Below are 212009 nucleotides of genomic sequence, written 5' to 3' on the forward strand. Positions count from 1 at the left end.
CGCCGACATCGCCGAGTACCTCGCGACCGTCGGCATCGCCTCCGTCAGCGCCGCCGGCTGGTCGGCGGGAGGCCGCGTGGCCCTCGCGCTCGCCGCGAACTACCCCGGCCTCGTGGAGCGCGTCGCCGTGATCGGCACGCCCGCTCCCGACGGCGCCGTGCCGTGGGTCGGCGACGAGAACCGCGCCGAGCTCGCCCGCCTGGCCGACCTCCCGCTCGACGAGGCCGTCCGCGCGCTCACCCGCACCCTCGAGGGCGCCTTCGGCCCGACCCCCGCCCCGGACGCCCTGTTCGGGATGCTCGGCTCCGGCGACGCCGACACCGCGGTGCTCGAGGCCCCCGGAGTCCGCGAGCGGCTCTCCCGCATGCTCGAGCGCGCCGTCGCCCAGGGCGCCCTCGGCATGGCCGCCGACCTCATCGGCTACGGCGTGCAGGAGTGGGGCTTCGCCGTCGAGTCCGCCGAGCCACCGGCGCTCCTCCTCTACGGCGCGGAGGACGCAGTCGCCGGCCGCCGCCACGCCGAGTGGTACGCCGCACGGCTGCCCGACTCCCGCCTCGAGGTCGTGCCCGGCCGCGGCCACCTGCTCGCGATCCCGGAGTGGGACCGCGTGCTCGGCTTCCTCCTTCCCGCCTGACGGCGGCCCGTCCGCTCGATTGGCGCGACTTCCGGCCGTCGCGTACACTCGACCCCGGTACCGTGTCCGAGCGGCCGAAGGAGCATGTCTCGAAAACATGTGTGGGCTTGCGTCCACCGTGGGTTCAAATCCCACCGGTACCGCCAACGAGAAGGCCCCCCGCTTCCACGGAAGCAGGGGGCCTTCGTCGTTCTCGGCGTCGTGCGGCGGTCGCGACGTGCGGGTCAGCCGGCGCGGAGCAGCCAGGAGCGGCCGGCGCGCAGTGCCCGGTACAGGCGCCTGATCGCGTGGTCGGCCTCGGCCGAGCCGACGTCCGAGAAGGAGCCCGCCCCGCCCCAGAGCCCGAGCGCGTCGGCGGCCGCCGCCCGGACGTCTCGGCGGGTCGTCGCTCCGGCGAACAGCTCGTCGAGCCGGTCCGCGACGCGGGCCCGCGCGCCGTCCTGCTGCGACCGTCGACGTCGCGCACCTCGGCGACGGCCGCCGTGATCTCGGCGAGCACAGCGGGGATCGTGCGGTCCATCCTCCTGAGCCTAGGAGCGGGAGCGCGAGCGCTGCGAGGCGGCGTGGGTCAGGAGCGTCGCCACGACTCCGACGAGCACGCCCAGCGCGGTCTCGAGCGCCCGGTCGCGCAGCAGCACGAGCTCGTCGACGGGATGCGCGAGCTCGACCATGAGGATCGCGAGCGGAGTGACGAAGGCGAGGGTCAGGCCGTAATTGCGGCCGACGACGAGCTCGGCGGTCATCTGGAGGAGCACCACCACCACGATCACGGCGAGCGGGGAGAGCGGCAGGGCCAGGAGCGCGGCCGCGATCAGCACTCCGACGATCGTGCCGAGCATCCGGTGGCCCGCGCGCACGAGCCGGGCGCCGGCGTCTGCTCCCGAGACGGCTGCGACGGCGGAGACCATCGCCCAGTAGGGGTGGCCCAGGCCCGTCGCGGTCGGCACGGTGCCTGCCACCAGGACGACGGCCCCGAAGCGGAGCAGGGCGGCGCGCGTCGCCGGACGGGCCGCCGCCGCGCGGAACGAGGTGCGCCACGGCGTCGGGGCGAGGCGGCGTGCGCGGGGGAGGGCGAGACCGCTCAGGCCGACGACGAGCGAGAAGGCGGCGGAGCCCGCAGCGAGAGCGACGGCGAGTGGGATGCGCGAGGGCTCGGACGGGACGGACGCGCACGCCGTGACGGCGAACACCGGGAACAGCGGGCCGGGCGGATGCCAGTGCAGGGCGTCGCTGAGATAGGCGGCCGCGACGGTCACGGCGACCACGACGGGGATGATCAGCCAGTCGCGGTGAGGAGAGAGGGAGACGACGGTGCCGAGGGTCACGGTGGTGACGAGGAACGCGGCTGCCGACAGCTGCATCAGCAGGCGCGGCCGGTGCGTGTGCTGGCGTCCGTAGAGGGCCGTGAAGGCGCCGAAGGTCGCATAGAGGGCGAGATCGGTGCGGCCGAGCGCCCAGAGGACGAGCAGCGGGACGGCGATCGAGACGCCGGCGCGCAGGGCGACGCGATGGGCGCCGGCGTGCGGGCCGAAGGCGAGGAGCTCGCGGGGGTGGGGCAGAACGGGGGTGGCGGCCATCGAGTCCTCTGATCGGGGTCCGAGCGGCGGCGGCCGGAGAAGTGTTTCACGGGTGAAGCAGATATACTTTACGTGTGAATCAGTCTGAAAGCCAGCCGGGCGACGCGGTCGACGAGATCAGGGCGGGCTGGGCGGTGCTGCGGCCCGAGCTCGACACCTCCGCCGTCGACGTCGTCGGGCGGGTGATCCGCGCCTCCGCGCTGATCGTCCGGGCGACGGAGGAGCTGCTCGCCGCCCACGGGCTGACCCGCGGCGAGTTCGACGTGCTCTCCACGCTGCGTCGCGCCGGCGCTCCGCAGTCGCCGACGACCCTCCGGACGATCGCCCTCGCCTCCGCTCCCGCAATCACCAAGCGCGTGCACTCGCTGGAGCGTCGGGGCCTGGTGCGGCGCGCCGCGAACCCGGCGGACGGGCGCGGCTCGCTCATCACGCTGACTCGCGAGGGGGAGGAGCTGGTCGACCGGGCCTTCCCCGAGGTGCTCGACGCCGAGCGGGTGCTGCTCTCGGGGGTGCCCGCCGATCTGCGGGCGGAGGCGTCGCGCTCGCTCCGCGCGGTGCTCGCGAGCGTCGAGGCGGCCGCGAGCCGGTGATGCGCGCGGGGACCGCGAGGCAGCGGGTGCTCGCTACCGTGGTCCCATGCGCCTGACCTCGAGCTTCACCGTGCCGACGCGGCCGCCGGTGCTGCAGCTGGTCAAGACGGCGGCGGCCACGGTCGTCACCTGGCTCCTCGCCGGCGTCGTCTTCCCGGGGACGCTGCCCGTCTTCGGCGCGATCGCCGCGCTCCTCGTCGTCGCGCCGAGCATCAACCAGTCGTTCTCCAAGGCCCTCGAGCGCTCGGTCGGCGTCATCATCGGCGTGATCGTCGGATCCGTGATCGGCACGGTGCTCGGCGGCGAGAGCATCATCGTGCTCCTCGCGATCGTGGCCGCGATCGCCGTCGGGTGGGCCGTGCGCCTGACCCCCGCCTCCGCGGTGCAGATCCCGATCAGCGCGATGCTCGTGCTCTCGGTGGGCGCGGTCACGCCGAACTACGCGCTCGACCGCATCCTCGAGACCCTCCTCGGCGCGGCGGTGGGAGTCGTCATCAACGTGCTCATCGTCCCTCCGGTCGTGCTGGCACCGGCCGAGCGGGCGATCGGAGACCTCACCGCTCAGCTCGCCGCCGCCCTCGACGACCTCGGCGACGCCCTCCAGGCCCCCGTCCCGCGACGCCGGCTCGACGAGCTGCTCATCAACGCCCGGCTGCTGCAGACCATGCAGAGCAAGGCGGAGGAGGCGATCGCGACCGGCGAGGAGTCCCTCCGCCTCAACCCGCGCCGCTCCGCCCACCGCGACCGGCTGCTGGCCCTCGACTCCGTCGTCCCGCGGCTGGGGCGCATCGTGACCCGGGTCCGCGGCATGACGCGGACCGTTCACGACCTCTACGACGACGAGCTCGTCGGGGAGCCGACGATCGCCGACATCGCCGTCCAGCTGCACCGGGCCGCCCACGATCTGCGGCTCCTCGTGCAGTCCTCGGTCGACGTTCCCGAGCCGGAGGCGATCACGGACGAGCTGCCCGCTCTCACCGCGCCGCTCGTGATCGCGACCCCGCATCCGCAGCACTGGATCCTGCTGGGGGCGCTCGCCGAGGATCTGCGGCGCATCCGCGAGGAGATCGTCGGCGCGGAGTCCTGACGGGCGGGCGCCGAGTGGCGTCGGCGGGAGGGCTGCTCTTTCTGCGCTCGGCGTCTCACGCCGCGCGACATGCGGCTCGTGGTGGCCTGCGGTGGTCAGCCGTCCTGCTCGCCGTCCTTCCTCGGTCCGCCGCCCTCGACGAGCTCGCCGTCGCCCGGGTCGGGAGCGACCTGGCGCAGTGCCTCGGGGTCGCTCGCCTCGGCGTGGAGGGTCTTGCCCTCGGCGATGAGGGAGTCGTCGTCCACGAGGATCCCGGCCAGCTCGGTGATGCGTCCCCGGAGAGCGCCGATCGGGTCCTCGGTGGGCGCGTCCTCCTCGGAGTGATCGACCTCCGAGTCGGGGTAGCGGCGGAGGGCGGCCTCGTCCCGGTCGGGCCGCGGTGCACGGGCGTGCTCGACGCAGAGGCGGGCGACCTCCTCGGCGTGCGCGTGCATCACGGAGTGGGAGGCGTCGGGGATCTCCCAGGCCCGCGCATTCGGCATCGACCGGGCGATCTCCTCCGCCCACTCGCGCGGAACGAGCCGGTCGAACTCGCCGCGGATGACGAGGGCGGACGCGCGGATCCGGGGGACGGTCTCCTCGATCCGGTAGTGCATCATCTCGGGCAGCACGCGGGAGAACCAGCGCGGTCCGCAGAGGAGGTAGGCGCCCGCGGCGAGGATCGCGACCTTGAGGGGCTCGCGGACGCTCGACTGGGCGAAGCGGAGCGCGGCGGTCGGGAGGCGGCGCTCGTGCCGGTTCATCACGGGTCCGAGCAGGACGATGGTGGTCAGCTCCGGACGGCGGGCGGCGAGCTCGGCCACCACCTGCGTCCCCATCGAGTGGCCGAGGACGACGGGATCGTCGAGGCCGAGCTCGTCGATGACCGCGCCGACCAGCTCGGCGTAGTCGCCGATGTCCATGCGCCGCGCGTCGATCGGGTGCGGCACGCCGCCGAAGCCCGGCAGGTCGAGAGCGTGCACCGGGCCGAACTCGTTGAGCGCGGGCGCGAGGCGCTCGAAGTACGTGGCCGCGACTCCGATCCCCGGCACGAGGACGAACGTGCGCTCGCCGTCGCGCCCCACTGTGCTCACCCGCGCCCAGACGTCGCGGTGGTGCACGCGCTGGACCGAGACGTCGGTGCTGCGGGTGCGGCGGTGCGGATCCCGCCCCCGAGAGCGCGTGGTCGCGAAGACGTCGCGGACTCCGCGCCGCAGAGTCGTGGCGAGAGTGGGGAGGAGGTCGCTCGGGCGGAGCACGGGGCCTCCTTCGATCGGGGGAGTCGGTCGCTGCGAGCCTAGGCGCTCGCCGCCGGGCTCAGATCAGCATGTCGTCCGACCTGTGGAGGATCAGGCGGGCCGGCCCGGTGTGGAGGACGCCGTTCGTCAGGGGGGCGGTGCGGACGCCGCCGCGCCTCCGCATCGCCCGGAACGCCCCGGGGGCGAGCACGACGTCCATCCAGGCGCAGGGGTTGGCCGGTCGTCCGCCCTGGAACTCGATCCGCTCCCCGCCCTGCTCGATCGCGAACGTGCGGCCGGCGAGCGCATCGACGTCGGCGCCGCGGACGATGATGTTGCGGCGGGCGTCGGCGGGGTCGAAGGGCCCTGCGCCGAGCTCGGCGGCGATGTGCTCGAGGGTCTCGACCGCGAAGAGCGTGATCGCCGCGGGGCGGTGCGCGCGCTGGGCGAAGAAGCGGTCGCCGACGATGCCGAGGCCTGCGCGGATCTCGATCCGCTCGGGCTGCTCGTTGCCCTCGGACGGCACCGGGCCATCGGCGGGGCGGCCCTCGTAGCGGTGCAGCGGAGAGACGACGAAGCCCACGAGCTCGATCGCGGCGGCCTCCATGAGCCCACGGTACGCCGTGAGGGGGAGCAGCGGCGTCCGCCCGTCGGAGGCTCTGCGAGGCGCTCCGGGACACCGCGACGGAGCCTGGGTTCTCGTGGCTGCGGCGGCGTCCCGAGACGGAGCCGTCTGCGCCGCCGCCGCCGATTCGCGGAGGGGGCTCCCGGCATGTATAGTCGTACCTCGTTGCGTGCGCCTCTGGCCCACGCGATGGACTGCGCCCGTAGCTCAACGGATAGAGCATCTGACTACGGATCAGAAGGTTGGGGGTTCGAATCCCTCCGGGCGCACTCTGGTTGAGACAGAGCAGAACGGCCCGCTTCGGCGGGCCGTTCTCGTTTTAACGGTCGCTCGTTCCGGTGGCTGTCGGCGTCGGTCTCCCGGAGAGCGCGGGGCGACGGAACGGCCGGTCCTCCGTCTCGCAGGACGCCTCTTCGCGCCGTCGACGGCGCCGACCGTCTTCCGCCCGCATCCGCGATCAGTCCTCGCCCGCGCTCGCGGTCACTCCGCGCAGGCTCCGCGATCACCCGTCGCGAGCACGCCGCTCGGCTCTTCTCGCGCGCCGTTTCCTCCTCCACAGCGCCCATCTCGCGCCGTTCTCCACGGATGCAGCCGTACCGGCCGCGGTGACGTCGAACCGAGCAATACTCTCCTTCCGTGGGGCTGAACGGTCGCCGCCGACGCAGTGGGCTCGGTCGGCAGAGGAGAGGACATCGGATGAGTCGAACGGAACAGTCGGGGCGGGACGAGCGCGGACGACCCCGAGCGCGGACGGCGCGAGCGCTGGTCGGCACGACGGCGGGCTGCGTGCTCGTGAGCGGGCTGCTGGGCGGAGGCCTCGCACCGCCGCCCGCCCTCGCCGCCGACGGTCCTCACACGACGATCGAGAACACCCTCCTGCAGGGAGGCGCGACGAACGCCGGCGTGACGACCGTCTCGGCCTGGGTCCAGAATGGCGAGACGCTCCGGGTGGACCTCCACCCGCTCCAGGCGGGCTCGGGGACCGGCGAGGGCGAGACCGGCGGCGGTACCGCCCGGGTGACGGCTCCGGGCGGAGCCGTCCTCGACGAGCAGGACTTCGCGCCCGGAGCGGCGCCCTCGGTGTCCGCCGGCGGCTCGTTCGTGGCAAACGAGACCGGCGTCTTCCAGATCCGGGTGTCCGACGACGACGTGACGGCGCCGGTGAACCTTGTCTGGAGCATCGGCGTCCAGGACGCGCGGGGCGCGGCGGTCGCGGGCCGCGTGTGGTCCGACTCCTATGCGATCCAGTCCGGGGCGAAGGAGTCCTACTCCTCGCCCGAGGAGCGGCGCTCGTCCTTCACGCTCCACGCCGTCACGGAGACGGGCGCCCGCTACGAGCTCGGGCTGCGCGGCTACGACGGGGTCGCCTCGACGGTCCAGGCCACGAACAAGGGCAACGTGAAGGTCGGGTCGTCCGATCCGTCCTACCTCTCGGTCCCCATGCCGCAGTCGAGCGAGGCGGGCGGCATCGGGGCGCAGTACGTGCAGGCGTCCGGACGCTCCGGGATCGACGGCCTGCAGACCTACAAGCTCTTCCTGGACCCGCCGTCGTCCGACCTGCCGGAGTCGATCGCTCCGGCCTACCGCGCGCCGACGATCGAGGGCCTCGCCTTCCGCCGGTCGACCGCGGGCTCCGACGCGGGCACGCTGACCGGCGTCCTGGGGACGCAGCCGGGCACCGTCGTCGTGGACGTCGATGCGGACGGGGACGGCTCCTACGACGGCGAGCGCGACGTGCACCTCACCCGGATCGCGGGGACGACCGGTCCCTTCTCGGTCGACTGGGACGGACGGGACGCGAAGGGCGGGACGGTCGACGTGACCGACCCCGACGTCACCTTCCGCGCCTCCATCGGCCGCACGAACGAGTTCCACTTCACGCGGGTCGACGCCGAGACGTCCGCCGGCGGCGTGTCCGTCGTGAGGTCGACCGGCGGCGGCGACGACCCGTCGATGGTCCACTGGGACGACTCGCTCCTCGCCGGATCGAACTCGGAGCGGTACTCCGGCACCTCCGCGGTGACGTCCGGCGACGGCGGCACCGACTCATCCGGCGGGGTGCACCGCTGGGAGGGCGACGACTCCGGGCGAGGCCGCATCCCCAACGCCAACGACTCGGTGCACGGCTCCTACGGCGACCTGCGGGCGATCGACGACTGGGCCTACGGCTCGGACGGTGCGGTCGCGGTCGCACGCCTCGATCCGCTCGCGCCGCACGTGACCATCGCGAAGACCTCGTCGGTCGACTCCACCACTCCGCTGCTCCGCGGCGCCCGCGTGCCCTACCGGGTGACGCTGACCTCGGACGGGACCGGGGACTACTCCGACGCCGCCGTCATCGACTACCTCGACAAGGGCGTGCTCGACGACGCCGAGCTCGACTCCGGCTCCCTCCGCGCCTCGCAGGGCACGGCCACGATCGATGCGGAGACGGGCCGCATCTCCTGGGCGGCCGGCAGCCTGCCTGTCGGGGCGACGGCCGAGCTGACCTTCGACGTGATCGTGACCGGCGAGGGGGACCGCGCGCTGACGAACACGGCCTGCCTCGCCGATGCGCCCTTCGCTCCCGCCTCGTCCGGCACGGGGACCGACGCGAACCCCTGCGCCACCGTCCCGCACGACATCGGCGAGGGGTCGCTCCTGATCCGGAAGACCGCGTCCCAGGCGAGCGCCGAGCACGGCGGCACGGCGGGCTTCGACATCGTCGTGGCGAACACCGGAACGGTCGACGCGACGGACGTGACCGTGACCGACGTCCCGACGCTCGACCACCTGCTCGAGGCGACCATCGAGAACGGCGCCGGAGGAACGCAGCCGGCCACGGAGCCCGTCACGGGTCTCGACATCCCCGCCGGCGGCCAGGTGTCGCTGCACGTCAGCGGCCGGGTCGCCGACGGGTACGACGCCGCGACCCTGCCCAACCGCGTCTCGATCACCCACCAGCCCGAGGGCTTCGACCCGCCGACGGTCGAGAACGCCTGCGCTGACGATGCGACGTCGTCCTGCGCCGAGATCCCGGTGCCGCCCGTCGAGGGAAGGCTCTCCATCGAGAAGACGGCGATCGGGAATCAGGTCGACCACGGCGGGCGTGCCGGGTTCCGGATCGTGGTCGCCAACGAGGGGGCTCGGCCGGCGGACGGGGTGACCCTCACCGACATCCCCGAGCTCGCGCACCTGAGCGACGTCACGATCTCCCGGGACGGCGGCCCGGCGTCGTCCGACCTGACTGTCGAGAACCTGTCTCTGGCCCCGGGAGCGTCGACGACGTTCACCGTGACCGGACGGGTCGCCGACGGCGTGGACGCGTGGACCATCCCCAACCGGGCACGCCTGACCGAGGTCCCGGAGGGCTTCGATCCGACGACCGTCCTGCACCCGTGCGCGGACGACGGCGGAGCCAGCTGCGCCCAGGTGGCGGTGCCTCCGGTCGGACTCGTGCCGACGGTCCTCGCCTCGACGGGAGCGGCGGCCGGGCCCCTCGCGGCCGGAGCCGGCGCTCTGCTCCTGGCCGGCGGCGCCCTGACGGCGCTGCGCCGTCGCTCGACCCGCACCTCGTGAACCGGAGCCCGGGCCGCTGCAGCGCGGCCCGGGCTGCCGGACCCTCTCCTCGAAAGGCACTACTGCATGACCGAGCACGGCCTCCCCTACCGCATCACCGAGCGCTTCCCTCTCCCCGATGGACGCGTCGGCGTCAGCACCTGGTGGTCCGCCGACCCGGAGCAGCTGGAGCAGCAGCTCCGCACGCGCTCCGGGCATCCGCATCCCGAGAGGGAACCGGTCCGGAGACTGCACCTCGCGACTGCGACGATCGTGCTGATCGAGGAGCGGACCGCGGGAGGCTTCCGCCCGCTCGACCCCCGCCTCCGGGCCCGCACCGATCCGCGCTGGCGCCGGGCTCTCCTGCGGTCGCGCAGGTCGGCCCGGCTCCGGCAGATCATCGGCCCGCGGGACCTGCCGAGGACGGATCCGCCGGTCGAGGTGTCACGGCACGTCGATCCGACACGTCGAGTGTGAAGGAGGCGGGCGGAGAGCTCGGCACCTGATGCGCGGTGAGGGTCTCCCCGCAAGGACGCCGTCAGGTCAGGCGGCTTCCTCGAGGTCGTCCTCGACTGCGACGGGCGCGTCGACCGGGGCGCACGGGGGAGCCGACTCGGCTGGGGATGCCGAGGCCGCGATGCGCGAGCGCTCGAGCCCGGCGAGGAGCACGGCGAAGGCCTCCTCGAGCTCGGCGGTGTCGCGGAGCAGGACGCGCTCACCGCTCGTCGGATCGAGGCGAACCGTCCGGTAGGCCGGGCGGGGGAGATCGGAGACCAGGGTGATGATGCCGAGGACGACGCCGCTGCGGCGGGCGCGCGCGGTCCAGCGGTTGGCGTGGGTGCGGAGAAGGATCATGACCGGGGCCGTCCTCGGTGACGTGGTGCAGGAGCGGGGGGAGGGGGGTGTCGCTGGCGGTGCGGGGATCCTCTCGAAGCTTGCTGCACGAAGGGCCTCCGCTTCCTGTGCTTGACAGCAGAGCCGAGCAGCGGTCACCGGCGCCGGGCGGCCGCCGCGGCGTGCAGGGCCCGCAGGAACTCGGGGACGACCGGGTTCCCGGTGTCGCGGGCGAGCACACCGATCTCACGGCTCGCGCCCGGATCGTCGATCGGGATCTCGCGGACGTCGTCGTCGACCGAGGACGGGCTCGGCGGCAGGATCGTGAGTCCGAGGCCGGCTGCCGCGAGTCCTCGGGCGGCGCGGTAGTCGCCGACCTCGAACGCCGGCACCGGGTCGCGGCCGTCCACGGCGAGCAGGCGCCGGGCCGACTCGTGGAGGCCGTAGCCGGGCGCCAGCATGATCAGGTCGAGGCCGCGGAGGTCCTCGACCGTGACCGAGCGCCGCGAGGCCAGCGGATGACGAGGGTCCACGACCGCGAGGAGAGGCTCCGAGTAGAGGGTCGTCGTGGTGGTTCCGGGCAGATCGGGCGGATCCGCGACGATCGCCAGCTCGGACTCGCCCTCCGCCACGGCCCTCAGGCAGAGGGCTCGGGAGCCGTGACGGAGCCCGAAGCCGACCTGCGGCCAGCGGCGGCGGAACCGGCGGATCACATCCGGCACGAAGCTCTCCCCGAGGAGCGTCTGGAAGGCGAGGTCGATCCGGCCGTGCTCCACGTCGCCCGCCTGCCGCACCTCCGCGAGGCCGGCGCGGATCACCGACATGCCGTCCTGAGCGGCCTCGGCGAGACGGGTCCCCGCCTCCGTCAGCACCACCCCGCGGCCCTCCCGGCGGACCAGGGGAGTGCCGACCAGGGCGGACAGCCGGGCGAGCGACCGGCTCGCGGTCGGCTGCGGGATCCCGAGCTCGGCGGCCGCCGCCGTGACGCTCCCGGTCTGGGCGACCGCGACGAGCAGGGGCAGGAGGCGGAGGGTCGCGGGCCAGTCGTCGGACACGCCACCACCCTAGATCCGGACATGACCAGAACGCATGAACAGTACGAGGAAGGACATTAGTCATGCACCCGCAGGCGGTCTACCGTCGGAATCATGAGCACCGCCGCACGCCTCCGACCGATGCGCGCAGCGGCACCCTTCTCGCAGCGGCGGCTGACCATCGCCCTCCTCGCCGCCGGAGTAGCGACCTTCGCCGAGCTCTACGCCGTGCAGAGCGTCCTCCCGCAGCTCGCGCGGGAGTGGGCCCTCGCCCCGTCCGACGCCGCGCTCACCGTCTCGGCCGCGACCCTCGGACTGGCGCTCTCGGTGCTGCCGTGGGCCTCGGTGGCCGAGCGCATCGGACGGCTCGAATCCATGCGGATCGCGGTCCTCACGTCCGTGGTCCTGGCGCTGCTCGCCTGCGTCGCCCCGACCTTCGAGCTCCTCCTCGTCCTGCGCTTCCTCGGGGGAGCGGCATTGGGTGCCGTCCCGGCCCTCGCCGTCGCGGCGATCCACGACCGGGTCGGAGGCGCCGGAGCGACGGCCGCCGCGACGGCGTACGTCTCCGGGACCACGATCGGCGGTGCCGCCGGACGACTGCTCGCCGGACCGCTCGCGGCGGCGCTCGGATGGCGCGGCGCACTGCTCGTCGTGACGGCCGTCTGCGCGGCGGCGGCGATCGTCTTCGCCGTGCTCGCGCCCCGGGGCGGCGGCGCGCGCGAGGCGGCCCCCGGCGGCTGGCGAGGGAAGACGGCGCAGGTGCTCCGCGATCCGATGCTCGTCGCGATCGCGCTGCAGACGTTCCTCGCGGTCGGCGTGTTCGTCGCGGTCTACAACTACCTGGCGTTCCGGCTCGAGGCGCCGCCGTTCGCACTCGCGCCCGCGCTCGTCTCCCTCCTCTTCGCCGCCTACCTCGCGGGAACCGTCTCCTCCCGGCTCGCGGGGAGATGGGGGCCGCGGATCGGCCCCCGCCTCGTCATGCGGATCGGCGTCGCCCTGATGATCGTCGGACTGCTGGTGATGCTCGCCGAGAACGTCGCCGTGGTGATCGCGGGACTCCTCGTCTTCACGGCCGGCTTCTTCGCCCTGCACGCGACCGGCGCCGCCTGGACGGGAGCGCGCGCGGCTCCGGCACTCCGCGGGCACGCCGGCGCGGTCTACACGATCGCCTTCTACGCGGGCTCGGCCGCCGGCGGGTGGCTCCTCGGCCTGGCCGTCGGAGCCGGTGGCTGGCCGGCGCTGACGGCGGTGACGATCGGCCTGCTGCTGGTCGGAGCGGGGATCGTCAGCCTCCCGTCGCGCACCACCGCGGCCGGGCGCTGAACCCCCGCCTCCGTCGACCGCACCCCGAGCTCCGCCCGGCACCTCCCCGCAGCGAGCGAGGTGCGACATGATGGCCCGACTGCACGAAGCGGGGGACGGCATGGCGCGGAGCACCGGAGCGGACGGCTCCCCACGCGAGAGCGGCGGGACGGACGAGGGCGGCACCGACCCGCGCTACCACGCGGGCTTCCAGCGCGGCTACGACGGACGCGAGGCCGAGCGGCGCGGCAGCGGAGAGGAGCGCCTCCGCTCCCCGTTCCTGTCGGGCGGGACCTCGTGCATCGGGCGATCAGCTGGCCGGCGAGGTGGCGGGTCCGCTCCCGAGCAGGAGGACGTGCGATCGGTCGACGGCCCGACGGGCTCCCGAGTCTCCGGCCGACGGACCGCTCCGGAGCGCGCGAGAGCGGCGGTGCGGGCCGTCCCGACACCCGCGGAGCCGACCGCGCCCCGACCCGCGGAGCCGACAGTCCCACTCCCGACCGAGCCGACCGTCCCGCTTCCCGCCGAACCCGACCCCGCTCCCGGCGACGCGGCACCCGACTCCGGTGACCGTCACGACGCGACCGACACCGACCCCCGCCCCGCTGTCTCCACTCGCCGCATCGCCGGAGCCCTGGCGGTCGTCGGCGGCGTGAGCGTCCTCGTCGGACTCCTCGCCCTCTGGAACAGCTCCCACAGCTGGTACGACTACTCGCCGTCGCAGAGCGCCTTCGGGCCCGAGCAGTACCTCCGCGTGCTCAGCGACAACGCGATCGGACCGTTCCTCACCGTCGGCCTGATCGCGCTCGGCCTGGCGGTCGTGGTCCCGCTGCTGAGGGCTCCCGGCCGATGACGCGGGTCCGCCTGCTCTGGGCCGCCGCCATCGCGGTCACCGTCGTCCTCTGGGCCGCAGTGCTCGCGCTCCCGGTCGTGGTCCTCCTGCTGCCGAACCAGTACCAGGGCGACTCGATCACGGTCCCGCCGGAGCTCTACGTGCGGCAGGCGCTCGCGATGGTCGCGCCGCCGCTCCAGACCGCCGCCCTGGTGATGCTGGGGGCGCTGATCGTCGTCGCGGTCGCGCGGCGCCCGCCGGCGAAGGCCCGCACGACGGAGGCGGCGAGCGGCTGGGACGACGCCGTCCTCCTCGACCCGGACGGCCGCGAGCAGCGCGGGACGGGCCCCGCAGGCCGCTGAGCATCCGCTGCAGGATCGGGAGCACCCGCTGCTCCCCGGTCGGAAGCCGCTCCTCCGGATGCACCCGCCCTTCACGCCGGCAGCAGCTGGAACCGCTTCCGCGCCGCTCCGCCGGCGACGAGGTCCGCGAGCAGCTCGCCCAGGACCGGGCCGAACTTGAAGCCGTGCCCCGAGAACCCGGTCGCCAGAGTCACGCGGCCCACGCGGTCGAGCACGAAGTCCTCGTCGGGCGTGCTGTCGTAGAGGCAGCTGATCGGAGCGGCGCTCGCCGCGTCCACGCCCGGGATCCACTCCGCGACGTAGCCGACGAGGCGGGCGAGCGCTCCGGGCTCGGGCTCGAAGGTGCGCTCGTCCGGATCGACGACGACTCCGGTGCTGTGCTCGCCCACCTTCACCCCGACTCCGGGCGTCGCGAGCCCGTAGACGACGGGCAAGCCGGCGCGATGGTGGGCGAAGCTCGGCCAGGAGTTGAGGGGCAGGTCGGTCGCGAAGTGCGCGGGCTGCTCCTGTGTCACGCGCAGCGGAGGGAGGCGTCGGCCGGCCGCGCGGACGAGGCCGTTCACGAGCGGCGGCGTCCAGGATCCGCCGGCCACGACGACCGCGTCCGCGTCGAGAGCGCCGTCGGTGGTCAGCACGCGCACGTCGTCGGCGCGCTCCTCGATGCCCAGCACCCGCGTCCGCGTTCGGAGGACGGCGCCGCGTCCGAGGGCGGAGTCGAGCATCGCGTCGATCGCGGCCGCCGCGTCGAGGCGTCCGCCCTCGGCGTGCAGCAGGACGTCGGTCTCGAAGCGGAGTCCCGGCCAGCGCCGCTGCGCCTCGTCCGCCTCGATCCGCACCACGGGGATCCCGTCGCGCAGGAGGACAGCCTCGACGGCGGCCAGGACGGCGGGGTCGCCGTGGTCGATCGCGCCGACCGGGTGCAGCAAACGGCGGCCGGTCTCGGCCTCGAGCCGTGCCCAGGCGCGCCCGGCCCGTCCGGTGAGGGCGCGGTAGTCGTCCTCGAGGTAGCCGCGGCGGAAGATGCGCGTCTCGCCGTGGGACGAGCCGCGGTCGTGGCCCCGCTCGAACTGCTCGACGAGCACCACGCGATCGCCGCGCTCGGTGAGGGCGCGGGCTGTCGCCGCTCCGACCAGGCCGGCTCCGACGACGACGACCTCACGGGTCACGGGGTCTCCCGGGAGGCCCGGCGTACGCCGAGCAGGACCACCAGGCGGAGGAACCCGACGAGTCCCATGCCGATCAGCGCGGCGATCAGCATCAGCACGGCGATCCCGGCCACCCAGGTCGTGTCGCCGGTCACCGACTGCGCCGCGAACTCGGTGCAGAACAGCGCCAGCCCCGCGTAGCTCAGGATGAGGACGGTGATCGTCCCGGGGCGGCGGAGGCGCTGCGCGGGCGTCCGCCAGAGGGCCGGCGGCTCGAGCCAGCGGCGCAGCAGCCGGATCACGAGGGTGCCGACGAGGCCGAGGAAGCCGGCCGCGATCAGGATGATGCCCGCGCCGCCCAGCCCCGACGCCTCGACACCGGCCAGCTCGAGGGCGATCCCGATCGCGACGCCGACGGCTCCGGCGCCCCCCGCGATCATGGCCGCCCACACTCCGAAGCCGCCGCGGAGAACGCTCTCACGCTCGGGACGTGACGGGTCGGCGTCCATCGGACGCTGCTGACGCGGACGGATCGGCGCAGGGGGAGCCGACGCCGGCGCTGCTGCCGGAGCGGCCGCGGCCTCGGACACGCCCCAGATCGGAGCGGCGTCCGGCGTCTGCGACTCGATCACGTTCTCGCGCACCGGCACGTAGCGCAGCGGCGCGTCGATCCGCACCTGCGGCCGCCCGCGCACGACGATCGTCGCCCCCAGGTCGGCCCCGCGCTCCAGCGCGACGGGTCCGAGGAGGAGCCCGACCGCCGGATCGATCCGCCACGCGTCCGACCGGGGAGCCGACCCGTACCACTCCGCCGACACGGCCCCGCCGAGATCGACCGAGATCGGCCGCCCGTCGCTGTAGCTCGTCACCGGCACGAGCGAGCGGCCGGAGTTGCGCACCCGCGCGCCCACCCGCCACCAGTCGTCCCCGGCGTGCGTCAGCCGCACCTCGACGTCGACCAGCGACGCCGGCACCGCCCGCCGCCGTCCGATGACCACCGCGACAACCGCGAGCCCGGCGATGACCAGCCCGCCGAGCAGGCCGACCACTCCGATGAAGATCTCCATGGGAGCAGTCAAGCAGGCGCGGGTCGACGGCGCGGGCGCGACGAGGTGGCCTCCGGGAGGCTTGATCCCGACCGTCGACGCCGTCGCTCCGCGCGGCCGCCCCGTTCCCGACGCTCCGCCCGACCGTCGAGCCCGGAGCGGGTCACTCCGCATACTGAGGAGGCGCGTCGCGTCGACCGCATCGCGGGTCTCGTCGCAGGAGGGGGCGATCATGCGCCACTGGTCGGCCGCCCCCGTGCGCCGGCGCCCTCGTCGACGGGCCGGTGCGGTCCTCGCTCTGCTGGGGGCCGCGGCGCTCGCCGCCGCAGCCGTCGCGCTGTCGGACACGGCGGGAGGAGGCGGACCGGAGGCGGTGTCCTCCTCGGCCGATGCTTCTGCGGCGTCGAGCAGTCCCGCTGCTCCCGCGCCGAGCAGCCCCTCGGCGGACGTCGAGCCGTCCGCTCCGGAAGCGGAGCCGTCCACTCCGTCCCTCGCGACGCTGGCCGCTCTCCCCTCGGTCGAAGGCCCCGCCGCCGTCCCCTACGACCGCGACCTCTTCGGACAGGCGTGGTCGGACGTCGACCGCAACGGCTGCGACACCCGCAACGACGTCCTCGGCCGCGACCTGCTCGCCCCTGTGTTCAAGCCCGGCACCCGCGACTGCAAGGTCCTCACCGGCACCCTGATCGACCCCTACGACGGCACCTCGGTCGCCTTCGTCTCCGGGACCGACACTTCCCGCCTCGTACAGATCGACCACGTCGTCGCCCTCGGCTGGGCCTGGCACCACGGCGCCTGGTCGTGGACGGACGACCAGCGCCTCGCCTTCGCGAACGACCCCGCGAACCTCGTCGCCGCCTCCGAGCAGACCAACCGCGCGAAGAGCGACGCCGGCCCGGGGGAGTGGCTGCCACCGGCCGCGGAGCTGCGCTGCGGGTATGTGGAGCAGTTCGTGGAAGTGCTCAGCGAGTACGGGCTGGGGGTCGGGGCGCAGGACCGGGAGGCGGCGGAGGCGGTGCTGGCGGGGTGCGGGGAGTGAGGGGGAGAACCTCTTTCCTCTGATGGAGGGTCGTCCCGACGCCGCAACAGCGGCAGACGCGACCGCATTAGCGTCTTTCAACTCTGGCGATAGTGAGTAATGATCTCTTCCGTGACCTCTTTTCTGGGACCTATGCGGCACAAAGTTCGGCAGTTACGCAAAATGAGTAACTCTGTCGCTAACACGAGTGCACCTCGACAGAACGCGCTCCGAGCATTCCTAGTCTCGCGAGATGCCTCCCGTTACTCCCGCCACACTCTCACTTGAACTGGGCGTTTCTCAGCGTCGAATCCGAAGCCTCCTCCGCTCCTCCTACGGAACTCTTCCCGCTGAGGAATCTCGGTGGGATCTGACCGAAGAGCAGGCGGAGGCTGTCCGCTCCCGTCTGCTTCGACGAGACACCACCGAGCGTCGGTTCACCTTGGAAGTGGGCGACCAGGTCCTCCGGCGTGATATCCACCGCGCCTACGGAGGGCAGCAGCAGCAGGGGATCGTGACGCCGCGAGCGCTCCGTGAAATCTTCATCTTCACCGATCCGGCGAAGGGAGCTCGATACGGCTACGACCGGTTCGAGGGACTTCGCGAGGACGGGTCCTACTCCTACACGGGAGAAGGGCAGGTCGGTGACCAGGTTTTTCTTCGCGGCAACAAGGCTCTCCGGGACGCGGCGCAGGATGGGCGGGTGCTTCGGCTGTTCACGGTGCAGGGAACGAGCGTGACCTACATCGGTGCCTTCACGACAGGGACTCCGACCTACCGGTGGGAGATCATCCCGGACACCGAAGGGACGCAGCGACGCGGCATCATCTTCACTCTCCTGCCGCTTGCGGCGGACATCACTCGGCTGCCGACCTACGGTGGCACACAGGAGTCCGCCGCCTCGCTCGGCGACTGGACGCCTCCCGAGCACTCCGACATCGTCATCGCGGGTGCGGATGTCAGCCCTCTCGATGACCGGGTCGTCTCCCGAATCGAGTTCGAGCTGCAGTCCGACTTTGGGCTCTGGCTGACCGAGAACGGCACGCCGCCCAGTCGTCTGACGCTCCCGGTCGGCAGCTCACGGGTCGAGCCGGACCTCTACGTCCGATCGAGCGGCTGGATTGTCGAAGCCAAGAAGTCGACCGCCCGGTCCTTCGTCCGCATGGCCATCGGGCAGGTGCTCGACTATGCCCATCTTGCGCAGCGCGAGGGCTACGCGGCAGTCCCCGTCATCCTGCTTCCCGGTCGCCCGGAAGAGGACATGCTGGATCTCATCCGCAGCCTCTCGATCATCACAGCGTTCAGGTCTGACGAGGGCTTCGACCTCATCGATCCCTAGAGGAAAGAAGCCGAACGGCCGGCAGATCGGGGTGGGCCCACTCCAGTCCGGGGAGTTCGCTCGGAAGGAGCCAGAGGAGTTGGTCGTGGTCGGTGCTCTCCGTGGGGCGTGGGCCACGAACCACGGCTCGGAAGCAGTGCAACCGAATGGTGAGAGCGCCGACCTCCGTTTCGTCTGACGTCAGCTTGGGGCCGACCTCGATCTCCACGCTCAGCTCCTCGCGGATCTCCCTCGCGAGGGCGACTTCAGCCGTTTCGCCAGGTTCTCTCTTGCCGCCGGGAAATTCCCAGAGCCCGCCAGCCGCCTTGTCCGCCCGCCGACGGCAGGCAAGAATACGGCCGCGATCGCTGATGACCGCCGCAACGACGTCGAGAGTGTCCACGTGTCCATCATGCCGACACCGGTGCAACAACCGCCCGTACGCGATGGCCGTGCGCACGCCCCCCTCTTTGACGCTCCACCCGCCCCCGTGTTACGTTCGCTCTCGGACATGTGACTGGTCGTGCAGGCAGGATCCGACGAAACGCGTAATGAGCGTCGTCGGGTCCTTTTTTTGTGCCCGGACGCCTCCTGACGCTCCGCCGGAGCACCGATGACGGTGCCGGAGGGGGCGGGGACGGCGACGGACGGCCGGGCAGCACAGCGCAGGGAAGCGCGCGTCCCCACACACCCGGAGGAGTACCGATGAGTACCCAGGAGAGCGCGAAGGCGATCCTCGAGCACGTCGGCGGCGCCGCCAACGTGGCGAAGCTGCAGCACTGCTCGACCCGTCTGCGGTTCGCGCTGGCGGACGACGCGAAGGCCGACGTCGAGGCGTTGAAGGCGGTGCCCGGCGTGATCGGCGTCGTCACAGGCCCGCAGACGCAGGTCATCGTCGGCAGCGGCGTCAGCGAGATGTACGCGGCGGTCGAGAAGCTGCGCGGCGGCACCACCGCATCCGCGGAGCAGGCGAAGCAGCCGCGATCCCTCAAGCGCCTCGGCGCGACGATCATGGACTTCGTGGTCAGCGTGTTCACGCCGATCATCCCGGCCATCGCGGGCGCCGGCATCTTCAAGTCGTTCCTCGTCCTCGCCTCGGCGCTGGGCTGGCTCGACCCGGCCTCCGACAACTTCAAGCTGCTGTCCGCCATCCCGGACGCGGTGTTCGGCTTCCTGCCGCTGCTCGTCGCCTACACGAGCGCGAAGAAGCTCGACGTGAACCGGCCGCTCGCGCTCGGGCTCGTCGGCGTCCTGGTCTTCCCGGCGTTCACGACGCTGCTCAACCAGGAGGGCGGCGTCGCGCTCTTCGGCATCCCGGTGCCGGTCATCGCCTACAACGCGCAGGTGTTCCCGGCGACCCTGGCCGTGCTGCTGCTCTCGGTCGTCGAGCGCTTCTTCACGAAGCACTCGTGGGGTCCGATCCGCACGTTCTACGTGCCGCTGATGTGCCTGGTGATCGTCGCTCCGGCCACGATCTTCCTGCTCGGCCCCCTCGGCTACTGGCTCGGCTCGATGCTCACCGGCGCGATGATCGGCCTCTACGGGGCGCTCGGCTGGGTGGCCGTCGCGCTGCTGGCCGGCGTGCTCCCGCTGATCATCTCGGTCGGCATGCACAAGGCGTTCATCCCGCCGACCATCGCGACGATGGCCAGCGCGGGCAAGGACACCTTCTACCTCGCCTCCTCGCTCGCCCACAACGCGGCGGAGGCGGGCTCCAGCCTCGCGATCGCCCTGCGCACCAAGAGCGCGACCCTCCGCGCCACCGCCTTCTCGGGCGGCCTCTCGGCCCTCTTCGGGATCACCGAGCCGGCGCTCTACGGCGTCACGCTGCAGAACAAGCGCGCCCTCGTCTCCGTCATCACGGGCAGCGTGGTCGGAGGCGCCTACATCGGCGCCACGCAGGTCGCCGCGTTCGCGCTGGTCAGCCCCGGCGTCGCGAGCATCTCGATGTTCATCGACGGGCTGAACCCCTGGAACCTGCTCAACGCCGTGATCGGCCTGCTGATCTCGGTCGCCGTCTCGTTCGTCGTCTCCTTCGTCATCTGGCGCGACGACGCCTCCGCCAGCGTCCAGGCGCTCGGCGATGTGGCGGCCGCCGCCGGGAGCCCGCTCGCGCTGCAGGCGCCGCTCACCGGCTCCGTCATCCCCCTCTCGGAGGTGCCGGACCCCGTGTTCTCGGCCGGCGTGCTCGGCGAGGGGCTGGCGATCCGCCCCACCGACGGAGCCGTCCGGGCGCCGTTCGCGGGCGAGGTCATCGCACTGCTGTCCTCCCGCCACGCCGTGGGGCTGCGCCGCGCGGACGGCGTCGAGGTGCTCATCCACGTCGGCATCGACACGGTGCAGCTGGACGGCGCGCCGTTCGAGGCGCACGTCGCGGTCGGCGACCGGGTCGAGGCCGGGCAGCTCCTCCTCACCGCCGACCTGGCCGCGATCACCGCGGCCGGCTACGACACCACGACCCCGGTGCTCGTGACCAACTCCGCCGAGTACACCGTGCTCGTCGAGGCCGCCGAGCGGATCACCGCCGGCGACCGGATCATGACCGTGACGCAGAGAGAGAAGGAGCTCGCCGATGGCGCTTCCTGACGGATTCCGATGGGGCGGCGCCCTCGCCGCCAACCAGGTCGAGGGCGCGTGGCGCGAGGGCGGGCGCGGCCCGGCGGTCAGCGACGTCGCCTCCTACAAGCCGAAGGCGGACCCGAAGGAGTACGCGATCCACCACCGCAACACGGTGGAGAGCATCACGGCGGCGATGTCCGACGACGACACCGAGTACTACCCCAAGCGCCGCGGCATCGACTTCTACCACCGCTACCCCGGCGACCTCGCGCTGTTCGCCGAGATGGGCTTCACCACCCTCCGCGTCTCGATCGCCTGGACCCGCCTCTACCCGACGGGGGAGGAGGCGGAGCCGCTCGAGGAGGGCATCGCCTACTACCTCGCCCTCTTCACCGAGATGCGGCGCCTCGGGATAGAGCCGCTGGTCACGCTCTCGCACTACGACCCGCCGCTCGCGCTCGCGCTGAAGCACAACGGCTGGGTCGACCGCCGCACGATCGGGCTGTTCGAGCGCTTCGCCCGCACCTGCTTCGAGCGCTTCGGCCACCACGTCGACATGTGGCTGACCTTCAACGAGATCGACGGCATCATCCGCCACCCGTTCACCTCGGGCGGGATCATCGAGGAGACCGTCGAGGGCAGCGTGGAGCAGGCCTGCTACACGGCTCTGCACCACCAGTTCGTTGCCTCCGCCTCGGTCACGAGGACGCTGAAGGAGCTGTGGCCCGAGTCGCGGATGGGCTGCATGCTCACGATGCTGACCACCTACCCCAACACCTGCCACCCCGACGACGTCGCGGCGACGCAGGCGAAGGAGCGGATGCTCTACCTCTGCACCGACGTCCAGGCGGGCGGCGCCTACCCGCGCCTGGCGCTGCGGGCGCTCGAGAGCCGCGGAGTCGAGATCCCGTTCGAGGCGGGCGACGTCGAGCTGCTGCGCGAGCACCCCGTCGACTTCATCTCGTTCAGCTACTACATGTCGATGACGGAGTCCGTGCGCCCCGACGCCGAGCGCACCCCCGGCAACACGGTCCTCGGCGTCAAGAACCCGTTCCTCGAGTCGAGCGAGTGGGGCTGGCAGATCGACCCCGTCGGGCTGCGGATCTCGCTGATCGACCTCTACGACCGCTACGGCAAGCCGCTGTTCATCGTCGAGAACGGGCTCGGGATGCGCGACGAGCTGACCGAGGACGGCCGGGTCCACGACCCGTACCGGATCGACTACTTCCGCGCGCACTTCGAGCAGATGATCCAGGCGGTGGACGAGGGCGTGGAGCTGCTCGGCTACGTGAGCTGGGCGCCGATCGACCTGATCAGCGCCTCCAGCTCGCAGATCTCGAAGCGCTACGGGTTCGTCTACGTCGACATGGACGACCTCGGCCACGGCAGCACCGAGCGCTACCGGAAGGACTCGTTCTTCTGGTACCAGAAGGTCATCGCCTCCAACGGCGCGGATCTGGGATGATCCTCCTCTGCCCGGAGGCGCCGTCCGGCTCTCCGGGCAGACGCCCCGCCACCCCCACCCCAGCCCTGACGCGGCCGTCGACGGAGACACGCATGCAGACCATCAAGAAGGTGCTCAACTCGAGCGTCGTCCTCGTCGTCGACGAGCGCGGCGTCGAGCGCGTGCTCCTGGGCAGGGGGATCGGCTTCGGAGCGAAGGCCGGCGAGGCGATCGAGCCCTCGAGCGTCGACCAGGTGTTCGTGGCGCTGGACGACTCGGACCAGCGCAACCTCGTCGAGCTCCTGGCCCAGATCCCGCCGGAGTTCGTCGAGCTCACCCGCGCGGTCGTCGCCGACGCGGAGGAGCAGGGGCTGAAGCTCGACCCGCACGTGTACCTCGCGCTCACCGACCACCTGCACTTCGCGGTGGAGCGGCAGCGGCGCGGGCTCTCGGTCGCCAACCGGCTGGCCTGGGAGATGCGGACGGTCTACCCCGTGCAGTACGCGGTGGGGGAGCGGGCGGTCGAGCGGATGCGCGAGCGCCTGGACGTGGAGCTGCCCGCCGACGAGGCCGCGAACGTCGCCTTCCACCTCGCCAACGCGGAGCTCGGCAAGGTCGGGATCGACTCGCTCCGGATCGTGCAGCTCATCCGCTCGGTGACCGCGATCATCCAGCACTCCAGCGGAGCCGCGCTCGACCGCGACGACCTCCGCTCCGCCCGCTTCGTGGCGCACCTGCAGTACTTCGCCGAGCGCTTCTTCTCGGGCGGCCTGCTCGAGAGCGAGGACGACTTCCTCTTCACCAGCCTCAGCGCCCGCTACCCGCGCGCGATCGCCTCCGCCGAGCGCGTGCGCTCCTTCGTGGCGGCCGAGTACCAGGCCGCCCTGCCCAACGAGGAGGTCGCCTTCCTGGCCCTCCACATCGCGCGCGCCGCTCCGGAGTAGCGCGCTGACCCCGGAGAACCGCATGCACCGCACCACCTCCGCCCGCCCGACGACGCCCGCGAGCGCGCGCCCGTGACCGGCACGATCCACCTCGTCCGCCACGCCGAGACCCTCTTCAACGTCGCCGGCCAGCTGCAGGGCTGGTGCGACTCGCCGCTGACCGAGCGCGGCGAGCGCCAGGCGGCGGCCCTCGGCGAGCGGATGCGCGGCGTGCCGCTCGTCGCGGCGTTCACGAGCGACCTCACCCGCACCCGCACCACGGCGGCGGCGGCGCTCGCCGGGCACCCGTCGCTCGAGGCCGAGCCGATGGTCGAGCTCCGCGAGTGGCACTTCGGCGCCTTCGAGGGGCAGCCGAACGCCTCGCTCTGGGAGCCGGTGTTCGCCGACCACGGCTACTCCTACGTGCCCTCCTCCGCCGACTGGCCGCGGATGACCGACGCCGGTCTCGACTCGGTGCTCGACGCGATCCACCGCCACGACCCCTCCGGCCGGGCCGACAGCGGTGCCACCGTGCGCGCCCGCGTGGAGGCCGCGATCGCGCGGTTCGTGCCGGCGGCGGAGCACGGGGACGTGCTGGTCGTGACGCACGGAGCGGTGCTCGGGAGCATCCTCCGCGCGCTCGACCCCGCGCACCGGCCGCAGCGGGGCTACCCGAACTGCGCGGTCGTGTCGGTGACGGACGGCGTCATCGGCGAGGTCGACGGGAGCTGCGCGACGGCCTGACCCGGCCCCTCCTCCTCCACGGACGCCCCTGTGCGCTCCGGTCGCCGACCGGACGAGCACGGGGGCGTCCGTCGTGCTCGGGACGCAGGCGGCCCGCACCCGGGCCGCCCCCGGACCTGCACGCGCGGCCGCCTCGGGACCTGCACGTCCGGTGATGCGGGACCTGCACTTTCGGCCACCTCGGCGCTGTACCGAAGTACAGGAGCCCGTCGCGAGAGCGTCCGTAGCGTCTGAGGAGTCAAGAGAAACGACTTCGAGGAGATGACATGCGAGGGCTTCAGCTCAGCGGCGTGAGCCGTGCATTCGGCGGCCACCGGGTCCTGCACGACGTGGACCTGTCCGTGGGCCGCGGCGAGATCGTCGGCTTCATCGGCGGCAACGGCGCCGGCAAGACCACGACGATGCGGCTGATCCTGGGCCTGCTCACCCCCGACACGGGGACCATCACCTGGGACGGCGCGCCGATCACCGCCGAGGACCGCCGCTCGATCGGCTACATGCCGGAGGAGCGCGGCCTCTACCCGCAGATGCGGGTCCGCGAGCAGGTGATCCACTTCGCTCTGCTCGAGGGGCACGACGCCCGGGGAGCCCGTGAGACCGCCGAGGAGGTGATCGACGCGCTGGGCCTGGCCGAGCGGGCCGACACGCTGGTGCAGGACCTCTCGCTCGGCAACCAGCAGCGCGTGCAGCTGGCCGTGTCCCTGGTGGGCGATCCGTCGCTCCTGGTGCTGGACGAGCCCTTCTCGGGGCTCGACCCGGTCGCCGTGGAGACGATGGCCGGCCTGATCCGGCAGCAGTCCGCCCGCGGCGTCGGCGTGCTCTTCTCCTCCCACCAGCTCGACCTGGTCGAGCGCCTCTGCGACACCGTCTGCGTGCTCGACTCCGGCCGTGTGACCGCGAGCGGAGCGGTGGCCGAGCTGCAGGACGACGGCCGCAGCCGCTGGCAGCTGCAGTTCTCCCGCCCCCTGGACGACCTGCTCGTCGCCGAGCTCGGCGTCACACCGGGACTGTCGGCCGAGCCGGTCCCCGGTGAGCCGGAGTCGCTGCTCGTCTCGATCGAGGGCAGCGGCCGGGACGTCCCCGAGCAGGTGCTCGCGACCCTCACCCGCCACGGCGGCCTCCGGAGCATCCGCACCGAGCAGCGCTCGCTGACCGAGCTGCTGTCCGAGCGGCTCACCGCCGCCTCCACCCCTGCGGCCGAGCGCCGCCTCGAGATCCAAGGAGCAGGACGATGACCACCACGCACCCCCGCGCCGCCCACGCCCGGACCGCCGAGAGCTCCGCTCCTCCGACGCCGGCCCGGGGAGCCGCGACGATCGTCCGCCGCGAGATCCTGACCCGCACCGGGAACCGCACGATCCTCACCGCGACCCTCGCGCTGGCCGCGATCGCCGGCCTCGGCGCCGGGATCGGCGGCTGGTTCCTGGTCGACGCGACGAGGGAGGCGGGGACCGTGGTCCTCGACACCCGGATCCTGTTCGCGACCGCGATGATCAGCGCCCTGCTCGCCGCGATGGTCTACTCCTCGTCGAGTCTGGCCTCGGGGGTGGTCGAGGAGAAGTCGTCCCGGATCGTCGAGATCCTGCTGACGAAGATCGGCGTCGCCCCGCTGCTCGCCGGGAAGATGATCGGCGTCGGCCTGGTGACCCTGGCCCAGCTGCTCGTGATCGGCGGCGCCGTCGTCGGCGGGTTCAGCGTGGTCGGCGGGTGGTCGGTCCTCGAGATCGAGCTCGGCCCGAGCCTGGTCTGGTTCCTCGTCTGGTTCCTGCAGGGCTACGTGCTCTTCGCGCTCCTCAGCACCCTGCTCGCCTCGACCGTGTCGAGGCAGGAGGACCTGGGCACCGCCGCCATGCCGCTCTCCGTCGTGCAGATGGCGCTGCTGATCATCGCGCTCTACGTGGTGCCGGCGAACCTCGACGAGGCCTGGGTGCACGCGCTCTCCTTCGTCCCCCTCTTCTCCTCCTACCTGATGCCGATGCGCTTCGGCCTCGACTCGGTCGGCACCCCCGAGATGGTGATCGCCGCCGTCGTCGCCGCGATCACGGTGCCGCTGCTGTTCCGCCTGGTCGTCCGCGTCTACCGCAACAACGCGCTCCGCACCGGCTCCCGCGTCTCGCTCCGCGCCTCCCTCAAGGCCGCCGACGCCTCCTAGGCCCGGCTCCCGATATCCACCACCACCACCCCTCGGAAGGACACCACCATGACCATCTCGCGCACCGCCTCGACCCGCCCCTCGCCCCTCAAGAAGCTGCTCGTCAACACCGCCCTCCTCGTCGGGGGAGCGGGCGGCGCCTACCTCGTCGTCACCTACCTCTTCTGATCCGCTCGACCGACCGAAGGACACGATCGTGACTCTCCTCGCGACTCCCGGGCTCCGCCCCGCGACCCCCGGGCACCGCCCCGCGGATCCGGCGGCCCTCCGGGCGGCGGCCTCGACCGAGCGGCTGCTCGGCGGCGGACGCCACCGCGTCGCCGCGATCGACCGCCCCGCCTTCGCCGGCCGGAACGCGTCGTGGACGATGACCCTCGACGACGGCGCCCGCGTCTTCGTCAAGCACGTCTCGCCCCGGACGGCGGGCCCCGCGGCCTTCCGCCGCTCCAGGGACTTCGCCGGCTTCGCCGCCCGGAGCCCCGAGCACGCCCCGGCCGGACCCCGCCTGCTGGCGGCCGACGAGGACGACTCCCTGCTGGTGTTCGAGCACTGCCCCGGCACCAGCCTGGCCCTCCTGCTCGTGGAGGAGCGCGTCCCCGCGGACTTCCCCGAACAGGCCGGCCGGCTCCTGGCCCGGCTGCACGCCGGCCCGGTGGCGGGCCTCACCGCGACCTCGCACCCCAGCCCTCCCGTCGAGATGCTGCGCGTCGGCATCCCGCACACCCGCTACGTCGACCTCACCCTCGCCGAGCTCGCCTTCTGGGGCGACCTGCAGCACGACGAGCAGCTCGTCTCGGCCACGGAGGATCTCCGCGAGTGGGAGAGCGGCAACCGCACGGCCCCGATCCACGGCGACCTCCGCCTCGACCAGTTCCACCTCCGCGACGGGCGCCTCCAGCTGCTCGACTGGGAGGAGTTCGGGATCGGGGATCCGGCCCGCGACCTCGGCACGCTGGCGGGGGAGTGGATCCACCGCGCGGTGCTCGACACCGTGACCACCCGGGAGGGCGCCTCCGCTCCTCCCCTCGCCTTCGACACCGCGGCCGCGGACGCCCGCATCGCGGAGCGGATGGCGGCACTGGTCCCGAGGATCCGGCGGATGTGGCTCGCCTACGCCGCCGAGACCGCCGGCGCGGACGACGCCCTCGCCGTCCGCGCCACCGCCCACCTGGGCTGGCACCTCGTCGACCGCACCCTCGCCCGGGCCTCGATGGTCTCCCGCCTCCCCGGGATCGAGCGGGCCGCCGCCGGCATCGGCCGCCGCGTCCTGCTCGCCCCCTCCGCCTACTCCACCGCCCTCGGATTCGACAGGAGCCCGCGATGACCGCCCTCACCACCCGCTCCGTCCTCGACGAGGCCGTGATCAGCGTCGACGCCGCCCGGCTGCGGGCCGAGGTCGACGGGACCGTGATCGAGGCCACCGGGCCGATCGAGCTGCGGGCCCGACTCGCCGCCACCGTCTACACCCACCTGCACCTCCGGAACCCGCTGCTCGGCGAGACCGCCGGAGGCGACGGCCAGGACCTCGCCCCCCGGCTGATCGACGCGATCCCGCACCGCACGGTCCTGCAGCCCGCTCCCTCCGGGGTGCTCGGCTCCGCCACCGTGCAGGGGGAGGAGCGCCGGGTCGTCGAGCTGGGCCGCGTCCGGGTCCTCGTGCCCGAGGTCGATCTCGTCCGCTCCGCCGACGGGGCCGTCGCCGGCGTCCGGCTGCCGAGCTGGCGCACCCGCACCACTCCCGGCTACCTCCTCGCCCTCGGCCCGATGGGACTCGATCCCGCCGACCGGGTCGTGCGCCTCTCGCTCGTCGCCGACTCGGCGGAGGACGCGCTCGCCCTGTGGGGCCCGCTCCTGGAGGCGCTCGCCGCCTCCGGAGCCCGCCACCAGGCCAAGGCGCTCTCGGACCCGCGGGCCTTCCCCCGCTCCGACGCCCTCGTCGTCTACCTGCCCGCCGACTCCGCCGACGACGTCGCCCGGAGGATCACTCCGCTGCTCGATGCCCGGCCCTCGCCCCGCACCGCCGTCTCGGCCTTCGCCGAGAGGCTCGCCGACGGCCTCGCCTACGCCGAGGACCCGGCCGACGAGCGCTCCTCCTACCGCGGACTGAGCTTCGGCCAGCACCGCTCCCGCGTCCTCGCCGAAGCGCTCCTGCGCTCCTCGGCCGAGACGATCCCCGCCGCCGACGCCTGGGCCGACGCCGCCCGCGCCGCGCGCATCGACCCGGACCGCCCGGGACTCACCGCCCGCTAGCGCCCCACGAACCTCCCCTCGATCCCGAGGGGACCACCACCTCAGCCCGAGGTACTCCACGAAAGGGACACATCATGACCACCATCTCCACCGACGCCCAGTCCGCCGACCTCACCGCCCTCGCGGGAGCGCACGACACCTTCGCCACCGTCGACGAGCTCGGCTCGGACGCCGCGACCGAGGCGCCCGCCACCACGCCCCTGTGCGTCGGCATCATCGTCGGCGCCACCCTCGGCGCGGGCTGCTGACCCGGCACTCCTCCCGCCCGGGTGCTCCCGCAGCACCCGCTCCCCGGCCCTCCGGCCGGACCACCCGCACCACTCCCCGCACGACCCGGCGGATCCGCCGCCACCACTCATCCAAGGAGAACACCATGTCGACCATCACCGCCCAGACCGTCCAGTCCGCCGACCTCGCCGAGCTCGCCACCGCCCACGACACCTTCACCGCCGCCGACGAGATCGGCACCGACGCCGCCTCCGAGGCGCCCGCCACCACCCCGTTCTGCGCCGGCGTCATCATCGGCGTCACCCTCACCGCAGGGTGCTGACGGGCACGGGGCGACCGGTCCTCGACCGCGTCGCCCCGGCCCCTCCCGGGCGCGTGCCGTCCGCTCGCGCCGTCCGCCCATCCCCGTCCGCCCTTTCCGCGGGCACGGTCCGCCCATCCCCGTCCGCCCTTTCCGCGGGCACGGTCCGCCCATCCCCGTCCGCCCTTTCCGCGGGCACGGTCCGCCCGTCCGCCGCCGTCCTCACCGCCGGCCGCGACCCGATCCGCCCTCCCGCCCGCCGCCCTCTGAGGAGACCGCCATGACCACCCCGCCCGGTGCGCAGAGCGCCGCACTCTCCGACCTCTCGCTCGGCCGCTTCGGCTACTCCCGGGTGGCCCTCGTCCTGACCGGCTCCGCCATGACCCAGGTCATGCCCTACTGGATCCAGTGGGCGCGCGCCGCCGCTCCGGCGACCGAGTTCCGCGTGCTCGTCCGCGACTCGGCCTACCGCTTCACCACCCGGCACAACCTGGAGTCGCGACTGCGCGGCCGGATCCAGGACGACCGCTGGGACGACGAGATCGTCGTCGCCCACGTCGACCTCGCCGAGTGGGCCGACCTCATCCTGATCTACCCGGCCACCCTCGACTACGCCTCGCGCCTCGCGCACGGCATCACCGACTCCCCGTCGCTGCTCGCGGCCCTCACGACGGAGGCGCCGGTGTGCATCGCTCCGTCGCTGCCGCCGCGGGCGCTCGGCAACCCGGTCGTCGAGTCCACCCTCGCGCTGCTGCGCGAGCCGGCCAACTTCACCGTCATCGACCCCGTGCCCGGGCCGAGCGAGTCCAGCGACACGGCGCTCGCCTGGGTGCCGCCCGCGTTCCCCGCGGTGCTGCGCCACCTGGAGTCGCTGCGCACGGCACCGGCGGCCGCGGAGGAGGCGAGGTCGGCGTGAGCACCACCGCCCCTCCGCGGGCCCTCGTCACCGGGCTGCTCGTCACCGAGCTCTCGGAAGGACCCGACGGGACCACCGTCTGGACCCGCCGCCTCGGAGAGCAGGCGCCGCTGCCGTTCTCGCCGGTGCCCGTCCGCCTCGCAGCGCCCGATCCCCGGATCGTGCCGGGAGGCGCCGACCCGTCGATCCGCCGCTACCGCACCACCGCCCGCGCCCTGCTGCCCGCGCTCCTCCACGAGCTGTCGGAGGAGGCGCTCGTCTCCGTCGGCCGCGAGTGGAAGGGCGCGCTGGACGCGCTCCACGGCGCCCGGCCCGCCGGGGAGCCGCTCCCTCCGCGTCCGCTGCAGCGCGCCCGCGGCTGGCTCGCCGGTGGCTGGGCGCCCGCCGCCGAGGAGCTCGGCGCCGGCGGTCTCCTCGAGCTCGCCGACTGGGCGGAGGCGGTCGTCGCCTCGCCGGCCGCGGTCGTGGTCCACGGCCACCCCGGCCTCGCCCACCTCGTCGTCGGCGGGACCCGCGTCGCTCTGCTCACGGGCGAGGACGTCGGGCTCGCCGACCCGGTCTGGGACGCCGCCTGGGTGCTCGGGGAGCTCGCAGAGCTGCACGCCTTCCACCCCGCGCTCCGCCCGGCCCTCGACGCGCTCCGCCGCGGACTCTCGCTCGAGGAGGACCACGACGCCGAGCTGCTGCGCGTCGGCACCGCGTTCCGGCTGGCCCAGCACGCCGTCGACTGGCACCGCTCCGGGGGCGCCAGCAGCGATCAGGCGCGGCTGCTGCTGCGCCTGTCCGCCGCACAGCTGGGGGAGCGGGCGGAATGAGCGCCCGCGACGTCCCGACCCTGTCCGCCGCCCTGCCCTCCGGCGCCCGCGCGCTCGTCGTGCACCGGCCGGAGGTCCGCAACGACTCGGTCGCCCTCGCCGTGCCCGCCGGTATGCGCCACGAGCGCGACGGCGAGGAGGGGATGCTGCACCTGATCGAGCACCTCGTCTACCAGGACAGCGAGGGGGTCGCCGGTCTCGTCCGGCAGACCCGCGTCGCCGAGAGCGGCGGCGTCCTCGGCGGTCACACCCACCTCGACTACTCCGAGTTCTTCGAGACGGGCTCTCCCGGGTCGGCCGCCGTGATCGCGGAGCGGCTCGTCGAGCAGGTCTTCCGCCCCGCCTTCCTGCCGGAGCAGATCGCGGAGCAGATCCGCGCGGTCGCCTCTGAGCGGGCCGCGCGCCTCGCCCCCGCTCCGGGCGGCGTGCTGCCGTGGCCGCACCTGACCGCCCGCTACTGGGCCGACGCCCCCAACGCGCACGACGGCAGCGGCGACCTCGACCTCGAGGGCCGCGCGACCGAGCCCGTCCTGCGCGCGCTGCACCGGCGCCACTACAGCCCGGCCGGCTCCGTGCTGGTCGGCGTCACGGCCGACGACCCCGCCCGGCTCCTGGACCGCCTGGTCGCGGCCCTCGCGGAGGCGCCCGATCGCGCGGCAGGACCGGTCGCCGTCCCACCTGGGACGGCCCGCCCCGAGTACCGCGCCGAGCCCGCCGCCCGCCGGCTCGCCGCGACCGCCGCCGCGCCGTCGACCCGCGTCTCCGACGAGCTGCTCGGCGACCTGATCGCCGCCGAGGCGCTCGCTGCGCAGGCCGGACTCGACGCGAGCGCCGGACTCTTCGGCCCGGGCGACACCGTCGCCGACGACCTCTTCGTGCTGGTCGACGACACCGCCGTGCCCGTCGATCCGTGGCACCGCCTCCGCGCCCTCGCGGTGAGCGACGACTCCGCCCTCGAGCACGCCCGGCATCGCGCGGTGCTGCGTGCGGAGCGGCTGGTGCACGACGACGAGCGTCTGGCCCGCACCGTCGCCCGGGATGCCCTGCTGCGCGGTGCGCCCGGCTTCGCGGGCGAGCTCGTCGACTCCCTCGCCGCGCGGCCGCCGCGCCCGCTGCTCGCGGACGCCGCGGCCCGCCTGGCCGAGCAGCCCTTCGCCGCACTGGGCGTTCCCGCCGCCTCCACCCCTCCAGGAAGGAGGAGCCCATGACCGCCGCACCCCCGCTCGCCGTCGTCGACGAGCGCTCCCGCTTCGCCGTCGTCGCCCTCGGCTGGCGCGACCCGGCCGGAGACGACGGGCCCGACCGCGCTGCCCGCCTCCGCTTGGCCGTTCCCCCCGGAGCGGTCTCGCTCGCGTGGACGGCGACGGCCGGGGCGCAGAGCCTCACCGCGGTGCTCCCTCCGGAGGGCGCCGCGGCCTGGACCGCCCTGACGCTCGAGCGCGCCCAGGGAGCCGGGGATCCGGTGCTCGCCGTGGTCGGGCCCGAACGCGCCGTCTGCGAGACGTCCCGGCCCGTCTCCGTGCCCGCCGCGGCTCCGCTGCCGAGCGCTCTGCACCAGTCCCGCGAGCAGGGCTACGAGAGCACGATCGTCACCGGCGCGGACCCGTCCGGCGAGGTCGGCCACGCCGCGACATTCCTGGCGCTGTGCCGCCTCACCGCGGGGGCCGAACCGCTCGTCCCCGCCGCACTGCGCTCCGCCGGCGGCGATGCGGTCGCCCAGGTCGCGCGGGGCCTGCGCTCGAGCCGCCCCTCCCTCACCTGGCAGGTCGTCTCCCCGGCCGGCCAGGGCATCCCGACCCTCGAGACCGTGCTGCGCACCGTCCTCGACGGCCGCGCCGCGCACGGGGAGGGAGCACGCGCCGCGCACGCGTTCGCGCGGGCGAACCTCCTCCGCGCCTGGCGGTCGCCCGAGACGCTCGCGCGCACCCTGGTGGAGTACGAGGTGATGGGCTGGGGCGGCGCCCTGGTGCTCGATCCGGAGCCGGCGCTCGCCGCGGTCGACGAGAGTGCGCTCGAGCGGGCGGTCGCGGGGCTCGTGCGGCCCGTCGCCGACGTGGTCGGCTGGGGCTGAATCCGGCGGGCTCGATCAGCTCCGGCCGGGACGCGTCCCCAGGTCGACGAGCCCGTGCTCGATCGCCGAGACCAGGATCTGCACCCGGTCGCGCACGCCCAGCTTCTCCATCACCTTCACGAACCGCGCCTTCACGGTCGACTCGGTGACGAACAGCTCCTGCGCCATCTCGCGGTTGCTCATCCCGCGGGCGAGCAGGCGGATCACCTCGAGCTCCTTCTCGGTGAGCGCCTCGAGCAGATCGGGGTCCGGCACCGTCTCCGCCGGCACCGACTCCTCGAGCCCCTTCACCACGTGGCGCGTGACCTCGGCGGAGAGCACGGACTCGCCCGCGAGCACCGCGTGCACCGCCGCGATGATCTCCCGCGGCTTCGTGTCCTTGACCAGGTAGCCGGAGGCGCCCGCGCGGAGCAGGTCGACGACGTAGCGGTCCGTGGTGAACGTGCTGAGCCCGAGGATCGCGATGCCCGGGTGCTCGGCGTGGATCCGCTCGGTCGCAGCGACGCCGTTCATGACCGGCATCTGCATGTCCATCAGGATCAGGTCGGGCTGGAGCGTCGCCGCCTGCTGCACCGCGATCCTCCCGTCGGAGGCCTCGCCCACCACCTCGATCGCCGGGTCCTGCGAGAGGTAGTCGCGGAGGATCTCGCGGGTCATCGATTCGTCGTCCACCAGCAGCACGCGGGTCATCGCTCTCGTCCTTCGTCGGTCGCCCCCGCGACGAGCGCACCGGACGCCCGGCCCTCGAGGGGGATGGTCATGGTCGTGGTCCAGCGACCGCCGCGGGCTCCCGCGTCCAGCCGCCCGCCGAAGACGGCGCAGCGGGCCGACATCGCCTCGATCCCGAGGTGCGAGGAGACGATCGGAGCCGCGGAGGCGATCGCGTTGGAGGAGCTCAGCTGCACCTCGCCCCCCGACACCTCGAGCCGGAGCTGCACCTCACCGGCGGTGTCGCCGTGCTTGAGCACGTTCGTGCCCAGCTCCCGGACCGTGCGCCGCAGCACCTGGCGGAGGCTCGCGGGCACCTGCGCCACGGAGCCCGCCACGTCGAGGCGGACCCGGAAGCCCGCGCGCTCGATCGCGTCGGCGACGTTCCGCACGTCGTGGACGAAGCCGACAGCGGTGGTCGTGGCGCCCGAGACCTCCGGGGTCCCGAGCAGGTCGGAGTCGCCGCGGGCGGGAGCGCCTGCCTCGTCCTCGTCCTGGAGGAGCGTCACGAGGCTCCGCAGATCCTGCAGCGCCTGCTGCGCCGCGTCGCCGATGCTCTCGAGGATGCGCTCGGTCTTGGCCGGGTCCTCGACCGAGGTCGCGCGGCGGGCCTGCATGGCGATGATGGTGACCTCGTGCGCGACGATGTCGTGCAGCTCGTGCGCGAGCCGGGTCCGCTCCTCGTTGCGGATCCGCGCCTGCTCCTCCTGGATGCGGTCGGCCCGGCGCTCGCTCCGCTCGCTGCGGCCCCGGAAGGCGTTCAGGCCCAGCCCGGCGGTGCCGCCGAAGAGGACGAACGCGCCCAGGACGTAGACGGCCGTGCCCATGGCGCGGTCGACGAGCAGCACCGCGGGCAGGAGGACGAGGGTGCCGAGCACGAAGACGAGCCCCGCGCGCCAGGGGAGGAGGAAGGTGACGAAGCCGACCACCACGATGGTCGGGAAGATCAGCGCCGCGAGCAGCAGCGGCGGGGCGCCGAGCATCAGGACGACGGCGTAGACGAGGTAGAGCGAGACCGCCGCGGGGATCGCGCCGGCGAGCAGCGCCAGGAGCGGCAGGTAGGGGAGCGCCAGCTCGATCCAGCCGCGGACCGACGTGAGGTCGACGCTGCCGCCCATCAGGTCGATGACGACGAGGAGCGTGAAGGAGCCGAGGAGGAGGGACCGGGTGATCCAGCCGCCGGGCAGCGTCCGCACGTCGTTCGTCCACCGCGTCGTCCCCACCACGGGACCAGGGTACCGAAGCCTTCTCCGAGCCCCGTCGGCCTTCCGTACAAGGGCGGACTGGTCTTTCGTACAGGAGCGGTGCGACGGGGCGTCGCCATGCTGGTGGAGCGGTCGAGCCGATCGCACCCCTCGATCACAGGAGAACGACCATGGCCCCGATCCTCGCCGCCGCCGCACTCGCCCTCGGAGCCGTCCTCGCTCCCGCCGCTGCTCCTGCCGCCGCTCCCGTGCAGGCCGCCTCGTCCGCCGGCGTGCAGACGGTCGCCGCCTCCTACGAGCTGCCGAAGGTGCAGAAGCCGGGCGGCATGGAGTCGATCCAGGACCGCGGCGCCCTCTGCAACCTCTTCGGGATGTGCTGAGCGCAGCTCTCGGACCGGGTCAGCCCTTCAGCGGGTCGTTGCCCCAGTTCATCAGGGAGTAGCGCCACTTCGTCTCGGTGACATCGCCCGAGGGACGCTGCTTCGCGTGCCGGTGCACGTAGCCGACGACCTTCGTCATGTGGGCGTAGTCGTCGTCGCTCAGGTCGGCCTGCTTCGTGCCGAGCAGGTCGACGATGCGGCGCCCGCTCTCGTGGCCGACGGACTCGCCGCCGCCCTCCGGCTTCTGGCCGACCTCCTTCGACTCGTCGGTGCCGAGCCACTCCTCGAGCTCCTTCGCGGTCATGTTCACGGCGTCGTGGAACTCGTCGCGGGTCGTCCGCTTCTCGTCGTCGGTGGGCATCGCGGGGCTCCTCGGGTCGGTCGGTCCGGGTCGGTCGGTGACCTCCAGCGGAGCGTGTCGGAGGGGGAGAGGTCAAGCCCCGTGCGCGGTTCCAGGGCGCGCGTAGCGTCGGAGGAGTCCGCACCAGCCGACCACCGCCGACGTCCGCCGCCGGCAGAGAAGAGGCCCACATGCCCTCCCGCAACACCCTCGTCCGCAGTCTCCACGACCTCGGAGCCGCCGCCTGGTTCGGCGGCTCGCTCATGGGCGCCGTCGGCCTGAACGGCGCCGCGTCCACCTCGTCCGACCCGGCGGAGCGCCTCCGCCTCTCCTCGAACGGCTGGGCCCGCTGGACCCCTGTGCAGCTCGCCGCGATCGCCGCCCACGGCGTCGGCGGCATCGGACTCGTCCTCGCCAACAAGACCCGCCTGGCCAACCAGCAGGAGAGCCGCACGAACACCGTCGTCAAGACCGTCGTGACCGGGCTCGCCGGTGCCGCCTCGGTGATCGCCGCGGTCGCCGGAGCGACGCAGGCCAAGCACGCCGACGAGGGCGCCCCCGGCGTGACCGAGGCGTCGGAGCACAACTCACAGGAGCTGACCACGGCCCTCCGCGTGCAGAAGGTCACCCAGTGGGCCATCCCCGTGCTGACCGCCGTCATCATCGTCCTCGGCGCCCAGCAGGGCGAGCAGCAGCGCCCCGTGAAGGGCCTCTTCGAGACCACGGCGCGGATGTTCCGCAAGTAGTCCCCGCGCTCGCGCGCAGACCGTCGGCTGAGAGTGCCCGCCGTCCCCCGAGGGTGGAGGGCGGCTGCTCTCGGCCGACGTTCTGCGTGCGGGGTCCGGCTAGCGGCGCGAGGGCCGGCGGCGGACGGTCAGCGCGAGGGCTCCCGCTTGCGAACACGTCGCCTGGTCGGCGTCGGAGCCCTCGGTCCCCTTTTCGACCGTCTCCGGGAACACGCGCCCACCGATCGCTGCCTCTCGATCAGGCGCTACGCTCCGGCATCCCGCTGCTCCTTCTCGGACGTCAGAGCGTCGATCCCGTTCTCGTGCCCGACACAGCTGGCGACCGTGTCCGGATCGATGCCCAGCGCGTAGCGGACCTCTTGTCCGGCGCTCTGCTGTTCAGTCGTGGCCTCAGGGAACGTCGAGTAATAGGCGTCACTGAAATCGGCCGAGTTGGCCATCGTGTTGAGAGTGGACATCTCGGCGATGTAGGAGCCGCGGATCGTCGCAATCTGCTCGGAGACATCGCTCGGCCAGTGGTAGTACGAGTCGTCCAGGAGCGTGAGTGTCCGTCTTGTCAGATCGAGCCGAGCAGACGCAGCGGCGTGCACGCCGGAAGGGTCCGGGTCGCCACCGTTCAGAAGCTCGTCCTCGCCGGATGAGAAGGCGTCGCTCAGATTCTTGATCGCGATGTTGTTGGGGCAGACGAGGTCGAGATAACGGGACGCCGCTTGTGCGGTGTCGAGCTCGACGAACGCAGGTGTCGCGGGCGCCGCAGGTGCAGGGGTCGTCGACTCGGCCGGAGCTGCTGCGGGCGCGGAAGCCGTGCAGGCAGTCAGGAGGAGCATTGCCGCACTGAGAGCTGCAGGGAAAAGGGCTTTACGCACGGCGGCTACTCCGGGGTCGCCGAGCAGAGCGCCGACGCGAAGGCCCCGGTGCTGGTCTGCTCGGCGATGACCTCGCCGTCGAGGGTGATTCGGCAGCTGATCTCGCCTTCGTCATCGCTGCCGTTCGAGGCGGTCAGCGTGAAGCTCTGGAAGGTGAAGTCGCCTCCGGTCTGGACTTGCAGCTCCTTCGTGAAGGGGAGCGCCTGACCGGTGGCCTGCTCGGAGCCGGAGGTTCCTCCGTCGTAGGTCGACCAAGTGATGGAGGCCGCGGTAGCCGAGCCGGTGACCTCATAGACGAGCGTCCGCGGCACGGCAGCGGCCTCGGAGCTCTCGGCCTGCGCGGTGGCGATCGCGTTCGAGACGCCGCTCGCGAATCCGGCCGTGTAGACGATGGCGAGAATGATCGAGAGGACAAGCGCGATCACGTTGAGGACGGTGCCGGCGATGGCCGTGCCGCGAGAGCGGCCCTTGAGGAAGAGGCCGATGATGCCGAGGACGAGTCCGATGAAGGCGAGGAAGCCCGAGGCGTAGTTGACGATCGGGATAAGGGCGCCGATGAGCGCGAGGATTCCGATGATGAGGGAGGCGAGGCCCAGCCCGTTGCCGGTCTTCTTCGGAGCGGAGGGGGCGGAGCCGGGGAATACGGCGGGGTTGAACTCGGTCATCTGCGGAGTATGTCAGAGGCTGACAGGCTGCTGAGAATCCAGAGAGCGGTATTGCTTAGAGATGCCGTCCCGCCTGTGTTGACCCGGCTATCTCTACATAGATAGCCTCAATCCCGTGCAGCCACTCCCTCGCCTCACGCCCGCCACGGCGGACGTCCTCCGGACCCTCCTCGATGCCGACGGCCCGACCTGGGGCATGGTCGTGATCAAGGCCACCGGGCGACCGGCGGGCAGCGTCTACCCGATCCTGGAGCGGCTCGAGGGAGCGGGCTGGGTGGTCTCGGAGTGGGAGGCCGCGAGCGAGCGGAGCGGCCCGCGTCGCCGGCTCTACGAGCTGACCACGGAGGGCGCCCCGGCAGCCCGGGCCGCCGTCGAGCGGATGAGGTCGACCGCGCGGACGGCGCCGCGAGCGGCGGAGGCGACCGCGTGAGCGCGCTCCTGCGGCTCCTGTCGCTGCTGCTGCCCCCGCTCGCCCGCGAGCGCTACCTCGAGGAGTGGCGGGCCGACCTGGCCGGGGCCGCCGAGCTGGGACTGCCCCGGCGCGGCGTCGTCCTCGGAGCGCTCGCCCTGCTGGTGAGCGTCGACCGCGACCTGCCCGCGCACACCGGCGAGGCGCGGGGCACGCTCCCGCGCCGCCTCGCCCGCCGAGGACTCGCGCTCTTCGCCGCGGCGGCGCTGATGCTGAGCGGCATCGCGCTGACCGGCGGCGGGATCGTCCCCGAGCCGGGTGCCGCCTCCGACACCGCCCTTGCGGCCGTCGGCGCCGTGCAGACCGCGGTGCTCGTCGCCGCCGTCGCGGTCGCGGTCCTCGGCGCGGTCCACCTCCTCGGCGCCGCGGCGTCGGCCCGCACGGTGCTCGCGCGGATCTCCCTGGTCGCCGCCGTCGTCGGCCCGGTGCTCACCGCGGCCGGCCTCCTCCTCCCCGGACCCCTCGCCCTCGTCGGCCTGCCCGTCTCCCTCGCCGGACTCGTCTGCGGGGCGATCGTCCTCGGCGGCTCGCGGACCATCGCCCTCGCACCGCGGACGGCGACCCGCGCTCAGCGCCTCCCCGTCGCCCTCGCGGGCCTCGCGCTCGTGGCGGGCGTCACGGTGGTGGGCGCCGTCGACCTGCTGGTCTGGAATCCGCAGGCGAAGGTCCCCGGCGTGGCCCTGGCGGAGATCTACGCGACCATGTCCGAGCGCGACGGCTTCGAGTTCGGCTCCCACGCGATCTGGGTCACCGGGTGGGCCGCCTTCTGGACGGCCGCCGCGATCGTCGTGACGGCCGGCGCCCTCGTCGGCCGGAGGTCGCCGCTCACTCCGCGGCGGATCGCTGTGCTCATGCTCGCCCTGGTCGCCGGCGCCGTCGTCTTCCGCTTCTTCGCAGGGTTCGGCTTCGGGATGTCGGTCGCCGACACCTTCGTCACCTCCGGCGGCGACGGCTCCCTGGTCTCGGCGATCCTGCCGCCGCTCGGACAGCTCGCGCTCGCCGGCGCCGCGATCGCGGTGGGCTGGGCGCCCCGGGTCGCCCGACCGGCGGCGGCCTCCGCGGCCTGACAGTGCTCGTGCCGGCGGAGACTTTCGCCCGGCCGGCTCGGGATCCGCGAGAACGGGACTGCCTGCCGACGTACTTCCCTTCGTGGTGAACACGAACGGCCCGTTCCGGCGCGGCCGAGCGGCCGCCGGCCTACTCCAGTCGCCGCAGGAAGCGGGCCGGCTGGTCGAGGAAGCCGCGCCAGGTCCGCACCAGGTCGAGGTCGTCGTAGCGGCAGGGGCGCAGGCCCGTCTCGTCGAGCTCGTAGAGGTCGGCTCCGGGGAGGGCCGCGAGGATCGGCGAGTGCGTGGAGAGGACGACCTGCGAGCCGCCGGCGACCAGGTCGCGCAGCTGCCCGATCAGGGCGAGGCAGCCCGACACCGAGAGGGCCGACTCCGGCTCGTCGAGGAGCCACAGCCCGCTGATCCGGGAGCGGTTCGCCACGATGTCGAGGAACGACTCGCCGTGGCTCCGCTCGTGGTATCCGCCGTCGATCCCCACCTCCTCCAGGTAGCTGAAGAAGCCGTGCATCGTCTCGGCGCGGAGGAAGAAGCCGCGCTTGGACGCCCCGGCCCCGCGGACCAGCTGGAGGTGCTCGGCCAGGTCCGACTCCGAGGCGCGGGAGGAGTGCATCGCACCCGTGGATCCGCCCTCCGCGTTCAGCCCGTAGGCGAGGGCGACCGCCTCGAGCAGCGTCGACTTGCCCGAGCCGTTCTCGCCGGTGATCACCGTCACCTGGCCGAGATCCCAGCCCTCGGCCAGCACCTGCCGCACGGGCGCGAGCGTCGCGGGCCACCGCGCGAGGTCGGCGGGGTGCTCGGGTCGGGCCTGCACGCGGCGCACCGGGAGGGTCGAGAACACCCGGTCAGTCAAGCAGGTCGACGCTCCAGCCGGCCTCGGCCAGCGCGCGGGCCGTGTCGGCGCGGGGCGAGTAGGGGAGGTCGTCGGCGCCGACCACGCGGTAGTCGGTGTCGCCGGGGCCGACCCAGAGGACGGAGTCGGACGGCCGGCCCGGTGCAGGGCGGCGCGGACGGCGTCGGCCGGCTCCGCGATCTCGAGCACCTCGCAGCGCTCGACGCGGCGGGCGCCGTCGACCAGGGCGCGGCGGATCCGCGCGGGGTCCTCGAAGCGCGGGTGGTGGTCGGTGACGATCACCAGGTCGGCGCGCTCGGCGGCGGCCCGGCCCATCGGCGCGCGCTTGCTCGGGTCGCGGTCGCCGTCGGCGCCGAGGAGGACGAGCACGCGGCCGGGCGTCACCTCGCGGAGGGCGTCGACGGTGCGCGCGACCGAGTCGGGCGTGTGCGAGAAGTCGAGGAAGACCCGCGGCCCGTCGGCGCCGGACACGAGCAGCGTCCGCCCGGGCACGGTGACGTCGATCCCGGAGCCGACCGCCGCGGCCACCCGGTCGCGCGCGTGGCCCGCCTCGATCAGCATCACCAGCGCGAGGGCCGCGTTCGAGGCCATGTGGCGGCCGAGGAGCGGGACGGTGGTGGTCGTCGACCAGCCGTCGCGGGCGGTGAGCCGGAAGCGGGTGCGGTCGACCGCGGTCTCGAGCACGTCGATCCGCCAGTCGGCTCCGTCCCCGGCCGAGAGCGTGACGACCGGGACCGAGGCTTCGCGGGCGACCCGGCGCCCCGCCTCGGTGTCGACGACCACGACGCCGCGGCGGCTCCGCTCGGGCGTGAACAGGCGCTGCTTGGCGCGGAGGTACTCGTCCAGGTCGCCGAAGTCGTCGAGGTGGTCGTGGCTGAGGTTGGTGAACCCGGCGACGTCGAGCACGATCCCCTCCATCCGGGAGCGCACGAGCGCCTGGGCGCTGACCTCGATCGCCGCCGCCTCGACGCCGTCCTCCGCCATCCGGGCGAGGAGCGCGTGCAGCTCGGAGGCCTCGGGCGTGGTGAGGCGGCTGGCGACGACGTGGTCGGCGCTGCGGCGCTCGGCGGTGGAGCTCAGCCCCGAGACGACGCCCAGCTGCCGGAGCACCGCGTCGAGGAGGTGCACGGTGCTGGTCTTGCCGTTGGTGCCGGTCACGCCGAGGAGCACCGGTCCGCTCCTCGTGCCGTACACCTGCGCGGCGACCGGGCCGAGGGCGGTGCGGGGGTCGTCGCTGAGGAGGACGGGCAGTCCGGAGGCGCGCGCCTCGTCGAGCCCGCCCGCGTCGGTGAGCACGGCGACCGCTCCTGCCGCCGCCGCGTCGGCCGCGAACCGGGCCCCGTGGCTCCTCCTCCCGGGGAGCGCGGCGAAGAGGGCGCCGGGGCCCGCTTCGGTGTGCGCGACGGTCACCGCGGTGATGCGGACGTCGGAGCCGTCGCCGTGGAGGCGGAGCCGATCGCTCGCGAGGTCGGCGAGCGCGACACCGGCGGCGTGGAGCGGTTCGAGGAGCCGGAACACCGGCATGCGGGCCTCCTGCGGGGCGGGCGGGGCGGCGTCGCCGAGGGCCCGCGGGTGCCGCCGGGCGACCGGAGGGGGAGGGCCGAGAGGCCCATGCCTCAGCCTGCGCGCCGCTCCCCCCGATCGGGGAGGCCCTTGCCACCGCCCGCGCGGGCCGCTACCCGCCTCCGCCTACTGCCGCGAGAACGCCTCCTGGTACAGCGCCGCGAGCTCGGGGGAGCTCTCACCGCTGAGGCCGCAGGTCAGGATCGTGTCGCCGTCGGCCGCGACCAGGTAGTCGACCCCGGTCTCGAAGACGATGGGGGCCCCGTCCACCGCCGTCTCCCTGCCCTGGGTGACTGTGACGCCGTCGCCGACCTCGCCCGCGTAGCGCTCGAGCACGTGCAGGGTGACGGTGCTCCCGTCGATCGAGCGGACCTCGGCCCGGAACGCGAGCTGAGCGGGGGCCAGCGCGGCGGCCGTCACCGGCGAGCACGCGGCCATCGGCCCGCCCGTGCTCGGCAGGATCAGCGTCGAGGTGCTGCCCCCGCCCACGCCGAGCGCGAAGGGCAGCAGGAGGGAGGCGGCGGCCCCGGCGCTCAGCGCGCCGACTCCCACGATCAGCCAGGGGGAGCGGCGGCGGGAGTGCACCGTCCGCGTGCCCTCGCCCGTCGCGGCGGCGATCTGCTCGGCGAGCTCGTCGCGGTCGAGCGCGGGGAGGCTCCGCGCGGGGTCGACCGTGCGGAGGAGGCGGCGGACGTCCTCGTCGTCGGTTCCGGTCATCGGAGTCCCCCTTCGGGCGCGTGCGGGTCGGTGGAGTCGTAGAGCTCGGCGAAGCGGCGCCGCGCGCGATGGAGGCGGATCGAGACGGCGTTCGCCGTGACTCCGAGGACCGCGGCGATCCCGCGGACGTCGAGCTCCTCCCACGCCCAGAGGCGCAGCAGCTCGGCGTCCTGCTCGCGCATCCGGGCGAGCACGAGGCGCACGGTCTCCTCCGCGCCCGACGCCTCGCCCTCGTCGATCTGCACCTGGGGCGGATCGACGACCGCGATCCGCTGGGCGAGCATGACCTGGCGGCGCTGCATCCGCCGGGCGTTCTGCAGCTGGAGCCGGGCGACGCCGATCGCCCACGGCACCGGGTCGTCCTCGGGCACGTCGGCGCTGCGGCGCCAGAGCACCGAGAGCGTCGCGGCGAGCACGTCGTCGGCGGTGGCGGAGTCGGTGCGCCGCCAGAGGTAGCGGCGGACGGGATCGGCGACCGCGGCGGCGACCGCGGCGAACCGGTCGGGACCCGCGAGGGGAGCTGGCATGTGCCTCATGCTCCCTCCTGTCCGGGATCGGCGCACATCTTTCACCGGCGCGCCGGGCGGGACTCCGCGCTCTCCCAGCAGCACGGGAGCGCGGGTCGGCACTCAACGCCGCGAGGCGCCGACGAACTCCAGCCAGCCGGCCACGAACGGCTCGATGTCGTCCACCTCGTCCAGCGCGAGAGCGTCCAGATCGACTCCGCGGCACTCCAGCGTGAGGACGTGCCCGCGCACCCACGCGGCCGCGCGCACCGCGCCGGCTCCCTCCCAGACCTCGAAGGGCTCCGGAGCCCCGTCGACCGGGATCTCCGCGATCCGCGTGGGGGCGGGCAGCGCCTCCGGCTGCACGAACGAGACGGGCGCCTCCTCCCGGCAGCAGAGCAGCGCGACGTCGTGCCGCGGATCGCCGAGGGTCGTGCGGATCTCGACGGAGGGCCCCGGCCCGCCCGGGACCGCCTCGTCGGCGAGGAACGAGAGCCCCCGGGGGCCACCCGTCAGCGTCCACTCCGCCAGCAGCCGCGGACCGCTCCAGCCCGAGACCGCCCAGAGCGGGAGGTCGCCGAACGACCCGCGGATCCGCGCGACCCGCTCGGCGAGGTGCGCGGAGAACTCCTCCTCGCCGAGACGCCGCGCTCCGTCCATGGCCCGATCGTAGGTCGGGTGCCGCGGCACGGCCAGACCCCTCGCTACTGTGAACGTCGACCCCCGCCTCCCTTCCCCGCCGAGGAGCCCCATGCCCATCTGGACCCTGCACGGAGACGGCCGCACCGTCGAGCCCGGCGCCGTCGTCGCCCCCGGCGAGCGGCTCGCCTGGCCGGCCACGATCGCCATCGGCATCCAGCACGTCGTCGCCATGTTCGGTGCGACGTTCCTCGTGCCCGTGCTCACCGGGTTCCCGGTCGCCACGACCCTGCTCTTCTCCGGAGTCGGGACGCTGCTGTTCCTCCTGATCACGCGCAACCGGCTCCCCAGCTACCTCGGCTCGAGCTTCGCGTTCATCGCGCCCGTCACGGCCGCGACCACCGTCGGAGGGACGGGGTCGGCGCTCGCCGGAGTCGTCGCCGTGGGCCTCCTCCTGGCCGCCGTCGGCGTCCTCGTGCAGGTCGTCGGCCTCGGCTGGATCGACAGGCTGATGCCGCCGGTCGTCGCCGGCGCGATCGTGGCCCTGATCGGGTTCAACCTGGCTCCGACCGCGTACCTCAGCTTCAAGCAGGCGCCGATCACCGGGACGATCACGCTCGCCGCGATCATCCTGTCGAGCGTGTTCCTCCGCGGCTTCCTCGGCCGCGTCTCGATCTTCCTCGGCGTGGTCATCGGCTACGTCGTCGCCCTGCTGCGGAACGAGATCGACTACTCCGCGGTCGGTGCGGCCGACTGGTTCGGGCTGCCGCCGTTCACCTTCCCCGACTTCGCCTCCGGATCCACATGGTCGGGCATCGCGATGTTCCTGCCGGTCGTGCTCGTCCTCATCGCCGAGAACGTCGGACACGTCCGCGGCGTCGCGACGATGACCGACGCCTCCGCCAACGCCAGCACCGGCCGGGCCCTGATCGCGGACGGTGTGGCGACCACCCTCTCCGGCGCCTTCGGCGGCTCCGGCACGACGACCTACGGCGAGAACATCGGAGTGATGGCGGCCACCCGCGTGTACTCGACGGCCGCCTACTGGGTCGCCGGCGTCACCGCGATCCTGCTCAGCCTCTCGCCCAAGGTCGGCGCCGTCTTCAACTCGATCCCTGCCGGAGTGCTGGGCGGCGCGACCACCGCGCTCTACGGCCTGATCGGCGTGATCGGCATCAAGATCTGGATCGACAACCGCGTCGACTTCTCGCGCCCGGTCAACCAGTACACCGCCGCGGTCTCCCTCGTGATCGCGATCGCCGGCTTCTCGTTCTCCTCCGGCGGCTTCGAGCTCGGCGGCATCGTCCTCGGCGCCGGCGCCGCCCTCGTGATCTACCACCTGGGCAACGCCATCGCCCGCTGGCGCCGCACCGGCGCCGACGACGGCGGCCCCCTCCCCGCCATCGGCCAGCTCGGCGGGGACCCGCAGGACCGCTGACCACGGCCTGCTCCGTCCTGCCGCTCCGAGACGCCGCCGTGCCGTCCGGACGCCGCCCTTCCGCGGCCGTCCCAGCGCGCACGGCAGGGGCTCGGCGCCGGCCGGAGCCGTCTCGGCACGCACGTCGGAGCACCGCCCTCGCTTACCACGTTCGGGGCAGTCCGCAACCCGGTGCGCTCCCAGGCGGCTCCCGCCTAACGTCGAGCGTGACGACCGCAGCAGCGGAACGCCGCACACCGAGTGAGACAGCAAGGAGCACCACCGTGCCGCAGATCATCGAGACCGTCGACGTCAACGTCCCCGTGTCCGTCGCCTACAACCAGTGGACCCAGTTCGAGGAGTTCCCGCGCTTCCTCGACGAGGTCGAGTCGATCCAGCAGGTCACCGACACCCTCACCGTCTGGAAGGTGAAGGTCGGCCCCGTCGAGCGCGAGTTCGAGGCGAACATCACCGAGCAGCACCCCGACGAGCGCGTCGCGTGGAACAGCACCGGCGGCGAGACCGACCACGCGGGCGTCGTCACCTTCCACAAGCTCTCCGACACCGAGACCCGCGTCACCGTGCAGCTCGACTGGGAGCCGAAGGGCTTCCTCGAGACGCTCGGCTCGCTCGTCGGCGCCGGCAGCCACGCTGTGAAGAAGGACCTGAACAACTTCAAGGAGTACATCGAGAAGCAGGGCACCCCCGACGGTGCCTGGCGCGGCGACGTCGAGGCCTGAGCCGTGACCGACGCAGCCACCTCGTCCGAGGGCGAGAAGAAGGCGAACGGTCTCGGCGACGACGAGACCATCCCGCACTCCGAGGACGGGCTGGCGGTGGGGGTCTCCGGAGACTCGCACTTCAACCCCGAGGAGGACGCTCCCGAGGAGCCCTCCGAGAGCTGACGTTCTCCTCCGGGGAGCCTGACCGCTCTCCTCCGCGAGATGCCACTTGTGCACATGACACGCCGCGAGGCGTGCGCACAGGTGGCATCTCGCGGTTGAAGGCTCAGCGCCAGGCCCGGGTGTACTGCGGGGGCACCGGCAGGTCCGCGCCGAGCTCGTGCGCCATCCGCACCGGAGCGTTCGGGTCGCGCAGCAGCTCGCGGGCGAGCAGCACGACGTCGGCATCGCCGTTCGCGACCACGCCCTCCGCCTGCTCCGCCGTGGTGATGAGTCCCACGGCGCCGACCAGCGCACCGGTCGCCTTCCGCAGGTCGCGCGCGAACGGCACCTGGTAGAGCGGCGCCACCGGGATGCTGGCGTGCACGAGTCCGCCGGTCGACACGTCGAAGAGGTCCACGCCCTCGGCGCGCGCCCACTCCGAGACGGTGATCGTCTCCTCCAGTGTCCAGCCGCCCTCGGCCCAGTCGGTCGCGGAGAAGCGGACGAGCAGAACGAGCTCCCCGATCTCGGCGCGGACCGCGCGGACGACCTCGAGCAGCAGGCGCGCCCGGTTCTCGAGCGAGCCGCCGTAGGAGTCCTCGCGGGTGTTCGAGAGCGGCGACAGGAACTGATGGAGCAGGTACCCGTGCGCGGCGTGCAGCTCGATCACGTCGAAGCCGGCGTCCGCGGCGCGGCGGGCGGAGGCGCGGAACGCCTCGACGAGGCCCGGCAGCTCCTCCGCGGCCAGCTCGCGCGGCTCCGCGTAGCCCTCGAACGCGACGGCCGAGGGAGCGACGGTCGGCCAGCCGCCGTCCTCCAGCGGCACGGATCCGCGTCCGCTCCACTCGCGGTAGGTCGACGCCTTCCGGCCCGCGTGGGCGAGCTGCACGCCCGCGAGCGCGCCCTGTCCGTGCACGAAATCGACGATCGGAGCCCAGGCGTCGCGCTGCTCGTCGTTCCACAGCCCCGTGTCCCAGGGGCTGATCCGCCCCTCGGGGACGACGGCGGTGGCCTCCGCGATGACGACGCCCGATCCGCCGCGCGCGAGCCCGCCGAGGTGCACGAGGTGCCACGAGGTGGGCACGCCGTCCTGCGCCTCCACCGAGTACTGGCACATCGGTGCCGCCCAGAGGCGGTTGCGCGCGGTCCTCGAGCGGAGCGTCAGCGGCTGGAACAAGGCGGTGTCGGTCATGTCTCTCCTGTCGTGCTTCTCCGCGGAACGCCGCTTCGGTAGGCGATACGCCGGTGAGGGCGCACGCCGGCGGCATCTCGCGGAGGGGGTCACGTGCTCCAACCGGGAGGAGAGCCCGGCTATGCCCGGATCAGCGCGGCCAGGTCGCCCCGGGCGCGTCCTGCCAGACGGTGCTCGGCGGAGCGAGCGACTCCAGCTCCTCGAACAGCGCGTCGGGGATCTCGAGCGCGTCGTCGGCCACGAAGGAGTCGTAGTGCTCGGCGGAGGTGGCGCCGACGACCGTCGTCGTCACGCGGGGGTCGCGCGTCGAGAACTGCAGCGCGGCGGCGGCGAGCGGCACGCCCGCCCGGTCGCAGGCCGCTCCCATCGCCGCGACGGCGTCGACGATCTCGCGCGGCGCCGGCCGGTAGGCGTAGGAGGCGACCGGCTCCGGCCAGCGCGCGAGGGCGCCTCCGCCGTAGACCGCCGCGTTGACCACGATCACGCCGCGGTCGACGGACGCGTCGATCAGCTCCTCGGAGGAGCGGTCGACCAGCGTGAAGCGGTTGTGGGTGATCACGGCGTCGAAGAGGCCGGTGTCGACGTAGTGGCGCAGCATCGGCGCGGGTCCGCCCGAGATCCCGATCGAGAGGGCGACGCCCGCCTCCTTCATCGCGACGAGCGCGCGGACCGGGCCGTCCTCGGCGAAGGCCTCGTCGTACGAGATGCGCTCCGGGTCGTGCAGGTAGAGCAGGGGGAGGACGTCCATACCGAGGCGCTCGCGGCTCTCGTCGAGGCTGCGGCGCATCCGCTCGGCCGAGTAGCTGCCGGTGCTCGGGTCGCGGTCGAGCTTGGTGACCACGGTGATCCCCTCGGGGACGCCGCCGCGGGCCAGCAGGGCCTCGCCGATCAGGCGCTCGCTGTGGCCGCCGGCGTACTCGTTGGACGTGTCGACGACGGAGACGGCGCGGGTGGCGGCGTCGGAGTCGAGGACGCGCTCGAGGGCCGGCACCCGGTCGAGGTCGGCGACGCGCTCGGGGCGCCAGGAGGTGCCGAGGGTCAGCCGGGTGACGGTGGCGCCGGACGGGCCGAAGGGCCGGAGGCGGGAGGACTGCGGAGTCATCCGCTCAGCCTGGCAGCGCCGGGGTCCTCCCCGCATCCCGCGGCGGATGAACGGTCAGTGGACGAGAGGGCTCTGCCCGACGACGCCGAAGCCCAGGAGCGTCGTCGCGAGCGTCCCGGCGGAGAGGTGGGCGATCCGGAAGACGGTGTCGGTGCGGCGAGGCCGCCTCCGAGGTCGACGCGGTGTCGTGCTCGACGGGATCCCTCCGCGGGGCCTTCCTCGGGGCGCGATGACCGGCGGCGGACCGGCGCGAGGCCGCCCTGACGGCCGGACGCGGGCCGGTGGTGCGGCCTAGGCTCGGCGCGTGACCGTCGATACCGCCGCCGCCGACTCCTCCGCCCGCTCCGCCGTGCTCGACGCTCTCGCCACTCCTGCGCTGGTGCTCGACGAGGCGGTACTCGACCGCGACATCGCCGCCGTCGCCGCGGCTTCCCGCGAGCGGGGCCTGGCGCTCCGCCCCCACGCGAAGACGCACAAGTCGCTCGAGATCGCCCGGCGCCAGCTCGCCGCGGGGGCCGTCGGCCTCACCGTCGCGACCGTCTCGGAGGCCGAGGTCTTCGCCGCGGGAGGGATCCGCGACCTCTTCATCGCCTACCCGCTCTGGGTCGACGCCGAGCGCGCCGGGCGGCTCCGCCACGTCCTCGCGAGCGCCCGTGTGCGGGTCGGCGTCGACTCGGCGGAGTCGGCCGAGCGCCTGGCCGCGGCCCTGCCCGAGCGTGAGGGGCTCGAGGTCGTCGTCGAGATCGACTCCGGCCACCACCGCAGCGGCGTGCTCCCCGCCGAGGCCGGCGCGATCGCCGCGGCCGCCGTCTCGGCCGGGCTCGACGTCGCCGGCGTCTTCACCTTCCCCGGCCACAGCTACGCGGCCGGAAACGGAGCGGCGGCCGCCCGCGACGAGGCGCGCGCGCTCGCCGAGGCGGTCGCGTCGCTCGCGGCGTCCGGAGTCGAGGCCCGCGTGGTCAGCGGAGGCTCGACCCCCTCGGCCGCGTTCGCCGACTCCTCGGTGCTCACGGAGCTGCGCCCCGGGGTCTCGGCCCTCGGCGACGCCCAGCAGTGGGAGATCGGCACGATGACGCCCGAGGACATCGCCGTCACCGTCCTCGCCACGATCGTGTCCCGCCGCGGCGACCACCTGATCGCCGACGCGGGCAGCAAGGTGCTCTCCTCCGATCGTGGCGCGGCCTCGAGCGGCTTCGGCCGCCTCCCGGAGCACCCGGAGGCGCGCATCCCGGTGCTCTCGGAGCACCATGCGACGATCACCGGTGTCGACCTGCCCGTGGGGACGCGGGTGCGGATCGCGCCGAACCACGTCTGCGTCGCGGTGAACCTGGCCGACGAGTACCGCGTCCTCCTCCGCGACGGCGGCGGCGCCGTCTGGCCCGTCGACGCCCGCGGGCGGAACAGCTAGGCGATCCGCGAGCGCGGGATCCGCAGGCCGAGCAGCGCGCTCGCCGCCAGCAGCACGAAGGCGGAGGCGAAGGCCGCGGTCGGCGATGCGGCGTCGGCGAGAGCGCCTGCGAGCAGCGGCCCGATCACGCCGCCCAGGTCGGACGCGGCCTGGAACACCGAGACCGGCTTGCCGCCGCGCTCGCCCGCGGCGTCACCGACCAGCGCACCCGGGGCCGTGCCCATGAAGGCGGCCGCCGCTCCGTAGACGCAGAGCAGCACGACGAGCAGCCACAGCTCCGAGACGAACGGCATCGCCAGCATCGCCACCGCCGCGACGGAGAATCCGCCGATCAGCGCCGGGCGCCGACCGACCGTGTCGACGAAGCGGCCGGCGGGCGCTAGCGCGATCGTCTGCACCACCGCGGCGATCGCGAACGCGATGCCGGTCCAGGCGGGCTGCCCGCCGAGCCCCTCGACGACGAGCACGGGGACGAGCGTCGCGCGGACTCCCATCGCCGACCAGCCGAGGGCGAAGTTCGCCAGCACCGCGCTCTGGTACCGGCGGTCGCGGGCGACCTCGCGCAGGGGCTTCGTCCTCGCCGCGGCGGACGGTGCCGCGTCGCGCTCCGGCCGCTGCAGCAGGATCAGCCCGACGAGCCCCGCGATCGCGAGCGTGCCGGCGTAGAAGAAGAAGGGGGCGGTGAGCGAGATCGCCGTGAGCACGCCGCCCACCGCGGGGCCCGCCATGCCGCCGAGCAGGAAACCGCCCTGGTAGAAGCCGATCGAGCGGCCGCGCCGCTCCGGGCTCGCGGTGCGCAGGAGGAGCGTCATCGCCGCGACGGAGAACATCGCGGAGCCGATGCCGCCGACTCCGCGCAGCAGGAGGAGGTGCGGGTAGTCGGAGGCGAAGCCGACCAGCGCCGAGGAGAGCGCGACGATGCCGATGCCGACGGCGAGCACGACCCGCTCGCCGAACCGGTCGACGAGCGGCCCCACGAACGGATTCGCGACCAGCCGCATCAGCGCGAACGCCGAGACGACCGCGCCGACCGCCGTGTAGTCGACGCCGAAGCTGCGCACGTAGGTCGGCAGCACCGGCACGACGACGCCGAACCCCAGCATCACGAAGAAGGCGACGACCCCCAGCACGAGCACGTCCCGCGGCAGTCGCTCGCTGTCTCGGGAACGCCACGGGAATCGCACCTGTCGACGCTACCCCTTCTCGAGGGCCCGGCCCGCGCCTCGAAGTGTCGAGTTCGCGCCGACCGTCCGACACCCTCTCCGCGATGGATACGGTCCCAGGACCCGATGGATCTGCCGGCGAATGAGGAGACGTCATGAAGAGTTCTCTGTGGTTCGGGTCCGGTCTCGCTGTCGTCGCGCCGGCGCTGACGTCGGTTCTCGGGGCGCAGGTGGCCTCGGCCGCTCCGATTCAGCCGAACAAGAACTGCGAGTACGAGTTTCAAGGGGGGTGCGTGAAGTGGTACACCGGCGTCTCGATCTGCGATCACATCGTCGAGACCAGTGCCCCGGAATATCGCAAGAAGGCCTGCGCGGTCTGGGTCACGACGGGGACGATGTACATCGAGCGATGAACGATGGTGGATCGCACGACCGCCTCATCGGCGGTACTCGTATCCGTGCTGCTCCTCGCGGGCTGCACCGAGCCGGGAGGCGATCAGGAGGCTGCTCCCTGCGTCCCGCTCGAGCGCGCGTGGAACGACTACGCGCCGGAACTCGATCCCGTTCTGCGTCCACCGTTTCGCGAAGCCCTCGAGGGCTTCGACGAGAGCTCCTCGAACTCGATCGCGTCCGACGCTGCTCGTCTCGCCACGAGCAATCTGCTCTCCGCGATCTCCGGGGATCGACGAGCGAGCGAGTACTTCTGGAACGCCATGGACCTGATCGGCCGTGAGTGCGCCGAGGCGGGAGTCCCGCCGTCGTTCGACCACCACGGCGAGCAGCTGACGACGGGGAGCAGCGCCGACCTTGGGCGCCCGCCCTGGGCTCTCGATCCGCCGCCTCAGTCGGAGAGCGGCACGATCGAGCCGACGATCCCGGAGTAGCTCACGTAGTAGAGGACGCCGTCGCGGTGGAGGACGCCGCGGCCGGGGTAGCTCTCGTCCGGTCCGTCGGGCCCGTCCAGGAAGCCCGGCGCCGCGGTGTCGTCGGCGGTGAACCCGTTCGCGAGGAGCGCGGCGCTCCGATCCGGCCACTCCGCGTCCGGGACCGCCAGCTGCCCGACCACGACCGACACGTCGCCCTGGCCGCTCCACCGGCAGAGCACCCCGTCCTCGGCGATCTCCTGCACGACGGGGTAGTCGACGTCGTAGACCGTCGCCTCGGGTGAGAGGGCGAGACCGTCCTCGGCGAGCGACGCCTCCTCCTCGGCGGTGAGCAGGTCCTCGCAGGGGAGCAGGGCGGTGGCCGGGGTCGCGGTGGGCAGCGGAGTCGCGCTGCCGGCGCTCGCGGTCGGCACGGCACTGCTCGGCGTCGGAGCGCTCGAGATCAGCGGTGGAGCGGTCGTCGGGGCCGTCCCCTCGTCGGCGCTTCCCGTGCAGCCGCTCAGCGCGAGCAGCCCCGCCCCGCAGGCGAGCAGCGCACCGGCGCCCCTCGCGGTCGTCGTCCGGATCATCGCGAGCCCCCTCGTCCGCGGCGGCCGCGTCGCCGCCCCCTCGATCCTCTCCTCCGCTCTCGCCGGCTGTCCACCGCCCCCGGCCGGCGCCGAGGCGACTACCGCTTCGGCCCCGCGCCGATCGCCCAGACCCGCGGCGGCACGGTGCCGTTGACCGCGTGGTCGCCGACGATCCGCGCCTTGAACACCCACGGATTGTGGCTCGCGGCCGTGCGCGCATTGCGCCAGTGCCGGTCGAGGTTCTTGCGGGTGCTCACCCCGGAGGCGCCCAGCGCGTCGAAGAGGTCGGAGGTCGCCCGGGTGGCCAGCTGTGTCAGGACGATCTGGGCCTGCGCCGTCTCGAGCTCGGCGAGGTCGTTCTGCCGCTCGTCCTCGAGCGGGTCGCCGTCGACGGCCGCGTCGTGCGCCCGCTGCAGCGCGACCGCCGCGCGCTCCACGATCGCCGCTCCCGCGTAGGCGGCGGCCGAGACCTGCCCCACCACCTGCAGGATCTGCGGATCCGCCGCGAACGACTCGGCGTTGCCGTGCGAGAAGATCCGGGTCCGCGCCCGCACTTCGGCCGCGATCTCGCGCTCGGCCCCCGCGATCGAGCCCGCCAGCACGGCCAGCAGCACCGCCTGGTAGAACGCCGTCTGGTAGTGGAACCGGGTCTCGAAGTCGATCACGTCCTCGGCCGCGACCACCGCCTCCGTGAAGGTGCTCGTCCCCGAGCCCGTGGTGCGCTGGCCGAAGCCGTCCCAGTCGTCGGCGTGCTCGACGCCCGCCTGGCGAGCGTCGACGATCGCGATCACCTTCTGCCCGGTGTCGGTGCGCTGGGCGAAGGTGTCGATCCAGTCGGCGAAGACGCTGCCGGTGGAGTAGTACTTCGTGCCGGTCACCGTGAACCGCGTCGGGTCGCCCTCGACCGGAGCGACCTTCGTCTGCACGTCGCCGATCGCGACCGTGCCGACCTCGGTCCAGGCGTTGCCGCCGAGCTCGCCGTCGGCGAAGCGCCGGAGCCAGCGCTCGCGGGTCCCGTCGGTCGCGAGCAGCCGGTCCTCGACCAGGGCGAAGTGGCCGCGGAGCGCCTGCGGGAGGTTGGAATCGGCGGCGGCCAGCTCCGTCAGCAGGCGGAACAGCTGGGGGAGGCTCGCGCCGGCCCCGCCGGACTCCAGCGGCACGCGCACCGCGCCGAACCCGGCCTCCGCCAGCGCTCGGATCTGCGCGACCGGCAGCTCGCGCGCGCTCTCCCGCGCCGCCGCCCCCGCCGCGATCTCGGCGAACAGCGGCCGGAACCGCCCCGCCAGCTCCTCGTAGTCCACCTCGGGCACGGCCCGCACGTCGGTCGCGGTCATCGTCGGCTCCTGTTCCGCTGCGCCCACCCCGGGCGGCTCGTGCTCGACGGTAGGGGAGGAGCCCGGTCCGCGGTCCGCCCGTGACGCCCGGTGTCCCTCCGTGACCTCCGGTGTCCCTCCGTGACCTCCGGTGTCCCTCCGTGACGCCCGGATCGGGGAATGCCTCGCCCCCGGGGCTGTTGGCCCAGGGGATGTCCTCCACCACTCCCGTCCCCCCGTCCGACCCCCGCAGCGCCCTCGTCGTCGGTGCGACGGGCATCGGCGGCTCCGCCCTCGTCGACCTGCTCACCGAGCAGGGGTGGCCGGTGACCGCCCTCTCGCGCCGCCCGATCGACGCGCTCCCCGGCGTCACTCCGCTCGCCGCCGACCTGCGCTCCGCCGAGGACCTGGCCCGCGTTCTCGCCGACCAGCGCCCCACGCACGTCTTCTTCACCGCCTGGTCGCGCCAGGCGACGGAGGAGGAGAACATCGCGGTCAACGGCGGCATGGTCCGCGACCTCCTCGCCGCGCTCGCGCACGCTCCCGTCGAGCACGTCGCGCTGGTGACCGGCCTCAAGCACTACCTCGGCCCGTTCGAGGCGTACGGGCAGGGCGCGATGCCCGACACCCCGTTCCACGAGGAGGAGGAGCGCCTCGACGCCCCGAACTTCTACTACGCGCAGGAGGACGAGCTCTTCGCCGCGGCCGGGCGCGCCGGGTTCACCTGGTCGGTGCACCGTTCGCACACGGTCATCGGGCACGCCGTCGGCAACGCGATGAACATGGGGCTGACCCTCGCGGTCGCGGCGTCGATCCACCGTGCCGAGGGCACCCCGTTCGTGTTCCCCGGCTCGCTCACGCAGTGGAACGGACTCACCGACATGACCGACGCGACGATCCTCGCCGAGCAGATGCTCTGGGCGTCGACGTCGGAGGCGGGCCGTGACCAGGCCTTCAACGTGGTCAACGGCGACGTCTTCCGCTGGCGCTGGATGTGGACCCGGATCGCGGAGCACTTCGGCGTCGAGCCGGTCGGCCCGCGGGAGGAGCCGCAGCCGCTCGAGCAGCAGATGGCCGATGCCGAGCCCGTCTGGCGGCGTCTCGTCGACGAGCACGGGCTGATCGAGCCCGACCTCTCCCGCGTCGCCTCCTGGTGGCACACGGACGCCGACCTCGGCCGGAACCTCGAGGTCGTCACCGACATCGGCAAGTCCCGCCTCGCCGGCTTCACGGCGTTCCACCGGACGGTCGACTCGTTCACGGCGCTCTTCGACCGCTACCGCGCGGAGCGCCTGATCCCCTAGCGGTTCGCTGCGACGCCCCTCGCGATGAGCACGTCCGGCGAGAGCTGGTGGCGCACGAAGCGGAGGGTGAAGCTGCGGCGGTCTCCTCCGGAGACCCGCTCGGCGAGGACGCGGATGCCGAGGACGGCGACGACGCGCCACTGCTCGGTCTCGTGGGCGACGACGGCGCAGAAGAGGTCGCCCGGGCGCACCTCGTCGACGGTGGTGGTGAGGCTGTTCGTTCCGTGGGTCATCTGGCCGCTCCTGGTTCCGGCGGACCTCGCGGACGGCGCTTCGGGTGCGCCGCGCAGCCGTCCGCCGGTCGCTCGAGAGGGGGGCCCGAGCGGCCGGCGGCCGGTCATGCGTGCGACAGCAGGGACGAGCCCGCCGGAACGACCCCGTGCCGCAGGAGCAGTGTAGGACTGCGACCCTGACCGTGGCGCGGAATGTCAACCACTTGCGAGCGCGCTCCCGGGGTTCTCAGGCCCGGAGACGATGGAACCCGCCTCCCGGGCGGGAAGGCGGGTCGTGTCGGTGTGCGGCGGCGGAGCCTGATCGGGAGCGGCTCCGGCGCGGAGGGTCAGGCGGCGGGCTCGGCGCGGCGCAGCGGGACGGCGGCGTTGCTCGTCGGCTCGGGCACGATGCGGAGGCCGGCGCCGCTGTTGGCGCGCTCCATGAGGGCCTCGACCCACTCCGGGTTGATCGTGGGCTGGCGGCTGCCCTTGAACTCGAACTGGATCGGGATGGTCGGGTGCATCCACACGCCGCGGCGGCCGGTGCCGGCCTGGGGGCTCGCGTCGAGGGTGAGCAGGAAGCGCTCGTCGCGGCGGAACTTGTTGATGATGACGATCTGGAGATGGGCGAGGGCGCGGTCCTCGACCTCGATGGCGGCGGGGGGAGTGCCGTACAGGATGTTGCCCATGGTGTGCTCCGATCTGACGTGCGAGTGGCTGACGTCCGTCACTCTATATCGCTAGAAAGACTTCCTACTAGTTGAGCTAGCTACTTACGTCGCGGAGTGCGTTTTCTGTCCATCGCCGCCGGACGACTCGATTCTCCGACGGATCCGGGGCGCGGCAGAAGACCCTCGGAGTGAACTCCTGGGGACGCGCGGCCACGGCCGCGGGGACGCCGGTCAGGCGCGGCGCTGCTCCAGCACGCCGTCGGCGTACTCGCCGATCGGCTCGCCCGCGAGCTCCTGGGCGGCGTCGACCGTCTCGGAGTCGGCCGGGCGCTCGACGATGTCGCGCATCGTCTGCAGGAAGCGGATGACGGTCCCGGCCTCGGAGGGGTTGAGCGTCTCGGCCGCCTCGAGCATGCGGCGGTGCATCTCGTCGAGCGTCTCGCGCACCTCGCGGTGGGAGGTGGGGGTGGCGACGATGCGGATGGCCCGGCGGTCGCTCGGGTGCGGCTCCCTGACCACGTGCCCGCTCTTGACCAGCCGGTCGATCAGCACGGTCGTGGAGGCGGAGGAGATGCCGAGGTAGGAGGCCAGGTCCTTCGGGCTGACGTGCACGCCCTTCTGCTGGCGGCGCATGAGGAACTGCACGGCCAGCAGGTCGTTCTCGCCCATGCCCATGGATCCGCGGGTCCGTCGGCGCATCGCGGCCTCCGCCGTGCGGAAGGCGCGCATCGCGGCGAGGACCTCCACCGCTCCGGGCTCGGTCGCCTCACCCGAGAACCAGAAGGCCCCGGGTCGCTTCAGCGTGACCTCATCCATGCCGAACAGTCTAGACAGTCTCGTAGCAAGAACATCTAGACAAGCCAACCTCCCCCGAGGTGCTTGCCTGGAAGGGCGGCGACCACTACGAAGGGACTACTAGTTAGACGAGCTAGTGACTCATTCGCGAAGGGAGCTGCCCGTGCTGGACGAACTCGACCGCCTGCAGCCGCTCCTGGCCGACGTCGTGGATCCGCTGGTCGGCTCCACCCTGGCCGGTCGCTACCTCGTGCTCGAGCGGGTGGGGGAGGGCGGCAGCGCCGTCGTCTACCGCGCCCGCGACCTCCGCCTCGCCCGCCAGGTCGCGGTCAAGGTCCACCGCGACGTCCCGGACACCCCCAACGAGCGGGCGCGTCGCGAGCGCGAGATCCGCTTCCTGATCGACTCGCGTCACGCCTCCGTGGTGGACGTCCTCGACCAGGGCGAGATCCCCGGCGAGGAGGGCGACCTCGCGTTCCTCGTCCTCGAGTACTTCGACCGCAGCGACCCGGCGGCCGACTGGTTCGGCTCCGGCGATGAGCGGCTCGTCGCGGAGGTCGGCGCTCAGGTGGCCGATGCTCTCGCGCACCTGCACGCGCAGGGCGTCCTCCACCGCGACGTGAAGCCAGAGAACGTCCTCGTCCGCTCGCGCGCCACCGCATCCGGCTTCTCCGCGCACGAGGCCAAGCTCAGCGACTTCGGGATCGCCCGCTCGGTCGACGACGCCCGGCTCACCCGCTCCGACGTGCTGGTGGGCACCGCCGCGTACCTCAGCCCCGAGAGCCTCGGCTCCGGCCCGGTCGGACCGGCGTCCGACGTCTACTCGCTCGGGCTGGTCCTGCTCGAGGCCGTCTCGGGCCGCAGGGCCTACACCGGCACGACGCTCGAGATCTCGATCCAGCGCCTCCACCACGCGCCCGTCGTCCCGGAGACGGTCCCGGCGGAGTGGCGCGAGCTGCTGACCGCGATGACCGCTCTCGATCCGGCCGACCGCCCCTCCGCCGAGGAGGTGGCACGCCGGCTCTGGGCGCGCCTGGCCGGCGGCCCCGCCGCAGCCCCCTCCCGCAGCGGAGTCACGGGCACGGTCGCCCTCGTCGCCGCGGGCCTGGTCGGCGCGGTGACGGCCCTCTCGCTCACCGGCTGGCTGGGCTGAGCGCCCCGAGCGGTCCTCGTCCGCTCAGGTTCCTCGCGAGCGTGCTCCCGTAGGCTCCGGGCGACCCTCGACCGACCCCGAGCCGCGTCGCCGCGGACCGAACGGAGCCGATCCCATGAGCCCGCGCCGCCTCTTCCGCCTGCTGTCGATCGTCGAGGCGGTGACCTGGACTCTCCTGATCGTCGGGATGCTGCTGAAGTACGCGGCCGGAGCCGGCGACTGGCCGGTGAGCGTCGCCGGGCCGATCCACGGGTTCGCGTTCCTCGCCTACGGAGCCGCGGCCCTGGTGCTCGCGGTCAACCAGCGGTGGTCGGCGGGCGCGACGGCGCTCGCGGTCGTCAGCGCGGTCGTGCCCTACGCGACGGTCCCGCTGGAGCGCGGCTTCGAGCGCCGCGGCCTGCTGGAGGGCCCGTGGCGGACGCACGCGACGGACGACCCGCGCGACCGGCGCGTGACGAGCCGGCTCCTCCGCTGGGCGCTCGCGCGGCCCGTGCTCGCCGGGGCGCTGGTCCTGGCTCTGGTCGCCGTGGTCTTCGCGGCGCTGCTGGTGGTCGGCCCGCCCGGGGGCGGCGAGGCCTGATCCCGCGCGCGGCGTGCCTCAGACGGGGCGCGTCTCCGCGTCGATGAGGATCTCGGCGGCGCGACGCGCGTGCAGGGCGGCCTCCGGGGTTCCGGCGATGGCCGCGGTGGTCTGGGCGCCCTCGGCGAGGATCGCGAGCTGCGCGGCGAGCTCGGCGCCGCCACCCGCCTCCTCAGCGAGGGTCGCGAGGAAGCGCTGGAACGTCTCCTTGTGGTCGCGCGCCATCTCGGCGACCATCGGGTTCGACGAGCCGAGCTCCCCGAAGGCGTTGATGAAGCCGCAGCCGCGGAACGAGTCCTCGGAGAACCAGTCGAAGAGGAAGTCGTAGATCGCGAGCAGCTTGCCGCGAGGTCCGTCCGCCGCGGCGACCCGGGTGGTCACGCCGAGGGTCCACTGCTCGTGCCGGCCGTGCAGGACGGCGACCACCACCGACTCCTTGCTCGGGAACTCCGAGTAGAGGCGCTTCAACGAGACGCCCGCGGCCGTGCGGAGCTCGTCCATCCCCACGGACTGGATGCCGCGCTCGTAGTAGAGCCGGTCGGCGGCCGCGAGGATCGCCTCGCGGGGAGGGCGCTCGTCGAGGATCGGGGACATCCCTCCATGGTAGGCGGTACCAGAACGGGCGTTCTCGGTCGGCTGCCGCGCTCTCCGCAGGGGGTCCGGGGGTCGGACGCTGCTGCTAGCGTCGCGCTCGGGTGCGCGGGCGCCCGGGAACGGGAGGCGGACGCATGGTCGTCGCGATGCAGGCCGAGGGATTCGACGGGCCGGAGGCGCTGCGCGCCGTCGAGGTCGATCCGGGGGAGCCGGCGCCCGGCAGGGTGCGGATCGCGGTGCGCGCAGCGGGCGTGAACCCGGCCGACGCGAAGCTCCTGCGCGGGATGTTCGGGCGCGGACGGGTGCCGGTCCGGCCGGGCAGCGAGGTCTCCGGAGTCGTGACCGCGGTCGGCGAGGGGGCCGAGGGGCCGCTCGGCCCGATCCGGGTGGGCGACGAGGTCGTGGCGTTCCGGGTCTCCGGCGGCTACTCCGCCGAGCTGGTCGCGCCCGCGAGCGCGGTCCTGCCCAAGCCCGCCGGGCTCGGCTGGGCGGCGGCCGCGGGCCTGCTGCTGGCCGGGACGACCGCCGAGCACCTCGTCGAGGCCACCCGCGTCTCCTCCGGGGACACCGTCCTGGTGCACGGGGCGAGCGGGGCCGTCGGCTCGCTCGCGGTGCAGCTCGCGGTCGCCCGCGGAGCACGGGTGCTGGGCACCACGAGCGAGCGCGGCGAGGAGGTCGTCCGCCGCTTCGGCGCGGAGCCGGTCCGCTACGGCGCCGGGCTGGAGGAGCGCGTGCGCGCCCTGGCCCCCGGCGGCGTCGACGTCGCGCTGGACACGGCGGGCACCGACGAGGCGCTGGACGCCTCGGTGGCTCTCGTCGCCGACCGCTCGCGCATCGCCACTGTGGCCGGCTTCGAGCACGCCGCCCGCCTCGGCGGGATCCTGATGCTCGGCGGCGGACCGGGAGCCGATCCCGGCACCGCGCTCCGCGACGCCGCCCGGCCGGGCCTGCTCGACCGCGCCGGTCGCGGGGAGCTCGAGGTCGTGCTCGGGCCCTCCTTCCCGCTGACCGAGGCGGCCGCCGCGCTCGCCCTCGTCGAGTCGGGCCGCGCGCGCGGCAAGACGGTCCTGCTCCCCTGAACGAGACGTCCTCCCTCGACCTGCCGGCCCTCGGGCCCTTCGACTCCGCCGGCGCCGCGAGCCTCCTCCGCAACCACGCCCTCCCCGGAGTGGAGCGGGTCTCGGCCGACGGCCGGCGCCTGGAGCGCCTGCTCACCCTCGACGGGGCGCCGCGGCCGATCGTGCTCGAGGTGACGGAGACCGGGCTGCGGGTGGAGGCGGAGCCGGACGTGCTGACGCCGGCGGCCGCGGTCGTCCGTGCCTGGTTCGACCTCGACTCCGACGTGGTGGCGATCGGCGCCGAGCTCTCGCGGGACCCGCTGCTCGCCCGCTCCATCGCGGCCCGACCGGGGCTGCGCGCGACGCAGTACCCGGAGGCGTTCGAGGCGGCGGTGATGGCGGTCCTCGGCCAGCAGGTGTCCGTCGCCGCGGCCCGGACCTTCGGCGGACGGACCGCCGCGGCCTTCGGCGCCCCGGGGGAGCGCGGTCTGCTGGCGTTCCCGGCACCCGCCGCCCTGCTCGCGCCGGAGTTCGAGGCGCTGCGCTCGGCGATCGGGATCACCAACGCCCGGGCGCGGACGGTCCGGGCCGTCGCCGAGGCCTTCGCCGCCGGACCCGTGCTCGACCGCGCGGGCGACCTGCCGGAGCAGCGGCGCGCGCTCCTCGCGATCCCGGGCATCGGGCCGTGGACGGCCGACTACCTCGCGCTCCGGTTCCTCGGCGATCCGGACGCCTTCCCCGCCGGCGACCTGGTGCTGCGGAAGGCGCTCGGCCGGGTGAGCACGGCGGAGGCGGAGGCGGCGTCGCAGGCGTGGCGGCCGCACCGGGCGCACGCGGCGTTCCACCTGTGGGCGAGCACCGGAGCGGTCTGAGCGGGTGGACGACCCGAGTCGAGAGCCGCGCCCGGACCGGCGGCCGGGACCGGCCGCCGACGGATCAGGTCAGGTACTCGACGTCGTCGTACAGGATCGGCGCGTCCTCGGCGTCCGGATCCTCGACCGGGACGTCCTCGTGCTCGAGGATGACCGCGACGCCCGGGGAGACCAGCACGCAGACCTCGCGCTCGCCGGCGACCGTGAAGCTCACCATGTCGCCGCGGTTGCGCACGGCCTCGACCAGGCGCTTCTCGAGCTCCTCGGTGTCGAGGGAGACGGCGAGGAGGAAGCGACGGCCGTCGATGCTGAGCGTGGTGCGACGCATCGTCGCCTCGGGCTCGGGAGGCGTGCCGCGTCCGCCGCGGCCCGGCGTGACCGCCTTGACCCGCAGCGACGAGGCGTGCATCCGGATGACGGCGTTCACGAGCCCGCCTCCGGGCGCGACTCGTGGTGGCGGCGGCCGCCGGAGCGGCGGTCCTCCTTCATCTCGGACTCGAAGAGGTGGCGGCGTCCGCCGGCGAGCTCGTCGCGCGCGGCGCGCTCCTGCTCCCGGAACGCGGCGTAGTAGGTGTCGTCGTAGTCCTCGACGATCTGGAAGGTCCAGCGCCCCTCGATGACGTTGCGGCCGACGAGCTCGGCCTCGATCCGCTCGGCGGTCGCGGCGTGGCCGGCCTCGCGCAGCGCGTCGACGGCCTCGCCCAGAGCGAGGTCGGCTGCGCCGGTGAGCCGGTGGAAGCCGTAGAGCAGACCGCGGGCGTGCTCGACCGTCTCGAGCGCCTCCGAGAGCTTCCCGAGCGCCGCCACGGTGGCGTCGTCGAGACCCTCCGGGCGCAGGTGCGCGGAGTCGGGGTGGTCGTGTGAGCTGCTCATCCAGGTGAGCTTAGGCCGACCTAAATGCTCTGTGACCCCCTTGCGCCGCCGCCGGGAATGGTTCGTGCCCGGAGCGGCAGGGCGGTCAGGTGCACGTAGCGGAGCACTCCGTCGTCGGCGACGGCGGTCAGGAAGGTGCAGGCCGGCTGGCGCCTCCGATCCGTCGGGGAGCCCGGATTGAGCAGGCGGAGACCCGCCGGGGAGACGGTGTCCCAGGGGATGTGGCTGTGCCCGAAGACGAGCACGTCGGCACCCGGATGGGCGGCGTCGGCGCGGGTCTCGCGGCCGGTCGCCGCTCCGGTCTCGTGCACCACGCGGACGTCGAGGCCGGCGACGCGGGCGCGCGCGACCTCGGGCAGGCGGGCGCGCAGCGGCTCCGGATCGTTGTTGCCCCACACGGCCAGCAGGAGCGCCGCCCGCTCCTCCAGCGCGTCCAGTGTCGCCTCGTCGACCCAGTCGCCCGCGTGCACGACCAGGTCGGCCTCGTCGACCGCGCGCCACACCTCGTCCGGGAGGGCCTTCGCCCGCTTCGGGAGGTGCGTGTCGGCGAGCAGGAGGAGGCGGACCGGACCGTCGACCTCGGGTGGAGAGCCGTCGGGGCCGGGCTGGAGCAGGGGCATCAGCGGGCGGGGCCGGGCGTCGGCTCCACTCCGCCGTCGGCACCGGGCCCGTTCGCGGTCCCGGAGCTGCGGAGGCGGGCGTCGAGCGCCTCGAGGTCGGCGGCGAACCAGAGGTGGTCGCCGCGGTTCGACTCGACGACGAAGGCCTGCAGCGCGCTCGACTCCGCCACCGGTCCGCTGACGTCGCCGAGGATCACCAGCCGCTTGCCGTACGAGACGAACTTCTGCACGAACTCGCCGGCGATGCCGGAGCGCAGGCGGAGGAACTCGGGGTCGAGCCGGCCGACGGGCACCACGATCGTCTCGACATCGCCGCCGTAGGTCTCGCCGATGAGCGCGATCGCGTCGTCCGGGGTCGAGAGCGCGCCTCCGTCGTCGTCGACGAGCAGGAGGGGGACGCCCTGGCGGGTCTCGGTTCTCATCGGGCCAGCCAATCACGTCGGCCGGGGAGAGGCGAGCAGTGCCGTCCGGGCCTCCGCTCGGGGCGTCCCCTCCTGCGCCGGTCGTGCTTGCGGGGACACGCCGATCAGGCGTCCGGACGGGCTGCCCGCACCGCCGCTACGAGCCCGGCAGCTCGACGCGGCGCTTGAAGCCCACGTGCGAGTCGACGAAGCCCAGGCGCAGGTAGAAGCGGTGGGCGTCGGTGCGGGCGGCGTCCGAGGTCAGCTGGACGAGCGGCGTGCGGAGCTCGATCGCAGCGACGTCCAGCACCCAGCGCATCAGGGCCGTGCCGATCCCCGCCGACCGCTCGGCGCTCGCCACCCGGACCGCTTCGACGAGCAGGCGGGAGCTGCCGCGGCGCGCCATCCCGGGGATCACGGTCAGCTGCAGCGTGCCCACCACGGCTCCGGTGCGGTCGATCGCGACCACGAGATCGTTGCCCGGGTCCTGCGCGATGCTCCGGAAGGCGGCCTCGTAGGCGGCCTCGTCCTCCTCGGCGGCGACGTCTCCGCGCCCGGCGCTGATCGGGTCGTCGGAGAGGAGCCGGACGAGCGCGGGGAGGTCGTCGAGCACCGCGCGGCGGAGGAGGAGGCTCCTCTCCCCGGGGCCGGCGTCGCAGGGGAGGGTCAGGTCGGCGATCATGCCCTCATCCTCCCTCTGCTCCACGGCGGGAGCGGTCGTCGGAGGCGGGCAGGAAGCGGCTGAGAGCGACAGGGGGATCCTGGTGCCCGGTCCGCACGTCCACGCGCCGCGTCCCGCAGCCGACGCAGCGGACGTACACGACGACGCCCTCGCTGGTCCGGTGGGCCGACTCGGTCGTCCAGCCGTGCTCGTGCGGATCGACGGCGGGAGCGAGCGGCTCGGAGGGGTGCGGGGAGGGGGCGGAGGTGCGCATGGGAGCCACTGTGCTGTCATGGTCTTATGCAGCTCAACCCTTACGGCGAGTACGCGGTCCTGCTCGCCGCCTCCCTCGCGAACGACTGACCGTCCGACCGCGAGGGCATCGAGGAGCGCACGCGCGAGTTCGGCATGACGATGGCCTTCGAGTCCGGCCCGGACGACCACGCCCGGACACGCGACGTGATCGACGAGTGGCTGGAAGTGGTCGACGCGCCGACTCCGAGCGACCGGGCGACGTCGCTGAACCGCCAGATGGCCGCGATCGCCGCGTATCCGCGCCTGACCGACCACGACGACGAGGGCTGGCACCTGCACTACCGCGACCGGGACCAGTCCCTGGCGCACGTCCTCCACGCCGTCATCGCGGTGGGCACGGCGCTGCACCTGACGACCCGGGGGATGAGCCGCCTCCTGCGGTGCGAGGCCGGTCGGGCGCCGGGCGACCACTGCAGGAACGTCGTCGTCGACGTGACGCGGAACGGCCGGCAGCGGTACTGCTCCGTCCGCTGCGCGAACCGGGCCGCGGTCCGGCGGCACCGCCTGCGGCACGCGGAGTGAGTCCGCGCGGCCCCGTCACTCCGCCTCGTCGCCGCCCGGCTTCATCCAGAACGGGGAGTAGTGGTAGCCGTCGAGGTCGTCGAACTGGCGCTGGTACATGAAGGGGTAGTCGTCGGTGTCGCCGATCCGGCCGCCCGCGGCGGCGGCCCGCTCGACGAGCTCGTCGACGGCCGCGCGGCTGTCGAGGTCGAACGAGACGGTCACCTTCGAGGGGGTGCCGGGGGCGCCGATCAGCTCCTCGGTGGCGCCGACGCTCTCGTACATCGCGCGGCTCGCGAGCATGACGGACGTGCCGGGACCGATCGCGAAGCAGGAGACGTCCTCGCGGGACATCTCGGCGTTCAGGGTCCAGCCGAGCGCGGTGTAGAAGGCGGTGGCGCGCTCGACGTCGTCGACCGGGCAGGTGATGAAGAGGCTCATGCGCTCACCCTCGCCACCTGCGGGCGGGCCGTCAAGAGCTCCGCGAGGGAACTCCGGACGGCCCGCCGGGACTCAGCGGAACGACCGCAGCCGCAGGCTGTTCAGCACGACGAAGACGCTCGAGAACGCCATCGCGGCGCCGGCCACGAGCGGCCCCAGGAGTCCGGCCATCGCGAGCGGGATCGCGGCCACGTTGTAGGCGAAGGCCCAGAAGAGGTTGCCCCGGATGACCGCGAGGGTGCGGCGCCCGAGGCGCAGGGCGTCGGGCACTCGGCCGAGGTCGTCGCCGACGAGGGTGATGTCGCTCGCCTCGATCGCCGCGTCCGATCCGGCGCCCATCGCGATCCCCACGTCCGCGGCGGCCAGCGCGGCGGCGTCGTTCACACCGTCGCCGACGAAGGCGACGTGGCGGCCCTCCGCACGGAGGCGCTCGATCACGGCGAGCTTCTCCTCCGGCAGCACCTCGGCGACGACCTCGTCGATGCCGACGGCCGAGGCGACGGCCTGCGCCGCCCGCGGGTTGTCGCCGGTCAGCACCATCACCCGCAGGCCCCGCTCGCGCAGGGCGCGGACGGTGCGGGACGCCTCCGGCCTCGGCTCGTCGCGGAGGACCGCGAAGCCGCGCAGCGCCCCCTCCCAGCCGACGCCGACGACGGTGCCGCCCTCGGCGGTCGCTCGCTCGGCGCGCTCGGCGAGACCGCCCGGCGCGAAGCCCCACTGCTCCTCCAGCCAGCGCAGCCGGCCGGCGACGACCAGGCGGCCCTCGACCCGGGCGCGCACGCCGAACCCGGTGCTGGAGCGGAATCCGGTCGCCTCGGGGACGTCGAGGTGCGCGGCCCCGGCCACGATCGCTGCGGCGAGCGGATGCTCCGACCCGCGCTCGACGGCGGCGAGCAACCGCAGGCTCTCGTCGTCGCTGGACTCGACGACCTGGAACGCGCCCGTGGTGAGCGTGCCGGTCTTGTCGAGCACGACCGTGTCGATCCGGCGCCCGGCCTCGAGCACCTCCGGCCCGCGGAGGAGGATCCCGAGCTGGGAGCCGCGGCCGGTGCCGACGAGGACGGCGGTCGGGGTGGCCAGGCCCAGCGCGCACGGGCACGCGACGACGAGGACGGCGACGGCGGGAGAGACGGCGGCGGCGAGGTCGGCGCCGGCGATCAGCCAGCCGGCGAGGGTGGCCAGGGCGAGCACCACCACGACCGGCACGAAGACGGAGGAGACGCGGTCGGCGAGCCGCTGGATGCGCGCCTTGCCGGCCTGCGCGTCCGAGACGAGGCGGCCCATCCGCGCGAGCGTGGTCTCGGAGCCGACGCGGTCGACGCGGACGGTGAGCAGGCCGTGGGCGTTGAGCACTCCGCCGGTCACGGTCGAGCCGGGGCCGACCTCGACCGGCACGCTCTCGCCGGTGAGCATGCTCGCGTCGATCGCGCTCGAGCCCTCGAGCACGGTGCCGTCGGCGGCGACGGTCTCGCCGGGGCGCACGCGGAGGACGTCGCCGACGGCGAGCGAGGACGCGGGCACGCGCTCCTCCTGTCCGTCGGCGGCGACGCGCACGGCGTCCTTCGCGCCGAGGCGGAGGAGCGCCCGGAGCGCCGCACCGGCGTCGCGCTTCGACCGCGCCTCCAGGTAGCGGCCGGCCAGCACGAGGACAGGGACGGCGGCGGCGACCTCGAGGTAGATCTCGTCGTGGCCGGAGCGGCTGCCCAGCAGCTCGAACGGCATGCTCATGCCGAGCCGCCCGGCGTCGCCGAGGAACAGAGCCCAGACCGACCAGGCGAAGGAGGCGCTGACCCCGAGGCTGATCAGGGTGTCCATGGTGGTGGAGCCGTGCCGCAGCGCCCGCCAGGCGTTGCGGTGGAAGGGCAGCGCGCCCCAGATCGCGACCGGTGAGGCGAGGGCGAGGCACAGCCACTGCCAGTTCGCGAACTGCAGCGGCGGGATCATCGAGAGCAGGACCACCGGCACGGCGAGCAGGGCGGAGACGCGGAGCCGGGTGCGCAGGGCGCGCCGCTCCCGGTCGTCGTCGCTCTGCTCCTCCTGCTCCTCCGCGGGAGCCGCCTCGCCGGTGGAGGGGACCGTCGCGCTGTAGCCCGCGGCCTCGACGGCGGCGATCGCGTCGGCGGGAGTCGTGCCGGGCGGGAGGGTCAGCGTCGCGCGCTCGAGGGCGAGGTTGACGGTCGCGTGGACTCCGGGGAGCGCGTCGAGGCGCTTCTCGACCCGCGCGACGCAGGAGGCGCAGGTCATCCCTCCGATGGCGAGCTCGAGCGGGGTGCCGGTGGTCTCGGCCACGTCAGCTCAGGGGAGCGAGGCGGTAGCCCGCGTCGGCGACGGCGGCGGCGATCTCCTCGCGGCCGAGCGGCCGGGAGGAACCGACCGTGACGGTCGAGACCCCGTCGGGGGCGAGGGACACGTCGACCGCCGAGACCTCGGGGTAGGCGGCGAGCTCCTCGGTGACGCTGCGGACGCAGTGCTCGCAGGTCATGCCCGCGACTCCGAAGCTCTGCACGGACGCGGCCGACAGGGAGCCCTGCGCCGGGTCGCCGCCATCGGAGCGGCCAGAGCCGTGGCCGCCGCACGCGCAGGCGCCGCCTCCGCCGCAGCCGCACCCTCCCGTCGATCCGCTCGCGGTCAGGCCGAGGTCGATCCTGGTGCTCATGGGTCCTCCTGTGTGGTGCGTCCGGTCCGATCCGGTCGATCGGCTCGGTGGGCGTCCGGTCGGCACGCCGGTCGCGGCATACCCCCGGGGGGTACTCCATGGTAAGCCCGCCGAGCCCTCTCGGCAAGGCGGGAGGGCGGAGGAGGGATGATCTCAGGGGCGGCTCGGAGCCGCGCGAGGAGGGAGGGGCGCATGGATCCCGCATCGACGCCGCACTGGGGCGAGCCCCCGCCGCGCACGCCGCCGGCGGTCCCGCTGCCCCCGCGCACGCGGTTCGAGCCGACGGCGCTGCTCGCCGCGCCCCTGCCCGCCCCGGCCGCCGTCCGGGCCCGGGTCCGTCAGGCCGCCCCGGAGCGGCAGCGCCGGCTGGCGGCGCTCGCCGCGGTCACCGAGGGGTTCGCCGTCCTGCGCACTCCCGAGCTCGCCCGGGCGCTGCGCCGGATCGCGGCACCCGCCTCCGCCGCTCCGGCCGCCGCCGCCGCGGTGCTGGCCGTCGGCCGCGACGGACTCGAGCTCGCCGCCGAGCGCGCAGACGCCCTGCGCATCGCCGAGTGGGATCGGATCGTCTCGGTGGGCGTCGGCACCTCGCCCTCGGGTGCCCACCGGGTCCGCGCGCTGGTCCTGGCGGTCCTCGCCCCGCCGCCCGCCTCCGCCGTCCTGCGTGCGGCGAGGCGGCGCCCGCGCACCGTCCTCGTGCCCCTGGTCGTCGCCGCCCCGGCCGCCCTCGGCTGGCACGTGGCCGACGACCGCACGTTCCTCCTCGCTCTCGAGCGCCTCCAGCGCGCCCTCGAGGAGCGTGCCCGGTGAAGGCGCGGTTCCGCTTCGCCCTCGCGGCCGTCGCCGTGCTCGGCCTGGGCCTGGCACTGCGGTTCGTGCTCACGGGGCTGCTCGCCGACCTCGCCGGCGGAGTGGCCTACGTCGTGCTGGTGGCGCTGCTGATCGCGGTGCTCCTGCCGCGAATCCCGGGCGTGACGGCTGCCGGGATCGCGTTGGCCTGGTCGATCGCGATGGAGCAGCTGCAGGCGATCGGAGTCGCAGCGCGCCTGGTCGAGCTGTGGGCGCCGCTCCGCCTCGTCGTCGGCACCACCTTCTCCTGGCTCGACATCGCGGCCTACGTCCTCGGCGCGGTCGTCGCCGCGGCCGTGCACCTCGCCGTCGCTCCGCGCGAGCAGTCCGCCTGACGGGAGTCCGCGCCCCCCGTCTTCTGTTCGCCCGTCGGCCGGGCTGCCGCGGGGCGTCCCGGCGTCCGCCGAGGCGCCGGCCTCGCCCACCGGACCGCCGAGGTGTTCGTGCGCTCCCCGAGGCGCCGCCGTCCCCGCGGTGCCTCGCCGGCGGACGCGGTGTCTCGCCGCAGGAGCGACGCCGACCGGAGGAGCGACGCCGACCGCCGGAGCGGCGCGGTCCCTCCGCCCCCGCGCCCCTGATTAGGGTGAAGCCATGAGCGAGCCGGCACTCCCCGAGACGACGGCCCCGCGGGCCTCGGCCCCGCACGACCACCGCCGCGACCGGCGCATCCCCGAGCCCGTCGACCGGTTCGCCACCGGCGAGGAGTACCCCGAGTACCGCGTCGACCTGGAGCGGATCCGCTTCTCGCCCTACTTCGCCCGCCTCTCCGCGGTGACCCAGGTCATCTCGCCCTCGGGCGTCGGCCAGGTCGTGCACAACCGGCTCACGCACTCGATCAAGGTCACCGCGGTCGCCCGCGCGATCGCGATGCAGCTGACCACCACCGATCCCGCCCAGCGCGAGCTGGTCGAGCGGCTCGGCGGCTGCGACCCGGTGGTCGTGCAGGCCGCGGCCAGCGCGCACGACCTCGGCCACCCTCCGTTCGGCCACCTCGGCGAGCAGGCGCTCGACCGCCTCGCGCGCGAGCGGCTGGGGCTCGCGGAGGGCTTCGAGGGCAACGCGCAGTCGTTCCGGATCCTCTCCGAGCTCGACGTCTGCGAGACGGTGGAGGTGGGGCTGAACCTCACCGCCGCCTCCCGAGCCGCCGTGCTCAAGTACCCGTGGGGGCGGACGGTCCACCGCCCCGGCATCGACTCCGCCGACCCGACCGAGCTGCCCCGCGGCTCGACCGCCAGCCGGTGGGAGACCGCTCCGCCGAAGTTCTCGGCGTACACCCTCGACCTCGACGACCTGCTCGACGCCCGCTCCGGCTTCGCCGCGATCGCCCCCTGGCAGCAGACCCTCGAGTGCTCGGTGATGGACGTCGCCGACGACATCGCCTACTCGCTGCACGACCTCGACGACTTCTACCGCGCGGGAGTGCTGCAGCAGGCGGCCGTCGCCGTGGAGTTCCGCGCGTTCCTCCGCGAGCAGAACGCGCTCGCCGCCCTCGACGCCGAGGAGCTGTGGGCGCGCGCCCCCGGGCACTCGCTCGAGATGCTCCGCCGGAGGCTCGTGGCCCGCGACCCGTGGATCGCGAGCGACGAGCACTTCCGCGCCTCCGTGGAGCGGGTGTCGACCGAGCTGGTCGAGGGGCTCCTCGCGCTCCCGTTCGACGGATCGACGCGTACCGAGCGCGCGATCGAGGCCTTCGTCTCCTCCTGGATCGGCCGCCTGCAGCGCTCCGTGGTGGTGCTCGCCGAGCCGAACGTCCGCTCGGGCCACCTCTCCCTCCTCCCCGACGCCTGGCACGACGTGGCCGTGCTGAAGTTCGTGCACACGCGCTTCGTGATCGACCGGCCGGACTTCGCCACCTACCAGCGCGGCCAGTCGCAGGTGCTCGAGACGCTGGTGACCCACCTCGACGCCTGGCTCGAGGATCCGCGCGACGGCTCGCGGGCTCCGCAGAAGCTGCTCGACCTGATCGAGCTCGCGACCGACGGCTACTTCCGCCTGCGCGCCGACCACCCCGACTGGCTCCCGTTGGACGAGCGCGGCCGGCCGACCTCCGACCCGGCCGCGCTGCAGCGGCTCGGCCGGGGGCGCGGTGTGGTCGACTACGTCGCGACCCTGACCGACGAGCAGGCGATGGCGCTCGCCGCCCGCCTCCGCGGCGATCGCGAGCCGTGGGCGATGGGGACCTGACGCCCCGGCGGGTGGGTTGACACCGCGCGTCGCGTGTGGCCTCGGCGGCTCCTCGCCCGTCGTTCCGGGGGAGGAGCCTCCGCCGGGCCGCCGAGGACGCGTTCCGCGACCGCCCAGCGGGCATCCAGGAAGCGCAGCCTGAACGACAGCGTAAAATCACGGAGGCACATGCCAGGATCGACAACTCGACAGGGAGTTCCGTTGGACGGAAACGCAACGACCACGCACCGCAACGTCGCATTGCTGTCCGTCGCGACCACGCTGGCTCCGCGCGTGACCACCTCGGCCGAGATCGAGGCGCGGCTCGCTCCGGCGCTCAAGCGCCTGCGGCTCCCCACCGGGCTCCTCCAGCGCGTCGCCGGAGTGCACGAGCGCCGCAACTGGGGCTCCGAGCAGGGCTTCGACGGAGCGGCGATCGACGCGGGCAAGCGCGCTCTCGCCGAGGCCGGCGTCCGCGCCGACCAGATCGGCCTGATCATCAACACGTCGGTGACCCGCAAGCACCTCGAGCCCTCGGTCGCCGTGCGCCTGCACCACGGGCTCGGCCTGCCCTCGTCGGCCATCAACTTCGACATCGCGAACGCGTGCCTCGGCTTCGTCAACGGCATGACCCTCGCCGCGCAGCTGATCGACTCCGGCCAGATCCGCTACGCGCTCATCATCGACGGCGAGGACGCCGACGAGATCCAGGTCAACACCATCGAGCGCCTGAGCCGCGAGGGCGTCAAGCGCAAGGACTTCATGAGCGAGTTCGCGAGCCTGACCCTCGGCTCCGGCGCCGCCGCGGCCGTCCTCGGCCCGGCCGACGAGCACCCCAAGGGCCACCGCATCCTCGGCGGCATCACCCGCGCGGCCACGCAGTTCAACGAGCTCTGCGTCGGCAGCGTCGACGGCATGTTCACGGACGCGAAGGCGCTGCTCAAGGGCGGCATGGAGCTCGTCCTCTCGGCGTGGAAGGAGGCCACCCGCGACTGGAACTGGAGCGGGATGGACCGCTACATCACGCACCAGGTGTCGGACGTGCACACCGACGCCCTGGTGAAGGCGGTCGGCATCGACCGCAGCCGCGTCCCCACGACCTACCCCACCCTCGGCAACGTCGGCCCGGCGTCGATCCCGATCACCCTGGCCCAGGAGGCCGAGACCCTGCAGCCCGGCAACCGGGTGCTGCTCATCGGAGTGGGCTCGGGCATCAACACCGCGATGCTCGAGATCGCCTGGTGACCGCGCCCCACCCGGCCGAGCGGATCCGCGGAGCGCTCGGCTCCACGGCCGCCGCGCAGCGGCCCCCGGCCGGGCTCGACGGGCTCGATCCCGCGTGGTCGCGCCTCGTCGACGCTCCGGACGCCCAGGGCGTGCCGCGCCGCTGGCACCTGCTCGACACGGGCGAGGCCCTCGGCACGGAGCCCGTCGGCACCGTCCTCTGCGTGCACGGCAATCCCACCTGGTCCTACCTCTGGCGCCGCCTCGCGGCCGCCACGCTCGAGTCGGCCCGCAGCGGAGGCCCCGCCTGGCGGGTGGTCGCTGTCGACCAGCTCGAGATGGGCTTCTCCGAGCGGACCGGCGCCCTGCACACGCTCGCCGACCGCGTGCGCGAGCTCTCCAACCTCACCGACGTGCTCGGCCTCGACGACGTGGTCACCCTCGGCCACGACTGGGGCGGAGTCGTCTCGCTGGGCTGGGCGGTCGACCATCCTGAGCAGCTGCGCGCCACGATGCTCCTGAACACCGCGATCCACCAGAGCGCCGACGAGCCGATCCCGGCCCCGCTCCGGCTCGCGCTCGCCTCGGGTGTGCTCGGCGCCTCGACGGTCGGCACGCCGGCCTTCCTCGAGACGACCCTCGCGCTGGGGCACCCGGCGCTGCCCTCCGCGGTGAAGGAGGGGTACCGCGCGCCCTACCGGTCCGCGTCGCGCCGCGGCGGAGTGGGCGGCTTCGTCGCCGACATCCCGGTCGACTCCGCGCACCCGAGCGACCCGGAGCTGCAGCGCATCGCCGAGGGCGTCAGCGCCCTGACGACGCCGGCCCTGATGCTCTGGGGCCCGCTGGACCCGATCTTCTCCGACCGCTACCTCGACGACCTCGTCGACCGCCTCCCGCACGCGCAGGTCCACCGCTACGAGGGAGCGGGCCACCTGGTGGCCGAGGACGTCGACTACGCGTCCGCCGTCCTCACCTGGCTGGGCGACCTCTCCGACGGCGAGGAGCCGTTCGGCGGCGACCCCGCCCCCGACGTCCGACGCCCGACCGCGCCGGTCGAGCCGCTCTGGGCGCACCTCGACCGCAATGCGCAGGACGACTCGCTCGCCCTGGTCGAGATGGCGCCTCCCGGAGGCGGCGGGCCCCGCTCGGTCTCCTGGCGCCTGCTCTCGCAGCGGGTCCGCGAGCTCGCCGCCGGGCTCCGCGCCTCCGGCGTCTCCCCGGGCGACCGCGTCTCGCTCCTCGTGCCGCCCGGTGCCGACCTGACGGCGCTGCTCTACGCGTGCCTGCGCATCGGAGCCGTCGTGGTCGTCGCCGACGCGGGCCTGGGCCTGCGCGGTCTCACCCGCGCGGTCCGCGGTGCCTGGCCGGATCTGGTGGTCGGCGCCCTGCCCGGCCTCGCCGTCGCGCGGGCCCTCCGCTGGCCCGGCGGCCGGGTCTCGACGCAGACCCTGCCCCGCGCCTCCGCCTCGGCCCTCGGGGTCGACACGTCGCTCGGGCAGCTGATCGAGCTCGGCCGCGCCGAGCTGGCCGCCGACCCGGAGGCGCTGGGCGAGGCGCCCGCCGCCGACGCCGTGGCCGCGATCCTGTTCACCTCCGGCTCGACCGGCCCCGCCAAGGGCGTCGTCTACACGCACCGGCAGCTCGCCGGCGTCCGCGACGCGCTCGCCCGCCAGTACGGGATCGGACCGGGCACCGGCCTCGTCGCGGGCTTCGCGCCGTTCGCCCTGCTCGGTCCCGCGCTGGGCACGCGCTCCGCCACTCCGGACATGGACGTCACCGCGCCCCGGACGCTCACCGCGGCCGCCGTCGCCGCGGCCGCCGCCCGGGTCGACGCGACCGTGCTGTTCCTCTCGCCGGCCGCACTGGCCAACGTCGTGGCCACCGCCGGCGCGCTCGACGCCGACGACCACCGGGCCCTCGCCGGCGTGCGCACCTTCCTCTCGGCCGGCGCCCCCGTCTCGGCGGGACTGCTCGGCGAGGCGCAGGCGCTCATGCCGAACGCCTCCGCCCGCACTCCCTACGGCATGACCGAGGGGCTGCTGCTCACCGACGCGTCGCTGGAGGGCATCCGCGAGGCCGCCGCCGATGACGATCCGCGCGGAGGCGTCTGCGTGGGCGTGCCCGCCGCGGGCGTCCGGCTGCGGATCGCCCCGCTCGACGCCGGCGGCCGCGCCGCGGACGAGCCGGAGGAGATCACCGGCACGACCGGCGAGATCGTCGTCTCGGCCGGTCACGTCGAGGACCACTACGAGCGCCTCTGGCTCACCGACCGCGCCGCCCGCGTCGGCGCCGTCCCGGGCGAGCGCTGGCACCGCACCGGGGACGTCGGGCGGATCGACTCCGCCGGCCGCCTCTGGGTCGAGGGCAGGATGCCGCACGTCGTCGTCACGCCGGACGGCGTCGTCACGCCGGTCGGACCGGAGCAGCGGATCGAGGCGCGCGTCGCCTCGGTCGCCCGCGCCGCGATCGTCGGAGCCGGCCCGCGCGGAGTCGCGCAGCTGGTCGCCGTGGTCGAGCTGCGCTCGGGCGCGCGCCGCGTGGTGCTGGCCGAGGAGGCCCTCGCCGCCGAGGTGCGCGCGGCCGTCGCCCGGCCCGTCGCCGCGGTGCTCGTCGTCCCGGCGCTGCCCACCGACATCCGCCACAACTCCAAGATCGACCGGGCCGCGCTGTCGCGCTGGGCCGAGGGCGTGCTCGCCGGCGGCCGGATGGTGGCGCCGTGAGGGTCCTGGTCACCGGCGCGAGCGGCCTGCTCGGCGGTGCGGTGGCCGCGGGCCTCGTCGCCCAGGGGCACGAGGTCCGCACCTTCCAGCGCCGGCCCTCCGGGGTCGCGGGCGTCGAGGAGGCGCGGGGCTCGCTGACCGATCCGCGCGCGGTCGAGGAGGCGGTCGACGCGGCCGAGGGCGTCGTGCACCTCGCCGCGAAGGTCTCTCTCGCCGGCGATCCTGGCGACTTCGACCGCGTGAACATCGACGGCACCCGGCGTCTGCTCGCCGCCGCCGCCCGCGCCGGCGTGAGCCGCTTCGTCCAGATCTCGTCGCCCTCCGTCGCCCACTCCGGCTCCTCGATCACCGGCGACGACGCCGAGCCCGCCGATCCGGACCGGGCCCGCGGCGACTACGCGCGCACCAAGGCCCGCGCCGAGCTGCTGGCCCTCGCTGCCGACGCCCCCGGCTTCGCGGTGGTCGCCGTGCGTCCGCACCTGGTCTGGGGTCCGGGCGACACCCAGCTCGTCGCCCGCATCGTCGAGCGGGCGCGCGCCGGCCGGCTGCCGCTCCTCGGGCACGGCCAGGCGCTGATCGACTCCACCTACATCGACAACGCCGCCTCGGCGATCGTCGCCGCTCTCGGGCGGGCGGAGGAGGTGCACGGCCGCTCCTACGTCGTCACCAACGGCGAGCCGCGCCCCGTCGCCGAGCTGCTCGCCGGGATCTGCCGCGCCTCGGGCGTCGAGCCGCCGCGCTGGTCCGTCCCCGCCTCCGTCGCCCGCGTCGCGGGCTCGCTCGTCGAGCGCGTGTGGGCCGTGCGGCCCGGCGCCGATGAGCCGCCGATGACCCGCTTCCTCGCCGAGCAGCTCTCGACCGCGCACTGGTTCGACCAGCGCCGCACGCGCGCCGATCTGCAGTGGAGCCCGTCGGTCACCCTCGACGAGGGTCTGGCGCGCCTGTCCACCGCCCGCTGAGGCGGCGGCTCCGGAGACGACGGAACGGACGGGACCCCGTCGCCGAGGCGAGGGGGTCCCGTCCGTCCGGGGCTCCCGCGACGGATCGCGGGAGGGGAGCCGAGGTCAGTCGGCGAGGATGAGGTACAGCGCGCGACGGGTCTCGTCGAGCTTGGCGGAGGCGGCGGCGCGCTGCGCCTCGGTCGCTCCGCGGAACTGCTGCACGACGCCCATCAGCTTGCCGACGTTCTCCATGAAGGCGCGATCGGCGTCGCTCGCGCCGGGGGTGGCCTCCCAGGCCGCGTCGAGCTCGCCGGCGTGCTCGCGCACGTAGGTGCCGCCCGCGTCCGTGAGCTGGTACTCGGTGCCGCGGCCCTCGCCGACGGCCGTGATGAGGCCCTCGTCGACGAGCTGCTGGAGGGTGGGGTAGACGGAGCCGGGGCTGGGACGCCACGATCCGTTCGTCTTCTCGGCGATGGCCTTGATCAGGCCGTAGCCGTTCGAGGACTTCTCGGAGAGGAGGGAGAGGAGGGCCGCGCGGACGTCACCGCGTCGGGCGCGTCCTCCGCCGCGGCCGAAGGGGCCGCCGAAGCCGGGGCCGAAGCCCGGGCCGAAGCCGAAGCCGGGCCCGAAGCCGCGGCCGTGACCGCCGGGTCCGCGGCGCTGTCCGCGGCCGGGGTGCTCGTGGCGGGAGGAGTGGTCGCCGTCGCAGGAGTCGCGGCGGTCGTCGGAGAAAAAGGTCCTGGAGTTCATGGGTGTGCTGCTCTCTGTCGTGAGGGGATCCCTTTCGATCGGATCCGGTCGCCCGTCGGGAGCGGCTGCTCCCGATCTGTCGGCGATGCAGTAACGATATATCGGTGACGGATCGGATGTCAACACCTGAACTGCCCGTAGCCTGGGAGCTCCCCGTCGATCGAGAGGTCCCGCATGCCGCGTCCCGACTCCGAGCTCGAGGCGTACCTCGACTCCTCCCTCCTCGCCGGGGACGTCCTCACCGGCCGCGCGAGCAACCTCGGCAACCTCCGCCGGCTCGCCGCCCGCGAGCCCGCGCACCTCTACGGGGTGGACGTGGCCGAGCACTGGACGCTCGAGAGCCTGCTCGCCCTGATGGGGGAGCGCGTGGGGATCAGCACCGACCCCTCCTTCGAGAGCGGGCAGGACCGGATCGACGCCCGCCTGACGGTCGCGGGGCTCGCCCGCTACCGCGAGCGGTTCGCCGCCGCTGTCCGCGAGGGGGCGCTCCTCCTGTTCGCCACCGCGCACCCCGCGACCCTGATGGACGTCTACCGCCGCTTCGCTGCTGCCGCGACGGAGCGGGGCGCTCGCGTGATCGACGTGAACGCGCTCCCGTTCGCCGCCCCCGACGGCATCCGCGTGCCTCTCGCGGACGAGCACCAGGCCCTGTGGTGCACCGGCGGGGTCACCTGCGTCTACCGCGGGGGAGGGCTGCAGCACACGCACTCGCCGGAGCCGATGGACGCGCTGCTCGACCGCCTCGACGAGCTCGGCATCCGCCCCGACCTGGTCGTCGCCGACCACGGCTTCGCGGGCGCCGCCGGCCGGCGGGGGCTGCCGGTCATCGCGATCGCCGACTGCAACGACCCGGCGGTGTTCGTCGCCGAGGCGCAGGGCTCGATCGAGGTGGTCGTCCCGATCGACGACGGGCTGGCCGTCCACCTCTACGAGCCGGTGATCGACTTCGTCCTCCGCGCCCTCTCGGAGCCCGCGCGCACCTGACGGCTCGTAGAATCGCCTTCGGCTCGTCGCGATCCCGGATCCGACGGGCCGACCGTTCTCCCGAGTCCCCGCACTCGCCACCACTGCAGACGGAGCATCCGTGACCCAGCCCCACGACGGCCTCCTCCCGCGCTTCGCCGTCGGCGTCGACATCGGGGGGACGTCGATCAAGGCGTCCCTCGTCGACGTCACCACCGGTGAGCGGGCGGCTCGGCGCTTCGCGGTCGCGAACCCGCTGGGCAAGGAGCCCGAGGACTTCGCCGAGGCGATCGCCGGCATCGTCCGCGACGTCTCGCCGATCGCAGGCACGCCCGTCGGCGTCGGCTTCCCCGGGATCGTCCGCGGCGGCGTCGTCCGCCAGACCACCCACGTCTCGCAGCGCTGGGTCGGGCTCGACGCGCAGGCCCTCCTCTCGGAGGCGACCGGGGTCGATGTCGTCGTCGTCAACGACGCGGACGCGGCGGGGGTCGCCGAGCGCGAGTTCGGCGCGATGCGCGGACGCGAGGGCCTCCTCCTGCTGACCACCCTCGGCACCGGCATCGGTACGGCGCTCGTCCACGACGGCGTGGTGATCCCCAACTCCGAGCTCGGTCACCTGCACATCGACGGTCCCGACTTCGAGCCGCAGGTCGGCTTCTCGGCCGTCCGCCGCGAGGGCATCACCCTCGAGGAGTGGGCGGGTCGCCTCAGCGTCTACTACCGGCACCTCGAGATGCTGCTCTCGCCGCAGCTGTTCGTGATCGGCGGCGCGGCGGCGCACGTCTTCGACGAGTTCGCCCGCTTCCTCGACATCGGCACCGAGATCGTCCCCGCCCGCTTCGGCAACGACGCCGGATTCACGGGCGCCGCGATGGTCGCCGTCTCGCCCGACCGCCTGGCGCCCTGGTACCGCTCCACCCGCGGCGCCCGCCTCGACCCCGGGGCCCCCGCCATCGCCGACTGACCCCCTCCCTGCACCGAGGGGACCCCGACCCGTCGAGGTGACCCGGCGGAGCGGGGTCCGTCGACGGTCCGGGGTTCCTTCAGTGAGCCGACAGGCTGCGGTAGACGGCGTCCAGCCGGGCGGCGGCGGCCGGCCAGGAGTGGGCGGCCGCCCAGTCGACGCCGCCGCGGCCGAGACTCGCCAGCTCACCGGGCGAGCCCAGCAGGGTCAGGATCGCCTCGGCCCACGCCGCGGGGGAGTCGGAGTCGAGCAGCACGCCGCTCCCGCCGTCGCGCACCGCGTCCACCAGGCCGGTCGTCCTGCGCGCGAGCACGGGAGTGCCGCTGCCGGCCGCCTCGAGCGCGATCAGGCCGAAGGTCTCGGCCGCCGAGGGCACGAGCGCCAGCTGCGCGCTCCGGAGCCGCTCCGCCACCCGGTCGCGGTCGGCGGCCCCCTCGATCAGCACGCGGTCTCCCAGCGGAGCCGCCGCGGCGCGCACCGCGTCGAGGTACGACTCCCGGCCCGGTGCCGCCCCGCCCACCAGCCGCAGCACCGGCCGCTCCGCCGGCGCGATTCTCGCGAGCGCCTCGACCGCCAGCAGCTGGCCCTTGAGCGGCTGCACCCGGCCGACCAGGACGACTCCGGAGCGCTCGCCGCCGCCCGGGCGGAACCGCGCGTCGACTCCGGGCGGCACCACGACGACCCGGTCCGGATCCGCGCCGTACCCGCTGACGACGTCCTCCCGCTCCGAGGCGCCCGCCACCACGATCGCATCGGCGGAGGCGAGCACGGAGCGCTCCGCGTCGATCCGCTGCTGCGGCTCCGCGACGTCGCCCGCGGCGAGCCGGGCGTTCTTCGCGAGCGAGCCCGAGTGCATCGAGTGCACGTGCGGCCTGCCGGTGAGCGCCCCCGCGAGGCCCGACACCCAGTAGTGGGAGTGCACGACGTCGGCCCCCTCCGCGGCGCGCGCGAACTCCGGCGCCGCGGCCGCCAGCGCGTACTTGTCGCCCGCCGGCACCGGCACGCCGACCACTCGCACACCCGGCGCGAGCATCCGGACGCCCTCGCCGCGGGTCAGCACCTCGATCTCCCAGCCGAGCGCAGCCAGCTCCGGGAGCACCGCCGCGAGGTACACGTTCATCCCGCCCGCGTCGCCCGTCGACGGCTGCTCGAGCGGGGAGGTGTGCGCCGAGACGACGGCCAGACGGGGCATCCCTCCATCGTAGGGACGGCCGTGCGTCCTCCACGGATCCCGGCCCGCGGCTCGCAGCGCCTCCGGAATCGGGTTGAATAGACGGATGCGCTCGTTCGAGCGCGGAGAGCGTGAGGTCCATGGCCCGCCAGAGTCCCCCCGGTGAGGTGCTGCCGTCGGCCGCACCCGGGCCGGTGACCGCCGGCCACGAGCCCTTCTCCGAGCAGGACATCCGCGCCCTCGTCGGAACCGCCGCCGTCGAGAAGGGCACCGCGTACGCGGACGAGGGCCGCGTGCGCGAGCTGCAGTGGTTCGGCGGCCGCACCCGCCTCTTCGGCCAGGTCCGCGGATCCGGACGCTCGCCGTACGCCGTGAGCGTGCAGCTCCGCGACGAGGGCGAGCACTGGACCCTCCTCGGCGGCGCCTGCAGCTGCCCGGTCAAGCACGAGTGCAAGCACGTCGCCGCCGTCCTGATCGAGGCCCTGCGCCGCGAGCGCGAGGGCGGAGTGGCCGGTCCCTTCCCGGGCGAGGCCGCTGTCGACGCCGTCCCGGAGTGGCGCAGCGCGCTCGCCCCGCTCCTCGCCGGCGCGGAGCGCTCGCACACCGGCATCCCGCTCGGCCTGCAGTTCGAGCTGCTGCCCGGCGAGCCCGTGCGTCGCCCGCCCGGCCGCTACAACTCCTACCGGCCGCCGCCCGAGCCGCGCCCGCGCCTGGGCGTGCGCCCGGTGCGGATGGGCGACCGCGATCGCTGGGTCCGCACCGGCACCAGCTGGCGCGACCTCGGCTACCTGCACTACAGCCACGACTACGACGAGCGCCAGATCGACGTGATCCGCGAGATGCAGGGCCTGCTCTCCGGGCACAGCGCCTCCAGCTACTACTCGCCCGACACCTGGCTCTACCTCGACCAGTGCCGGAGCGAGGCGATCTGGGCGGCCCTGCACGGCGCCGTCCGCGCGGGCATCGGCCTGGTGATGGGCGACCGCGACCAGACGCCGCTGAAGATCCTCGACACGACGGCCACCGCCTCCATCGACGTCACGCGCACCGCCGCCGGCCTCGAGCTGCGCTCGCTCGTCGCGATCGGCGACCACCCGGCGCCCGAGGAGTTCGGCTTCATCGGCGACCCGGCCGTCGGCCTCTACACGTGGGAGGGCGGCGACGAGATGCGCGCCCGCCCGGTCACGCTCATCCCGTTCGCCGCGCCGCTGCTGTCCTCCGCGCGCACGTTCCTCTGGAGCCGCGAGGCCATCCGCATCCCGGTGGCCGAGGAGTCGGCGTTCCTCACCGAGCACTACCAGCGGCTGCACCGGCTGTTCGACATCGTCTCCCGCGACGGCTCCTTCGAGGCGCCGGCGGTGCCCGAGCCGCGCCTCGGCCTCACCCTCGAGCACACCGACGGCGCGGGCCTGCGCGGCTCGTGGTGGTGGCGCTACGGAGTGGAGGGGGCGCGCGGCGGCGTGGACGCCGAGCGGCTCCCGCTGCGGGTCGGCGAGGACGCCGGCTACCGCGACCCCGAGGCCGAGCAGCGGATCCTCGACTCCCTCGTGGGAGCGGGTCTCGACCCGGAGTCGACGCCCGCCCTGGTGTCCCCGTCGAGCAGGCGCCTGCGCCCCACCTTCGACCTGCGCGGCATGCAGACCGTCGGCTTCCTCACCGGCGAGGTCGAGCGGCTCCGCGAGCTCGGCACCGTCGAGATCGAGGAGATCGGCGAGCGCGTCGAGTACCGCGAGGCGCAGACCGCCCCCGTGGTCGCCGTGCAGACCGTCGCCCAGCCCGACAGCCGCGACTGGTTCAACCTCGAGATCTCCGTCACCGTCAACGACGAGGCGGTCCCGCTGGCCGAGATCTTCCTCGCGCTCGCCCGCGGCGACGAGTACATGGTGCTGCCCAGCGGCGTCTACTTCGCCCTCGACGACGAGCGGTTCGGCCGCCTCCGCGAGCTGATCGCCGAGGCCCGCGAGCTCTCGGACGACCCCGGCGAGACCCTGCGGATCAGCCGGTTCCAGTCCTCCCTCTGGGACGAGCTGGTCGAGCTGGGCGTCGTGGAGGCCCAGGCCGCCGCGTGGCGCCGCTCCGTGGAGGGGCTCTCCGGCTTCACCGCGACCGGTGCGCTGGAGTCGCGGGTCCTGCCCGAGGGCTTCGCCGTGGAGCTGCGGCCCTACCAGCAGCTCGGCTACGACTGGCTCTCGTTCCTCTACGACAACCAGCTCGGCGGCGTGCTCGCCGACGACATGGGCCTGGGCAAGACCGTGCAGTCCCTCGCCCTGGTCACCCGGGTGATGCAGGAGCAGCGCGCCGCGGCCGCGGAGGCGGGCACCTCGCCGCGCCCGTTCCTCGTCGTCGCGCCCACCAGCGTGGTGCCCAACTGGGTCGGCGAGGCCAAGCGCTTCGCCCCGGACCTCCGCGTCGTCGGGATCGACGAGACGTCGAAGAAGAAGCGGAAGGCGCTCTCGAGCGTCATCGGCGAGGCCGAGCTGGTCGTCACCTCCTACGCCCTGTTCCGGCTCGACTACGAGTCGTACTCGGGCATCCAGTGGTCGGGGCTCCTCCTCGACGAGGCGCAGTTCGTCAAGAACCGCCAGTCGGCGACGCACCAGCTCGCGCGCCGGCTCGACGTGCCCTTCAAGCTCGCCATCACGGGAACGCCGATGGAGAACAACGTGATGGAGCTCTGGTCGCTGCTGTCGATCGTCGCTCCGGGCCTGTTCCCCTCGCCCGCCGGGTTCGTCGAGTTCTACCAGAAGCCGATCGAGCGCGAGGCCGACAGCGAGAAGCTCTCGCAGCTGCGGCGGCGCATCCGCCCGCTGATGCTGCGGCGCACCAAGGAGCTCGTCGCCAAGGAGCTGCCGCCCAAGCAGGAGCAGACCCTCGAGGTCGAGCTCGGCCCGAAGCAGCGGAAGGTCTACGACACGTACCTGGCGCGGGAGCGGCAGCGCGTGCTGGGCCTGATCGGCGACTTCGAGAAGAACCGCTTCGCGATCTTCCGCGCGCTGACCGTGCTTCGCCAGGTCGCGCTCGACGCGGCACTGGTCGACGAGGCGCACGAGAGCGTGCCCTCCACCAAGCTCGACCTGCTCGACGAGCTGCTGGGCGACGCACTCGGCGAGGGGCACCGCGTGCTGGTGTTCAGCCAGTTCACGCGGTTCCTCGGCCGGGTCCGCGGGCGGCTGGACGCGGCGGGCATCGAGTACGCCTACCTCGACGGAGCGACGAAGAAGCGCGACGAGGTCATCGATCGGTTCCGCTCTGGCGCGGCGGGCGTGTTCCTGATCTCGCTCAAGGCCGGCGGCTTCGGGCTCAACCTCACCGAGGCCGACTACTGCATCCTGCTCGACCCGTGGTGGAACCCCGCCACCGAGTCGCAGGCGGTCGACCGCGCGCACCGGATCGGCCAGACCCGCTCGGTCATGGTCTACCGCCTGGTCGCGAAGGACACGATCGAGGAGAAGGTGATGGCCCTCAAGGAGGCGAAGGCCGCGCTCTTCGCCGCGGTCATGTCGGACGACGGCGCGGCGGCCACCGGCGGGATCACCGCCGAGGACGTGCGCGAGCTGCTGGGCTGAGCGCCGCCGCTACTCGCGCACCTGCTCCAGCAGGGTCGTGACGGCGGCGCGGGTGTCGGCGGCGAGCCGTCCGAGGCGGTGCGCGGCACGGATCGAGACCGGCCGGTACGGGTGCACGAGCCGCCGGGCCGCCGTGCAGGGCAGCGCGAACGCCGCGACGACGCCCGCGTCGATCCCGTCGAGTCCGCCGTCGTCCCGGCCGAAGACGAGCTCCCGACCCTCGCGGGCGAGAGCCTCCGGCAGGTCGGCCTCGCCGATCGGGAGGCGCAGCACGGCGAGCAGGCCGGCCGCCTGCACCCGGCGCGGCAGCGGGCGTCCGAGGCGTCCCGCCGCGTGCACCGTGAAGAAGTCGGCCTGCCGCTCGAGGATGCCCGTGACCGTCTCGGCGAGGCGCTCCATCTCGGGGTGCAGCGAGAGCCGGGCGAGCCGGCGGTAGCCGTGCACCGCGACCCGGGCGTCCACCGCGAGGGCCAGCGCGACGGGGCCGGCGAGGGAGGCCGCGGCGCGGTCGAGGAGCGGGCGCGACCTGACCGTCGGCTCCGGCGGGCGGACGTCGATGCCGCGGATCTGCGGCGAGGCCGCGAGCACGTCGCCCAGGGCGTCGGCGATCCGGTGCCGCTCGGCGGCCCAGACGGACGCGAACGCGCGGACCTGCTCGTCGGGGTGGGCGCGCGCGAGGGGGAGCACCCGGGCCACGGTGGCGTGCTCGATCGCCCGCAGGTACGCGGTGGCGACGATGGCCTCGCGGTCCAGCGGCACCTCCTCGAACTCGCGCACCGAGAAGTGCTCGCGCAGGGCGCCGTGCGCGCTGCGGTGGTGGTCCTCGAGGTCGAACGGTTCCGCGATGCCCACGTCGTGCTCCTCCGCTAGTCCGGTCCCTCCATCCTGGGCCCCCGGTGCGAGAGGCGGAAGAGCACGCGCCCATCCCTGGGACACTGGGAGCCGGTCATCAGGCGGCCGGGGGAGCAGGGCGGGATGAGCGGGGCCCGGACCTCGGCGATCGGCGCCGTCCTCCTCGCCGCCGTCTGCTTCGGCACGACGGGGACCGCCCAGGCCCTCGGAGCGGCGGGCGTGGATCCGCTCCTCCTCGGGGCGGCGCGCATCGTCCTCGGCGGCGCCCTGCTGGCCGCTCTCCTCGGCGTGGAGGCTCTGCGCCGGCGGAGCCGCTCCCGCCCGACCCGCGCCGTCGTGCTGCTCGTCGTGCTCGGAGCGGTCGGCGTCGCCGCGTACCAGCCCGCCTTCTTCACCGGCACCGCGCAGAACGGCGTCGCGGTCGGCACGATCGTCGCCCTCGGCTCCGCTCCCGCCTTCACCGGCCTGCTGGAGTGGCTCGTCCTGCGGACGACCCCGGGCCCGCGCTGGTTCGCCTCGACCGCGCTCGCCGCGGTCGGCGTGGTGCTCCTCAGCGGCGGCGGATCCGGCGGCGTGACGCTCCCCGGCCTCGCCGCCTCGGCCGGCGCCGGCGCCTCCTACGCGCTCTACGCCGTCTGCGGCAAGCTGCTGCTCGAGCGCGGGCTCAGCCCCGTCGCCGCCATGGGAGCCCAGTTCGGAGCCGCGGCGCTGCTCGCGCTCCCGTTCCTGCTGCTGGGCGATCCGTCGCGGCTCTCCGGCTCGATCCCGGCCGTGCTCTGGCTCGGAGTGGTGACGGTCGCCGTGGCCTACACTTTCTTCGCGCGCGGCCTGCGAGCGCTGCCCGCGGCGACCGTCTCGACGCTCACCCTCCTGGAGCCGGCGACCGCGACCCTCCTCGGCGTGGCGGTGCTGGGCGAGCGGCTGACCGCGGGAGCTGTCCTGGGCATCGCGGTGCTGGTGGCGGCGGTGCTGCTGCTGGCGGTGCGGGGGCGCGGCCGTTCCGGTGCGCGGAGAGAGGCGCCGGCGCGCTCCGCGGAGTAGCGTCGACTCCCACCGACCCGACGACGAGGCGGAGCGCATGACCAACCCGTGGCTGGCCCGCCCTGGCAGCGGTCGGCGGCGCGCGCTGGTCGAGGAGTCGTGGGAGCGCGCACGGCGGCGGCGCCTCGATCCGGACCGGCTGACGGCACCGCTCTCGTTCTCGGGAGACGACCTCCGCGAGTACCGCACCGGGCATCCGCTCGCCTCGGTCCTCCCTGTCATCCGCCGCCTGCTGGTGCGCGACGCCGACGAGGACAGCGGCGTGCTGGTCGCGGTGGGCGATGCGCTCGGGCGGCTGCTCTGGATCGACGGGGACCAGCACCTCAAGAGCCTCGCCGAGGGGATGTCGTTCGTCGAGGGCGCGGCGTGGGCCGAGCCCGACGTCGGGACGTCCGCGCCGGGGACGGCCCTCGTGCTCGATCACGGCGTGCAGATCCACGGCGCCGAGCACTTCGCCTCGCTCGTGCACCCGTGGAGCTGCACCGCCGTCCCCGTGCACGACCCCGAGACGCACGAGATCCTCGGCGTGATCGACATCACCGGCGGCGCCGACGTCGTCGCCCCGCAGACCCTCCCGCTGATGGAGGCGACCGCCGCCGCCGTCGAGAGCGAGCTGATGGTGCAGCGGCTCCTCCGCCCGCGGCGGCCCGCTGCACGGAGCACGGCGGCGGCCCGGGCGCCGAGCCTGCGGGTCCTCGGGCGCGAGACGGGCCTGGTGACGGCCGCCGGAGCGACGCTCGAGCTGAGCAGCCGGCACGCCGAGATCCTGACCCTGCTCGCCTGGCACCGGGCCGGGCTCTCGGCCGAGCAGCTCGCCCTCCTGCTCCACGGCCGGGACGACGCGGTGGTCACCGTCCGCGCCGAGATGGTGCGGCTGCGCCGCGCGCTCGAGCCGACCCTCCCGCGCCTGGTGCCCCTCTCGCGCCCCTACCGCCTGGCGAGCCCGGTCGACCTCGACGCCCGCCAGGTGCTCGGCCTGCTCGACCGCGGCTCCCACCGCCTCGCCCTGGACGCCTACCGGGGCGCGCCGCTGCCCTCGTCCGAGGCGCCGGGGATCCGGGCGATCGCCGGCGAGCTGCGCCTGCGGGTGCGGGCGAGCGTCCTCGCCGATGCGGCGCCCGCGACCCTCCTCGCCTGGGCGGAGGGCCCGGACGGCCGCGACGACGCGGAGGTGTGGCGGGAGCTCCTGCGCGTCCTCCCGCCCCGCTCGCCCCGCCGTGCCGGTGTCGCCGCGCACCTCGAGACGATCGAGGCGGAGCAGCGCTGAGCCGTCCCGTCCGCTCCCGGGAGTCCCGCCGGAGCCGTCCGGCCGCGGAGCCGTCTCGCTAGCCTCGACGCATGAGCACCCTCGCACCACCTCCCCGGGCCCTCGCGAGCGGAGTCGCGGGGGGCCTGCTCCTGATGGCCGTCTTCACGATGTGGTGGGCGAGCGACACCACGGTCGGCTGGCCGGCACCGGCGGCGACGACCGCCGTGACCGTCTGCGCGCTCGCGGCCGTGGTCTTCGCCGTGCAGGCCGTCCGCCTCCTCGTCGCCCGGCGGAGGATGGCGGTGGAGCTCACCGACGCCGACCGCGCGGCGAAGCCGAACGGCGTGCTCTTCGGGGCGGTCTTCGCCGCGGAGGGCGTGCTGATCGGTGTCGCGGTGGGAGTCCTCACCGGCACCGGGCTCGACCGGTTCCTCGTGCCGGCCATCGCCGTGATCGTGGGCCTGCACTTCTACCCGATGGCGAGGATCTTCGGCCGGACCCTCGACCTCTGGCTCGCCACCTGGACGACGCTGGTCGGAGCGATCGGAGTCGTCGTGGTCCTCGTCGACGGCTCCGCCTGGCCGCAGGTGTGGTCCTGGGTCGGCGCGGGAGCCGCAGCGGCCACGGTGACCTACGGCGTCTACATGAGCCGGATCGCCCAGCACCTGCTCGCGAGCGTCTGAGGTCCGGGCCGCGGGGCCCTCCTCCTCGGGCGGCCGCGTCTCCGCCCGGCCGGTCCGGCCTCCGTCCTCGCCGCTCCCGCCGGTCCGTCGACCCGTGCAACGTCGTGCAACCCCCCGCGACGTAGCGTCAGGACCGGGCGCCCACCCCGCGCCCACGACAACGACGTCGATGGAGGTCCACATGACGCTGTACGCCGACCAGGTCGCCGAGCAGGCACCGCAGGAGCCCGGCTCCACGGTCTACGCGAATCCAGGCACGGAGGGATCCGTCGCCTCCTTCCGCTCGCGCTACGACCACTACATCGGAGGCGAGCACGTCGCCCCCGCGAGCGGCCAGTACTTCGAGAACATCACCCCGATCACCGGGAAGCCCTTCTGCGAGATCGCCCGCGGCACCGCCGCCGACGTCGACCGTGCCGTCGAGGCGGGCTGGAAGGCGTTCGCGAGCTGGGGGAAGACCAGCCCCGCCGAGCGCTCGAACATGCTCCTGAAGATCGCCGACCGCATGGAGGCGAACCTCGAGCTGCTCGCCGTCGCCGAGACGTGGGAGAACGGCAAGCCCGTGCGCGAGACCCTCGCCGCCGACATCCCCCTCGCCATCGACCACTTCCGCTACTTCGCCGGAGCGATCCGCGCGCAGGAGGGAGGCGTCTCCGAGATCGACCACGACACGATCGCGTACCACTTCCACGAGCCGCTGGGCGTGGTCGGGCAGATCATCCCCTGGAACTTCCCGATCCTGATGGCCGTGTGGAAGCTCGCGCCGGCGCTCGCCGCGGGCAACTGCGTGGTGCTGAAGCCGGCCGAGCAGACGCCGGCGTCCATCCACGTGCTGCTCGACCTGATCGGCGACCTCATCCCCGCCGGCGTGCTCAACGTCGTCAACGGATTCGGGTTCGAAGCGGGCGCCCCGCTCGCCTCCCACCCGCGCATCCGTAAGATCGCCTTCACCGGCGAGACGACCACCGGCCGCCTGATCATGCAGTTCGCCAGCGAGAACCTCATCCCGGTGACGCTGGAGCTGGGCGGCAAGAGCCCCAACGTGTTCTTCGCCGACGTCGCCGCGGAACGCGACTCCTTCTACGACAAGGCGCTCGAGGGCTTCTCGTTCTTCGCCCTCAACCAGGGCGAGGTCTGCACCTGCCCGTCGCGGGCGCTCGTGCAGCGCTCGATCTACGACGACTTCGTCGGAGACGGCCTCGAGCGGGTCAAGCGGATCAAGCAGGGCAACCCCCTCGACACCGCCACGATGATCGGCGCCCAGGCCTCGAACGACCAGCTCGAGAAGATCCTCTCCTACATGGACATCGGCAAGCAGGAGGGAGCGAAGCTGCTCATCGGCGGCGACCGCGCCGACCTCGGCGGCGAGCTCAGCGGCGGCTACTACGTCAACCCGACCGTGTTCGAGGGCCGCAACTCGATGCGCATCTTCCAGGAGGAGATCTTCGGACCCGTCCTCGCCCTCACCTCCTTCGACGACTTCGACGACGCGATCGGCATCGCCAACGACACCCTCTACGGCCTCGGCGCCGGAGTGTGGAGCCGCAACGGCGCCCAGCTCTACCGCGCCGGCCGGGCCATCGAAGCCGGCCGCGTCTGGTCGAACACCTACCACCAGTACCCCGCGCACGCGGCGTTCGGCGGCTACAAGCAGTCGGGCATCGGACGCGAGAACCACAAGGTGATGCTCGACCACTACCAGCAAACGAAGAACCTCCTCGTCTCCTACGCGGAAGGACCGATGGGCTTCTTCTGAGCTGGTTCGCACGGGCTCCTCGTTCCTCGTCGCCCGTGCCGCGGTCGGCTCGCCGATGTGGCCGGGTGGGGAGGAGCGGGGAGCGTCCGCACCGAGACGGATCCGCTGGCACGCGGATCCGCCGTTCGGTGCTGGGCCCTTCGGGCGAGGAACCCGACGGCGCGCGGAAGGACGGTGCTCGGCCCTGCGGGCGAGGCACCTGGCGGCGCGCGGGAGAACGGTGCTCGGCCCTTCGGGCGAGACATCGGACGAAGGGGCGCCCCCTCATGTTGATCGAGTAGTCCGCTCAGCGGCGTATCGAGATGCCGCCCGGAGGAGTGTCCGGCGTCAGCGGTCGGGCGCACACAGACATTCCGCACCACGAGCGAAGGAGCACCAACCATGACCTCCACGAGGGTCGACGTCACTGCGGAGGCGGCCGGCATGCTCCGCCGGATGACGGCTCTGCACGGGCCGCTCATGTTCCACCAGTCGGGCGGATGCTGCGACGGCAGCTCCCCGATGTGCTTCCCCGCCGGGATGTTCCGCACCGGCGCCTCGGACGTGCTCGTCGAATCGCTCCGGCTCGACGGCCTGGATCCGATCGACTTCTGGATGTCCCGCTCCCAGTTCGAGTACTGGAAGCACACCCACCTCACCGTCGACCTCGTCGACGGGCGGGGCAGCGGATTCAGCGTCGAAGCACCCGAGGGCAAGCGCTTCATGATCCGCAGCCGACTGCTCACCGACGACGAGCTCGTCGAGTTCGGGCTCCTCCCCGCCGGAGCCGTCGGGCCCTGAGCCGGCTTCCCTGACCCGTTCCCCCTGACCCGTTCCCGTCGCAGATCCTCGCCGACCGGCGACATCCCGGTCCAGCGGTGTCAGCCGCCCGGAGCAGGAGCGGGCGGCGCCTTCCCCGTGCTCAGCTGCACGCCCACCACCGATCCCATGTCCACGCGGGTGCCCGCGGCCGGACCGGTGCCGGCCACGGTGTTCATCGGCTGCGTCGAGTCGACCTGCGACGTCGCTCCGGGAGTGAGCCCTGCTGCGGTCAGCGCCTGTGCGGCGGAGTCGCTGGTCCGGCCCGACAGGTCCGGCACGGTGACCTGCGGCGCCGCGATGAGCGACTGGTCGGCCTGCGGGAAGTCGGAGCCGCCGTAGCGGGAGTCGATCGCCGTCATCAACGGCTTCCAGATCCGGTGGCGTGCCGAGGGCGCCCAGCCGCTGTCGAAGTCGATCGAGTCGAGGTTCACCCTCGAGCCGTCCGCGCGTGCCGAGATGCTGCCGACCCAGACCGCGAGGGAGGTCTCGGTCGAGGCGCCGATGGCCCAGGTGTCGGCGGAGTTGTCGGTGGTGCCCGTCTTGGTGATGTGCTGGATGCCGTTCTTCGGATCGTCCTCGACACCCGTGCCCTCGGCGGTCACCTTGAGCATCGTGTACTGCATCGCCGAGGCGACCCTCGACGACACCGCCCGGCTGCAGGTCGTCTCCACCGGCTCGATCTCGCGGCCGTCCGCTCCGACGATCGCCGTGATCGCGACGGGGGTGCAGGTCGTGCCGTTCGCGGCGATGCCGGAGTAGGCGGTCGCCATGGTGAGCGGTGCGATCTCGTTGGTGCCGAGGACCGCTCCCGGCGACTGCACGAGCGCGGTCCCGTCCGCGCGGTGCACTCCGAAGGCCTCGGCCTGCTTGCGGATCTCGCACTGGTCGAGCAGGTGCGACATCCCGGTGAAGCCCGTGTTCAGCGAGTAGATCGTCGAGTACAGCGCCGTCTGGGTGTCGGTGTAGCCGCCGTCGCCGGCGTTCTTGGGGTTGTAGGAGTCGTAGTCCCAGGTGCCCTCGCAGCTGTCGGCGAAGCCGGTCCAGTTCTTCTGCTTCGAGTCGAACTGCTCGAGCAGGGTGTGCCCGCGGTCGAGCCACTCGGCGAGCGTGAACACCTTGTAGGCGGAGCCGGTCTGGAAGCCGTTGCCGCCGCCCGCGGACGCGTCGACGTTGAGGTTGATCGCCGAGAACTCCGGCCCGCTCGCGATCACGTCCGGGTCCTGGCTGTAGCGCTTGTTCTGCACCATCGTGAGGATGCGCCCGGTGCCGTTCTGGACGGCGACCGCCGTCGCCCCGACGTCGAAGCGCGGATCGGAGGAGGGGACCTGCTCGTCCATCAGCTCCTGCGCGGTCCTCTGCAGATCGAGATCGATCGTCGTGTAGACCTTGATCCCGCCCTGCTTGATCGCCGCGTAGCGCTCGTCGTCGGTCGCTCCGAGCGCCGGGTCGTCTCGGAGGACGTGGGTCACGTAGTCGCAGAAGTAGGCCGCGCTGCCGGCCGTCTGGCAGCCGGTGGACGGCGGGGTGATGTCGGGGGTGATCGCCTCGGCGGCCGCGGCGTCGTGCGCGGCCTGGTCGATGCTCCCCGTCTCGAGCATCCGGTCGAGGATGTAGTCGCGCCGCTCCCGGGTCTGCGCGTAGCCGTTCGCTTCGCCGTTGGCCGTGTCGTCCGGACGGTCGAAGCGGAACTTCTCGGGGTTGTTCACGATCGCCAGGAGCGAGGCGGACTGCGCGAGGGAGAGGTCGGCCGCCGGGATGCCGTAGTAGTACTCCGCCGCGGCCTCGATGCCGTAGACGGTGCCTCCGAACAGCGCGATGTTGAGGTAGCCGAGGAGGATGTCGTCCTTCGAGGACACCTTCTCGAGCCCGATCGCGAGCCGCATCTCCTTGAGCTTGCGCTCGGCCGTGGTCGCCGTCGCCTCCGCGTACGCGCGGTCGCGGTCCGCTCCGTCCGGGATCGACTCGGCCTTCTGCACCAGCACGTTCTTCACGTACTGCTGCGTGATCGACGAGCCGCCCTGGGTGTCGCCGTCGAGGAGGTAGGTGCTGGCGATGGCGCGGAGGGTGCCCTGCAGGTCGATCCCGCCGTGGTCGTAGAAGCGCGGGTCCTCGCTCGCGACGAGCGCGTCCTTCACGGAGTCGGCGATCCGGTCGGCCGGCACCTCGATCCGGTTCTGGTCGTAGAAGGAGGCCAGCAGCGTCGGATCGTCCGGGTCGCCCGCGTAGACGTCGCTCTTCTGCATCAGGCGCCCGACCTCGAGGTAGCTCGGGAGGGACTGGAACGCCGAGATGGTGCCGGAGGTCGCCGCGCCGGTGAGCGCGGCGGCGGGGGCGACCACGAGCGAGGCGAGCAGACCCGCCAGGACGCTGACGATCACGAATCCGAACAGCGCGCCGAGAGCCCCGTGGACGGTTCGACGGGGCTGGAAGACGGGGACGTTCGGTCGCTTCAGGATGGATCCTCTCGCTGCACCAGCACCCTAGGCGAGGCCTGCGACATCCCCGACGAGGCGCGCCACGGCCGCGCCGGACGCCCGTCCGCCCGGAGCCGGCGCGACGGCGCCCGCGCAGGCTCGGCGCCACGACAGCAGAAGGGGCCGACCCCCGGAGGGATCGGCCCCTTCACGGGACGGGCGACGTCTCTACTCGATCAGGTCGCCGTTCAGGTCCGAGATGTCGTTCGGATTGGCCGGAGCCTTGCCCGTGCTCACCTGGAGGGGGATCACCCCGCCGGCGACCGCCGTCTCCTCCGCGCTCGGCGTCGTCGACACGACGGAGCCCTCCGGGATCGTCGCGGAGTCGACAGACTCGTGCATCCCGACGACGAAACCGGCGGCGGTGAGGATCGCCGTGGCGCTCTCGACCGTCTCGCCCGTGACGTCGGGGACCTCGGAGTTCGCCGCCGATCGCGGCGAGTACGCGAGCATCGAGGCAGGCGGTGCCGTGAAGTCGTCGCCGCCGTACTTCTCGTCGAGCGCCGTCATGATCGGCTTCCAGATGGCGTGCCGGGCGTTGGAGGCGCGGATGGTCCCCTTCTCGCCCGTCAGGCTGATGAAGCGCAGGTTCTGCTTGGTGTTGTCGGCGAAGCCGTTGATGCTGCCGACCCAGACCGCCAGGGAGGCGGCCTTGCTGGCGCCCGCCGTCCACACGTCGGCTGCCTCGTCGGTGGTGCCCGTCTTGCCGATGTGCTCGATCCCGTCGAAGGGGTTCGAGGCGTAGGCCGTTCCGGAGGTCATCACCCGCTGCATCGCGTACTGCATCCCTCGGGCGACCTCGGGCGACACGGAGGGCGTGCACGCCGATGCCGGGGCGGCGACGGCGTTGCCCTCGCTGTCGGTGATCCGGTCGATGACGATCGCCGAGCAGGTCGTGCCGTCGTTCGCGATCCCCGCGTAGGCGTTGGCCACCGTCAGCGGCGCGATCTCGTTCGTCCCGAGGACCGAGGCCGGCCCGTTGGCGAGCTCGCGGCCGTCGGCGCGGTGCATCCCGAACGACTCGGCGGTGGTGCGGATGTCGCAGAGGTCGAGCTGCTGCGCCATTCCCATGAAGCCGGTGTTGATCGAGTTCGTGGTCGCGCCGAGCGCGCTCATCGAGCTCGCGTCCTCCGACGGGTCGTCGTTGCGAGGCGAGAACCTGCCGTAGTAGCCGCCGTCGCCCTCGACGTTGCACTTCTGGGGGTAGGAGCTGAAGCCGGAGGTGGGGGAGGCGAACGACTCGTTGACGGTGTGCCCCGCCTTCAGCCACTGCGCCAGCGTGAACACCTTGTAGGTCGATCCGGTCTGCACGCCGGAGCCGCCGCCCATGCTGAGGTCGACGTTGAGGTTGATCGCGCTGTAGCCGGGGTTCGCGGCGAGGAACTGCTCGTCCTGGCTGTACTGCGTGTTCTGCACCATGGAGAGCACGCGGCCCGTCTTCGCCTCGACGGAGGCGGCCGTCGCGCCGACCTGGAAGCGCGGGTCGACGGAGGGGATGTAGGCGTTGAGCGCCGCCTGCGAGACCTGCTGGATGTCGAGGTCGAGGGTCGTCACGACGTCGAAGCCGCCCTGGCGGATGCGCTGATAGCGCTCGTCGTCGGTCGCCCCGAAGACGGAGTCGTTGCGGAGGACGTTCAGCACGTAGTCGCAGAAGTACGCGGCGTTGCCGGCGGTGGTGCAGCCGGTCGAGGGCTCCGTGATGTTCGGGGTGATCGGCTCGGCGACGGCGGCGTCGTGCGCGGCCTGGTCGATCCGGCCGTGCTTGAGCTCCTCCGACAGGATGTAGTCGCGGCGCTCCTTGGTGGCGGCGTAGCCGTTGGCGGCGCCGTTCGCCTCGTCGCCCGGGTTGTCGAAGCGGAACTTCGCCGGGTTGTTCACGATCGCCAGCAGCGCGGCCGCCTGCGAGGTCGAGAGCTGGCTCGCGGGGATGCCGTAGTAGTAGTTCGCCGCGGCCTCGATGCCGTAGACGGTGCCCCCGAAGAGGGCGATGTTGAGGTAGCCGAGCAGGATGTCGTCCTTCGACGCTTCCTTCTCGAGTCCGATCGCGAGGCGCATCTCCTTGAGCTTGCGCTCGGGGGTCGGGTCCGTCGCCTCCTGGTAGGCCTTGTCGCGCGCGGCCTCGTCGGTGATCGACTCCGCCTTCTGCACCAGGACGTTCTTCACGTACTGCTGCGTGATCGACGACCCGCCCTGCAGGTCGTCGCCCGTGAGCGTGACGGCGATGGCCCGGAGCGTGCCCTGGAGGTCGATGCCGCCGTGCTCGTAGAAGCGCGGGTCCTCGCCGGCGACGGCCGCGTCCTTCGCGGACTGCGCGACGTCGTCCCAGCCGACCTCGACGCGGTTCTGGTCGTAGACGGAGGCGAGGAGGGTCGTCCCGTCGCTCGCGTAGACGTTGGTGCGCTGCATCAGCTGGCCCACGTCGAGGTAGCCCGGCAGGTTCTGGAACATGCCGATCGTGTTGCTCGTCGCCAGGCCCGTCAGCGCGAGGGCCGGCGTGACGCCGACGGTGATCAGGACGCCCGCCACGGCGCTCATCCCGATGAACCCCATGACCGCCCGCAGCGACATCCCGAGCGGCCGGACGGAGCGGCGGGATGCAGAGGGAAGTGCCATGGAGCGGTCGTCCTTTCGACGCGGCGCCGGGCCGCGGAGATGTGAGGGAGGGTGGCGAGAAGCCTCGCGAGCAGTCGCGCGATCCCCCGGGTTCATGGTACGTGACGGGTGCGCCTGCGGGGCGTCCTCCTCCCGGTGGAGATGAGGAGCTGGCGGGTGATGCGCAGGAGTGGGCGCGTCCGGAGTGCTGACCTCGGGTCGATGCATCCGTATCGTGGGGGGAGCGCCGCTCCGAGGGGCGCTGCAGCACCCGTTCCACCCACCGCTCCGGGGCCCCGGGCGGCCGGCCCCGGCAGAAAGCGCACACCATGGCACGCATCCACGACGACGTGACCCAGCTCGTCGGCAGAACCCCTCTCGTCCGCATCAACCGGCTGGAGGGCGCCGATCAGGCGACGGTCCTCGCCAAGCTCGAGTTCTACAACCCCGCGAACAGCGTGAAGGACCGCATCGGCGTCGCCATCATCGACGCGGCCGAGGCCTCCGGCGAGCTGCCCCCCGGCGGGACGATCGTCGAGGGCACGAGCGGCAACACCGGCATCGCGCTCGCGATGGTGGGCGCCGCCCGCGGCTACAAGGTCGTCCTCACGATGCCCGAGACGATGTCCGTCGAGCGCCGGGTCCTCCTCCGCGCCTACGGAGCCGAGATCGTGCTCACCCCCGGCAGCGAGGGCATGCGCGGAGCGGTCGAGCGCGCCCGCGCGATCGTCGACGAGACCCCCGGCGCGATCCTCGCCCGCCAGTTCGAGAACGCCGCCAACCCCGAGGTGCACCGCCGCACCACCGCGGAGGAGGTCTGGGAGGACACCGACGGCGAGGTCGACGTCTTCGTGGCCGGCATCGGCACCGGCGGCACCATCACCGGAGTCGGCCAGGTGCTCAAGGAGCGCAAGCCCGGTGTGCAGATCATCGGAGTGGAGCCGATCGACTCCCCGCTCCTCACCCAGGGCACCGCCGGTCCGCACAAGATCCAGGGCATCGGCGCCAACTTCGTCCCCGCGATCCTCGACCGCGAGGTCTACGACGAGATCATCGACGTGACGCTCGACGACTCCGTGCGGGTGGCCCGCGAGATGGCCGCGCAGGAGGGGATCCTCGGCGGCATCTCCTCCGGCTCGATCATGTGGGCCGCGCTCGAGGTCGCGAAGCGCCCCGAGAACGCGGGGAAGACCATCGTCGCCATCGTCTGCGACTTCGGCGAGCGGTACATCTCGACCGTCCTGTACGAGGACCTCCGCAGCTGAGCCCCTCGAGACGAGCCGGGACGCCCCGCTCCGGACGCGACGGTCGGCCGGAGCGCCGCGTCCCGTCCGGACCGGAGCGTCCCGGGCTCCTCGCCCTGCTCCGCGAGGACGTCCGCACCGCCCGGGAGCGCGACCCCGCCGCCCGGAGCGCGGTGGAGGTCGTCCTCTCCTACCCGGGAGTGCACGCGGTCTGGGTGCACCGCGTCGCGCACGCCTGGTGGCGGCGCGGCCTCCGCCTGCCCGCCCGGCTGCTCAGCCAGGCGGCGCGCGCGGCGACCGGGGTGGAGATCCACCCCGGTGCGACCATCGGCCGACGCCTGTTCATCGACCACGGCATGGGCGTCGTCATCGGCGAGACCGCGCGGATCGGCGACGACTGCATGCTCTACCACTCCGTCACGCTGGGCGGGAGGTCGGCCCGGCGCGAGCGTCGGCACCCCACGCTCGGCGACCGGGTGGTCGTCGGCGCCGGCGCGGTCGTCCTGGGCCCGCTCGTGCTCGGATCCGACGTCAGCGTGGGCGCGAACGCCGTCGTGGTGAAGGACGCGCCCGACGGAGCGGTGCTCGTCGGCATCCCGGCCCGCGATCTGCGCGATCAGGGCGGGGAGGAGGACCCGCTCGCCGGGTCCGGCCGCTCCACCGGCCCGGCGGGACGCGTCTAGCCGGCGACGCTCAGTCGTCGCCCCTCGGCGAGATGTCGCGCGGGGCGCTCTTGATCTGCGCGAAGGCGTCCAGTGCGTGCGCCCGCGTCTCCTTGAGGTCGACGAGGGGCGCCGGGTAGCCGTCCGCGCCTCCGGTCAGCGTGTCCCCGAGCGTCCACGGCTCGTGCACGGCGGCGCCCTCGACTCCGCCGAGCTCCGGCACGTTGTGGCGGATGTACTCGCCGGCCGGGTCGAACTTCCTCGACTGCGTGACCGGGTTGAAGACCCGGAAGAACGGCGACGCATCGGCTCCCGAGCCCGCGACCCACTGCCAGTTCGCGGCGTTGCTCGCCGGGTCCGCGTCGACCAGGGTGTCCCAGAACCACTCCTCGCCCACCCGCCAGTCGACCAGCAGGTTCTTGATCAGGAACGACGCGGTCACCATCCGGACCCGGTTGTGCATGTAGCCGGTGCTCCAGAGCTCGCGCATGCCGGCGTCCACCAGGGGGTAGCCGGTGCGCCCCTGGTGCCAGGCGTCGATCGCCTCCTGGCCGGGGCGTCCCCACGGGAAGGAGTCGAACCGGGTGTCGAAGTTCGCGGTCGCCAGATCCGGCCAGTGGAACAGCAGGTGGTAGCAGAACTCGCGCCAGAGCACCTCGGAGAGGAACCGGTCGCTGCCGTCGCCGCGGTGCAGGCCCTTCGCGTGCGCCTCCTCCAGGGCGTGCCACACCTGGAAGGGGCTGATCTCGCCCCACCTCAGGTGCGGGGAGAGGTTCGAGGTGGCGTCCTCCGCCGGCCGGTCGCGGCCGTCGGCGTAGTCGTCGAGCTGCTCCGCGAGGAACGCGCGCAGCCGGTCGGCCGCCGCCTTCTCGCCGGGGACCCAGCGCTCGCGCAGCCCTTCCGCCCAGTCGGGACGCGTGGGCAGCAGCTCCCAGTCGTCGAGGGAGTCGGAGGCGATCTCTCCCGTGACGCCGTCGAGCGAGCGGGGGCGGGGGAGCGGCGCGCGCGGCGTCGGCTTGGCGCGGCAGGCGCGGGCGAAGGGCGTGTAGACGGAGTAGGGGCCGCCGGCGCCGGTCTGCACGGTCCACGGCTCGAACATCAGCGAGCCCTGGTGGCTCTCGGCCTCGAGGCCGCCGTTGCGGAGCGATTCCTTCACCGCCGCGTCGACGGTGCGCTCGGCCCTCCCGTAGCGGCGGTTCCAGTGCACGGCTCCGGCGCCGATCTCCTCGGCGAGCTGGAGGACGACGGCCTCGGCCGGCCCACGGCGCAGGATCAGCGGGGCGCCGTGCTCGCGCAGGTCGGCGGCGAGGGCTGCGAGGCTGCCGTGCAGCCACCAGCGGGAGGCGCCCCCGAGCGGACGGATGCCCGCCGACTCCTCGTCGAGCACGTAGCAGACCGCGACGGGGCCGCCACGGTCGATCGCGGCGCGCAGAGCGGGGTTGTCGGCCAGGCGCAGGTCGTCGCGGAGCCAGACGAGGGTGGGGGAGGTGTCACTCATGGTGACCACCATGATCCGCGAGTCCCGCGCCGCGGCGAAGACCTGGCCGGTCGCTGCGGCCCGTGCTAGCGGGGACGGATCAGGCGGAGGCGATGCCGTCGCGGAGCTTGTCGCAGAGCGCGGTCAGCTGCTTCAGCTCGTTTTCGTCGAGGACGCCGCCGACCTGCTCCGAGATGGTCCTCATGTGGGTGAGCGCGACGCGGCGGAAGAGCGCGTAGCCCTCGTCGGTGATCGCGATGATCGTGCCGCGGGCGTCCGCCGGATCCTCGCTCTTCTCGACGCAGCCGCGGGCGGCGAGCCGGTCGATCAGCCTGCTGACGCTGGGCTGCGTCAGGAGGACGTGCCGGTTCAGGTCGCGCAGCCGTGCGCGCCGACCGGGCTGCCGGGTGAGGTTGAAGAGCACGTCGTACTCGTTCATCGAGATCTCCCGCGAGGGGAACTCGGTGCTCAGGGTGCGCATCACCTGGACCTGGGCGCGGAAGAGCGACTCCCAGGCGGCGACGGCCTCTCTCGACCCCACTGGTCCTCCTTCACGGCACTCAGGAAGCGGTTCCCTGACATCCAGACGCCGTACAGCCTACGCCGGGGTGCTGGGAGGAGGGGAGTCGGAGGAAGGGGGCCGGGGGAACGACAGAAGGCCGGCCGCTGAGGCGAGCGGCCGGCCTTCATTCCCTTGCACCAAGAGTGTCCTGCAATCACTTCTCGCGCTTCCCGCCACAGCAAACGGTCGACGCACTTGAACTATATAACGACCCGGTAACGACGCAACCCTCTCTTTCCTGAATCCTCCCTGAGCCGCCCCGCCCCGCCCGTCGCCGCGCCCGCCCGCGCTCCGCACGACTCTCTCCTGACCCAGGACGCCCCGTCTGCTGCCTCCGACGTCCGCACCGAACCGCAGCCCATCCCTGACCGTTGACGGACACGACGAGCACCCCCTGCCCTCGTCCCCCGCCGACGCGGCCCGGCCCCGTCGTCCTGCCCCGTGAGGCGCGACCCGCCCCGCCACGGCTTCGACCACGCAGCGGGCCGTCGAGCCCTCCACGTCTGAGGAGCGGTCGCGCACATCCGTCGAGGCCGAGAGGACGTCCCGCCCTCGAGGCGAACGCGGGAAACGCGTGTCAGCTTTTCCCGCTAGCCGGTCGCGACCCGCTCTCCGAATCGAGACAACGGGTGAAGCCGACCGCGGCGAGGAGAACGCAAGCGTTCTCCTCGCAATTCAGAACAGATCCGGCGACGGCGTCGACGCGTAGCGGATGGCGACGTCGGCGTGGCGGTCGAAGCGGTAGCCGACTCCGCGGACGGTGCGCACGATCTCCTCGTAGCGGCCGAGCTTGGCGCGGAGGCGGCGGACGTGGACGTCGATGGTGCGCTCGTTCGGCGCGTCGTCGTCCGCGGCGCCCCAGAGCGAGGCGATGAGCTCGGCGCGCTCGATGGTGCGGCCCTCGCGGAGCACGAGGTACTGGAGGAGCTCGAACTCCTTGTAGGTGAGGGGGGTGGTCTCCTCGTCGAGGATGACGCGCTTGCGGGAGATGTCGATGACGACGCCGCCGGGTGCACGGTCGGGGTCGGGCTCGGCGTCGGAGCGGCGCTTGGCGACGGCGGCCGGGTCCTGCAGCGCGAGGCGGACCACGTCCACGTCGCGGCCGCCGGCGCCCTGAGGGGCGAGGGCGACGGAGGCGTAGGTCTCGGCGTCGGGGGCGAGCTGCGCCGTGACGCGCTTGAGCTCCTCGACCAGGCGGCCGAGGTCGACTCCGGCGGCACGGGCCTTGGCCTCGTCGATGCCGACGTAGAGGGCGAAGCCGCGGGCCTCGGTGCCCTGGGGGACGGCGCGGAGGCGGGGTGCTGCGGGCGCGGCGTCGGCGACCGGCTGGAGGCGGGGCGCCTCGGTGGAGGTGGCGGCGGTGACGGTGCGGGTGTGGAGGAGGGTCATGACGAGTCCTTGGCTGGTCGGATCCGGGACGAGTGTCCGAGGGTGCGGATCCGGGTGTGCGCGATCGAGCCGGCCCGCGGTGCGCGGTGGCGGCAGAGACGGATGCGGGGCATCCAGGGGATCGTCCGCGCCTCGGACGCTCAGCCGATCGTGACGATCAGCGGGCGGAGGCGGTGCGGGGATCCGGCGAGGTCAGTTCCTCATGCACACATTCGACAGCACATGACGGGGCCACCGGCCATCATCATGCCGGCATTCCCGATGGCCTCGAGGGAGGTCAGGGCGTGCAGGGTGTCACTCATGTCCGTCAGTAAAGCGGAGGCCGGTGCACGGCGTCAACACTTCCGTGGGGATGGACGGCGCGTCGGGGGTGGTTCCGGTGCTCGGGAGGAGGCGCGCGCCGTGATTGGGGACCTCGATGCGCCCGCTGCGCGGGCTGCTCGATCCGCAGGACGGGCTTTGCCGGACGGTCGCGGTGGGGGCTGTCGAGACCCTCGCTGCGCCGGCCGACCGGCACGGCTCAGCGGGGCTCCCTGTTCCGGGGTGCGACGCGAGGCCCGCTCGTCCGGGGGCCGGCGGGCTCAGCCCGCGAGGCCGTAGAGGCGGTCGCCCGCGTCGCCGAGGCCGGGGACGATGTAGCCGAGCTCGTTGAGCTTCTCGTCGAGGGAGCCGAGGACGATGGTCACGTCGCGGTCGCCGAAGGCCTTCTCGACGGCGGCCAGGCCCTCGGGGGCGGCGAGCAGGCAGACGGCGGTGACGTCGACCGCTCCCCGGTCGAAGAGGAACTGGATGGCCGCGACGAGCGAGCCGCCGGTCGCGAGCATCGGGTCGAGGACGAAGCACTGGCGGTTCGACAGGTCGTCGGGCAGGCGCTCCGCGTACGTGGTCGGCTCGAGCGTCTCCTCGTTGCGTGCCATGCCCAGGAAGCCGACCTCGGCGGTCGGGATGAGCTTGACCATGCCCTCGAGCATCCCGAGGCCGGCCCGGAGGATCGGGACGACCAGCGGCTGCGGGTCGCTGAGCGCGAGGCCGGTGGTCTGCGTCACGGGGGTCTCGATGGTGACGGTGCGGGTGCGGACGCCGCGGGTGGCCTCGTAGGCGAGGAGCGTCATCAGCTCCTCGGCGAGCTGCCGGAAGGTGGGGGAGGGGGTGCGCTTGTCACGCAGCACGGTGAGCTTGTGGGTGATCAGCGGGTGGTCGGCTACGTGGACGCGCATAAGCTCAATCTACTGGCCGGAGCGGCGCCCCACCGGCCGCAGCGGGCCGCCGCAGGAGGGGGAGCGATGCGCGACAGCGATCTCCGCGTCCCCCACCGCTCCGTGGAGTGGATGGGCCTGGCGCTCGACGAGGCGCGGCGGGCCGCGGGCTGGGGCGACGTCCCCGTGGGCGCGGTGATCCTCGACTCGGAGGGTGCGGTGCTCGGGCTCGGGCGCAACGAGCGCGAGCTGCGGCGGGATCCGACGGCGCACGCCGAGGTGGTCGCGATCCGCGCGGCGGCCGAGGCCCGCGGCGACTGGCATCTCGAGGGCTGCACGCTGGTGGTCACGCTCGAGCCGTGCGTGCTCTGCGCCGGAGCGATCCTGGCGGCGCGGATCGACCGCGTCGTCTTCGGCGCGTGGGACGAGAAGGCGGGCGCTTCCGGATCCGTGCACGACCTCCTCCGCGACCGCCGGCACAACCACGTGGTCGAGGTGTACCCCGGGGTCCGCGCCGCGGAGAGCTCGCGGCTCCTGCTCGACTTCTTCGCCGACCGCCGCTGACGCCGAGCGCCGCCGAACCCCTCAGCTCGGAGCGCCCAGCCACTCCGTCAGCGCGAGCCGCGTCGCCGCGTGCATCCGCTCGAAGCGCTCCGCCGCGACGTCGTCGGCGAGCACGGCGGCGTCGTAGCCCGCCGCTCCTGCCCACTCCCCGTCGCCCTCGAGCCACTGCGCGGCCATCGTGCCGGTCAGCTCGGGGTGGAACTGCACGCCGAGGAGCCAGTCCTCCACGGCGAACGCCTGCACCTCGCCCGCCGGCGACGACGCCAGCAGCGCCGCTCCGCTGGGCAGCGCGAAGGTGTCGCCGTGCCACTGCATCACGTCGACGCCGGAGAGGTGCCGGAGCGGGGAGCCGGCGCCCTCCTCCGTAAGCACGACCGGGCGGAAGCCGACCTCGCGGGCCGATCCGGGATGGACGGACTCGCCCAGGGCGGTCGCGATCAGCTGCGCTCCGAAGCAGACGCCGAGCGTGGGACGGCGGTGGTGCATCCGGTCCTGCAGGAGCGCGATCTCGGGGCTGATGAAGGGGTGCCGCGAGGTCTCGTAGACGCCGGCGCTGGAGCCCAGCGTGACGACGAGGTCGGGGGCGAGGATGTCGATCGCGTCGAGGTCCGTCCCTGCGACGGCGTCGACGGCGAACCCCCGCTCGGTCAGCATCGGCTCGAGCGCGCCGAGCCCGGCACCGCGCTCGTTGACGATCGCCAGGGCCCGGCGCATCTCAGGCGCTCCCGTGCGGCGCGGCCGGCGGGGAGGCGGCGGGCGGAGCGGCGGCGGCCGGAGCGGCCGCGGCGGCCGTCCCTTCCGCCTCCGTCACGGCCGGACGGGCCGCCGGCGGTCCCGCGCGTCCGCGGTCGACGTCGGGCTCGAGGTAGATCGTGGTGGCGGCGGGAACGGCCTCGCGGATCCGCTTCTCGGCGGCGTCGATTCCGGCGGCCACGTGCTCGAGGGTCTCGGCGGCCGGGAAGGCGAGCTTCGCGGCCACGAGGATCTCGTCCGGTCCGAGGTAGAGCGTGCGCATGTGGATGACGCGCTCGACGTCGCGCCCGGCCTCGAGCGCGGCGCGGATCGAGGCGGCGTCGGCGGGAGTCGCCCCCTCGCCGACCAGCAGGCTCTTCGTCTCGACGCCCAGCACGATCGCCACCACGATCAGCAGGGTGCCGATCATGATCGTTCCGATCGCGTCGTAGACCGAGTCGCCGGTGATCACGGTCAGCCCGACTCCGAGCAGCGCGAACGTCAGGCCGGTGAGCGCGGCGACGTCCTCGAGGAGCACGACCGGCAGCTCCGGCGCCTTCGCCCGGCGGATGAACTGGAACCAGGACTGCGAGCCGCGGACCCGGTTCGACTCCTTCACTCCGGTGCGCAGCGAGTAGCCCTCGAGGCAGATCGAGATCACGAGGACCAGGATCGGCAGCCAGGCGTTCTCGAGCTCGTGCGGCTCGGCGATCTTCTCGATGCCCTCGTAGAGCGAGAAGACGCCGCCGACGGAGAACAGGATGATCGACACCACGAAGGCGTAGACGTAGCGCTCCCGTCCGTAGCCGAACGGGTGCTCCTCGTCGGCGGCCTTCCGCGACTTGCGGCCGCCGAGCAGCAGGAGCAGCTGATTGCCGGAGTCGGCGAGCGAGTGCACGCCCTCGGCGAGCATGGAGGCGGATCCGGAGAAGAACCAGGCGACGAACTTCGTCAGGGCGATGCCGAGGTTGGCCGCGAGCGCCGCGATGATCGCGGTGCCGCCTCCGGATGCGCTCACGTGGTCTCCTCGGGCTCGCCGCTGGATGGTCGGGCCATCCTACGAGGCCCCGGACCGCACCCGGACCCCCTTGCCGCGGGCTCTTCGTAGGATGAGCGGCGTGACCGATGCGCCCGTCCTGCTCCCGTCCATCGCCGTCCTCGGCCTCGGCTCGATGGGGGGTGCGATCCTCCAGGGCCTGCTGGCTCCCGGCGTGCGCGTCGAGGGGGGCGTGCGGGTGACCAACCGCGACTCCGCGAAGGCCGCCGCGTGGGACGGCCACCCGGTGGTCACCGCCTTCGCCACCGCGGACGACCCGGAGGCCAACCGGCGTGCGGTCGAGGGCGCGGCGATCGTGCTCGTGGCCGTCAAGCCGCACATGGTGCCGGACCTGCTCGACGAGATCGCCGACGCGCTCGCCCCGGGCGCGGTCGTCGTCTCCGTCGCCGCCGGCGTGACCGCGGCCACGTTCGAGCGGCACCTGCCCGCGTCCGTCGCCGTGCTCCGCTCGATGCCGAACACTCCCGCGGTCGTGGGCCGCGCCGTCACCGGCCTCAGCGCGGGCACGCGGTCCGGCGACGAGGACCTGGCGCTCGTGCGCCGCCTGTTCGAGACGGTCGGCGAGGTGGTCGAGGTGCCGGAGTCGCAGCTCGACGCGCTCTCGACGATCTCCGGCTCGGGGCCCGCCTACGTGTTCCTGCTGATCGAGGAGCTCATCGCGGCCGCTGTCGCGAAGGGCTTCACTCCGGAGCAGGCGTCGACGATGGTGGTCGGCACGTTCCGCGGCGCGGCCGAGCTGCTCGCGGACTCCGGCGAGGAGCCCGCGGAGCTGCGCCGACGGGTCACGAGCCCGAAGGGCACCACCGAGCGGGCCGTCGCGGTCCTGCAGGAGGCCGACCTCGCCGCCCTCTTCACGCGGGCGACCGACGCCGCGCTGGCCCGCGCCCGCGAGCTCGCCGCCTCCTGACTCCCGCCCTCCTCTCCGCGAGACGCCGCCCGGATACGCGACACGCCGCAGCGGGCCTACCGGAGCGGCGTGCCGCAGAGGAGGAGGAGGGAGGGGCGCGGGTCAGGAGCCGAGGGCCGCGAAGCGCTCGATGTCGCTGGGGGTGCCGCTGACCACGATGAGGTCGTGGTTCGAGACGACGGTCTGCTCGGTCGCGTAGGTGAAGGGCTTGCCCGGGCTCTTGACGCCGACGACGGTCACGCGGTGCTTGCGGCGCACGCCCGACTCCGTGAGCGTCAGCCCCCGGATCGGCTTGGGCGGGTACATCTTCGCGAGCACGAAGTCGTCGTCGAACTCGATGAAGTCGAGCATGCGGCCCGAGACCAGGTGCGCGACGCGCTCGCCCGCCTCCGCCTCGGGGTAGATCACGTGGTTCGCGCCGATCCGCTCGAGGATCTTGCCGTGCGAGCGCGAGATCGCCTTCGCCCAGATCTGCGGGATCTTGAGGTCGACGAGGTTCGCGGTGATCAGCACGGACGCCTCGATGGAGGAGCCGACCGCGACGACGGCGACCTGGAAGTCCTGCGCGCCGATCTGCGCGAGGGCGTCGAGCGAGCGGGCGTCGGCCTGCACCGCGTGGGTGACCCGCTCCGACCACTTCTGCACGAGACCGGCGTCGGCGTCGATGGCGAGGACCTCGCGGTCGAGGCGGTCGAGCTGGCCGGCCGTGGCGGCTCCGAAGCGCCCGAGGCCGATCACCAGCACCGGGGCGTCGTACCTGATGCGGTCAACCAACGATGGGCCTCTCTTCCGGTCGTCTGAACAACTGCCTCCGCTGGCTCGCGGCGAGCGCGGCGGCGAGAGTCACGGTACCAACGCGGCCCATGAACATCGTCAGCGCCAGGATGTAGACCCCGGACGGCGGCAGCTCCGCGGTGAGCCCCGTCGAGAGCCCGGAGGTCGCGAAGGCCGAGATCACGTCGAAGAGCACGTGGTCGAGCGAGGCCTTGGTGATGTGCAGGATCAGGACGCTCGACACGGCGACCGTCGTCGCGCCCCACAGCACGACCGAGACGGCCAGGCGGAGGACGTCGTTCGGGATCCGGCGGCCGAACGCCTCCATGTCGTTGTTGCCGCGGGCCTCGGCGAAGGCGGCCAGGAAGAGGATCGCAAGGGTCGTGACCTTGATCCCGCCGGCCGTGGAGGCCGATCCTCCGCCGATGAACATCAGCATGTCGGTCACGAGCAGGCTCGAGCCGTTGAGGTCGGGGATCGAGATCGTCGAGAAGCCGCCCGACCGCGTCATCGTCGAGAGGAAGAAGGACTGGAAGACGGTGTCTCCCGCATCGAGGCTGCCGAAGGTCCTCGGATTGTCGAACTCGAGCACGATGTAGAGGACGGCCCCGGCGACGAGCAGGATCACGGAGGTGACCAGCGTCAGCTTCACGTGCACCGACCACTTGCGCGGGCGCCGCCAGCCGCGGGAGAAGGCGTAGATGACGGGGAAGCCGATCGAGCCGAGGAAGACGCCGAGCATCAGGATGCCGAGGAACCAGTAGTCGTCCTCGAACGGGGTGAGTCCCGCGGCGTTCGGGGCGAAGCCGGTGTTCGTGAACGCCATCGCGGAGTAGTAGAAGGAGTGCCAGACGGCCTCGCCGATCGGGATCCCGTCGATCAGCATCCGCGGGAACAGCAGGAGCGCGACGATGATCTCGATCGCGGCGGCGCTGATCGCGACGGTGGCGAGCAGCCCGCCGATCTCGCCCAGGCGCACGGCCTGGCCCTCGGCGACGGGGCCGGAGTGGATCCGCAGAGGGTTCGAGTCGCTGGCGACCATGAGCTTCGCCCGGAGCCCGAGGCGGCGCGAGATCGCCAGGCCCATGATCGAGGCGAGCGTCAGCACTCCCAGAGCGCCGATGTTCACGCCGACGAAGATGATCGAGTGGCCGAACGCCGACCAGTGCGTCGCCATGTCGACCGTCGCGAGGCCGGTCACGCAGATCACCGACATCGCGGTGAAGAAGGCGTCGTGCAGCGGAGTGACGGTGCCCGTGGTGCTCGACACCGGCAGCGAGAACAGCAGGGTGAACACGAGCACGAGCGCCGAGAAGATGAGGATCGCGAAGCGGGACGGCGAGCGTCCGGCGAAGTCGTCGATGAGGTCGCGGGCCCGCTCGAACCCCGACCAGGGGGAGACGGGCGAGACGCCCACGGGGCTGCGGAACTGCTGCCGAACCACCACGGCGGATCCTCCACTCGATCGCGGCCATGCTACCCGCTCGGTGCCGGGCCCCCGGGGCGCTGACTAGCCTGGGCGCATGGCTGACATCTTCGGGGTGATCGCGGACGGGACCCGCCGGGACATCCTCGCCCTGCTGCTCGAGCAGCGGCGGGACGGCTCGGCCGAGGGCATGAGCGTGTCGCGGATCGTGGCGCGCCTCGAGCTGAGCCAGCCGACCGTCTCGAAGCACCTCAAGGTGCTGCGCGAGACCGGCCTCGTCACGGTGCGCGAGAGCGGACAGCACCGCTTCTACGCGCTCGAGTACGCGCCGCTGGCGGAGGTCGAGGACTGGCTGCTGCCCTTCCTCGCCGAGGACGAGGCGGCCGGCGCCCTGCTCGACGCTCCGACCGCGGCCCGGGCGGAGTCGCTGGGTCGGGCGCTCGCCGAGCGCACCCACCAGGTCAGCACCGTGGTGCAGGACATCCAGCGGGGCGTCAGCGAGGGAGCGACGAAGGTGGCGGAGGCGCTGCGCATCCGCAAGTGAGGGGCGCCGAGGAGCCGGAAACGGTGGAGCCCCGGGTCGTGTAAGCTCGCGGGAGCCAGTTTTTCGTAAGCGGCCGCCCGTCGGGCGGTCGACCCCCTGAACGTTGTGAGGTCTTCGTGGGTTCTGTCATCAAGAAGCGTCGCAAGCGTATGGCGAAGAAGAAGCACCGCAAGCTGCTTCGCAAGACTCGCCACCAGCGTCGCAACAAGAAGTAGGCTCGCGCCTCTTCCCACTCGAGCGTCCGCCCTTCCGGGGTCGGGCGCTCGTCTGCGTTCACGGATCATCCCGGCGGCGCTCGCCGTCTCGGCGCCCGTCGCCGGGGCCGCCGTACACTGGCCGCATGGTGGACGTGGAGCTGACGCTCGTGGGCAAGCCGGGCTGTCATCTCTGCGACGACGCGCGGACCGTGGTCGAGCAGGTGGTCGCCGATCTGGGCGGCGAGGCGTCGGTCGCCGTCTCGGAGGTGTCGATCCTCGACGATCCCGAGCTGCACGAGCGCTTCGTCGAGGAGATCCCGGTGGTGCTGATCGACGGGCGCGTGCACACCTTCTGGCGGGTCGATCCCGCGCGGCTCCGGCGGGCCCTCCTCGATCGCGGGTGAGCTTCGACCGGGCCGTCCGGACGGAAGCACGACCGCGACGTCCCTCTGACGGGGGACGGGACGGCTCGCGAAAGCTCGCCTCTCGCCCTTACCCTCGTGAGGGGGGAGTGCGCTCCTCCGTGCGCGGACGCAGATCGTCGCCCGTGGAGGAAGGAACCGCCATGCCGTCATCCCGCCGACTCGCCCTGCCCGCCGCCGCTCTCGCGGCGCTCGTGCTCGGCCTGGCCCTCCCCGGAGCGGCCGTCGCGGCACCCTCCGCCTCGACGGTCTCGACCACGGTCGAGCAGCCGGCCGCGACGACCATCCCCGGCGTGCCGGAGGATCCCGAGCAGCCGGGCGACGGCGGCTCCGACCCCGTTCCCGGCGTCCCCGAGGAGCCGTCCGTTCCCGGAGTGCCCGAGGAGCCGGCAGAACCCGAGCAGCCCGCGCCCGTCGACCCCGCGCCCGTCGACCCCGCGCCCGTGGACCCCGCGCCGGTCGATCCGGCACCGGTCGACCCCGCGCCCCAGCAGCCGAGCCAGCCCTCCACCGGCGGCGGATCCACCGGCGGCGGCTCGACCGGCGGCGGCTCGACCGGCGGCGGCCAGCAGGGCGGCTCCGGCGGCGGTCAGCCCTCCACCGGCGGCGGATCGTCCTCCGGCGGCTCCGGCTCCGGCGGCGGCACCACCGGCGGAGCGACGTCCGGCGGCACCTCCGGCGGCGGCACCACAACCGGCACCACCACGTCCGGCAGCGCCGGCTCCTCCGGTGCGGGCGCCGTCACTCCGGCGGCGTCGGCCCCCGGACGCACCGAGCTCGGCACCTCGACCGAGGGCGCGAAGCCGGCGGCCGGTGCCGCGACCGCGGACGTCTTCCTCACCCGCGAGCTCGCCGTGCAGCCGGAGGCGCTCACCGTCGAGCTCGCCCGCTTCTACGGCGTCGGCTTCTCGTACACCGGCTTCGCCAGCGGCGAGGCCGTCTCCGCGGTCCTCCGCGACCCGAACGGCACCAAGACCCCGCTGACCCTCGAGGCGGGCAGCGGCACCGCGACCGTGCCGACCGCGCTGATCACCAAGTCGGGCGCCTTCACGGTCGACCTCACGGGCGACCAGGGCTCCGCCGCCAAGGTCGTCTTCCGGCTCGCGCCCTCCACCGGCAACGGCCTCCTGCTCGAGCCGCGCGAGCTCGGCGACGGCAGCACCGAGGCGCCCCGCGGCGCCGTCTGGGGCTTCGACGCCGACGAGGAGGTCGCCGTGGGCGCCTTCGAGACCTCCGGGTCCCGCGCCGACCTGGCCGCCGGCGACGTCGCCGTGCAGTCCGACTCCATCGGCTGGGCCGAGCTGGCGCTGGGCGACGCGGTCATCGCCGACCCCGACCCCTCCGTCTACTGCGTCGTCGCCTTCGGCCGCGAGTCGCACCGCACGGCAGCTGTGACCGTCTCCTACCGTGACAGCGACACCACGGCCGCACCGTGGGAGGCGCAGCAGGTCTGCGGCACCGCGATCAGCGCCGCGCGCACCGCCTTCCTCAGCACGGCCGCCTCGGCGGGACCGGCCGGCATCACGCCGACCACCGCGCTGATGATCGGCGGCGGCGCGGTCGCCGCGTCGCTCGTCGCCTGCGCGGCCGTCCTGGTCGTGATGCGCCGCCGGCGCATGAACACGGACCTCTTCATCGGCGGACCGCTGCCGCGCACGCAGAGCGACTGACGCGTCCGGAGGACGAGGGAAGGCCCGCGGGACGCGATCCCGCGGGCCTTCCCTCGTCCTCTCCCGGCGCTCAGCCGGCCGCGGTGAAGCGGAGGAGGATCGTCCGCGCCTCCGGCCGCAGCTGGAAGTCGGGCCACACGTCCGGACCGCACGCGCGGGAGCCCAGGCCGTGCTGGGCGGCGTCGATCACGAGGACCGCGCGCTCCGACTCCGGCAGCTCGTGCGGGTGCGCGGCTGCCGTGATCTCCTGCGGCGTGTGCCGCGCCAGGGTGAAGCCGGGGAGGCGCCCGTGCAGGTCGCGCGCGGCTTCGATGCGGAGCCGGGGCGAGCCCGCCTCCGTCAGCGTCAGCTCGCGCACGCTGCTGCGGTGACCGCTCTCCTGCGGGCGGGCGTACGGAGTCGTCAGCCGGTCCATGTCCGCCGTGAAGCGCCCCACCCGCGCGGCCCGGAGGCTGTCGGGGTAGGACTCGAGCGGGCCGGTGCCGAACCACTCCGCGCCGTCGATCGACGCGGGCATGTCGATCCGGATGCCCAGCCGCGGCCAGACGGAGTCCCAGCCCCGGGTCGGCACGAGGTCGACGCGGAGGACCGTGCTCTCCCCGTCGACGCTCCAGCGCTCCTCCATCAGGAGTCCCGCATCGAGGTCCGCGGCCGAGAAGCGGGTCACGCGGCGGAGCCCGGCGGAGGCGTCCACCTCCTGCACGCGGCCGACCAGGCGGTCGAGTCCGGCCTCGCGCCAGCGGGCGGCGGAGGAGGGGGCCGGCATCCCGCGGCCGTCGCCGTCGTACGGGTCGCCGGTGACGTAGCCGGGGAAGCCCGCGCCCTCGTCGTTGTCGGTCGGGGCGCGCCAGAGCTCGGCGCGCGGTCCGTCGACGGGCAGGCCGGCGAGGGAGGCGAGCCGGCCGTCGCGGAACCGCGCGACTCCGAGCGCGCCGCCCTCGAGGGGCGGAGCGGCGCGGACGGCGCGGGTCCACGCGGGCACCGCCGACGGCACGGCGAGGAGGTGCTGACCGGTGGAGAGCACGTGGCCCTCCTCCGCCCAGGCGGTCGAGGCGTCGAGGACCGCGTCGACGGTGAGCCAGGTCTCGCCGCCGGGACGCACCTCGAGCGGGGGGAGCTCGACGTGCACGGCGTCGCCGGCCGCGATGACCGGGGCGTCGAGCACTCCCTCCGCGGTGACCCGCCCGTCCCGCTCGACCCGCCACGCGAAGCGCAGATCGGCGGTGGAGGCGTCGTGTTGGCGGTTCTCGATGACGACGCCGTCGCCGCGGACCGTGAGGCGCACCGGAGCGACGATCTGCTTCCACTCGAACAGGCCCGGGCTGGGCGTGCCGTCGGAGAGCACCATGCCGTCCATCACGAAGTTGCCGTCGTGCACCACCTCGCCGAAGTCGCCGCCGTACGCGTAGTACTCGACGCCCTCCGGCGTGCGCGCCCGCAGGCCGTGGTCGCGCCACTCCCAGACGAAGCCGCCGTGCAGCCGCGGGAAGCGGTCGACGAGGTCCTCGTACTGGTCGATCGCTCCCGGGCCGTTGCCCATCGCGTGCACGTACTCGCAGAGCAGGAAGGGCTTGGAGCGCTGCCGAGCGGACTCGCCGGGGGAGCAGCCGAGCAGCGGAGTGAGCGAGCCGTCGGTGCCGATCCGCTCGGTCTCGGGGATCGAGGAGTACATCCGCGAGTACACGTCGGTGTACGCGCCGGTGTAGTCGCCCTCGTAGTGGACGGGGCGCTCGGGGTCGCGGCCGTGCACCCAGGCGGACATCGCGGCGAGGTTCGCGCCGGTGCCCGCCTCGTTGCCGAGGGACCAGAGCACGATGCTCGGGTGGTTCTTGTCGCGCTCGACGGTCCGCTCGATGCGGTCGAGGTAGGCCTCGCGCCAGGCGGGGTCGTCGCTGGGGTTGCCCGCCCAGCCGACCCGCTCGAAGCCGTGGGTCTCGAGATCGCACTCGAGGACCACCCAGAAGCCGAGCTCGTCGGCGAGGTCGAGCAGACGGGGATGCGGCGGGTAGTGGCTGGTGCGGATGGCGTTCACGTTGAAGCGCTTCATCATCGCGAGGTCCTCGCGGGCGGAGTCCTCGTCGAACGCTCGACCGCGGTCGGGGTGCGTCTCGTGGCGGTTGACTCCGTGGAAGACGACGCGCTCGCCGTTGACCAGGAAGCGGTCGCCGCGGATCTCGACCGTGCGGAAGCCGAGCCGCAGCGAGACCGTCTCGCCGGCTGAGGCGAGCGTCGCGTCGTAGAGGCGCGGAGCCTCCGCCGACCACGGCTCGACCTCGGGCACCTCGATCGCGGCGATCTCCTCCGCCGAGGCCCAGACCGTCTCGATCCCGAGCCCGGGCACGCGCAGCGTCAGCGGGAACGCGTCGGCCGCGGCGGTCACCTCCGCCTCGATGCGGCCCGCGCCGCCGGCGAAGGAGGAGCGCAGCCACACGTCCTCGATCCCGCCGACGGGGCGCGCGAGCAGGTGCACCGAGCGGAAGATCCCCGGCAGCCACCACTGGTCCTGGTCCTCCACGTAGCTCGAGGCCGACCACTGGTGCACGCGGACCACGACGAGGTTCTCGCCCGGGCGGACGACGCCGGTGACGTCGAACTCCTGCGCGAGCCGGCTGCCGGAGCCGATCCCGATCTCGACGCCGTTGACCCAGACGCGGTAGCGGGACTCGACCCCGTCGAAGCGCAGGACGACCGCCTCGGCGGAGTCCCACTCCTCCGGAACCACGACAGTGCGGCGGTAGTCGCCCGTCGGGTTCGCGTCCGGCACGAACGGCGGCTCGGTCGGGAACGGGAACTGCACGTTCGTGTAGGCCGGCAGTCCGTAGCGCCCGTCGCCCTGCAGCACCCAGTGCGAGGGCACCGGCATCAGATCCCAGCCGGAGTCGTCGAACGACTCGTCCCCGACGGCGTCCACGCCCTCGCCCTCCGGCAGCACGCCGGCGCCGCCCGGGGTCCCCGGAGCGGCGGGGAGCAGGCGGAAGCGCCACTCCCCGTCCAGCGGGAGCGCCGGGGCGTCGGTGTGCAGCCACGAGCGGGGGGCCCGGCGGCGGCCGGAGCCCGGCCCGGTGTCCGTCAGGTAGTGGGAGGTCGTCGGGGGAGTCGTCACTTCACGGAGCCTTCCGTCAGGCCGCCGCGCCAGAAGCGCTGCAGCACGATCATGGCGATGGCGAGCGGGATGATCGACAGCAGGACGCCGCCGGTCGTCAGCTCGTAGAACTCGGGCAGGCGGTCGACCTGTCCGAGCCAGTTGTTCAGTCCCAGTGTGATCGGGAACAGGTTCGTGTCCGAGAGCATCACCAGGGGCAGGAAGTAGTTGTTCCAGATCCCGACCAGCTGGAAGAGGAACACGGTGACCAGCGCGGGAGTCAGGATGCGCAGCCCGAGCGTGTGGAAGATCCGCAGCTCCCCGGCGCCGTCGATGCGCGCCGCCTCGATGATCGCGGTGTCCACGGTCGCCTGAGCGTAGATCCGGCAGAGGAACAGCCCGAACGGCGAGACGAGCGAGGGGATCAGCACGCTCCAGTAGGTGTTCGCGATGCCCATCTGGCTGAAGAGCAGGAACAGCGGCAGAGCGGTCGCGGTGCCCGGCACCAGGACGCCCGCGAGGATCGTCCCGAACACGAGCCTGCTGCCGCGGAACTCGTACTTGGCCAGCGCGTAGCCGCCCGCCGCGGCGAGGTAGGTCGCGAGCAGGGCGCCCACTCCGGCGTAGAGGACGGAGTTGAGGAACCAGCGGACGAAGATGCCGTCGCCGTAGGTCAGCACCTGCGTCAGGTTGTCCCAGAGCGCGAACGTCGGGGCGAACCAGAAGCCGTAGGTGGCGAAGAGGTCCTCGGTCGTCTTGGTCGCCGCGACGACGACCCAGTAGACGGGGATGAGGAAGTAGACCGCCACGACGACGAGGATCGCGGTGACGATGATGGTCGAGGCGCGGTTGCGGCCGGCCGAGCGGTCGGGCCCGCGTCCGGCCTTCACGGGGCGGTCGGCGGTGACGACTCCGGTGGTCGTGGTCGGCGGGGTCTCGGTGCGGCTCATGACGACCTCCTGTTCGAGATCGAGAGGAACGTGAAGGAGAGCAGGAACGCGACCAGCGCGATCAGGACGGCCTGGGCGGCGGCGACGTTGTAGTCGTTGTAGGCGAAGGCCGTGGTGTACGCGCTGAGGTTCGGCGTGTACTGGCTGTCGATCGCCGGAGCGACCGTCTTCAGCACCTGCGCCTCGGCGAACAGCTGGAGCGTTCCGATGATCGAGAAGATCGTCGTCAGCACCAGCGCGGGGCGGATGAGCGGCAGCTGGATGCTGCGGGCGACGCGCCAGGTGGAGGCGCCGTCGACCTTCGCCGCCTCGTAGAGCTCGACCGGGATCGCCTTGAGCTGGGCGACGATGATCAGCATGTTGTAGCCGGTGTAGCTCCAGAGCGAGATGTTCGCGATCGACCAGAGCACCGTGTCCGCACCGAGGAAGTCGGGCTGGAGCCCGACCACGTTCGCCGCGTCGATGAGCGGGCTGAGGCCGGGCACGTAGAGGAACGACCACAGGATCGTCGCGATGACTCCGGGCACTCCGTAAGGGAGGAAGTAGGCCGCCCGGAAGAAGCCGGGGAACTTCGCCGACGCCGACTCGAGCATCAGCGCGAGGACGGTGCAGAGCGCGATCATCACCGGCACCTGGACGATGCCGAAGAGGAACATCCGCCCGATGGAGGCGATGAAGTTGCCGTCGGCGAGGGCCTGCGCGTAGTTGTCGAAGCCCGCGAACCCGCTGGTGACCCCGGCCTCGCCGAAGAGGCCGGAGCGCGTCACCTTCGTGAAGCTGGAGCCGACGGCGACGACGATCGGGACGATGAACGTGAGGACGAACAGGGCCAGGAAGGGGCCGAGGAGGATCCACGGGGCGCGGGCGACCGCGCGGCTGCGCCGGGGCGCGCCCGGCGTCCGCGTGGTGGCCGCGACCGCGGCGGCGGCGGGGGAAGTCGTGGTGGTCATGCGGAGGCCCTCCTGATGCTCAGGCCCTTGTTCTCGAAGACCGTGATGATCTGCTGCTCCGCCTCGGCGACCGCGTCCACGAGCGAGAGCCCGGACGCCTTCTTCCGGAAGCCGTCGCTGAGGATGTTGAAGGACTGCTGCGTGACGGGCCACCAGGACCAGTCCGGGTTCTGCTCCTTCGATGCGGGCACGAGGACGTCCTCGTTGTAGTTCTGCCCGCTGAAGAAGTCGCTCGGACCCTTGCGGGCCGTGCCGATCTCGCCGACCGCGGGAGACCAGCCGATGCCGCTGTTGGCGATCATCGCGTCGATGCCCTCCTGCGTGGTGGTCATCCAGACGGCGAACTCGATCGCCTCCTCCGGGTGCTTGCTGCTCGAGAACACCGCCGCAGTCGATCCGCCGAGGAAGCTCGAGCCGAAGCCGGTGTCGCCCCAGACGGGCATGGGAGCAGCGCGCCACTTGCCCGCGCCTCCGCTGACCCCCTCGATCAGGGCGTCGCCCCAGCTGCCGGTGGCGCAGGAGGCTATGCCGCCCTTCGCCGCGGCCGCGAACCACGCGGGGGAGTAGGCGCCGTAGCCGGTCTGCACCAGGTCCTGGTCGATGGCCGTGTCGAAGAAGGAGGCGACGCGCGTCGTGGCGTCGTCGGTCATGTCGATGACCCAGCCGTCCTCCTCCGGGCGCAGCCACTGCGCACCGGCCTGCGTCGCGAACGCGGCGAAGACCGAGGCGTCGGCGAGGGGGAAGCAGTCGATGTAGGAGCCGGCTCCGCGCAGCTCCGTCGCCACCGCTGCCCAGTCGTCCCAGGTCGTCGGCGGCTCCGCACCCACCTTCCCGAACACCTCGGGCTGGTAGAAGAGCGCCATCGGGCCGCTGTCCTGCGGGATGCCGTAGACGCCGCCGGTGTAGCTGACCTGGCCCCAGAGCGTGGGGTCGTACAGGTCGCGGTACTGCTCGACGCCGTACCGGGTGAGGTCGACGAGGCCGTTGACGAGCATGAACTCGGGGACGGAGCGGATCTCGACCTGGCCGAGGTCGGGCCCGCCGCCCGCGGCGAGGGCCGAGTAGAGCTTCTGGTACCCGCCCGCGTTGCCGCCGGGGATCCAGACGGCCTCGACCTGGATCTCGGGGTGCGAGGCGTTCCAGACGTCGCAGACCTTCTGCAGGTCCTTCAGCCAGCCCCAGTACTGCAGGCGGACCGGGCCGGTGGCCGGGGCGATCGTCGGCGCCGTGTTGACCGAGACGGTGCCCGGTGTCGCGCAGGCCGTCAGGCTCCCGAGTGCCGCGGTGCCGAGACCGGCGGCGATGAGCTGTCTCCGGGTGAACGGATGCATCTTCCCTCACTTCGTCGTGGTGGAGAGCCGGGGAGTCTCACCCGGCGATGATCGGGACGCTACCACGAATTCGAGTAGGTACTCGAAATTGGCGGCACTGCTCCTCCGCCGCCGCTACGCTGGCCGTTCGAGGGGCACGGCGAGGCGCCTCCAGTGCGGAGGAGGGGTCGATGGCGGAGGCGACGAGGCGACGCGGCCCGTACGCGAAGTCGGCCGAGCGCCGCCGCGCCATCATCGAGGCCGCCCACCAGGTCTTCGCCGCGCGGGGCTACGCCCGCGGCTCCCTCCAGGAGGTCGCCGACCGCGTCGGGCTCAGCCAGACGAGCCTCCTGCACTACTTCCCGTCGAAGACCGACCTGCTCTTCGCGGTCCTCGAGCACCGCGACCTGATCACGGGCGACGGTTCCTCGCCGCCGGACCCGGAGGAGGGGCTGGTCGCCGGCATCCTGCGGCAGACCCGCTACAACGAGACGGCGCCCGGAGTGATCGAGCTGTACGCCGTGCTCTGCGGCGAGTCGACGACGCAGGAGCACCCGGGGCGCGACTTCTTCGCCGCGCGGTTCCGCCGCCTCCGCAGCGAGTACGCGGCCGAGCTGCGCGAGCTCCAGGCAGCCGGGCGCCTGCGCGAGGGGTCCGATCCGGAGCGGGTGGCGGCGTCGATCATCGCGCTCTGGGACGGCGTGCAGCTGCAGTGGCTGCTCGAGCGCGACGCGGTGGACATGGTGGCGTGCCTGGCCGACTACCTCGACCTCGTGGTGCTGCCGGCTCCCTAGCCGCTGGCGCGAGGGAACCCCGGCCCGTCGAGGGGACCCGCCGTCCGCGGCGGTCTCGATGGTCCGGGGTTCCCGGGACCGTGGTGCGCGCCTAGGGCAGCAGGCGGGTCGGGCCGCGGAACAGGTAGGTGACCTCGCGGAGGTTCGCCTGGTTCAGCATCAGCATGATCACGCGCGAGAGGCCCATGCCGAAGCCGCCGTGCGGCGGGACGCCGTAGCGGAAGAAGTCGAGGTAGAACTCGAGCTCCTCCGGGTCGAGGCCCTTCTCGCGGGCCTGCTCGACGAGGACGTCGACGCGGTGCTCGCGCTGCGCTCCGGTCGAGATCTCGACGCCGTTGTAGATGAGGTCGTAGCTGTTGGTGATCGTCCCGTCGCCCTCGCGGCGCATGTGGTAGAACGGCCGGATGCTCGACGCGTAGTCGGTGAGGAACACGAAGTCGTGCCCGAACTCCTCCTGCACGTAGGCCGCGATGCGGCGCTCGCCCTCGGGGTCCATGTCGTCGTCGGCCCGGGGCACCTCGTAGCCGCGCTCGGCGACGATGCGCTTGGCCTCGGCGAGCGGGATGCGCGGGAACGGCGTGGTCGGGACGGTCAGGTCGATGTCGAAGAGCGCCTTGACCTCGGCGCCGTGCTTCTCGACGACGGCGGTGAGGCCGGCGACCATCAGCTGCTCGTGCAGCTCCATGACGTCCTCGTGCGAGTCGATCCAGGAGACCTCGGCGTCGACGCTCGTGAACTCGGTCGCGTGACGCGAGGTGAAGCTCGGGTCGGCGCGGAAGGCGGGGCCGACCTCGAAGACCTTGCCGAAGCCGGCGGGCTGCGCCATCTGCTTGAAGAACTGGGGGCTCTGCGCCAGGTAGGCCTTCGTCTCGAAGTACTCGACCTCGAAGAGCTCGGCCCGCGACTCCGAGGCGCTCGCCATGAGCTTCGGGGTGTGGATCTCGATGAAGTCGTGCTCGATCCAGTACGTGCGCAGCGCGTGCTCGAACGTGGTCTGCACACGGGCGATGAGGTTCTGCTCGGGACGGCGCAGGTCGAGGAAGCGCCAGTCCATGCGCTTGTCGATGCCGGAGTCGGGCGCGATCGGCGCCTCCGGGATCGACGCGGCGACGACCTCGAGCGTCTCGAGCTTGACCTCGATGCCGCCGAGCTTCACGCGCTCGTCGTGCTTGAGCGCGCCGGTGACGGTGATGAAGGAGCCCTGGGCGAGGCCGGAGATCTCCTCGGTGATCGCGAGGCGCGCAGCCGACGCGTCGTCGCCCTCGACGGCCTCGCGCACGGCCGGGTTCACCAGCTGCACGGCACCGGACTCGTCGCGCAGGACGACGAACTGCACCTTCTTCTGGTCGCGCACGGTCTCGACCCAGCCGGACACGCGGACGGGTCCGTCCTCGAGCGCGGCGAGCTTCTTGACAGTGGTTCGGGGGAGGCGGGTCTCGTCGGTCACGGTAGGGGAGTCTACTCGGGGGCCGCCGGGCGGGCGCGGAGCAGGAGCACGCGCCGGCCCGAGGCCTCCGGCGCAGCACGAAAGGGGGTGCAGTCGGTCCCCCTGCGTGCTCCGGCGTCGGGCTAGCATCGCGGAGCGAGCGCGCGGCTCGAGAGGATCCGAGGGGGATGTGCCATGGCGGGACCGGGATTCGCGGTCATCGACTTCGAGACGACGGGGGTCCGTCCCGAGCGGGGCGACCGCGTCATCGAGGTCGCTGTCGTCCATCTCGATGCGGAGGGGCGCTTCGAGGCGGCGTTCGAGACGCTCGTGAACCCGGACCGCGATCTCGGTGCGCAGAGGATCCACGGCATCTCGGCGCGCGAGATACTCGACGCACCGTCCTTCGCCGCGATCGCCTCCGATCTGCTGACACATCTCGACGGTCGGGTGGTCGTCGCCCACAACGCGAGCTTCGAGCGGCGGTTCCTGACAGCGGAACTGGCCCGACTCGGCGTCGAGACGACACTCTCGAGCGAGATGCTGCTGTGCACGATGCAGCTCGCACGCGAGTTCCTGCCGGGTGCGGGGCGCTCGCTCGCCGACTGCTGCGCCGCTTTCGACATCCCGCTGGAGAACGCTCACCGAGCGGTCGTCGATGCGACCGCCACGGGCCGCCTGCTCGCGGAGTACATCGCCGTCTCCGGTGGTCGCGACCCCTGGGACGATCACCTGAGAGAGGCACTCGCCTACGGCTGGCCTCCCGTTCCGCGGAGGCGCACACTGTGGACGCCCCGACCCGCGACCGCCGTGGCTCCCGCCTCCTTCCTGGAGCGCGTCGTCCAGCGGATGCCCGACCACTCCGGACCCGTAGAGCACGGCGAGTACCTCGCCCTCCTGGACCGCTGCCTCCTGGACCGCGTCATCTCAGCGCACGAGGAGCGCGAACTGGTCACCGCGGCCGACGACCTCGGAATCGGTCGTGCGGTCGTGCGCGTCCTCCACGACCGCTACTTCGACGACCTGACCGCGGTCGCCTGGTCGGACGGCGTCCTCGCCGACGACGAGCTGATGGACCTCGCCACTGTCGCCGAACTGCTCGGCATCGATCACGAGCGGCTCGTCGCCGCCACGGAGCCGCGGGACGCCGTCGAACAGCCCGCGCCCGTCGTCGACCGCTTCTCGCTCGAGCCGGGCGACCTCGTCGTCCTGACCGGGGAGATGCGCCGGACCCGCCAGGAGTGGACGACCGTCCTCGAGGACTGCGGGCTGATCGCTCACCCCGGAGTGACGAAGAAGGTCAAGCTGGTCGTCGCCGCCGATCCCGACTCCCTGTCCGGCAAGGCGAGGAAGGCCCGCGACTACGGGATCCCCGTCGTGAGCGAGGACGGCCTCGCCGCCCTCCTGAGCGCATGAGCACCGCACTGATCACCGGCGCGTCCTCCGGCATCGGCCTCGCCTTCGCCCGGGCGTTCGCGCGCCGCGGCTGGAGCCTCGTCCTCGTCGCCCGCAGCGAGCAGCGCCTCCAGGAGGCGGCGGCCGGACTGCGCGGCCTCGGCGCCGCGGCGGTCGAGGTCCTGCCCGCGGACCTCGGCGACCGCGAGCAGGTCGAGCGCATGCGCGCGCGGCTCGTCGATCCGGCCCGTCCGGTCCGCGTCCTCGTCAACAACGCCGGCTTCGGGATCGACGGGACCTTCGCCGAGCCGGACGTCGCCGCCCAGGACCGCGCCTTCGAGGTGATGGTGCGCTCGGTCGCCGTGCTCTCGGGCGCGGCGGCCGAGGCGATGACCACCCGCGGCCGCGGCGCGATCCTCACGGTCTCGAGCGTCGCGGGCTTCGTGCACCTCGGTCCCTACTCCGCGGTGAAGGCGTGGGCGACCGCCTTCGCGCAGTCGCTGGCCGTCGAGCTGCGCGGCACCGGCGTCCGCTCGGCCGCGCTCTGCCCGGGCTGGGTGCGCACCGAGTTCCACGAGCGGGCGGCGATGGACACCTCCTCCATCCCCTCCTTCCTCTGGCTCGATGCGGACGCGGTGGTGGAGGAGTTCCTCCGCGACGTCGCGCGCGGCTCCGTCGTCTCGGTGCCGTCGGTGCGCTTCGGGGTCCCGATGGCCGTGGTACGGCACCTGCCCGGACCGCTCGTGCGGCGGCTGTCGGCGGCGGTCTCGGCGCGCCGCTGAGGCTCCGCTCAGGTCCGGCTCAGGCGACCCTTTCCCGGCGTTCCCCCACGCCGCGTTCCGTACACTTGACGCTCGTGGTTGCCGATCAGATCCATCTCGTGCGGCACGGCGAGGTGTTCAACCCCGACCGGGTCCTCTACGGACGACTCCCGAACTTCCGGCTCTCGGATCTGGGCCACCGCATGGCCCGCTCCGCCGCCGACGACCTGCTCGAGCGCCGGCGCCACGTCACGGCGCTGATCGCGTCGCCGCTCCAGCGCACGCAGGAGTCCGCGCAGCCCATCTCGCAGGCGTTCGAGCTCGAGATCCGCACCGATGAGAGGGTGATCGAGCCGAGCAACCGCTTCGAGGGGAAGTCCCTCGCCGCGCGCAGCTCCGCCCTGCGGAACCCCAAGCACTGGCCCTGGCTCCGCAACCCCTTCGAGCCCAGCTGGGGCGAGCCGTACCTCTCCATCTCGGCGCGGATGTACGCGGCGATCGAGTCGGCGTGGGAGAGCACGGAGGAGGGCGACGCCGCGATCGTCAGCCACCAGCTCCCCATCTGGACGGTCCACCGCGCCCTCGCCGGCGAGCGCCTCTTCCACGATCCGCGCAAGCGCCGCTGCGCGCTCTCGAGCATCACGACCCTCGAGCGGCGCGGGGACGGCTTCGTCGAGGTCGGCTACTCCGACCCGGCCGCCGGCCTGCAGGGCCTGGCCACCGACGTGGGAGCGGTCTGATGCGCCGGACGGGGCGGCTCCGCGCAGCGGGCGTCCTCGCGCTGGCCGCCGCGCTCGCGCTGACGGGCTGCTCCGAGGATCCGCTCGCCGACCAGTACCGCAACGGCAGCAACAAGGGCTACATCTCGGGGGACGGCACCGTCACCGAGATCGCCGCCGCCGACCGGGACGACCCCATCGTCTTCTCCGGCACCGACGAGACCGGCGCCACCATCGACTCCGCCGACCTCGCCGGGCAGGTCGTCGTCGTCAACTTCTGGTACGCCAGCTGCGCCCCGTGCCGCGCCGAGGCCGCTGACCTCGAGACGGTGAACACGGAGTTCGCCGACAAGGGCGTGTCGTTCGTCGGCGTCAACGTGCGCGATCAGGCCCCCACCGCGGCCGCCTTCGCCGAGACCTTCGGGCTCGGCTACCCCTCCATCGTCGACACCGACTCGTCGGTGCAGCTCGCCTTCACCGGCACCGTCCCGCCGAACGCCGTGCCCACGACGCTCGTCCTCGACAGGGAGGGGCGCGTCGCGTCGCGCATCCTCGGCCAGCTCCAGGAGGCGTCGATCCTCTCGACCCTCGTGGGCGACACGCTCGCCGAGGGGGAGTAGCGGCGTGGGCGACATCGTCGTCAGCGGTCAGCTCCTGCTGGCCGTGCCGATCGCGCTCCTGGCCGGGCTCGTGTCCTTCGCGTCGCCCTGCGTGCTCCCGCTGGTGCCCGGCTACCTCGCCTACGTCGGCGGATTCACCGACGCCGACGAGCGCGCGGCACGCGGACGCCGCCGGGTCGTGCTGGGGGTGCTCCTCTTCGTGCTCGGATTCTCGCTGGTGTTCGTCCTCTACGGGGCGGCGGCGGGCACGGTCGGCTTCTGGCTGCGCCAGTACACCGACCTGATCACCCGCGTCCTCGGGCTCGTCGTGATCGCGATGGGGCTCGTCTTCATCGGGCAGTTCTCGTTCCTCCAGCGCACGCTCCGACCCGGGATCCGTCCCGCCACCGGGCTGATCGGAGCGCCGCTGCTCGGCATCGTCTTCGGCGTCGGCTGGACGCCCTGCCTCGGCCCGACGCTGAGCTCGATCCTCGCCCTCAGCTACGGCGTGGGCTCGCCCTGGCGCGGCGCCCTCCTCGCCCTGGTCTACTGCCTCGGCCTCGGCATCCCCTTCCTCCTCGTCGCCTTCGGCTTCAGCTGGGTGACCAGCACGCTCGCCTTCGTGAAGCGCCACATCCGCGTGGTCAACATCCTCGGCGGCGCCGCCCTCGTCCTGATCGGAGTCCTGATGGTCACGGGCATCTGGAACACCCTCGTCTACGGATCCCTCTCGGCGGTGATCGATGGCTTCCAGCCGGCGATCTGAGCCCGAGGAGAGCACGCGCCGCCCCGACGAGGCCGCGCAGCGGAGGACGGACGCCTCCTTCCGCCCCGCCGACCACTACGACTCCGACGGCACCGTCACGCAGCCGGCGCTCGGGTTCACCGGCTGGCTCCGGTGGATGTGGCGCCAGCTCACCAGCATGCGCACGGCGCTGTTCCTTCTGCTGCTGCTGGCGATCGCGGCGGTCCCCGGATCGCTCGTGCCGCAGCGCTCCTCCGACCCCAACGGCGTGACCCAGTACTTCGTCGACAACCCCGACCTCGCGCCCCTGCTCGACAAGGTGCAGGCGTTCGACACCTACACCTCCGCCTGGTTCTCGAGCATCTACCTGCTGCTGTTCATCTCCCTGATCGGCTGCATCGTCCCGCGCACGCGCCACCACTTCCAGGCGATGCAGTCGCGGCCGCCGCGCACCCCCGCGCGCCTGCAGCGCCTCGCCGGCTACACCGTCCGCGAGGTCGAGGGCGCGACGGAGGAGGAGGCCGTCGCCTCCGCCCACTCCGTCCTGCGCCGGGCGGGCTACCGCGTCGAGCGCTACGACGACCCGCGCGGCCGCTGGTCGAGCGTCTCGGCCGAGCGCGGCTACCTCCGCGAGACCGGCAACCTGGTCTTCCACTCCGCCCTGGTCGGCATCCTCGTCGCCGTCGGAGTGGGCGGCGGATTCGGCTACAGCGGGCAGCGCGTGCTGGTCGAGGGCTCCCAGGGGTTCGCGAACAACCTCGCGGCCTACGACTCCTTCAACCCCGGCCGCTTCTTCGACAGCAGCCAGCTCGACCCGTACCAGCTGACCCTCGACAGCCTCGACGTGAAGTACGAGGAGCAGAACCAGTCGGCGCTCGGCCAGCCCGTCGACTTCACCGCGAACGTCACGACCTCCGAGCGCGGCGGGGGCACCGAGGACCGCACGATCAAGGTCAACGACCCGCTCGCGATCGGCGGCACGAACGTCTACCTCCTCGGCAACGGCTACGCCCCGACGATCACGGTCCGCGACCCCTCGGGCCGGGCGATCTTCACCGACTCGGTGCCGTTCCTCCCGCAGGACGCGAACCTGACCTCCGTCGGCGTCGTGAAGGTGCCGGACGGGCTCTCCGAGCAGCTGGGCCTCACAGGCTTCTTCTACCCGACGCAGGACACGCTGGCCTCCGGGGCGTCGACCTCGATCTTCCCCGACCTGCAGTACCCCGTGCTCTCGCTGAACGTCTTCGCGGGCGACCTCGGCCTCGACGGGGGAGTGCCCACATCCGTCTACGTGCTCAACACCGACTCGCTGACCCGGCTCACCGGCGGCACCACCGGCGTCGCGCCGATCACCCTCAAGCCCGGCGACACGGCCGAGCTCCCGAACGGGCTCGGCAGCGTGACCTTCGACAACACGGGCGCCGACCCCACGCGGATCGGCACCGACAGCGTCAAGCGCTTCGCCTCGTTCGACATCCACCACGACGCGACCCAGGGCTGGGTGCTGCTCTTCGCGATCCTCGTGCTCGCCGGACTCCTCACCTCGCTGTTCGTCCCGCGGCGCCGCGTATGGGTGAAGGCGACCGCTCAGGACGACGGCGGCCTGCTCCTCGAGTACGCGGGACTCGCCCGCGGCGAGGACCCGCAGCTGGTGCGCGCCGTTCGGACGATCGCCGACCGGCACGCCCCGCTCGACTGACCCGGCTCCAGGACGCGCCGGAGGCCCCTCCACAGGCGCCGCCCGGCTGGGCAGGGGCCGAGTCTGTGCAAGCGCGAAGGGGCGGGCGGGGCGGCGAGCGATTACTCTGAGGAGGTGATCGCGACCCTCTCGCAGTACTCGGTGCTGTGCCTCTCCTCCGCCATGGGCATCTACGCCATGGCGTTCGTCTTCTTCGCGATCGACCTCGCCCGCCGCGCCTCCCTGGCCGACGGCGAGTCGATCGAGGTCGTGCAGGAGGCGGAGCGCGTCGCCTCCGCGGCCGCCGCCGACCGCGCGGCCAGCGGCAAGGCCACCGTCGCCGCCGCAGGCTCCGGACGCACCGCGACGCTCTCCCGCATCGGCAGCCGCGTCGAGGACGAGGTCTACCGCGCCCCCGCCCGCTCGAAGACCATGCGCATCGGGTTCTCGCTCACGCTCCTCGGCTTCGTGCTCCACCTCGGCGCGACCGTCCTCCGCGGCGTCGCCGCCGGCCGCGTCCCCTGGGCGAACATGTACGAGTTCTCGATGACCGGGACGCTCATCATCATCGGCGTCTTCCTCGCCGTCCAGCTGCGCTGGGACCTCCGCTTCCTCGGAGCGTTCATCACCGGCCTCGTCCTGGTGCTCCTCGGCATCGCGACCGTCAACTACTACGTCGCCGTCGTCCCGCTCCCGCCGGCACTCCAGTCCTACTGGCTGGTCATCCACGTGCTCGTCGCGATCCTCGGCACCGCGTTCTTCGCCCTCGGCTTCGCGCTCTCGGTCACCCAGCTCCTCCAGGCCCGCCGCGAATCCTCCGGCGACAGCCCCCGCTCGGTCCTCCGCTTCCTGCGCACCCTGCCCAGCTCCCTCACCCTCGAGAACCTCGCCTACCGCGTCACGATCCTCGGCTTCATCCTCTGGACCTTCACGCTCATCGCCGGCGCCGTCTGGGCCGAGAAGGCCTGGGGCCGCTACTGGGGCTGGGACACCAAGGAGGTCTGGACCTTCATCATCTGGACCATCTACGCCGGCTACATCCACGCCCGCGCCACCCGCGGCTGGCGCGGCACCCCCTCCGCCTGGCTCGCCATCGTCGGCTTCGCCGCCGTCATGTTCAACTTCGGCGTCGTCAACGTGTTCTTCAAGGGACTCCACGCCTACTCCGGCCTCGACACCGGCATGTAATCGGGTCGGCGGGGCCTGGTGGGGCCCCTCGCGGCGTTGTCGGCGACGAACGTAGCGCCGCTACGCCCGACGCCTCCGCCTTGCGATCGACCCCACCAGGCCCCGCCGACCGCCCACCAGGACACGCTTTGAGGACGGCTCCGCTTCGCGGTCGCCGCGGGGGGCCTCCGCGTCGCGGTCGGGTCTGGCCGGGCTCCGCTTCGCGGTCGGGTCCGGGTGGGCTCCGCTTCGCGGTCGGGTCCGGGTGGGCTGCGCTTCGCGGGAGGCCCGCGGAAACGGGGGTCGACGGAACATGCTGATCGGGTAGCGCGCGCGGCGCGCGTATCGAGATCCCATGGCGCGAACGCGGGGAGCGGGCCGATCGAGTTCTCGCAGATGGACGCGCAGGGGGCGGTGCCTGCTGATCGAGTAGTGCGCGGAGCGGGCGTGTCGCGCACAGGGGGCACGGGCGGGCTGCGGGCGGATTCGTGCCTGTCGGGTGGCGGTGGTGGACGTCGGGGGCGACGGCGGACGGGTCAGACGGCGGTGACGATGTCGATGAGGTGGGGGGCGAAAGGGGCGTCGAGGGCGAGGACGATGCGGGTGCGGGCGTCGGAGGGATGGACGCCGCGGTAGATGCCGCGGAGGTCGGCGACGGTCTGGCCGCGGCCGGGGCCGTGGGTGGCGTCGACAGTGACGTGGACGCGCGGGGCGGAGGTGAGGGCGACGGCGTCGACGGCGATCGCGGCGGCCATCGGGTCGTGCATGGCAGCGGTGCGCTCGCCGAAGTGGCCGACGTAGAAGTCGAAGTAGAAGTCGAGCGCCTGCCCGATGGCCTGCGCGAGGGGATCGGGCGACGCGAGCAGGACGGCGCGGTCCTCCTCCGCCAGCAGGTGCCGCATGGTCACGTCCAGGGGCACGAGCGTGAGATCCCAGTCGGCCGCGACGACCTCGGCGGCGGCCGCAGGGTCGTGCCAAATGTTGGCCTCCGCCACGGCGGTCACGTTGCCGGGGACCAGCGCGGCTCCGCCCATCACGGTCACCGAGTGGACGAGGGACGCGATCTCCGGGTGCGCACGGAGGGCGAGCGCGAGATTCGTCAGCGGGCCGATCGCGACCAGCCGCAGCTCGCCCTCGTGCTCACGAGCGAGACGGAGGAGGAGGTCGGCCGGATCCTCGTCGACCGGCTCGCCGCCCTCGGGCAGCGCGACCCCGCCGATGCCGTCGTCGCCGTGCACGTGCGGAGATCCGCCGGCGTAGTCCTCCTCGAGGAAGTGGTGCGCCCCCACGGCGACCGGCACGTCGTCGCGGCCGGCCAGCGCGAGCAGGCCGAGGCTGTTGACGGCGGCCCGGCGGGCGTCGGTGTTGCCGCTGACCGTGCTGATCCCGACGAGGCGGGCCCGGGGCGAGCGGAGGAGGTACGCCAGGGCGAGCGAGTCGTCGATGCCGGTGTCGCAGTCGAGGAAGACGGGGACGGTCGATGCGCTCACGGGGCTCCGATGCTCGAGGGTGGGGGACGCGTCGGGCACCGGCGGCCGACGCTCCCATTCTGCCGCTCCTCGGACGCGGCGCCCGCCGCCGACGATCAGAGCAGCGCGTAGGAGTCGCGGAGCCGCGCCCGCCACCAGGCGAGCCGCTCCGGCGACACGGCGTGACGGGAGAGGAGCTCCTCCGAGACCTCCACGCGGCCGACGGGGATGCTGCCGTCGACCGGCCGCAGCGGCCGCTCCGTGACGTCCGCGGCGAGGAGGGACGCGGTGCCGAGTCCGCAGTCGAAGGGCAGCTCGGGGAGCGCCGCGGCCAGGGCGGCGCCCATGGCGAGTCCGACCGAGCTGTCGATCGCGCTCGAGACCACCGCCGGCAGCCCCGCCTCGGCGACGAGCGCCAGCGCCCGGCGCGTCCCGCCGAGCGGCTGGGCCTTCACGACCAGCAGGTCCGCGGCTCCGGACCGGGCGACGGCGAGCGGATCGGCGGCCTTGCGGACGCTCTCGTCGGCGGCGATCGGGATGCCCATGTACTTCACCCGGTAGCGCAGCTCCGCCAGCTCGTCGACGCTCGCGCACGGCTGCTCGACGTACTCGAGGTCGGACTCCGCGAGGGCGTGGACGGCGTGCTCGGCCTCGTCGAGGTTCCAGCCGCCGTTCGCGTCCACGCGGATCCGGCCCTCCGGACCGAGCAGGCGGCGGACCTCGACGACCCGGGCCACGTCGTCGGCCAGCGTCTGGCCGCGCTCGGCGACCTTCACCTTCGCCGTGCGGCAGCCGTGGTAGCTCGCGAGCACGGCGGCGACCTCGTGCGGTGCGACGGCCGGGATGGTCGCGTTCACCGGGATGCGGTCGCGCAGCGGTGCCGGCTGCTCGCTCCAGCCGTAGTCGATCGCCGCCCGGAGCCACGCCGCCGACTCCTCTGCGCCGTACTCGAGGAAGGGCGAGAACTCGGTCCAGCCCTCGGGGCCGCGCACGAGCGCGATCTCGCGGTGGTCCACACCGCGGAAGCGGGTGCGCAGCGGCAGAGCGACGACGCGGAGTCCCGCGTCGATCTCGCCGAGGGAGGGGAGCGGGGAGGCGGGCACGACGTCGTCCATCCGGCCATTGTCCACCGGCCGGGGCGACGCGGCGGTCACCCGGGCGCAGGAGGTCGGCGACGCGCGCGCAAGCCCCCGGGGTCCCTCCTCCGAGCGCCCGCCGAGGTGCCAGACTGACGAGGCTGCCGTTGGAGTCCGGAGGAGTGCGATGAGCCAGATGCCGATGAGCCCGCCGCCCGCGCCCGCCCCGGGCCCGACGCAGGGCTCCGTCCCCTCCCGCCGCCCGCTCGGCAGGGGCGCCTGGATCGCGCTGGGCACGAGCCTCCTCGTGGGCGTCGTCTACACCGGCGTGCTCGGCACGCTCGTCGCCGTCGGAGTGGGCGGCGCGCTCGACTCCGCCGCCGGCAGCGCGTCGACGAGCGCTCCGTCCGAGCCGTTCGGCGACCCGACGGACGACCCGTTCGGCAGCGGGGACCCGTCCGATCCGCTCTACGACTACCCCGGCTACCAGGACGGCGACGCCGCGACGATCCTCGGCCAGCCGTCCGCGGAGGACGTGCGCGCGAGTGCCGAGAAGGCCGTCGCGGCCGTCGAGGGCGCCGTCCCCGAGGAGTGGACCTCGGCCGACGACGAGTACTACGAGCAGTCGCAGAACGCCTACGGCGGGCCCTCCCTCCTCTACGACTACATCTCGGCGACCGAGTACGCCGCCGCCGACGTCTCGACCGACGCCGATAGGCAGGCGGCGGTCGACCGCTTCACCGCAGCGCTCTCGCCCCTCGGCTTCGACGACGTCGAGGTGGCCGACACCCCCGAGGAGTGGTCGGAGGCGGGCTACGAGCTCGACGGCGACCTCTCGGACGAGGAGGCCTCGGCCGCGCTCTGGATCGTCACCGCCCGCTCCTCCGCCGACCTCGTGCCCGCGATCGAGCTGGGCCTCGTCGACCTCGACGCCGATCCGACCGGCCTGGTCGCCGACATGCTCGACGGAGTCGGCCTCTCGCCGGACCCGCAGGGCGCGTTCCTCGCCGGGTACGCGAACGGGGTCCTGCAGGACGAGGACCGCGGCGAGTTCACCGACCGCCTCGAGGAGTACGGCGGAGTCGCCGCGACCTGACCGGGCGTTACAAGCAAGCCCGTCCGCCCGCAAGCCCGAATCGGCGCACCGCCCGCGCCCTACGGTGAGGGGATGGCTGCACCCCGCTCGACCAGGCCCCTGCGCGACTACGCCGCGATCGGAGACGGTCGCACGGTCGCCCTGATCGCGAAGGACGGCAGCGTCGACTGGATGCCCGTCCCGGACCTCGGCTCCACCCCCGCCTTCGCCGCCCTGATCGACGCCGAGTCCGGCGGCTGCGTCGAGCTCGCCCCCGAGGAGCCCGCCGAGGTCTCGCGCGCCTACATCCGCGACACGAACGTCCTCGAGACCACCTTCACCACCGAGTCGGGCACCGTCCGCGTGACGGACGCGCTCGTCACCGGGATCGCGGGCCGCCTCCCGTGGGCCGAGCTCGCGCGCCGCGTGGACGGTGTCGACGGCGAGGTGCGGATGCGCTGGGCCGTGCGTCCCGGAACGGGACTCGGCCGGTTCTCCCCGTGGATCCAGAACGCCGACGGCCGCTCGCTCATCCGCGCCGGAGACATCACCATCGGCGTCACCGGGCAGGAGCACGGGCCCGACGGCGACGACGCGCCCTCCGGCGCCGGCGACGAGCTGACGGGCTCCTTCGTCGTGACCGCGGGGAAGGACGCCGTGCGGCACGTCCTGGTCGTGTCGGCCACGCATGACGAGCCGCTGCACTTCCCGGTCGCGAAGAACGTCGACCGCGGCATCGACCGCACCATCCGCAGCTGGCAGGACTGGTCGGAGGAGTTCTCCTACGACGGCCCGTGGTCCGAGGCCGTCCAGCGCAGCGCCCTCGCGCTCAAGCTGCTGATCTACTCGCCCACAGGAGCCATCGCCGCGGCCGCGACCACGTCGCTCCCGGAGTCGCCCAACGGCGGCAAGAACTGGGACTACCGCTTCGCCTGGGTGCGCGACGCCGCGTACACGATGCACGCGCTGGTGCGCTTCGGCCTGCGCGAGGAGACGCACGCCGCGCTGTCCTGGCTCCTCCGCACGATCAAGGAGCACGGGCCGGATCTGCACATCTTCTACGGACTCGACGGCTCCATGCCGACCGTCCTGGAGGAGTTCGACGTCCCGGGCTACGCCGGCATCGGCCCGGTCGTCGCCGGCAACGCAGCGCAGAGCCAGCTGCAGCTGGGCGTCTTCGGCGACCTCTTCGACATCTGCCGCATCTACGTCGACGAGGGCAACGTCCTCGACATCCAGACCGGCCGGCTCCTCGCCCGCGTCGCCGACACCACCTGCGACCTGTGGCGGAACCGCGATGCGGGCATGTGGGAGCTGGAGGAGGAGCAGCACTACACCTCCTCGAAGATGGGCTGCTGGCAGGCGCTCGACGCGGCCGTGCACCTGGCGGAGCTCGGCCAGGTCGCGGGCAGCCCCGACCGATGGCGCTTCGAGCGCGACCGCATCCGGGAGTGGATCGAGGAGCACTGCTGGTCCGAGGAGCTCGGCTCCTACGTGATGTACCCGGGCAGCGAGGAGCTGGACGCCTCGGTGCTCCTGCACGCGCCCAGCGGCTACGAGCGCGGCGAGCGGATGATCTCCACCATCGACGCCCTGGTGAAGGAGCTCGGCCGCGGCGCGCTGCTGTTCCGCTACTCCGGCATGGAGGGCGAGGAGCACCCGTTCGTGGCCTGCTCGTTCTGGCTCGCGTCCGCCCTGGCCTGCGTCGGTCGGCACGACGAGTCGGTCGCCCTGATGGACGAGCTCGTCGCCACGGTCCCGAACGACGTCGGGATCATGTCCGAGATGATCGCGGTCGACGACCTGGCCTTCTGGGGCAACCTGCCGCAGGGGCTCAGCCACCTCGCGCTGATCAACGCGGCCATCACCATCGAGGAGCTGGCGCCGGAGAAGGTCGGCCGCGCGTAACCCCGCCGACGGCGTCCGCGCAACCCGTTGAGGGCCGGCTCCGAGGGGCGTAGACCGGTACCACCCCCTCGCACCGCACCCACAAGGAGCACCTCAGCATGGATCTCGGCATCAGCGGCCGCATCGCCCTCGTCACCGGAGGCGACTCCGGCATCGGCCTGGCCACGGCGCAGCTCCTCCTCGCCGAGGGCGCGACCGTCGTGATCACCGACAAGGACCAGGCGGAGCTCGACCGGGCGGCGGCCGGGCTCGACGCTCCGGAGGGCCGCCTGCACGCCTTCGCCGCCGACGTCACCAGCACGGAGCAGCTCGCCGAGCTGCACCGCCGCGTGGCCGGAGCGGTCGGCGCGATCGACATCCTCGTGCAGTGCGCCGGAGTCACGGGGGCGCAGGGCCTCTTCCACGAGATCGACGACGAGGGCTGGACCAGCACCCTCGAGGTCGATCTGCTCGGGCCTGTGCGGCTCGTGCGCGAGTTCCTCCCCGACCTCCGCACCGGAGGCTGGGGCCGGCTCGTGCTCACCGCCTCCGAGGACGCCGTGCAGCCCTACGACGACGAACTGCCCTACTGCGCCGCGAAGGCGGGCGTCCTCGCCTTCGCCAAGGGCCTCTCGCGCTCCTACGCGCAGGAGGGCCTGCTCGTGAACACGGTCTCGCCCGCGTTCATCCGCACTCCGATGACCGACGCGATGATGTCCAAGCGCGCCGAGCAGAGGGGCACCTCGGTCGACGAGGCGATCTCGTCCTTCCTCGACGAGGAGCGGCCGTACATGGAGCTGAAGCGCCGGGGCGAGGCCGAGGAGGTCGCAGCCGTGATCGCCTTCCTCTGCTCCGACCGCGCCTCGTTCGTGAACGGCTCGAACTACCGCGTCGACTCCGGATCCGTCGCCACGATCTGATCCCTGCAACCACGGGCCCCGCCCAGCGCGCGCACCCCGCGCGTGCGGGCGCCGTCCAGCCGAAGAAGCCAGACTCGGGGCGGGACACCGCACCCGGCACTGCAAGAGAAAGGAACGGTCCATGACCACCACCCTCGAACGCCACGTCGAAGCCCCCGCGGGCTCCGGTGCCAAGACCAGCCGCCGTCAGAACGCCGAGAAGGGCTTCAAGGCCTCCAAGGAGCTGCTCGACAGCCTCCAGATCGTCCTCGTCGACCTGATCGAGCTCCACGTCCAGGGCAAGCAGGCCCACTGGAACGTCGTCGGCAAGAACTTCCGCGACCTCCACCTGCAGCTCGACGAGATCATCGAGGCCGCGCGCGAGTTCAGCGACGACATCGCCGAGCGCATGCGCGCCCTCCACGGGATCCCGGACGGCCGCAGCGACACCGTCGCCGCGACCACCACCCTCCCCGAGTACCCGCACGGCGAGATCGACACGGCCGAGACCGTCGACCTGGTCACGATCCGCCTCGAGAACACCGCCGCCACCATGCGCGAGGTCCACGACCAGGTGGACGAGGAGGACCCGACCAGCGCGGACCTCCTCCACGCGATCATCCAGAGCCTCGAGCAGTACGCCTGGATGGTGTCGGCCGAGAACCGCACCACCTCCGCCGCCAAGTAGGGGCGAGCACCGGCAAGGGGACTCCGCGTCAGCGGGGTCCCCTTCCGTCTGCCCGAGCGGTGTCGAGTCGCCGTGCAGTCCGGATCAGTAGGGTCGTGACATGAGCACGCAGGTCTCCGAACTGTTCGACGCGCACCGCTGGGCGGCCGTCGACGGCTTCGACGCACTCGAGGACATCACCTACCACCACGACCGCTCCGGCCGCATCGCGCGGGTCGCGTTCGACCGGCCCGAGGTCCGCAACGCGTTCCGGCCGCGCACGGTCGACGAGCTGTTCCGCGCCCTCGAGGACGCCCGGACGAACCCGCGCATCGGCGTCGTCATCCTCACCGGCAACGGCCCGAGCCCGCGCGACGGAGGCTGGGCCTTCTGCTCCGGGGGAGACCAGCGGATCCGCGGCCGCGACGGCTACCGGTACTCCGACGGCGAGACCGCCGAGGGCATCGACTCCGCGCGGAACGGCCGCCTGCACATCCTCGAGGTGCAGCGCCTCATCCGCTTCATGCCGAAGGTCGTCATCGCGGCCGTCCCCGGCTGGGCCGCAGGAGGCGGGCACTCGCTCCACGTGGTCTGCGACCTCACCCTCGCCTCCGCTGAGCACGGGCGCTTCAAGCAGACGGACGCCGACGTCGGCTCCTTCGACGCGGGCTACGGCTCGGCGTACTTCGCCCGCCAGATCGGGCAGAAGGCCGCGCGCGAGGTGTTCTTCCTCGCGCGGGAGTACTCCGCGCAGCGCGCCTACGAGATGGGCGCCGTGAACGCGGTCGTCCCGCACGCCGAGCTCGAGACGACCGCGGTGGAGTGGGCCGAGACGATCCTCACCAAGTCGCCCACGGCCATCCGGATGCTGAAGTACGCGTTCAACGCCGTGGACGACGGCCTCGTGGGCCAGCAGCTCTTCGCGGGCGAGACCACGCGCCTCGCCTACGGCACCGACGAGGCCGTCGAGGGACGCGACTCCTTCCTCGAGAAGCGCGAGCCCGACTGGTCGCCGTTCCCGTGGCAGTTCTGAGCCGGAGGGCACGCAGGTGACCCGCCCGCTCGCCGGTGTCGACGCGACGGTCGAGACCGTCCTCCTCGCTCTTCGCGCGGCCCTGGACGGCAGCGGCCCGGCGATCCGCGTCTCCGCCCCCGGCGCTGCGACCGCCTCCGAGGATGCCGTCGTGCCGCAGCGCGTCGCCGCCGTCGTCGAGACCTCGGGCTCGTCGGGGCCGCCCAAGCGGGTCGCGCTCTCGACAGCGGCCCTGCTCACCAGCGCCTCCACGACCCTCGCCGAGCTCGGCGGGCCGGGACGCTGGCTGCTCTGCCTGCCGACGCACTACGTCGCGGGACTGCAGGTGCTCGTCCGCTCGCTGACCGCGGAGGCCGACCCGGTCGTCCTCCCGGCCGGCGGCTTCGACGCGGCGGCCTTCCTCGCTCTCGCTCGGACGATGCCGGCGGGGGAGCGGCGGTACTCCTCGCTGGTCCCCGTGCAGCTCGCGCGGCTGCTGGACCTCGCCGAGCGCGATCCGGCCGCGGCCGAGGCGCTCCGCTCGTTCGACGCGCTCCTGATCGGCGGCCAGGCGACGCCGCAGCCGTTGCGGGACCGCGCCGCCGCCCTCGGTGCGCGCATCCGCCTGACCTACGGATCGAGCGAGACGTCCGGCGGCTGCGTCTACGACGGCGTCCCGCTCCACGACGTGCGGATGCGCGTCGAGGACGGGCAGGTGCTGCTCGGCGGCCCGACCCTCGCGGAGGGCTACCTCGACGCCGACGGCGCGATCGACCACGAGCGCAGCGCCTCCGCCTTCCTCGAGCTCGACGGGGAGCGCTGGTACCGCACGGGCGACGCGGGGTCGATCGTCGACGGGCGCCTCCGGGTGACCGGTCGGCTCGACCGCGTGATCGTGTCGGGCGGGGAGAAGGTGTCGCTCGACGCCGTCGAGGCCGTGCTGCGCGAGGGGACCGTCCCCGACGCGGTCGTCGTGCGGCGGGCGGACGAGCAGTGGGGCGAGGTCCCGGTCGTCGTGACGGCGGAGGAGGCTCCCGCGCTCACCGACCTGCGCGCCCTGATCGCCGACCGCCTCGGGCGCGCCGCCGCTCCCGCGGCCGTGCTGCCGGTCGGCCGCATCCCCCTCCTCGCCTCCGGGAAGCCCGACCGCCGCGCCCTCGAGGTGCTCGCCGAGCAGGCCTGACCGGCTCCGAGCGTCGACGGGCCGGTGGGTAGGATTCCCTCCGTGTCGAGTACGAGTCGCAAGAAGAAGTCCTCCAGCGGCCGCCCCGGGGGCAGCCCGCGAGCGGTCGTCGTGAAGCCCGCCGGTCCCCGCGAGTGGATCGCCGGCGCCCGCCTCCGCACCCTCCCGCTGGCCGTCGCCCCCGTGCTCATCGGCACCGGAGCGACCCAGGTCGTCGACGAGGGCTGGCACTGGGTGCGCGCCCTGCTCTGCCTGGCCGTCTCGCTCGCCCTGCAGATCGCCGTCAACTACGCCAACGACTACTCCGACGGCGTGCGCGGCACCGACGCCAACCGCGTCGGACCCTCGCGGCTGACCGGCTCCGGAGCGGCGAAGCCCCGCCAGGTGCTCACCGTCGCCCTGGTCTTCTTCGGGATCGCGGCCGTCGCCGGCCTCGTGCTCACCGCCCTCTCGGGGCAGTGGTGGTTCCTGATCGTCGGCGCGGCGGCGATCGCGGCCGGCTGGTTCTACACCGGCGGACGCCGCCCCTACGGCTACCTCGGGCTCGGCGAGCTCTTCGTCTTCGTGTTCTTCGGCCTGGTCGCCACCGTCGGCACCACGTTCGTGCAGATCGGCCGCACCAACCAGGAGTCGTGGCTCGGCGCCGTGGCGGCGGGCCTGTTCGCCTGCGCCGTGCTCATGGTCAACAACATCCGCGACATCCCGACCGACCGCCTCTCGGGCAAGCGGACCCTCGCGGTCCTCGCGGGACCGGCCGTGTCCCGCGCGATCTACACGGGCTTCGTGCTGATCCCGTTCGGCATCGCGGTGATCCTCGCGCTGTTCTACCCGCTGGCATGGCTGACGCTCTTCGTGCTTCTGATGATCCTGCCGGCCATCCTGATCACCCTGACGGCGAAGACGGCGAAGGAGCTCATCCTGGCGCTGCAGCTGACCAGCCTGGGCGGGCTCGCCTACGCGGTCATCCTCGGGGCGGCGCTGGCGTTCTAGAGCGGCGGCTCGCACGAGGCGGGCTCGGGTGGGGCGGGTTCGGAGGAGACCGGCTGATGCGCGCCGGGCCTGGTGCGAGCGGGCGCGCGTCCGAGGGGAGCCCTCGCCGGCGGGAGCGCCCGGCTCAGCGGTCGTCGCGGGTCGCGTCGACCGCGGCGTCCTCGACGTCGTCGTCGGTCGGAGCGCGCGGGACGTCCTTGCGGCGCTCGTAGATCGCCTCCGCGATGCGCTCGCGGGGCTTCCTCAGCAGGATGTACGAGAGGGACAGGCTCGCGATCGCGGCGACGAAGCCCGCGGTGACCGCGGCCGTCAGCTCCGAGTCGACGAAGGTGCGCGCCGGCAGGTACACCAGCACGAAGACGCCGGCGAACATCGCCAGGCGCAGGAGCGAGTAGACGACGACCGCGCGGCTCAGTTTCACCGGGACAGTGTACGTCGGCCCCTGCACGCGCTTCCGTGAGCACCGTGGGAGCCTCCTGTCCAGCGTCCGTGCGGACCCTCCCCGACGGGGGTGCCGGACGTAGACTCGTGTCCATGATCCGCCTCGTCATCGGCCTGCTCGTGGCCCTCGCCGTCTTCACGGTCTACACCGTGATCGACGTCGCGATGAGCAACCGTCACGCCGTGCGGGCGATCCCGAAGTGGTCCTGGCTCCTGGTGGTGCTGATCCTCCCGGTCATCGGTGCGGGACTGTGGTTCTGGATCGGCCGTCCCCGCAAGCAGCGCGCCGCCGGCCGCCGCTACACCGCTCCGGACGACGACCCCGACTTCCTCGGCACCCTCCGCACCGAGCGCGACCCCGAGGAGGAGCGCCTGCAGGCAGAGCGCATCGCCCAGCTCGAGCGCGACCTCGCCGACATGGACGAGCAGGGCGAGGCCGACGGCCCCGGCCGCCGGGATGCCTGAGCACCGGCCGGTCGCCCCCTCCACCCGATTCGCGGTCGACCTCCTCACCCGCTTCGTCGCGCTCGGCGTCCGCGACGTCGTCGTCGCTCCGGGCTCCCGCTCGCAGGCGCTCGCCCTGGTGGCGGCCGAGCTCGAGACCCGCGGCGACGTCCGGCTGCACGTGCGGATCGACGAGCGCTCCGCGGGGTTCCTGGCGCTGGGCCTGGCCCTCGAATCCGGGATGCCGGCGCTCGTGATCACGACCTCCGGCACGGCGACCGCGAACCTGCACCCGGCCGTGCTCGAGGCGGACGCCTCGGACGTGCCGATGATCGTGCTGACCGCCGACCGGCCCGACGAGCTGCGCGGCATCCGCTCGAACCAGACGGCCGAGCAGCGCGAGCTGTACGGGCGTGCCGTGCGGCTGTTCGAGGACGTCGCTGCTCCGGACTACGCCTCCCGGCCCGAGGACGCGCGTGCGCTCGCCGATCGTGCCGTCACCGCGGCGCGCCGCGGGCCGGTCCACCTGAACCTCTCCTTCCGCGACCCGCTCTCCTCCGCTCTGCCCGACATGGAGGGGATCGAACCGGTCTCGTCGCCCGCTGTCGGATCCGGGATCCCGCGTGCAGTCGTGACCGCCAGTCCCGGTGAGCCGCTCACGGTCGTCATCGCCGGGGACAAGGCGGGCGCCGCGGCCGAGGAGATCGCTCGCGCCGGCGACTGGCCGCTGCTGGCCGAGGTCTCCTCCGGCGCCCGCTTCGGACCGCAGCTCGTCGTCGCCTGGCGTCGCCTGCTCGGCGAGCCCGACTTCGGCGGACGCATCCGCCGGGCGATCGTGCTCGGACACCCGACGCTCTCCCGCGAGGTCCCCGAGCTGCTGCGGCGCGAGGACGTCGAGGTGATCGTCGTGGACGCCGTGCGCGAGCAGTTCTACAACCCCGGCCGGCGCGCCCGCCGCGTCGGAGGCGTCGACGTGGTCCGCCCCGAGGGGTCGCCGCGTCCCGAGCGCGGCGAGCGCGCCTGGGCCGGATCCTGGGTGTCCGCGAGCCGCGCCCTGACGCTCGACCCCGACGAGCTGGACGAGGTCCCCGACGCCGGGTCGATGTCGGTCGAGGACCGCCGCGGCTACGCGCGCAACGCCCTCGCCGCGATCAGGGCACCGCTCACCCGCGACTTCGTCGTCGCCGCGGTCTGGAAGGTCACCTGGCCGCACGACCGGCTGCTGTTCGGAGCGTCGCGGCTGATCCGCGTCGCCGACGGGACCCTGCCGGGCAAGCGGATATCCGTCCTGGCGAACCGCGGCCTCGCCGGCATCGACGGCACGATCTCGACGGCTCTCGGGATCGCGGTGGCTTCGCAGGCGACCGAGCAGGGAGCCGGCGGAGTCACCCGGGCGGTCCTCGGCGATCTCACTCTGCTCCACGAGGCCGGCGGCCTCCTCCTCCCGCCCGGAGAGCGACGCCCGCGCGTGCAGCTCGTCGTCGTGAACGACGGGGGCGGCACGATCTTCGACGGACTCGAGGTCGCGTCGAGCTCGCATCCTGATGCGTTCGACCGCGTGCAGTTCACCCCGCAGAACGCCGATCTGGAGGCTCTCGCGCGCGCCTACGGGTGGGGCCACCGTCGTGCGGCGACGCGCGGCGAGCTGGAGCAGGCGCTGACCTCGCCGGGTGACGGGCCGGGCATCGTGGAGATCCGGCTCGAGCGCTGAGTCCGCACGGGTCCGGTCGGTCGGTCCTCCACAGGTCGTCGTCGGACGCTGTTCTCCCGGGGACGCCTCGTTCGAGCTCCGCAGCTCGTCTGCTGCTGCTTCGCTGGAGGCATGGCTGATGCGGAGACGGTGCGAGGAGAGGTCCTCGCCCTCGGCGACCGGGCGGCGGCGCTCGCGAGGAGCGCCTCCCCGGTGCTCCTGACCGCGGCGGAGGCGCTGCACGCGGGACACCGCGCGGCGCTGACCTGTCCCGACGCGTTCGCCCGAGGCTCCTCGACGGACAGCAAGGATGCGACGGACCTCGTCGAACGGTCGATCCGAGCGGAGTTCGCCGTCGCCCTCGGGGTCTCCGAGCGCACCGCCGCCAGGGAGCTGCTGCACGCCTCGCTCCTGATGGAGGAGCTGCCGCGGACCCGCTCCGCGCTCGCCGACGCCAGGATGCGCTGGGAGGCCGGCCAGCTCGTCTGCTCCGTCGCGGCGACCCTCCCGGCAGCGGCGCGCGCGGCCTACGACGACCGGGCCGTCGACCTCGCGGAGACGCTGACCCCGGGGCAGCTGCGCCACGCCCTCGCGCGGGTGCGGGAGGAGCTGCACGACGAGCCCCTCGCCGAGCGGCACGCTCGCGCCCGCGAGGACCGCCGGGTGTGGATGACAGCCGGGATCGACGGCATGGCGACGGTGTGCGCGCACGTCCCCGCGCCCGAGGCCGTCGGAGCGCTCGCCCGGCTCGACCGCATCGCGAGGGATCTGCGAAACGGCGCCGAAGGGGACCGCGATCTGCGGACGCTGGCGCAGCTCCGCGCCGACGCGTGGGCCGACCTGCTCTGCCACGGGGACGTGGCGTGGACCACTCCGGAGGGAGCCGCGGCGCCCTCGACCGGGCCGCGGGCCGAGGTGAGAGTCACGGTGGCGGCGAGCACCGCCGCAGGTGACGACGAGGCGGCCGCCGAGCTCGACGGCTACGGGCCGATCCCCGCCGAGGCGGTGCGAGCGCTCATCGACGACGCCGCCGCCTTCACTCCCGTGCTGATCGACGAGGAAACCGGCGCGGTCGTCTCCGTCGGGCGCCGCCACCGCCTCCCGCCGCCGAGGATGAGGCTGCTGGTCCGCCTCCGCGACCAGACCTGCCGCTTCCCGGGCTGCACCCGGCCGGCGTCCTCGACGGAGACCGACCACAGCGTCGAATGGCGGAACGGGGGAGAGACGACTCCCGACAACCTCGCCTCCCTGTGCGTCGCCCACCACCACGTGCGCCACGGCGACCGCTGGACGTATCTGCTCCATCCGGACGGCACAGCGGACTGGACCACACCGACCGGCCGCCGGGTGACGACCAGACCGCCGGCGCTGCCCGGGCGTCCGCCGGTGGGCGCAGGACGACGGCCGGGGGTTCCCCGGCTCGACGGGGACCGGGCGGGGTAAGCGGCGGGTAGCCGACGGCTTCAACGATTCCCGACGTGCGTCAGGCCAGAGCGTCGGTGATCGGGCGGAACTTCATGCGGGTCTCGGCGAGCTCGGACTCGGGAACGCTGTCGGCCACGATGCCGGCGCCCGCCCAGGCCGTGACCGCGCCCTCGGCCGTGACCTCGGCGCTACGGAGTCCGACGGCCCACTCGCCGTCGCCGTTGCCGTCGATCCAGCCGACGGGTCCTGCGTACCGACCGCGGTCGAAGGGCTCCAGGTGCTCGATGAGCGCAAGGGCGTCGGCGGTCGGAGTGCCGGCCACTGCCGCGGTCGGGTGAAGAGCATCGACGAGATCGAGCGCGCTGGAGGAGTCGCCCAGAATTCCTCGCACGTCCGTCGCGAGGTGCCAGAGATTCGGCAGGCGGAGCGTGAACGGGGTGGCGCCCGCCGTCAGCTCCCGTGTGTGGGGCTCGAGTTCCCGGACCAGACTGGCGAGAGCGAAAGCGTGCTCCGAGCGGTCCTTCGGACTCTCGAGCAGAGCGGCCTCCACGTCCGCGTCGGCGAGGGGATCCTCGCCTCGCGCGGCCGTGCCGGCCAACACCCTCGCCGAGATCTCGCCCCGATCGACCGCGACCAGCGTCTCCGGACTGGCGCCGAGGAATCCGTCCACGGCGAAGCCCCAGCAGTCCGGGTACCGCTCGGTGAGCGCACCCAGCATCCGACGCAGGTCCGCCCCCGGCGGGAGCCGCCCCTGCAGATCGCGCGCGATCACGACCTTGGACAGCTCGCCCGCCCGGATCGTCTCCACCGCGGCAGCGACCGCCGCGCGGTACTCGTCGGGCGACAGCGCACCCGGCGAGAGCGGCACGTGGTACGCCGCCCCCAGCGGCTCCTCGCCCGGCGTATCCGGTCCCTCCGCCTCGCCGATCGTGATCCGCGTCAGCCATGACCGGCCGTCGCGCGTCCCGATCACGGTGCGCGGCACGATCAGCACGCTCGTCGCCTCGGATCGGCTCGAGAAAGCGAAGGTCCCGAACGCGACCAGCCCCGTCCCGGGCAGTCCGACCCGGTCCTCCACCGTCGCCGCGTCGCAGAGCCGACGCCAGGCCGCCGCCGCATCCCGCAGCCGTTCCGGGCCCGAGAACTCGAGGCGCAGGGCCTCGCCGCGTCCGCTGAGGCCGGCGCCGTCGCGCTGCCAGAGGAGGGGCCGCCTCGGGTCGGAGTGGGAGAGGAGCGACGGCGGAGAGTCCAGTGGAGTCGTCTCCGCACGCAGCAGGGGGGTTCCAGCGCCGATGAGCGTCACCTCAGCAGGGTACGCCCGCGCCAGAGGATGAAACGTCCCATGCCGCGGGGCTCGGGGCGCAGGGCTCCGTTGCTACCGTGATCCGGTCCGGGGCCGCCGCGCGAGGCGGAGCGGGGCGGTCCCGGCGCTTCCCCAGGGGGGGAGCGCGCCGACCGGGCGCGGGACGGCGGATGCACAGCCGCCGTCCCTCGTCTCGCCGTAGACTTGCGGATCGTGACGAAGGCAGACCTCACCAAACGGCCCGACGAGGTCGCCTCGATGTTCGACACCGTGGCTCCCGCCTACGACCTGGTGAACGGACTCCTCTCGGTGGGGAACGACCGGCTCTGGCGGATCGCGACAACGCGCGCCGTCAACCCTGCTCCCGGTGAGCGCATTCTCGACATCGCGGCCGGCACCGGAACGTCGAGCGCGTCGCTGGCGCGGTCGGGCGCCCAGGTCGTCGCAGCCGACTTCTCCCCGGGGATGATCGCCGTCGGCCGTCGCCGCCAGGCGGGCAACGACCGGATCGAGTTCGTCCAGGCCGACGCGATGGACCTCCCGTTCGAGGACGAGTCGTTCGACGCCGTGACCATCTCCTTCGGTCTGCGCAACGTGGCCGAGCCGAGGACGGCGCTCGCCGAGTTCCTGCGTGTGCTGAAGCCCGGCGGCCGGGTCGTGATCTGCGAGTTCTCGACTCCGCCGATCGCTCCGCTGGCCGCCGCGTACGACTTCTACCTGTCGACGGTCATGCCCGCCGTCGTGCGCCTCGCGTCGTCGAACAATCCTGCGTACGACTATCTCGGCGATTCCATCCGGGCCTGGCCGGAGCAGAGCGTCGTCGCCGCCTGGCTCCGCGCGGCGGGCTTCGAGCGCGTGGCCTACCGCGATCTGACCGCTGGCATCGTGGCGCTGCACCGCGGCGTCAAGCCGATCGCGGCGACCCGATGACGACCGGGGTCCGCACAGGCCGAGACGTTAGGGTTTCCCTGTGAACGCCACTGCGCCCGTCGCCCGTCGCAGCCCGTCTCTGACGGCGCAGCTCGGCCTCTCCGAGCGCATCTTCTCCTCCTCGTCGGACCGGGCTCTCGCCCGCACGATCGACGCGGGTCTGGAGCAGGTCGAGGAGGGTCTCGTCCGGCAGCTGTCCTTCGCGGACGCCGTGGCCGACGTCTCCACCCGGTACCTCCTCGAGGCGGGCGGCAAGCGCGTGCGCCCGATGCTCACCCTCCTGGCCGCGTCGCTGGGCCGCGGCAACACGCCGCAGGTCCTGCTCGGTGCGCAGGCGATCGAGATCACGCATCTCGCATCGCTCTACCACGACGACGTCATGGACGAGGCGGAGAAGCGCCGCGGCGTCCCGTCGGCGCAGACCGTGTGGGGCAACAACGTGGCCATCCTGACGGGCGATCTGCTCTTCGCCCGCGCGAACCAGCTGATGGTCGAGCTCGGAGACAAGGCGATCCGGCTCCAGGCCGACACGTTCGAGCGGCTCGTCCTCGGGCAGCTGCACGAGACGGTCGGCCCGACCGACGGCGAGGACCCGGTCGAGCACTACCTGTCCGTCCTGGCCGACAAGACCGGGTCCCTGATCGCCGCGGCGGGCCGCACGGGAGTCGCGTTCTCGGAGGCTCCGGAGGAGTACGAGGAGGCCATGCGCGTCTTCGGCGAGAAGATCGGCGTCGCGTTCCAGATCGTCGACGACGTCATCGACCTCTCTCCCCAGCCGGAGGAGACCGGCAAGAACCCCGGCACGGACATCCGCGCCGGCGTGTCGACGCTGCCGATCCTGCGCCTGCGCGAGCGCGCCTCCTCGGACAGGGACGCCGCGGCTCTCCTCGCCCGCATCGAGAGCTATGTGAGCCGCTCGAACGACGCCATCGCGCACACGGAGGAGCAGAGCGCCGACATCTCGGACGCCATCGCTCAGCTGCGCGATCACGACGTCACCGCGCAGACCCTCGCCGAGGCCCACCGGTGGGCCGACGAGGCCGTCGCCGCCCTCGCTCCGCTGCCCGACGGCTCCGTCCGCAAGGCGCTGACGCGCTTCGCCGACACCGTCGTCGAGCGCAACGGCTGACCCCGATCGTCGCGGCGCGCCCTGCGCCGCAGGAATGAGACCGGTTGTGCGCTGCGGCGCCCCGGCAGGAGGAACGCAATGACCAAGCTCAGGCTGGCCATCGTCGGCGCGGGTCCCGCGGGCATCTACGCCGCCGACCTCATGATCAAGGCCGAGAAGAAGTACGACGTCTCGATCGATCTGTTCGAGCACCTGCCCGCGCCCTACGGCCTGGTCCGCTACGGCGTCGCGCCCGATCACCCGCGCATCAAGGGGATCATCACCGCGCTGCGGGAGGTGCTCGACCGGGGCGACATCCGCATCTTCGGCAACGTGCACTTCGGGACCGACATCACGCTCGAGGATCTCAAGCGGCACTACCACGCCGTGATCTTCGCGACCGGCGCCGTCCGCGACGCTCCGCTCGACGTCCCGGGTGTCGAGCTCCAGGGCTCCTACGGTGCGGCCGACTTCGTCAGCTGGTTCGACGGCCACCCCGACGTGTCGCGCACCTGGCCGCTGGAGGCGTCCTCCGTCGCCGTCATCGGCAACGGCAACGTGGCGCTCGACGTCTCGCGGATGCTGGCGAAGCACGCCGAGGACCTCCTGCCCACCGAGGTCCCGCCGAACGTCTACGAGGGGCTGAAGGCTTCTCCCGTCACCGACGTGCACGTCTTCGGGCGCCGCGGTCCCGCTCAGGTGAAGTTCACGCCGCTGGAGCTGCGCGAGCTGGGCGAGCTGCGCGACGTCGACATGATCGTCGCCGACGAGGACTTCGACCTCGATCCCGCTTCGGAGGCCGCCATCGCGACCAACAAGCAGGTCATGGTCATCAACCGGGTGCTCAACCAGTGGCGCACCCGTGAGGTCGGGAGCGCCTCGCGTCGTCTCCACCTGCACTTCTGGGCGAAGCCGCTCGAGTTCGTGGACGACGGATCCGGTCGGGTCGGCGCGATCCGGTACGAGCGCACCGAGCCGGACGGCGAGGGCGGCGTGCGCGGCACGGGTGAGATCCGCGAGGTCCCGGTCCAGGCCGTGTACCGCGCGGTCGGCTACTTCGGCTCGCCGCTCGACGGCCTCCCGTTCGACGAGATGCGCGGCGTGATCCCGAACCGCGAGGGCCAGGTCCTGGACGACGAGGACCAGCAGGTCCACGGCGTGTACGCGACCGGCTGGATCAAGCGCGGACCGGTGGGCCTCATCGGGCACACCAAGTCCGACGCCATGGAGACCGTCGCGCACGTGCTCAACGACCAGGCGTCCTGGTGGACGCCCGAGCACCCCGAGGAGGCGGCCGTGGTCGCCCTGCTCGAGGAGCGGGACATCGCCTACACGGATCTCGACGGCTGGCACCGGCTGGACGAGCACGAGATGGCGCTCGGCGAGCCCGAGGGCCGTGCGCGCGTGAAGGTCGTTCCTCGCGAGGACATGATCGCGATATCGCGGGCGGAGCCGGTCGCGCTCTGACGCGTGCTCTCCGAACGGCCCTCCGGTGCACTCCGGGGGGCCGTTCGTCGTTCCGGCGCGGACGCCGCGCACCTCCTCTAGGATTCGGGCACCGCTCTGGACGGAGACAGCATGACCACGGCCTCGCCCCACGACGTCATCCGGGTGCGCGGTGCGCGCCAGAACAACCTCCGGGGGATCGACGTCGACATCCCGAAGCGGAGGATCACCGTGTTCACCGGGGTCTCGGGCTCCGGCAAGTCGTCGCTCGTCTTCGGCACCATCGCGGCCGAGTCCCAGCGCCTCATCAACGAGACCTACTCCGCCTTCGTGCAGCAGTTCATGGGGTCGCCGGCCCGCCCGGACGTGGAGTCGCTCGACGGACTGTCGGCCACGATCGTCGTCGATCAGGAGCGGATGGGGTCGAACGGCCGGTCCACGGTCGGCACGGCGACCGACGCGTACACGATGCTGCGGATCCTCTTCAGCCGGATCGGCGACCCGCACGCGGGCACGAGCGGTGCGTTCTCCTTCAACCTGCCGGAGGGGATGTGCCCCCGATGCGAGGGGACGGGCCGGGTGTCGAGCATCGACCTCGACGCGCTGATCGACCGCTCGAAGTCGCTCGAGGGCGGCGCTCTCGACGCGATCCCCAACTTCGTCGTCGGCGGCTGGTACTGGAAGGGCCTCGCCGAGTCGGGCCTCTATCCGGCCGATGTGCCGATCGCCGACTTCACGCCCGAGCAGATGGACGCGTTCCTCCACCGTCCGGCCACGAAGATGGCCATCGCCGGGATGACGATGACCTACGAGGGCCTCCTGGTGAAGGTCACCCGCCTCTACCTGGCCAAGGAGGCGGCGCAGCCGCACATCCGCGCCTTCGCCGAGCGGGTGGCCACCTTCGCCCCCTGTCCCGAGTGCGGAGGCGGCCGGCTCACCCGGGTGGCGCTGGAGTCGCGCATCGGGGGCCGGAACATCGCCGAGTGCGCCGCGCTGCAGGCGACCGACCTCGCCGCGTGGCTCCGCGGGCTGCAGGCGCCGTCCGTCGCTCCTATCGTCGAGACCCTCCTCGGGACGCTCGACGCCCTCGTCCAGGTCGGGCTGGGCTACCTGTCGCTCGACCGGGAGTCGGGCACCCTCTCGGGCGGTGAGGCGCAGCGGGTCAAGATGGTGCGGCATCTGGGATCGAGCCTCACGGACGTCACGTACGTCTTCGACGAGCCGACGGCGGGTCTGCATCCGCACGACGTCTCGCGGATGATCGAGCTGCTGCGCCGCCTGCGGGACAAGGGCAACACCGTCCTGGTGGTCGAGCACAAGCCGGAGATCATCGAGATCGCCGATCACGTGGTCGACCTCGGTCCGAGGGCCGGCGCGCACGGCGGCGAGCTGCGGTTCGAGGGGACGGTGGCGCAGCTGCGCACGTCGGACACCCTGACGGGCCGTCATCTCGGTCACCGCGTCCCGCTGAAGGAGGCCGTGCGCCGTCCGACCGGGGCGGTGGAGATCCGCGGGGCCTCCACGCACAACCTCCGCGGCGTCGACGTGGACGTCCCACTGGGCGTGCTGACCGTCGTCACCGGAGTCGCCGGGTCGGGGAAGTCGTCGCTCCTGCACGGCTCGCTCGCGGGTCGGCCCGGCGTGGTGGTGGCCGACCAGTCGCCGATCCGCGGCTCGCGGCGCAGCAATCCGGCGACCTACACCGGGGTCCTCGACGCGATCCGGGCGGCCTTCGCGAAGGCGAACGGTGTGAGACCAGCGCTCTTCAGCGCGAACTCGGCAGGCGCCTGCCCCGTCTGCAAGGGGGCCGGGATGATCTTCACCGAGCTGGGCCCCGCCGCGACGGTCTCGTCGGTCTGCGAGGAGTGCGACGGCAAGCGGTTCACCGCTGAGGTGCTCGAGTACCGCCTCCGCGGGAGGAACATCCACGAGGTGCTCTCGATGCCGATCGTCGACGCCGCGGAGTTCTTCGCGAGCGGACCGGCGCACACGGTGCTCGCCCGTCTCGTCGACGTCGGTCTCGGCTACCTCACGCTCGGACAGCCGCTGAACACGCTGTCCGGGGGCGAGCGTCAGCGCCTCAAGCTCGCGATCAACATGGCCTCGTCCGGATCCGTCTACCTGCTCGACGAGCCGACCACGGGCCTGCACCTCGCGGACGTCGACACGCTGCTCGGACTGCTCGACCGGCTGGTCGACTCCGGGAACTCGGTCGTGGTGATCGAGCACCACCGCGCCCTGATGGCGCACGCGGACTGGATCATCGACGTGGGGCCCGGAGCCGGGCACGACGGAGGGACGATCGTCTTCGAGGGGACTCCGGTCGGGCTCGCGGCGGCGGACACGCTGACCGGACGCGCCCTCGCCGAGTACGCGCGCTGATGCGCCCGCAGCCGCGACGCTCGCGCGTCAGCGCGAGAACGGGCCGGACAGGGCCGCCCACTGCAGGAGCATGATCGTCTTCGCGTCGACGATCTGCACGCCGATCTGGGTCAGCGCCTCGTCGAACGAGAGCTCGAGGACCTCGATGTCCTCGCCCTCGTCGGCGAGTCCCGCGAATGCTCCGCTGCGGGTGCCCGCACGGTAGCGCCCGGCGTAGAAGTGCAGCTTCTCGGTGACCGAGCCGGGGCTCATGAACGCGTCGAACACGTGCTCGAGCCGGCCGACCTCGAGTCCGGTCTCCTCGGACGCCTCGCGGCGGGCGCCCTCCTCGGGCCCGTCCTCGTCCAGGAGACCGGCGGGCACTTCGAGGAGCATCCCGTCGAGGTCGCCGTTCACGTACGCGGGGTAGCGGAACTGCCGGATCAGGACGACGGTGCGCGCGTCGGCGTCGTAGAGCAGGACCGCCGCGCCGTTCCCCCGGTCGTACGTCTCGCGCTGCTCGCTGGTCCAGCTGCCGTCGCGGTGCCGGTAGTCGAAGCGGGTGGTGCGGAGGACGTACCAGTCGCTCGAGAGGAGGGTGACCTCCTTCACGACCACGTCGGGGTTCCCGACGAGGTCGAGGCCCTCCCGGTCGAGTCCGGTGCGGCCCCGCCGGTCGGGCTCGTCGATGCCGGCGATCACGCGCGTGCTCCCGTGTGCGTCATTCCTCAGCGGAAGTTGACGAACTGGAGGTCGAGCTCGAGGTCGGCCCCGCGCAGGAGCGCCATGGTCGCCTGGAGGTCGTCGCGGCTCTTCGAGGAGACGCGGAGCTCGTCGCCCTGGATCTGCGACTTGACCGACTTCGGCGCCTCGTCGCGGATGAGCTTGTTGATCTTCTTCGCGTGCTCCTGGTCGATGCCCTCCTTGAGGGTGGCCTCGATCCGGTACTCCTTGCCGGACGCGAAGGGCTCGCCCGCGTCGAGGCTCTTGAGGCTGATGCCGCGCTTGATCAGCTTCGACTGGAAGACGTCGAGGATGGCGTTCGCCCGCTCCTCGGTGTTGGCCTTGATCAGGATCTTCTCGCCGCTCCAGGCGATCGAGGCGCCGACGTTCTTGAAGTCGTAGCGCTGCTCGACCTCCTTGTGGGCCTGGTTCAGGGCGTTGTCCGCCTCCATCTTGTCGATCTTGCTGACGACGTCGAACGTTGAATCTGCCATGGCTCCGAGTTTAGCTTTCAGGCGTGGCGGAGCCCGGCCCCAGGCGCGGCTGGTACCTCTGAGAGGTGCGCCGCCTCCCCGTTCTCGTCCTCGTCCCGCTCGCCGGCCTCCTCCTGGCCGGCTGCGGCCAGCGGCCGCCCGCGCTGACGGTCGAGGAGGGCCTGTCCACCGTCCCTCCCGCGGCGACCGCTCCCGTCGCGGCCGACCCCGTCGTGCTGGAGGATCCCGAGCAGGCCGCGGCGACGCCGGTGCGACTGCTCGCCGACGAGGCGTGGCTGGGCACGGCGTCCGAGGGGAGCGGCATCCCGCTGCGTGCGCTCACCGCCTACGCGGGCACGGCCCTCCTCACGGCGTCGGTCGACCCCGACTGCCGGTTGGACTGGGCGACCCTGGCCGGCATCGGCTACGTCGAGAGCAGGCACGGCACGATCAACGGCGGCGAGCTGGGCGAGGACGGGCGGCCGACGGAGCCGATCTACGGTCCGCGCCTGGACGGAACGCGCTTCGACCGGGTCCCCGACAACGACGGCGGGGCTCTGGACGGCGACGCCGAGGTCGACCGGGCGATGGGTCCGCTGCAGATCATCCCGGCGACGTGGATGGCGTGGGCGTCGAGCGGATGGGATCCGCAGAACGTGGACCAGCAGGCGGTGACCGCCGCCCGGTACCTCTGCGACGCCGGCGGCGACCTCTCGACGGAGTCGGGATGGCGGGCGGCGATCGCGGCATACAACCCGGCCGGGAGCTACGCGGGGAAGGTCGCGGAGGCGGCGTCCCGCTACGCGGCGGAGGCGGACTGAGGCCGCGCGGCACCGATTTCCGATCCGCCGGTCGCGTGGGTATCCTTGCTGAGCGCCTCCGGTTGTGAACACGCGGTCGGGTGCGCCACGGCGAGTTACCCTAGCGGCCAAAGGGATCTGACTGTAAATCAGACGGCGTAGCCTTCGGGGGTTCGAATCCCTCACTCGCCACCGAGCAGGAACATCCAGCAGACGCCCCGGCATCACGAGATGCGCGGGGCGTTCCGCATGTCGGGGGATCGCCCTTTCGGCGGAGTGCCTTTCCGGGGGAGCACCGGTCCGGCGGATCGCCGGGCCCGGCGTCTTCGTCCCGTCGCACCTCGCGCGCCGTCGGCCCGGCCCGCGCCGTCGGCCCGGCCCGCGCCGTCGCCTCAGCCCCGCGCCTCCTGCTCCAGGAACCCTGCGAGGGAGAGCGGCGGCCGTCCGGTCAGCCGCTCGACGTCGGACGAGACGTGCTCCAGCTGTCCGGCGGCGATCGCGGAGTAGGTGCTGACCCAGGCGTCCAGCTGCCAGTCCGGTGCGTTCCAGCGGCGGCGTGACGCGTACGCCTCCTCGAGGGTCTCGTCGACGTACACGGCGGGGCGGCCCGCCGCCGTCAGGGTCGCCGCGACCTCGTCGAGGGTGAGGGCCTCGGGCCCGGTCAGCTCGTAGGCGGCTCCGCGGTGCTCGGAGGGGGAGCGGAGGACCGCGGCGGCGGCGCGGGCCACGTCCTCGCGCGCGACGACGGCGGCACGGCCCGATCCCGCGGGTCCGCGGATCGCGCCGTCGTCGCCGAGCATCGCGGGCAGGAAGTCGAGGTAGAGGTTGTCGCGGAGGAACGTCCAGCCCATGCCGGAGCGGCGGATCGCGTCCTCGGTGGCCGCGTGGTCTCGGGCGAGGGTGAAGACCGCATCGGGTGCGGCTCCGGCGAAGGAGGTGTAGACGACGTGCTCGACACCCGCGGCGGCGGCTGCACCGACGAACGCGAGGTGCTCGGCGCGGCGCTCCTCGTTCTCGGAGGCGGAGACCATCAGGAGGAGGCGCACGCCCTCGAGCGAGTCGCCCGCGTCGGCGAAGGAGGAGCGCACCACCTCGGCCCCGGGGAGCTCGGGCGCGCGGGACGGGTCGCGGACCAGCAGGCGGAGGGCGTGACCGGCGTCGGCGAGCTCGCGCGCGACGCGACCGCCCACGGCTCCGGTGGCTCCCGTGAGGGCGATAGGGGTGCTCATCCCCCCATGATGGGCCCGATCCCTAGGCTGGGGCCATGAGCGACAACGCCCCCCTCCTCGCCATCGCCCGCTCGATCGCCGTCGAGGCGGCGCACCTCGCCCGCCAGCGGCGGCAGGACGGTGTCGAGATCGCCGCGTCGAAGTCGTCCCCGGAGGACGTGGTGACGGCCGCGGACCGGGAGGTCGAGGAGCTGATCCGCAGGCGCTTGGCCGAGGCGCGTCCGGACGACGGCTTCCTCGGCGAGGAGTCGGGGTCGGGGGGCGGCACGAGCGGGCTGACCTGGGTCGTCGATCCGATCGACGGGACCGTCAACTACCTCTACGGCATCCCCTCCTACGCGGTCAGCATCGCTGTGGTGGAGGGGGAGCCGGATCCCGCGACCTGGACCGCGCTCGCCGGCGCGGTCGTGAACGGAGCGACGGGCGAGGTGACCACGGCCAGCCGAGGCGGGGGAGCCGAGCGGGACGGAGTCGCGCTGCAGGTCTCGGCTCCCTCCTCCCTCTCGCTCGCGCTGGTCGGCACCGGCTTCGGCTACGACGCGGGCCGCCGGATGCGTCAGGGCGCCGTGGTGCAGGAGCTCCTGGGCTCGGTCCGCGACATCCGCCGCATCGGCTCGGCGGCGCTCGACCTGTGCTCGGTGGCCACCGGGCAGCTGAACGCGTACTACGAGCGGGGCCTGAACCCGTGGGACCTCGCTGCGGGCGCCCTCATCGCCGAGGAGGCGGGTGCGCGGGTCGCGGGACTCGACGGCGCATCCTTCGGCTCCGGGCTGCTCATCGCGGCACCTGATCCTCTCTTCGCCGAGCTGGAGGATCTGCTGCGCCGCCTGCGCGCGGACGAGGTGTAACCGCTCTCCCAGGCGGAGCCGACACGGATTCCGTGCGCCGAGAGGCGGACCGGCGCAGGATCCCGCCGGGGCTCGCCGCGCGTCGTGCCCCGATCGCGCCTGTGCGCGGCGGCCTCTGGCCGGATCCCGCCGGCCGTGGTTATCCTTTATGAATTCGTGATGTTCGCACAGGCTGCGCTCACGGAGCCGAGCGGTGCCTCTCCCTGGAGGCCCGCTCGTCCCCTGCCCCCGACGGAAGACATCGATTTCGTGAGCCCCGATTCGCCCGCCCCCGCTGCCCCTGCATCGACCCCCGGCGAATCGACTCCACCCCTCTCCCGTCGCGAGCTCCGCGAGCGCGAGCGCGCTCTGGCCCTCGCCTCCGACGTCTCGCTGGCGAGCGGCTCCGACGACCTCCTCGCGGCTCCCACGGCGGAGCAGCTGCGCGAGGCGGAGCGCCGCGTCGCCTCGGTCCGCAGCGCCCCGGCGCCCGTCCCCGCTCCGCGCGCGACGCCGCTCCGGCCCGTGCGCCGGGCCCGGGTCGGCGGACTCGTCGCCCTCTCCTTCGTCGCGGCCATCGTGGCGGCGACCTCTCTGCCGGCCACATCGCTCCTGACCGCGGAGGACGTGCAGGCGCAGAGCCTCTCGACCCCCTTCGGCGCCGACGCCCGCCGCGGCGCGCAGTCGTTCGTCGCCGGCGAGGTCAGCGCCGAGACGGTCGCCCGCGACGGGTTCGGCGTGCAGGAGCGCAAGACGCAGACCAACGTCGCCGACATCGTCCGCACCTCCGACACCGGTTTCACGAACGACCCGAACGCGTCCATCCAGTGGCCCTTCGCCGTCGGCGTGCCGGTGGGCGACCGCTTCGGCTACCGCAACTGCGCGGGCTGCTCGGTGAACCACGGCGGCACCGACTTCAACCCGGGCGACGGCTCGCCCATCCAGGCGATCGCCGACGGCGTCGTGCGCACGGTCATCGACGGCGAGGGCTCGCTCGGCGTGCACGTGATCGTCGACCACGAGATCGACGGGCAGCTCGTCTCGAGCGTGTACGCGCACATGCAGCACGGCTCGGCGGCCGTGTCCGAGGGCGACCCGGTGAAGGTCGGTCAGCTCCTCGGCCTGGTGGGCACGACCGGCATGTCGACCGGCCCGCACCTGCACTTCGAGATCCGCCTCGACGGCGTGACGAAGGTCGACTCCTACCTCTGGCTCAAGGCCAACGCCGGGCGCTGAACCGGCGGCGGGACGCGGGCGCCGCCGGGCGGACCCCGCGGCCCGCTACTCCGCGCGCAGCCAGACCGTGGTGTCGGCGGGCAGCGCCGGCTCGTGCAGCTCCTCCGAGGACAGCACCACGGAGCCGACGGGCAGCTCGACCGGAGCCTCGCCGAGGTTCGCGATCACCGTGACGGCTCCGTTGCGGAACGCCACGACGTCCTCCGGGTAGCCCTCGAGCCATTCGACGGCGCCGGAGCCCAGGTCCTCGGCGCGGCGCACCGCGAGCAGGGACCGGTACAGCTCGAGCGTCGAGCCCGCGACACCGCGCTGGCGGTCGCGCGCGAGCGGCGCCCAGTCGCCGGGCTGCGGCAGCCAGGAGTCGCCGGTGCCGCTGAAGCCGTACGCGGGTGCGTCCGCCTCCCACGGGATCGGCACCCGGCAGCCGTCACGGCCGTAGCGCTCGCCGCCCGTGCGGAACCAGGTCGGGTCCTGACGCGCCGAGTCCGGCAGGTCGATCGCCTCGGGGAGCCCGAGCTCCTCGCCCTGGTAGACGTAGGCGGAGCCGGGGAGCGCGAGCATGAGGGCGGTCGCGGCACGAGCGCGGCGCAGCCCCAGGACGGGGTCGGGGAGTCCCGGCGTGCGCGGGCCGATGCCGTAGCCCTGCGGGTTGTCGGACGTCAGTGCCAGGCGGCTCGCGTGGCGCACGACGTCGTGGTTCGACAGCACCCAGGTCGACGGGGCGCCGACGGCGGCGAAGGCCTCGACGGAGGAGTCGATGATGTCGCGGAGGGCGGGTGCGCTCCACGGGGTCTCGAGGTAGGCGAAGTTGAAGGCCTGGTGCATCTCGTCGGGGCGGACCCAGCGGGCGAGCTTGGAGAGCGGCTGCACCCACGCCTCGGCGCAGAGCACGCGGTCGTCCGGGTACTCGGCGAGCAGGGAGTGCCAGTCGCGGTAGATCTCGTGGACGCCGTCCTGCGCCCAGTAGGGGGCGGTGGCGGGCTCCTCGCCGTCGGCGGGAGCGACTCCGCCCATCGACCCGCTGTCGGCGGGCGGCGTGTAGTCGGGCAGCCCCTCGGCCTTGATCATCCCGTGCGCGACGTCGACGCGGAAGCCGTCGACGCCGCGGTCGAGCCAGAAGCGGAGGACCTCCCGGAAGCGCTCGCGCACCCACTCGTTCGTCCAGTCGAAGTCGGGCTGCGAGGTGTCGAAGAGGTGCAGGTACCACTGGCCGGCCGAGCCGTCGGGCTCCATGACGCGGGTCCACGCGGGGCCGCCGAAGACAGACTCCCAGTTGTTCGGGGGCAGCTCGCCCGACTCGCCCCGGCCGTCGCGGAACAGGTAGCGCGCCCGCTCGGCGCTGCCCGCGGGAGCGGCGAGCGCCTCCTGGAACCAGCGGTGGGCGCTGGAGGAGTGGTTGGGGACGAGGTCGACGATGATCCGGATGCCCAGGGCGTGAGCGCGGGCGAGCATCGCGTCGAAGTCGGCGAGGGTGCCGAAGAGCGGATCGACGTCGCAGTAGTCGGCGACGTCGTAGCCCGCGTCCTTCTGCGGCGAGGTCATGAAGGGCGAGAGCCAGATCGCGTCGACGCCGAGCTCGGCGAGGCTCTCGAGGCGCGAGGCGATGCCGGGCAGGTCGCCGATGCCGTCGCCGTCCGCGTCCGCGAAGGAGCGCGGGTAGATCTGGTAGATGACGGCGGTGCGCCACCACTCGGCTCCCCGGCGGTGCTCGGCCTCGGAGTCGGGGCCGGGGGAGTTCTCGGGCGCGCCGGAGGTAGCGGAGTCCAGGGTCATGGGGTCGAGTTTATCGGGCGCCCCGGGGGCGCCGGGGGCACGCCCTCCGCCGTCCCGTACAGTCGACGGGTGATCGATGAGACACCGGACGAGGCCCGAGCCCGACGCCGACGGGCGCTGCTGTGGGTGGTGCCGCTGCTGGTGCTGCTGGTCGGCGGCCTGGTCGCCGTCACCCTCGCGATCGGCGGATTCGCGCTGCGCAGCATGACCGGCGCCTCCGCCGTGCAGCTCGTCCTCGTCGCCTAGGCGGTCGCGGCCGGGCCGTCCTCGTCCTCGGGCGGGGGCGCGGAGGAGGTGCGCGCCCGCTCCTCGGACGCGTGCGCGGTCTCGGGCCCGGTCGCGCGGGCCTGCTCGTCGGCGCGGGTGACCGCCTCCGCGAGCTCGTCGGCGACGAGGTACCCAGGAGAGACGGCCTCGGCCCGGTAGGCCGCCCGGCCGACCATGTGCGCCGAGACGGGCACGGTCAGCAGCTGGAAGCCGATCACCAGCACGATGGTCCCTGCGGCGGCGAAGCCGGGGTTCCGGATGGCGACCGCGAGCATCACGCAGATCAGTCCGAGCACCTGCGGCTTCGTGCCCGCGTGCATCCGGGAGAGCAGGTCGTCGAACCGCATCAAGCCGATCGCGGCCAGCAGCGAGAGCAGGGCGCCGACCAGCAGCAGCACAGCGGTGAGCACGTCGAAGAACAGGTCCATGTCAGTCCTCCTCGCGGTTGGCCATGAACTTGGCGACGCTGATCGATCCGAAGACGGCGAACAGCGCGAGCCCGAGCGCGACGGGCAGGGTCCGCGCGTGGTGGTTGACCGCCATCTCGGCGCCGATCCCGCAGATGATTGTCGCGACGAGCACGTCGGCCGCGACGACCCGGTCGAGCACGGACGGACCGCGGAGGATCCGCACGAGCGCGAGCAGGCAGGCGGCGCCGAAGACCGGCACCAGGATCCAAATCAGCCAGTCGATCACCGGACCACCCCCGATCCGGCCTCGATCGGCCGATTCACGCGCTGCACGTCCTCGCGGGAGCCGATGGCCCGGACGATGCGCGCTTCCGTCCGGAGGACCGTCCGGCGCACCTCGTCGATCCGCTCGCCCTCGTCGTGGGTCACGCCGAGCACGTGCAGGTAGAGGACGTTCAGCTGCGGGTCCACGTCGATCACCAGGGAGCCGGGGACGAGCGAGACGGCCTCCGTCGTCCAGACGAGCATCCCCTCGGAGCGGCTGCGCAGGTGCACGGCGACGATGGCGTTGTGCACCGGGACGGGCAGGGTCAGGATCTGCCAGGACACCCGCACCGAGGCCACCGCGATGTCGGCCAGCAGGCGCAGGAGGAAGAGGAGCACGAACCACGGGTTGATGCGGTTCGAGAACTCGACCGGCGGCAGGTAGAACACCCGGGTGATCAGCAGGGCGACCAGGAAGCCGGTGACGATCGACAGCACCGAGACGTCGTCCCAGAGCAGCACCCAGATCCCGACGAGGGTCACGAACATCGCGACGCGGTTCCAGATGTCGACGCGGCGGCGGGGGCTCATCGCGGCCCCTCCTCTCCGAAGGACGAGTCGCGGTAGACGGTCGCGATGTAGGTCGCGGGGTCGGCGACCGCGCTCGCCGCTCGCTCGCTCGCGTCGTAGAGGGGACCGGCGCCGACGGTCAGCACGACGCCGACGACGACCATCCCCGCGGTGGCGAGCACCATCATGGGCGGCGAGTGGCGGGTGCGGATGCTGCCCGTGTCGTCGGGGTCCTCCTGCAGCTGGTCGATCAGGGGCGACTCGTAGCCGGGCACCTCCTCCTGCCGGCGCCAGAAGACCATGTTCCAGACGCGCGCGACGGCGTAGAGGGTCAGGAGCGAGGTGACGGCTCCGGCGGCGATGACGGCCCAGATCAGCCACGACGGCTGGTCGACGGCCGCCTCCGTGCCGGCGACGAAGAGCCCCACCTTGCCGAGGAAGCCGGTGAACGGCGGGATCCCGCCGAGGTTCATCGCGGGGATGAAGTAGAGCAGCGCCAGCAGCGGCGAGGCCTTGAGCAGCCCGCCGAGGCGCAGGATCGAGGTGGTGCCGCCGACGCGCTCGATCAGGCCGGTCGCGAGGAAGAGCGTCGTCTGCACCGTGATGTGGTGGATGACGTAGAAGATCGTCGCCGCGTAGCCGGCCGGGGTGCCCACGGCGATCCCGAAGACCATGTAGCCGATGTGCGAGACCAGCGTGAAGGACAGCATCCGCTTGATGTCGGCCTGCGCGACCGCGCCGAGGATGCCGACGATCAGCGTCAGCAGCGCCACCACCAGCAGCACCTCGCTCAGCCTCCCGCCGGGGAAGAGCAGGGTCTCGGTGCGGATCAGCGCGTACACGCCGACCTTGGTGAGGAGTCCGGCGAAGACGGCGGTGACCGGCGCCGGAGCCGTGGGGTACGAGTCCGGGAGCCAGAACGACAGGGGGAACACGGCCGCCTTGATCCCGAAGCCGAGCAGCAGCACCACGTGGAGCACCAGCTGCACGTCGGCGGGGAGCTCGGCGATGCGGATCGAGAGCTGCGCCATGTTGACCGTGCCGGTGGCGCCGTAGAGCAGGCCGATGGCCGAGAGGAAGAACACGCTCGAGACCAGGCTGACGACCACGTAGGTCGTGCCGGCGCGGATCCGCGGCGCGGTGCCGCCCAGGGTGATCAGCACGTAGCTCGCGGCCAGCAGGATCTCGAAGCCGACGTAGAGGTTGAAGAGGTCGCCCGCGACGAAGGCGTTGAGGATGCCCGCCGAGAGGATCAGGTAGGTCGGGTGGAAGATCGTGACCGGCGTCTCGCGGTTGCCGTCGACGAGGCCCTGGCCGACCGAGAACAGCAGGACGCCCAGCAGGGTGATCGAGGTGATCACGAGCATCAGCGCGGCGAGCGGATCGACGACCAGCACGATGCCCCACGGCGGCTCCCAGCCGCCCACGTAGACGGCGCTGCCGCCTCCGTCGCCGGTGAGGACCAGCACGAGCATCACCGAGGAGATCACCAGAACGCTCGAGAGCGTCACGATGTTCACGGTGATCTGCGCGCGCCGGTGGCGTCCGAGGATCAGCGCGACGGCCGCTCCCAGGAGGGGGAGGGTGACGACGAGCGGGATCAGGGCGTTCATCGGTCCTCCTTCCTGTCGTCGGTCATGGCGCTCTCCCCGTGCTTGGCGGCGGTGCCCTCGTCGCTGGACTCGAGCAGGACGTCGAGCGCCCGGTCGTCGGCGGTGGTCTGGGCCGAGATGCCCGCCGCGTCCTCGCGGACGGAGGCGTCGGTCTCGTCGTCCTCCACCTGGTCGGCGTTGGCGAGGCGCCAGCGCCGGTAGATCATCGCGAGGAGGAAGGCGGACACCCCGAAGGTGATCACGATCGCGGTGAGGATCAGCGCCTGCGGCAGCGGGTCGGCCATCTCGGCGGCGATCTGCTCGTAGGAGCGCCCGTCGTCGGTGACGAACGGCGCGATGCCCGAGCGGCCGGCCATCAGCAGGATGAGGATGTTGGTCGCGTTCCCGACGAGCAGGAACCCGATCAGGATGCGGGTGAGGCTGCGCTCGAGCATCTGGTAGACGCCCGCCGCGTACATCACCGCCATCACGACGACGAGGACGAGGGTGATGCTCATGCGCCGTCCCCCCTGCCCGGTCCGCCGACGACCGTGGAGCCGGTGGGGAGCGAGGTCTCGAGCCCGTCGACCGTGCCCTGGCCGGGGCCGGGGGTGCTGTCGGTCGAGTGCGTGACGCCGTCGCCCGAGGGGGAGCCCTGCTCGGCCTCCTCGCCGTGGCGGTCGACCTCGCCGCCGAGGCTGCGGAGGATGTCGAGGGCGAGGCCGATCACGATCAGGTACACCCCGATGTCGAAGAGGGTGGACGTGCCCAGGTGGAGCTCGCCCAGCACCGGCACCTCGAGGTCGAGCCAGCTCGATTCGAGGACCTCGAGGCCGAAGGCGAGGGAGGAGACGGCGGTGCCGACGGCGAAGAAGAGGCCGAGTCCGAGGACCTTGCCCGCGTCGATCGGCGCGGCCTCGCCGAGCTCGAAGCGGCCGCCGGCGAGGTAGCGCGCGACGAGGGCGAGACCGGCGAGCAGGCCGCCCGCGAAGCCTCCGCCCGGGGTGTTGTGTCCGGTGAAGAGCAGGTAGACCGACACGATCATCGCGGGGTGGAAGAGCAGGCGCACCAGCACCTCGAGCACGATCGAGCGGTTCTCCGGCCGGAGCGTGCGCCCGGCGACGAGCCATGAGCCGCGGTCGCCGTCGCGCTCGGCGTCGGCGGAGGAGGTGGTCAGGTCCATCGCGCGCTCGCGGCGGTCGTCGGCGCTCTGCGACTCGAGGCGGGGAGCGCCTCCGGCCCGGCTGGAGAGGAAGATCAGGCTCGCGACGCCGGTGGCGACCACGACGAGGACCGAGATCTCGCCCATCGTGTCCCAGGCGCGGATGTCGACGAGCAGGACGTTGACGATGTTGCGGCCCTTGCCCTCCTCGTAGGCGAGGCGGGGCAGCTCGGCCGAGATCGGCGTCGCGGTCCGGGCGCCGAGGGCGATGGTGGCGGCGAGGGCCATGACCGCTCCGACCGCGATGCCGATGACGGCGCGCAGGCGCTTGCGCATCGGCTGGTGCTTCGCGGCGATGCGGGTCGGGAGGCGGCGCAGCACCAGGACGAAGACCACGAGGGTCACCGTCTCGATCAGCGCCTGGGTGAGGGCGAGGTCCGGTGCGCCCTGCAGGGCGAAGAGGGCCACCATCCCGTAGCCGGTGGCGCCGGCCAGCAGCACGGCGGCGACGCGGTTGCGGGCGATCGCGCACAGCACCGCCGCGAGGATCATCACGGCCGCGACCGCGAGCTGGCCCGGGCTGTCCCAGAAGACGAGATCGCCCGGCCAGGTGCGGTTGAGGGCGGCCGCACCGCCGACGCCGAGGACGAAGACCGCGAAGATCACCGTCAGGTAGCGGGGGAGCGAGCCGCGCTGGACGGACTCGGTGACCGTGCTGGCGACACGGTCGAGCCAGCGGACGGTGGCCCAGTAGCCCTCGGCGGAGTCGATCCGGTTGGGCAGCATCGACTGGGCGCGCGCGACGGCGACGCGCTTGGCGAAGAGCAGGAGTCCGACGGCGATCACGAGGGCGCTGAGTGCCAGCGCGGGCTCGAAGCCGTGCCAGAGCGCGAGGTGGTAGCCGCCGTGGTCGGAGGCCTCCGCGGCGGCGGCGAGCTCCGGGTCGGCGTCCGGAGCGGCGTAGGGGAGGGTGTCCGCGTAGACGGCGACGAGCGGGTCGACCACGGAGGCGGCGATCCCGCCGATCACGCTGGCGGCGGCCAGCAGCACCGGGGCGGCGGTGAAGGTCCACGGCTCGGCGTGCAGGTGCGTGTCCTCGAGCCCCTTCTTCCGGGCGAAGGCGCCCCAGAAGAAGCGCGCGGAGTAGGCCACGGTGAGGATCGAGCCGAGGACGAGGCCGACCAGCGCGACCCAGGCCCAGAACGAGCCCTGCTCGATCGCCGAGATCAGGCTCGTGAACACGGCCTCCTTGGCGACGAAGCCCAGCAGCGGCGGGATGCCCGCCATCGACAGCACGCCGACGAGGGCGGCGCCCGCGAGCACCGGCGCCTGCCGTCCCAGGCCGCTGAGCTTGCGGAGGTCGCGCGTGCCGGCGCGGTGGTCGACGATGCCGACGGTGAGGAAGAGCAGCGCCTTGAAGAGGGCGTGGGCGACGAGCAGGGTCAGTCCGGCCAGCGCGGCGTCGCGCGAGCCGAAGCCGACGGCGACGGTCAGGAAGCCGAGCTGGCTGACGGTGCCGTAGGCCAGCACGAGCTTGAGGTCGTACTGCCGGAGCGAGCGCCAGCCGCCGACGAGCATGGTCCAGACTCCGACGCTCACCACCACGGGCAGCCAGACGGAGTCGTCGGCGAAGCCCGGCGCGAGGCGCGCGACGAGGTAGATGCCCGCCTTCACCATCGCGGCGGCGTGCAGGTAGGCGCTGACCGGCGTGGGAGCGGCCATCGCGGCCGGCAGCCAGAAGTGGAACGGCACCAGGGCCGACTTCGAGAACGCGCCGAGCAACACGAGCACCAGGGCCGTCGACACGATCGGGCCGGAGGGGGCGGCGGCGACGATCCCGGAGAGGCTCGTGGTGCCGGCCTGCACGATCAGGACGATGATCCCGACCAGCATCGCCAGCCCGCCGAGAGTCGTGACCAGGAGCGCCTGGAGACCGGCACCCCGGCTCTCCTTGCGCCCGCTGTAGTGGCCGATGAGGAGGTAGGAGAGGACGCTCGTCGCCTCCCAGAAGACGAAGAGGATGATCACGTCGTCGGCCGTGACCAGCCCGTACATCACTCCGGCGAACGCGGACAAAAGCGCTGCGAACCGGCCCAGCGAGGGCTCGTCGCGACTGAAGTACGTCGCGCAGTAGGCGAGGACCAGGGCGCCGACTCCGCTGACCACGAGGGCGAGGACGATCGAGAGCGCGTCCAGGCGGAAGGAGAGGGCGATGTCGAGCGCGGGGATCCACGGCACGGACTCGCGGATCTCGCCGCCGTCGAGGATCGTCGGCAGGGCGGTCGCGGTGGCGACGAAGCTCGCGGCCGGGATCAGCGCCAGCGCGTAGAACGTCTTCGGCCCGAACCGGTCCACCAGCCAGGGGGTCACCACGGCGATCGCGAACGAGATCACGAGGATGAGGAGCATCACATGTTCCTCCCAAGGTGTACCCAGCGCATAAGTCGGTCAAGAATATCGGAGCGCCCTCCCGCGCAACCTGAGTGCGGAGAGGCTTGACGGCCCCGTCGTGATCCGCCAGGGCCCTACCGTGGGGAGCATGGCCCGCTCGCTCCTCCCCGACCAGCTCTGCCGACTCCGCGTCCACGACCTCGCGACGGGGGAGTCGACGACCGTCTTCGAGTCCGACTCCGTCCTCGTGGAGGCGCCGAACTGGACTCCGGACGGCTCCGCCCTGATCGTGAACGGCGACGGCGGCCTCTTCCGGCTGCCGCTCGAGGGGGCGGCCGTGCTCGAGCCGATCCCGCTCGACGGGGTGCCGGCCGAGCTCAACAACGACCACGTGCTCGCCCCGTCCGGCGGGCTCGCCTACGTCTCGGCGCGCGACGGGCACCTCTACGCGGTCGAGCTCGACGGCTCCGCCCCCGCCCGCCGCCTGACCGCCGAGCGCGAGGGCGCGCGCTTCAAGCACTACCTGCACGGCGTCTCGCCCGACGGCGCGACCCTCGCGCTGATCGGCGGCGGCGACGCCTCCGGGCGGTGGCGGACCGACGTCTACACGATGCCAGCCGGAGGAGGCGCGCTCACCGCCCTGACCGACGACGAGCCGGCCGACGACGGCGTCGACGTCTCGGCCGACGGCCGCACCCTCGTCTTCAACTCCGAGCGGGCCGGAGGCGGGGCGCAGCTGTTCCGCATCGGTCTCGACGGCTCCGCGCTCTCCCGCCTGGTCGAGTCGGACACGGTCGACTGGTTCCCGCACGAGTCGCCCGACGGCGCGCACCTGCTCTACCTCGCCTATCCGGAGGGGACAGCCGGGCACCCCGAGAACGTCGACGTCGAGCTGCGGCTGCTCGACCTCCCCGGGCGCGCGACGCTCGAGCCCGGCCGCGTGCTGGAGCGCCTCCACGGCGGGCAGGGGACGATCAACGTCTCCGGCTGGGCGCCGGACTCGACGCGCTTCGCCTACGCCGACTACCCGCGGCGCTGAGAGCCTGAGTCCTTGCCGCGCATGCGCGGGAGGGGGATCGATCACGGCGGGGAGCGGGTCTTGAATCGGGGGATGAGCATCGACAGCGCAGCATCCTCCTCCGTCACCCGCTCGCCGCTCGGCGACTCCGGCATCGACGTCTTCCCGCTCTCGCTCGGCGGCAACGTCTTCGGCTGGACCGCGGGGCGGCAGACCTCCTTCGACGTCCTCGACGGCTACACGGCCGCGGGCGGCGACTTCATCGACACCGCCGACGCCTACTCCGCCTGGGTCCCGGGCAACACGGGCGGCGAGTCCGAGACGATCATCGGCGAGTGGCTCGCGCATCGCTCGGGGGACCGGGACGACGTGGTGATCGCGACGAAGGCGGGCCGCCACCCGCAGTTCACCGGCCTCGCGCCCGACACCGTGCGCGCGGCCGCCCGCGCCTCCCTCGAGCGCCTCGCGACCGACCGGATCGACCTCTACTACGCCCACTTCGACGACGAGGCCGTGCCGATGGCCGACATCGCCGCCGTGTTCTCGGAGCTCGTGGACCAGGGCCTGGTCCGCGCGATCGGAGTGTCGAACTTCAGCGCCGATCGCGTCGCGGAGTGGCTGCGCATCGCGGGCGAGGAGGGCCTGCACGCGCCCGTCGCGCTGCAGCCGCACTACAACCTCGTGGAGCGCGGGATCGAGGCCGACCTGCTGCCCCTCGCCCGCGAGGCGGGGCTGGCCGTCGTCCCCTACTCCGCCCTGGCGTCGGGCTTCCTGACCGGCAAGTACCGCGACGGATCGACGCCCGAGGGTCCGCGCGCCGACGGCGCCTCCCGCTACCTCGACGGCCGCGGCCGCCGGGTGCTGGCGGCGCTCGATGCGGCGGCGGAGGCGCACGGCGCCGAGGTGGCGACGGTGGCGCTCGCGTGGCTCCGCTCGCAGCCCGGAGTGGTCGCGCCGATCGCCAGCGCCCGCGTGATGGAGCAGCTGCCGGCGCTGATCGCCTCGGCCTCCCTCGAGCTGAGCGCCGAGGAGCTCGCCGCGCTCGACGAGGCGAGCCGGGCGTAGCCGCAGACGGGCGGCCGCGGGGGCGCGTCCCCCGCGGTCATCGACGCTCCGCGGAGGTGCTATCGTCTAACGGTGCCAAATCGCGGGCACGCCCCGAGAGGGGCTGTCAGACCCGCAGGTGCGCCCCCTTAGCTCATTGGTAGAGCACTTCCTTGGTAAGGAAGAGGTAGTGGGTCCGATTCCCACAGGGGGCTCCGTTCCCCGCAGGCCAGACCTGCGAAGAACGCGCGGCGGGGTAGCTCAGGTGGTTAGAGCACACGGCTCATAATCGTGGTGTCGCGGGTTCAAGTCCCGCTCCCGCTACAGCGAGAAGGCCCCGGTTCGCGCGTCGAGCCGGGGCCTTCGGCGTTCCTGTCGCGCTCCGCTGCGGTCGGCTCCGGAGCGGAGCGCCGTGATCGTGCCGCCGGGCCGGACTCTCAGAGCCAGCCGTTGCGCTCCGCGATCCGGAGGGCGTCGGCCCGGTTGCGGGCGCCCGTCTTGCCGATCACCGCCGAGAGGTGGTTCCGCACGGTCCCCGGCGAGAGGTGCAGCATCCGGGCGAGATCGGCGATCGAGCCTCCGGTGCGCGCGGCGGCGAGCACGTCGGCCTCCCGCTCGGTCAGGGGCGTGCCTCCCTGCGCCAGCGACTCCGCAGCGAGCGCGGGATCGACCACGCGCAGCCCCTGCCCGACCCTCCGTACGGCGTCCGCCAGCTGAGCCGAGGGCGTGTCCTTGACCACGAAGCCCGATGCCCCCGCCTGCATCGCGCGGCTGAGGTAGCCGGGACGGCCGAAGGTCGTCACGATCAGCACGCGGCAGGCCGGCAGCGCCTGGCGGAGGAGCGCGGCGGCGGCGATCCCGTCCAGCCCCGGCATCTCGATGTCCAGCAGCGCGACGTCCGGCGTCGAGGCGAGCGCCGCGGCGACCACCTCGTCCCCGCGGCCGACCTCCGCCACCACGTCGATGTCGGACTCCAGCGAGAGCAGGGCGGCGAGTGCGCCCCGCACCAGCGCCTGGTCGTCGGCGATCAGGAGGCGCAGAGCGCTCACCGTCCGCCTCCGGGGAGGGTAGCCGCCAGGCGGAAGCCCCCGAGCTCGCTCGTCCCGACGGAGAGCCGGCCGCCCGCCGCCTCGACCCGCTCGCGGAGCCCGGCCAGTCCGGTCGAGCCCGCTGCTCCCGGCTGCGGACCCACTCCGTCGTCCGCGATCTCGACCTCGCAGGCGGTGAGGCGGATCCGGCAGCGCGAGGCGCTCGAATGGCGGACGACGTTCGTCGCTCCCTCGCGGATCACCCACCCCACCAGCTCGCGATGCTGCGGGAGCACGGTGTCGGTGGAGGAGGGCAGGTCGGCGGAGATCCCCGCCGCGGCGAGAGCGCCGCGCGCGGCGGCCAGCGCTCCGCTCGCGGTCGTGGCCCGGAAGCCGGACACGGTCGCGCGGACGTCGGCGAGAGCGCCCCGCGCGAGCGACTCCACGTCCGCGATCTCGGCCCGCGCCCGCTCCGGGTCGGCGTCGAGGAGGCGCCCGGCCAGCTCCGACTTCACGGTGATCACCGTCAGCGAATGGCCCAAAATGTCGTGGATGTCGCGGGCGACCCGGCTCCGCTCGCGCTCGGCCGTCAGGACCTCCAGCTCGGCGCGGGTGTCGCGGAGCTGGTTGACGGTGGCGATCGTGCGCGCGAAGGTGGCCATCATCAGGGAGATGGAGAGGATGATCACCGGCACCACGAAGGCGGTCTCGGTGACGCCGTCGCTCTCGAGGCGGACGGCGAGCGTCACGGAGGCGAGGGCTCCGATCAGGGTGGCCGTGAGGCGCCAGGTGAACACGCACATGCCGACCAGGACTCCGACGTAGGTCCAGAGCCCCGTCACGTCCCGCCCGAGCCAGGGGAGGAGGGTGAAGGAGAAGGCGAGCAGTCCGAGGCAGATCAGCAGCCGGCCCCGCGTCGCGAGGGTCCAGGCGAGCGGCGGTGCGACGAGGAATCCGGCGCTGAAAGCGGCGATGAGGGCGACGCCGACGACGCGGCGTGGCCACTCCGGATCGTCGAGGATCGACGGCACGGTCGAGTACACCCAGAAGAGCGAGAAGACCGCTCCCGCGTACCAGCGCAGCGCACGCGGGGTCCAGAGAGCCGTGCGCAGGGTCGCTCCCGGGTCGGCGCCCGCCGCGGCCGGGCGGATCGGCCACCCTGTCTCGCCGTGCCCGGAGGCGGTGGTGCTGCTCACGCGCTCACCCTAGGACGGAGCCGACCGCGGTGGCGCATCCGTCACACCCGCTTCGTGTCGCGGCGGAAGAAGAACACCGTCCCGCCGAGGAGCAGACCGAGCCACACGAGTGCGTCGACCAGAGCGCCGAGGTCGAACCCCTCGCCGGTCAGCGGCGCTCGCGCGAGCTCGCTGATCCCGTAGACCGGCGTCAGGGCGGCGATGCTCTGCAGGAATCCGGGCATGCTGCTCACCGGGTAGAAGAGGCCGCCCAGGAACGCGAGGACCACGATGACCAGGCTCGTGATCTGTGCCGCGTTCTCGCCCGGCACCATGTAGCCCACCATGAGGCCGAGCGTCGTGAAGACGGCGCTCGCGAGCAGCCAGCCCGTCAGTCCGGTCGCGACCCACTGCACCGCCGAGAGCTCGATGCCGCTGGCGGCGCCGACCGCATAGGTGGCGACGACGGCGAGCAGGCCCAGCGCCATCCCGGCGATCATCTTGATCAGAACGTTGACCACGGGGTTCAGCGGGGTGAGCCGCAGCTGCCGGCTCCAGCCCTGCGCGCGCTCCACGGCGACGGCCGCCCCGGTCTGCGTGGCCGACATCATCGCTCCGTACATCGCCATCGACACCATGATGAAGGCCGCGATCGAGACGCCGCCCGCCGCGATCGGAGTCGCGGTCAGCGGCTCGTCGCGGAGCGGGTACCCGACGATGAAGAACATCAGGACCGGGAAGAGGAGGGTGAAGAAGAGGGTCCGCCGGTTCCGCAGCCGCCGCAGGATCTCGATGCGCAGGTAGGTCGTGGTGAAGCCGCCGAGCGCCGGCGAGCGGCGGTCGAGGCGGACGCGGTCGGCGGCGGGGGTCGTGGCGGTCATGCGGAGGCTCCTTCGGAGGTGAGGGCGAGGAAGACGCTCTCGAGGTTCTGGGCGGTGATCTCGACGTCGCGGGCACCGGTGCGGGTGAGCAGGTGGCGGGCGAGGGCGTCGGAGTCGTCGGTGTGCACCGTGATCCGGTCGCCCTGGGCCTCGACGCTGGAGACCCGGGGGAGCGCGGCGAGGGCGGCGAGGTCGGCGCCGGGCAGGGTCGCGTGGACGATCCGGCCGGAGACGAGGTTCTTGATGCTGCTCGTGGTCCCGTCGGCGACGATCCGGCCTCGGCTCATCAGGACGATGCGGTCGGCGTACTCGTCCGCCTCCTCGAGGTAGTGCGTCGCGAAGAGGACGGTGCGCCCGCGCGCCGCGTCGGTGCGGATGGCCTGCCAGAACGCGCGGCGCCCCTCGACGTCCATGCCGGTGGTCGGCTCGTCGAGCAGGAGCAGGCCGGGGTCCGACAGCAGCGCCATCGCGAACCGGAGCCGCTGCTGCTGACCGCCGGAGCACAGTCCCACGCGGCGGGAGGCGAGGTCGGCGATCCCCGCGCGCTCCAGCACCTCGTCGATCGGCCGGGTGTCCGCGAAGAGGCTCGCGGTCAGCTCCAGTGTCTCGTGGACGCTGAGGTCCTTCAGCAGGCCGCCGGTCTGCAGGACGGCCGAGACGAGCCCGTGCGCGATCGCCGTGCGCGGCGAGCGTCCGAACACCGTGACCTCGCCGGTGTCAGGGGCCGAGAGGCCCAGGAGCATGTCGAGGGTCGTGGTCTTGCCCGCGCCGTTGGGACCGAGGAAGGCGACGATCTCGCCGGGCCGGACGGTGAGGTCCACTCCGCCGACGGCGGCGACGGAGCCGAAGCTCTTGGTGAGGGCGGTCGCCTGCACGGCGAGGTCGGTCGAGGTCATGCCCTCAGCCTGTCGAGAGGGTCGCCGCAGTGCCTCGCTCCTCTGTAACCGAGGTGCCGTGACATCCGTCACCCCCGCCCCGGCTCCGGAGCGGGGCGGGCCGCGCCCTCTGCCGGGAGAGGTCTCAGACCGCGCAGCCCGCGAAGAGCACGTCGTCCGAGGAGACCAGGTCCTCCAGGGTCAGCAGACGGTCGAGGTCGTGGCCGGCGGCCAGGGCGTTCGCGCGCTCCGGTGCGGTCCGGGGGGCGAGGCGCCCCTCCATGACCCCGCCGAGGGCGCGGACGGCGCACGCGGCGACCACTCCCTCCGGGGTTCCGCCGATGCCGAGGACGAGGTCGACGCGGCCCGCGGGATCGGCCGCCTCGATCGCGACCGACACGTCGCCCTCGCCGCGCAGCTCGAGCGCGACCCCGACCGCGCGCAGGGCCGCGATCAGCCCGGAGTGACGCGGCTTGTCGAGCACGACGACGACCAGCTCCGCGACGGGCTTCCCGAGCGCCGCCGCCAGCCGTGCGGCGTTCTCGGCGGGAGGGAGGTCGAGCGAGACGGCGCCCCGGCCCGCTGCAGAGCAGACCAGCTTGTCCATGTAGAACACGTCGCGCGGGTCGAACAGCGTGCCGCGCGGGGCGAGCGCGATCACGCTCACCGAGCCGGGGAGCCCCTCCGCCGTGAGCCGGGTGCCATCGAGCGGATCGACCGCCACGTCGCAGGAGGGAGCGGAGGCGCGGCCGAGGCGCTCGCCGTTCGCGAGCATCGGGGCCTCGTCCTTCTCGCCCTCGCCGATCACGACGACGCCGTCGAACGGAGCGTCGGCCAGCACGGCGCGCATCGCCGCGACCGACGCCTCGTCCGCCGCGATCTTGTCGCCGCGCCCGTACCAGCCGCGCGCCGCCTCGGCCGCCGCGCGCACGGCGGCGGCCACCGCCTCCTGCAGCTCGGCCGGGTAGGCGGGCGACGCGATCAGCCGCAGGCCGCTCATGCGCGCGCGGGCTGAGCGGTCGCGGTGCGGACCAGCCGCTCCAGGGTGCGCAGGCCGTCGGAGGAGAGCACCGACTCCAGGTGCCCCTGCACCGACGCGACGTGCTCGCCGCGCAGGGCGTTGACCACTCCCGTCTCCGGATCGACCGACACCTCGAGCCCCAGCCGGGGCGTGCGCGCGACGCCGGGGGCGACGGAGGAGAAGGTGTTGTAGAAGCCGATCGCGGCGTCCTCGCCGAACACGTCCACCGCCAGGCGCACGCCCTGGCGGGGCGCGGGCAGCGGCTCGACCGGGAGGCCCGCCAGCAGCGACAGCATCTGGTGGCTGAGGCAGACGGCGAGCATCGGCCGCTCCGCCTCGAGGCGCGTGGTCATCAGCGAGCGCAGGTGCGCGATCCGCGGGTCGGAGTTGTCGCGGGGGTCGCCCGGGCCGGGGCCGAAGACGACGAGGTCGTCGCTCAGCACGTCGGCGACCTCCGACCAGCGCTCGACCCGGGCGTCCATCCCGAGGTGGCGCAGCTGGTGGGCGAGCATCGTCGTGAACTGGTCCTCGTTGTCGACGATCAGCGCGGTGTGCCCGGCGAGGCCGGCAATGTGCTCGGGCGCCTGGGGCCGGAGCCAGAACGAGGCGAGCCGCTCGTTGCGCGCCTCGAGCGCCTCCTGCACGCCCGGCTGCGCGTTCAGGTCGAGGGCCGGCGGCACCTCGCGGTGCGGCAGCAGGCCGAGGGCGGAGAGGACGCCCGACGCCTTCGCCCGCGTCTCGGCGACCTCGCCCTCGGGGGTGGAGTGGCGCACGAGCGTCGCGCCGGCCGGCACGGTGAGGCGGCCGTCCGCGCGGAGGTAGGCGGTGCGGATGAGGATGGGGGCGTCGACCGTGTAGCCGTGCTCCTCCGGCTCGAAGAGGGCGAGCACGCCGGAGTAGTAGCCGCGCGGCTCCTTCTCGTACTCGGCGATCACGGCGCACGCGTTCTCCATCGGCGAGCCGGTGACCGTGGGCGCGAACATCGTCAGCCGCAGGACCTCGCGCACGTCGAGTCCGGTGCGGCCCTCGAGCAGGTACTCGGTGTGGCTGAGCCGCGACATCTGCTTGAGGAACGGCCCGAGGATGCGGCCGCCGTCCGGGCAGACCGCGCTCATCATCTTCATCTCCTCGTCCACGACCATGAAGAGCTCCTCGCTCTCCTTGACGTCGGCGAGGAACGCGAGCACCTCCTCCCCGGTGGGTCCGGCCGCGGGGTGGCGGAAGGTGCCGCTGATCGGGTTCATCATCGCGACGCCGTCGCGCACCGAGACGTGGCGCTCGGGGGTCGCGCCGACGGCGGTGACCGTCTGCGCGCCGTCGACGCCGGGGGTGTGGATCGCGAAGGTCCAGTACGCGCCGGACTCGTCGGTGAGCAGGCGGCGGAACCAGGCCAGGACCGCCTCGACGGGCGGCGCGTCGGTCTGCGCGACGAAGGCGCGGTTGATGACGAAGTTGGCGCCCTCGCCGCGGCCGATCTCGTCCTCGATCACCCGGCGGACGATGTCGGCGTACTCGTCGTCCGGCACGTCGAAGCCGCGCTCCTCGACCGGGATCTCCCGCTCGGGCAGGAGCCGCAGCACCTCCGCCAGGGGGACGCTCTCGCGCTCGCGCACCACGAGGTTGCGCAGCGGGGCTCCGTCGTCCTTCGCCGCGAAGCCGCGCTCGCGCACCTGCCGGTAGGGCACGAGGGTCAGCACGTCGTCGCCGTCGAGCGGGATGTCGGCCAGGCCCTCGACGTCGAGCACGTCGCCCGTGAACACGTCGACGGCGTCGCGGCCCTGGCGGAGGACCACCGCGAACGGCAGCGTCCCGTCGGAGGCGAGGATGCGGGAGAGGAGCGAGGTCATCGTGGTCCTTGAATCGGGTCGTGCCCCACCCGGGCCCTGACATGCAGAACGACCGCCCGGAGGAGGCGGTCGCGTGCGAGGGGTCTGCGCGTCGGTCCGCCTAGGAGGCGGGCCACCAGGGGCTTCGGATCGACGTGCGCACGCGGCGAGTCTAGGGGAGAGCCGGGCGGCGGCCAAGCGGTGTCAGGCGGCCGGCCGCTCGGTCGGCTCGCCCCGCAGGGTCCGGAGCAGGAGGGTCGCGCCGGCCGTGGCGGCGGGGGTGGCGACGACCGCGCCCCCGGGGACGAGGAACGCCAGGTAGACGGCGATGCCGAAGCCGAGCGAGACCGCGCGGTGCTCGCCGAGGAGGCGGCGGCGGTCGCGGAGGGAGAGCCCCCGGGCGTCGCCCGCGAACCCGGTCAGCTCGAGCGCGAGGGCCCTCCCGCCGACCAGGGCGCCCGCGACGAGGCCGACGATCGAGCCGACCACCGGCACCAGGCCCAGCAGCACCAGGACCACGCCGATCCCGAGGGAGGTGACGACCAGCACGGCGGAGTCGCGGAGGCCGCGGCCGACCCCCTGCCAGAAGGTGCTCTCGCGCTCGTCGGGCACGCCGCCGAGGTCGTCCTCGACCCGCCGCCAGATCCGCTCGTAGAAGGGGTCGCCGACCAGCAGGGTCACCGCGGCGAAGAGGACCACGCCGAGGGCGAGCACGGCGCCGACCACCGCGATCGAGAGCACCAGGCGGACGGTGGCGGCCGTGCCCTCGTCCCAGCCGCCGGCGAACGGGGTGAGCGCGGTCACCGCGTCCTGCACCCGCGTGAGCACCAGGACCAGCACGCCGACGAAGACCAGGCCGACGATCAGGGGCGGGATCGCGCCGAGGAGCATCGCCCGCGGCGAGCGGACCCAGGTGCGGAAGCCGCGGAGGAAGAGCCGGGCACCGAGGCCGAGATCGCGGAGGACGCTCATCCCCCGATCCTCGCAGGTGGGTCCGGCCCGGCGGCCCGGTAGAACACCCGACCGTGCGGGGTGCGGAGCCTCAGACCCGCTCGAACGGAGCGAGCAGCCCCGCCATCGCCTTCGTCCGCGGCGCGGCGTACTCGTCGCGCCGCGAGGTGCTGACGCCCATCGCGACGAGCCCCTCCACCAGGCGCACCGCCGAGGCGACGCCGTCGATCACGGGCACGCCCAGCTCCCGTGAGAGGTCGCGGCACAGGTCGGCCATGCCCGCGCAGCCCAGCACGATCGAGTCGGACCCGTCGACGGCCAGCGCTTCGGCGCACTCCGCCAGGATCGCGCGGCGGGCGTCGGAGCGGGGGTCGTCGAGTTCGAGCACGGGGATGTCGCAGGCGCGCACCTGACGGCAGGCGTCGCCGAACCCGGCGCGGCGGGCGATGTCCCAGGCGCGGCCGCTCGTGCGCGAGAGCGTGGTGACCACGCTGAAGCCCCGGCCGACGAGCGCGGCCATGTGCATGGCGGCCTCGGCGATCCCCACGACCGGGCCGCTCGCGATCTCGCGCGCGGCGTCGACGCCCGGGTCGCCGAAGCACGCGATGACCGCGCCGTCGCAGCCGGCCGCCTCCGCCCGGGCGATCTCGTGCAGGACGCCGGGCACGGCGAGCGCCTCGTCGTAGTGGCTCTCGATCGACGCCGGACCCATCGGCGGGGTGACGGCCGTGATCTCGGTGCCGAGCGAGGCGACGGAGCGGGCGGCCCGGCCGATCGCCGCGGTCATCGCAGTGCTGGTGTTCGGGTTGACGACGGTGATGCGCATGGTGGTTCCTCGCTTCGGGTGCCGGGAGGGGGAGGGGCCCGCCCGGCCGCCGGTCCGCGGGATGCGGAGCGGCCGGAGCGGATCCCTCCTCCGTGCCGGCCGGATCAGACGGTCGAGCCGTCGCTGACGTGCTCGAGGTCCTCGTCGAGGCGCCCGATCCGCGGCGCGCGCCGCTCGAGCACGGCCATCGCGACGAACCCGAGCCCGCAGCCGAGGAACCAGCTGTAGTCGCCGAGCCAGGTGAACTCCGCGCCTCCCGCCTCCGCGATCCAGCGCGGCACGAGCACCGAGGCGACGGAGGGGACTCCGCCGATCACGGTCGCCCAGACGGCGTTGGGGTTGAAGCCGCGCGAGAACCAGTAGCGGCCCTTCTCGCTCATCGTGTAGAGGTCGTCCACCCAGACGCGCTGGCGGCTGATCAGGTAGTAGCCCGCGATGAGGACGCCGAACAGCGGTCCGATCAGCGCGCCGAGGATGCCGAGCGTGTAGTGGATGGCGGTGTCGTTCGAGTACCAGTTCCACGGGGTGAGCAGCACCGAGCCGACGGCGGCGATCATGCCGCCCATCCGCCAGCTGATCTTCTTCGGGTTGACGTTGGAGAAGTCGAACGCGGGGGAGATGAAGTTGGCGACGATGTTGATGCCGATCGTCGCGATGACGAACGTGAGCCCGCCCAAGAGCACGGCGAACCAGGTGTCGATCCGCTCGACGGTCTCGATCGGGTCGGTGATCAGCTCGCCGAAGACCGGGACGGTCGCCGACGCGGTGATCACGGTGAGGAGGGAGAAGAAGAGGAAGTTGATCGGGAGGCCGAGCAGGTTGCCGCGCTTCACGGCGCCGTAGCTGCGGGCGTACCGGGAGAAGTCGCCGAAGTTGAGCATCGGGCCCGAGAAGTAGGAGACGACCAGGGCGACGGCCGAGATCATCACCGGCACCGCGGCGGCGAGGTCGAGCGGCTCGCCGGAGCCGAGGGTGAGCGAGATGTTCTCCCAGCCCGCCTGCGACACCAGGTAGACGGCCAGCACGAGCATCACCACGTAGACCGCCGGTCCCGCCCAGTCGATGAAGCGGCGGATCGACTCCATGCCCCGCCAGAACAGCGCGGCCTGCGCGACCCAGAGGATCGCGTAGGAGAGGTAGCCCAGAGCCGAGAGGCCGAGGAACGACGCCTCGGGCGTGTTCAGGGCGGCCATGCCCGGGAAGAACTTGAGGAAGACGATGTTCAGCGACTGCGCCGCCAGGTAGGTCTGCACGCCGTACCAGGCGATCGCGATCAGTCCGCGGATGATCGCCGGGATGTTCGCGCCGCGGATGCCGAAGATCGCCCGGTTGATGACGGGGTAGGGCACGCCGGTGACCTGGCTGGGCTTGGCGACGAGGTTGCAGAAGACCTGCACGATCACGATGCCCACCACCAGGGCGACGAGCACCTGCCAGCCGGCCAGGCCCAGAGCGAAGAGTGAGCCCGCGGTCACGTACCCGCCGACGCTGTGCACGTCCGACATCCAGAACGCGAAGATGTTGTAGCTCGACCAGCGCTGCTTCCGGAGCGGGGCGAGGTCCTCGTTGGAGAGGCGGTCGTCGTAGGCGGCGCTCGCCGCCGCGGCGGGATCCGGATCGACGGGGGGTGCGGTGACTCGGGGTGCGGTGACGCGGTCGGACATGGGTGGATCCACCTCTCGGGCGGTCGTGCGCAGAGCGGCACGGAGCGGATGTGTCAGGGTGGTCGGGACGTCCGGCCGAGGAGGCGGGGCGTCGCGGAGAGCGTTCCGAGTGAAGTCATCACTTCACGCGGGCCACGCTACGAGTCGGGAGGCCGCCGCTCGTTTCGGCTCCGTTACGGCTGTGTGACGATCCGCGAGAGGGGACGGGCCATGCCCTCCGACGACACCGCGCCCGACGAGGCGGCCGCCCGGGCGATCGCGGACGGGGCCGGGCTCGGCGCGAGACTGCGGGAGCTGCGGCTCTCGGCGGGCCTGTCGCTGAAGGCCCTCGCCGGGCGACTCGGCATCTCCGTGAGCGCCGTCTCGCAGATCGAGCGCGGAGCGATGCAGCCCTCGGTCGGCCGGCTGATCGCCCTCGTGGACGCGCTGGGGGTCCCGCTGTCCGCCGTGTTCGACCAGGGCGCGTCGGCGCCGGTCGAGACCGCGGTCGTCCGGGCGCGCGAGTCGGCGCCCGTGGCGCTCGAGGGCGGAGTGCTGTTCCGCCGTCTGGCGCCGCGTCCGCTGGACGCCGTCGACTTCTTCGAGTCGACCTACCCGCCGGGCTCGACCTCGACGGCGCACCGGCAGCTGCTCCGCCACGACGGGTTCGAGATGGGGACGGTGACGCTCGGAGAGCTGACGGTCGAGTTCGAGGACGAGTCGGTCGTCCTCGGGCCGGGCGACGCCATCACGTTCCCGTGCGAGCGGCCGCACCGCATGGTCAACACGGGCTCGACCACGGCGATCGCGACCTGGCTGATCGTCCACCGCTGACACCGCGCCGGTGCTTCGTGCCGGACCCCTGGCGGCACCACCTGCGTATGGGACCCTGGTCCTCGCTCCTCCACAACGGGCGGACGACCGTCTCCTGTCCACACCCCGGTCGGGATCGGGGCGCGGCGGGCCCTCGGTGTCGGTACCGCCTGGTGGGCTGGTCTCCTCGACCGAGGGGTGCGGAACGTGGAGGAGCGGATGGACGGCAGGAACGACGAGGGGTGCCCGCGCTGGTGCGCGGGCGAGCACGACGAGCTGGTCGCGGCGGGGGAGCGGCTGCACCGCTCCGCGGCGAGCTCGCTCCCGGTGGTGCTCTGGGCGGGCCGAGACGGGGCCGCGGGCGCGACGGTGCACGTCTCCCTGTGCCGCCCGGGGGAGTCGGGGGAGGACAGGCTCCGCCTGGAGGCCGACGGGCTCGGCGAGGTCGACCTCGATCTCAGCTCGGGGTCGCGGCTGGCCGGCGCGGTGCTCCGGCTACTCGGCGCCTCGTGACGTGCGCGGCGGGTCGGGCGGCAGGAGGTCCGTCAGCTCGATCTCGAGCGCCTCGCAGAGCGCGAGGAGGGTGTGCAGCGTGGGGTTCGCGGGCGAGCCGGGCTTCGACTCGCCCTTCTCGAACTTCTGGTAGGTGTAGCCCGCGAGCCCGGCCGCGTGGGCGATCCGCTCCTGGCTGGCGCCCTTGGCGATGCGGGCCCGGTGCATGTTGGTGCCGAGCTCGCGGGCGTAGGTCGCCCAGTCGCGCTCGGGAGTGGGTGTCGACATGCCCGCCAGCTTCGGAGAAGTTCAGCCGCGGGTCAGCCATACACGGATGGGAAATTCCCGGTGGTCATACCCGGGTGACCACCGGCGGCGCCTCCGGAGCCCCGAGGGCCCCGCGACGGCAGCGCCTAGTATGGCCGGGTGCCAGTGAACCCCGAACTCGTCGGGCGCGTCTTCGCGCCCACGGAGCCCTATCAGGTGGGGCGCGAGAAGGTGCGCGAGTTCGCCCGCGCCGTCTCCGCGACCTCCCCCCTGCACCACGACGTCGAGGCCGCCCGCGCCGCCGGGCACCCCGACCTCGTCGCTCCGCCCACCTTCGCCGTCGTCGTGCAGGAGTTCACGCTCCAGCAGCTGCTCGCCGAGCCCGACGGCGGGATCGACTTCAGCCGCGTCGTGCACGGAGACCAGCGCTTCGTGCTGTCCCGTCCGGTCGTGGCCGGCGACGAGCTGACCGCGACCCTCTCGGTCGCCGCCATCAAGAAGCTCGGCGCCCACTCGATGGTCACCACCGAGTCCCGCATGGTCGACGCGAGCGGCGAGCACGTCGTCACCGCGATCTCGACCCTCGTGGTCAGGGGAGACGAATGAGCACCGCACTGCCCGCTCTCGCCGAGCTGAGCGTCGGCCAGGTCGTCGCCGAGAGCCGCTTCCCGATCGACCGCGGCACCCTGGTGCGCTATGCGGGCGCCTCGGGCGACTTCAACCCCATCCACTACCGCGACGACGTCGCCGCCGAGGTCGGCCTGCCCGGCGTGCTCGCGCACGGCATGCTCACGATGGGCACCGCGGTGCAGGTCGTCGTCGACTGGGTCGGCGACCCCGGACGCGTGGTCGACTACCAGGTGCGCTTCACCCGCCCCGTCGTGGTGGACCCGCGCGACGGCGCCGCGATCGACGTGGTCGCCAGGATCGGTGCTGTGAACGCCGAGGAGGGCTGGGTCCGCGTCGACCTCGCCGTCTCGGTCGAGGGCCAGTCTGTCCTCGGCAAGGCCCAGGCACGGGTCCGACTCGCGTGACCTCCGCGCCGCTGCTCTCCGCCCTGACCACCCTCCGCGTCGGCGGACCCGCCGAGCGCCTCGTCGAGCCCGCCACCGAGGCGGAGCTGGTCGAGACGCTCGTCGGCCTGTGGTCGGACGACGAGCCGTGGCTGCTGCTCGGCGGCGGCTCCAACCTCCTCGTGGGCGACGACGGGGTCGAGGGCACGGTCGTGCGCGTGCGCACCACCGGCGTCGAGCGGCTCCCCTCCGACGAGCCGGGGCGCGTGCTCCTGCGGGTCCAGGCGGGCGAGTCGTGGGACGGCCTCGTCGCGACGACCGTGGAGCGCGGCTGGGCGGGCCTCGAGGCCCTCAGCGGCATCCCCGGCACGGTCGGTGCGTCGCCCGTGCAGAACATCGGCGCCTACGGCCAGGAGCTCTCGGACACGCTGGTCGCGGTCGACTTCCTCGACGAGGGCGCCCGCGAGCCCGTCCGGCTGACGGCGGAGGAGCTGCAGTTCGCCTACCGCACCTCCGTGATCAAGCAGGGCCGCCGGGGCGCGGTGCTGGCCGTCGAGTTCGCGCTCGAGGAGGTCGGCGCCGAGGGCGACGGCACTCCCGTCGCCTACGGTCAGCTGGCGTCGGCGCTCGGAGTCGCGCTCGGCGACCGCGTACCGCTCGCGCGGGTGCGCGAGACCGTGCTGGCGCTGCGTGCGGGCAAGGGCATGGTCCTCGATCCGGAGGACCCGGACACCGCGAGCGCCGGCTCCTTCTTCACCAACCCCCTCGTCACGAGCGCGTTCGCCGACTCCCTGCCGCCCGAGGCGCCGCGCTGGCCGGTCGAGCCGACGGCGGAGGCGCCCGTCATCACCCCGCTCGCCGCGGTCGAGGCAGGAGCGCCCGTCGGGCTGCCCGTGCCTCCCCGCGCCGACGGCCTGGTGAAGCTCAGCGCCGCGTGGCTGATCGAGCACGCCGGCGTCTCGCGCGGTTTCGCCCTGCCCGGCTCGCGGGCCGCCGTGTCGAGCAAGCACACCCTCGCCCTGACCAACCGCGGAGGAGCGACGGCCGAACAGGTCGCCGAGCTCGCCCGGTACGTCCAGTGCCGCGTCCTGGCGGAGTTCGGCGTGCTGCTGCACCCCGAGCCCGTCGTGGTCGGCACCGCGGTCTGAGTCCGCGCGGTCTGCGCGCGCAGGCCCCGCGCTCGCGGGGACGCGCGCCCTCCGGCCGCGGCCTCCTCCGGCTCAGCTGTCGCGGCGGATCCAGCGGAAGCCGAAGCGGCAGGCGACGAGCCCCACGACGAGCCAGATACCGAGCACCAGCGCGACGCCGCCGAGGTCCCACGACCCGTTCACCTCCGCCTCCTCGAACCCGCTCGGCAGGAACACGGCGCGCATGCCCTGCGCGATCCACTTGAGCGGGAAGACGCTCGCCGTGTTCTGCAGCCAGTCCGGCAGCGTCGTGAACGACAGGTACGACCCCGAGATGAACTGCAGCACGAGCAGCGGCGGCACGATCACGGCGGTCGCGCTCTTGCCCGAGCGGGGCAGCGCGGAGACGGCGATGCCGAGGATGGCCGACGTCGCGACTCCTGCCAGGTAGACCCAGGCGAAGGTCGCCCAACGCCCGCTGTCGGTGGGCAGCTCGACCGAGAACACCGTCGCCGCGACGAGGAGCAGCAGGGCCGTCTGCGCGAGGCTCGTCACGAGCACCTGGCCGAACTTGCCGATGAAGTAGCTGAAGACCGGCAGCGGTGCCCCCGCGAGGCGCTTGAGCGTGCCGTCGCCGCGCTCGACCGCGATGTCGACGCCCAGGTTCTGGACGCCCGAGAGCAGGATCCCGGCCGCGGCGAGGCCCGGCACGTAGTACTCGGCCATCGGGATGCCCGGGTCCTGCGGGTTCGCCTGCATCACCGCGGTGTCGCCGAACGCGACCGAGAAGATCGTCAGGAGCAGCACCGGGAAGAGGAAGGTGAAGAACACCTGGTCCGGAGCGCGGAAGTACGAGCGGATCTCGTAGCGGGCGCGGGCGAGTCCGAGGCGGACGGTGCGTCCCGGGCCAGTGGAGAGGGTGCGGGGGCGGGTGGCGACGGCGGTCACGCGGGCTCTCCGATCAGGTCGACCGCGTCGCGGTCCTCGCGGATGAGGTCGAGGTAGATGTCCTCGAGGCTGGGGCGGACGACCTCGAGCGCCGTCGGCTCCCCGATCCGGGCGTGCAGCTCGGCGACGGTCCGGGCGGGCTCGGTGGTGCGCAGCCGGTGCAGCACGCCGTCCTCGCGCCACTGCACGATCGGGACGCGCGCCTCGTCCCCTCCGATCGCGCTCATCGGGCCGATGGCCAGGAGCCGCCCGCCGGAGATCACGGCGGCGCGGTCGCCGAGGCGGGCGGCCTCGTCGAGGTAGTGGGTGGTGAGCAGGATGGTCGTGCCCTCGCTCTTGAGCAGAGCGATCAGGTCCCAGAAGGAGTGGCGGGCCTCGGGGTCGAATCCCGTGGTGGGCTCGTCGAGGAACACCAGCTCGGGACGGCCGATGATGCCGAGGGCGACGTCGACACGGCGGCGCTGGCCGCCGGAGAGGCGCCCGATGCGCGAGCGGGCCTTGGACGTCAGCCCGACGGCCTCGATGGTCTCGTCGACGTCGCGCGGTCGCGGATAGAGGCTGGCGAAGTGCGCGATCTGCTCGCGGACCGTCGCGTTGCCGGACTCGCCGCTGGACTGCAGGACGATCCCCAGACGCGCCTTCCACGCCAGGTCGCCGTGGCGCGGGTCGACCCCGAGCACCGACACCTCGCCGCTGGAGCGGTCGCGGTAGCCCTCGAGGATCTCGATGGTCGTCGACTTCCCGGCGCCGTTCGGGCCGAGGAGCGCGAAGGTCTCGCCCCGGTGGATGTCGAAGGAGACTCCCGCGACCGCCGGAGCGCCCCCGTAGTCCTTCCGCAGGTCGCGGACTCGGACGGCGTGGTCTTCGCTCATCGTCACAGCGTGCCCTGTCCTACCCCTCCGGCGACAGTGATCCCCGATTTCCGCCTCCCTCTTGCCCTCCCCGCCCCGAGATGCCACGCACCCCTCACCTGTCGGACAGGCCCGTCGCAGTACCCGCCGTCACCGTGCGGCACGGTCGAGCGGCGATCGGCGATCCGCGTGTCGGCGGATCGTCGTCCGCGCTGCGCATCCCGCTCTCTGCGACGCACCTCGTCGTCGAGCCGGCCGCGGCCTATCGACGACGCAGGAGGAGAGGGGCTAGACGGTGCCGAAGAGCCGCTGCAAGCGGCGCACGCCCTCGAGGAGCGCGTCGTCGCCGAGGGCGTAGGACAGGCGGAGGTAGCCGCTCGGTCCGAAGGCCTCCCCGGGGACGGTGGCGACCTCGGCCTGCTCGAGGATGAGGTCGGCGAGCTCGAGGGAGGTCGTCGGGGTGGTGCCGTTCCACTCGCGGTTCAGCAGCCCGTTCACGTCGGGGTAGACGTAGAACGCGCCGCCGGGGGTGGGGCACTCGATCCCGTCGATCGCGTTCAGCTCGGCGACGATGGTGCGGCGGCGGCGGTCGAAGGCCAGGCGCATCTCCTCGGCCGGCTCCTGCGGGCCGGTGAGGGCGGCGATCGCGGCGCGCTGCGAGATGTTCGAGACGTTGCTCGAGAGGTGCGACTGGAGGTTCGAGGCGCCCTTGATCGCGTCGGCCGGGCCGACCATCCATCCGACGCGCCAGCCGGTCATCGCGTAGGTCTTCGCGACGCCGTTGACGAGGATCGTCCGGTCGCGCAGGGCCGGCACCGCCTCGACGATCGAGGTCGCGTGCTCGAGCGGGCTCGCGTCGTCCTGGTCGCCGGTGGAGTAGACGAGGTTCTGGTAGATCTCGTCGGCGATGATCCAGAGGCCGTGCTCCTCGGCCCACTCGCCGATCTCGCGGGTCTGCTCGGCCGAGTAGACGGCGCCGGTGGGGTTGGAGGGGGAGACGAACAGGAGCACCTTGGTGCGCTCGGTGCGCGCGGCCTCCAGCTGCTCGACCGTGACCAGGTAGCCCTGGTCGGCGCCCGCGAACACGTCCACCTGCACGCCGCCGGCGAGCTTGATCGCCTCGGGGTAGGTGGTCCAGTACGGGGTCGGCACCAGCACCTCGTCGCCGTCGTCGAGGAGGGTCTGGAAGGCCTGGTAGACGGCCTGCTTGCCGCCGTTGGTGACCACGACCTGCGAGGGGTCGACGGCCCATCCGGAGTCGCGCGCCGTCTTCTCCGCGATGGCCGCGCGGAGGTCGGGGAGGCCCGCCGCGGGGGTGTAGCGGTAGTTCCCCGGGTCGAGCACGGCGGCCGAGGCGGCCTCGACGATGTGCTCGGGAGTGAGGAAGTCGGGCTCGCCGGCGGCGTAGGAGACGACCGGGCGGCCCTGGGCCTGGAGGGCCTTCGCCTTGGCGTCGACCTTCAGAGTGGCGGACTCGGCGATGGCGGCGATGCGGGCGGAGATGCGCGTGGTGGAGGACACGACGGCCAGCGTATCCTGCGCGCACACGGGGCTCCGAGGCCCCCCGCCGCTCGGCTGGACACGCCCTTCGGGTCCACGTACACTCGTCCGAGGTAGTCGATCTCTGCCCTCATCCGCAGCGCCCGCGAGGGTCGCGGCGGTGGGGCGGCGGGTCGGTCTCCTCCTCGGATGCTCGCAACGGCATCCATAGGGCGGTGGCTCAATTGGTAGAGCAGCGGTCTCCAAAACCGCAGGTTGCAGGTTCGAGCCCTGTCCGCCCTGCACATCGATGCCCGTCGCACGCGGTCCCCGCGACGCTGCGGTCATCGGTCCAGGGCCGCCCATGACGGGCGGTCGGCCACACCGGAGGTTCCGGTGCGGGAAAGGTGCGTGCAGGTGGCCGGGAAAGCAGTCGACGAGCCGAGCGAGGACGTCGTCGCGATCGCCAATCAGCAGCGAGCCGCGCGGCGCAACCCGTTCGCGCGCATCGCCCTCTTCATCCGGCAGGTCATCGCCGAGCTGAAGAAGGTCGTGACGCCCACCCGCAAGGAGCTGGGCAACTACGTCGTGGTCGTGCTGATCTTCGTCGTCATCATGATGGCGCTGGTGTCCTTCCTCGACTGGGTCTTCGCCCTGGCCGTGACGTACGTGTTCGGCACACCCGCCGCCTGACCCGAGAGCATCCGGGCCGCGCGAGCGGAGGGTGCCGGCGACAGCGGGACGCGCCCCGAGGGGCGCGACCGATCGATCGAGAGAGAGTTGTGACGAGTGTCTGACAGAAACCGCGACGACGTCGACTGGGCGACGGCTGCCGAGCAGTCGTCGGAGGTCGAGGAGGAGCAGGAGGGCGACGTCCAGTCGCAGGCTGAGGACGCCGTCGAGCCCGCCGAGCAGGGTGCGCTGAGCATCATCGACGAGAACGAGTCCGAGGATGACCTCGCCTCCGACCTCGAGGCAGCGCTGGACGCCATCGGCTCCGTCGACGACCCCGAGGCCGACTCCGCGGTCGACGAGGCCGCCCACATCGACACCGTCGAGGAGGCCGAAGCGGCCCTCGAGGCCGTCGAGGACGAGGCCGAGGTCGCCGCCGAGGACGCCGAGTCCGCCGGTGAGGACCTCGCCGACATCGACCCGTACGAGGCCTTCCGCACCGAGCTGCGCGGCAAGCCGGGCAAGTGGTACGTCATCCACTCCTACGCCGGCTTCGAGAAGCGCGTGAAGTCGAACATCGAGAACCGCAAGGTCTCGCTCGAGGCCGAGGACTACATCTTCGAGGTCCAGGTCCCGATGGAGGACGTGGTCGAGATCAAGAACGGCCAGCGCAAGATGGTCACCCGGGTGCGCATCCCCGGCTACGTGCTGGTGCGCATGGACCTCAACGAGGACTCGTGGTCGGTCGTCCGCCACACCCCGGGCGTCACCGGCTTCGTGGGCAACGCCCACAACCCGACCCCGCTGCGCTTCGAGGAGGCCTTCACGATGCTGAAGAGCCTCGTCGAGATCAAGGATGTCGCCCCCTCGAAGACCTCCGGTGCCAAGGGCCAGAAGCAGGCCCAGCGCGTGCTGCCCGCCGAGGTCGACTTCGAGATCGGCGAGACCATCACCATCAAGGAGGGCTCGTTCGCGGGTCTTCCCGGCTCGATCAGCGAGATCAAGCCCGAGAGCGGCAAGCTCACCGTGCTCGTCTCGCTCTTCGAGCGCGAGACCCCGGTCGAGCTGTCGTTCGACCAGGTCACCAAGCTCTGACGCATCGCCTCCGCGCCGCGTGAACGCCCCCTCCGCACGTCGGAGGGGGCGTTCGCCGTTCCGGGCGGCGCCCCCTCCGGCACCGCCCCACGCGCCCCCGGGCGTCGGCCCCTCCTCCGCCCTGTCGGGGGTGGCCCCGCTCGTGTAAGCTCGTACGGGTTTTCGTGTCGGCGCCCGCCTCTGTGCGCGCCGGACGACCCTCCTCCACCGCGATCCGGCACCGTCGGATGCGCGGGAGAGCGGCCGGGAGCCCCCGACCGCTCGAACCCTGAGAAAAGGAATCAGAATGGCCCCCAAGAAGAAGGTCACCGGCCTGATCAAGCTCCAGATCAAGGCCGGCGCGGCCAACCCCGCGCCCCCGATCGGTCCGGCGCTCGGTCAGCACGGTGTCAACATCATGGAGTTCTGCAAGGCGTACAACGCGCAGACCGAGTCGCAGCGCGGCAACGTCATCCCCGTCGAGATCACCGTCTACGAGGACCGCTCGTTCACCTTCGTGCTGAAGACCCCGCCCGCGGCGGAGCTCATCAAGAAGGCCGCCGGCGTCGCCAAGGGCTCCTCGACCCCGCACACCGTGAAGGTCGCGAAGCTCACCCAGGCGCAGGTCCGCGAGATCGCCGAGGCGAAGCAGGTCGACCTGAACGCCAACGACATCGACGCCGCCGCGAAGATCATCGCCGGCACCGCCCGCTCGATGGGCATCACGGTCGAGTAGCGCGACGCGCTGCTCGACGGCGGGAGCGACGCGCCCACCGGCGCGGACCCACCGCGGAAGCCTCGAGAACCCGACGGCGGCCCCTCAGCGGGCCGCACGCCCGGGCCGGAAGCGCCTCCGCAGGACCTCTCCGCCTCCCGCGAGCAGCAATCACGGCCGCGATCGCGGCACCACCAGAACTCCATCACCCCCGTGGGAGAGCCCGCCAGGCTCTAGAACCACATTCTCGTTTCAAGGAGAAACAACATGGCACAGAAGTCGAAGGCCTACCGGGCCGCCGCGGCCAAGCTCGAAGAGGGCAAGTTCTACACGGCCGACGAGGCCGTCGCGCTCGCCCGCGAGACCGGTTCCGCCAAGTTCAACAGCACCGTCGAGGTCGCCCTCAAGCTCGGTGTCGACCCCCGCAAGGCCGACCAGATGGTCCGCGGCACGGTCATCCTGCCCCACGGCACGGGCAAGACCGCCCGCGTCATCGTGTTCGCGACCGGTCCGGCCGCCGAGGCCGCGCTGGCCGCCGGTGCCGACGAGGTCGGCGGCGCCGAGCTCATCGAGAAGGTCGCGGGCGGGTACACCTCGTTCGACTCCGCCGTCTCGACCCCGGAGCTCATGGGCCAGGTCGGCCGTCTCGGAAAGGTGCTCGGCCCCCGCGGCCTCATGCCCAACCCGAAGACCGGCACCGTGACCCCGGACGTGGCGAAGGCCGTGACCGAGATCAAGGGCGGAAAGATCGAGTTCCGCGTCGACAAGCACGCCAACGTGCACCTCGTCGTGGGCAAGGCCGCGTTCACCGAGGAGCAGCTCCAGGAGAACTTCAAGACCGCGCTCGACGAGATCCTCCGCCTCAAGCCGTCCTCCTCGAAGGGCCGCTACATCCAGAAGGCCGCCGTCTCGACGACCTTCGGCCCCGGCATCCCGCTGGACGTCAACGTCCTGGCCTGAGCCGAGCACGCACTGACGTGAGGAGGGGGTCCGCTTCGGCGGGCCCCCTCCTTCGTCGTCCCGGCATACTGGACCGGTGATCCGCCGCTCCGCTTCGCCGCGCCTCCCGTGACCGTCCGCCGGGCGTCTGCCGCCGACGCCGAGGCCCTGGCCGAGCTGGCCGCCGCGACCTTCCCGCTGGCCTGCCCGCCGCACACCACCGCGGAGGCGAAGGCCGAGTTCGTGCGCACCGTGCTCTCGGTCGAGCGCTTCCGCGACCACCTCGCCGATCCGCTCCGCTCGCTCCTGGTCGACGACGACTCCGGCGCGCTGACCGGCTACGCGATGCTCGTGCGCGGGGAGCCCGCCGACGCCGACGTCGTCGCGGCGATCCGGCTGCGTCCGACCGTCGAGCTCAGCAAGTTCTACCTCCTGCCCGGCCGGCACGGCTCCGGAGCGGCGGCCGCGCTGATGGCCGCGACCCTCGAGGAGGCGCGGGCACACGGTGCCGCGGGCGTCTGGCTCGGCGTCAACGAGGAGAACGCGCGTGCTCAGCGGTTCTACTCCAAGCACGGCTTCGCGGTCGTCGGCCGCAAGCGCTTCCTCGTCGGCGACCGCTGGGAGGACGACTTCGTCCTCGAGCGCTCTCTCGCCTGACCCTCCCCGCGAGACGCCACCCGGGTACGCGACCCGCTCCGCGCGGCGTATCCGAGTGGCATCTCGCCGAGGTCAGCCCTCGGAGACGGTGAGGACGATCTTGCCGCGGGTGTGGCCCGTCTCGAGCTGCTCGTGCGCCTCGCAGGCGCGGGCGAGGGGGAAAATGCCGTCGATGAAGACGCGGACGTCGCCCGACTCGAGAAGGCGCGAGACCACGCCGAGGGTCGCCCCGTCGGGAGCGACGCGGTAGGTGGAGGCGCGCACGCCCGCAGCGGCCGCCTCCTCGAAGAACCCGGGCCAGCTCCCGGTGGGCGCGTTCACGATCAGGCCCCCGGGGCGGAGGACCTTCAGCGAGCGCGAGCCCGTGTCGTCGTGGACGTTGCCGACCAGATCGATGACCACGTCGACGCCGGACAGCAGCTCGTCGAAGCGCTCGGCGGTGTGGTCGATCACCTGCGCGGCGCCGAGCTCGTGCAGCCACTGCAGGTTGCGGGTCGAGCCGGTCGCGATCACCGAGGCGCCGAAGTAGGCGGCGAACTGCACCGCGAAGTGGCCGACTCCGCCCGACCCGGCGTGGATGAGGATCCGCTGACCCTCGTGCGCCTTGGCGAGCTCGACGACCATGCCCCAGGCGGTGAGCGCCGCGAGCGGGACGCCGGCCGCTTCGACGTGCGAGAGCGTCGACGGCTTCCGCGCGATGGAGACGCTCGGCACGCTGACGTACTCCGCGTAGGAGCCCGAGTAGCGCGGCACCATGACGAAGCCGTAGACCTCGTCGCCCGGCCGCAGCGGATGCGCCGGGTAGGGGCTCGAGACGACGACGCCCGAGAAGTCGTGGCCGAGGACCGCAGGGTAGGAGGCGATCTGCGAGGCGACCCCCTGGCCCGCGCGCGTCTTCGCGTCGAGCGGGTTCACGCCGGCCGCGACCACCTTCACGGTGAACTCGGCGTTGATGGCGGAGGGTGTCGGCACGGTCGCCAGGTGCAGGGCGGAGGCGTCGCCCGGCGCGTCGATCACCGCCGCCGTCATCGTGTCGGGGAGGACGACCTCCTCCGGGATCTCGCCGATCGCGAGGCCGTGCCCGAGCGCGCTGGTGTGCATCGTCGCCTTTCCTGTCGCTGAGGTGTGCGGGTGGAGCGTGCCGAGGACGTCGCCCCCGATCCCCGCATCCGACGCCGCGACCAGTCAATCGAGGCAATGAGTCGGCGCTGTTACGGGGGTGTCACCCTCGGGAGAAGATTGGCGCGCGGAGCCGCGGGCGCCCGGTCTGGCACGATGAGGGGATGCGACGCCGACGTACCCTGCTGGTCGGCGGTGCCCTCCTGGTCCTGGCCGGGCTCGTGGTCCTCCTGGCCGCCCGGATCAGCATCGGCACCAGCCGCTGGGTCTACGTCAGCGAGATGGGCGCGCCGGACCTGCCGACGGCGGGCGCCTTCGAGGCCGCTCTTCTGCTCGTGGCGGCCGGCGGCGCGCTGATCGCCGCGGGCGCCTGGCCGGTGCGCGCCCGCCTGCTCCCCGCCCTCCGCCCGGCGGGCGCGATCCTCCTGGCGGCCGCCTGCTTCGCGCTCGCCTCGCAGGTGACCTGCACGGCGGGCTGCCCGCTGCCGGTCGGGCCGGCCTTCCGCTGGCAGGACCTCATCCACACCTCGGCCGCCGTGCTCGGCTTCGGGGCTGCCTGCGCCGCGATGCTCCAGCTGGCGACCGTGCGGGGGCGCCCTGCGGTCGCGCGGCTCTCGCTCGCCGCCGGGATCTCGGTGGCGGTCGTCGCCGGGACGGGTGGGATCCTGTCGCTCCTGCGCGTGTGGCTGCGGCTCGGCGGCACGCTCGAGTTCGTGGCGACGGCGATCGCAGTGCTCTGGCTCGCGTTCGTCGGCCTGGTGCTCGCGCTCGAGGACCTCAGCGCCGAGCGAGCCAGCCGCGGACATGCCCGCGGATCCGGTCCTGCTGAGCGGCGAAGCCCTCGTCCCGCGACGGCACCCGCTCGCAGTCCGCATCCGGAAGAGCCCTAGCCCACGCCTCCGCGACCTCGACCGGGTGCACGGGGTCGCGCTCGGCCGCGATCACCAGGGTGCGCGCGATGACCTCGCCCAGCTCTCCGGAGTCGCGGTAGGCGGCGTTCCGCGGGATCTGGGCGAGACGGACGGCGCGCTCGGCCGCGCGCGGGGAGCGGAACTGCAGCGTCAGCGCCTCCGCCGACGCGGGGGACACCTCGGCGGCGCGCGCGAACAGGCCCGAGGCGCGGAACATCCGCTCGCCGCGCTTCGCTCCGTGGTCGTGCAGCAGCTGCGCGATGACGGGGAACACGGTGAGGTTCTCGGGCAGCGGCTCGGCGGTGAAGGCGGGGCGCACGAAGACGGCACGGTCGATCGGCAGCACGCGTCGGACGGCGAGGCGCAGGGCGATCGCCGCGCCCATCGAGATGCCGAGCACCGTGAGCGGCTTGTGCGCGGCTCCGGCCCGCACGACCTCCTCCGTCACCTCGTCGGCCAGCGCCTCGAGGGCGAAGTCGCCGGGCGCACCGAGCAGCTCGGAGGCGCCGTGGGCGCGGACGTCCGGAGCGATGACCTCGCTGCCGGCGGGGAGGGCGGAGCGCAGCAGCCCCAGGGGCTGGGAGCGGTCGCCGCCCAGGCCGTGCAGGAGGAGGACCGTCACCGGGCGCGCGTCCGCTCGTGCAGCTCGGCCATCAGCATCCCCGCCAGCCGCACGAGGATGTGGATCTCGTCCTCGTCGCGGTCGACCCAGCGGGAGTTCGGCTCGCCCTCGATCGGCACGAAGTCGCGGTGCTGCTCCCAGACGACGAGCGTGCGCTCGGCGCCGAGGACGTACTGCTGCCAGAAGACCTGCCGCAGGTAGTGGCGCGGGATGCTCCGCCACGGCTTCGTCGTGGTCTTGATCTCGCAGAGCTCGAGCCGGCCGTCCTCGCGGAGGCCGATGCCGTCGGGCGTGGCGAGGTGGCGCCGCTCCTGGCTCGCGTGGAAGAGGGTGCTGCTGGGCTCGATCGCGTGCTCGCTCCGCACCCAGGCGGCGATCTCGGGCTCGCGGGCGCGGCCGTGGTCGGTGAAGGCGTTGCCGCCGAAGCCGGTGCCGTAGAGCTTGTCGAGCGCGGCCCTGCCGATCGCGGCGGGGGAGGAGAGGCGGGCGACGTCGGTCGCCGTGATGCCGCGCGAGCGGGCGCGGAGCCAGGCGACGCGGTCCGAGGAGTCGGCGACGACCCTCCGGAGGTGCGGGGGCTCGGCGTCCGTGAAGACGGGCTGCGTCTCCCAGGGGAAGGAGAGCTGCAGGTCGGGCACCGATTCATTCTCTGCCCCCTGCGGCGCCCGGTCGAATCGGCACGCCGACCCGCGGCGTCTCACCGGGGCGGGACGGCTCGCGCCGGCGGCTCAGGCGTCGAGGAAGGCGTCGACGTGCGCGGGGGAGAGGAGGTGGCGCCGGACCATCAGGGCGGCGCCGCGGACGCCTCCGCCCTGGGCCGCGGCCTGCACGATGTCGAGCGCGCGGGTCGCCAGGGGGAGGGAGCGGCGGTAGACGACCTCGCGGACCCCGGCGAGGACCTCGTGGCTGGCCTGGGCGATGCTGCCGCCGACGACGATGACGGACGGATTCAGGAGGTTCACGCAGGTGGCGAGCACCTCGCCGATGTCGCGGCCGGCGGCGCGCGTGAGCTCGACGGTGGTGGGGTCCCCGCCGGTCAGCAGGGTGACGACGTCGGAGGTGCTTGCGGCGTCGATCCCGGACTCGGTCAGCCGGCGGGCGATCGCCGAGCCGCTCGCGATCGCCTCGAGGTCGGCCTCGCCGCGGTCGCCGGGGACCTGCACGTGGCCCAGGTCGCCCGCGGCTCCGAGGGCTCCGCGCTGCAGGGCGCCGCCGCTGACGATCCCGGCTCCGATGCCGGTGGAGACCTTCACGTAGAGGAGGTCGTCCACGTCGGCGTAGTGGTCGGCGTGCTCGCCGAGCGCCAGCAGGTTCACGTCGTTGTCGACGAGGACGGGCACGGGGAGGCGGCGGCCGACGAACTCCGGGATGTCGAAGCGGTCCCAGCCGGGCATGATCGGCGGCTTCACCGGGCGGCCCGTCGCGTGCTCGACGGGTCCGGGGACGCCGACGCCGACTCCCGCGAGCGGGCCGGCCGCCGGAGTCCGGCCGAGCAGGGCCGCGGCGACGTCGAGGGCGTGGCCGAGGACGGCGAGGGGGCCGTCGGCGATGGCGATGCTCTCGCGGCGGCGGGCGAGGACCGTGCCGTCGAGGTCGGTCAGGGCGACGACGGCGTGCGCGGCGCCCAGGTCGACGGCGAGGAGGCTGCGCGCCCGGGGGTCGAAGGCCACGCGGGCGGCGGGACGGCCGCCGGAGGAGGGGGCGTCGTCCTGCCGGGCGACCAGGCCGGAGGCGGTGAGGACGTCGAGCTGGGCGGAGACGGCCGCACGCGGCAGGCCCGTCTCGGCGACCACGTCGGCCCGCGTCCGGGGCGCCCCGTCGGCCAGCAGGAGCAGCAGCTCGCCGACCGCGCTGACGGTGATGCGGCGGCGCGGGGACATGGCCAGAGTCAACCACAGCGCCCGTGCTTCTGTGCGGCGGGTGCCCGACTTGGCGGGCGCGCAGGGCTAGTTTTGCTTGTCCGTGAGCAAAAGTCCGCGTAGGGTTCGAGGCACACCTTCCGATGCGATCAGGAGCCCCACCGGTGGCCACACCCCCAGACCTCTCTGTCCAGCTGTACTCGGTGCGCGAGCCGCTCGCGGCCGATCTGCCCGCCACCCTCGACCGCCTCGCGGCGATCGGCTTCACCACGGTCGAGCTCTTCGGGTTCGTCGACCTGGCCGACGCCTACCGCGCGGCGCTCCCGGCCAGCGGACTGCGCGCTCCCAGCGCCCACGCGCGCCTCCTCGGCCCGCAGGGCGACGCCACCGTCGACGAGATCCTCGACACGGCCGCCTCGCTCGGCGTCGAGACCGTGATCGACCCCTTCGTCGACCCGACCCGCTGGACCACCGCGGACGACGTCGCCCGCATCGCCGACGAGCTGAACGCGCTGGTCGACTCCGCCGCCGCCCGCGGCCTGGTGCTCGGCTACCACAACCACGCCTTCGAGTTCGAGAACCGCGTCGACGGCCGCAGCGCCTTCGAGCACCTCGCGGGCCTGCTCGACCCGCGCATGGTCCTCGAGCTCGACACCTACTGGGCGGCCGTCGGCGGCGACGACCCGGTCGAGGTGCTCGGACGCCTCGGCGACCAGGTGCGCTTCCTGCACGTGAAGGACGGCCCGATCTCGGCCGACACCCAGGAGCAGCTGCCCGCGGGCGAGGGCGCGATGGACGTCCCGGCGATCCTCGCCGCCGCTCCGCAGGCCCTGCCCGTGCTGGAGTTCGACGCCTACGCCGGCGACATCTTCGAGGGCCTGGAGTCGGCCCATTGCTACGTCTCGGGGCTCGGCGCATGAGCGGCACCGGCCGCGTGGGCGTCGGCGTCATCGGCGCCGGCAACATCAGCACCCAGTACCTGACCAACCTCACCGTCTTCCCCGACCTCGAGGTGCTCTTCGTCGCCGACATCGACCTCGAGCGGGCGAGGACCCAGGCCGAGGCCTTCGGCGTCCCCGCCTCGGGCACCGTCGAGGAGCTCCTCGCGCACGAGGGCATCGAGATCGTCGTCAACCTCACGATCCCGGCCGCGCACGTCGAGGTCGCGCGCCGCGCGGTCGAGGCGGGCAAGCACGTGTGGACCGAGAAGCCCTTCTCGCTCGACCGCGACAGCGGGATCGAGCTGCTCGCGCTGGCGAAGGACAAGGGGCTGCGCGTCGCGACCGCTCCCGACACCTTCCTGGGCGCGGGCCTCCAGACGGCGCAGCGCGTGATCGAGAGCGGAGCCATCGGCACGCCGCTCTCGGCACTCACCCTCTTCCAGGGCCCCGGCCCCGAGTCGTGGCACCCGAACCCGGAGTTCTTCTTCGCCGAGGGCGGTGGACCGCTGCTGGACATGGGCCCGTACTACATCACCACGCTCGTGCAGAACCTCGGCCCCGTCGAGAGCGTCACCGCCGTCTCGTCCCAGGCCCGCGCCACCCGCGTGGTGGGCTCCGGCCCGAAGGAGGGCACCGAGTTCCCGGTGACCATCCCGACGCACATCGGCGGGCTGCTCCGCTTCGAGTCCGGGGCCTCGGCCCAGGGCGTGTGGAGCTTCGAGTCGAGCCTGCCGCGCACCGGCTTCGTCGAGATCAACGGCTCCGAGGGCACCCTCGTCCTCCCCGACCCGAACCAGCACGACGGAGAGATCACCCTGCACCGCCGCGGGTCCGCCGAGCCGGAGGTCATCGCGGCGACCGGCTCGACCGCCTCCCGCGGCACCGGCGTGCTCGAGCTCGCCCGTGCGATCCGGGCCGACCGCCCCGAGGCCGCCTCCGGAGACCTCGCGTACCACGTCACCGACGTGATGCTCTCGCTCCTCGAGGCCGCCGAGACCGGCGAGAAGGTCCTCGTCACGAGCTCCGTGACGCCCCGCCCCGCACTGCCCGAGAGCTGGGACCCGACCGAAGCGACCCTCTCCTGATGCCCGCGCCCCTGCGCGTCGGCGTGCTCGGCGGCGGCTTCATGGCGGCCGTGCACAGCCGCGCGGCCCGCAGCGCCGGAGCGGTGCTCGCCGGAGTCGCCTCCTCCACCCCGGAGAAGGGCGAGCGGGCGGCGGCCGAGCTCGGCGTCGAGCGCGCCTACCCGGACGCCCGGGCCCTGATCGAGGACGAGAGCATCGACCTCGTGCACGTCTGCACCCCGAACGCCACGCACGCCGCACTCGCGCTCGCGGCGATCGAGGCGGGCAAGCACGTGGTGTGCGAGAAGCCGCTCGCCGCGACGCTGCGGGAGGCGGAGTCGCTCGCTGCGGCCGCGTCCTCCGCCGGCGTGGTGGCGACCGTCCCGTTCGCCTACCGCTTCCACCCGATGGTGCGCGAGGCCCGTGCCCGCGTCGCCTCCGGCGAGACCGGCCGCCTGGTCACCGTCCGCGGGAGCTACCTCCAGGACTGGCTGCTGGGCGCCTCCGACGACAACTGGCGCGTCGACCCGGCCGCCGGCGGCCGCTCGCGCGCCTTCGGCGACATCGGCTCGCACCTGGTCGACCTGCTGGAGTTCGTCACCGGCGACCGGATCGACTCGCTCGCCGCGATCACGAGCACCGTCCACGCCGAGCGCGGCGGCCGCCCGGTGAGCACCGAGGACGTGGCCGGCCTGATCGTCCGGCTCGAGGGCGGCGCCGTCGGCACGCTCCTCGTCTCGCAGGTCACCGCGGGCCACCGCAACGAGCTGGTGCTCGAGGTGTCCGGGCTGGAGGAGTCGCTGCGCTTCGAGCAGGAGCTCCCCGAGACGCTGTGGGTCGGCCGGCGCGACAGCGCCCTGCTGGTGCCGCGCGACGCCTCGATCCTCGCGCCCGATGCGGCCCGGCTCTCGATCGTGCCGAGCGGTCATCCGATGGGCTACCAGGACGCCTTCACGGCGTTCGCCCGCGACACCTACGCCGCCGTGGCGGGCGCCGACGTGGAGGGTCTGCCGACCTTCGCCGACGGCCTCCGCGCGGCGCGCATCACCGAGGCCGTGCTCGACGCGGCCGAGACAGGCGCCTGGGTGACCGTGCCCGCCGCCGACGACCGGACGGAGATCGCCGCATGAGCGACGAGAAGACCTACCCCGCCACCCACCCCGTGACGCTGTTCACCGGCCAGTGGGCCGATCTGCCCTTCGAGGAGGTCGCCCGACTCGCCGCCGAGTGGGGCTACGACGGACTCGAGATCGCGGCCTCGGGCGACCATCTCGACCTCAAGCGCGCGGACGAGGACGACGCCTACGCAGCCTCGCGCCTGGAGATCCTCGACCGCTACGGCCTCGAGGTCTTCGCCATCTCGAACCACCTCACCGGCCAGGCCGTCTGCGACGACCCGATCGACTTCCGCCACAAGGCACTCGTGCGCGACTACACCTGGGGCGACGGCGACGCGGAGGGGGTGCGTCAGCGCGCCGCCGAGGACATGAAGCGCTCGGCGCGGGTCGCCCGCAAGCTCGGCGTGGACGTGGTCGTCGGCTTCACCGGCTCGAAGATCTGGCCCTACGTGGCGCAGTTCCCGCCGGTGCCGGCCTCCGTGATCGACGAGGGGTACGAGGACTTCGCGACCCGCTGGAACCCGATCCTCGACGAGTTCGACGCGAACGGCGTGGTCTACGCGCACGAGGTGCACCCGTCCGAGATCGCCTACGACTACTGGTCGAGCGTGCGCACCCTCGAGGCGATCGGGCACCGCCCGGCCTTCGGCTTCAACTGGGACCCGTCGCACATGATGTGGCAGGACATCGACCCGGTCGGCTTCATCGTCGACTTCAAGGACCGGATCTACCACGTCGACTGCAAGGACACCCGCCTGCGCCCGAAGAACGGCCGCGCCGGCGTGCTCGGCTCGCACCTGCCGTGGGGCGACCCGCGCCGCGGCTGGGACTTCGTCTCGACAGGGCACGGCGACGTCCCGTGGGAGGACGCGTTCCGCGCGCTGGAGTCGATCGGCTACTCCGGCCCGATCTCCATCGAGTGGGAGGACGCCGGGATGGACCGCCTCCACGGCGCGAAGGAGGCCGTCGGCTTCATCCGCTCGCTGCTCTGGAGGACCCCGACCGCGTCGTTCGACGCCGCGTTCTCGAACCAGTAGCCGCGCGGCTCTCCTCGGCGGGATCCCGCTCCGGCCCGCAGCGCACGTCGCGCGCGCCGGATAGGGGTCCCGCAGGCGGGGGTGGGGTCAGTCGGCGGCCTTGGCGGCGCGCTCGGACTTGATGCGGGCCTGCTCGCGGCGGACCTCCGCGTAGCGGTTCTGCTCGACGCGCAGCCACTCGGGGACCTCGTCGAGCAGGGCCTGGATCTCGGGAGTGGTCAGCGCCTCGGTGACGCCGCCGCGGGCGAGCCCCGAGATGGAGACGTTCAGCCGGGAGGCGATGACGGAGCGGGGGTGCGGCCCCTCCTCGCGCAGCTGCACGAGCCAGGCGGGCGGGTTCGCGGCGAGCTCGTCGTACTGCTCGCGCGTGATCGCCGACTCCTGGAACTCCTCCGGGGTCGCGGGCAGGTAGACCTGCAGCTTCTTCGCCGCGGTCGCAGCCTTCATCGTCTGTGTCGCCTTGGCCATGCGGCAACCCTACCGGCGCGGCCCGGACCACCTACCCTGAGGGGATGAGCGAGCAGCCCGAGACCGTCGACCCGCAGGCCGCTCCCGAGGCGGAGGGGCGTCCGGAGGGCGGGGCGGACGCGGCGGCTGTCGACGCGTCGGCCGGATCGGGCGCGGTCGGCGCCGGAGCCGGAACCGAGTCGGACGACACGGACGGCGCCTCCGAGGACGGCGACTCCGACGACCTCGACTCCGAGGACAGCGACGCCGGGGACAGCGATGTCGACGACGCCGACTCCGACGCCGAGGACGCCGTCCCCGCCGGCCCCGTGCTCGCCGTCGCCCTCGTGCCCGGCGTCACCCCCACCAAGTGGACCCGCGTCTGGGGCCAGCGCCGCTCCGATCTCCCGCTGCGCATCACCGTCGTCGCCGAGCGCGATCAGGAGCAGGCGCTGTTCGACGGCCGCGCGCAGCTGTCGTTCGTCCGCGGCGACGTCTCCTCCTCCGCCCTCAGCTCCATCCATCTCTATGACGAGCAGCCCGTCGCCGTCGTCGGCCGCGAGCACGCCCTGGCCGCCGCGGACGAGCTCGACGTCGCCGAGCTGGCCGGCGAGCACCTCCTCCAGGATCCGGAGGACGTGCCGGAGTGGGCCGCGGTCGCCGAGGAGCTCGCGGACGGCTCGCGGCGCCCGCTGCCGCGCATGGCCGGCCTCGACGACGCGGTCGAGCAGGTCGCGGCCGGCGTGGGCGTGCTGATCGTGCCGCAGTCGGTGGCGCGCGTGCACAGCCGCAAGGACGTCACCGCGGTGCCGGTGACCGGCGTCGCTCCCTCCTCCGTCCGCCTCGCCTGGGTGACGGACGACAAGGGCGACGACGTCGAGGACTTCATCGGAGTCGTCCGCGGCCGCAGCGCGAACACCACGCGCGGAACCGCCGCGACGCCGAAGGTCGAGTCGCGGGCGAAGGCCGCCAAGGCGAAGGCGCGGGAGGCGCGCGAGAAGGCGGAGAGGGCCGGCGGCGGCAAGAAGAAGCCGGCCCGCGCCAAGGCGTCCGCGCCGGCGGTGCGGCGCACCCGCAAGCCCCGCGGCCGCTGACCGTGGCCGACGACGCCGGCTGGTCGCTCCGCCCCGCGACCGCGGAGGACGCGGCAGCGATCGCCGAGCTGCGCGCGGTCGTCATGCGCCCGTCGCTCGAGACGCTCGACCGCTACGACGAGCACCGCGTGCGGCACCGCTTCCTCGACGGCTACCGGCCCGAGCTCACCCGGGTGATCGAGCTCGACGGCGCCTTCGCCGGGAGCATCGCCGCGCGGGTCGAGCCGGACGCGGTCTGGATCGAGCACTTCTACCTGGCGCCGCACGCACAGGGACGCGGAGTCGGCGGCGCCGTCCTGCGCCGGGTGATGGCGGAGGAGGCGCGGCCGGGTCTGCCCTTCCGGCTCGACGTGCTGAAGCGCAGCGACGCCCGCCGCCTCTACGAGCGGCACGGCTTCCGGTTCGAGCGCGCTCTGGAGTGGGACGACATCCTCGTCGCGCCGCCTGTCTCCTGACCCCTGATCGGGGAGGACGACGGGGCGCGGGCCGCCGCTAGCATGAGCGCGATCCCCTCCGCCGGGTCGGCCGCAGGGCGACCTCCTCCTGGAAGCAGGCACTCCGCCGTGTCCCCGCTCGTTCTGAGGTCCGCCGCCTCCGCGGTCCTCGTCGCCGCCCTGGCGATCACCTCCAGCCCGCTCGCCTCCGCCGCATCGGCGGCCGCGCCGTCGGCCGCCCCCGTCGCCGCATTCGGCGCCGCCTCCGACGCGCCCCGCTCGATCGTGCTCCCCGAGGGGCAGCCTCTCTGGCAGCCCAGCGCCGAGTCCCCCCTGCCCGCCGTGCCGGACGAGGCGCCGAGCGCCGCCCGTGCGAGCGCTGCGGCGTCGATCAGCGGCCGTGTCGTGGTCGAGGAGGCCGACGGCTCGATCGCGACCACCACTCCCCGCGGCGCCCTCCTGAACGTCGAGGTCTGGTCGAGCGAGGCGGGGCTCCTCGGGAACCACTCCGTCGCCGGCGACCTCACCTTCAGCATCGACGGGCTCACCGCCGGGCAGACCTACTACCTGCTGATCAAGGACAACGCCGACCTGTACGCCGACCTCTGGTCCGGCGGCAGCGCCGTCGCCCGCAGCGCCGAGCCGCTTCAGGCCCCGGCGGCCGGCGTGCAGCTGCGCACCGCACGGCTGGGGTCGCTCGAGGGACGCCTGAGCGGCGTCGCGGGCGACCAGCGCGTCGACATCTGGTACCGCGACCCGGGAACCGACGGCTACTTCCGCACCGGCGAGCTCGACCTGATCACGGGCGGCGACAACCCGTACTCGTTCCAGCAGGTCGTCCCCGGCGACTACCTCGTCCGGGCGTCGAGCCGCGACGACGTGATCGACGACAGCTACTGGGACCACGTCCTCCGCTCGGGCGACGCGGGCGACGTGCGCGTCCCGGTGGGCGGATCGGCCGCCGGGATCGACCTCTCGCTGAGCAGCGACTACCAGCAGTACACCGGCCGCCTCGCCGGATCGGACCGCTACGCGACCTCGGTGGAGGCGACGGGCTACTTCTCCCCGGGCATCCCGGTGCTCTACGTGGCCAGCGGGGCGAACTGGCCGGATGCGCTGAGCGCCGGCCCGGCCGCCGCCGCCCTCGGAGGCGCGCTCCTGCTCACCGATCCCGACCGCCTGCCTCGGGTCGTCTCCGACGAGATCCGCCGCCTCCGCCCGGAGCGGGTCGTGGTCGTCGGCAGCGAGCTGAGCGTGAGCCCCGGGGTCCTCTCCGCGATCCGCTCGATCGTCGGCGGCACCGAGCGGATCGGCGGGACGGACCGCTACGACACCTCCCGCCGGATCGTCGCGGACGCCTTCGGCGCCGGCCCCTACTCGAACATGTTCGTCGCGACCGGCACGAACTTCCCCGACGCCCTGTCGGCCGCGCCGATCGCCGGCTGGCGTGCGCAGCCCGTGCTGCTGGTCGACGGTGCGACCTCGGGCGCCGACTCCGCGACCGCGACCGCGGTGCGCGCCCTGGCGCCGGAGCACGTGGAGTTCCTCGGCGGCGACCCCTCGATCCGGGACGCGTACGTGGCGGACTTCGCGCGTCGCGGCCTCGCCCCCTCGGTCTCGAGGATCGCCGGCCGCGACCGCTACGAGACCAGCGTCGAGCTGAACAGCGCCTACCCCCAGTCGCTGCTGCAGGACAGCGTCTTCCTCGCCGCGGGGTCCTCCTTCGCCGACGCCCTCTCGGGAGCGACGACGGCGGCGGCCCTGGGCTCGTCCGTGCTGCTGACCGAGCGCGACTGCGTGCACGACTCGACGCTGCGCTTCCTGGCCTCCAACTCGAAGAACTACGCGTTCCTGCTCGGCGGGGAGCCGACGCTCACCGAGGACGTGGCGAACCTCCGCAACTGCGAGTACGACTTCTGACGACGCGTGCTCCCGGGGTCCGGGGCTAGGGTGCGAGCATGCCCACGAGCGATGAGACCTGGACCCTGGCCGAGCACGACGTACCGGTGTACCGCAGCGGTGAGGGCGGCCGCGCGCTGATCCTGATCCACGAGGTCTGGGGGGTCGACGGGCACATCCGCTCGGTCGCCGACCGCTACGCGGCCGAGGGCTACAGCGTCGTCGCCCCCGAGCTCCTGGCCGACAGCGGCCTGCTCGAGCAGCTCGACGAGGAGCAGCGCGCCGACTACGACCACCCGGTGCGGCGCCTGCCGCGCCAGGTCGAGCTGCGCACCTTCTTCGCCCCCGTCTTCACTCCGGAGCACGCGACGCGCACCGTCGCGATCCTCCGCGCCCTCGTCGAGCGGCTCCTGCGCCAGGAGGGCGCGACCAGCGTCTCCGTCACCGGGTTCTGCTACGGCGGCACCTTCTCGTGGGCGCTCGCGCTGGCCGAGCCGCGGCTGGCGGCGGCCGTGCCGTTCTACGGGCACGTCACCGCGTCCGCCGAGGAGCTCGGCGCGCTGCAGGTGCCGGTGCTGGCGTTCCTGGGCGATCAGGACGCTTCCCTCGTCGAGCAGGTGCCGCGCATCCGCGAGGCGACCGAGGGCAAGGACGTCGAGGTCGTCGTCTACCCGGGAGCGGGCCACGCCTTCTTCAACGACGCGAACGAGCAGACCTACCAGGCCGAGGCGGCGACCGACGCCTGGCCGCGGGCGCTCGCGTTCCTCGGAGCGCACGCGGGCTGAGCGGGCTGTGCGGGATCAGCGGGTGAGGATCCACGCCACCAGGTAGCTGCGCGAGTCGGCGCTGTCGATCGAGGAGTCCGGCAGGCGCTCCGCCCGCGCGAGAGCCGCGGCCGGGTCGCTGGTCGCCTGCAGCATCAGCACGTAGTCGGCGAGCGGCGCGCCTGGGGCTCCGGCCACGAGCTCGTCGACCCGCGAGGGGTCGGGGAGGAACGCGGTCGACGGCGGCATCGGGATCAGCTCGATCCCCAGCAGCGCCGAGGGTGTCGCGTCGAAGAAGGTGGCGTAGTCGCGCTTGCCGCCCCAGTTGATCGCGACGAACGGCGCTTCGAAGCCGACCGGCGTCTCCGGGCTCAGCCAGAGGTCTGCGGCCGCCTGCGTCTCGAGGGAGAGCAGCCAGCGCGCCTCCTCGAGCAGCGGCGCGTTCCCGGAGGCGGCGGCCCAGAGGGCGAGGCCGTTCCAGGCGTTGACCGCCTCGGACACCGACTCCTGGTCGTTGCCGTCCCGGGCCGGCGCGAGCCCCGAGGCCCAGGAGTGGCCGCGGTACGCGTCGAACACGCGCAGCCGCGGGAACTCGGCGGTGTCGACGGGAGAGGCGAGATCCAGGGCGAGCAGGTCCGCGACGGTCCGGTACCGCTCGAGGAGGGACGGGTCCTCGGCGGCCAGCATCCCGACGGCGGAGAGCAGGTAGCCGTAGTGGAAGTGGTGGTCGTTGAACGCGTCGGACCCGAACGACGGCGCGGAGCCGACGACGCCTCCGAGCACGGGGTCGTAGACGACGCACTTCACGGCACCCGGTGCGCAGCCGCGCGGGTCGAGCCACTGGTCGAGCTCGGCGGCGATCCGGTCGTGCAGGTCGGCCGCCACCTCCTCCAGGCCGAGGTCGACGGCGAGACGGTGCAGAGCAGCGGCGCGGTAGAGCTCCTTGCCGGCTCCGTAGGTGTCGGGCGCGGCGAAGCGGGTGGCCGCGGCGTCGAGTGGCACCTGCGTCCGGAGCGTCGTCTTCTCCTCGGCCGTGAGGGAGCCGAGATCGAGCGCCCCCGACTCGACGATAGTGGGGGCGGCGCGGGAGAACGACGTTCCCGCACGGAGCCCCACCCGGCCGTAGAGCGTGTCGTAGCCGATCGCCCCCTCGGCCCCGAGGCCGAAGAACGTCTCGGCGCCGCCCTCGGTCCGCAGCGCGTAGGTCGTGGTGGTGGTGCTCGCCGTGACGTCGTGGGAGACGCTCGCGCCCTCGAGGGGCACTGCACGACGCCGAAGCTCGTCGATCCGCGCCCTGCTCGCTCCCGGAGGCACCGCGAAGAGGAGCAGCGTGCCGTCCAGCGTCATCCGGGGGAACGTATCGAGGGCGGCGGCGGGCGCCACCAGCCCGTACCGCTGTCCGCCCGCGGTGACCAGGAGCAGGCCGCCGGCCGCGCGCTCGGGAGCGGTGGCGCCTCCGATCAGCACAGTCTGGGCGCTCTCGGTCCGGTAGGAGGCGTAGGGCCAGCCCTCGGCTGCGACGAGCTCACCGGCACCCGCGAGGCTCCAGTGCGCGACGAGGTCGTCGAACGCGGAGAGCGCCACCGCGCTCGAGGGGACCGTCACGGTGAGATCGTCCCGGGCGAGGGCGTAGACGGTCCGCGGAGCCGCCTCCACGATCGGGAGGCCCACGGTGAAGCCGTCGGCGCGCGGCGTGACGGTGAGGATCCCTGAGTAGAGCGGGAGATCCTCCCCGAACACCGGTCCGGACACCCACGAGTTCGTCGGCGGCCGCACCCCTTCGGCAAGCCGCGCCGTCCCCGCGTAGGGGCCGGGGACCTGCGGCAGCTCCCGCGCGTGCACGGACGCTGCCACGGCCCAGTCGGACGCGGAGCCGTCGGACGTGCATCCGGTGAGGCCTGCGATCGCGAGGGCGAGAGCGAGGGCCGCCCCCGCCCCGCGCCTCACCGCGCGAATCCGCCCGGCGTGAAGAGCCTGCCGAGCTGGGCGACCAGCCAGCCGCCGAAGCCGTCGCCGTCGTCGCGGAGCCGCACCTCCGCCGCGACGGGAGCTCCGACCACGGTGTAGTCCTGCGTCGTGATCTCGTCGGTGCGCGCGCGGATGACGGTCGTCGCCCGCCCCTCGTGGAACCGCTCCACCTCGACGTCGTAGATCTCGGCGTCGACGGTCGTCCCGTCCGGCATCGCCACGGCGACGGTGCCGCCGATCGGGACCCGCGAGTAGTCCCGGGCGCCGAGCACGAACTCGCTCTCGAGGTGGATCGAGTCCGAGATCGCGACGACCGCGATCATCTGGTCCTCCTCGACGAAGGAGCCGATCTCGGCGTCGACCGATGTGACCACGCCGTCCAGCGCCGCCGTGAAGACCATCAGGCCGCCCTCCTCGATCCGGTAGCCGACATCGGCGCTGGTGAACGTCTTCGTCTGCATGTCGGACTCGAGGACGGTGCTCTGCAGGCTGAAGAGCACGTCGCCCTTCTCCACCGCGTCGCCGCGGGAGATCGTGAGGTCCTGGATCGTGCCCGCGTAGGGCGTCCCCAGCGAGTACTCGTCGGTGACGAGCTGAGCGCTCGCCGCCCGCACGGTGAGCGAGGAGTTGTTCGCGTAGACCAGGCCGGCGGCGGCGACGCCGAGCGCGAGGGCGCACGAGGCGAGGAAGCCGAGCCAGCGCAGCGCGGTCATGCCGCACCCACGGCGAGTCCGTGGCGTCCCGCGGCGGCGGGGCCGCTCGGAGCGACCACCTCGGCCCGGGCGGCGCGCTTCAGGAGGACGTGCTCGCGCGCCGCGATCACCGCGAACGCTCCGAGCGTGAGGGTGTTCAGGACGTTCCAGGCGAGCGCCACCGAGTACTCCGCGGTCCACTCCGCCTTGAGGAAGCCGACGACGGAGGTCGCGGCCAGGAACACCAGGAAGACCATCTGCACCTTGATGAAGTTGAAGGGCGAGGCGGCCTGCCCGGTCGCGCCCGTCGAGGTCCAGGCCGGCTTCCGGCCCGCGAGAGCGAGGAAGAACGCCTTCGTGTACATCGGGAAGGTGACGGTCGACAGCAGCAGCGTCTCCCACCGGAACGAGCCGATGATGAACAGCGCGAGCCCGATCTGCAGCACGTAGAACCCGCAGTAGAAGAGGATCCACTCGACGAGCGGCACCTCCAGGCTGACCGGCGTGATGTTCAGGTAGATCTGCAGCGGGGGCAGCACGATCAGGCCCAGCGGCACGATCCCGGTGAAGTAGAACGTGACGGTCATGAAGTACTGCACGCGCTGGTCGGTCGTGAGCCGGCGCTTCGGCGAGAACGGGTTGTGCTTGAGCAGGATCTCGAACCCGCCGACGGCCCAGCGGACCTGCTGGCGGACGAAGGCCTCGATCGTCTCGGGCGTGCGCCCGACCGCGAGGGTCATCGGCACGAAGATCGAGCGCCAGCCGCGCTCGTGCACGAAGATCGACGTCCAGATGTCCTCGGACTGCGAGCCCTCGTACATCCCGCCGATGTCGTCGAGGGCCTTGCGGCGGAAGACGGCGTTGGTGCCCACGCAGAAGGCGGAGTTGTACTTGTTCTTGCCCGGCTGGGTGAGGGCGTAGAAGACGATCTGCATGTAGGCGGAGCCGCGCGAGATGAAGTTGTGCGCGTTCCCGTAGACCTGCGGGGCCTGCACGAAGGCGACGTCGTCGTGGGCGAAGAAGGGGAGAGTCTCCTCCAGGAACTCCGGCACGGTCACGAAGTCGGCGTCGATCATCACGGCGAAGTCCGAGTCGGTCAGACGGAGCGCGTGGTTCACGTTGCCGGCCTTGGCACCCGCGCGGTCCTCGCGCACCACGTAGCGGACGCCCAGGCGCTCGGCGATCGCGGCGACCTGCGGGTCGTCCCCGTCGTCGAGGAGCCACGTCACGTGGGTGCCGCGCATGTCGCGGGCCGCACGGGCCGTCTCCTCGATGATCGCGGGGTCCTCCCTGTAGGTCGTGATGAAGACGTCGACGGTGATGCGGCGGCGGCCGAGGTAGAGGTCCTCGCCGATCGGGATGCCGTCGACCGGGCTCCCGTAGAGCGTCGCTCGGGTGGAGTGGAAGGCGGAGTCGCGCGGGTCGTACGTGCTCGACAGGGCGGTCCACATCGTGAGCGCGGCCTGGCCGATCAGGTAGAGCTCGCAGATGATGACGATGGCGAACGGGAGGGGGTCGCCGATGTTGCGCGGGTTGAGCAGGAAGGCGCCGTAGAGCAGCGCGCCGGCGCCGGAGAGGAGCACGATCATGATGAGCGAGGGCGACTGCTGCTTGGCGCGGCTGGTGACGGCACGGGGGCTGGCGACGCGTTGCTGGCGCGTCAGGAGCGGGCGGATCTCGGGTGGAGCGGGAGGACCAGGGCGGGCGGGGGTGCTGGGGTTCACGGGTGAGCTCTTCGGGTAGGTGGAAGCGGGGGCCCGGAGCGTCGTCGGTCGGGGGTGCCGGACGGCGCGCCGGAGGAGCGCCTGTGCGCGCGTTCGGCTCAGGTCGCTGATGCGCCGCGGTCCGTCGGGTACGGCGCGGGCGTCGGGGCCGCGGTCCCGTCGGGTACGGAGTCGCGGTGCGGAGGCCGCCCGTCATCGGGGATGTCGGCGGCGGTCCCCATGTTCGACCTGGGAGAGTGCCGGGACAAGAGCCGGAAGAGGACGTGTCCGCTAGCGGACACCCCGTTCCGACACCGCGGCTCCGCGGCGCTGAGCTCGCCGACGGCCGGAGTCAGCGCGGCCGGACCGGCAGCCAGCCCCGCCGGGCCGCGAGCACGCCCGCCTGGAAGCGGCTCTCGGCGCCGAGCAGATCGAAGAGACCGGCGATGTGCCGACGGCAGGTGCGCACGCTGAGGTCCAGCCGTGCCGCGAGCGCCTCGTCGGTGAGCCCGGCGGCGAGGCCCTGCAGGATCGACCGCTGCACCGCGGAGAGGGAGGGCTCCTCCTCGGCACCTGCCGCCTGCAGGGGCGCTGCGAACTCCCACGCCGCGTCGAACACGCGCGCCAGGGTCGCCGCGAGCTCGGGGGAGCGGACGACCAGGGCGGCGCGGTCGTCCTCGTCGCGGGAGCGGGCGACGATCGCGAGCGAGCGGTCGAAGACCACCAGCCGGAAGGGCAGCGTCGGGAGGGTCCGGAACCGCGCGCCCAGCGGCTCGAGCTCCGCGACCGAGCGCCGGAGAGCCGCGTTGTCGCGGCGGCGGTCGTGGTACAGCGTCCGCCTCGCGATGCCGCGCCCGAGCAGCTCGCGGTCGACGGCGTCGCTCGCCTCGTGCCGCTCCACGCTGCTGGTGCCGGGAGCGGCGATCAGCACCTCCTCCGAGGCTCCGCGCTGCAGGTCGAGGAGCAGCCGGAGGACGGTCGCCGGGTCCTCGATCACCTCCACCTGCTCCGCGGCGGCGAGGGCGCTGCGGGCGCTCCGGTAGGCGGGGACGAGGGCCATCAGCTCGCTGCGGCGGCGGGTGATCCCGGTCTGCAGCTCGAGGAGGCGCCGCTCGTCCTCGGCGATCAGCTCGGCCAGGGCGATGTCCGGTGCGGCCGTGGCGAGCGATTCCGCCCCCGCGTGCAGCGGAGCGAGCAGCCGGAGCCCGATCAGCTCGTCGCTCGCCTCGCGGAGGCCGTCGACGGTGACGCCGAGCTCGTCCGACGCGCTCTCGAGAGACCAGTCTCCGCGCACGGACGCGTGCAGGTACAGCGCGATCGCGTTCTCGCTCAGCACCGGCGGCCCCCCGTTCTCCCGACCCTCCCGAGTGTAGGAGGCGCGCACTCAGCGCCGCCGCGCGAGAACCGCGACGACGGCGAGCTCACCGGCGAGGACCAGCGCTACCGCTCCGAACACGGCCGGGCCGACCAGCGCGGCGAGCGGAGTGAGACCGGCGTTCGCGAGGAGGGGGGCGAGGAGACCGATCACGACTCCGGTACGGCGGGCGGGGGGCTGCCGGCGGGCGACGGCGACGACGCTCAGCGAGGTCGCGGCGGCGGCGGCGAGCACGAGCAGGAGGACCGCCGCGGGGTGCGGCTCCCCGAGCAGGAGCAGCGCGGCCAGCGCGGCCCAGGCGAGGGCGCCTCCGGCGGCGACGGGGCCGAGGTGCGGGGTGGCGGGGGGTGCAGTGGCGGTCATGGTGCGTCCTCTCGTCGTGGTCCTCCGAGCCTCGCGGAGGCCCGTCGGCGGCACCAGATCAGCATCCGGGCACGGCAGCATCCGGACATGCGGCGGACCCCCGGCTCCGCGCGGGGCGGAGGGTCGGGGGACCACCGGGCGCCCGGGCAGGCTCCGGCCGTGGCAGCATCCGGTCAGTCGGCCTCGCGCAGCCTCCCGCCGGCGAGGTGGAGGCTGCGCTGCGCACGGCGCGACGGCGGAGTCGTGGGTGACGTCGACTCCTGCTCCCCGGGCGCCCGCTCTTCCCGGGGCGGTGCCCGCGGTCGTAGGCTCGCGCTCATCCGCAACGGGAGGGGCCGACGATGACCGCCACGAGAGAGACGTCCGCCCCGCCCGAGCTCAAGCGCGTGCTCGGCCCCAAGCTGCTGCTGCTGTTCGTGGTCGGCGACATCCTCGGCACCGGGATCTACGCGCTCACCGGGCAGGTCGCGGCCGAGGTGGGCGGGGCCGCGTGGCTCCCCTTCGTGATCGCGTTCGTCGTCGCCACGCTCACCGCCTGCTCCTACCTGGAGCTGGTGACGAAGTACCCGCAGGCGGCGGGCGCCGCGCTCTACGCGCACAAGGCGTTCGGGATCCACTTCGTCACGTTCCTCGTCTGCTTCACCGTGATGGCGAGCGGGATCACCTCGGCCTCCGCCGCCTCGGGCGCCTTCGCGAGCAATTTCGCGATCGGCTTCGGGCTCGGGGACGGCGCGGGGACGCGGCTGAGCATCGCGCTGGTGTTCATGGTCTGCATCGCCCTGGTGAACCTGCGCGGTGTCGCCGAGAGCGTCGGGCTGAACGTGGTGCTCACCCTGATCGAGCTCTCGGGCCTGCTGCTGGTGATCTTCGTGTGCTTCTTCGCGGTGTTCGGCGGGCAGGCCGACTTCTCGCGGGTGGTCGCGTTCGAGGCGCCGGAGGACAAGTCGCTGCTGCTCGCGGTGAGCACCGCGACCTCGCTGGCGTTCTTCGCGATGGTCGGATTCGAGGACTCCGTGAACATGGCGGAGGAGACGAAGGAGCCCAGCCGCATCTTCCCGCGCGTGATGCTCACGGGTCTCGGCATCACCGCCGTGGTCTACGTGCTCGTGTCCACGCTCGCCGTCGCGATCGTCCCCGTGGGGGAGCTGGCCGGCAACGACACTCCGCTCGTCACGGTCGTCGAGGCCGCGGCGCCCGACTTCCCGATCTCGACGCTCCTGCCCTTCATCTCGCTCTTCGCCGTGGCCAACAGCGCGCTGATCAACATGATGATGGCCAGCCGCCTGCTCTACGGGATGAGCCGCCAGGGCGTGCTGCCGCCGTTCCTGCAGAACGTGCTGCGCGGACGGCGCACGCCGTGGGCCGCGATCCTCTTCACGACGGTGATCGCCCTGCTCCTCACCGCCTACGTGTCGCGCGACCCCTCCGACCCCATCGCGGTGCTCCTGGGCGGGACCACGTCGCTCCTCCTGCTGGCGGTCTTCGCCGTCGTCAACGTCTCCGTGCTGGTGCTGCGCCGGCAGCCGGTCGAGCACCGTCACTTCCGGACCCCCACCGTGCTGCCGGTGCTGGGCACGATCGCCTGCGTCTACCTGGTGCTGCCGATCACCTCGGGACGCGACATGGCCCAGTACGGGATCGCGGGGGTGCTGCTCGTGATCGGCGTCCTGCTCTGGGCGGCGACCTTCATCGACCGGCGGGTCCGCGGCTACGCGCGCACCGCGGCGATCGCTCCGGAGGAGCTCGACGCCGATCCCGCGGAGGACGCATCGGGAGCGCACAGCGACGGCATCGGCCGGTCATAGCCGATCCATAGGGAACTCCCGATACTGGAGTCATGAGCACCCCGGCCCCCTCGAAGCACCTCGCCCCCGCGCAGCGCACCCGCCTGAAGCGGGCCGACGGGACGCCGATCCGCGTCCTCGTCGTCGACGACGAGAGCACCCTCACCGACCTGCTCCAGATGGCTCTGCGCTACGAGGGCTGGGAGGTGCGCACCGCGGCCGAGGGCCGCGCCGCGATCACGATCACCCGCGAGTTCCGGCCCGACGTGATCGTGCTCGACGTGATGCTCCCCGACATCGACGGCCTCCAGGTCCTGCAGCGGGTCCGCGCGGACGGCAGCGAGACCCCGGTCCTCTTCCTCACCGCGAAGGACGCGCTCGACGACCGGATCGCCGGGCTCACCGCCGGCGGCGACGACTACGTCACCAAGCCCTTCTCCCTCGAGGAGCTGGTCGCCCGGATGCGCGGACTCATCCGCCGCAGCACCCTGCTCGCCAACGACGCGGACGACCCCGAGGTCGTCGTGGGGGACCTGGTGCTGAACGAGGACAGCCACGAGGTCCGCCGGGGCGGCGACGAGATCGAGCTGACCGCCACCGAGTTCGAGCTGCTGCGCTTCCTGATGCGCAATCCGCGCCGCGTGCTCAGCAAGGCCCAGATCCTCGACCGGGTCTGGTCGTACGACTTCGGCGGCAAGTCGAGCGTGGTCGAGATCTACATCTCGTACCTGCGCAAGAAGATCGACGCCGGCCGCTCGCCGATGATCCACACCGTGCGCGGCGCCGGCTACCTCCTGAAGCCCGCCGACCAGTGAGCCGCACCGGCCGCCCGTCGCTCGGCGACTTCGCGACCCGCTCCGCCCTCCGCAGCTCCCGCAGCGGCCGGCGCGCGCCGTGGACTCTGCGGCGGCGGATGGTCGTCGCCGTGGTCGCGCTCGTCGCGGTGACGGCGGGCGTCGTGGGAGCGGTCAGCGTGCTCTCCGCCCGCTCGATCCTCTACGGCAGCACGGACGCGTCGCTCAGCCAGTCGGTCACGCGCCTCCAGGACTTCGACGGGCCGAGCCGCTTCGGCGGGTCGAGCGCGATCGAGCAGGCCACGACCTGCCCGAGCGGATCCTTCGGCGGCGGCCCGAGCCAGAACCTCAGCACCATCACCGCCGTCCAGGGCTCGGACGGCTCCTTCATCGGCGCCTACGTCGACGCCGACGGGGTCTGCCGGCAGTTCTCGGACCCGGCCGACTCGGTGCTCGCGGCGGCCGTCGCCGCAGGGGGCGAGGAGGCGACCATCGAGCTGCCCGGGAGCCTCGGGACCTACCGCGTGCGCGCGGCGGCGGTCGAGGGCTCCGTCGTCGTCGTCGGCGTCCCCCTGGGCGAGGTCGCCGAGACGCTCGCCTCCCTCACCTGGGTGGTCGTCGTGGTGGTGCTGCTGGCGATGCTGCTGGTCGCCCTCGTCGCCACCGCGATCATCCGCGTGGCCCTGCGGCCCCTGGAGCGGGTGGAGGCGACGGCGACCCGCGTGGCCGAGCTGCCGCTGGACCGCGGCGCCGTCGAGCTGGTCGAGCGGGTCCCGGAGGAGGACGCCGACACCCGCACCGAGGTCGGCCGCGTCGGCGCCGCCTTCAACCGCATGCTCGACCACGTCACCGGTGCTCTGGAGTCGCGGCAGGCGAGCGAGGACAAGGTGCGGCAGTTCGTCGCCGACGCCTCGCACGAGCTGCGCACTCCCCTCGCGGCGATTCGCGGCTACGCGGAGCTGCCCCGGCGCGGCGGGACCGAGCTGCCGGAGTCGGCGGCCTACTCCCTCGATCGGATCGAGTCCGCCGCCACCCGGATGACCTCGCTGGTCGAGGACCTCCTCCTGCTCGCCCGCCTCGACGAGGGCCGCGACCTCGAGAAGGAGCCCGTCGACCTGACGCTGCTCGTGATCGAGGCGCTGTCGGACGCGCACGCCGCGGGCCCCGACCACGAGTGGGACCTCGAGCTCCCCGAGGAGCCGATCGAGATCCGCGGCGACGGCTTCCGGCTGCACCAGGTGGTCGCCAATCTGCTGCGGAACGCGACCGTGCACACGCCCCCCGGCACCCGGGTCGTGGCGGCGCTCGCCGAGGAGGTGTCGGAGGGGCGGCCGATCGCGGTCGTGACGGTCACCGATTCCGGCCCGGGCATCGCGCCGGAGCTGGTGCCGGTGCTGTTCGAGCGCTTCGCCCGCGGCGACTCCTCCCGAGCGCGCACGACCGGATCGACGGGGCTGGGCCTGGCGATCGTGGCGGCGGTCGTCGACGCCCACGGCGGGCGCGTCCTCGTCGCGTCCGAGCCGGGGCGCACGAGCTTCCGCGTCGAGCTGCCGGCGGGCTGAGGGCCGGGGCGGCGGTCTCCCGCCGCCCGCCCTACACCGAGACGCCCAGCCGGCGGCGCGCGTCGTCGAGGGTCCGCACCACGGCGACCACCTCGTCGAGCGGGTGCAGCGGCGACTCGGTGCGCCCCTCCGTCACGTACTGCGCGACGTGCAGCGCCTCCCAGGCGAGGCCCTCGCCGCCCTGGAGCGGCGTCTCGTCGATCCACGACCCGCTCTCGGAGCCGCGGGTGAGCGTCACGCCGCCCGGCGTCCAGAACGACGGGTGCACGTCGATCCGCCCCGCCCGCCCCGCGACGCTCGCCGCGTGGCGGGTGTCGGCCAGCACGGTCGAGGTGGCCACCGACTGCACCCCGTGCGCGTGGCTGCCGACGATCGTCGCGGTCGCGTCGACGCCCGTCGAGGTCATGCTGCCGGCGACGACGGTGCTCTGCGGGGTGCCCGCCACCATCGAGACGAAGGAGGAGGCGTAGACGCCGACGTCCAGCAGGCCGCCGCCCGCGAGCGCCGGGTCGAAGATGCGGCTGGAGGGGTCGAAGTCGAAGGCGGCGCCGAAGTCGGCCGAGACGACGGCCGGCGCGCCGACCGCCCCGTCGGCGAGCAGCTGCCGTACGACGTCCATGTGCGGCAGGTAGCGCATCCACATCGCCTCCATCGCGAAGACTCCGGCGTCGCGCGCGGCGTGCACGATCATCTCGGCCTCGCCCGGGGTCGGCGCGAACGGCTTCTCGACCAGGATGTGCTTGCCCGCGGCGATGGCGAGCAGTGCCTGGCGGGCGTGCTCCGAGTGCGGGGAGGCGATGTAGACCACGTCGACCTCCGGATCCTCGACCACGGCCTCGTAGCCGGCCGAGGCCCGCTCGATCCCGAACCGGCTCGCGAACCGCTCCGCGCGCTCCAGCGAGCGGGAGCCCACCGAGACCACGCGCTGCCGGGTGTGCTTCTGCAGCGCCTCGACGAACGAGCCCGCGATCGAGCCGGGCGCGATCACCCCCCAGCGCAGGACGGGGGAGTCGAGGAGGGAGGGGAGTCGGGGCTCGGGGAGCGTCAGTGCCATGCGTCCACGCTAGGGCCCCGTGCCCGGCGGGGGCGAGGGGGTGCGCGGCGGTCCCCTAGGGTGTGACGGCACGCGCAGTCGCGGGCGGAGGAGGACGTCATGCCCGAGTGGTACACCCTGGGCGTCGTCGCCCTCGTGATCGTCGTGGTGGTCGTCGCGATCGTGCGCTTCCGGTTCAACCCGGTGCTGGCGCTGGCCGTCGGAGCCGCCGCGATCGGCCTGCTCACCGGGCTCGGCCCCGTCGACACCGTCTCCACGATGACCACCGGCTTCGGCGAGGTGATGATGGAGGCGGGCCTCCTGATCGGCTGGGGCGTGCTCATCGGCGCGATGCTCAACGAGATGGGCGCCGTCGTCCGGCTCGTCGAGGGCCTGCTGCGCGTCTTCGGCCGCCGCGGGATCCCCTACGCGCTGGGCCTGTCCTTCGCCACCTACCTGCAGACGATCTTCGTCGACGCGCTGATCGTGATCGCGGCCCCGCTCGCGCGCCGGATCGCGCCGCGGCTGGGGCGCGCGGGCACCGGCATCGTCGCCGTCACCTTCGCCGTCGGGCTCGAGACGGGCATCGTGATGATGGTGCCCGGCTTCGCCGCGGTCGCGCTCGCGGGGCTGCTCGGAGTGCCGCTGGGCGTGATGATGCTCGGCGGATTCGCGGTGGTGGCGCCGACGGTCGTGGTCACGATCCTGCTGATGTCGCTCGCGTTCCGCCTCGGCTTCTGGGACCCGGCGCGCGACGAGCAGCTGGTCGTGCGCGACGACACGACCGGGCTCGCGACGGCGGGAGCGTCGCCCGATGCGGACGGCGGACGGCTGCCGTCGTTCGGCGCGCGGGGGCGCGGCGGGGCGTCCTCGGGCGGAGCCGGAGCGGTGTCGGGCGGCTCGTCCGGCTCGTCCGTCGAGGACGCGGCGGGTCCCGCTGAGGCACAGGACGCCCACGCCGCCCGCGAGCGCCCGCTCCTGCTCCTCTTCGCGCCCATGCTCCTCGCCCTCCTGCTCATCGCCGCGCAGGCGGTGCTCACCGTCTCCGGGATCGAGCTGCCGGTGCTGCAGTTCCTCGGGAACCCCGTCATCGCGCTCCTCCTCGCCGTGATCGGCACCGGAGTGGTCGGCCGGTCCACCGTGGGAACCGCGCGGATGGAGAAGGCGGTCGCCAAGGGCTTCCAGGACGGCGGGCAGATCTTCCTGCTCACCGGCGTCGGCGGGGCGCTCGCCGCGGTGATCGCGCAGGGCGACCTCGGCGAGATCCTGAAGGGCTACTTCTCGACCTCGGCGACCGCGCCGCTGCTGCTCGTCTGGGTGATGGCGGCCGTGCTGCACATCGCGGTCGGCTCGGTCACCCTCTCGGCGATCACGGCGGCCGGAGTCGTCGCGCCGGTCGCCGCGACACTCGGCCTCGACCCTCTGCTGATCGCGCTCGCCGCGGGCTCCGGCGCGCTGTTCTGCATCCACGTCACCTCGAACACCTTCTGGCTGCTGCAGAGCTTCCTCCGCCAGTCGGTCCGCGGCGCCCTCAAGTCGGTGACCGTCGGCGTCTCCCTCGCCTCCGTCCTCGCGCTCGGCGCCACGCTCGTCCTCTCCCTCTTCCTCTGACCGGGACCTGCTTCCTCCTCTCGCCGGATGCCACTCGGGCACCCGAGTCGCCGGGCGAGGCGTTCAGAACAGGCATCTCGCGGAGGTGACCCGGCCGACACGTGACGGAAACATGGAGCCTCTATCTTCCTGAGAGGGTTCACATCCGATTCGGAGATCCAGACGCCGATGGGGGCCCGATCCGTTCCGTCACGCCTCGACAAGGGAAGAACTCCGCTTGAGATCTCGAACCGCCCTCGCCTCCGGATGCGCCGCGCTCGCGCTCGCCGCCGGCGGCCTCCTGGTCGCCCCACCGGCGACCGCCACGACGACAGCACCCGCCGACTACACCCGCGTGGACATCGTGCGTCCGCCGTCCGCTCCGATCGCGGTGCCGACCAGCTACCCGCAGCAGACCCCGCTGACCGAGGTGCCCGTCGACCCGACCGACGCCTCGCTCCTGCGCGGAGTCACCCCCTACGATGCCATCGCGCCGCAGCTGAACGCGCTCGCCGCCCGCTCCGACCGGGTCTCGACCCAGGTGGTCGGGAAGTCCGGCCTCGGCCGCGACATCTACCTGGTCACCGTCACCGCCCCCGAGACCGAGGCCGAGACGGCGCAGCAGGCCGAGTGGCGCGACCAGCTCAAGTACGAGCCCGCCGCCGCGGCCGCCGACGCCGACCTGATGGACGGCTACAAGGTGCCGGTCTGGTTCAACGGCAACATCCACGGCAACGAGTGGGAGGGCAGCGACGCGATCCTCGAGTACATCGAGGGCGTCGCCACCGCCGAGGACGCGGAGACCGAGGCGCTGCTCGAGGGCAACCGCCTCTACTTCACCGTCACCAACAACCCCGACGGCCGCGCCCTCGGCCAGCGCGCCGTCGCCGCGGGCTACGACCCGAACCGCGACATGATCACCGGAGCCACCAGCGAGGCGGCCGTGATCCGCGACCTCTCGAGCGTGCTCCAGCCCACGTACTTCATCGACATCCACGGCTACACCGGGATCCTCCAGGTCGAGCCCTGCGGCCCGCCGCACGGCGAGAACTACGAGTACGACCTCTTCCTCCCGCACGCCTACGCGACCGCGCTCGAGATCGAGCGCCGCGTCGTCGAGGCCGACGTGCCCGGCAACACCTACCTCGCCGAGGACGGCAGCGCCACCACGGACAACACCGGGAAGATCCTCATCCCCTACCGCGACATCCGCGCGGGCTGGGACGACTGGCCCCCCATCTTCGCCCCGCAGTACGTCGCCTTCCAGGGCGCGATCACCAACACGGTGGAGCTTCCGCTCGGCCGCACGGCCAACAGCACTCCGGAGGAGATCGCCCAGGGCCAGGCCAACGCGGACATCGACGTCGAGGTCGCCGGGATCGTCATGGACGCCTCCGTCGACTACATCGAGGCCAACCGCGACGCGCTCCTGAGCAACCAGGTCGCCATCTTCGAGCGCGGCGTCACCGGCGCCCCCGCCATCGAGATCCCCGCCGACGTCTCCGCGGCCGACCTGCCCGCGGGCGTGCCGACCGAGTGGACCGAGATCTGGGACGAGACCGACGTCTACACGACCGAGTACCCGCGCGCCTACGTCATCCCCGTCGACGGCACGCAGCGCTCCGTCTCGGACGCCGAGACCCTCGTCGCGCAGCTGCTCGCCCACGGCGTCGAGGTGTCGCGGACCACGGCCGCCACGAGCGTCGGAGGAGTCTCCTACCCCGCGGGCACCTACCTGGTCGACATGCACCAGTCGGTCCGCGGCCTCGCCAACGTCCTCCTCGCCGACGGCAGCGACATCTCGAGCCGCGTGCCCGAGATGTACGACGTCTCGGCCTGGAGCCTCTCGCTCCTCTGGGGCGCCGACGTGCAGGCGATTGGCTCCACCACCGACGCCTTCCCGGCCGTCGGCCTGGAGCCGGTGACCGCCGTGGCTCCGGTGGGCTCCGTCCCGGCAGGCGCCGACTACCTCGCCTTCGAGCCGCGCGGCGTCCTGGAGTACCAGGCCGTCAACGCGCTGCTGGCCGACGGCGTCGCCCTCGAGCAGTTCGAGGACGGCACGATCGCCCTCCGTGCAGACGCCGCCGGGCTCGCGGCCGCCGAGGGAGCCGCCGCCGCCTTCGGCGTCGACTTCACGGCGACCACCGCCGACCGCGTGCGCGCCGAGGACGGGAAGGCGCTCGACGCCCTCCGCGTCGCCTACTCCGGCACGAACGAGGACCGCGACGCGCTGGCCAAGCTCGGCTTCGCCGACGCGGTCGCCGTCGACGCGGCCGCGCTCACCGCGGGCACCGCGACCCTCGAGGGCGCCGACGTGCTCTACGTGGGACGCGCCCTCTCCTTCACCGCGGAGCAGGCCGTGGGCCGCACCGTGGTCGAGGAGTTCCTCGCGGCGGGCGGCGACGTCGTCGGCCGCGGCGGCGCAGGAGCGGCCTTCGTGTCCGACTTCGGCCTGGCCGAGCTGACTGCGCAGACCGGCACCAGCGGCTCCAACGGCATCGTCTCGGTCGAGACGCCCGGTGGCGGCGTCCTCGGCGACTACCCGCAGGACACCGCGTTCGTCTCGCCGGCACTGTGGTTCGCCGGCTTCGACGAGTCGGTCGCGGTCGAGCAGAGCTACTCGGAGGACGGCACGTTCGTCGCCGGGCACTGGGTCGACTCCGACGGGCAGTCCCGGAGCGACGCGGCCGGGCAGGCCTCGGCCGTCTCGTTCTCGACGGAGTCGGGCACCGAGGGCTTCCTCTTCGGCACCTCGCCGGTGTTCCGCAACCACCCGGTCGGAGCGTTCAGCGACGTCGCCCGGGCGCTGCTCGTCGTGGCGCCGGAGGGCGCCGCCGTCGAGCTGCCGGGGACTTCGGAGCCCACGCCGACGCCGGAGCCGACCGGCTCGCCGGAGCCGACCGCGACTCCCGAGCCGACGGCGACGCCTGAGCCGACGGCGACGCCCGAGCCCACCGCGACGCCCGAGCCGACCGTGAGCCCCGAGCCCACGTCGACCCCCGAGCCCACGTCGACCCCGGAGCCCACGCCGACCCCGGAGCCCACCGTCGCGCCGACGGCCGGACCGACCGCCACGGCCGCGCCGATCACCGCACCTACCGGCCCCGGCGGCCTCCCCTCCACCGGAGTGGAGACCGGCTCCTGGCTGCTGCTCTCGGGAGGTGCTGTCGCCCTCGGCCTCGGCTCGCTCCTGATCGCCCGCAGCCGTCGCCGCGAGGACCAGGAGGCCTAGCCTCCGCCTTCGGGGAGGGATCGGGCGCCCGCCGCCCGGTCCCTCCCCGGTCCCTCCCCGTTCCCGTTCC

General features: G+C 73.1%; 205 protein-coding genes and 6 tRNA genes. 120 read left to right on the plus strand and 91 right to left on the minus strand.

Annotated elements, in window-relative coordinates; all coding sequences use genetic code 11:
• Positions 1 to 634 (plus strand): alpha/beta fold hydrolase (locus tag C5D09_RS02405; RefSeq protein WP_104268536.1); only part of this gene is annotated, 634 nt, incomplete at its 5' end.
• Between the two features lie 56 nt (positions 635 to 690).
• Positions 691 to 780, plus strand: a tRNA-Ser gene (locus tag C5D09_RS02410).
• 384 nt (positions 781 to 1164) lie between these two features.
• Here the strand turns inward: C5D09_RS02410 and C5D09_RS02415 are convergent.
• Positions 1165 to 2211, minus strand: coding sequence for an FUSC family protein (locus C5D09_RS02415; RefSeq protein WP_104225998.1), 1047 nt, complete (start codon positions 2209 to 2211; stop codon positions 1165 to 1167).
• Positions 2212 to 2285: 74 nt separating this feature from the next.
• Here C5D09_RS02415 and C5D09_RS02420 point away from each other — a divergent pair, with 74 nt between their 5' ends.
• Both C5D09_RS02420 and C5D09_RS02425 read left to right on the plus strand, forming a co-directional pair.
• Complete coding sequence (locus C5D09_RS02420; RefSeq protein ID WP_104225997.1) at positions 2286 to 2801, plus strand: MarR family winged helix-turn-helix transcriptional regulator; 516 nt, start codon at positions 2286 to 2288, stop codon at positions 2799 to 2801.
• Between the two features lie 46 nt (positions 2802 to 2847).
• Entirely contained in the window at positions 2848 to 3888 is a 1041-nt protein-coding gene (locus tag C5D09_RS02425; RefSeq protein ID WP_104225996.1) for an aromatic acid exporter family protein, read from the plus strand.
• Positions 3889 to 3983: 95 nt separating this feature from the next.
• Here C5D09_RS02425 and C5D09_RS02430 read toward each other — a convergent pair whose 3' ends face one another.
• Both C5D09_RS02430 and C5D09_RS02435 read right to left on the minus strand, forming a co-directional pair.
• Positions 3984 to 5126, minus strand: a complete 1143-nt coding sequence (locus tag C5D09_RS02430) for an alpha/beta fold hydrolase (RefSeq protein ID WP_181127836.1) — start codon at positions 5124 to 5126, stop codon at positions 3984 to 3986.
• A 58-nt stretch (positions 5127 to 5184) separates the two neighbouring features.
• A complete protein-coding gene (locus C5D09_RS02435; RefSeq protein WP_104248232.1) occupies positions 5185 to 5712 on the minus strand; it encodes an MOSC domain-containing protein in 528 nt (175 codons plus the stop codon).
• A 214-nt stretch (positions 5713 to 5926) separates the two neighbouring features.
• Between C5D09_RS02435 and C5D09_RS02440 the strand changes: the two genes are divergently transcribed.
• From C5D09_RS02440 to C5D09_RS02450, 3 genes are all read left to right on the plus strand, one after another.
• Positions 5927 to 5999: transfer RNA gene (locus C5D09_RS02440), tRNA-Arg, on the plus strand.
• Between the two features lie 427 nt (positions 6000 to 6426).
• The gene (locus C5D09_RS02445) at positions 6427 to 9288 is read left to right on the plus strand and encodes a DUF11 domain-containing protein (protein ID WP_146085595.1); all 2862 of its coding nucleotides are present in this window, start codon (positions 6427 to 6429) and stop codon (positions 9286 to 9288) included.
• A 66-nt stretch (positions 9289 to 9354) separates the two neighbouring features.
• The gene (locus C5D09_RS02450; protein ID WP_104268538.1) at positions 9355 to 9744 is read left to right on the plus strand and encodes a hypothetical protein; all 390 of its coding nucleotides are present in this window, start codon (positions 9355 to 9357) and stop codon (positions 9742 to 9744) included.
• 66 nt (positions 9745 to 9810) lie between these two features.
• Here the strand turns inward: C5D09_RS02450 and C5D09_RS02455 are convergent, their stop codons facing one another.
• Both C5D09_RS02455 and C5D09_RS02460 read right to left on the minus strand, forming a co-directional pair.
• Positions 9811 to 10122 (minus strand): hypothetical protein, encoded by a 312-nt coding sequence (locus C5D09_RS02455; protein ID WP_104233493.1) that lies wholly within the window; start codon positions 10120 to 10122, stop codon positions 9811 to 9813.
• Positions 10123 to 10256: 134 nt separating this feature from the next.
• Positions 10257 to 11156 (minus strand): LysR family transcriptional regulator, encoded by a 900-nt coding sequence (locus C5D09_RS02460; RefSeq protein ID WP_104239291.1) that lies wholly within the window; start codon positions 11154 to 11156, stop codon positions 10257 to 10259.
• A gap of 93 nt (positions 11157 to 11249) precedes the next feature.
• Between C5D09_RS02460 and C5D09_RS02465 the strand changes: the two genes are divergently transcribed.
• The 3 genes from C5D09_RS02465 to C5D09_RS02475 all read left to right on the plus strand — a co-directional run bounded on the left by C5D09_RS02465 (position 11250) and on the right by C5D09_RS02475 (position 13631).
• On the plus strand, positions 11250 to 12458 hold the full coding sequence (locus C5D09_RS02465; protein ID WP_104268539.1) for an MFS transporter: 1209 nt from the start codon (positions 11250 to 11252) through the stop codon (positions 12456 to 12458).
• A gap of 67 nt (positions 12459 to 12525) precedes the next feature.
• Entirely contained in the window at positions 12526 to 13290 is a 765-nt protein-coding gene (locus tag C5D09_RS17340; protein ID WP_181135004.1) for a hypothetical protein, read from the plus strand.
• Positions 13287 to 13631 carry a hypothetical protein gene (locus C5D09_RS02475; RefSeq protein WP_104225988.1) on the plus strand — a complete coding sequence of 115 codons (345 nt, stop codon included), beginning with the start codon at positions 13287 to 13289 and terminating at the stop codon, positions 13629 to 13631. The genes C5D09_RS17340 and C5D09_RS02475 overlap by 4 nt, the downstream gene beginning before the upstream one ends.
• A gap of 71 nt (positions 13632 to 13702) precedes the next feature.
• Here the strand turns inward: C5D09_RS02475 and C5D09_RS02480 are convergent, their stop codons facing one another.
• Complete coding sequence (locus C5D09_RS02480; RefSeq protein ID WP_104268540.1) at positions 13703 to 14797, minus strand: FAD-dependent oxidoreductase; 1095 nt, start codon at positions 14795 to 14797, stop codon at positions 13703 to 13705.
• A complete protein-coding gene (locus C5D09_RS02485; RefSeq protein ID WP_104225986.1) occupies positions 14794 to 15843 on the minus strand; it encodes a hypothetical protein in 1050 nt (349 codons plus the stop codon). Before C5D09_RS02485 ends, C5D09_RS02480 begins: the two co-directional genes overlap by 4 nt.
• A 211-nt stretch (positions 15844 to 16054) precedes the next feature.
• Between C5D09_RS02485 and C5D09_RS02490 the strand changes: the two genes are divergently transcribed.
• Together C5D09_RS02490 and C5D09_RS02495 are read left to right on the plus strand one after the other, a co-directional pair.
• A complete protein-coding gene (locus C5D09_RS02490) occupies positions 16055 to 16861 on the plus strand; it encodes an HNH endonuclease family protein (RefSeq protein WP_104268541.1) in 807 nt (268 codons plus the stop codon).
• A gap of 427 nt (positions 16862 to 17288) precedes the next feature.
• Complete coding sequence (locus tag C5D09_RS02495; protein WP_258063190.1) at positions 17289 to 18179, plus strand: hypothetical protein; 891 nt, start codon at positions 17289 to 17291, stop codon at positions 18177 to 18179.
• Here C5D09_RS02495 and C5D09_RS02500 read toward each other — a convergent pair.
• Positions 18166 to 18561: a (deoxy)nucleoside triphosphate pyrophosphohydrolase gene (locus tag C5D09_RS02500; protein WP_104268542.1), complete on the minus strand. Its 396-nt coding sequence runs from the start codon at positions 18559 to 18561 to the stop codon at positions 18166 to 18168. The two genes, C5D09_RS02495 and C5D09_RS02500, sit on opposite strands and share 14 nt — an antisense overlap.
• A gap of 302 nt (positions 18562 to 18863) precedes the next feature.
• On the opposite strand from C5D09_RS02500, the gene C5D09_RS02505 reads away from it, so the two are divergent.
• From C5D09_RS02505 to C5D09_RS02560, 14 genes are all read left to right on the plus strand, one after another.
• Positions 18864 to 20744, plus strand: a complete 1881-nt coding sequence (locus C5D09_RS02505) for a beta-glucoside-specific PTS transporter subunit IIABC (protein WP_104268543.1) — start codon at positions 18864 to 18866, stop codon at positions 20742 to 20744.
• A complete protein-coding gene (locus tag C5D09_RS02510) occupies positions 20731 to 22182 on the plus strand; it encodes a glycoside hydrolase family 1 protein (RefSeq protein ID WP_104268544.1) in 1452 nt (483 codons plus the stop codon). The genes C5D09_RS02505 and C5D09_RS02510 overlap by 14 nt, the downstream gene beginning before the upstream one ends.
• A gap of 92 nt (positions 22183 to 22274) precedes the next feature.
• The gene (locus C5D09_RS02515) at positions 22275 to 23105 is read left to right on the plus strand and encodes a PRD domain-containing protein (protein ID WP_104225973.1); all 831 of its coding nucleotides are present in this window, start codon (positions 22275 to 22277) and stop codon (positions 23103 to 23105) included.
• Between the two features lie 72 nt (positions 23106 to 23177).
• A complete protein-coding gene (locus C5D09_RS02520) occupies positions 23178 to 23828 on the plus strand; it encodes a histidine phosphatase family protein (protein WP_104268545.1) in 651 nt (216 codons plus the stop codon).
• A 290-nt stretch (positions 23829 to 24118) separates the two neighbouring features.
• Positions 24119 to 25063, plus strand: coding sequence for an ABC transporter ATP-binding protein (locus C5D09_RS02525; RefSeq protein ID WP_258059358.1), 945 nt, complete (start codon positions 24119 to 24121; stop codon positions 25061 to 25063).
• Positions 25060 to 25980, plus strand: a complete 921-nt coding sequence (locus C5D09_RS02530; RefSeq protein WP_104225127.1) for an ABC transporter permease — start codon at positions 25060 to 25062, stop codon at positions 25978 to 25980. The genes C5D09_RS02525 and C5D09_RS02530 overlap by 4 nt, the downstream gene beginning before the upstream one ends.
• Positions 25981 to 26176: 196 nt before the next feature.
• Positions 26177 to 27304 (plus strand): class V lanthionine synthetase subunit LxmK, encoded by a 1128-nt coding sequence (gene lxmK, locus C5D09_RS02535; RefSeq protein ID WP_258059357.1) that lies wholly within the window; start codon positions 26177 to 26179, stop codon positions 27302 to 27304.
• Entirely contained in the window at positions 27301 to 28230 is a 930-nt protein-coding gene (locus C5D09_RS02540) for a T3SS effector HopA1 family protein (RefSeq protein WP_104225969.1), read from the plus strand. Before lxmK ends, C5D09_RS02540 begins: the two co-directional genes overlap by 4 nt.
• Positions 28231 to 28304: 74 nt before the next feature.
• Complete coding sequence (locus C5D09_RS17345) at positions 28305 to 28478, plus strand: hypothetical protein (protein WP_181027122.1); 174 nt, start codon at positions 28305 to 28307, stop codon at positions 28476 to 28478.
• A 125-nt stretch (positions 28479 to 28603) separates the two neighbouring features.
• Positions 28604 to 28780, plus strand: coding sequence for a hypothetical protein (locus C5D09_RS17350; protein WP_181027123.1), 177 nt, complete (start codon positions 28604 to 28606; stop codon positions 28778 to 28780).
• A 259-nt stretch (positions 28781 to 29039) separates the two neighbouring features.
• Positions 29040 to 29675 (plus strand): flavoprotein, encoded by a 636-nt coding sequence (locus tag C5D09_RS02545; protein ID WP_104225100.1) that lies wholly within the window; start codon positions 29040 to 29042, stop codon positions 29673 to 29675.
• On the plus strand, positions 29672 to 30490 hold the full coding sequence (locus C5D09_RS02550; RefSeq protein WP_104225968.1) for a hypothetical protein: 819 nt from the start codon (positions 29672 to 29674) through the stop codon (positions 30488 to 30490). The genes C5D09_RS02545 and C5D09_RS02550 overlap by 4 nt, the downstream gene beginning before the upstream one ends.
• Positions 30487 to 31698 (plus strand): pitrilysin family protein, encoded by a 1212-nt coding sequence (locus C5D09_RS02555; protein WP_104246981.1) that lies wholly within the window; start codon positions 30487 to 30489, stop codon positions 31696 to 31698. Before C5D09_RS02550 ends, C5D09_RS02555 begins: the two co-directional genes overlap by 4 nt.
• A complete protein-coding gene (locus C5D09_RS02560) occupies positions 31695 to 32561 on the plus strand; it encodes a hypothetical protein (protein WP_104268546.1) in 867 nt (288 codons plus the stop codon). Before C5D09_RS02555 ends, C5D09_RS02560 begins: the two co-directional genes overlap by 4 nt.
• A 15-nt stretch (positions 32562 to 32576) precedes the next feature.
• Here the strand turns inward: C5D09_RS02560 and C5D09_RS02565 are convergent, their stop codons facing one another.
• Positions 32577 to 33251, minus strand: coding sequence for a response regulator transcription factor (locus C5D09_RS02565; RefSeq protein ID WP_104225096.1), 675 nt, complete (start codon positions 33249 to 33251; stop codon positions 32577 to 32579).
• Positions 33248 to 34495 (minus strand): sensor histidine kinase, encoded by a 1248-nt coding sequence (locus tag C5D09_RS02570; protein WP_258059356.1) that lies wholly within the window; start codon positions 34493 to 34495, stop codon positions 33248 to 33250. The genes C5D09_RS02565 and C5D09_RS02570 overlap by 4 nt, the downstream gene beginning before the upstream one ends.
• A gap of 149 nt (positions 34496 to 34644) precedes the next feature.
• Between C5D09_RS02570 and C5D09_RS02575 the strand changes: the two genes are divergently transcribed.
• Positions 34645 to 34854 carry a hypothetical protein gene (locus tag C5D09_RS02575; protein WP_104225965.1) on the plus strand — a complete coding sequence of 70 codons (210 nt, stop codon included), beginning with the start codon at positions 34645 to 34647 and terminating at the stop codon, positions 34852 to 34854.
• 19 nt (positions 34855 to 34873) lie between these two features.
• On the opposite strand, the gene C5D09_RS02580 is transcribed toward C5D09_RS02575, so the two are convergent.
• On the minus strand, positions 34874 to 35215 hold the full coding sequence (locus C5D09_RS02580) for a DUF3140 domain-containing protein (RefSeq protein WP_104246984.1): 342 nt from the start codon (positions 35213 to 35215) through the stop codon (positions 34874 to 34876).
• Between the two features lie 170 nt (positions 35216 to 35385).
• On the opposite strand from C5D09_RS02580, the gene C5D09_RS02585 reads away from it, so the two are divergent.
• Positions 35386 to 35940, plus strand: a complete 555-nt coding sequence (locus tag C5D09_RS02585) for a hypothetical protein (protein WP_104225963.1) — start codon at positions 35386 to 35388, stop codon at positions 35938 to 35940.
• Positions 35941 to 36185: 245 nt separating this feature from the next.
• Here the strand turns inward: C5D09_RS02585 and C5D09_RS02590 are convergent, their stop codons facing one another.
• The gene (locus C5D09_RS02590; protein WP_104257117.1) at positions 36186 to 36767 is read right to left on the minus strand and encodes a hypothetical protein; all 582 of its coding nucleotides are present in this window, start codon (positions 36765 to 36767) and stop codon (positions 36186 to 36188) included.
• A 44-nt stretch (positions 36768 to 36811) separates the two neighbouring features.
• The gene (locus C5D09_RS02595; RefSeq protein WP_104261034.1) at positions 36812 to 37471 is read right to left on the minus strand and encodes an MmpS family transport accessory protein; all 660 of its coding nucleotides are present in this window, start codon (positions 37469 to 37471) and stop codon (positions 36812 to 36814) included.
• Positions 37472 to 37586: 115 nt separating this feature from the next.
• On the opposite strand from C5D09_RS02595, the gene C5D09_RS02600 reads away from it, so the two are divergent.
• Positions 37587 to 37901, plus strand: a complete 315-nt coding sequence (locus C5D09_RS02600) for a PadR family transcriptional regulator (RefSeq protein WP_104261035.1) — start codon at positions 37587 to 37589, stop codon at positions 37899 to 37901.
• Entirely contained in the window at positions 37898 to 39007 is a 1110-nt protein-coding gene (locus tag C5D09_RS02605; protein WP_104246985.1) for a hypothetical protein, read from the plus strand. Before C5D09_RS02600 ends, C5D09_RS02605 begins: the two co-directional genes overlap by 4 nt.
• A gap of 130 nt (positions 39008 to 39137) precedes the next feature.
• Here the strand turns inward: C5D09_RS02605 and murE are convergent, their stop codons facing one another.
• The 4 genes from murE to C5D09_RS02630 all read right to left on the minus strand — a co-directional run bounded on the left by murE (position 39138) and on the right by C5D09_RS02630 (position 43303).
• Positions 39138 to 41381, minus strand: coding sequence for a UDP-N-acetylmuramyl-tripeptide synthetase (gene murE / locus C5D09_RS02615; RefSeq protein ID WP_258066891.1), 2244 nt, complete (start codon positions 41379 to 41381; stop codon positions 39138 to 39140).
• Positions 41382 to 41546: 165 nt separating this feature from the next.
• On the minus strand, positions 41547 to 42137 hold the full coding sequence (locus C5D09_RS02620; protein WP_104237812.1) for a hypothetical protein: 591 nt from the start codon (positions 42135 to 42137) through the stop codon (positions 41547 to 41549).
• Positions 42134 to 42664, minus strand: a complete 531-nt coding sequence (locus C5D09_RS02625; RefSeq protein WP_160033683.1) for an RNA polymerase sigma factor — start codon at positions 42662 to 42664, stop codon at positions 42134 to 42136. The genes C5D09_RS02620 and C5D09_RS02625 overlap by 4 nt, the downstream gene beginning before the upstream one ends.
• Before the next feature lie 102 nt (positions 42665 to 42766).
• Positions 42767 to 43303: a hypothetical protein gene (locus C5D09_RS02630; RefSeq protein ID WP_104225957.1), complete on the minus strand. Its 537-nt coding sequence runs from the start codon at positions 43301 to 43303 to the stop codon at positions 42767 to 42769.
• A gap of 91 nt (positions 43304 to 43394) precedes the next feature.
• On the opposite strand from C5D09_RS02630, the gene C5D09_RS02635 reads away from it, so the two are divergent.
• The 3 genes from C5D09_RS02635 (at position 43395) to C5D09_RS17355 (ending at position 45604) form a co-directional block, all read left to right on the plus strand.
• Positions 43395 to 44720: a uracil-xanthine permease family protein gene (locus C5D09_RS02635; RefSeq protein WP_104246990.1), complete on the plus strand. Its 1326-nt coding sequence runs from the start codon at positions 43395 to 43397 to the stop codon at positions 44718 to 44720.
• A 263-nt stretch (positions 44721 to 44983) separates the two neighbouring features.
• Positions 44984 to 45439 (plus strand): SRPBCC family protein, encoded by a 456-nt coding sequence (locus C5D09_RS02640; RefSeq protein ID WP_104224157.1) that lies wholly within the window; start codon positions 44984 to 44986, stop codon positions 45437 to 45439.
• 3 nt (positions 45440 to 45442) lie between these two features.
• The gene (locus C5D09_RS17355; protein WP_167299017.1) at positions 45443 to 45604 is read left to right on the plus strand and encodes a hypothetical protein; all 162 of its coding nucleotides are present in this window, start codon (positions 45443 to 45445) and stop codon (positions 45602 to 45604) included.
• Positions 45605 to 45707: 103 nt separating this feature from the next.
• Here C5D09_RS17355 and C5D09_RS02645 read toward each other — a convergent pair whose 3' ends face one another.
• Positions 45708 to 46775 carry an NADH:flavin oxidoreductase/NADH oxidase gene (locus C5D09_RS02645; protein ID WP_104254884.1) on the minus strand — a complete coding sequence of 356 codons (1068 nt, stop codon included), beginning with the start codon at positions 46773 to 46775 and terminating at the stop codon, positions 45708 to 45710.
• 130 nt (positions 46776 to 46905) lie between these two features.
• Complete coding sequence (locus C5D09_RS02650; protein WP_181134999.1) at positions 46906 to 47877, minus strand: aldo/keto reductase; 972 nt, start codon at positions 47875 to 47877, stop codon at positions 46906 to 46908.
• 304 nt (positions 47878 to 48181) lie between these two features.
• Between C5D09_RS02650 and C5D09_RS02655 the strand changes: the two genes are divergently transcribed.
• Entirely contained in the window at positions 48182 to 49285 is a 1104-nt protein-coding gene (locus C5D09_RS02655; protein ID WP_258065966.1) for an alanine racemase, read from the plus strand.
• Here the strand turns inward: C5D09_RS02655 and C5D09_RS02660 are convergent.
• Positions 49282 to 50469: an MFS transporter gene (locus C5D09_RS02660; protein ID WP_244229579.1), complete on the minus strand. Its 1188-nt coding sequence runs from the start codon at positions 50467 to 50469 to the stop codon at positions 49282 to 49284. The genes C5D09_RS02655 and C5D09_RS02660 overlap by 4 nt on opposite strands.
• 134 nt (positions 50470 to 50603) lie before the next feature.
• On the opposite strand from C5D09_RS02660, the gene C5D09_RS02665 reads away from it, so the two are divergent.
• Together C5D09_RS02665 and C5D09_RS02670 are read left to right on the plus strand one after the other, a co-directional pair.
• Positions 50604 to 50861 (plus strand): hypothetical protein, encoded by a 258-nt coding sequence (locus tag C5D09_RS02665; RefSeq protein ID WP_104268549.1) that lies wholly within the window; start codon positions 50604 to 50606, stop codon positions 50859 to 50861.
• 3 nt (positions 50862 to 50864) lie between these two features.
• Complete coding sequence (locus tag C5D09_RS02670) at positions 50865 to 51332, plus strand: hypothetical protein (protein WP_146085597.1); 468 nt, start codon at positions 50865 to 50867, stop codon at positions 51330 to 51332.
• Here the strand turns inward: C5D09_RS02670 and C5D09_RS02675 are convergent.
• Both C5D09_RS02675 and C5D09_RS02685 read right to left on the minus strand, forming a co-directional pair.
• Positions 51290 to 51901, minus strand: coding sequence for a hypothetical protein (locus tag C5D09_RS02675; protein ID WP_146085598.1), 612 nt, complete (start codon positions 51899 to 51901; stop codon positions 51290 to 51292). The two genes, C5D09_RS02670 and C5D09_RS02675, sit on opposite strands and share 43 nt — an antisense overlap.
• A gap of 98 nt (positions 51902 to 51999) precedes the next feature.
• Positions 52000 to 53235: an acyl-CoA dehydrogenase family protein gene (locus C5D09_RS02685; protein WP_104268553.1), complete on the minus strand. Its 1236-nt coding sequence runs from the start codon at positions 53233 to 53235 to the stop codon at positions 52000 to 52002.
• 191 nt (positions 53236 to 53426) lie between these two features.
• On the opposite strand from C5D09_RS02685, the gene C5D09_RS02690 reads away from it, so the two are divergent.
• The gene (locus tag C5D09_RS02690) at positions 53427 to 54518 is read left to right on the plus strand and encodes an SDR family oxidoreductase (protein ID WP_104268554.1); all 1092 of its coding nucleotides are present in this window, start codon (positions 53427 to 53429) and stop codon (positions 54516 to 54518) included.
• On the opposite strand, the gene C5D09_RS02695 is transcribed toward C5D09_RS02690, so the two are convergent.
• The 3 genes from C5D09_RS02695 to C5D09_RS02705 form a co-directional block, all read right to left on the minus strand.
• The gene (locus tag C5D09_RS02695; protein ID WP_104268555.1) at positions 54515 to 54751 is read right to left on the minus strand and encodes a hypothetical protein; all 237 of its coding nucleotides are present in this window, start codon (positions 54749 to 54751) and stop codon (positions 54515 to 54517) included. The genes C5D09_RS02690 and C5D09_RS02695 overlap by 4 nt on opposite strands.
• Positions 54752 to 55077: 326 nt before the next feature.
• Positions 55078 to 55419: an ATP-dependent DNA ligase gene (locus C5D09_RS02700; protein ID WP_104224199.1), complete on the minus strand. Its 342-nt coding sequence runs from the start codon at positions 55417 to 55419 to the stop codon at positions 55078 to 55080.
• A 213-nt stretch (positions 55420 to 55632) separates the two neighbouring features.
• Positions 55633 to 56217 (minus strand): MarR family winged helix-turn-helix transcriptional regulator, encoded by a 585-nt coding sequence (locus C5D09_RS02705; RefSeq protein ID WP_104224167.1) that lies wholly within the window; start codon positions 56215 to 56217, stop codon positions 55633 to 55635.
• A 142-nt stretch (positions 56218 to 56359) separates the two neighbouring features.
• Here C5D09_RS02705 and C5D09_RS02710 point away from each other — a divergent pair, with 142 nt between their 5' ends.
• Entirely contained in the window at positions 56360 to 57349 is a 990-nt protein-coding gene (locus C5D09_RS02710; RefSeq protein WP_181132665.1) for a serine/threonine-protein kinase, read from the plus strand.
• A 115-nt stretch (positions 57350 to 57464) separates the two neighbouring features.
• A complete protein-coding gene (locus tag C5D09_RS02715; protein WP_104225947.1) occupies positions 57465 to 57929 on the plus strand; it encodes a DUF3817 domain-containing protein in 465 nt (154 codons plus the stop codon).
• A gap of 18 nt (positions 57930 to 57947) precedes the next feature.
• On the opposite strand, the gene C5D09_RS02720 is transcribed toward C5D09_RS02715, so the two are convergent.
• Positions 57948 to 58523 (minus strand): TetR/AcrR family transcriptional regulator, encoded by a 576-nt coding sequence (locus C5D09_RS02720; protein ID WP_104224170.1) that lies wholly within the window; start codon positions 58521 to 58523, stop codon positions 57948 to 57950.
• A 134-nt stretch (positions 58524 to 58657) separates the two neighbouring features.
• On the opposite strand from C5D09_RS02720, the gene C5D09_RS02725 reads away from it, so the two are divergent.
• Together C5D09_RS02725 and C5D09_RS02730 are read left to right on the plus strand one after the other, a co-directional pair.
• A complete protein-coding gene (locus tag C5D09_RS02725; protein ID WP_258066627.1) occupies positions 58658 to 59602 on the plus strand; it encodes an NADP-dependent oxidoreductase in 945 nt (314 codons plus the stop codon).
• Between the two features lie 20 nt (positions 59603 to 59622).
• On the plus strand, positions 59623 to 60453 hold the full coding sequence (locus C5D09_RS02730) for a DNA-3-methyladenine glycosylase (RefSeq protein WP_258065813.1): 831 nt from the start codon (positions 59623 to 59625) through the stop codon (positions 60451 to 60453).
• A 64-nt stretch (positions 60454 to 60517) separates the two neighbouring features.
• Here C5D09_RS02730 and C5D09_RS02735 read toward each other — a convergent pair whose 3' ends face one another.
• The 6 genes from C5D09_RS02735 to C5D09_RS02760 all read right to left on the minus strand — a co-directional run bounded on the left by C5D09_RS02735 (position 60518) and on the right by C5D09_RS02760 (position 63282).
• On the minus strand, positions 60518 to 60880 hold the full coding sequence (locus C5D09_RS02735; RefSeq protein ID WP_104224172.1) for a hypothetical protein: 363 nt from the start codon (positions 60878 to 60880) through the stop codon (positions 60518 to 60520).
• Entirely contained in the window at positions 60877 to 61326 is a 450-nt protein-coding gene (locus C5D09_RS02740; RefSeq protein ID WP_104224173.1) for a hypothetical protein, read from the minus strand. The genes C5D09_RS02735 and C5D09_RS02740 overlap by 4 nt, the downstream gene beginning before the upstream one ends.
• A gap of 20 nt (positions 61327 to 61346) precedes the next feature.
• Entirely contained in the window at positions 61347 to 61946 is a 600-nt protein-coding gene (locus tag C5D09_RS02745; protein WP_104268557.1) for a metallophosphoesterase, read from the minus strand.
• Positions 61946 to 62368, minus strand: coding sequence for a DUF4180 domain-containing protein (locus C5D09_RS02750; protein WP_104261048.1), 423 nt, complete (start codon positions 62366 to 62368; stop codon positions 61946 to 61948). The genes C5D09_RS02745 and C5D09_RS02750 overlap by 1 nt, the downstream gene beginning before the upstream one ends.
• A 136-nt stretch (positions 62369 to 62504) precedes the next feature.
• On the minus strand, positions 62505 to 63029 hold the full coding sequence (locus tag C5D09_RS02755) for a GNAT family N-acetyltransferase (RefSeq protein ID WP_104268558.1): 525 nt from the start codon (positions 63027 to 63029) through the stop codon (positions 62505 to 62507).
• A gap of 4 nt (positions 63030 to 63033) precedes the next feature.
• Entirely contained in the window at positions 63034 to 63282 is a 249-nt protein-coding gene (locus C5D09_RS02760) for a hypothetical protein (protein ID WP_104268559.1), read from the minus strand.
• Positions 63283 to 63389: 107 nt separating this feature from the next.
• On the opposite strand from C5D09_RS02760, the gene C5D09_RS02765 reads away from it, so the two are divergent.
• The gene (locus tag C5D09_RS02765; RefSeq protein WP_258066901.1) at positions 63390 to 63845 is read left to right on the plus strand and encodes a CGNR zinc finger domain-containing protein; all 456 of its coding nucleotides are present in this window, start codon (positions 63390 to 63392) and stop codon (positions 63843 to 63845) included.
• A 15-nt stretch (positions 63846 to 63860) separates the two neighbouring features.
• Here the strand turns inward: C5D09_RS02765 and C5D09_RS02770 are convergent, their stop codons facing one another.
• The 3 genes from C5D09_RS02770 to C5D09_RS17785 form a co-directional block, all read right to left on the minus strand.
• Positions 63861 to 64265: a VOC family protein gene (locus C5D09_RS02770; RefSeq protein WP_104261051.1), complete on the minus strand. Its 405-nt coding sequence runs from the start codon at positions 64263 to 64265 to the stop codon at positions 63861 to 63863.
• Positions 64266 to 64337: 72 nt separating this feature from the next.
• Entirely contained in the window at positions 64338 to 66554 is a 2217-nt protein-coding gene (locus tag C5D09_RS02775; RefSeq protein WP_258066892.1) for a cation-translocating P-type ATPase, read from the minus strand.
• Position 66555: 1 nt separating this feature from the next.
• Positions 66556 to 66921 carry a heavy-metal-associated domain-containing protein gene (locus tag C5D09_RS17785; RefSeq protein ID WP_104268560.1) on the minus strand — a complete coding sequence of 122 codons (366 nt, stop codon included), beginning with the start codon at positions 66919 to 66921 and terminating at the stop codon, positions 66556 to 66558.
• Between the two features lie 192 nt (positions 66922 to 67113).
• Here C5D09_RS17785 and C5D09_RS17360 point away from each other — a divergent pair, with 192 nt between their 5' ends.
• The 6 genes from C5D09_RS17360 to C5D09_RS02805 all read left to right on the plus strand — a co-directional run bounded on the left by C5D09_RS17360 (position 67114) and on the right by C5D09_RS02805 (position 74833).
• Positions 67114 to 67728, plus strand: a complete 615-nt coding sequence (locus C5D09_RS17360; protein ID WP_181135000.1) for a hypothetical protein — start codon at positions 67114 to 67116, stop codon at positions 67726 to 67728.
• Positions 67725 to 68102, plus strand: coding sequence for a DUF2809 domain-containing protein (locus C5D09_RS17365; RefSeq protein WP_104262387.1), 378 nt, complete (start codon positions 67725 to 67727; stop codon positions 68100 to 68102). Before C5D09_RS17360 ends, C5D09_RS17365 begins: the two co-directional genes overlap by 4 nt.
• Before the next feature lie 256 nt (positions 68103 to 68358).
• Positions 68359 to 69951 (plus strand): deoxyguanosinetriphosphate triphosphohydrolase family protein, encoded by a 1593-nt coding sequence (locus tag C5D09_RS02790; RefSeq protein WP_104268561.1) that lies wholly within the window; start codon positions 68359 to 68361, stop codon positions 69949 to 69951.
• Positions 69952 to 70119: 168 nt separating this feature from the next.
• Positions 70120 to 71175 (plus strand): 3-oxoacyl-ACP synthase III, encoded by a 1056-nt coding sequence (locus C5D09_RS02795; RefSeq protein ID WP_104224183.1) that lies wholly within the window; start codon positions 70120 to 70122, stop codon positions 71173 to 71175.
• Positions 71172 to 73874, plus strand: a complete 2703-nt coding sequence (locus tag C5D09_RS02800; RefSeq protein ID WP_258066893.1) for an alpha/beta fold hydrolase — start codon at positions 71172 to 71174, stop codon at positions 73872 to 73874. Before C5D09_RS02795 ends, C5D09_RS02800 begins: the two co-directional genes overlap by 4 nt.
• The gene (locus C5D09_RS02805) at positions 73871 to 74833 is read left to right on the plus strand and encodes an NAD(P)-dependent oxidoreductase (RefSeq protein ID WP_104268562.1); all 963 of its coding nucleotides are present in this window, start codon (positions 73871 to 73873) and stop codon (positions 74831 to 74833) included. The genes C5D09_RS02800 and C5D09_RS02805 overlap by 4 nt, the downstream gene beginning before the upstream one ends.
• Positions 74834 to 74938: 105 nt before the next feature.
• Here C5D09_RS02805 and C5D09_RS02810 read toward each other — a convergent pair whose 3' ends face one another.
• The gene (locus C5D09_RS02810) at positions 74939 to 75565 is read right to left on the minus strand and encodes a PadR family transcriptional regulator (protein WP_104268563.1); all 627 of its coding nucleotides are present in this window, start codon (positions 75563 to 75565) and stop codon (positions 74939 to 74941) included.
• Positions 75566 to 75739: 174 nt separating this feature from the next.
• On the opposite strand from C5D09_RS02810, the gene C5D09_RS02815 reads away from it, so the two are divergent.
• Together C5D09_RS02815 and C5D09_RS02820 are read left to right on the plus strand one after the other, a co-directional pair.
• Complete coding sequence (locus C5D09_RS02815) at positions 75740 to 76549, plus strand: phosphatase (RefSeq protein ID WP_104268564.1); 810 nt, start codon at positions 75740 to 75742, stop codon at positions 76547 to 76549.
• Positions 76550 to 76649: 100 nt separating this feature from the next.
• A complete protein-coding gene (locus tag C5D09_RS02820; RefSeq protein WP_258066894.1) occupies positions 76650 to 77492 on the plus strand; it encodes an ROK family protein in 843 nt (280 codons plus the stop codon).
• 79 nt (positions 77493 to 77571) lie between these two features.
• Here the strand turns inward: C5D09_RS02820 and C5D09_RS02825 are convergent, their stop codons facing one another.
• Complete coding sequence (locus C5D09_RS02825; RefSeq protein ID WP_104268566.1) at positions 77572 to 78684, minus strand: glycosyltransferase; 1113 nt, start codon at positions 78682 to 78684, stop codon at positions 77572 to 77574.
• Positions 78685 to 78803: 119 nt separating this feature from the next.
• Between C5D09_RS02825 and C5D09_RS02830 the strand changes: the two genes are divergently transcribed.
• Positions 78804 to 82229 (plus strand): DEAD/DEAH box helicase, encoded by a 3426-nt coding sequence (locus tag C5D09_RS02830; RefSeq protein WP_104233442.1) that lies wholly within the window; start codon positions 78804 to 78806, stop codon positions 82227 to 82229.
• A 9-nt stretch (positions 82230 to 82238) separates the two neighbouring features.
• On the opposite strand, the gene C5D09_RS02835 is transcribed toward C5D09_RS02830, so the two are convergent.
• Positions 82239 to 83081: a hypothetical protein gene (locus C5D09_RS02835; protein WP_104249760.1), complete on the minus strand. Its 843-nt coding sequence runs from the start codon at positions 83079 to 83081 to the stop codon at positions 82239 to 82241.
• Between the two features lie 123 nt (positions 83082 to 83204).
• Between C5D09_RS02835 and C5D09_RS02840 the strand changes: the two genes are divergently transcribed.
• The 5 genes from C5D09_RS02840 (at position 83205) to C5D09_RS02860 (ending at position 88590) form a co-directional block, all read left to right on the plus strand.
• Positions 83205 to 84122, plus strand: a complete 918-nt coding sequence (locus C5D09_RS02840) for a DMT family transporter (RefSeq protein WP_104261464.1) — start codon at positions 83205 to 83207, stop codon at positions 84120 to 84122.
• Between the two features lie 37 nt (positions 84123 to 84159).
• Positions 84160 to 85389: a GAF domain-containing protein gene (locus C5D09_RS02845; protein WP_104233439.1), complete on the plus strand. Its 1230-nt coding sequence runs from the start codon at positions 84160 to 84162 to the stop codon at positions 85387 to 85389.
• A 71-nt stretch (positions 85390 to 85460) separates the two neighbouring features.
• Positions 85461 to 86054 carry a hypothetical protein gene (locus C5D09_RS02850; RefSeq protein WP_104268567.1) on the plus strand — a complete coding sequence of 198 codons (594 nt, stop codon included), beginning with the start codon at positions 85461 to 85463 and terminating at the stop codon, positions 86052 to 86054.
• A gap of 181 nt (positions 86055 to 86235) precedes the next feature.
• A complete protein-coding gene (locus C5D09_RS02855) occupies positions 86236 to 87810 on the plus strand; it encodes an aldehyde dehydrogenase family protein (RefSeq protein WP_104268568.1) in 1575 nt (524 codons plus the stop codon).
• Positions 87811 to 88191: 381 nt separating this feature from the next.
• The gene (locus C5D09_RS02860; protein WP_104247017.1) at positions 88192 to 88590 is read left to right on the plus strand and encodes a DUF779 domain-containing protein; all 399 of its coding nucleotides are present in this window, start codon (positions 88192 to 88194) and stop codon (positions 88588 to 88590) included.
• A gap of 80 nt (positions 88591 to 88670) precedes the next feature.
• Here the strand turns inward: C5D09_RS02860 and C5D09_RS02865 are convergent, their stop codons facing one another.
• Positions 88671 to 90989: a transglycosylase domain-containing protein gene (locus tag C5D09_RS02865; protein WP_104268569.1), complete on the minus strand. Its 2319-nt coding sequence runs from the start codon at positions 90987 to 90989 to the stop codon at positions 88671 to 88673.
• A 264-nt stretch (positions 90990 to 91253) separates the two neighbouring features.
• Positions 91254 to 93698 carry a penicillin-binding protein gene (locus C5D09_RS02870; RefSeq protein WP_181135001.1) on the minus strand — a complete coding sequence of 815 codons (2445 nt, stop codon included), beginning with the start codon at positions 93696 to 93698 and terminating at the stop codon, positions 91254 to 91256.
• A gap of 308 nt (positions 93699 to 94006) precedes the next feature.
• Here C5D09_RS02870 and cysK point away from each other — a divergent pair, with 308 nt between their 5' ends.
• On the plus strand, positions 94007 to 94942 hold the full coding sequence (cysK, locus tag C5D09_RS02875; protein WP_104268571.1) for a cysteine synthase A: 936 nt from the start codon (positions 94007 to 94009) through the stop codon (positions 94940 to 94942).
• A gap of 95 nt (positions 94943 to 95037) precedes the next feature.
• Positions 95038 to 95604, plus strand: coding sequence for a serine O-acetyltransferase EpsC (gene epsC / locus C5D09_RS02880; RefSeq protein WP_104224204.1), 567 nt, complete (start codon positions 95038 to 95040; stop codon positions 95602 to 95604).
• Between the two features lie 10 nt (positions 95605 to 95614).
• Here epsC and C5D09_RS02885 read toward each other — a convergent pair whose 3' ends face one another.
• The 4 genes from C5D09_RS02885 to upp form a co-directional block, all read right to left on the minus strand.
• Positions 95615 to 97081: a deoxyribodipyrimidine photo-lyase gene (locus tag C5D09_RS02885; protein WP_104268611.1), complete on the minus strand. Its 1467-nt coding sequence runs from the start codon at positions 97079 to 97081 to the stop codon at positions 95615 to 95617.
• 79 nt (positions 97082 to 97160) lie between these two features.
• Complete coding sequence (locus C5D09_RS02890) at positions 97161 to 97541, minus strand: MarR family winged helix-turn-helix transcriptional regulator (RefSeq protein ID WP_104257198.1); 381 nt, start codon at positions 97539 to 97541, stop codon at positions 97161 to 97163.
• A gap of 756 nt (positions 97542 to 98297) precedes the next feature.
• A complete protein-coding gene (locus C5D09_RS02895; RefSeq protein ID WP_104224849.1) occupies positions 98298 to 99011 on the minus strand; it encodes a winged helix-turn-helix domain-containing protein in 714 nt (237 codons plus the stop codon).
• A 581-nt stretch (positions 99012 to 99592) separates the two neighbouring features.
• Complete coding sequence (gene upp / locus C5D09_RS02900; RefSeq protein WP_104224850.1) at positions 99593 to 100228, minus strand: uracil phosphoribosyltransferase; 636 nt, start codon at positions 100226 to 100228, stop codon at positions 99593 to 99595.
• Positions 100229 to 100294: 66 nt separating this feature from the next.
• Between upp and C5D09_RS02905 the strand changes: the two genes are divergently transcribed.
• Entirely contained in the window at positions 100295 to 100771 is a 477-nt protein-coding gene (locus C5D09_RS02905; protein WP_219813041.1) for a nucleoside deaminase, read from the plus strand.
• A gap of 21 nt (positions 100772 to 100792) precedes the next feature.
• Here C5D09_RS02905 and C5D09_RS02910 read toward each other — a convergent pair whose 3' ends face one another.
• Together C5D09_RS02910 and C5D09_RS02915 are read right to left on the minus strand one after the other, a co-directional pair.
• Positions 100793 to 101485 carry a gamma-glutamyl-gamma-aminobutyrate hydrolase family protein gene (locus tag C5D09_RS02910; RefSeq protein WP_104268572.1) on the minus strand — a complete coding sequence of 231 codons (693 nt, stop codon included), beginning with the start codon at positions 101483 to 101485 and terminating at the stop codon, positions 100793 to 100795.
• A 1-nt stretch (position 101486) separates the two neighbouring features.
• On the minus strand, positions 101487 to 102521 hold the full coding sequence (locus C5D09_RS02915; RefSeq protein WP_104268573.1) for a cation diffusion facilitator family transporter: 1035 nt from the start codon (positions 102519 to 102521) through the stop codon (positions 101487 to 101489).
• 91 nt (positions 102522 to 102612) lie between these two features.
• Between C5D09_RS02915 and proC the strand changes: the two genes are divergently transcribed.
• The gene (proC, locus tag C5D09_RS02920) at positions 102613 to 103467 is read left to right on the plus strand and encodes a pyrroline-5-carboxylate reductase (RefSeq protein ID WP_104233429.1); all 855 of its coding nucleotides are present in this window, start codon (positions 102613 to 102615) and stop codon (positions 103465 to 103467) included.
• A gap of 102 nt (positions 103468 to 103569) precedes the next feature.
• Here proC and C5D09_RS02925 read toward each other — a convergent pair whose 3' ends face one another.
• Together C5D09_RS02925 and C5D09_RS02930 are read right to left on the minus strand one after the other, a co-directional pair.
• Positions 103570 to 104241 (minus strand): TrkA family potassium uptake protein, encoded by a 672-nt coding sequence (locus tag C5D09_RS02925; RefSeq protein WP_068255410.1) that lies wholly within the window; start codon positions 104239 to 104241, stop codon positions 103570 to 103572.
• Positions 104234 to 105604: a TrkH family potassium uptake protein gene (locus C5D09_RS02930; protein ID WP_258060566.1), complete on the minus strand. Its 1371-nt coding sequence runs from the start codon at positions 105602 to 105604 to the stop codon at positions 104234 to 104236. The genes C5D09_RS02925 and C5D09_RS02930 overlap by 8 nt, the downstream gene beginning before the upstream one ends.
• A gap of 160 nt (positions 105605 to 105764) precedes the next feature.
• Between C5D09_RS02930 and C5D09_RS02935 the strand changes: the two genes are divergently transcribed.
• The 4 genes from C5D09_RS02935 to C5D09_RS17370 all read left to right on the plus strand — a co-directional run bounded on the left by C5D09_RS02935 (position 105765) and on the right by C5D09_RS17370 (position 108500).
• Entirely contained in the window at positions 105765 to 106211 is a 447-nt protein-coding gene (locus tag C5D09_RS02935) for a helix-turn-helix transcriptional regulator (RefSeq protein ID WP_104224854.1), read from the plus strand.
• Between the two features lie 116 nt (positions 106212 to 106327).
• The gene (locus tag C5D09_RS02940; RefSeq protein WP_003792170.1) at positions 106328 to 106426 is read left to right on the plus strand and encodes a 30S ribosomal protein bS22; all 99 of its coding nucleotides are present in this window, start codon (positions 106328 to 106330) and stop codon (positions 106424 to 106426) included.
• Between the two features lie 125 nt (positions 106427 to 106551).
• Positions 106552 to 106812 (plus strand): glutaredoxin family protein, encoded by a 261-nt coding sequence (locus tag C5D09_RS02945; RefSeq protein WP_104224855.1) that lies wholly within the window; start codon positions 106552 to 106554, stop codon positions 106810 to 106812.
• 161 nt (positions 106813 to 106973) lie between these two features.
• Entirely contained in the window at positions 106974 to 108500 is a 1527-nt protein-coding gene (locus tag C5D09_RS17370) for a hypothetical protein (RefSeq protein ID WP_181135002.1), read from the plus strand.
• A gap of 70 nt (positions 108501 to 108570) precedes the next feature.
• Here C5D09_RS17370 and C5D09_RS02960 read toward each other — a convergent pair whose 3' ends face one another.
• The 4 genes from C5D09_RS02960 to C5D09_RS02975 are packed head-to-tail and all read right to left on the minus strand — an operon-like array spanning position 108571 to position 114813.
• Positions 108571 to 111603 carry a glycoside hydrolase family 2 TIM barrel-domain containing protein gene (locus tag C5D09_RS02960; RefSeq protein ID WP_219813042.1) on the minus strand — a complete coding sequence of 1011 codons (3033 nt, stop codon included), beginning with the start codon at positions 111601 to 111603 and terminating at the stop codon, positions 108571 to 108573.
• Positions 111600 to 112532, minus strand: coding sequence for a carbohydrate ABC transporter permease (locus C5D09_RS02965; RefSeq protein WP_104225919.1), 933 nt, complete (start codon positions 112530 to 112532; stop codon positions 111600 to 111602). Before C5D09_RS02965 ends, C5D09_RS02960 begins: the two co-directional genes overlap by 4 nt.
• Positions 112529 to 113482 (minus strand): carbohydrate ABC transporter permease, encoded by a 954-nt coding sequence (locus tag C5D09_RS02970; protein ID WP_104225918.1) that lies wholly within the window; start codon positions 113480 to 113482, stop codon positions 112529 to 112531. Before C5D09_RS02970 ends, C5D09_RS02965 begins: the two co-directional genes overlap by 4 nt.
• On the minus strand, positions 113479 to 114813 hold the full coding sequence (locus tag C5D09_RS02975; RefSeq protein WP_104224859.1) for an ABC transporter substrate-binding protein: 1335 nt from the start codon (positions 114811 to 114813) through the stop codon (positions 113479 to 113481). Before C5D09_RS02975 ends, C5D09_RS02970 begins: the two co-directional genes overlap by 4 nt.
• Positions 114814 to 114983: 170 nt before the next feature.
• Here C5D09_RS02975 and C5D09_RS02980 point away from each other — a divergent pair, with 170 nt between their 5' ends.
• A complete protein-coding gene (locus C5D09_RS02980) occupies positions 114984 to 115586 on the plus strand; it encodes a TetR/AcrR family transcriptional regulator (RefSeq protein ID WP_258059745.1) in 603 nt (200 codons plus the stop codon).
• A gap of 91 nt (positions 115587 to 115677) precedes the next feature.
• On the opposite strand, the gene aspS is transcribed toward C5D09_RS02980, so the two are convergent.
• A complete protein-coding gene (aspS, locus tag C5D09_RS02985; RefSeq protein WP_244229585.1) occupies positions 115678 to 117033 on the minus strand; it encodes an aspartate--tRNA(Asn) ligase in 1356 nt (451 codons plus the stop codon).
• A gap of 174 nt (positions 117034 to 117207) precedes the next feature.
• Here aspS and C5D09_RS02990 point away from each other — a divergent pair, with 174 nt between their 5' ends.
• From C5D09_RS02990 to ccsB, 7 genes are all read left to right on the plus strand, one after another.
• Positions 117208 to 118428, plus strand: coding sequence for an exonuclease domain-containing protein (locus tag C5D09_RS02990; RefSeq protein WP_104268575.1), 1221 nt, complete (start codon positions 117208 to 117210; stop codon positions 118426 to 118428).
• Positions 118425 to 119189, plus strand: coding sequence for an SDR family oxidoreductase (locus tag C5D09_RS02995; RefSeq protein WP_104268576.1), 765 nt, complete (start codon positions 118425 to 118427; stop codon positions 119187 to 119189). Before C5D09_RS02990 ends, C5D09_RS02995 begins: the two co-directional genes overlap by 4 nt.
• Before the next feature lie 74 nt (positions 119190 to 119263).
• Positions 119264 to 119908, plus strand: a complete 645-nt coding sequence (locus C5D09_RS03000; RefSeq protein ID WP_104224864.1) for a histidine phosphatase family protein — start codon at positions 119264 to 119266, stop codon at positions 119906 to 119908.
• Positions 119908 to 120507 carry a TlpA disulfide reductase family protein gene (locus tag C5D09_RS03005; protein ID WP_104249773.1) on the plus strand — a complete coding sequence of 200 codons (600 nt, stop codon included), beginning with the start codon at positions 119908 to 119910 and terminating at the stop codon, positions 120505 to 120507. The genes C5D09_RS03000 and C5D09_RS03005 overlap by 1 nt, the downstream gene beginning before the upstream one ends.
• 4 nt (positions 120508 to 120511) lie before the next feature.
• On the plus strand, positions 120512 to 121252 hold the full coding sequence (locus C5D09_RS03010; protein WP_244230512.1) for a cytochrome c biogenesis CcdA family protein: 741 nt from the start codon (positions 120512 to 120514) through the stop codon (positions 121250 to 121252).
• Positions 121230 to 122930, plus strand: coding sequence for a cytochrome c biogenesis protein ResB (locus C5D09_RS03015; RefSeq protein ID WP_104268577.1), 1701 nt, complete (start codon positions 121230 to 121232; stop codon positions 122928 to 122930). Before C5D09_RS03010 ends, C5D09_RS03015 begins: the two co-directional genes overlap by 23 nt.
• A gap of 162 nt (positions 122931 to 123092) precedes the next feature.
• A complete protein-coding gene (ccsB, locus tag C5D09_RS03020) occupies positions 123093 to 124097 on the plus strand; it encodes a c-type cytochrome biogenesis protein CcsB (protein ID WP_104224871.1) in 1005 nt (334 codons plus the stop codon).
• A gap of 515 nt (positions 124098 to 124612) precedes the next feature.
• Here the strand turns inward: ccsB and C5D09_RS03025 are convergent.
• A complete protein-coding gene (locus tag C5D09_RS03025; protein ID WP_104268614.1) occupies positions 124613 to 125566 on the minus strand; it encodes a nucleoside hydrolase in 954 nt (317 codons plus the stop codon).
• 95 nt (positions 125567 to 125661) lie between these two features.
• Positions 125662 to 126660, minus strand: a complete 999-nt coding sequence (locus C5D09_RS03030; protein WP_104260465.1) for an o-succinylbenzoate synthase — start codon at positions 126658 to 126660, stop codon at positions 125662 to 125664.
• Positions 126661 to 126808: 148 nt separating this feature from the next.
• Here C5D09_RS03030 and C5D09_RS03035 point away from each other — a divergent pair, with 148 nt between their 5' ends.
• From C5D09_RS03035 to C5D09_RS03065, 7 genes are all read left to right on the plus strand, one after another.
• The gene (locus C5D09_RS03035) at positions 126809 to 127717 is read left to right on the plus strand and encodes a hypothetical protein (protein WP_104268578.1); all 909 of its coding nucleotides are present in this window, start codon (positions 126809 to 126811) and stop codon (positions 127715 to 127717) included.
• Between the two features lie 72 nt (positions 127718 to 127789).
• Complete coding sequence (locus C5D09_RS03040; RefSeq protein WP_104247930.1) at positions 127790 to 129604, plus strand: glycoside hydrolase family 15 protein; 1815 nt, start codon at positions 127790 to 127792, stop codon at positions 129602 to 129604.
• 98 nt (positions 129605 to 129702) lie between these two features.
• Positions 129703 to 130503: an SDR family NAD(P)-dependent oxidoreductase gene (locus C5D09_RS03045; protein ID WP_104225910.1), complete on the plus strand. Its 801-nt coding sequence runs from the start codon at positions 129703 to 129705 to the stop codon at positions 130501 to 130503.
• A 121-nt stretch (positions 130504 to 130624) separates the two neighbouring features.
• Entirely contained in the window at positions 130625 to 131170 is a 546-nt protein-coding gene (locus tag C5D09_RS03050) for a Dps family protein (RefSeq protein ID WP_104223596.1), read from the plus strand.
• A gap of 100 nt (positions 131171 to 131270) precedes the next feature.
• The gene (locus C5D09_RS03055; protein WP_068255374.1) at positions 131271 to 132182 is read left to right on the plus strand and encodes a 1,4-dihydroxy-2-naphthoyl-CoA synthase; all 912 of its coding nucleotides are present in this window, start codon (positions 131271 to 131273) and stop codon (positions 132180 to 132182) included.
• 16 nt (positions 132183 to 132198) lie between these two features.
• A complete protein-coding gene (locus tag C5D09_RS03060; protein WP_104268579.1) occupies positions 132199 to 133344 on the plus strand; it encodes an AMP-binding protein in 1146 nt (381 codons plus the stop codon).
• A gap of 42 nt (positions 133345 to 133386) precedes the next feature.
• A complete protein-coding gene (locus C5D09_RS03065; RefSeq protein WP_374953116.1) occupies positions 133387 to 134334 on the plus strand; it encodes a 1,4-dihydroxy-2-naphthoate polyprenyltransferase in 948 nt (315 codons plus the stop codon).
• Between the two features lie 124 nt (positions 134335 to 134458).
• Here the strand turns inward: C5D09_RS03065 and C5D09_RS03070 are convergent, their stop codons facing one another.
• On the minus strand, positions 134459 to 134755 hold the full coding sequence (locus C5D09_RS03070) for a DUF4229 domain-containing protein (protein WP_104239140.1): 297 nt from the start codon (positions 134753 to 134755) through the stop codon (positions 134459 to 134461).
• A gap of 113 nt (positions 134756 to 134868) precedes the next feature.
• On the opposite strand from C5D09_RS03070, the gene C5D09_RS03075 reads away from it, so the two are divergent.
• From C5D09_RS03075 to C5D09_RS03085, 3 genes are all read left to right on the plus strand, one after another.
• Entirely contained in the window at positions 134869 to 135240 is a 372-nt protein-coding gene (locus tag C5D09_RS03075) for a PLD nuclease N-terminal domain-containing protein (protein WP_104225908.1), read from the plus strand.
• Positions 135233 to 136930, plus strand: a complete 1698-nt coding sequence (gene menD, locus C5D09_RS03080; RefSeq protein ID WP_104268580.1) for a 2-succinyl-5-enolpyruvyl-6-hydroxy-3-cyclohexene-1-carboxylic-acid synthase — start codon at positions 135233 to 135235, stop codon at positions 136928 to 136930. Before C5D09_RS03075 ends, menD begins: the two co-directional genes overlap by 8 nt.
• A 111-nt stretch (positions 136931 to 137041) precedes the next feature.
• Positions 137042 to 138352, plus strand: coding sequence for an HNH endonuclease signature motif containing protein (locus C5D09_RS03085; RefSeq protein ID WP_104268581.1), 1311 nt, complete (start codon positions 137042 to 137044; stop codon positions 138350 to 138352).
• Positions 138353 to 138392: 40 nt separating this feature from the next.
• Here the strand turns inward: C5D09_RS03085 and C5D09_RS03090 are convergent, their stop codons facing one another.
• Complete coding sequence (locus C5D09_RS03090) at positions 138393 to 139637, minus strand: isochorismate synthase MenF (RefSeq protein WP_374953799.1); 1245 nt, start codon at positions 139635 to 139637, stop codon at positions 138393 to 138395.
• Between the two features lie 213 nt (positions 139638 to 139850).
• On the opposite strand from C5D09_RS03090, the gene ubiE reads away from it, so the two are divergent.
• The 4 genes from ubiE to C5D09_RS03110 all read left to right on the plus strand — a co-directional run bounded on the left by ubiE (position 139851) and on the right by C5D09_RS03110 (position 145503).
• Positions 139851 to 140567 carry a bifunctional demethylmenaquinone methyltransferase/2-methoxy-6-polyprenyl-1,4-benzoquinol methylase UbiE gene (ubiE, locus tag C5D09_RS03095; protein WP_104226060.1) on the plus strand — a complete coding sequence of 239 codons (717 nt, stop codon included), beginning with the start codon at positions 139851 to 139853 and terminating at the stop codon, positions 140565 to 140567.
• A 40-nt stretch (positions 140568 to 140607) separates the two neighbouring features.
• A complete protein-coding gene (locus tag C5D09_RS03100; RefSeq protein ID WP_104233415.1) occupies positions 140608 to 141696 on the plus strand; it encodes a polyprenyl synthetase family protein in 1089 nt (362 codons plus the stop codon).
• Between the two features lie 78 nt (positions 141697 to 141774).
• The gene (locus C5D09_RS03105; protein ID WP_104262958.1) at positions 141775 to 143142 is read left to right on the plus strand and encodes an FAD-dependent oxidoreductase; all 1368 of its coding nucleotides are present in this window, start codon (positions 141775 to 141777) and stop codon (positions 143140 to 143142) included.
• 111 nt (positions 143143 to 143253) lie between these two features.
• Positions 143254 to 145503: an excinuclease ABC subunit UvrA gene (locus C5D09_RS03110; protein ID WP_104268582.1), complete on the plus strand. Its 2250-nt coding sequence runs from the start codon at positions 143254 to 143256 to the stop codon at positions 145501 to 145503.
• 27 nt (positions 145504 to 145530) lie between these two features.
• On the opposite strand, the gene C5D09_RS03115 is transcribed toward C5D09_RS03110, so the two are convergent.
• A complete protein-coding gene (locus C5D09_RS03115) occupies positions 145531 to 146184 on the minus strand; it encodes an NUDIX domain-containing protein (protein ID WP_104260458.1) in 654 nt (217 codons plus the stop codon).
• A 26-nt stretch (positions 146185 to 146210) separates the two neighbouring features.
• Positions 146211 to 146699 carry a YajQ family cyclic di-GMP-binding protein gene (locus tag C5D09_RS03120; RefSeq protein ID WP_104223606.1) on the minus strand — a complete coding sequence of 163 codons (489 nt, stop codon included), beginning with the start codon at positions 146697 to 146699 and terminating at the stop codon, positions 146211 to 146213.
• Positions 146700 to 146764: 65 nt separating this feature from the next.
• Here C5D09_RS03120 and C5D09_RS03125 point away from each other — a divergent pair, with 65 nt between their 5' ends.
• On the plus strand, positions 146765 to 147499 hold the full coding sequence (locus C5D09_RS03125; protein ID WP_104268583.1) for a hypothetical protein: 735 nt from the start codon (positions 146765 to 146767) through the stop codon (positions 147497 to 147499).
• A gap of 89 nt (positions 147500 to 147588) precedes the next feature.
• Positions 147589 to 147670 (plus strand) — tRNA-Tyr (locus C5D09_RS03130).
• Positions 147671 to 147870: 200 nt separating this feature from the next.
• Here the strand turns inward: C5D09_RS03130 and C5D09_RS03135 are convergent.
• Positions 147871 to 148707: an NAD(P)H-binding protein gene (locus C5D09_RS03135; protein ID WP_104268584.1), complete on the minus strand. Its 837-nt coding sequence runs from the start codon at positions 148705 to 148707 to the stop codon at positions 147871 to 147873.
• A 35-nt stretch (positions 148708 to 148742) separates the two neighbouring features.
• Here C5D09_RS03135 and C5D09_RS03140 point away from each other — a divergent pair, with 35 nt between their 5' ends.
• The gene (locus C5D09_RS03140; RefSeq protein ID WP_104260456.1) at positions 148743 to 149555 is read left to right on the plus strand and encodes an inositol monophosphatase family protein; all 813 of its coding nucleotides are present in this window, start codon (positions 148743 to 148745) and stop codon (positions 149553 to 149555) included.
• Positions 149556 to 149804: 249 nt separating this feature from the next.
• Entirely contained in the window at positions 149805 to 150770 is a 966-nt protein-coding gene (locus C5D09_RS03145; protein WP_104266745.1) for a M23 family metallopeptidase, read from the plus strand.
• A 45-nt stretch (positions 150771 to 150815) separates the two neighbouring features.
• Here C5D09_RS03145 and C5D09_RS03150 read toward each other — a convergent pair whose 3' ends face one another.
• Complete coding sequence (locus C5D09_RS03150) at positions 150816 to 152543, minus strand: glycoside hydrolase family 13 protein (RefSeq protein ID WP_104268586.1); 1728 nt, start codon at positions 152541 to 152543, stop codon at positions 150816 to 150818.
• Positions 152544 to 152612: 69 nt separating this feature from the next.
• Here C5D09_RS03150 and C5D09_RS17375 point away from each other — a divergent pair, with 69 nt between their 5' ends.
• A complete protein-coding gene (locus C5D09_RS17375) occupies positions 152613 to 152789 on the plus strand; it encodes a hypothetical protein (protein ID WP_159939698.1) in 177 nt (58 codons plus the stop codon).
• Here C5D09_RS17375 and mnhG read toward each other — a convergent pair.
• The 6 genes from mnhG to C5D09_RS03180 are packed head-to-tail and all read right to left on the minus strand — an operon-like array spanning position 152786 to position 159217.
• A complete protein-coding gene (gene mnhG / locus C5D09_RS03155; RefSeq protein WP_244229587.1) occupies positions 152786 to 153238 on the minus strand; it encodes a monovalent cation/H(+) antiporter subunit G in 453 nt (150 codons plus the stop codon). The two genes, C5D09_RS17375 and mnhG, sit on opposite strands and share 4 nt — an antisense overlap.
• 1 nt (position 153239) lies before the next feature.
• The gene (locus C5D09_RS03160) at positions 153240 to 153506 is read right to left on the minus strand and encodes a monovalent cation/H+ antiporter complex subunit F (RefSeq protein WP_308470711.1); all 267 of its coding nucleotides are present in this window, start codon (positions 153504 to 153506) and stop codon (positions 153240 to 153242) included.
• The gene (locus C5D09_RS03165; protein WP_104234245.1) at positions 153503 to 154075 is read right to left on the minus strand and encodes a Na+/H+ antiporter subunit E; all 573 of its coding nucleotides are present in this window, start codon (positions 154073 to 154075) and stop codon (positions 153503 to 153505) included. Before C5D09_RS03165 ends, C5D09_RS03160 begins: the two co-directional genes overlap by 4 nt.
• Positions 154072 to 155667 carry a Na+/H+ antiporter subunit D gene (locus C5D09_RS03170; protein ID WP_104227034.1) on the minus strand — a complete coding sequence of 532 codons (1596 nt, stop codon included), beginning with the start codon at positions 155665 to 155667 and terminating at the stop codon, positions 154072 to 154074. Before C5D09_RS03170 ends, C5D09_RS03165 begins: the two co-directional genes overlap by 4 nt.
• Entirely contained in the window at positions 155664 to 156164 is a 501-nt protein-coding gene (locus tag C5D09_RS03175; protein WP_104223614.1) for a Na(+)/H(+) antiporter subunit C, read from the minus strand. Before C5D09_RS03175 ends, C5D09_RS03170 begins: the two co-directional genes overlap by 4 nt.
• Complete coding sequence (locus tag C5D09_RS03180; RefSeq protein ID WP_104268587.1) at positions 156161 to 159217, minus strand: Na+/H+ antiporter subunit A; 3057 nt, start codon at positions 159215 to 159217, stop codon at positions 156161 to 156163. Before C5D09_RS03180 ends, C5D09_RS03175 begins: the two co-directional genes overlap by 4 nt.
• Before the next feature lie 130 nt (positions 159218 to 159347).
• Between C5D09_RS03180 and C5D09_RS03185 the strand changes: the two genes are divergently transcribed.
• The 4 genes from C5D09_RS03185 to C5D09_RS03200 all read left to right on the plus strand — a co-directional run bounded on the left by C5D09_RS03185 (position 159348) and on the right by C5D09_RS03200 (position 161585).
• Positions 159348 to 160238, plus strand: coding sequence for a PD40 domain-containing protein (locus tag C5D09_RS03185; RefSeq protein ID WP_104268588.1), 891 nt, complete (start codon positions 159348 to 159350; stop codon positions 160236 to 160238).
• 72 nt (positions 160239 to 160310) lie between these two features.
• Positions 160311 to 161282 (plus strand): aldo/keto reductase, encoded by a 972-nt coding sequence (locus tag C5D09_RS03190; RefSeq protein WP_104268589.1) that lies wholly within the window; start codon positions 160311 to 160313, stop codon positions 161280 to 161282.
• Between the two features lie 122 nt (positions 161283 to 161404).
• Positions 161405 to 161476, plus strand: a tRNA-Thr gene (locus tag C5D09_RS03195).
• Positions 161477 to 161511: 35 nt separating this feature from the next.
• Positions 161512 to 161585 (plus strand) — tRNA-Met (locus tag C5D09_RS03200).
• Between the two features lie 113 nt (positions 161586 to 161698).
• Here C5D09_RS03200 and C5D09_RS03205 read toward each other — a convergent pair.
• The 9 genes from C5D09_RS03205 to C5D09_RS03245 form a co-directional block, all read right to left on the minus strand.
• A complete protein-coding gene (locus tag C5D09_RS03205) occupies positions 161699 to 162310 on the minus strand; it encodes a response regulator (protein ID WP_181135003.1) in 612 nt (203 codons plus the stop codon).
• A complete protein-coding gene (locus C5D09_RS03210) occupies positions 162307 to 163485 on the minus strand; it encodes a sensor histidine kinase (protein ID WP_258066897.1) in 1179 nt (392 codons plus the stop codon). The genes C5D09_RS03205 and C5D09_RS03210 overlap by 4 nt, the downstream gene beginning before the upstream one ends.
• Before the next feature lie 41 nt (positions 163486 to 163526).
• A complete protein-coding gene (locus C5D09_RS03215) occupies positions 163527 to 164345 on the minus strand; it encodes an ABC transporter permease (protein ID WP_104238293.1) in 819 nt (272 codons plus the stop codon).
• Positions 164342 to 165241, minus strand: a complete 900-nt coding sequence (locus C5D09_RS03220) for an ABC transporter ATP-binding protein (protein WP_104268590.1) — start codon at positions 165239 to 165241, stop codon at positions 164342 to 164344. The genes C5D09_RS03215 and C5D09_RS03220 overlap by 4 nt, the downstream gene beginning before the upstream one ends.
• 124 nt (positions 165242 to 165365) lie before the next feature.
• Positions 165366 to 166220 carry a fructose-bisphosphatase class II family protein gene (locus C5D09_RS03225; RefSeq protein ID WP_104268591.1) on the minus strand — a complete coding sequence of 285 codons (855 nt, stop codon included), beginning with the start codon at positions 166218 to 166220 and terminating at the stop codon, positions 165366 to 165368.
• Positions 166217 to 168088: an anthranilate synthase family protein gene (locus C5D09_RS03230; protein ID WP_104268592.1), complete on the minus strand. Its 1872-nt coding sequence runs from the start codon at positions 168086 to 168088 to the stop codon at positions 166217 to 166219. The genes C5D09_RS03225 and C5D09_RS03230 overlap by 4 nt, the downstream gene beginning before the upstream one ends.
• Positions 168089 to 168271: 183 nt before the next feature.
• Positions 168272 to 169039, minus strand: coding sequence for an EI24 domain-containing protein (locus tag C5D09_RS03235; RefSeq protein ID WP_104268593.1), 768 nt, complete (start codon positions 169037 to 169039; stop codon positions 168272 to 168274).
• 70 nt (positions 169040 to 169109) lie between these two features.
• A complete protein-coding gene (locus C5D09_RS03240; protein WP_104234239.1) occupies positions 169110 to 169844 on the minus strand; it encodes an aspartate/glutamate racemase family protein in 735 nt (244 codons plus the stop codon).
• Between the two features lie 104 nt (positions 169845 to 169948).
• A complete protein-coding gene (locus C5D09_RS03245) occupies positions 169949 to 171508 on the minus strand; it encodes an NCS1 family nucleobase:cation symporter-1 (RefSeq protein WP_104266754.1) in 1560 nt (519 codons plus the stop codon).
• A 210-nt stretch (positions 171509 to 171718) separates the two neighbouring features.
• On the opposite strand from C5D09_RS03245, the gene C5D09_RS03250 reads away from it, so the two are divergent.
• Positions 171719 to 172321 (plus strand): helix-turn-helix domain-containing protein, encoded by a 603-nt coding sequence (locus C5D09_RS03250; RefSeq protein ID WP_104227043.1) that lies wholly within the window; start codon positions 171719 to 171721, stop codon positions 172319 to 172321.
• 198 nt (positions 172322 to 172519) lie between these two features.
• A complete protein-coding gene (locus C5D09_RS03255; RefSeq protein WP_104227044.1) occupies positions 172520 to 172813 on the plus strand; it encodes a DUF6907 domain-containing protein in 294 nt (97 codons plus the stop codon).
• Here C5D09_RS03255 and C5D09_RS03260 read toward each other — a convergent pair.
• Positions 172796 to 173080, minus strand: coding sequence for a helix-turn-helix domain-containing protein (locus C5D09_RS03260; RefSeq protein WP_104223625.1), 285 nt, complete (start codon positions 173078 to 173080; stop codon positions 172796 to 172798). The two genes, C5D09_RS03255 and C5D09_RS03260, sit on opposite strands and share 18 nt — an antisense overlap.
• A 138-nt stretch (positions 173081 to 173218) precedes the next feature.
• On the opposite strand from C5D09_RS03260, the gene C5D09_RS03265 reads away from it, so the two are divergent.
• From C5D09_RS03265 to C5D09_RS03275, 3 genes are read left to right on the plus strand one after another with little or no spacing between them, the layout of a single operon-like run.
• Positions 173219 to 173665, plus strand: coding sequence for a MaoC family dehydratase N-terminal domain-containing protein (locus C5D09_RS03265; protein ID WP_104227045.1), 447 nt, complete (start codon positions 173219 to 173221; stop codon positions 173663 to 173665).
• Entirely contained in the window at positions 173662 to 174093 is a 432-nt protein-coding gene (locus tag C5D09_RS03270; protein ID WP_104238284.1) for a MaoC/PaaZ C-terminal domain-containing protein, read from the plus strand. Before C5D09_RS03265 ends, C5D09_RS03270 begins: the two co-directional genes overlap by 4 nt.
• On the plus strand, positions 174090 to 175220 hold the full coding sequence (locus tag C5D09_RS03275) for a UDP-N-acetylmuramate dehydrogenase (RefSeq protein ID WP_104268594.1): 1131 nt from the start codon (positions 174090 to 174092) through the stop codon (positions 175218 to 175220). The genes C5D09_RS03270 and C5D09_RS03275 overlap by 4 nt, the downstream gene beginning before the upstream one ends.
• A gap of 72 nt (positions 175221 to 175292) precedes the next feature.
• On the opposite strand, the gene C5D09_RS03280 is transcribed toward C5D09_RS03275, so the two are convergent.
• The 3 genes from C5D09_RS03280 to C5D09_RS03290 all read right to left on the minus strand — a co-directional run bounded on the left by C5D09_RS03280 (position 175293) and on the right by C5D09_RS03290 (position 178528).
• A complete protein-coding gene (locus C5D09_RS03280) occupies positions 175293 to 176147 on the minus strand; it encodes an ABC transporter permease (protein WP_104223629.1) in 855 nt (284 codons plus the stop codon).
• Entirely contained in the window at positions 176144 to 177019 is an 876-nt protein-coding gene (locus C5D09_RS03285; protein WP_104268617.1) for an ABC transporter ATP-binding protein, read from the minus strand. The genes C5D09_RS03280 and C5D09_RS03285 overlap by 4 nt, the downstream gene beginning before the upstream one ends.
• Positions 177020 to 177286: 267 nt before the next feature.
• A complete protein-coding gene (locus C5D09_RS03290; RefSeq protein WP_374953262.1) occupies positions 177287 to 178528 on the minus strand; it encodes a pyridoxal phosphate-dependent aminotransferase in 1242 nt (413 codons plus the stop codon).
• Between the two features lie 179 nt (positions 178529 to 178707).
• Here C5D09_RS03290 and C5D09_RS03295 point away from each other — a divergent pair.
• The 6 genes from C5D09_RS03295 to C5D09_RS03320 all read left to right on the plus strand — a co-directional run bounded on the left by C5D09_RS03295 (position 178708) and on the right by C5D09_RS03320 (position 182534).
• A tRNA-Trp gene (locus C5D09_RS03295) sits at positions 178708 to 178780 on the plus strand.
• A gap of 114 nt (positions 178781 to 178894) precedes the next feature.
• A complete protein-coding gene (gene secE / locus C5D09_RS03300; protein ID WP_068208793.1) occupies positions 178895 to 179170 on the plus strand; it encodes a preprotein translocase subunit SecE in 276 nt (91 codons plus the stop codon).
• Positions 179171 to 179266: 96 nt separating this feature from the next.
• Positions 179267 to 180244, plus strand: coding sequence for a transcription termination/antitermination protein NusG (gene nusG, locus C5D09_RS03305; RefSeq protein ID WP_104223631.1), 978 nt, complete (start codon positions 179267 to 179269; stop codon positions 180242 to 180244).
• Positions 180245 to 180530: 286 nt separating this feature from the next.
• Entirely contained in the window at positions 180531 to 180959 is a 429-nt protein-coding gene (rplK, locus tag C5D09_RS03310) for a 50S ribosomal protein L11 (protein WP_104223632.1), read from the plus strand.
• A 246-nt stretch (positions 180960 to 181205) separates the two neighbouring features.
• Positions 181206 to 181898, plus strand: a complete 693-nt coding sequence (gene rplA / locus C5D09_RS03315) for a 50S ribosomal protein L1 (RefSeq protein WP_104223633.1) — start codon at positions 181206 to 181208, stop codon at positions 181896 to 181898.
• A 108-nt stretch (positions 181899 to 182006) separates the two neighbouring features.
• Positions 182007 to 182534, plus strand: a complete 528-nt coding sequence (locus tag C5D09_RS03320; RefSeq protein ID WP_104268595.1) for a GNAT family N-acetyltransferase — start codon at positions 182007 to 182009, stop codon at positions 182532 to 182534.
• A gap of 72 nt (positions 182535 to 182606) precedes the next feature.
• On the opposite strand, the gene C5D09_RS03325 is transcribed toward C5D09_RS03320, so the two are convergent.
• Positions 182607 to 183635, minus strand: a complete 1029-nt coding sequence (locus C5D09_RS03325; protein WP_374953800.1) for an NADP-dependent oxidoreductase — start codon at positions 183633 to 183635, stop codon at positions 182607 to 182609.
• A 182-nt stretch (positions 183636 to 183817) separates the two neighbouring features.
• On the opposite strand from C5D09_RS03325, the gene C5D09_RS03330 reads away from it, so the two are divergent.
• On the plus strand, positions 183818 to 184543 hold the full coding sequence (locus C5D09_RS03330; RefSeq protein ID WP_104268596.1) for a DUF998 domain-containing protein: 726 nt from the start codon (positions 183818 to 183820) through the stop codon (positions 184541 to 184543).
• Here C5D09_RS03330 and C5D09_RS17380 read toward each other — a convergent pair.
• From C5D09_RS17380 to C5D09_RS03340, 3 genes are all read right to left on the minus strand, one after another.
• Entirely contained in the window at positions 184431 to 185186 is a 756-nt protein-coding gene (locus C5D09_RS17380; protein ID WP_181125664.1) for an alpha/beta fold hydrolase, read from the minus strand. The two genes, C5D09_RS03330 and C5D09_RS17380, sit on opposite strands and share 113 nt — an antisense overlap.
• Positions 185183 to 185815: a YqaJ viral recombinase family protein gene (locus C5D09_RS17385; protein WP_104238303.1), complete on the minus strand. Its 633-nt coding sequence runs from the start codon at positions 185813 to 185815 to the stop codon at positions 185183 to 185185. Before C5D09_RS17385 ends, C5D09_RS17380 begins: the two co-directional genes overlap by 4 nt.
• 99 nt (positions 185816 to 185914) lie before the next feature.
• Complete coding sequence (locus C5D09_RS03340; RefSeq protein ID WP_104223637.1) at positions 185915 to 187066, minus strand: ROK family transcriptional regulator; 1152 nt, start codon at positions 187064 to 187066, stop codon at positions 185915 to 185917.
• A 143-nt stretch (positions 187067 to 187209) separates the two neighbouring features.
• Here C5D09_RS03340 and C5D09_RS03345 point away from each other — a divergent pair, with 143 nt between their 5' ends.
• Genes C5D09_RS03345 through C5D09_RS03360 form a run of 4 tightly spaced genes read left to right on the plus strand, consistent with a single transcriptional unit; the run spans position 187210 to position 191205 of the window.
• A complete protein-coding gene (locus C5D09_RS03345) occupies positions 187210 to 187965 on the plus strand; it encodes a sugar phosphate isomerase/epimerase (protein ID WP_258066898.1) in 756 nt (251 codons plus the stop codon).
• Complete coding sequence (locus C5D09_RS03350) at positions 187962 to 189071, plus strand: Gfo/Idh/MocA family protein (RefSeq protein WP_104223639.1); 1110 nt, start codon at positions 187962 to 187964, stop codon at positions 189069 to 189071. The genes C5D09_RS03345 and C5D09_RS03350 overlap by 4 nt, the downstream gene beginning before the upstream one ends.
• Positions 189071 to 190180, plus strand: a complete 1110-nt coding sequence (locus C5D09_RS03355; RefSeq protein WP_104223640.1) for a Gfo/Idh/MocA family protein — start codon at positions 189071 to 189073, stop codon at positions 190178 to 190180. The genes C5D09_RS03350 and C5D09_RS03355 overlap by 1 nt, the downstream gene beginning before the upstream one ends.
• The gene (locus tag C5D09_RS03360) at positions 190177 to 191205 is read left to right on the plus strand and encodes a sugar phosphate isomerase/epimerase (protein ID WP_167299019.1); all 1029 of its coding nucleotides are present in this window, start codon (positions 190177 to 190179) and stop codon (positions 191203 to 191205) included. The genes C5D09_RS03355 and C5D09_RS03360 overlap by 4 nt, the downstream gene beginning before the upstream one ends.
• An 87-nt stretch (positions 191206 to 191292) precedes the next feature.
• On the opposite strand, the gene C5D09_RS03365 is transcribed toward C5D09_RS03360, so the two are convergent.
• On the minus strand, positions 191293 to 191673 hold the full coding sequence (locus C5D09_RS03365) for a DUF5997 family protein (RefSeq protein ID WP_104223641.1): 381 nt from the start codon (positions 191671 to 191673) through the stop codon (positions 191293 to 191295).
• Positions 191674 to 191717: 44 nt separating this feature from the next.
• On the opposite strand from C5D09_RS03365, the gene C5D09_RS03370 reads away from it, so the two are divergent.
• The 4 genes from C5D09_RS03370 to C5D09_RS03385 all read left to right on the plus strand — a co-directional run bounded on the left by C5D09_RS03370 (position 191718) and on the right by C5D09_RS03385 (position 195864).
• Positions 191718 to 192746 carry a LysR substrate-binding domain-containing protein gene (locus C5D09_RS03370; RefSeq protein ID WP_104268599.1) on the plus strand — a complete coding sequence of 343 codons (1029 nt, stop codon included), beginning with the start codon at positions 191718 to 191720 and terminating at the stop codon, positions 192744 to 192746.
• A gap of 2 nt (positions 192747 to 192748) precedes the next feature.
• Positions 192749 to 193201: a GNAT family N-acetyltransferase gene (locus C5D09_RS03375; protein ID WP_258061255.1), complete on the plus strand. Its 453-nt coding sequence runs from the start codon at positions 192749 to 192751 to the stop codon at positions 193199 to 193201.
• A gap of 108 nt (positions 193202 to 193309) precedes the next feature.
• On the plus strand, positions 193310 to 195100 hold the full coding sequence (locus C5D09_RS03380; protein WP_104247770.1) for a cell wall-binding repeat-containing protein: 1791 nt from the start codon (positions 193310 to 193312) through the stop codon (positions 195098 to 195100).
• Positions 195101 to 195138: 38 nt separating this feature from the next.
• Positions 195139 to 195864 carry a dienelactone hydrolase family protein gene (locus C5D09_RS03385; protein WP_104268600.1) on the plus strand — a complete coding sequence of 242 codons (726 nt, stop codon included), beginning with the start codon at positions 195139 to 195141 and terminating at the stop codon, positions 195862 to 195864.
• 15 nt (positions 195865 to 195879) lie between these two features.
• Here the strand turns inward: C5D09_RS03385 and C5D09_RS03390 are convergent, their stop codons facing one another.
• The 5 genes from C5D09_RS03390 to C5D09_RS03410 form a co-directional block, all read right to left on the minus strand.
• Positions 195880 to 197790 (minus strand): glycosyl hydrolase, encoded by a 1911-nt coding sequence (locus C5D09_RS03390; RefSeq protein WP_104260438.1) that lies wholly within the window; start codon positions 197788 to 197790, stop codon positions 195880 to 195882.
• Positions 197787 to 198524 carry a biotin/lipoyl-binding protein gene (locus tag C5D09_RS17390; protein WP_104247768.1) on the minus strand — a complete coding sequence of 246 codons (738 nt, stop codon included), beginning with the start codon at positions 198522 to 198524 and terminating at the stop codon, positions 197787 to 197789. Before C5D09_RS17390 ends, C5D09_RS03390 begins: the two co-directional genes overlap by 4 nt.
• Entirely contained in the window at positions 198521 to 200227 is a 1707-nt protein-coding gene (locus tag C5D09_RS03400) for a glycosyltransferase family 2 protein (protein ID WP_104268601.1), read from the minus strand. The genes C5D09_RS17390 and C5D09_RS03400 overlap by 4 nt, the downstream gene beginning before the upstream one ends.
• Before the next feature lie 331 nt (positions 200228 to 200558).
• Complete coding sequence (locus C5D09_RS03405) at positions 200559 to 201542, minus strand: LuxR C-terminal-related transcriptional regulator (RefSeq protein WP_104268602.1); 984 nt, start codon at positions 201540 to 201542, stop codon at positions 200559 to 200561.
• Positions 201543 to 201590: 48 nt separating this feature from the next.
• Positions 201591 to 201944 carry a hypothetical protein gene (locus C5D09_RS03410; protein WP_104268603.1) on the minus strand — a complete coding sequence of 118 codons (354 nt, stop codon included), beginning with the start codon at positions 201942 to 201944 and terminating at the stop codon, positions 201591 to 201593.
• 341 nt (positions 201945 to 202285) lie between these two features.
• On the opposite strand from C5D09_RS03410, the gene C5D09_RS03415 reads away from it, so the two are divergent.
• The 3 genes from C5D09_RS03415 to C5D09_RS03425 are packed head-to-tail and all read left to right on the plus strand — an operon-like array spanning position 202286 to position 206084.
• A complete protein-coding gene (locus C5D09_RS03415) occupies positions 202286 to 203749 on the plus strand; it encodes an APC family permease (RefSeq protein WP_104268604.1) in 1464 nt (487 codons plus the stop codon).
• A gap of 32 nt (positions 203750 to 203781) precedes the next feature.
• Positions 203782 to 204543: a response regulator transcription factor gene (locus C5D09_RS03420; protein WP_104223650.1), complete on the plus strand. Its 762-nt coding sequence runs from the start codon at positions 203782 to 203784 to the stop codon at positions 204541 to 204543.
• Positions 204540 to 206084 carry a cell wall metabolism sensor histidine kinase WalK gene (locus C5D09_RS03425; RefSeq protein ID WP_258065458.1) on the plus strand — a complete coding sequence of 515 codons (1545 nt, stop codon included), beginning with the start codon at positions 204540 to 204542 and terminating at the stop codon, positions 206082 to 206084. Before C5D09_RS03420 ends, C5D09_RS03425 begins: the two co-directional genes overlap by 4 nt.
• Before the next feature lie 31 nt (positions 206085 to 206115).
• On the opposite strand, the gene C5D09_RS03430 is transcribed toward C5D09_RS03425, so the two are convergent.
• The gene (locus C5D09_RS03430; RefSeq protein WP_104223651.1) at positions 206116 to 207138 is read right to left on the minus strand and encodes a Gfo/Idh/MocA family protein; all 1023 of its coding nucleotides are present in this window, start codon (positions 207136 to 207138) and stop codon (positions 206116 to 206118) included.
• A gap of 99 nt (positions 207139 to 207237) precedes the next feature.
• Between C5D09_RS03430 and C5D09_RS03435 the strand changes: the two genes are divergently transcribed.
• Positions 207238 to 208728, plus strand: coding sequence for a GntP family permease (locus tag C5D09_RS03435; RefSeq protein ID WP_104268605.1), 1491 nt, complete (start codon positions 207238 to 207240; stop codon positions 208726 to 208728).
• Positions 208729 to 208945: 217 nt separating this feature from the next.
• Complete coding sequence (locus tag C5D09_RS03440; protein ID WP_104268606.1) at positions 208946 to 211939, plus strand: M14 family zinc carboxypeptidase; 2994 nt, start codon at positions 208946 to 208948, stop codon at positions 211937 to 211939.
• Positions 211940 to 212009: the final 70 nt, after the last annotated feature.

This window comes from Rathayibacter sp. AY1C9, from assembly GCF_002932315.1.
In the GTDB taxonomy this organism is placed as follows: domain Bacteria; phylum Actinomycetota; class Actinomycetes; order Actinomycetales; family Microbacteriaceae; genus Rathayibacter.

Coding starts and splice junctions, on each gene's coding strand:
- C5D09_RS02415 (WP_104225998.1), bottom strand. CDS start 2,211: ATGGCCGCCACCCCCGTTCTGCCCCACCCCCGCGAGCTCCTCGCCTTC.
- C5D09_RS02425 (WP_104225996.1), top strand. CDS start 2,848: ATGCGCCTGACCTCGAGCTTCACCGTGCCGACGCGGCCGCCGGTGCTG.
- C5D09_RS02435 (WP_104248232.1), bottom strand. CDS start 5,712: ATGGAGGCCGCCGCGATCGAGCTCGTGGGCTTCGTCGTCTCTCCGCTG.
- C5D09_RS02445 (WP_146085595.1), top strand. CDS start 6,427: ATGAGTCGAACGGAACAGTCGGGGCGGGACGAGCGCGGACGACCCCGA.
- C5D09_RS02450 (WP_104268538.1), top strand. CDS start 9,355: ATGACCGAGCACGGCCTCCCCTACCGCATCACCGAGCGCTTCCCTCTC.
- C5D09_RS02455 (WP_104233493.1), bottom strand. CDS start 10,122: ATGATCCTTCTCCGCACCCACGCCAACCGCTGGACCGCGCGCGCCCGC.
- C5D09_RS02465 (WP_104268539.1), top strand. CDS start 11,250: ATGAGCACCGCCGCACGCCTCCGACCGATGCGCGCAGCGGCACCCTTC.
- C5D09_RS17340 (WP_181135004.1), top strand. CDS start 12,526: ATGATGGCCCGACTGCACGAAGCGGGGGACGGCATGGCGCGGAGCACC.
- C5D09_RS02475 (WP_104225988.1), top strand. CDS start 13,287: ATGACGCGGGTCCGCCTGCTCTGGGCCGCCGCCATCGCGGTCACCGTC.
- C5D09_RS02485 (WP_104225986.1), bottom strand. CDS start 15,843: ATGGAGATCTTCATCGGAGTGGTCGGCCTGCTCGGCGGGCTGGTCATC.
- C5D09_RS02490 (WP_104268541.1), top strand. CDS start 16,055: ATGCGCCACTGGTCGGCCGCCCCCGTGCGCCGGCGCCCTCGTCGACGG.
- C5D09_RS02505 (WP_104268543.1), top strand. CDS start 18,864: ATGAGTACCCAGGAGAGCGCGAAGGCGATCCTCGAGCACGTCGGCGGC.
- C5D09_RS02510 (WP_104268544.1), top strand. CDS start 20,731: ATGGCGCTTCCTGACGGATTCCGATGGGGCGGCGCCCTCGCCGCCAAC.
- C5D09_RS02515 (WP_104225973.1), top strand. CDS start 22,275: ATGCAGACCATCAAGAAGGTGCTCAACTCGAGCGTCGTCCTCGTCGTC.
- C5D09_RS02530 (WP_104225127.1), top strand. CDS start 25,060: ATGACCACCACGCACCCCCGCGCCGCCCACGCCCGGACCGCCGAGAGC.
- C5D09_RS02540 (WP_104225969.1), top strand. CDS start 27,301: ATGACCGCCCTCACCACCCGCTCCGTCCTCGACGAGGCCGTGATCAGC.
- C5D09_RS17345 (WP_181027122.1), top strand. CDS start 28,305: ATGACCACCATCTCCACCGACGCCCAGTCCGCCGACCTCACCGCCCTC.
- C5D09_RS17350 (WP_181027123.1), top strand. CDS start 28,604: ATGTCGACCATCACCGCCCAGACCGTCCAGTCCGCCGACCTCGCCGAG.
- C5D09_RS02545 (WP_104225100.1), top strand. CDS start 29,040: ATGACCACCCCGCCCGGTGCGCAGAGCGCCGCACTCTCCGACCTCTCG.
- C5D09_RS02555 (WP_104246981.1), top strand. CDS start 30,487: ATGAGCGCCCGCGACGTCCCGACCCTGTCCGCCGCCCTGCCCTCCGGC.
- C5D09_RS02560 (WP_104268546.1), top strand. CDS start 31,695: ATGACCGCCGCACCCCCGCTCGCCGTCGTCGACGAGCGCTCCCGCTTC.
- C5D09_RS02565 (WP_104225096.1), bottom strand. CDS start 33,251: ATGACCCGCGTGCTGCTGGTGGACGACGAATCGATGACCCGCGAGATC.
- C5D09_RS02575 (WP_104225965.1), top strand. CDS start 34,645: ATGGCCCCGATCCTCGCCGCCGCCGCACTCGCCCTCGGAGCCGTCCTC.
- C5D09_RS02580 (WP_104246984.1), bottom strand. CDS start 35,215: ATGCCCACCGACGACGAGAAGCGGACGACCCGCGACGAGTTCCACGAC.
- C5D09_RS02585 (WP_104225963.1), top strand. CDS start 35,386: ATGCCCTCCCGCAACACCCTCGTCCGCAGTCTCCACGACCTCGGAGCC.
- C5D09_RS02590 (WP_104257117.1), bottom strand. CDS start 36,767: ATGCTCCTCCTGACTGCCTGCACGGCTTCCGCGCCCGCAGCAGCTCCG.
- C5D09_RS02595 (WP_104261034.1), bottom strand. CDS start 37,471: ATGACCGAGTTCAACCCCGCCGTATTCCCCGGCTCCGCCCCCTCCGCT.
- murE (WP_258066891.1), bottom strand. CDS start 41,381: ATGCCGGTGTTCCGGCTCCTCGAACCGCTCCACGCCGCCGGTGTCGCG.
- C5D09_RS02620 (WP_104237812.1), bottom strand. CDS start 42,137: ATGACCGGAACCGACGACGAGGACGTCCGCCGCCTCCTCCGCACGGTC.
- C5D09_RS02625 (WP_160033683.1), bottom strand. CDS start 42,664: ATGCCAGCTCCCCTCGCGGGTCCCGACCGGTTCGCCGCGGTCGCCGCC.
- C5D09_RS02630 (WP_104225957.1), bottom strand. CDS start 43,303: ATGGACGGAGCGCGGCGTCTCGGCGAGGAGGAGTTCTCCGCGCACCTC.
- C5D09_RS02635 (WP_104246990.1), top strand. CDS start 43,395: ATGCCCATCTGGACCCTGCACGGAGACGGCCGCACCGTCGAGCCCGGC.
- C5D09_RS02645 (WP_104254884.1), bottom strand. CDS start 46,775: ATGACCGACACCGCCTTGTTCCAGCCGCTGACGCTCCGCTCGAGGACC.
- C5D09_RS02650 (WP_181134999.1), bottom strand. CDS start 47,877: ATGACTCCGCAGTCCTCCCGCCTCCGGCCCTTCGGCCCGTCCGGCGCC.
- C5D09_RS02665 (WP_104268549.1), top strand. CDS start 50,604: ATGAAGAGTTCTCTGTGGTTCGGGTCCGGTCTCGCTGTCGTCGCGCCG.
- C5D09_RS02670 (WP_146085597.1), top strand. CDS start 50,865: ATGGTGGATCGCACGACCGCCTCATCGGCGGTACTCGTATCCGTGCTG.
- C5D09_RS02675 (WP_146085598.1), bottom strand. CDS start 51,901: ATGATCCGGACGACGACCGCGAGGGGCGCCGGTGCGCTGCTCGCCTGC.
- C5D09_RS02685 (WP_104268553.1), bottom strand. CDS start 53,235: ATGACCGCGACCGACGTGCGGGCCGTGCCCGAGGTGGACTACGAGGAG.
- C5D09_RS02690 (WP_104268554.1), top strand. CDS start 53,427: ATGTCCTCCACCACTCCCGTCCCCCCGTCCGACCCCCGCAGCGCCCTC.
- C5D09_RS02695 (WP_104268555.1), bottom strand. CDS start 54,751: ATGACCCACGGAACGAACAGCCTCACCACCACCGTCGACGAGGTGCGC.
- C5D09_RS02700 (WP_104224199.1), bottom strand. CDS start 55,419: ATGGGCAACATCCTGTACGGCACTCCCCCCGCCGCCATCGAGGTCGAG.
- C5D09_RS02705 (WP_104224167.1), bottom strand. CDS start 56,217: ATGGATGAGGTCACGCTGAAGCGACCCGGGGCCTTCTGGTTCTCGGGT.
- C5D09_RS02715 (WP_104225947.1), top strand. CDS start 57,465: ATGAGCCCGCGCCGCCTCTTCCGCCTGCTGTCGATCGTCGAGGCGGTG.
- C5D09_RS02720 (WP_104224170.1), bottom strand. CDS start 58,523: ATGTCCCCGATCCTCGACGAGCGCCCTCCCCGCGAGGCGATCCTCGCG.
- C5D09_RS02725 (WP_258066627.1), top strand. CDS start 58,658: ATGGTCGTCGCGATGCAGGCCGAGGGATTCGACGGGCCGGAGGCGCTG.
- C5D09_RS02740 (WP_104224173.1), bottom strand. CDS start 61,326: ATGAGCAGCTCACACGACCACCCCGACTCCGCGCACCTGCGCCCGGAG.
- C5D09_RS02745 (WP_104268557.1), bottom strand. CDS start 61,946: ATGCCCCTGCTCCAGCCCGGCCCCGACGGCTCTCCACCCGAGGTCGAC.
- C5D09_RS02750 (WP_104261048.1), bottom strand. CDS start 62,368: ATGAGAACCGAGACCCGCCAGGGCGTCCCCCTCCTGCTCGTCGACGAC.
- C5D09_RS02755 (WP_104268558.1), bottom strand. CDS start 63,029: ATGATCGCCGACCTGACCCTCCCCTGCGACGCCGGCCCCGGGGAGAGG.
- C5D09_RS02760 (WP_104268559.1), bottom strand. CDS start 63,282: ATGCGCACCTCCGCCCCCTCCCCGCACCCCTCCGAGCCGCTCGCTCCC.
- C5D09_RS02770 (WP_104261051.1), bottom strand. CDS start 64,265: ATGAGCCTCTTCATCACCTGCCCGGTCGACGACGTCGAGCGCGCCACC.
- C5D09_RS17785 (WP_104268560.1), bottom strand. CDS start 66,921: ATGAGCACCAGGATCGACCTCGGCCTGACCGCGAGCGGATCGACGGGA.
- C5D09_RS17360 (WP_181135000.1), top strand. CDS start 67,114: ATGGATCCCGCATCGACGCCGCACTGGGGCGAGCCCCCGCCGCGCACG.
- C5D09_RS02790 (WP_104268561.1), top strand. CDS start 68,359: ATGAGCGAGCCGGCACTCCCCGAGACGACGGCCCCGCGGGCCTCGGCC.
- C5D09_RS02795 (WP_104224183.1), top strand. CDS start 70,120: ATGCCAGGATCGACAACTCGACAGGGAGTTCCGTTGGACGGAAACGCA.
- C5D09_RS02810 (WP_104268563.1), bottom strand. CDS start 75,565: ATGAACTCCAGGACCTTTTTCTCCGACGACCGCCGCGACTCCTGCGAC.
- C5D09_RS02815 (WP_104268564.1), top strand. CDS start 75,740: ATGCCGCGTCCCGACTCCGAGCTCGAGGCGTACCTCGACTCCTCCCTC.
- C5D09_RS02825 (WP_104268566.1), bottom strand. CDS start 78,684: ATGCCCCGTCTGGCCGTCGTCTCGGCGCACACCTCCCCGCTCGAGCAG.
- C5D09_RS02830 (WP_104233442.1), top strand. CDS start 78,804: ATGGCCCGCCAGAGTCCCCCCGGTGAGGTGCTGCCGTCGGCCGCACCC.
- C5D09_RS02840 (WP_104261464.1), top strand. CDS start 83,205: ATGAGCGGGGCCCGGACCTCGGCGATCGGCGCCGTCCTCCTCGCCGCC.
- C5D09_RS02845 (WP_104233439.1), top strand. CDS start 84,160: ATGACCAACCCGTGGCTGGCCCGCCCTGGCAGCGGTCGGCGGCGCGCG.
- C5D09_RS02850 (WP_104268567.1), top strand. CDS start 85,461: ATGAGCACCCTCGCACCACCTCCCCGGGCCCTCGCGAGCGGAGTCGCG.
- C5D09_RS02855 (WP_104268568.1), top strand. CDS start 86,236: ATGACGCTGTACGCCGACCAGGTCGCCGAGCAGGCACCGCAGGAGCCC.
- C5D09_RS02860 (WP_104247017.1), top strand. CDS start 88,192: ATGACCTCCACGAGGGTCGACGTCACTGCGGAGGCGGCCGGCATGCTC.
- C5D09_RS02870 (WP_181135001.1), bottom strand. CDS start 93,698: ATGGCACTTCCCTCTGCATCCCGCCGCTCCGTCCGGCCGCTCGGGATG.
- cysK (WP_104268571.1), top strand. CDS start 94,007: ATGGCACGCATCCACGACGACGTGACCCAGCTCGTCGGCAGAACCCCT.
- C5D09_RS02885 (WP_104268611.1), bottom strand. CDS start 97,081: ATGAGTGACACCTCCCCCACCCTCGTCTGGCTCCGCGACGACCTGCGC.
- C5D09_RS02890 (WP_104257198.1), bottom strand. CDS start 97,541: ATGCGCACCCTGAGCACCGAGTTCCCCTCGCGGGAGATCTCGATGAAC.
- C5D09_RS02895 (WP_104224849.1), bottom strand. CDS start 99,011: ATGACCCTCCTCCACACCCGCACCGTCACCGCCGCCACCTCCACCGAG.
- upp (WP_104224850.1), bottom strand. CDS start 100,228: ATGCGCGTCCACGTAGCCGACCACCCGCTGATCACCCACAAGCTCACC.
- C5D09_RS02905 (WP_219813041.1), top strand. CDS start 100,295: ATGCGCGACAGCGATCTCCGCGTCCCCCACCGCTCCGTGGAGTGGATG.
- C5D09_RS02910 (WP_104268572.1), bottom strand. CDS start 101,485: ATGCGCCGGGCCCTGGCGATCGTCAACGAGCGCGGTGCCGGGCTCGGC.
- proC (WP_104233429.1), top strand. CDS start 102,613: ATGAGCGGCGTGACCGATGCGCCCGTCCTGCTCCCGTCCATCGCCGTC.
- C5D09_RS02935 (WP_104224854.1), top strand. CDS start 105,765: ATGGCTGACATCTTCGGGGTGATCGCGGACGGGACCCGCCGGGACATC.
- C5D09_RS02945 (WP_104224855.1), top strand. CDS start 106,552: ATGGTGGACGTGGAGCTGACGCTCGTGGGCAAGCCGGGCTGTCATCTC.
- C5D09_RS17370 (WP_181135002.1), top strand. CDS start 106,974: ATGCCGTCATCCCGCCGACTCGCCCTGCCCGCCGCCGCTCTCGCGGCG.
- C5D09_RS02965 (WP_104225919.1), bottom strand. CDS start 112,532: ATGAGCCGCACCGAGACCCCGCCGACCACGACCACCGGAGTCGTCACC.
- C5D09_RS02970 (WP_104225918.1), bottom strand. CDS start 113,482: ATGACCACCACGACTTCCCCCGCCGCCGCCGCGGTCGCGGCCACCACG.
- C5D09_RS02975 (WP_104224859.1), bottom strand. CDS start 114,813: ATGCATCCGTTCACCCGGAGACAGCTCATCGCCGCCGGTCTCGGCACC.
- C5D09_RS02980 (WP_258059745.1), top strand. CDS start 114,984: ATGGCGGAGGCGACGAGGCGACGCGGCCCGTACGCGAAGTCGGCCGAG.
- C5D09_RS02990 (WP_104268575.1), top strand. CDS start 117,208: ATGGCGGGACCGGGATTCGCGGTCATCGACTTCGAGACGACGGGGGTC.
- C5D09_RS02995 (WP_104268576.1), top strand. CDS start 118,425: ATGAGCACCGCACTGATCACCGGCGCGTCCTCCGGCATCGGCCTCGCC.
- C5D09_RS03005 (WP_104249773.1), top strand. CDS start 119,908: ATGCGCCGGACGGGGCGGCTCCGCGCAGCGGGCGTCCTCGCGCTGGCC.
- C5D09_RS03015 (WP_104268577.1), top strand. CDS start 121,230: ATGGCTTCCAGCCGGCGATCTGAGCCCGAGGAGAGCACGCGCCGCCCC.
- ccsB (WP_104224871.1), top strand. CDS start 123,093: ATGGGCATCTACGCCATGGCGTTCGTCTTCTTCGCGATCGACCTCGCC.
- C5D09_RS03030 (WP_104260465.1), bottom strand. CDS start 126,660: ATGGACGACGTCGTGCCCGCCTCCCCGCTCCCCTCCCTCGGCGAGATC.
- C5D09_RS03035 (WP_104268578.1), top strand. CDS start 126,809: ATGAGCCAGATGCCGATGAGCCCGCCGCCCGCGCCCGCCCCGGGCCCG.
- C5D09_RS03040 (WP_104247930.1), top strand. CDS start 127,790: ATGGCTGCACCCCGCTCGACCAGGCCCCTGCGCGACTACGCCGCGATC.
- C5D09_RS03045 (WP_104225910.1), top strand. CDS start 129,703: ATGGATCTCGGCATCAGCGGCCGCATCGCCCTCGTCACCGGAGGCGAC.
- C5D09_RS03050 (WP_104223596.1), top strand. CDS start 130,625: ATGACCACCACCCTCGAACGCCACGTCGAAGCCCCCGCGGGCTCCGGT.
- C5D09_RS03055 (WP_068255374.1), top strand. CDS start 131,271: ATGAGCACGCAGGTCTCCGAACTGTTCGACGCGCACCGCTGGGCGGCC.
- C5D09_RS03075 (WP_104225908.1), top strand. CDS start 134,869: ATGATCCGCCTCGTCATCGGCCTGCTCGTGGCCCTCGCCGTCTTCACG.
- menD (WP_104268580.1), top strand. CDS start 135,233: ATGCCTGAGCACCGGCCGGTCGCCCCCTCCACCCGATTCGCGGTCGAC.
- C5D09_RS03085 (WP_104268581.1), top strand. CDS start 137,042: ATGGCTGATGCGGAGACGGTGCGAGGAGAGGTCCTCGCCCTCGGCGAC.
- C5D09_RS03105 (WP_104262958.1), top strand. CDS start 141,775: ATGACCAAGCTCAGGCTGGCCATCGTCGGCGCGGGTCCCGCGGGCATC.
- C5D09_RS03110 (WP_104268582.1), top strand. CDS start 143,254: ATGACCACGGCCTCGCCCCACGACGTCATCCGGGTGCGCGGTGCGCGC.
- C5D09_RS03120 (WP_104223606.1), bottom strand. CDS start 146,699: ATGGCAGATTCAACGTTCGACGTCGTCAGCAAGATCGACAAGATGGAG.
- C5D09_RS03135 (WP_104268584.1), bottom strand. CDS start 148,707: ATGAGCACCCCTATCGCCCTCACGGGAGCCACCGGAGCCGTGGGCGGT.
- C5D09_RS03140 (WP_104260456.1), top strand. CDS start 148,743: ATGAGCGACAACGCCCCCCTCCTCGCCATCGCCCGCTCGATCGCCGTC.
- C5D09_RS03150 (WP_104268586.1), bottom strand. CDS start 152,543: ATGACCCTGGACTCCGCTACCTCCGGCGCGCCCGAGAACTCCCCCGGC.
- mnhG (WP_244229587.1), bottom strand. CDS start 153,238: ATGGACCTGTTCTTCGACGTGCTCACCGCTGTGCTGCTGCTGGTCGGC.
- C5D09_RS03165 (WP_104234245.1), bottom strand. CDS start 154,075: ATGAGCCCCCGCCGCCGCGTCGACATCTGGAACCGCGTCGCGATGTTC.
- C5D09_RS03170 (WP_104227034.1), bottom strand. CDS start 155,667: ATGAACGCCCTGATCCCGCTCGTCGTCACCCTCCCCCTCCTGGGAGCG.
- C5D09_RS03175 (WP_104223614.1), bottom strand. CDS start 156,164: ATGAGCATCACCCTCGTCCTCGTCGTCGTGATGGCGGTGATGTACGCG.
- C5D09_RS03180 (WP_104268587.1), bottom strand. CDS start 159,217: ATGCTCCTCATCCTCGTGATCTCGTTCGCGATCGCCGTGGTGACCCCC.
- C5D09_RS03185 (WP_104268588.1), top strand. CDS start 159,348: ATGGCCCGCTCGCTCCTCCCCGACCAGCTCTGCCGACTCCGCGTCCAC.
- C5D09_RS03190 (WP_104268589.1), top strand. CDS start 160,311: ATGAGCATCGACAGCGCAGCATCCTCCTCCGTCACCCGCTCGCCGCTC.
- C5D09_RS03215 (WP_104238293.1), bottom strand. CDS start 164,345: ATGACCGCCACGACCCCCGCCGCCGACCGCGTCCGCCTCGACCGCCGC.
- C5D09_RS03220 (WP_104268590.1), bottom strand. CDS start 165,241: ATGACCTCGACCGACCTCGCCGTGCAGGCGACCGCCCTCACCAAGAGC.
- C5D09_RS03225 (WP_104268591.1), bottom strand. CDS start 166,220: ATGAGCGGCCTGCGGCTGATCGCGTCGCCCGCCTACCCGGCCGAGCTG.
- C5D09_RS03230 (WP_104268592.1), bottom strand. CDS start 168,088: ATGACCTCGCTCCTCTCCCGCATCCTCGCCTCCGACGGGACGCTGCCG.
- C5D09_RS03235 (WP_104268593.1), bottom strand. CDS start 169,039: ATGAGCGTCCTCCGCGATCTCGGCCTCGGTGCCCGGCTCTTCCTCCGC.
- C5D09_RS03240 (WP_104234239.1), bottom strand. CDS start 169,844: ATGCGCATCACCGTCGTCAACCCGAACACCAGCACTGCGATGACCGCG.
- C5D09_RS03245 (WP_104266754.1), bottom strand. CDS start 171,508: ATGTCCGACCGCGTCACCGCACCCCGAGTCACCGCACCCCCCGTCGAT.
- C5D09_RS03250 (WP_104227043.1), top strand. CDS start 171,719: ATGCCCTCCGACGACACCGCGCCCGACGAGGCGGCCGCCCGGGCGATC.
- C5D09_RS03255 (WP_104227044.1), top strand. CDS start 172,520: ATGGACGGCAGGAACGACGAGGGGTGCCCGCGCTGGTGCGCGGGCGAG.
- C5D09_RS03260 (WP_104223625.1), bottom strand. CDS start 173,080: ATGTCGACACCCACTCCCGAGCGCGACTGGGCGACCTACGCCCGCGAG.
- C5D09_RS03270 (WP_104238284.1), top strand. CDS start 173,662: ATGAGCACCGCACTGCCCGCTCTCGCCGAGCTGAGCGTCGGCCAGGTC.
- C5D09_RS03285 (WP_104268617.1), bottom strand. CDS start 177,019: ATGAGCGAAGACCACGCCGTCCGAGTCCGCGACCTGCGGAAGGACTAC.
- rplK (WP_104223632.1), top strand. CDS start 180,531: ATGGCCCCCAAGAAGAAGGTCACCGGCCTGATCAAGCTCCAGATCAAG.
- rplA (WP_104223633.1), top strand. CDS start 181,206: ATGGCACAGAAGTCGAAGGCCTACCGGGCCGCCGCGGCCAAGCTCGAA.
- C5D09_RS03325 (WP_374953800.1), bottom strand. CDS start 183,635: ATGCACACCAGCGCGCTCGGGCACGGCCTCGCGATCGGCGAGATCCCG.
- C5D09_RS03330 (WP_104268596.1), top strand. CDS start 183,818: ATGCGACGCCGACGTACCCTGCTGGTCGGCGGTGCCCTCCTGGTCCTG.
- C5D09_RS03340 (WP_104223637.1), bottom strand. CDS start 187,066: ATGTCCCCGCGCCGCCGCATCACCGTCAGCGCGGTCGGCGAGCTGCTG.
- C5D09_RS03350 (WP_104223639.1), top strand. CDS start 187,962: ATGAGCGGCACCGGCCGCGTGGGCGTCGGCGTCATCGGCGCCGGCAAC.
- C5D09_RS03355 (WP_104223640.1), top strand. CDS start 189,071: ATGCCCGCGCCCCTGCGCGTCGGCGTGCTCGGCGGCGGCTTCATGGCG.
- C5D09_RS03360 (WP_167299019.1), top strand. CDS start 190,177: ATGAGCGACGAGAAGACCTACCCCGCCACCCACCCCGTGACGCTGTTC.
- C5D09_RS03365 (WP_104223641.1), bottom strand. CDS start 191,673: ATGGCCAAGGCGACACAGACGATGAAGGCTGCGACCGCGGCGAAGAAG.
- C5D09_RS03370 (WP_104268599.1), top strand. CDS start 191,718: ATGAGCGAGCAGCCCGAGACCGTCGACCCGCAGGCCGCTCCCGAGGCG.
- C5D09_RS03385 (WP_104268600.1), top strand. CDS start 195,139: ATGCCCACGAGCGATGAGACCTGGACCCTGGCCGAGCACGACGTACCG.
- C5D09_RS17390 (WP_104247768.1), bottom strand. CDS start 198,524: ATGACCGCGCTGCGCTGGCTCGGCTTCCTCGCCTCGTGCGCCCTCGCG.
- C5D09_RS03410 (WP_104268603.1), bottom strand. CDS start 201,944: ATGACCGCCACTGCACCCCCCGCCACCCCGCACCTCGGCCCCGTCGCC.
- C5D09_RS03415 (WP_104268604.1), top strand. CDS start 202,286: ATGACCGCCACGAGAGAGACGTCCGCCCCGCCCGAGCTCAAGCGCGTG.
- C5D09_RS03420 (WP_104223650.1), top strand. CDS start 203,782: ATGAGCACCCCGGCCCCCTCGAAGCACCTCGCCCCCGCGCAGCGCACC.
- C5D09_RS03430 (WP_104223651.1), bottom strand. CDS start 207,138: ATGGCACTGACGCTCCCCGAGCCCCGACTCCCCTCCCTCCTCGACTCC.
- C5D09_RS03435 (WP_104268605.1), top strand. CDS start 207,238: ATGCCCGAGTGGTACACCCTGGGCGTCGTCGCCCTCGTGATCGTCGTG.